The sequence below is a fragment of the Agrobacterium larrymoorei genome (genome assembly GCF_005145045.1).
Classification (GTDB): Bacteria; Pseudomonadota; Alphaproteobacteria; order Rhizobiales; family Rhizobiaceae; genus Agrobacterium; species Agrobacterium larrymoorei.
The window spans coordinates 570,001-797,447 of record NZ_CP039691.1 but is presented as its reverse complement, the minus strand read 5'-3'; the positions used below and the strand labels follow the sequence as shown (position 1 = coordinate 797,447).

At 58.0% G+C, this 227,447-nt stretch carries 208 protein-coding genes, 3 tRNA genes, 2 rRNA genes, 1 other RNA gene and 3 pseudogenes (2 of these 217 only partly in view); 102 read left to right on the top strand and 115 right to left on the bottom strand.

Translation table 11 applies throughout. The annotated features are described in order from the left end of the window. The 6 genes from CFBP5473_RS03685 to dps form a co-directional block, all read left to right on the top strand. Window positions 1–150, top strand: the 3' end of a protein-coding gene (locus CFBP5473_RS03685; protein WP_027676588.1) for an ABC transporter substrate-binding protein. The gene continues 918 nt to the left of window position 1, outside the view; 150 of the gene's 1,068 nt are visible here — the last part of the coding sequence; its start codon lies off the left edge, out of view; its stop codon occupies window positions 148–150. A gap of 244 nt (window positions 151–394) precedes the next feature. Then, window positions 395–1,339: a Bug family tripartite tricarboxylate transporter substrate binding protein gene (locus tag CFBP5473_RS03680; protein ID WP_027676587.1), complete on the top strand. Its 945-nt coding sequence runs from the start codon at window positions 395–397 to the stop codon at window positions 1,337–1,339. Next, window positions 1,336–1,830 carry a tripartite tricarboxylate transporter TctB family protein gene (locus tag CFBP5473_RS03675; RefSeq protein ID WP_027676586.1) on the top strand — a complete coding sequence of 165 codons (495 nt, stop codon included), beginning with the start codon at window positions 1,336–1,338 and terminating at the stop codon, window positions 1,828–1,830. Before CFBP5473_RS03680 ends, CFBP5473_RS03675 begins: the two co-directional genes overlap by 4 nt. A gap of 93 nt (window positions 1,831–1,923) precedes the next feature. Next, window positions 1,924–3,441, top strand: a complete 1,518-nt coding sequence (locus CFBP5473_RS03670) for a tripartite tricarboxylate transporter permease (RefSeq protein WP_027676585.1) — start codon at window positions 1,924–1,926, stop codon at window positions 3,439–3,441. A 137-nt stretch (window positions 3,442–3,578) separates the two neighbouring features. Beyond that, complete coding sequence (locus CFBP5473_RS03665; protein WP_027676584.1) at window positions 3,579–3,839, top strand: hypothetical protein; 261 nt, start codon at window positions 3,579–3,581, stop codon at window positions 3,837–3,839. An 85-nt stretch (window positions 3,840–3,924) separates the two neighbouring features. Then, entirely contained in the window at window positions 3,925–4,413 is a 489-nt protein-coding gene (dps, locus tag CFBP5473_RS03660) for a DNA starvation/stationary phase protection protein Dps (RefSeq protein ID WP_027676583.1), read from the top strand. Window positions 4,414–4,463: 50 nt separating this feature from the next. Here the strand turns inward: dps and CFBP5473_RS03655 are convergent, their stop codons facing one another. Next, window positions 4,464–4,676: a hypothetical protein gene (locus tag CFBP5473_RS03655; RefSeq protein WP_234881778.1), complete on the bottom strand. Its 213-nt coding sequence runs from the start codon at window positions 4,674–4,676 to the stop codon at window positions 4,464–4,466. Window positions 4,677–4,864: 188 nt separating this feature from the next. Here CFBP5473_RS03655 and CFBP5473_RS03650 point away from each other — a divergent pair, with 188 nt between their 5' ends. After that, window positions 4,865–5,071 (top strand): CsbD family protein, encoded by a 207-nt coding sequence (locus CFBP5473_RS03650; RefSeq protein WP_027676581.1) that lies wholly within the window; start codon window positions 4,865–4,867, stop codon window positions 5,069–5,071. 54 nt (window positions 5,072–5,125) lie between these two features. Here the strand turns inward: CFBP5473_RS03650 and CFBP5473_RS03645 are convergent, their stop codons facing one another. Then, window positions 5,126–5,515, bottom strand: coding sequence for a PAS domain-containing protein (locus CFBP5473_RS03645; RefSeq protein ID WP_037171509.1), 390 nt, complete (start codon window positions 5,513–5,515; stop codon window positions 5,126–5,128). A 480-nt stretch (window positions 5,516–5,995) separates the two neighbouring features. Here CFBP5473_RS03645 and CFBP5473_RS03640 point away from each other — a divergent pair, with 480 nt between their 5' ends. Beyond that, window positions 5,996–6,973, top strand: coding sequence for a flagellin N-terminal helical domain-containing protein (locus tag CFBP5473_RS03640; RefSeq protein WP_027676579.1), 978 nt, complete (start codon window positions 5,996–5,998; stop codon window positions 6,971–6,973). 180 nt (window positions 6,974–7,153) lie between these two features. Here the strand turns inward: CFBP5473_RS03640 and CFBP5473_RS03635 are convergent. The 8 genes from CFBP5473_RS03635 to CFBP5473_RS03600 all read right to left on the bottom strand — a co-directional run bounded on the left by CFBP5473_RS03635 (window position 7,154) and on the right by CFBP5473_RS03600 (window position 16,377). Further along, window positions 7,154–7,230 (bottom strand) — tRNA-Met (locus tag CFBP5473_RS03635). Window positions 7,231–7,364: 134 nt separating this feature from the next. Next, window positions 7,365–8,561: a tRNA 2-thiouridine(34) synthase MnmA gene (gene mnmA / locus CFBP5473_RS03630; protein ID WP_027676578.1), complete on the bottom strand. Its 1,197-nt coding sequence runs from the start codon at window positions 8,559–8,561 to the stop codon at window positions 7,365–7,367. Window positions 8,562–8,741: 180 nt separating this feature from the next. Next, the gene (locus tag CFBP5473_RS03625; protein ID WP_027676577.1) at window positions 8,742–9,929 is read right to left on the bottom strand and encodes an OpgC family protein; all 1,188 of its coding nucleotides are present in this window, start codon (window positions 9,927–9,929) and stop codon (window positions 8,742–8,744) included. A gap of 434 nt (window positions 9,930–10,363) precedes the next feature. Further along, window positions 10,364–11,121, bottom strand: a protein-coding gene (locus tag CFBP5473_RS03620; RefSeq protein ID WP_169696872.1) for an IS5 family transposase whose coding sequence is annotated in 2 segments (ribosomal slippage) — window positions 10,364–10,788 and window positions 10,788–11,121 — 759 coding nt in all. Because the reading frame shifts where the segments join, the coding sequence is not laid out codon by codon here. Between the two features lie 82 nt (window positions 11,122–11,203). Continuing rightward, window positions 11,204–12,286, bottom strand: coding sequence for a Tim44 domain-containing protein (locus tag CFBP5473_RS03615; protein ID WP_027676539.1), 1,083 nt, complete (start codon window positions 12,284–12,286; stop codon window positions 11,204–11,206). Window positions 12,287–12,489: 203 nt separating this feature from the next. Further along, complete coding sequence (gene serA, locus CFBP5473_RS03610; RefSeq protein ID WP_027676538.1) at window positions 12,490–14,085, bottom strand: phosphoglycerate dehydrogenase; 1,596 nt, start codon at window positions 14,083–14,085, stop codon at window positions 12,490–12,492. 76 nt (window positions 14,086–14,161) lie between these two features. Further along, complete coding sequence (locus CFBP5473_RS03605) at window positions 14,162–15,340, bottom strand: phosphoserine transaminase (protein WP_027676537.1); 1,179 nt, start codon at window positions 15,338–15,340, stop codon at window positions 14,162–14,164. Between the two features lie 209 nt (window positions 15,341–15,549). Continuing rightward, window positions 15,550–16,377 carry an outer membrane protein gene (locus CFBP5473_RS03600; RefSeq protein ID WP_027676536.1) on the bottom strand — a complete coding sequence of 276 codons (828 nt, stop codon included), beginning with the start codon at window positions 16,375–16,377 and terminating at the stop codon, window positions 15,550–15,552. 608 nt (window positions 16,378–16,985) lie between these two features. Between CFBP5473_RS03600 and CFBP5473_RS03595 the strand changes: the two genes are divergently transcribed. After that, window positions 16,986–18,836, top strand: coding sequence for a putative bifunctional diguanylate cyclase/phosphodiesterase (locus CFBP5473_RS03595; protein WP_106389445.1), 1,851 nt, complete (start codon window positions 16,986–16,988; stop codon window positions 18,834–18,836). 85 nt (window positions 18,837–18,921) lie between these two features. Here the strand turns inward: CFBP5473_RS03595 and glmM are convergent, their stop codons facing one another. From glmM to ruvC, 20 genes are all read right to left on the bottom strand, one after another. After that, window positions 18,922–20,274 carry a phosphoglucosamine mutase gene (gene glmM / locus CFBP5473_RS03590; RefSeq protein ID WP_027676535.1) on the bottom strand — a complete coding sequence of 451 codons (1,353 nt, stop codon included), beginning with the start codon at window positions 20,272–20,274 and terminating at the stop codon, window positions 18,922–18,924. A gap of 1,082 nt (window positions 20,275–21,356) precedes the next feature. Next, window positions 21,357–23,303: an ATP-dependent zinc metalloprotease FtsH gene (ftsH, locus tag CFBP5473_RS03585; RefSeq protein ID WP_027676534.1), complete on the bottom strand. Its 1,947-nt coding sequence runs from the start codon at window positions 23,301–23,303 to the stop codon at window positions 21,357–21,359. A gap of 153 nt (window positions 23,304–23,456) precedes the next feature. Continuing rightward, on the bottom strand, window positions 23,457–24,767 hold the full coding sequence (gene tilS / locus CFBP5473_RS03580; RefSeq protein ID WP_027676533.1) for a tRNA lysidine(34) synthetase TilS: 1,311 nt from the start codon (window positions 24,765–24,767) through the stop codon (window positions 23,457–23,459). A gap of 24 nt (window positions 24,768–24,791) precedes the next feature. Then, the gene (ybgF, locus tag CFBP5473_RS03575; RefSeq protein WP_027676532.1) at window positions 24,792–25,805 is read right to left on the bottom strand and encodes a tol-pal system protein YbgF; all 1,014 of its coding nucleotides are present in this window, start codon (window positions 25,803–25,805) and stop codon (window positions 24,792–24,794) included. Window positions 25,806–25,964: 159 nt separating this feature from the next. Beyond that, on the bottom strand, window positions 25,965–26,498 hold the full coding sequence (gene pal, locus CFBP5473_RS03570) for a peptidoglycan-associated lipoprotein Pal (protein WP_027676531.1): 534 nt from the start codon (window positions 26,496–26,498) through the stop codon (window positions 25,965–25,967). Between the two features lie 208 nt (window positions 26,499–26,706). Beyond that, window positions 26,707–28,020 carry a Tol-Pal system beta propeller repeat protein TolB gene (tolB, locus tag CFBP5473_RS03565; protein ID WP_027676530.1) on the bottom strand — a complete coding sequence of 438 codons (1,314 nt, stop codon included), beginning with the start codon at window positions 28,018–28,020 and terminating at the stop codon, window positions 26,707–26,709. A 76-nt stretch (window positions 28,021–28,096) separates the two neighbouring features. Beyond that, on the bottom strand, window positions 28,097–29,281 hold the full coding sequence (locus tag CFBP5473_RS03560) for a hypothetical protein (RefSeq protein ID WP_027676529.1): 1,185 nt from the start codon (window positions 29,279–29,281) through the stop codon (window positions 28,097–28,099). Window positions 29,282–29,289: 8 nt separating this feature from the next. Continuing rightward, window positions 29,290–29,751: a protein TolR gene (gene tolR, locus CFBP5473_RS03555; RefSeq protein WP_027676528.1), complete on the bottom strand. Its 462-nt coding sequence runs from the start codon at window positions 29,749–29,751 to the stop codon at window positions 29,290–29,292. Between the two features lie 34 nt (window positions 29,752–29,785). Further along, window positions 29,786–30,505 carry a protein TolQ gene (tolQ, locus tag CFBP5473_RS03550; RefSeq protein ID WP_027676527.1) on the bottom strand — a complete coding sequence of 240 codons (720 nt, stop codon included), beginning with the start codon at window positions 30,503–30,505 and terminating at the stop codon, window positions 29,786–29,788. Window positions 30,506–30,767: 262 nt separating this feature from the next. Beyond that, complete coding sequence (ybgC, locus tag CFBP5473_RS03545; RefSeq protein WP_027676526.1) at window positions 30,768–31,208, bottom strand: tol-pal system-associated acyl-CoA thioesterase; 441 nt, start codon at window positions 31,206–31,208, stop codon at window positions 30,768–30,770. Continuing rightward, the gene (locus tag CFBP5473_RS03540; RefSeq protein ID WP_027676525.1) at window positions 31,205–31,732 is read right to left on the bottom strand and encodes an NUDIX hydrolase; all 528 of its coding nucleotides are present in this window, start codon (window positions 31,730–31,732) and stop codon (window positions 31,205–31,207) included. Before CFBP5473_RS03540 ends, ybgC begins: the two co-directional genes overlap by 4 nt. Next, window positions 31,729–32,241 (bottom strand): NUDIX hydrolase, encoded by a 513-nt coding sequence (locus tag CFBP5473_RS03535; RefSeq protein WP_027676524.1) that lies wholly within the window; start codon window positions 32,239–32,241, stop codon window positions 31,729–31,731. The genes CFBP5473_RS03540 and CFBP5473_RS03535 overlap by 4 nt, the downstream gene beginning before the upstream one ends. Window positions 32,242–32,256: 15 nt before the next feature. Further along, window positions 32,257–32,823, bottom strand: coding sequence for a DinB family protein (locus tag CFBP5473_RS03530; RefSeq protein WP_027676523.1), 567 nt, complete (start codon window positions 32,821–32,823; stop codon window positions 32,257–32,259). A 71-nt stretch (window positions 32,824–32,894) separates the two neighbouring features. Then, window positions 32,895–33,113: a hypervirulence associated TUDOR domain-containing protein gene (locus CFBP5473_RS03525; protein WP_027676522.1), complete on the bottom strand. Its 219-nt coding sequence runs from the start codon at window positions 33,111–33,113 to the stop codon at window positions 32,895–32,897. A gap of 216 nt (window positions 33,114–33,329) precedes the next feature. Further along, complete coding sequence (locus tag CFBP5473_RS03520; RefSeq protein ID WP_027676521.1) at window positions 33,330–34,220, bottom strand: metallophosphoesterase; 891 nt, start codon at window positions 34,218–34,220, stop codon at window positions 33,330–33,332. Between the two features lie 2 nt (window positions 34,221–34,222). Next, complete coding sequence (gene ruvB / locus CFBP5473_RS03515; RefSeq protein ID WP_027676520.1) at window positions 34,223–35,263, bottom strand: Holliday junction branch migration DNA helicase RuvB; 1,041 nt, start codon at window positions 35,261–35,263, stop codon at window positions 34,223–34,225. Then, window positions 35,260–35,667 (bottom strand): PIN domain-containing protein, encoded by a 408-nt coding sequence (locus CFBP5473_RS03510; RefSeq protein ID WP_027676519.1) that lies wholly within the window; start codon window positions 35,665–35,667, stop codon window positions 35,260–35,262. The genes ruvB and CFBP5473_RS03510 overlap by 4 nt, the downstream gene beginning before the upstream one ends. Next, the gene (locus CFBP5473_RS03505; protein ID WP_027676518.1) at window positions 35,664–35,942 is read right to left on the bottom strand and encodes an AbrB/MazE/SpoVT family DNA-binding domain-containing protein; all 279 of its coding nucleotides are present in this window, start codon (window positions 35,940–35,942) and stop codon (window positions 35,664–35,666) included. The genes CFBP5473_RS03510 and CFBP5473_RS03505 overlap by 4 nt, the downstream gene beginning before the upstream one ends. Window positions 35,943–35,996: 54 nt before the next feature. Further along, complete coding sequence (gene ruvA, locus CFBP5473_RS03500) at window positions 35,997–36,614, bottom strand: Holliday junction branch migration protein RuvA (RefSeq protein ID WP_027676517.1); 618 nt, start codon at window positions 36,612–36,614, stop codon at window positions 35,997–35,999. Between the two features lie 27 nt (window positions 36,615–36,641). After that, window positions 36,642–37,154 carry a crossover junction endodeoxyribonuclease RuvC gene (ruvC, locus tag CFBP5473_RS03495; RefSeq protein ID WP_027676516.1) on the bottom strand — a complete coding sequence of 171 codons (513 nt, stop codon included), beginning with the start codon at window positions 37,152–37,154 and terminating at the stop codon, window positions 36,642–36,644. A gap of 225 nt (window positions 37,155–37,379) precedes the next feature. Between ruvC and CFBP5473_RS03490 the strand changes: the two genes are divergently transcribed. Next, a complete protein-coding gene (locus tag CFBP5473_RS03490) occupies window positions 37,380–38,381 on the top strand; it encodes an LLM class flavin-dependent oxidoreductase (RefSeq protein WP_027676515.1) in 1,002 nt (333 codons plus the stop codon). Window positions 38,382–38,501: 120 nt separating this feature from the next. Here CFBP5473_RS03490 and CFBP5473_RS03485 read toward each other — a convergent pair whose 3' ends face one another. Both CFBP5473_RS03485 and CFBP5473_RS03480 read right to left on the bottom strand, forming a co-directional pair. Continuing rightward, complete coding sequence (locus tag CFBP5473_RS03485) at window positions 38,502–39,203, bottom strand: DUF3592 domain-containing protein (RefSeq protein ID WP_027676514.1); 702 nt, start codon at window positions 39,201–39,203, stop codon at window positions 38,502–38,504. 154 nt (window positions 39,204–39,357) lie between these two features. Then, window positions 39,358–40,104: a YebC/PmpR family DNA-binding transcriptional regulator gene (locus CFBP5473_RS03480; RefSeq protein WP_027676513.1), complete on the bottom strand. Its 747-nt coding sequence runs from the start codon at window positions 40,102–40,104 to the stop codon at window positions 39,358–39,360. Between the two features lie 191 nt (window positions 40,105–40,295). Here CFBP5473_RS03480 and CFBP5473_RS03475 point away from each other — a divergent pair, with 191 nt between their 5' ends. Continuing rightward, window positions 40,296–40,799, top strand: a complete 504-nt coding sequence (locus tag CFBP5473_RS03475; protein ID WP_027676512.1) for a pyridoxamine 5'-phosphate oxidase family protein — start codon at window positions 40,296–40,298, stop codon at window positions 40,797–40,799. A 26-nt stretch (window positions 40,800–40,825) separates the two neighbouring features. Here CFBP5473_RS03475 and CFBP5473_RS03470 read toward each other — a convergent pair whose 3' ends face one another. From CFBP5473_RS03470 to ssrS, 7 genes are all read right to left on the bottom strand, one after another. After that, on the bottom strand, window positions 40,826–41,665 hold the full coding sequence (locus tag CFBP5473_RS03470; protein WP_027676511.1) for an MBL fold metallo-hydrolase: 840 nt from the start codon (window positions 41,663–41,665) through the stop codon (window positions 40,826–40,828). A gap of 545 nt (window positions 41,666–42,210) precedes the next feature. Next, window positions 42,211–43,035 carry a TIGR00282 family metallophosphoesterase gene (locus CFBP5473_RS03465; protein ID WP_027676510.1) on the bottom strand — a complete coding sequence of 275 codons (825 nt, stop codon included), beginning with the start codon at window positions 43,033–43,035 and terminating at the stop codon, window positions 42,211–42,213. Beyond that, on the bottom strand, window positions 43,035–43,628 hold the full coding sequence (locus CFBP5473_RS03460) for a 5-formyltetrahydrofolate cyclo-ligase (RefSeq protein ID WP_037171465.1): 594 nt from the start codon (window positions 43,626–43,628) through the stop codon (window positions 43,035–43,037). The genes CFBP5473_RS03465 and CFBP5473_RS03460 overlap by 1 nt, the downstream gene beginning before the upstream one ends. Further along, window positions 43,628–44,890, bottom strand: coding sequence for a hemolysin family protein (locus tag CFBP5473_RS03455; protein ID WP_027676508.1), 1,263 nt, complete (start codon window positions 44,888–44,890; stop codon window positions 43,628–43,630). The genes CFBP5473_RS03460 and CFBP5473_RS03455 overlap by 1 nt, the downstream gene beginning before the upstream one ends. A gap of 298 nt (window positions 44,891–45,188) precedes the next feature. Then, window positions 45,189–45,494 carry a HigA family addiction module antitoxin gene (locus CFBP5473_RS03450; RefSeq protein ID WP_027676507.1) on the bottom strand — a complete coding sequence of 102 codons (306 nt, stop codon included), beginning with the start codon at window positions 45,492–45,494 and terminating at the stop codon, window positions 45,189–45,191. 46 nt (window positions 45,495–45,540) lie between these two features. Continuing rightward, window positions 45,541–45,819 carry a type II toxin-antitoxin system RelE/ParE family toxin gene (locus tag CFBP5473_RS03445; protein ID WP_027676506.1) on the bottom strand — a complete coding sequence of 93 codons (279 nt, stop codon included), beginning with the start codon at window positions 45,817–45,819 and terminating at the stop codon, window positions 45,541–45,543. Window positions 45,820–46,047: 228 nt separating this feature from the next. Next, a non-coding RNA gene (ssrS, locus tag CFBP5473_RS03440) (6S RNA) lies at window positions 46,048–46,205 on the bottom strand. 132 nt (window positions 46,206–46,337) lie between these two features. Here ssrS and CFBP5473_RS03435 point away from each other — a divergent pair. Continuing rightward, window positions 46,338–46,766 carry a GNAT family N-acetyltransferase gene (locus CFBP5473_RS03435; protein ID WP_234881777.1) on the top strand — a complete coding sequence of 143 codons (429 nt, stop codon included), beginning with the start codon at window positions 46,338–46,340 and terminating at the stop codon, window positions 46,764–46,766. Between the two features lie 37 nt (window positions 46,767–46,803). On the opposite strand, the gene CFBP5473_RS03430 is transcribed toward CFBP5473_RS03435, so the two are convergent. Continuing rightward, window positions 46,804–47,181: a cell division protein ZapA gene (locus CFBP5473_RS03430; protein WP_027676504.1), complete on the bottom strand. Its 378-nt coding sequence runs from the start codon at window positions 47,179–47,181 to the stop codon at window positions 46,804–46,806. An 11-nt stretch (window positions 47,182–47,192) separates the two neighbouring features. Continuing rightward, on the bottom strand, window positions 47,193–47,465 hold the full coding sequence (locus tag CFBP5473_RS03425) for a DUF4164 domain-containing protein (protein WP_027676503.1): 273 nt from the start codon (window positions 47,463–47,465) through the stop codon (window positions 47,193–47,195). 360 nt (window positions 47,466–47,825) lie between these two features. On the opposite strand from CFBP5473_RS03425, the gene tkt reads away from it, so the two are divergent. The 3 genes from tkt (at window position 47,826) to CFBP5473_RS03410 (ending at window position 51,888) form a co-directional block, all read left to right on the top strand. Continuing rightward, window positions 47,826–49,808, top strand: coding sequence for a transketolase (tkt, locus tag CFBP5473_RS03420; protein WP_027676502.1), 1,983 nt, complete (start codon window positions 47,826–47,828; stop codon window positions 49,806–49,808). A gap of 149 nt (window positions 49,809–49,957) precedes the next feature. Beyond that, window positions 49,958–50,968, top strand: coding sequence for a type I glyceraldehyde-3-phosphate dehydrogenase (gene gap, locus CFBP5473_RS03415; protein WP_027676501.1), 1,011 nt, complete (start codon window positions 49,958–49,960; stop codon window positions 50,966–50,968). Between the two features lie 113 nt (window positions 50,969–51,081). Next, window positions 51,082–51,888: an MBL fold metallo-hydrolase gene (locus CFBP5473_RS03410; protein WP_027676500.1), complete on the top strand. Its 807-nt coding sequence runs from the start codon at window positions 51,082–51,084 to the stop codon at window positions 51,886–51,888. Between the two features lie 125 nt (window positions 51,889–52,013). Here CFBP5473_RS03410 and CFBP5473_RS03405 read toward each other — a convergent pair whose 3' ends face one another. Together CFBP5473_RS03405 and CFBP5473_RS03400 are read right to left on the bottom strand one after the other, a co-directional pair. Next, window positions 52,014–52,349 carry a HigA family addiction module antitoxin gene (locus CFBP5473_RS03405; protein WP_027676499.1) on the bottom strand — a complete coding sequence of 112 codons (336 nt, stop codon included), beginning with the start codon at window positions 52,347–52,349 and terminating at the stop codon, window positions 52,014–52,016. Between the two features lie 9 nt (window positions 52,350–52,358). Then, window positions 52,359–52,634: a type II toxin-antitoxin system RelE/ParE family toxin gene (locus CFBP5473_RS03400; RefSeq protein ID WP_234881776.1), complete on the bottom strand. Its 276-nt coding sequence runs from the start codon at window positions 52,632–52,634 to the stop codon at window positions 52,359–52,361. A 323-nt stretch (window positions 52,635–52,957) separates the two neighbouring features. On the opposite strand from CFBP5473_RS03400, the gene CFBP5473_RS03395 reads away from it, so the two are divergent. The 4 genes from CFBP5473_RS03395 to CFBP5473_RS03380 all read left to right on the top strand — a co-directional run bounded on the left by CFBP5473_RS03395 (window position 52,958) and on the right by CFBP5473_RS03380 (window position 58,561). Continuing rightward, a complete protein-coding gene (locus tag CFBP5473_RS03395; protein WP_027676497.1) occupies window positions 52,958–54,832 on the top strand; it encodes a potassium/proton antiporter in 1,875 nt (624 codons plus the stop codon). 74 nt (window positions 54,833–54,906) lie between these two features. Further along, entirely contained in the window at window positions 54,907–56,109 is a 1,203-nt protein-coding gene (locus CFBP5473_RS03390; protein ID WP_027676496.1) for a phosphoglycerate kinase, read from the top strand. A 733-nt stretch (window positions 56,110–56,842) separates the two neighbouring features. Further along, window positions 56,843–57,868 carry a class I fructose-bisphosphate aldolase gene (locus CFBP5473_RS03385; protein WP_027676495.1) on the top strand — a complete coding sequence of 342 codons (1,026 nt, stop codon included), beginning with the start codon at window positions 56,843–56,845 and terminating at the stop codon, window positions 57,866–57,868. 213 nt (window positions 57,869–58,081) lie between these two features. Further along, window positions 58,082–58,561: a 2TM domain-containing protein gene (locus CFBP5473_RS03380; protein WP_027676494.1), complete on the top strand. Its 480-nt coding sequence runs from the start codon at window positions 58,082–58,084 to the stop codon at window positions 58,559–58,561. 200 nt (window positions 58,562–58,761) lie between these two features. Here CFBP5473_RS03380 and CFBP5473_RS03375 read toward each other — a convergent pair whose 3' ends face one another. Continuing rightward, a complete protein-coding gene (locus CFBP5473_RS03375; RefSeq protein WP_027676493.1) occupies window positions 58,762–59,046 on the bottom strand; it encodes a hypothetical protein in 285 nt (94 codons plus the stop codon). Between the two features lie 977 nt (window positions 59,047–60,023). Further along, window positions 60,024–60,179: a hypothetical protein gene (locus CFBP5473_RS24990; RefSeq protein WP_169696869.1), complete on the bottom strand. Its 156-nt coding sequence runs from the start codon at window positions 60,177–60,179 to the stop codon at window positions 60,024–60,026. Between the two features lie 277 nt (window positions 60,180–60,456). On the opposite strand from CFBP5473_RS24990, the gene CFBP5473_RS03370 reads away from it, so the two are divergent. The 3 genes from CFBP5473_RS03370 to rcdA all read left to right on the top strand — a co-directional run bounded on the left by CFBP5473_RS03370 (window position 60,457) and on the right by rcdA (window position 62,802). Further along, window positions 60,457–61,740, top strand: coding sequence for an MFS transporter (locus tag CFBP5473_RS03370; RefSeq protein ID WP_027676492.1), 1,284 nt, complete (start codon window positions 60,457–60,459; stop codon window positions 61,738–61,740). Further along, entirely contained in the window at window positions 61,737–61,934 is a 198-nt protein-coding gene (locus CFBP5473_RS03365) for a DUF1192 domain-containing protein (RefSeq protein ID WP_027676491.1), read from the top strand. Before CFBP5473_RS03370 ends, CFBP5473_RS03365 begins: the two co-directional genes overlap by 4 nt. Window positions 61,935–62,289: 355 nt before the next feature. Beyond that, window positions 62,290–62,802, top strand: a complete 513-nt coding sequence (gene rcdA, locus CFBP5473_RS03360) for a protease adaptor protein RcdA (protein ID WP_027676490.1) — start codon at window positions 62,290–62,292, stop codon at window positions 62,800–62,802. Window positions 62,803–62,979: 177 nt separating this feature from the next. Here rcdA and rpmE read toward each other — a convergent pair whose 3' ends face one another. Further along, window positions 62,980–63,201, bottom strand: coding sequence for a 50S ribosomal protein L31 (gene rpmE, locus CFBP5473_RS03355; RefSeq protein ID WP_027676489.1), 222 nt, complete (start codon window positions 63,199–63,201; stop codon window positions 62,980–62,982). Window positions 63,202–63,467: 266 nt separating this feature from the next. Here rpmE and CFBP5473_RS03350 point away from each other — a divergent pair, with 266 nt between their 5' ends. Beyond that, entirely contained in the window at window positions 63,468–65,276 is a 1,809-nt protein-coding gene (locus CFBP5473_RS03350) for an ABC transporter transmembrane domain-containing protein (protein ID WP_027676488.1), read from the top strand. Here the strand turns inward: CFBP5473_RS03350 and CFBP5473_RS03345 are convergent. Further along, window positions 65,273–66,919 (bottom strand): FAD-binding dehydrogenase, encoded by a 1,647-nt coding sequence (locus CFBP5473_RS03345; RefSeq protein WP_027676487.1) that lies wholly within the window; start codon window positions 66,917–66,919, stop codon window positions 65,273–65,275. The genes CFBP5473_RS03350 and CFBP5473_RS03345 overlap by 4 nt on opposite strands. Before the next feature lie 139 nt (window positions 66,920–67,058). Between CFBP5473_RS03345 and CFBP5473_RS03340 the strand changes: the two genes are divergently transcribed. Continuing rightward, entirely contained in the window at window positions 67,059–67,712 is a 654-nt protein-coding gene (locus tag CFBP5473_RS03340) for a glutathione S-transferase family protein (RefSeq protein WP_027676486.1), read from the top strand. 1,921 nt (window positions 67,713–69,633) lie between these two features. Here CFBP5473_RS03340 and CFBP5473_RS03335 read toward each other — a convergent pair. The 5 genes from CFBP5473_RS03335 to CFBP5473_RS03315 form a co-directional block, all read right to left on the bottom strand. Beyond that, complete coding sequence (locus CFBP5473_RS03335) at window positions 69,634–70,239, bottom strand: tetratricopeptide repeat protein (protein ID WP_027675591.1); 606 nt, start codon at window positions 70,237–70,239, stop codon at window positions 69,634–69,636. 102 nt (window positions 70,240–70,341) lie between these two features. After that, window positions 70,342–70,467, bottom strand: coding sequence for a type B 50S ribosomal protein L36 (gene ykgO, locus CFBP5473_RS03330; RefSeq protein WP_003497670.1), 126 nt, complete (start codon window positions 70,465–70,467; stop codon window positions 70,342–70,344). A 126-nt stretch (window positions 70,468–70,593) separates the two neighbouring features. Then, on the bottom strand, window positions 70,594–71,685 hold the full coding sequence (locus tag CFBP5473_RS03325) for a 5-(carboxyamino)imidazole ribonucleotide synthase (RefSeq protein ID WP_027675590.1): 1,092 nt from the start codon (window positions 71,683–71,685) through the stop codon (window positions 70,594–70,596). Further along, window positions 71,682–72,182, bottom strand: coding sequence for a 5-(carboxyamino)imidazole ribonucleotide mutase (gene purE / locus CFBP5473_RS03320; protein WP_027675589.1), 501 nt, complete (start codon window positions 72,180–72,182; stop codon window positions 71,682–71,684). The genes CFBP5473_RS03325 and purE overlap by 4 nt, the downstream gene beginning before the upstream one ends. 13 nt (window positions 72,183–72,195) lie before the next feature. After that, on the bottom strand, window positions 72,196–72,399 hold the full coding sequence (locus CFBP5473_RS03315; RefSeq protein WP_027675588.1) for a YdcH family protein: 204 nt from the start codon (window positions 72,397–72,399) through the stop codon (window positions 72,196–72,198). 236 nt (window positions 72,400–72,635) lie between these two features. On the opposite strand from CFBP5473_RS03315, the gene CFBP5473_RS03310 reads away from it, so the two are divergent. Beyond that, window positions 72,636–72,812, top strand: a complete 177-nt coding sequence (locus CFBP5473_RS03310; protein WP_037170990.1) for a YdcH family protein — start codon at window positions 72,636–72,638, stop codon at window positions 72,810–72,812. Window positions 72,813–72,947: 135 nt separating this feature from the next. On the opposite strand, the gene CFBP5473_RS03305 is transcribed toward CFBP5473_RS03310, so the two are convergent. After that, window positions 72,948–73,712 (bottom strand): sulfite exporter TauE/SafE family protein, encoded by a 765-nt coding sequence (locus CFBP5473_RS03305; protein ID WP_027675587.1) that lies wholly within the window; start codon window positions 73,710–73,712, stop codon window positions 72,948–72,950. Window positions 73,713–73,817: 105 nt separating this feature from the next. Between CFBP5473_RS03305 and CFBP5473_RS03300 the strand changes: the two genes are divergently transcribed. The 6 genes from CFBP5473_RS03300 to CFBP5473_RS03275 all read left to right on the top strand — a co-directional run bounded on the left by CFBP5473_RS03300 (window position 73,818) and on the right by CFBP5473_RS03275 (window position 79,513). After that, on the top strand, window positions 73,818–74,471 hold the full coding sequence (locus CFBP5473_RS03300; protein ID WP_027675586.1) for a thiamine phosphate synthase: 654 nt from the start codon (window positions 73,818–73,820) through the stop codon (window positions 74,469–74,471). Between the two features lie 8 nt (window positions 74,472–74,479). Next, window positions 74,480–75,685: a tetratricopeptide repeat protein gene (locus CFBP5473_RS03295; RefSeq protein ID WP_234881775.1), complete on the top strand. Its 1,206-nt coding sequence runs from the start codon at window positions 74,480–74,482 to the stop codon at window positions 75,683–75,685. A gap of 141 nt (window positions 75,686–75,826) precedes the next feature. After that, entirely contained in the window at window positions 75,827–76,627 is an 801-nt protein-coding gene (locus tag CFBP5473_RS03290; RefSeq protein WP_027675584.1) for an inositol monophosphatase family protein, read from the top strand. Between the two features lie 196 nt (window positions 76,628–76,823). Further along, on the top strand, window positions 76,824–77,846 hold the full coding sequence (locus CFBP5473_RS03285) for a hypothetical protein (RefSeq protein WP_027675583.1): 1,023 nt from the start codon (window positions 76,824–76,826) through the stop codon (window positions 77,844–77,846). A gap of 2 nt (window positions 77,847–77,848) precedes the next feature. After that, window positions 77,849–78,880 (top strand): peptidoglycan -binding protein, encoded by a 1,032-nt coding sequence (locus CFBP5473_RS03280; protein ID WP_027675582.1) that lies wholly within the window; start codon window positions 77,849–77,851, stop codon window positions 78,878–78,880. Between the two features lie 69 nt (window positions 78,881–78,949). Continuing rightward, on the top strand, window positions 78,950–79,513 hold the full coding sequence (locus tag CFBP5473_RS03275) for a hypothetical protein (protein ID WP_027675581.1): 564 nt from the start codon (window positions 78,950–78,952) through the stop codon (window positions 79,511–79,513). Between the two features lie 44 nt (window positions 79,514–79,557). Here CFBP5473_RS03275 and CFBP5473_RS03270 read toward each other — a convergent pair whose 3' ends face one another. From CFBP5473_RS03270 to CFBP5473_RS03260, 3 genes are all read right to left on the bottom strand, one after another. Then, complete coding sequence (locus CFBP5473_RS03270) at window positions 79,558–79,815, bottom strand: DUF2312 domain-containing protein (RefSeq protein WP_106389399.1); 258 nt, start codon at window positions 79,813–79,815, stop codon at window positions 79,558–79,560. 144 nt (window positions 79,816–79,959) lie between these two features. After that, the gene (locus CFBP5473_RS03265; RefSeq protein WP_027675579.1) at window positions 79,960–80,265 is read right to left on the bottom strand and encodes a DUF1244 domain-containing protein; all 306 of its coding nucleotides are present in this window, start codon (window positions 80,263–80,265) and stop codon (window positions 79,960–79,962) included. Between the two features lie 12 nt (window positions 80,266–80,277). Then, window positions 80,278–81,069 (bottom strand): N-formylglutamate amidohydrolase, encoded by a 792-nt coding sequence (locus tag CFBP5473_RS03260; RefSeq protein ID WP_027675578.1) that lies wholly within the window; start codon window positions 81,067–81,069, stop codon window positions 80,278–80,280. A 193-nt stretch (window positions 81,070–81,262) separates the two neighbouring features. Here CFBP5473_RS03260 and CFBP5473_RS03255 point away from each other — a divergent pair, with 193 nt between their 5' ends. Together CFBP5473_RS03255 and pyk are read left to right on the top strand one after the other, a co-directional pair. Continuing rightward, complete coding sequence (locus CFBP5473_RS03255) at window positions 81,263–81,745, top strand: DUF1036 domain-containing protein (RefSeq protein WP_027675577.1); 483 nt, start codon at window positions 81,263–81,265, stop codon at window positions 81,743–81,745. Beyond that, window positions 81,745–83,184: a pyruvate kinase gene (gene pyk, locus CFBP5473_RS03250; protein WP_027675576.1), complete on the top strand. Its 1,440-nt coding sequence runs from the start codon at window positions 81,745–81,747 to the stop codon at window positions 83,182–83,184. The genes CFBP5473_RS03255 and pyk overlap by 1 nt, the downstream gene beginning before the upstream one ends. Before the next feature lie 103 nt (window positions 83,185–83,287). On the opposite strand, the gene CFBP5473_RS03245 is transcribed toward pyk, so the two are convergent. The 4 genes and pseudogenes from CFBP5473_RS03245 to CFBP5473_RS03235 all read right to left on the bottom strand — a co-directional run. Further along, complete coding sequence (locus CFBP5473_RS03245) at window positions 83,288–85,495, bottom strand: hypothetical protein (protein ID WP_051441281.1); 2,208 nt, start codon at window positions 85,493–85,495, stop codon at window positions 83,288–83,290. Window positions 85,496–85,966: 471 nt separating this feature from the next. Then, window positions 85,967–87,853 carry a peptidoglycan L,D-endopeptidase MepK gene (locus CFBP5473_RS03240; RefSeq protein ID WP_027675575.1) on the bottom strand — a complete coding sequence of 629 codons (1,887 nt, stop codon included), beginning with the start codon at window positions 87,851–87,853 and terminating at the stop codon, window positions 85,967–85,969. 207 nt (window positions 87,854–88,060) lie between these two features. After that, window positions 88,061–88,261: pseudogene (locus CFBP5473_RS25685) on the bottom strand (helix-turn-helix domain-containing protein); the annotation flags it as partial. Between the two features lie 176 nt (window positions 88,262–88,437). After that, window positions 88,438–89,626 (bottom strand): annotated as a pseudogene (locus CFBP5473_RS03235) (sigma-54-dependent transcriptional regulator); the annotation flags it as partial. Window positions 89,627–89,794: 168 nt separating this feature from the next. Between CFBP5473_RS03235 and CFBP5473_RS03230 the strand changes: the two are divergent. Next, window positions 89,795–91,645, top strand: coding sequence for a M3 family oligoendopeptidase (locus CFBP5473_RS03230; protein ID WP_027675573.1), 1,851 nt, complete (start codon window positions 89,795–89,797; stop codon window positions 91,643–91,645). A gap of 102 nt (window positions 91,646–91,747) precedes the next feature. After that, window positions 91,748–92,383 carry an aminotransferase class IV family protein gene (locus tag CFBP5473_RS03225; RefSeq protein WP_027675572.1) on the top strand — a complete coding sequence of 212 codons (636 nt, stop codon included), beginning with the start codon at window positions 91,748–91,750 and terminating at the stop codon, window positions 92,381–92,383. 309 nt (window positions 92,384–92,692) lie between these two features. On the opposite strand, the gene CFBP5473_RS03220 is transcribed toward CFBP5473_RS03225, so the two are convergent. Beyond that, entirely contained in the window at window positions 92,693–93,601 is a 909-nt protein-coding gene (locus CFBP5473_RS03220) for a sensor domain-containing diguanylate cyclase (protein WP_027675571.1), read from the bottom strand. A gap of 248 nt (window positions 93,602–93,849) precedes the next feature. Between CFBP5473_RS03220 and CFBP5473_RS03215 the strand changes: the two genes are divergently transcribed. The 3 genes from CFBP5473_RS03215 to CFBP5473_RS03205 all read left to right on the top strand — a co-directional run bounded on the left by CFBP5473_RS03215 (window position 93,850) and on the right by CFBP5473_RS03205 (window position 97,998). Beyond that, a complete protein-coding gene (locus CFBP5473_RS03215; RefSeq protein WP_027675570.1) occupies window positions 93,850–95,295 on the top strand; it encodes a homospermidine synthase in 1,446 nt (481 codons plus the stop codon). 156 nt (window positions 95,296–95,451) lie between these two features. Continuing rightward, complete coding sequence (gene omp10 / locus CFBP5473_RS03210) at window positions 95,452–95,820, top strand: outer membrane lipoprotein Omp10 (RefSeq protein WP_027675569.1); 369 nt, start codon at window positions 95,452–95,454, stop codon at window positions 95,818–95,820. 228 nt (window positions 95,821–96,048) lie between these two features. Then, the gene (locus CFBP5473_RS03205) at window positions 96,049–97,998 is read left to right on the top strand and encodes a 5'-nucleotidase C-terminal domain-containing protein (RefSeq protein WP_027675568.1); all 1,950 of its coding nucleotides are present in this window, start codon (window positions 96,049–96,051) and stop codon (window positions 97,996–97,998) included. A 204-nt stretch (window positions 97,999–98,202) separates the two neighbouring features. On the opposite strand, the gene CFBP5473_RS03200 is transcribed toward CFBP5473_RS03205, so the two are convergent. Next, window positions 98,203–99,219 carry a bile acid:sodium symporter family protein gene (locus CFBP5473_RS03200; protein WP_027675567.1) on the bottom strand — a complete coding sequence of 339 codons (1,017 nt, stop codon included), beginning with the start codon at window positions 99,217–99,219 and terminating at the stop codon, window positions 98,203–98,205. 105 nt (window positions 99,220–99,324) lie between these two features. Between CFBP5473_RS03200 and CFBP5473_RS03195 the strand changes: the two genes are divergently transcribed. Then, window positions 99,325–100,185 carry a LysR substrate-binding domain-containing protein gene (locus CFBP5473_RS03195; protein ID WP_027675566.1) on the top strand — a complete coding sequence of 287 codons (861 nt, stop codon included), beginning with the start codon at window positions 99,325–99,327 and terminating at the stop codon, window positions 100,183–100,185. 19 nt (window positions 100,186–100,204) lie between these two features. Here CFBP5473_RS03195 and CFBP5473_RS25225 read toward each other — a convergent pair whose 3' ends face one another. Both CFBP5473_RS25225 and CFBP5473_RS03185 read right to left on the bottom strand, forming a co-directional pair. Beyond that, window positions 100,205–100,357: a hypothetical protein gene (locus tag CFBP5473_RS25225; RefSeq protein ID WP_210163860.1), complete on the bottom strand. Its 153-nt coding sequence runs from the start codon at window positions 100,355–100,357 to the stop codon at window positions 100,205–100,207. 152 nt (window positions 100,358–100,509) lie between these two features. Further along, window positions 100,510–101,565, bottom strand: coding sequence for a threonine aldolase family protein (locus CFBP5473_RS03185; RefSeq protein WP_027675565.1), 1,056 nt, complete (start codon window positions 101,563–101,565; stop codon window positions 100,510–100,512). A gap of 34 nt (window positions 101,566–101,599) precedes the next feature. Here CFBP5473_RS03185 and CFBP5473_RS03180 point away from each other — a divergent pair, with 34 nt between their 5' ends. From CFBP5473_RS03180 to CFBP5473_RS03160, 5 genes are all read left to right on the top strand, one after another. Next, entirely contained in the window at window positions 101,600–101,827 is a 228-nt protein-coding gene (locus tag CFBP5473_RS03180; RefSeq protein WP_136954310.1) for a hypothetical protein, read from the top strand. Window positions 101,828–101,928: 101 nt separating this feature from the next. Next, entirely contained in the window at window positions 101,929–106,671 is a 4,743-nt protein-coding gene (gltB, locus tag CFBP5473_RS03175) for a glutamate synthase large subunit (protein WP_027675563.1), read from the top strand. Window positions 106,672–106,729: 58 nt separating this feature from the next. Then, the gene (locus CFBP5473_RS03170; protein WP_027675562.1) at window positions 106,730–106,993 is read left to right on the top strand and encodes an antitoxin; all 264 of its coding nucleotides are present in this window, start codon (window positions 106,730–106,732) and stop codon (window positions 106,991–106,993) included. Continuing rightward, the gene (locus CFBP5473_RS03165; protein ID WP_027675561.1) at window positions 106,993–107,394 is read left to right on the top strand and encodes a type II toxin-antitoxin system VapC family toxin; all 402 of its coding nucleotides are present in this window, start codon (window positions 106,993–106,995) and stop codon (window positions 107,392–107,394) included. The genes CFBP5473_RS03170 and CFBP5473_RS03165 overlap by 1 nt, the downstream gene beginning before the upstream one ends. A gap of 20 nt (window positions 107,395–107,414) precedes the next feature. Next, window positions 107,415–108,872 (top strand): glutamate synthase subunit beta, encoded by a 1,458-nt coding sequence (locus CFBP5473_RS03160; protein ID WP_027675560.1) that lies wholly within the window; start codon window positions 107,415–107,417, stop codon window positions 108,870–108,872. A 76-nt stretch (window positions 108,873–108,948) separates the two neighbouring features. On the opposite strand, the gene CFBP5473_RS03155 is transcribed toward CFBP5473_RS03160, so the two are convergent. The 3 genes from CFBP5473_RS03155 to CFBP5473_RS03145 all read right to left on the bottom strand — a co-directional run bounded on the left by CFBP5473_RS03155 (window position 108,949) and on the right by CFBP5473_RS03145 (window position 111,858). Beyond that, on the bottom strand, window positions 108,949–109,134 hold the full coding sequence (locus tag CFBP5473_RS03155; RefSeq protein ID WP_027675559.1) for a hypothetical protein: 186 nt from the start codon (window positions 109,132–109,134) through the stop codon (window positions 108,949–108,951). Window positions 109,135–109,309: 175 nt separating this feature from the next. Further along, window positions 109,310–110,542, bottom strand: coding sequence for an SGNH/GDSL hydrolase family protein (locus CFBP5473_RS03150; RefSeq protein ID WP_027675558.1), 1,233 nt, complete (start codon window positions 110,540–110,542; stop codon window positions 109,310–109,312). A gap of 80 nt (window positions 110,543–110,622) precedes the next feature. Further along, window positions 110,623–111,858 carry a lytic murein transglycosylase gene (locus CFBP5473_RS03145; RefSeq protein WP_027675557.1) on the bottom strand — a complete coding sequence of 412 codons (1,236 nt, stop codon included), beginning with the start codon at window positions 111,856–111,858 and terminating at the stop codon, window positions 110,623–110,625. A gap of 200 nt (window positions 111,859–112,058) precedes the next feature. Here CFBP5473_RS03145 and galU point away from each other — a divergent pair, with 200 nt between their 5' ends. Further along, the gene (gene galU / locus CFBP5473_RS03140; RefSeq protein ID WP_027675556.1) at window positions 112,059–112,946 is read left to right on the top strand and encodes a UTP--glucose-1-phosphate uridylyltransferase GalU; all 888 of its coding nucleotides are present in this window, start codon (window positions 112,059–112,061) and stop codon (window positions 112,944–112,946) included. Window positions 112,947–113,007: 61 nt separating this feature from the next. Here galU and CFBP5473_RS03135 read toward each other — a convergent pair whose 3' ends face one another. After that, entirely contained in the window at window positions 113,008–114,534 is a 1,527-nt protein-coding gene (locus tag CFBP5473_RS03135) for an outer membrane beta-barrel protein (RefSeq protein WP_027675555.1), read from the bottom strand. A gap of 154 nt (window positions 114,535–114,688) precedes the next feature. Between CFBP5473_RS03135 and CFBP5473_RS03130 the strand changes: the two genes are divergently transcribed. Beyond that, window positions 114,689–115,684: a KpsF/GutQ family sugar-phosphate isomerase gene (locus CFBP5473_RS03130; protein WP_027675554.1), complete on the top strand. Its 996-nt coding sequence runs from the start codon at window positions 114,689–114,691 to the stop codon at window positions 115,682–115,684. A 157-nt stretch (window positions 115,685–115,841) separates the two neighbouring features. Here the strand turns inward: CFBP5473_RS03130 and CFBP5473_RS03125 are convergent, their stop codons facing one another. The 5 genes from CFBP5473_RS03125 to CFBP5473_RS03105 form a co-directional block, all read right to left on the bottom strand. Continuing rightward, the gene (locus CFBP5473_RS03125; protein WP_027675553.1) at window positions 115,842–116,627 is read right to left on the bottom strand and encodes a carbon-nitrogen hydrolase family protein; all 786 of its coding nucleotides are present in this window, start codon (window positions 116,625–116,627) and stop codon (window positions 115,842–115,844) included. 147 nt (window positions 116,628–116,774) lie between these two features. After that, window positions 116,775–117,239 (bottom strand): NfeD family protein, encoded by a 465-nt coding sequence (locus CFBP5473_RS03120; protein WP_027675552.1) that lies wholly within the window; start codon window positions 117,237–117,239, stop codon window positions 116,775–116,777. A 2-nt stretch (window positions 117,240–117,241) separates the two neighbouring features. After that, the gene (locus CFBP5473_RS03115; protein ID WP_027675551.1) at window positions 117,242–118,315 is read right to left on the bottom strand and encodes an SPFH domain-containing protein; all 1,074 of its coding nucleotides are present in this window, start codon (window positions 118,313–118,315) and stop codon (window positions 117,242–117,244) included. 33 nt (window positions 118,316–118,348) lie between these two features. Further along, a complete protein-coding gene (hemH, locus tag CFBP5473_RS03110) occupies window positions 118,349–119,398 on the bottom strand; it encodes a ferrochelatase (RefSeq protein ID WP_051441280.1) in 1,050 nt (349 codons plus the stop codon). 216 nt (window positions 119,399–119,614) lie between these two features. Then, on the bottom strand, window positions 119,615–120,100 hold the full coding sequence (locus CFBP5473_RS03105) for an Hsp20 family protein (protein ID WP_027675549.1): 486 nt from the start codon (window positions 120,098–120,100) through the stop codon (window positions 119,615–119,617). A 411-nt stretch (window positions 120,101–120,511) separates the two neighbouring features. Here CFBP5473_RS03105 and CFBP5473_RS03100 point away from each other — a divergent pair, with 411 nt between their 5' ends. Beyond that, window positions 120,512–121,453 (top strand): alpha/beta fold hydrolase, encoded by a 942-nt coding sequence (locus tag CFBP5473_RS03100; protein WP_027675548.1) that lies wholly within the window; start codon window positions 120,512–120,514, stop codon window positions 121,451–121,453. A gap of 6 nt (window positions 121,454–121,459) precedes the next feature. Here the strand turns inward: CFBP5473_RS03100 and hisN are convergent, their stop codons facing one another. Both hisN and CFBP5473_RS03090 read right to left on the bottom strand, forming a co-directional pair. Next, a complete protein-coding gene (gene hisN, locus CFBP5473_RS03095; RefSeq protein ID WP_027675547.1) occupies window positions 121,460–122,236 on the bottom strand; it encodes a histidinol-phosphatase in 777 nt (258 codons plus the stop codon). Window positions 122,237–122,594: 358 nt separating this feature from the next. Then, window positions 122,595–123,479 (bottom strand): N-formylglutamate amidohydrolase, encoded by an 885-nt coding sequence (locus CFBP5473_RS03090; protein ID WP_027675546.1) that lies wholly within the window; start codon window positions 123,477–123,479, stop codon window positions 122,595–122,597. 180 nt (window positions 123,480–123,659) lie between these two features. Between CFBP5473_RS03090 and cpdR the strand changes: the two genes are divergently transcribed. The 3 genes from cpdR to CFBP5473_RS03075 all read left to right on the top strand — a co-directional run bounded on the left by cpdR (window position 123,660) and on the right by CFBP5473_RS03075 (window position 124,641). Continuing rightward, window positions 123,660–124,022, top strand: coding sequence for a cell cycle two-component system response regulator CpdR (gene cpdR / locus CFBP5473_RS03085; RefSeq protein WP_027675545.1), 363 nt, complete (start codon window positions 123,660–123,662; stop codon window positions 124,020–124,022). An 81-nt stretch (window positions 124,023–124,103) separates the two neighbouring features. Then, window positions 124,104–124,178: transfer RNA gene (locus CFBP5473_RS03080), tRNA-Val, on the top strand. A gap of 148 nt (window positions 124,179–124,326) precedes the next feature. Then, window positions 124,327–124,641, top strand: coding sequence for a hypothetical protein (locus CFBP5473_RS03075; protein ID WP_136954309.1), 315 nt, complete (start codon window positions 124,327–124,329; stop codon window positions 124,639–124,641). 22 nt (window positions 124,642–124,663) lie between these two features. Here the strand turns inward: CFBP5473_RS03075 and CFBP5473_RS03070 are convergent, their stop codons facing one another. Next, window positions 124,664–125,047, bottom strand: a complete 384-nt coding sequence (locus CFBP5473_RS03070) for an acyl-CoA thioesterase (RefSeq protein WP_027675544.1) — start codon at window positions 125,045–125,047, stop codon at window positions 124,664–124,666. A gap of 236 nt (window positions 125,048–125,283) precedes the next feature. Here CFBP5473_RS03070 and CFBP5473_RS03065 point away from each other — a divergent pair, with 236 nt between their 5' ends. Continuing rightward, window positions 125,284–125,490: a hypothetical protein gene (locus CFBP5473_RS03065; protein WP_027675543.1), complete on the top strand. Its 207-nt coding sequence runs from the start codon at window positions 125,284–125,286 to the stop codon at window positions 125,488–125,490. Here CFBP5473_RS03065 and CFBP5473_RS03060 read toward each other — a convergent pair. Further along, on the bottom strand, window positions 125,468–127,240 hold the full coding sequence (locus tag CFBP5473_RS03060; RefSeq protein WP_037170988.1) for an ABC transporter ATP-binding protein/permease: 1,773 nt from the start codon (window positions 127,238–127,240) through the stop codon (window positions 125,468–125,470). The two genes, CFBP5473_RS03065 and CFBP5473_RS03060, sit on opposite strands and share 23 nt — an antisense overlap. Window positions 127,241–127,496: 256 nt before the next feature. Here CFBP5473_RS03060 and CFBP5473_RS03055 point away from each other — a divergent pair, with 256 nt between their 5' ends. The 12 genes from CFBP5473_RS03055 (at window position 127,497) to CFBP5473_RS03000 (ending at window position 149,193) form a co-directional block, all read left to right on the top strand. Further along, window positions 127,497–130,826, top strand: coding sequence for a transglutaminase family protein (locus CFBP5473_RS03055; RefSeq protein ID WP_027675541.1), 3,330 nt, complete (start codon window positions 127,497–127,499; stop codon window positions 130,824–130,826). Window position 130,827: 1 nt separating this feature from the next. After that, window positions 130,828–133,248, top strand: coding sequence for a circularly permuted type 2 ATP-grasp protein (locus CFBP5473_RS03050; RefSeq protein WP_027675540.1), 2,421 nt, complete (start codon window positions 130,828–130,830; stop codon window positions 133,246–133,248). A 3-nt stretch (window positions 133,249–133,251) separates the two neighbouring features. Beyond that, window positions 133,252–134,133, top strand: a complete 882-nt coding sequence (locus CFBP5473_RS03045) for a transglutaminase family protein (RefSeq protein WP_027675539.1) — start codon at window positions 133,252–133,254, stop codon at window positions 134,131–134,133. 201 nt (window positions 134,134–134,334) lie between these two features. Then, on the top strand, window positions 134,335–135,558 hold the full coding sequence (locus CFBP5473_RS03040; protein ID WP_234881774.1) for a vWA domain-containing protein: 1,224 nt from the start codon (window positions 134,335–134,337) through the stop codon (window positions 135,556–135,558). A gap of 216 nt (window positions 135,559–135,774) precedes the next feature. After that, a complete protein-coding gene (locus CFBP5473_RS03035; protein WP_027675537.1) occupies window positions 135,775–138,237 on the top strand; it encodes a glycogen/starch/alpha-glucan phosphorylase in 2,463 nt (820 codons plus the stop codon). After that, a complete protein-coding gene (gene glgB / locus CFBP5473_RS03030) occupies window positions 138,237–140,444 on the top strand; it encodes a 1,4-alpha-glucan branching protein GlgB (RefSeq protein ID WP_027675536.1) in 2,208 nt (735 codons plus the stop codon). Before CFBP5473_RS03035 ends, glgB begins: the two co-directional genes overlap by 1 nt. Before the next feature lie 66 nt (window positions 140,445–140,510). Beyond that, window positions 140,511–141,773, top strand: a complete 1,263-nt coding sequence (gene glgC / locus CFBP5473_RS03025; protein ID WP_027675535.1) for a glucose-1-phosphate adenylyltransferase — start codon at window positions 140,511–140,513, stop codon at window positions 141,771–141,773. 5 nt (window positions 141,774–141,778) lie between these two features. Next, entirely contained in the window at window positions 141,779–143,221 is a 1,443-nt protein-coding gene (gene glgA / locus CFBP5473_RS03020) for a glycogen synthase GlgA (protein ID WP_027675534.1), read from the top strand. After that, a complete protein-coding gene (locus CFBP5473_RS03015) occupies window positions 143,222–144,853 on the top strand; it encodes an alpha-D-glucose phosphate-specific phosphoglucomutase (RefSeq protein ID WP_027675533.1) in 1,632 nt (543 codons plus the stop codon). It abuts the gene before it with no gap. 454 nt (window positions 144,854–145,307) lie between these two features. After that, complete coding sequence (gene glgX / locus CFBP5473_RS03010) at window positions 145,308–147,260, top strand: glycogen debranching protein GlgX (RefSeq protein WP_027675532.1); 1,953 nt, start codon at window positions 145,308–145,310, stop codon at window positions 147,258–147,260. Between the two features lie 80 nt (window positions 147,261–147,340). Further along, window positions 147,341–147,802: a MaoC family dehydratase gene (locus tag CFBP5473_RS03005; RefSeq protein ID WP_037170987.1), complete on the top strand. Its 462-nt coding sequence runs from the start codon at window positions 147,341–147,343 to the stop codon at window positions 147,800–147,802. A gap of 125 nt (window positions 147,803–147,927) precedes the next feature. Continuing rightward, the gene (locus tag CFBP5473_RS03000) at window positions 147,928–149,193 is read left to right on the top strand and encodes an APC family permease (protein WP_234881773.1); all 1,266 of its coding nucleotides are present in this window, start codon (window positions 147,928–147,930) and stop codon (window positions 149,191–149,193) included. 113 nt (window positions 149,194–149,306) lie between these two features. On the opposite strand, the gene CFBP5473_RS02995 is transcribed toward CFBP5473_RS03000, so the two are convergent. The 6 genes from CFBP5473_RS02995 to CFBP5473_RS02970 form a co-directional block, all read right to left on the bottom strand. After that, window positions 149,307–150,278: a hypothetical protein gene (locus CFBP5473_RS02995; protein ID WP_037170985.1), complete on the bottom strand. Its 972-nt coding sequence runs from the start codon at window positions 150,276–150,278 to the stop codon at window positions 149,307–149,309. Window positions 150,279–150,401: 123 nt separating this feature from the next. Next, the gene (locus tag CFBP5473_RS02990; protein ID WP_027675529.1) at window positions 150,402–150,950 is read right to left on the bottom strand and encodes a sarcosine oxidase subunit gamma; all 549 of its coding nucleotides are present in this window, start codon (window positions 150,948–150,950) and stop codon (window positions 150,402–150,404) included. Beyond that, a complete protein-coding gene (locus CFBP5473_RS02985; protein WP_027675528.1) occupies window positions 150,943–153,903 on the bottom strand; it encodes a sarcosine oxidase subunit alpha in 2,961 nt (986 codons plus the stop codon). Before CFBP5473_RS02985 ends, CFBP5473_RS02990 begins: the two co-directional genes overlap by 8 nt. Then, complete coding sequence (locus CFBP5473_RS02980; RefSeq protein ID WP_027675527.1) at window positions 153,900–154,214, bottom strand: sarcosine oxidase subunit delta; 315 nt, start codon at window positions 154,212–154,214, stop codon at window positions 153,900–153,902. The genes CFBP5473_RS02985 and CFBP5473_RS02980 overlap by 4 nt, the downstream gene beginning before the upstream one ends. A gap of 9 nt (window positions 154,215–154,223) precedes the next feature. Then, entirely contained in the window at window positions 154,224–154,628 is a 405-nt protein-coding gene (locus CFBP5473_RS02975; RefSeq protein WP_027675526.1) for a hypothetical protein, read from the bottom strand. After that, window positions 154,628–155,881 carry a sarcosine oxidase subunit beta family protein gene (locus tag CFBP5473_RS02970; protein WP_027675525.1) on the bottom strand — a complete coding sequence of 418 codons (1,254 nt, stop codon included), beginning with the start codon at window positions 155,879–155,881 and terminating at the stop codon, window positions 154,628–154,630. The genes CFBP5473_RS02975 and CFBP5473_RS02970 overlap by 1 nt, the downstream gene beginning before the upstream one ends. A gap of 306 nt (window positions 155,882–156,187) precedes the next feature. On the opposite strand from CFBP5473_RS02970, the gene rpsU reads away from it, so the two are divergent. Both rpsU and CFBP5473_RS02955 read left to right on the top strand, forming a co-directional pair. Then, window positions 156,188–156,415 carry a 30S ribosomal protein S21 gene (gene rpsU / locus CFBP5473_RS02965; RefSeq protein WP_027675524.1) on the top strand — a complete coding sequence of 76 codons (228 nt, stop codon included), beginning with the start codon at window positions 156,188–156,190 and terminating at the stop codon, window positions 156,413–156,415. Between the two features lie 322 nt (window positions 156,416–156,737). After that, window positions 156,738–157,559, top strand: a complete 822-nt coding sequence (locus CFBP5473_RS02955; protein ID WP_234881772.1) for a tetratricopeptide repeat protein — start codon at window positions 156,738–156,740, stop codon at window positions 157,557–157,559. A 151-nt stretch (window positions 157,560–157,710) separates the two neighbouring features. On the opposite strand, the gene CFBP5473_RS02950 is transcribed toward CFBP5473_RS02955, so the two are convergent. From CFBP5473_RS02950 to CFBP5473_RS02935, 4 genes are all read right to left on the bottom strand, one after another. Next, window positions 157,711–159,111, bottom strand: a complete 1,401-nt coding sequence (locus CFBP5473_RS02950; RefSeq protein WP_027675522.1) for an NAD(P)(+) transhydrogenase (Re/Si-specific) subunit beta — start codon at window positions 159,109–159,111, stop codon at window positions 157,711–157,713. Between the two features lie 50 nt (window positions 159,112–159,161). Next, the gene (locus CFBP5473_RS02945; protein ID WP_027675521.1) at window positions 159,162–159,599 is read right to left on the bottom strand and encodes a proton-translocating transhydrogenase family protein; all 438 of its coding nucleotides are present in this window, start codon (window positions 159,597–159,599) and stop codon (window positions 159,162–159,164) included. A gap of 11 nt (window positions 159,600–159,610) precedes the next feature. Continuing rightward, on the bottom strand, window positions 159,611–160,771 hold the full coding sequence (locus CFBP5473_RS02940) for a Re/Si-specific NAD(P)(+) transhydrogenase subunit alpha (RefSeq protein ID WP_027675520.1): 1,161 nt from the start codon (window positions 160,769–160,771) through the stop codon (window positions 159,611–159,613). Between the two features lie 128 nt (window positions 160,772–160,899). Beyond that, window positions 160,900–161,124 carry an aa3-type cytochrome c oxidase subunit IV gene (locus tag CFBP5473_RS02935; RefSeq protein WP_027675519.1) on the bottom strand — a complete coding sequence of 75 codons (225 nt, stop codon included), beginning with the start codon at window positions 161,122–161,124 and terminating at the stop codon, window positions 160,900–160,902. A 410-nt stretch (window positions 161,125–161,534) separates the two neighbouring features. Here CFBP5473_RS02935 and CFBP5473_RS02930 point away from each other — a divergent pair, with 410 nt between their 5' ends. Continuing rightward, a complete protein-coding gene (locus CFBP5473_RS02930; RefSeq protein WP_027675518.1) occupies window positions 161,535–162,074 on the top strand; it encodes a TRAP transporter small permease subunit in 540 nt (179 codons plus the stop codon). A gap of 27 nt (window positions 162,075–162,101) precedes the next feature. Beyond that, complete coding sequence (locus tag CFBP5473_RS02925; RefSeq protein WP_027675517.1) at window positions 162,102–163,607, top strand: TRAP transporter large permease; 1,506 nt, start codon at window positions 162,102–162,104, stop codon at window positions 163,605–163,607. 390 nt (window positions 163,608–163,997) lie between these two features. On the opposite strand, the gene CFBP5473_RS02920 is transcribed toward CFBP5473_RS02925, so the two are convergent. Next, entirely contained in the window at window positions 163,998–165,104 is a 1,107-nt protein-coding gene (locus tag CFBP5473_RS02920; protein ID WP_027675516.1) for a TRAP transporter substrate-binding protein, read from the bottom strand. A gap of 368 nt (window positions 165,105–165,472) precedes the next feature. Between CFBP5473_RS02920 and CFBP5473_RS02915 the strand changes: the two genes are divergently transcribed. Beyond that, window positions 165,473–166,231 (top strand): gamma-glutamyl-gamma-aminobutyrate hydrolase family protein, encoded by a 759-nt coding sequence (locus tag CFBP5473_RS02915; RefSeq protein ID WP_027675515.1) that lies wholly within the window; start codon window positions 165,473–165,475, stop codon window positions 166,229–166,231. 16 nt (window positions 166,232–166,247) lie between these two features. Here the strand turns inward: CFBP5473_RS02915 and CFBP5473_RS02910 are convergent, their stop codons facing one another. The 3 genes from CFBP5473_RS02910 to CFBP5473_RS02900 all read right to left on the bottom strand — a co-directional run bounded on the left by CFBP5473_RS02910 (window position 166,248) and on the right by CFBP5473_RS02900 (window position 168,955). Then, on the bottom strand, window positions 166,248–167,210 hold the full coding sequence (locus CFBP5473_RS02910; RefSeq protein ID WP_027675514.1) for a 2-hydroxyacid dehydrogenase: 963 nt from the start codon (window positions 167,208–167,210) through the stop codon (window positions 166,248–166,250). Window positions 167,211–167,302: 92 nt separating this feature from the next. Continuing rightward, window positions 167,303–168,325 (bottom strand): LacI family DNA-binding transcriptional regulator, encoded by a 1,023-nt coding sequence (locus CFBP5473_RS02905; protein ID WP_027675513.1) that lies wholly within the window; start codon window positions 168,323–168,325, stop codon window positions 167,303–167,305. Window positions 168,326–168,445: 120 nt separating this feature from the next. Further along, the gene (locus CFBP5473_RS02900; RefSeq protein ID WP_037170984.1) at window positions 168,446–168,955 is read right to left on the bottom strand and encodes a MarR family winged helix-turn-helix transcriptional regulator; all 510 of its coding nucleotides are present in this window, start codon (window positions 168,953–168,955) and stop codon (window positions 168,446–168,448) included. 79 nt (window positions 168,956–169,034) lie between these two features. Between CFBP5473_RS02900 and CFBP5473_RS02895 the strand changes: the two genes are divergently transcribed. The 3 genes from CFBP5473_RS02895 (at window position 169,035) to CFBP5473_RS02885 (ending at window position 172,211) form a co-directional block, all read left to right on the top strand. Continuing rightward, window positions 169,035–169,841, top strand: a complete 807-nt coding sequence (locus tag CFBP5473_RS02895) for a creatininase family protein (RefSeq protein ID WP_027675511.1) — start codon at window positions 169,035–169,037, stop codon at window positions 169,839–169,841. Window positions 169,842–169,935: 94 nt separating this feature from the next. Continuing rightward, window positions 169,936–171,069, top strand: coding sequence for a CobW family GTP-binding protein (locus CFBP5473_RS02890; RefSeq protein ID WP_027675510.1), 1,134 nt, complete (start codon window positions 169,936–169,938; stop codon window positions 171,067–171,069). A 152-nt stretch (window positions 171,070–171,221) separates the two neighbouring features. After that, the gene (locus CFBP5473_RS02885) at window positions 171,222–172,211 is read left to right on the top strand and encodes a WD40 repeat domain-containing protein (RefSeq protein ID WP_027675509.1); all 990 of its coding nucleotides are present in this window, start codon (window positions 171,222–171,224) and stop codon (window positions 172,209–172,211) included. A 53-nt stretch (window positions 172,212–172,264) separates the two neighbouring features. Here CFBP5473_RS02885 and CFBP5473_RS02880 read toward each other — a convergent pair whose 3' ends face one another. Together CFBP5473_RS02880 and CFBP5473_RS02875 are read right to left on the bottom strand one after the other, a co-directional pair. Then, window positions 172,265–172,708, bottom strand: a complete 444-nt coding sequence (locus CFBP5473_RS02880; protein WP_027675508.1) for a glyoxalase superfamily protein — start codon at window positions 172,706–172,708, stop codon at window positions 172,265–172,267. A gap of 259 nt (window positions 172,709–172,967) precedes the next feature. After that, entirely contained in the window at window positions 172,968–173,255 is a 288-nt protein-coding gene (locus CFBP5473_RS02875) for a hypothetical protein (RefSeq protein ID WP_051441279.1), read from the bottom strand. 262 nt (window positions 173,256–173,517) lie between these two features. Here CFBP5473_RS02875 and CFBP5473_RS02870 point away from each other — a divergent pair, with 262 nt between their 5' ends. Continuing rightward, window positions 173,518–174,681, top strand: a complete 1,164-nt coding sequence (locus tag CFBP5473_RS02870) for a hypothetical protein (protein ID WP_027675507.1) — start codon at window positions 173,518–173,520, stop codon at window positions 174,679–174,681. 54 nt (window positions 174,682–174,735) lie between these two features. Here the strand turns inward: CFBP5473_RS02870 and CFBP5473_RS02865 are convergent, their stop codons facing one another. Continuing rightward, window positions 174,736–175,392, bottom strand: a complete 657-nt coding sequence (locus CFBP5473_RS02865; RefSeq protein WP_037170992.1) for an OmpW/AlkL family protein — start codon at window positions 175,390–175,392, stop codon at window positions 174,736–174,738. A 375-nt stretch (window positions 175,393–175,767) separates the two neighbouring features. On the opposite strand from CFBP5473_RS02865, the gene CFBP5473_RS02860 reads away from it, so the two are divergent. Continuing rightward, entirely contained in the window at window positions 175,768–177,582 is a 1,815-nt protein-coding gene (locus CFBP5473_RS02860) for a methyl-accepting chemotaxis protein (RefSeq protein WP_027675505.1), read from the top strand. Between the two features lie 111 nt (window positions 177,583–177,693). Here the strand turns inward: CFBP5473_RS02860 and CFBP5473_RS02855 are convergent, their stop codons facing one another. Continuing rightward, window positions 177,694–178,260, bottom strand: a complete 567-nt coding sequence (locus CFBP5473_RS02855) for a GNAT family N-acetyltransferase (RefSeq protein ID WP_027675504.1) — start codon at window positions 178,258–178,260, stop codon at window positions 177,694–177,696. 273 nt (window positions 178,261–178,533) lie between these two features. Next, the gene (gene odc2, locus CFBP5473_RS02850; protein ID WP_027675503.1) at window positions 178,534–179,667 is read right to left on the bottom strand and encodes an ornithine/lysine decarboxylase; all 1,134 of its coding nucleotides are present in this window, start codon (window positions 179,665–179,667) and stop codon (window positions 178,534–178,536) included. Window positions 179,668–180,210: 543 nt separating this feature from the next. On the opposite strand from odc2, the gene CFBP5473_RS02845 reads away from it, so the two are divergent. The 3 genes from CFBP5473_RS02845 (at window position 180,211) to CFBP5473_RS02835 (ending at window position 183,021) form a co-directional block, all read left to right on the top strand. Continuing rightward, the gene (locus CFBP5473_RS02845; protein WP_027675502.1) at window positions 180,211–181,104 is read left to right on the top strand and encodes a LysR family transcriptional regulator; all 894 of its coding nucleotides are present in this window, start codon (window positions 180,211–180,213) and stop codon (window positions 181,102–181,104) included. A gap of 91 nt (window positions 181,105–181,195) precedes the next feature. Then, window positions 181,196–181,843 carry a DUF1007 family protein gene (locus CFBP5473_RS02840; protein WP_027675501.1) on the top strand — a complete coding sequence of 216 codons (648 nt, stop codon included), beginning with the start codon at window positions 181,196–181,198 and terminating at the stop codon, window positions 181,841–181,843. Beyond that, the gene (locus CFBP5473_RS02835) at window positions 181,837–183,021 is read left to right on the top strand and encodes a nickel/cobalt transporter (RefSeq protein WP_051441278.1); all 1,185 of its coding nucleotides are present in this window, start codon (window positions 181,837–181,839) and stop codon (window positions 183,019–183,021) included. The genes CFBP5473_RS02840 and CFBP5473_RS02835 overlap by 7 nt, the downstream gene beginning before the upstream one ends. A 4-nt stretch (window positions 183,022–183,025) precedes the next feature. Here CFBP5473_RS02835 and CFBP5473_RS02830 read toward each other — a convergent pair whose 3' ends face one another. From CFBP5473_RS02830 to CFBP5473_RS02815, 4 genes are all read right to left on the bottom strand, one after another. Continuing rightward, window positions 183,026–183,232, bottom strand: coding sequence for a hypothetical protein (locus CFBP5473_RS02830; RefSeq protein WP_027675499.1), 207 nt, complete (start codon window positions 183,230–183,232; stop codon window positions 183,026–183,028). Next, the gene (locus CFBP5473_RS02825) at window positions 183,229–183,924 is read right to left on the bottom strand and encodes a GNAT family N-acetyltransferase (protein ID WP_027675498.1); all 696 of its coding nucleotides are present in this window, start codon (window positions 183,922–183,924) and stop codon (window positions 183,229–183,231) included. The genes CFBP5473_RS02830 and CFBP5473_RS02825 overlap by 4 nt, the downstream gene beginning before the upstream one ends. A gap of 86 nt (window positions 183,925–184,010) precedes the next feature. Beyond that, window positions 184,011–184,712, bottom strand: a complete 702-nt coding sequence (locus tag CFBP5473_RS02820; protein ID WP_027675497.1) for a tellurite resistance TerB family protein — start codon at window positions 184,710–184,712, stop codon at window positions 184,011–184,013. A gap of 102 nt (window positions 184,713–184,814) precedes the next feature. Beyond that, the gene (locus tag CFBP5473_RS02815; RefSeq protein WP_027675496.1) at window positions 184,815–185,453 is read right to left on the bottom strand and encodes a 2-dehydro-3-deoxy-phosphogluconate aldolase; all 639 of its coding nucleotides are present in this window, start codon (window positions 185,451–185,453) and stop codon (window positions 184,815–184,817) included. Between the two features lie 154 nt (window positions 185,454–185,607). Here CFBP5473_RS02815 and CFBP5473_RS02810 point away from each other — a divergent pair, with 154 nt between their 5' ends. The 6 genes from CFBP5473_RS02810 (at window position 185,608) to xylA (ending at window position 193,043) form a co-directional block, all read left to right on the top strand. Beyond that, on the top strand, window positions 185,608–186,096 hold the full coding sequence (locus CFBP5473_RS02810) for a CYTH domain-containing protein (protein ID WP_027675495.1): 489 nt from the start codon (window positions 185,608–185,610) through the stop codon (window positions 186,094–186,096). Then, the gene (locus CFBP5473_RS02805; RefSeq protein ID WP_027675494.1) at window positions 186,080–186,988 is read left to right on the top strand and encodes a CHAD domain-containing protein; all 909 of its coding nucleotides are present in this window, start codon (window positions 186,080–186,082) and stop codon (window positions 186,986–186,988) included. Before CFBP5473_RS02810 ends, CFBP5473_RS02805 begins: the two co-directional genes overlap by 17 nt. A gap of 112 nt (window positions 186,989–187,100) precedes the next feature. Next, complete coding sequence (trhO, locus tag CFBP5473_RS02800; protein WP_027675493.1) at window positions 187,101–188,057, top strand: oxygen-dependent tRNA uridine(34) hydroxylase TrhO; 957 nt, start codon at window positions 187,101–187,103, stop codon at window positions 188,055–188,057. 949 nt (window positions 188,058–189,006) lie between these two features. Continuing rightward, entirely contained in the window at window positions 189,007–190,026 is a 1,020-nt protein-coding gene (locus CFBP5473_RS02795; protein ID WP_027675492.1) for a LacI family DNA-binding transcriptional regulator, read from the top strand. Window positions 190,027–190,050: 24 nt separating this feature from the next. After that, window positions 190,051–191,505 carry a xylulokinase gene (xylB, locus tag CFBP5473_RS02790; protein WP_027675491.1) on the top strand — a complete coding sequence of 485 codons (1,455 nt, stop codon included), beginning with the start codon at window positions 190,051–190,053 and terminating at the stop codon, window positions 191,503–191,505. Between the two features lie 227 nt (window positions 191,506–191,732). Continuing rightward, window positions 191,733–193,043, top strand: a complete 1,311-nt coding sequence (xylA, locus tag CFBP5473_RS02785; RefSeq protein WP_027675490.1) for a xylose isomerase — start codon at window positions 191,733–191,735, stop codon at window positions 193,041–193,043. A 131-nt stretch (window positions 193,044–193,174) separates the two neighbouring features. Here the strand turns inward: xylA and CFBP5473_RS02780 are convergent. Continuing rightward, window positions 193,175–194,340: pseudogene (locus CFBP5473_RS02780) on the bottom strand (IS481 family transposase); the annotation flags it as partial. A gap of 647 nt (window positions 194,341–194,987) precedes the next feature. On the opposite strand from CFBP5473_RS02780, the gene CFBP5473_RS02775 reads away from it, so the two are divergent. From CFBP5473_RS02775 to CFBP5473_RS02755, 5 genes are all read left to right on the top strand, one after another. Continuing rightward, window positions 194,988–195,620 carry an NAD(P)H-dependent oxidoreductase gene (locus CFBP5473_RS02775; RefSeq protein WP_027676916.1) on the top strand — a complete coding sequence of 211 codons (633 nt, stop codon included), beginning with the start codon at window positions 194,988–194,990 and terminating at the stop codon, window positions 195,618–195,620. Window positions 195,621–196,044: 424 nt separating this feature from the next. Next, window positions 196,045–197,085 carry a methionine ABC transporter ATP-binding protein gene (locus CFBP5473_RS02770; RefSeq protein WP_027676917.1) on the top strand — a complete coding sequence of 347 codons (1,041 nt, stop codon included), beginning with the start codon at window positions 196,045–196,047 and terminating at the stop codon, window positions 197,083–197,085. After that, a complete protein-coding gene (locus CFBP5473_RS02765) occupies window positions 197,075–197,743 on the top strand; it encodes a methionine ABC transporter permease (protein ID WP_027676918.1) in 669 nt (222 codons plus the stop codon). The genes CFBP5473_RS02770 and CFBP5473_RS02765 overlap by 11 nt, the downstream gene beginning before the upstream one ends. A 32-nt stretch (window positions 197,744–197,775) precedes the next feature. Then, window positions 197,776–198,552 (top strand): MetQ/NlpA family ABC transporter substrate-binding protein, encoded by a 777-nt coding sequence (locus tag CFBP5473_RS02760; protein WP_027676919.1) that lies wholly within the window; start codon window positions 197,776–197,778, stop codon window positions 198,550–198,552. Between the two features lie 156 nt (window positions 198,553–198,708). Then, window positions 198,709–200,916 (top strand): putative bifunctional diguanylate cyclase/phosphodiesterase, encoded by a 2,208-nt coding sequence (locus tag CFBP5473_RS02755; protein WP_037171711.1) that lies wholly within the window; start codon window positions 198,709–198,711, stop codon window positions 200,914–200,916. Window positions 200,917–201,001: 85 nt separating this feature from the next. On the opposite strand, the gene CFBP5473_RS02750 is transcribed toward CFBP5473_RS02755, so the two are convergent. Together CFBP5473_RS02750 and CFBP5473_RS02745 are read right to left on the bottom strand one after the other, a co-directional pair. After that, window positions 201,002–202,585 (bottom strand): DHA2 family efflux MFS transporter permease subunit, encoded by a 1,584-nt coding sequence (locus CFBP5473_RS02750; RefSeq protein ID WP_027676921.1) that lies wholly within the window; start codon window positions 202,583–202,585, stop codon window positions 201,002–201,004. 72 nt (window positions 202,586–202,657) lie between these two features. After that, on the bottom strand, window positions 202,658–203,872 hold the full coding sequence (locus tag CFBP5473_RS02745; protein ID WP_027676922.1) for an HlyD family secretion protein: 1,215 nt from the start codon (window positions 203,870–203,872) through the stop codon (window positions 202,658–202,660). A 166-nt stretch (window positions 203,873–204,038) separates the two neighbouring features. Between CFBP5473_RS02745 and CFBP5473_RS02740 the strand changes: the two genes are divergently transcribed. The 5 genes from CFBP5473_RS02740 to lysS all read left to right on the top strand — a co-directional run bounded on the left by CFBP5473_RS02740 (window position 204,039) and on the right by lysS (window position 210,489). Beyond that, the gene (locus CFBP5473_RS02740; protein ID WP_027676923.1) at window positions 204,039–204,692 is read left to right on the top strand and encodes a TetR/AcrR family transcriptional regulator; all 654 of its coding nucleotides are present in this window, start codon (window positions 204,039–204,041) and stop codon (window positions 204,690–204,692) included. 166 nt (window positions 204,693–204,858) lie between these two features. Further along, the gene (locus tag CFBP5473_RS02735; RefSeq protein ID WP_027676924.1) at window positions 204,859–205,611 is read left to right on the top strand and encodes a TerC family protein; all 753 of its coding nucleotides are present in this window, start codon (window positions 204,859–204,861) and stop codon (window positions 205,609–205,611) included. A gap of 105 nt (window positions 205,612–205,716) precedes the next feature. Further along, a complete protein-coding gene (locus tag CFBP5473_RS02730) occupies window positions 205,717–207,177 on the top strand; it encodes a hypothetical protein (protein WP_027676925.1) in 1,461 nt (486 codons plus the stop codon). Between the two features lie 99 nt (window positions 207,178–207,276). Further along, a complete protein-coding gene (gene gltX / locus CFBP5473_RS02725) occupies window positions 207,277–208,734 on the top strand; it encodes a glutamate--tRNA ligase (protein WP_027676926.1) in 1,458 nt (485 codons plus the stop codon). A gap of 255 nt (window positions 208,735–208,989) precedes the next feature. Next, entirely contained in the window at window positions 208,990–210,489 is a 1,500-nt protein-coding gene (gene lysS / locus CFBP5473_RS02720) for a lysine--tRNA ligase (RefSeq protein ID WP_027676927.1), read from the top strand. Between the two features lie 134 nt (window positions 210,490–210,623). Here lysS and CFBP5473_RS02715 read toward each other — a convergent pair whose 3' ends face one another. Beyond that, a complete protein-coding gene (locus CFBP5473_RS02715) occupies window positions 210,624–210,863 on the bottom strand; it encodes an HTH-like domain-containing protein (RefSeq protein WP_027676928.1) in 240 nt (79 codons plus the stop codon). Between the two features lie 163 nt (window positions 210,864–211,026). Beyond that, window positions 211,027–212,007, bottom strand: a complete 981-nt coding sequence (locus tag CFBP5473_RS02710) for a hypothetical protein (protein ID WP_037171716.1) — start codon at window positions 212,005–212,007, stop codon at window positions 211,027–211,029. A gap of 342 nt (window positions 212,008–212,349) precedes the next feature. Here CFBP5473_RS02710 and CFBP5473_RS02705 point away from each other — a divergent pair, with 342 nt between their 5' ends. The 5 genes from CFBP5473_RS02705 to CFBP5473_RS02685 all read left to right on the top strand — a co-directional run bounded on the left by CFBP5473_RS02705 (window position 212,350) and on the right by CFBP5473_RS02685 (window position 216,140). Then, window positions 212,350–213,240: a metal ABC transporter substrate-binding protein gene (locus CFBP5473_RS02705; RefSeq protein WP_027676930.1), complete on the top strand. Its 891-nt coding sequence runs from the start codon at window positions 212,350–212,352 to the stop codon at window positions 213,238–213,240. Beyond that, window positions 213,237–214,124 (top strand): manganese/iron ABC transporter ATP-binding protein, encoded by an 888-nt coding sequence (locus CFBP5473_RS02700; protein WP_027676931.1) that lies wholly within the window; start codon window positions 213,237–213,239, stop codon window positions 214,122–214,124. Before CFBP5473_RS02705 ends, CFBP5473_RS02700 begins: the two co-directional genes overlap by 4 nt. After that, window positions 214,121–214,981, top strand: coding sequence for a metal ABC transporter permease (locus CFBP5473_RS02695; protein WP_027676932.1), 861 nt, complete (start codon window positions 214,121–214,123; stop codon window positions 214,979–214,981). The genes CFBP5473_RS02700 and CFBP5473_RS02695 overlap by 4 nt, the downstream gene beginning before the upstream one ends. After that, window positions 214,978–215,829: a metal ABC transporter permease gene (locus CFBP5473_RS02690; RefSeq protein WP_027676933.1), complete on the top strand. Its 852-nt coding sequence runs from the start codon at window positions 214,978–214,980 to the stop codon at window positions 215,827–215,829. Before CFBP5473_RS02695 ends, CFBP5473_RS02690 begins: the two co-directional genes overlap by 4 nt. A 137-nt stretch (window positions 215,830–215,966) precedes the next feature. After that, window positions 215,967–216,140 carry a DUF1328 domain-containing protein gene (locus CFBP5473_RS02685; protein ID WP_027676934.1) on the top strand — a complete coding sequence of 58 codons (174 nt, stop codon included), beginning with the start codon at window positions 215,967–215,969 and terminating at the stop codon, window positions 216,138–216,140. A gap of 76 nt (window positions 216,141–216,216) precedes the next feature. On the opposite strand, the gene CFBP5473_RS02680 is transcribed toward CFBP5473_RS02685, so the two are convergent. After that, complete coding sequence (locus CFBP5473_RS02680; protein ID WP_027676935.1) at window positions 216,217–216,948, bottom strand: SDR family oxidoreductase; 732 nt, start codon at window positions 216,946–216,948, stop codon at window positions 216,217–216,219. A 120-nt stretch (window positions 216,949–217,068) separates the two neighbouring features. Between CFBP5473_RS02680 and CFBP5473_RS02675 the strand changes: the two genes are divergently transcribed. Then, the gene (locus CFBP5473_RS02675; RefSeq protein ID WP_027676936.1) at window positions 217,069–217,833 is read left to right on the top strand and encodes an IclR family transcriptional regulator; all 765 of its coding nucleotides are present in this window, start codon (window positions 217,069–217,071) and stop codon (window positions 217,831–217,833) included. A 107-nt stretch (window positions 217,834–217,940) separates the two neighbouring features. Here CFBP5473_RS02675 and tal read toward each other — a convergent pair whose 3' ends face one another. Beyond that, window positions 217,941–218,906, bottom strand: coding sequence for a transaldolase (gene tal / locus CFBP5473_RS02670; protein ID WP_027676937.1), 966 nt, complete (start codon window positions 218,904–218,906; stop codon window positions 217,941–217,943). 198 nt (window positions 218,907–219,104) lie between these two features. Between tal and CFBP5473_RS02665 the strand changes: the two genes are divergently transcribed. Continuing rightward, window positions 219,105–220,088, top strand: coding sequence for a sugar-binding transcriptional regulator (locus CFBP5473_RS02665; protein WP_027676938.1), 984 nt, complete (start codon window positions 219,105–219,107; stop codon window positions 220,086–220,088). 4 nt (window positions 220,089–220,092) lie between these two features. Here CFBP5473_RS02665 and CFBP5473_RS02660 read toward each other — a convergent pair whose 3' ends face one another. From CFBP5473_RS02660 to CFBP5473_RS02645, 4 genes are all read right to left on the bottom strand, one after another. After that, on the bottom strand, window positions 220,093–220,383 hold the full coding sequence (locus CFBP5473_RS02660; protein WP_027676939.1) for a type II toxin-antitoxin system RelE/ParE family toxin: 291 nt from the start codon (window positions 220,381–220,383) through the stop codon (window positions 220,093–220,095). Window positions 220,384–220,389: 6 nt separating this feature from the next. Further along, complete coding sequence (locus CFBP5473_RS02655) at window positions 220,390–220,626, bottom strand: CopG family ribbon-helix-helix protein (protein WP_027676940.1); 237 nt, start codon at window positions 220,624–220,626, stop codon at window positions 220,390–220,392. Window positions 220,627–220,696: 70 nt separating this feature from the next. Beyond that, window positions 220,697–221,569 (bottom strand): methylated-DNA--[protein]-cysteine S-methyltransferase, encoded by an 873-nt coding sequence (locus tag CFBP5473_RS02650; protein WP_027676941.1) that lies wholly within the window; start codon window positions 221,567–221,569, stop codon window positions 220,697–220,699. Window positions 221,570–221,638: 69 nt separating this feature from the next. Then, window positions 221,639–222,121, bottom strand: coding sequence for a DUF2244 domain-containing protein (locus CFBP5473_RS02645; RefSeq protein ID WP_027676942.1), 483 nt, complete (start codon window positions 222,119–222,121; stop codon window positions 221,639–221,641). Between the two features lie 42 nt (window positions 222,122–222,163). On the opposite strand from CFBP5473_RS02645, the gene nth reads away from it, so the two are divergent. After that, complete coding sequence (nth, locus tag CFBP5473_RS02640) at window positions 222,164–222,934, top strand: endonuclease III (protein WP_027676943.1); 771 nt, start codon at window positions 222,164–222,166, stop codon at window positions 222,932–222,934. On the opposite strand, the gene CFBP5473_RS02635 is transcribed toward nth, so the two are convergent. Beyond that, entirely contained in the window at window positions 222,908–223,633 is a 726-nt protein-coding gene (locus tag CFBP5473_RS02635) for a sulfate transporter family protein (protein WP_027676944.1), read from the bottom strand. The two genes, nth and CFBP5473_RS02635, sit on opposite strands and share 27 nt — an antisense overlap. A gap of 432 nt (window positions 223,634–224,065) precedes the next feature. Between CFBP5473_RS02635 and CFBP5473_RS02630 the strand changes: the two genes are divergently transcribed. Together CFBP5473_RS02630 and CFBP5473_RS02625 are read left to right on the top strand one after the other, a co-directional pair. Continuing rightward, the gene (locus CFBP5473_RS02630) at window positions 224,066–224,740 is read left to right on the top strand and encodes a MurR/RpiR family transcriptional regulator (RefSeq protein ID WP_157835818.1); all 675 of its coding nucleotides are present in this window, start codon (window positions 224,066–224,068) and stop codon (window positions 224,738–224,740) included. Between the two features lie 111 nt (window positions 224,741–224,851). Continuing rightward, a complete protein-coding gene (locus CFBP5473_RS02625) occupies window positions 224,852–225,247 on the top strand; it encodes a hypothetical protein (RefSeq protein WP_051441406.1) in 396 nt (131 codons plus the stop codon). Window positions 225,248–225,429: 182 nt separating this feature from the next. Here CFBP5473_RS02625 and CFBP5473_RS02620 read toward each other — a convergent pair. From CFBP5473_RS02620 to CFBP5473_RS02610, 3 genes are all read right to left on the bottom strand, one after another. Further along, window positions 225,430–225,506 (bottom strand) — tRNA-Met (locus tag CFBP5473_RS02620). Between the two features lie 315 nt (window positions 225,507–225,821). Continuing rightward, a 5S ribosomal RNA gene (gene rrf / locus CFBP5473_RS02615) occupies window positions 225,822–225,936 on the bottom strand. Between the two features lie 206 nt (window positions 225,937–226,142). Further along, window positions 226,143–227,447 (bottom strand): 23S ribosomal RNA (locus tag CFBP5473_RS02610) (it continues 1,642 nt past the right edge of the window).

Genomic DNA, 227,447 nt, shown 5'->3' with positions numbered 1-227,447 from the left:
GCAGGGGAAAACACCGCCAACACCATGCAGGCCATCCACGGCGCTCAGCTGCGCCCCGTTCCCGTCAGCCCCGGATTGATGGTCTATCTCGATCAAGTCAAACGCGCCCGCATCATCGAGCGGTGGAACCAAGCTTTACGTTCTCAATAGCCCAAAGCAGAAATTAATAGACCGTAAACGCCCATCCTCATCCGCCGCGTCAGTTAAATGACAGCTTTATGTGGTGCTGTGCAATTCTTCTTTATCCCGTGGAGGCGGCTGATAAGGAAGCGGGAGGACATTCTCAGCGCATAAATCGTTTCAGGCCGCGTTTCCGCGCCTTTCACCGATCATGTGCTCCTCCTGTGGTCATAATCACAACAATGCCGAGAACGGCATTCACGGAGGGCTCACTTTGAAGCATTTTTTCCTCGCCTCGCTGCTCGCTGGCGCCATCGCTCTTCCCGCAACCGCTGCTGACTACACCATCATCGCACCGGCAAATCCGGGCGGCGGCTGGGACCAGACGGCACGTTCGCTGCAGACGGTTCTTCAGGAAGAAGGCATTTCCAAGAGCGTTCAGGTTCAGAACGTTCCGGGCGCAGGCGGCACCATTGGTCTCGCGCAGTTCGCCAGCCAGCAGAAGGGCAAGCCCAACGCGCTGATCGTCGGCGGCTATGTCATGGTGGGCGCTATCCTCACCAACAAGGCACCTGTCACGCTGAAGGAAGTCACGCCGATTGCGCGTCTGACCGGCGAATATGAAGCCATCGTCGTTCCGGCCTCTTCGGACATCCAGAACATCGGCCAGCTCATCGAGAAGCTGAAGAAGGATCCGGGCTCCGTTTCCTGGGGCGGCGGTTCTGCTGGCGGCACCGACCACATCACGGCTGGCCTGATTGCCAAGGCCGCTGGCGTCGATCCGACCAAGATCAACTACATCGCCTACTCCGGCGGCGGTGAAGCACTTGCTTCCATCCTCGGCGCGCAGGTCACGGCTGGCATTTCCAGCTACGGCGAATTCGAAAGCCAGGTAAAGGCCGGTACGGTTCGTATCCTCGCCGTTTCCAGCGAACAGAAGCTCGAAGGTGTGGACGCACCGACGCTGAAGGAAAGCGGCCTTGATGTCGTGATCCAGAACTGGCGCATGGTTGCAGCCCCTCCCGGCCTGACGCCGGAGCAGGAAAGGGCAGTGAGCGCCGACATCGAAAAGCTGGCCAAATCCGCCAAGTGGCAGGAAACCCTGAAGACCAAGGGCTGGATGGACACCTATCTCGCCGGTGATGCCTTCAAGCAGCAGCTTGCGAAAGACACCGCTTCCACCGAAACCATTCTCAAAGACATCGGACTGGTAAAATGAGCCAGGGTTCATCCCCTTCCCAACCCACAAAGCGCCGCCCTGATTGGGCGGCGTTCGCGATCGCCGTCTTTCTGGTGATCGTCGCCGCCGTGATCTTCTGGGATTCGGCACGTCTTGCCAGCGTCACCGGTTATTCGCCTGTCGGCCCGGCCACCGTTCCTTACGCCATTGCCTTCTGTCTTGTCGGTCTGGCCATATGGACCGCGTTCGAAGCTTGGCGCAATGAATTCCCGGTCCGCGACAAACAGGAACTGGGACCCGTCTTCTGGGTCGTCGCCGGTCTTGCCGCGCAGATGCTGCTCCTGAAGATCGCCGGATTCTCGATTGCCACCGGCCTGCTCTTTGCCTTCACGGCCCGCGCCTTCGGCAAACGCAAGCTCTGGTTCTCGATCCCCGTCGGCATCGCGTTCAGCTTCGTCATCTGGGTCATTTTCGCCCAGCTGCTGCAACTGTCGCTGCCTGCCGGACCTCTGGAACGGCTGTTCTTCTAACCGCCGGTCCAACCCAAACAACAAAGACAAGAAGCCTTCGGACCTGCGTTTTACACGCAGCAAAGGCTTCACCCGACAGGGGGACATCTGTCCATGAGCACATTCGAATTTCTCTTGCACGGTCTTGAGGTTGCAGCGCAACCCATGAACCTGCTCTACGCCCTGATCGGCGTAACCCTCGGCACCGCCGTCGGCGTTCTGCCCGGCATCGGCCCGGCGCTGACCGTGGCGCTGCTTCTGCCGGTCACTTACCGGCTCGATCCTGCCGGATCGCTCATCATGTTCGCCGGTATCTATTACGGCGGCATGTATGGCGGCTCGACAACGTCGATCCTCCTGAACACACCCGGCGAAAGCGCATCCATCGTGACCGCGCTCGAAGGCAACAAGATGGCCCGTGCAGGTCGCGGAGGACCGGCGCTTGCGACTGCCGCAATCGGCTCCTTCGTCGCTGGCCTCATCGCCACAATCGCGCTTGCTTTCGTGGCACCTTATATCGTCAAGCTGGCGCTGGTGTTCGGCCCGCGTGAATATTTCGCGCTGATGGTCCTCGCCTTCGTCACCGTGTCGTCTGCCTTCGGTGACTCGGCGCTACGTGGCCTCACCTCGCTCTTCATCGGCTTTGCGCTGGCCATCGTCGGCATCGACCAGTTGACCGGCCAGACCCGCATGAGCTTCGGCATTCCCGATCTGCTCGATGGCGTCGAAGTCACCACGCTCGCCGTCGCCATGTTCGCCATCGGTGAAACGCTGTTCATCGTCGCACAGGGTCAGAACGGCCCGGACAAGGTCGAAGCCGTCAAGGGTTCTGTCTGGATGACGGCTCAGGATTGGGCACGGTCCTGGAAGGCATGGCTGCGCGGTACGCTCATCGGCTTCCCGATTGGCGCAATGCCTGCGGGCGGCGCTGAAATCGGCACGTTCCTGTCCTATGCGACGGAAAAGAAACTGTCCAAGCACCCGGAAGAATTCGGCCACGGCGCCATCGAAGGTGTTGCAGGTCCGGAAGCAGCAAACAATGCGTCTGCCGCCGGTACGCTCGTGCCGTTGCTGACGCTCGGCCTGCCGACGACAGCAACCGCTGCCATCATGCTTGCCGGCTTCCAGCAGTTCGGTCTCCAGCCCGGCCCGCTTCTGTTCGCCACCAATCCGCAGCTCGTCTGGGGTCTGATTGCCAGCCTGTTCATCGCCAACGTCATGCTGCTGGTTCTCAACCTGCCGCTGATCGGCCTCTGGATCAAGCTTCTGACCATTCCAAAGCCATGGCTCTATGCAGGCATCCTGCTGTTCGCAACGCTCGGCACCATCGGCGCCAACCCATCGGTGTTCGAACTCGGCATGCTTCTGGCCTTCGGCATTCTCGGCTACATCATGCGCATCTTCGGCTACCCGATTGCGCCAGCCGTGGTCGGCCTCATCCTTGGCCCGCTTGCCGAACAGCAGCTGCGCCGCGCACTGGCCATCGGTCAGGGTGATCCCGCTGTGCTGTTCACCTCGCCAATCGCTGTCGGCCTCTTCCTCGTTGCCGCTGCCGCCTTCATCATACCGCTAATCATGCGCATCCGCGGACGTGGCGAGGTGCTGACACAGCTTGCAGCAAACGAAGACTGATAGACCCGAAACATGTCTCCCAAGACATTTTCCGGCCCCGCATCCAGACACGGATGCGGGGCTTTTTTATGCGGAACTGTCGGGAATGGGGTAGAGTTAGGCAAGCACAATGAACTCGCCTGATCCTTGGAGCCTCCATGCGAAAACTTGCTATTCTTCTCGTCTTAGGCCTTGCCTCCTGCACCACGGCAGGTTCAGCGGTGGAGCCCATTCCCGGAAGCATCACCTATGGCGGCCAGCCGCGAGGTAAGTTGACGAAGGCGCCGGTGGGCAGCACATTCAGCCATGATTTCAGAACGCAGGATGGGCGTTTGGCATTCGAGACCTATCGTATCGAAGCAGACCGTTCGCTGACCCTGTTGAACCGTGAAATCGTCAGCGACTTCCCGGAAAATTAGTGCGAGTGGAACGAGTAAAGCCTCCGTCCGTTGCTCTCCTGAATACCGCCTAAGCGGAGCTCTTCCGCATGTTCAGGAGATGAAAATGAAGACACACAAGACCAGAAACGATCTGCCTTCCAACGCCAAAGCCACCGTTATCGGCCTGTTGAACGAGGCGCTCGCTTCCGTTATCGATCTGGCGCTCGTCACCAAGCAGGCTCATTGGAACCTGAAGGGCCCGCAATTCATCGCAATCCACGAGCTTCTCGATAAATTCCGCAAGCTGCTGGACAATCACAGCGACACGATTGCGGAGCGCGCAGTGCAGCTTGGCGGCACCGCGCTGGGCAGCCTACAAACCGTATCCTCGACGTCCAAGCTGAAGGCCTATCCAACAGATATCTACAAGATTCAGGATCATCTTGCCGAGCTGATCGAGCGCTATGGCGATGTAGCCAACCTCATTCGCAAATCCATCGATGAAGCGGACGATGCGGGCGACGCCAACACGGCGGATATTTTCACTGCCGCATCGCGCGATCTCGACAAGTCGCTCTGGTTCCTGGAAGCCCACGTGCAGGAAAAAGCCTGACACGAAAAAGCGCCCGGCTCGCCGGGCGCTTTGCGCATTCGTTCAACCGATCAATGACGGCGCAGCACGGCCTTACCGATGTCGCGCAACATTTCATGATCGAGAATGCCACGCTGGGCACTTCTGATCAGAACCGCTGCACACTCATTGGCAACAGAACTGCTGCGATCTTCGAGGCACTCGAAACAAACGCCATCGAATATTGTCTGAAGATCAGTAACCTGCTGGGGCGACAATTGCGTGCCCACACGTTGAAAAGCCACGTAAGACAAGGCTTATCCTCCCGAGACAATGCCAAGTAAGCGTTTCAATTTTTATGAACTGTTAACGTTTTACACCTCAACGAATCAGATGTCGAATCCGATTTTCGCGATTTATCAATGACTAAATTCTTGGAACTTCGTCTTTATCCAACCGTTATTCGATTGTCTGGAAACAAGGAGACATATCAATGGACTGGAACCGAGTTGAAGGAAACTGGAAGCAGGTCAAGGGCAAGATCAAAGAACAGTGGGGTAAACTCACCGATGACGATCTCGACCAGATCGCAGGCAAGCGAGACCAGCTCGAAGGCAAGATTCAAGAGCGCTATGGCATCGAGAAGGACCGGGTAAAGACCGACGTCGACACTTGGTACGACCGCCAGACTTGGCACTGATCGTAATAAAAACACCGGGCGCCGCTTAATGCGGACGCCCGCTTTTTCCGGAAACTATTGCCGTGTCAGGCCAGACGTCAGCAGACGCTCCACGGTCACATCCATCATGCTGCCGATCCCTCTCACAGGATCGCCCTGCTCATCATAGACCATCCTGCCATCGACGCGAACCCAGCGCATGGCACCGCTCTGGAGGACGAGAGGATATTCCTCGTGGTAGAGCGTCCCATCCAGAAGGCAGTCATGAATAGCCTTGGCAATCTTCTCGCGATCTGATGGCGCGATCTTTTCGATGAAGGCCTCGATTGGAAGACCCTCAGCACCTTCCATTTCAGAAAACTCAAATATAGCGGCACAAACCTTATCGAGACATACGAGATTTTCCAGAATGTCCCAAGTGTAATACCCGGTTTCCCTAATTGCTCTGCCGTCCGGACAATCCATTACCCCCTCCAGCCCTTGGTCGTGCCCTCACCAAGATAGTTTAGATCGAAGAATTGATAGCTTGCGAAGAAAACTGACCTGAGGGAACATTTGTTCCCCTGCATTTCATTAGAGTACTCTAACATTAAACCTTGTATTCCGTGAAGCAGGAGGCGCGTATCGGGCGGTAGGTATCCACGTATACGCAGGAAACACGGCAGAGCAACCAACAATTGGCTCTGTACGCTGCGTGACATTGGTTGCCATTCAACGGGTGCACAACAGAAGCGTTTATTTATATATCCTCCATTTCGGTACTGAGAACCAGTTTTAGAGTATTAGGAAATGCAATTTATGAAGCTGAATTCACTAGACAATTTTGTGATGAAAACTGCGAAAGTTGACCAAAGTCACTTTACTAAAATTTTACTGATTGCCGGTTGTATCTATATTAGATTCGCGCATGAAGCGCCGCTTTCCCAGTATCGTTAGAGTTTTAGAATGACCAGTATTCTCACAAATACGGGGGCGATGACTGCGCTCCAAACATTGCGCCTGACCAATAGTCAGCTCGGCGAAACACAGGACCAGATATCCTCCGGGCTTCGCGTTCAAACTTCCTCGGACAACGTCGCCTATTGGGCAATTGCCACCACGATGAAGTCGGACAACAAGGCAATCAATGCCGTGCAGGATGTTCTGGCGCTCAGCTCCGCGGTGATCGACACGACTTATGCTGCCGCCGACTCGTCTATCGAGGTGATGTCCGAAATCAAGAGCAAACTCGTCACCGCCGGAGAACCCGCCGCAGACCGGGAAAAGCTGAACGAGGACATCACCGGGCTGAAGAATCAGTTGAAAGCTGTTTTGCAGGCAGCGTCCTTCAACGGCGAGAACTGGCTATCGTGGAATACGCCAAAGGATTCTCCCGACAAGCAGTTGATAAGCTCCTTCATCCGCAATTCAGACGGCTCAGTCCAGCTCGGCCACACGACCTACGAGATCAATCTGCCGCAACCGCGCACGGACACGAACGTCCAGTATTTCGTCGATAATGGCGGCTCCGGCGAATACGGCATCCTTTCGAGCGAAGCCTTTGCAGTGGCGGTAGGCTCGGCACAGAATTACATCATCATTCCCGGCGCAACGGCCCCATCTTCAGCCGTGGAACTGACAATAGACGACGAGACGACCAGCGATGAACTGAACGACATGCTGAATACGGTCGATGCCATGACCAAACAGATGACGAACATGGCAACGGATCTCGGCTCGATCTCTTCCCATCTGGAACGAAGCAGCAATTTCGCAGCCAAGCTGAGCGACACCCTCGAATCCGGCATCAGCCGCCTGGTGGATACGGACATGGAGGAAGCCTCCGCCAAGCTCTCAGCCCTGCAAAGCCAGCAGCAACTGGCAATCCAGTCGCTGTCCATAGCGAATTCCTATTCCAGCAACCTGCTGACGTTGTTCCGGTAAACGATAGCTTTTAGGCCGACCTTAGTCTGAATAGCTGCGCGACGCAAACAATCCAAACGCTTGCCGGTCTTTCGGCAAGCGTTTACTCGTCAGCCAACTGGCAACAAAACATGCTGAGTGGAAGAGCGCTTGGTTTGCGCTTTGTGCAAATAAGAGAAGAATGATCGGATTTTGTGGTAGTGGTAGCGGGAGAGGGACTTGAACCCCCGACACGCGGATTATGATTCCGCTGCTCTAACCACCTGAGCTACCCCGCCACAGAGGCACGTGACAGTTTTGTGACCGCCCGTTCCATCAGGATGAGCGGCTTATAAGGTGCCGCTCCCTAAAGTGTCAAGCGCAACATGCGCAAAAAGTCGTCTTTCTACAGCGTGCTTCACGCCCGCTCGCTTCAGGCGGCGACGGGACCGGTGAGCAAGGCTTTCAGAGATGCTTCGGCCTCTACCGAACGCTCGGATCGGTCGATGAAACCGCCGCCATAAACGCGTGCATCGGCACCGGGCGCGGAATAGAGGACGCAGGCTTGGCCCGGTGCAATACCCGCTTCGCCGACGGAAAGATCGACGTAAATGCCCTTTTCATCGCAATAAAGCATAGCCTCGGCTGGCGGGCGCGTGGAGCGCACCTTGGCGAAGCAGGAGAAGCCGTCTTTGGCATCGATGTCCAGCGCACCGTCACCCAGCCAGTTCATGTCACGCAGATAAACGCGATGCGTTTCCAGCGCCTCTCGCGGGCCGACAATCACGCGGCGGCCTCTGGCGTCCAGATGGACGACATAGAGCGGCTCGCCCGTTGCAACACCTATGCCACGGCGCTGGCCAATCGTGTAATGAACGATACCATCGTGGCGACCCAGCACCCGGCCATCCAGATGGACGATATCGCCTACAAGAGCCGCATTCGGCTTCAGCTTGTTGATGATATCGGTATATTTGCCCTGCGGCACGAAACAGATGTCCTGACTATCGGCCTTCTTGGCGACAACGAGACCCATCTCTTCCGCAAGTTCGCGCGTTTCGGCCTTGGAGAGACCACCCAGCGGAAAGCGCAGATAATCGATCTGTTCCTGTGTGGTCGCAAACAGGAACCAGCTCTGGTCACGGTCGCTATCGATAGGGCGATAGAGCGCACGCCGGTTCGGATGGCCCGGCACCGGGTTGAGGCGGGAGCGGATATAGTGGCCGGTCGCCAGCGCATCTGCGCCAAGTTCCTGAGCGGTCGCCAAGAGATCGGCAAACTTGACCGTCTGGTTACAGGCAACGCAGGGCACGGGCGTTTCGCCCATCGCATAGGCTTCCGCGAAGGGATTGATCACGGTCTCGCGGAAACGCGCTTCGTAATCAAGAACATAATGCGGAATGCCAAGCGTTTCGCAAACCCGGCGCGCGTCATCGATATCCTGTCCAGCGCAGCAGGAGCCCGCGCGGTGCACGGCAGCGCCATGGTCGTAAAGCTGAAGCGTGATGCCGAGGACATCATAGCCCTCTCTTTTCAGAATTCCCGCAACTACGGAGGAATCCACGCCACCGGACATGGCGACGACAACCCGGGTGTCTTCCGGCTTCTTGTCAAAGTCGAGCGTATTCAAGTTTTTTCCAATCGTCAGTCATAACGGGGGTAAAGGCCCCGCCGCCTGTCGTCAAATCCGTGTTCACCAAGGGGAACCGTCCAGATTTTCAAGCGCTGCATATAGAAAGAAATGCCGAAAAACGCAAGTACAGGGCGGTTTGCGCCGCCCTGTACTTAAAGTTTGAACGTCATGTCTGGATCAGGCGCCCGCAGTCTTCTGACTGTCGCCCAGCCACTTGTCGCGCTCCCGCCACAGGGCCGGGATGGAGAGCATGGCAATACCCACAGCGGCAATCACCGTCTTCTGCAACTGGGTCAACTCCGCGGTGCGACCATCCAGATAGTAGATGCCGTAGACGATTGCGACGTGCCAGACATAGACCTGCAGCGAATGGCGACCGAGCAGCTGGAGGAACTTCAGCGACAGCACCCAGATCACACCGGTAGCAAACTTCTGCACGATGGGGTTATGATGCTTCGGACCAGCGATGATCAACCATGTGAGGCCAACACCGACGGCCAGGAAGTTGATGAGATAGACGGGACCGAAGTCGGCACGGATTTCCATGGTGGAGAACTTGCCCAGCATGAATTCCGGCATAAGGTTCCAGGCGGTTGCGATACGCAGCGGCACGAAGAACAGGCAGACGATCAACGCGGCCTTGGCAATCCAGCTGCGCTGCGGCGAAAAGATCTTGGTCCACGGAATACGGTTCTGAGCCGTCATCGCACCCAACACGAGCGCCGTGTAGAAAACCAGCTGCCAGCCGAACAGATTGAAGCTGACACGAATGCCCTGCTCGTCCGCACCCTTCACGATCTCATTCATAGGCGTGGTGAACAGCTGCTGGAGACCCAGCTGGCCAGCCATCCACACCAGAAGCGAACCGGCCATGACGTAAGCCCACTTGCCATCGAGGCAGAGTTTTACCAGGAAGGGCGCAAAAATCATGTAGACGATATACTGCGGTAGAATATCCATGAAAGTGGGCTGGAAGAGGAAGGTAGCGATGGCCGCAAGACGCAATGGATCGTCGAAGGACGTCATGCCGAGCCAGTTGTACCAGATATAAGGCGCATGCGGGATGACCATGCGGGCGAACAGCACCGCAATCACAAGGCCCATCGCGTATTTGTAAAGCTCGAGTGCCCGGCTCCAGATGAGGTCCCGGCCATTCTCATAGCCGTATTTCACCATCTTGCGCGCATAGACCATGCCGATCAGCAGGCCGGACAGGAACACGAAGCCCTGCGCATCTTCCACGAAAGCGAACTGGCGGTGGTTGATTTCAACAAGCCAGAAGCCGCCGGCGAATACCAGATGGTTGATCAACATAAAGACGAGGAAGTAACCGCGCATCCCGTCGATCAGGTCGAAGCGTTTCATCTCGATAGTTCTCCATTCCGCGGACCGCGCTCTGCCCGGTCACCTCTTTCCTTGCTCGGGTTCAGCCCGAAACTGTGGCCGAAATCTGGGTTGTCAACGCGGTTTTCCGGCGGGAGTTCCGCTTAGGAGAGCATTTTGCAACGATTGCTGCTCTCACATTGACGTGTGCAAAACCTAACTAGGAGTAGGCAACTGAATGCCGGATGAATGAAAAATGGCGAGAAAAAGGTGCTGAAGCGACGCCGCTCACTGGCCACAGCAGCAGCCCCCGCCAGATCGCCTGCTCACCAGGAGATTGAGCGCCTTAACGAAAATGGCGCCGAGAAAACTCGACGCCATCAACTTTTTTCAAATTAATTTCAGGTCTTACAGCCTGTTCAAGAATTGCCGCTTGCAGCCGACCGGCGGCGATTACTGGCTAGGCTCAGGACTCATTAATCGAGCCAGTAGCAGCAAGTTGCTGCGATGAGGATTGCGGATAGGAAGGTGTGAGCGCATCGGTCGTATCGGGTGGCGATGCGCCTCCAATCCTTGATCCTACCAAACATGTTCTCGATACGATATCTTTGCCTATAGAGGACTTTGTCGTAGTGGGCCGGGTTGCGTCGCTTCTTACGTGGTGGGATGCAGGGTGAAATGCCTTTGTCTTTCAATCCATTGCGGAACCAGTCGGCGTCGTAACCACGATCTGCCAGTAATTCCTTGGCTTTGGGTAGGCGATCAAGCAGGTGCCGGGCACCCTGATAGTCGCTGGCCTGACCCTGAGTGAGGAAAAACAGCAAGGGCCGTCCCAAGCCGTCGGTGACAGCGTGTAGCTTGGAATTCAGGCCGCCTTTCGTTCGTCCGATGCAGCGGGAAAGAGCCCCTTTTTTAGCAGGCTGGCTGCGGTGCGATGGGCTTTCAAATGGGTGGCATCGATCATCAGCCTGTCGGGTTGACCTGCCTTCCCCGCAAGTGCCTCGAAGATTCGGTTGAAGACGCCGAGCCTGCTCCAGCGGACGAACCGGTTATAAAGCGTCTTATGTGGACCGTATTCCTTCGGCGCATCCTTCCATTGAAGTCCATGTTTCAACGCGTAAATGATGCCGCTCACGACCCTCAGATCATCCACGCGCTCGATGCCGTGGGCAAGAGGGAAATAGGGCCGGATGCGGTTGAACTGAGATGGCGTCAGCAAAAACAAATCACTCATGGCAAGTCCTCCTACCATGAGTGAATCAAAAGATCGTCAAATTGGAAAGGATGATTAATTAATAGGGCCTGAGCCTAGACTGTTAAGCAGCCGCCTGAATCGCAGCCACCTGCCACTCGGAACCGTCCTTGCGGACAAAGGTCCACATCTCGACCGATTCTTCCGGCTTGTTCTCGTTGCCTTCGATCACCTTGCCCGTGCTGCGGTCGCGCATCACGTCGATTGCGGAATAGCGCATGGCAACCGTCGCGTAATCCTGACCTTCCTCGTGCCAGGCCTCAGCCACATCGCCTTGCAGCAGAGTAACACCGCGAACATCGTTCTTGACGCCGCTGGTGGCATTGTCGCTGAGTTCCTCAGCAAGGTAGGACATCGCTTCCGGCGTAGTGAGCTTGCGCAGCGAGCCATAATCTTCCGCGCCATAGGCTGCCTGCACCTTTTCCAGCATGTGCTGGAATGTTTCGAGGTCACCCTGCGTCACGCCGATTTCATCGCCTTCCGACATGGCGTTTGCATGCGGAACCGGCTTGGCTGCCACGGGCGCGGCTGCCGCTGCGGCAGCACCACCGAACGAACCGGCCTTTGAGCCCATCTGCGGAATCTTGAAGCCGCCCATGCCGCCCTGTCCCGAGCCCTGATTATTGCCCTGCTGCGAATAATCGTTGCGGGCATTGTTGGAGCCGGAGGCGCCACCGAAAGCGGGCTGGCCCTGACGGCGCGATGCGAAAAAGCGCATGGCAAGCATCACCAGGCCACCGATCAGCAGCACCTGCAACAGCATGCCGAAGAAACCGGCCATACCGCCAAAGCCGCTGCCCATCAGCATGCCGAACAGACCGCCCATCAACAGGCCGCCCATGAGACCACCCATCATGCCGCCAAACATGCCACGGCCCTGCTGAGGAGCCTGCGCGCCGGGGCGTGCTGCCTGAGATGTGCCCGGCGTTGCCTGATTGGTATTCGGCGTCATGCTACGATTGATCGGCGCGGCCTGGCCCGGCGCCGTGCTTGTTGCAGGCGGAGCCGAAAAGGTGCGCGTGCCACGGCTGCCGAGACCACCGCTTGCGCGACGTGCTTCCGCCATATCCACAGCCACGAATGAGACCGCGATCCCCAAAGCGGCAACCGCGAACAAACCTTTAAAGCGCCTTATGGCAGCAAACATTGTCATCTCCTGTTGAGCCGCCCTCCCATTGAGCGGCATTTTGTGACGTCGATATAGCAACTATGGATCATCATTTTTAGGGAGATGGCATAAAATTTTTCGTGATATGCAACCATAGATAAATTCCTCTGTGCAAACACAAAAAACCCGGCGCAAACCATGTCTGCGCCGGGCTGTAAGATCGATACCGAAAACGGCTGATTTTAGTCGACGTTGAACGTCAGCGGCTTGACCTGACGGATGGCCGGATTGGCGCGCAGCTTGTCCAGAACGTCTTCGGAAACCGGACCATCGACATAGAGAAGCGCAATGGCATCGCCGCCATTGGCTTCGCGGCCCAGCTGGAAGTTGGCGATGTTGACGCCGGCCTCACCGAGCGTTGTGCCCATGAAGCCGATCATGCCGGGAACGTCTGTGTTGGTGATGTAGATCATGTGCTGACCGACATCGGCATCCATGTTGATGTTCTTGATCTGGATGAAGCGTGCCTTGCCATCCGAAAACACCGTGCCGGCAACCGAGCGAACCTGATTTTCGGTCTTGACCGTCAGTTTGATGAAGCCGTCGTAAACGCCGGTCTTGTCGCGCTTGACTTCGGAAAGGATGACGCCCTTTTCCTTGATCATGACAGGCGCGGAAACCATGTTCACATCGGCCACCTGTGGACGGATGAGACCGGCCAGCAGCGCCGATGTCAGCGCCTTGGTGTTCATGTTGGCGGTTGCGCCGTCGTACAGGATTTCGATTTCCTTGGTGGCGCTTTCCTGCACCTGACCGACGAAGGAGCCGAGAACGTCTGCCAGCTTGATGAATGGCTTCAGGCGCGGCGCCTCGTCAGCAGTGATCGAAGGCATGTTGATGGCGTTGGAAACGGCACCCTTTACGAGGTAATCCGACATCTGCTCGGCAACCTGAAGTGCCACGTTTTCCTGTGCTTCCGTGGTGGAAGCACCAAGATGCGGCGTGCAGACGACATTCGGCAGGCCAAACAGTGGGCTTTCCGTTGCAGGCTCGACTTCGAACACGTCGAAACCGGCACCGGCAACATGGCCGGACTTGATGGCTTCGGCCAGAGCCGCCTCATCCACCAGACCGCCACGGGCGCAGTTGATGATGCGAACGCCGGGCTTGGTCTTGGCAAGGTTTTCCTTGCCCAGAATGCCGCGCGTCTTGTCCGTCATCGGAACGTGAAGCGTGATGAAATCGGCCTGCGCCAGCAGCTCGTCCAGTTCGACCTTCGTTACGCCCATTTCCTGCGCGCGCTCTGGAGAAAGGAAGGGGTCGTAGGCAAGAACATTCATCTTCAGGCCAAGGGCACGCGAGCAGACGATGCCGCCAATATTGCCCGCGCCGATAACGCCGAGCGTCTTGCCGGTGATTTCGACACCCATGAACTTCGACTTTTCCCACTTGCCTTCCTGCGTGGAGGCATCAGCAGCAGGAAGCTGGCGAGCAACCGCAAACATCAGCGCAATGGCGTGTTCAGCGGTCGTGATCGAGTTGCCGAAAGGCGTGTTCATGACGATGATACCGCGACGCGAAGCGGCAGGAATATCCACATTGTCGACGCCGATACCGGCGCGGCCGATGACCTTGAGGTTGGTCGCAGCTTCGATCAGCTTTTCCGTCGCCTTGGTAGCGGAACGGATGGCCAGACCATCGTAATTGCCGATGATTTCGGCCAGCTTATCCTTGTCCTTGCCGAGTTTCGGCTGGAAATCGACTTCGACGCCGCGATCGCGGAAAATCTGGACGGCGGTTTCCGACAGTTCGTCAGATACGAGTACGCGAGGTGCCATGGTGTGGGCTCCTTGAAAAGGGTTCAGTCTTGAGAATGAGGCATGGTCGGCCCTGCCGTGGCAGGGCCGGAATAGATCAGGCAGCAGCCTTGAAAGTCGCAGCCTTCTGCGTTTCAAATGCCCACTTCAGCCAGGGCATGACGGCCTGCATATCAGCCGTTTCGATGGTTGCACCGGCCCAGATGCGAAGGCCGGAAGGCGCATCGCGGTAAGCACCGATATCGAGCGCGACATTTTCCTTTTCGAGAAGGGAAACCATGCCCTTGGCGAAATCGGCCTGCGCGGCCGCATCAAGCGCTGCAACATCGCGGCAAACGATCTTGAGGCAGACGGAGGTGTTGGAGCGCGTCTCATCGACAACCGCCAGATTGGCGATCCAGTTATGCTCGGCCACGAAGTCGAAGATGACCTTCGCGTTGGCATCGGCACGCGCCATCAGGGCGTTGAGGCCACCGAGGTTTTTCGCCCATACCAGCGCATCGATATAGTCTTCGACGCAGAGCATGGACGGCGTGTTGATGGTTTCGCCGGTGAAGATACCTTCGATCAACTTGCCGCCGGATGTCATGCGGAAAATCTTCGGCAGCGGCCAAGCAGGAACATAAGTCGTCAGACGCTCTACGGCGCGTGGCGAAAGAATGATGACACCATGGCCACCCTCGCCGCCCAGAACCTTCTGCCAGGAGAAGGTGGTGACATCCAGCTTGGCGAAATCGAGATCCTGCGCGAATGCGGCAGAGGTGGCGTCGCAAATGGTCAGGCCCTTGCGATCAGCCGGAATGAAATCTGCATTGGGAACGCGAACACCAGAGGTGGTGCCGTTCCAGGTAAAGACCACATCACGATCGAAATCGATTGTGGAAAGGTCTGGAAGAACGCCGTAATCGGCTTCGATCTTGCGCACGTCCTTCAGCTTCAGCTGCTTGACGACATCGGTCACCCAACCGGCACCGAAGCTTTCCCACGCCACCATATCGACGCCGCGTTCACCGAGCAGCGACCAGAGGGCCATCTCAACGGCACCGGTGTCGGATGCAGGAACGATACCGATACGATAATCGGCAGGAACGTTCAGAATTTCACGAGTGAGGTCGATGGCCTGCTTCAGCTTGGCTTTGCCAACCTTGGCGCGATGCGAACGACCAAGCGGTGCATCGGCGAGAGCTTCTAGCGACCAACCGGGACGCTTCGAGCAGGGACCAGAAGAGAAATGCGTATTGCCCGGACGGACGTCCGGCTTCACTATATCTGTCATTTGACTACCCTTTCAGATAGGCGCCTCTCGTTAGGGAGAGGTGTCCTGACGCCGTTGCTATTCCTGTGCCCCGTCACAGTCAAGCGGAATATGTCGCAGCCAAAAAGAATCTTGGTCCGTCTGCGCCACCGATAGCTGATCTGCAAAGCAAAACCGCCCGCATCCGGAAGGATACGAGCGGTTGGATTTTTAGACCGTCTCTGTGACGATTACTTGTAAACAGCTGGCTGCAGCGGAATATCTGCTGGCGGCATGTACTGGGCGGTATCGCAACCGTTGAAGACGTAGCGGCCACCGACACGCACTTCGTGCGAAGTGATGCCCTTGCTACGACCGTTGCCGGAGTTGCCGCCGGAACCGATACCAAACATCTCGCCGCTGCCGATCTGGCGGAAACGATAGCCGACATCGGCCTTGAGGTTACAGGTAACGTCGATGGATGCACCCGCCATCAGAGCATATGCAAAGCGCCAGTCGCCTTTTCCGCCCCATTCGCAATCAGCGCCGCCGCAGGAATTTGCGAGCTTCAGATTATCCCACTTCACATAAGCGCCACCGATACCGGCACCGAGATATGGCGTAAAGCGACCATATGTTCCAAGGTCGACATAGGCGTTTGCCAAGAGGCTGTATGCACGCACGGATGTACGGAAATCGTCCGTGCCACCACCGGCCGCAGGGCCCGTTCCACGAAAATTGGACTTGGCCATATAGTCGAACGTCAGGTCAGTGCGCAGGTAGTTGTTGATCTGGTAACCGACACCGGCACCGACGAGGAAGCTGTCCTTCATCGAGGTGCTGCTGGAGTGGACCGTCTCAAGCGCAGGCGTACCGCCGGTCGCACGGCTGAACTCAAAGCTACGTGCCTTGTTGAAAGAATATCCAACATCACCACGAAGGTACCAGCCGCTGGCTTCCTGAACCTGAATTTCTGGTGCGGCTTCGAACGCGGCTGGTGCTGGCTGATAAACATCAGCGGCGAAGGCATGTTGACCTGCCATCAAGACGGCGACGACACCGATCAGGCTCTTCTTCATAGTGGTTGGCTCCATAAGCGGCCTTACGCGCTCCCCGGCGTAGACCTGTGAATTCTTCACTTACGAAACCTGAATGAAAATGGTTAAATGACGATTAAAATTCTTTTTAATCCACCCGGCTTTGCTAACAAATAAAATGAATACTTTGCTAATGCCGGTTATGCTGCGGCTCTCTGCGCGCAAAATGTCACCCGTCCCAAAGCCGGACATAACCGGGTGTGCGGCCTCAAAACGCAACCAGCGGGCTAAAGTAGAATAATATTTTATTAGCTATCATTATTTTATCAATCGCAACAATGTTAGCCTATGATCAGTATAGATCGGTCATAGACGACGGAAAAGAAGAATAAATTCCTCTTCCATCTATCGAAAATGATCATCCAGCGGCAACTCCACCTTGAATACCCGGAAGCTCCACACCGTGTTTCAAGCCTCGGCATATGCACGCCGATCATGGAGAACGCGAACGAGAATTGCCGCAACCTCTTTCCGAGTATATTTCATTGAACAATATCGGTTTGAAAAACATCACAGATTTCATACGGGTTTCAGACGAAAATCCGGAGCTTCTAAAAGCACAATATCGTGCTTTCTGTCGGCAGATGCCGATGATGTATTTCATTTTGATGTCGAGTACCTGGGCGTTGGCAATCACGCATAAAGCCGTGGCACCCGCCTGGCTGACCATGACCGTGCCTTGCCTGTTCACGCTTTTAAGCGCAACGCGCATGATCTTCTGGTGGCGCTCGCGCAATGTTCAGCCAACAGCCCAGCAGGCCTATGCCGCCATGAAGCGCACGAACCGTCTGGCGGTCGGCATCGCGCTGGCCTTCACCACATGGTCCTATCTTCTTTACCCTTATGGCGATGCGTTTCAGAAATCGCATATCGCCTTCTATATGTCGATTACCGTCATTTCCTGCATTTTCTGCCTCATGCATCTGCGCTCGGCCGCGCTCATCGTCACAGCCATCGTCAACGGCACCTTCATCGTCTTCTTTACGCTGACCGGTCATCCGACCTTCGTCGCCATTGCCATCAATATCCTGCTGGTCTGCTTCGGCATGCTGGCCGTGCTGATGATCAATTACGACAATTTCGAACGGATGGTACTCGCCCAGCAGAAAACGGAAGCGCTCAGCAACGAAAACCTGCGCCTTGCGAACATCGATAGCCTGACGGGCCTGCCCAATCGCCGCGCCTTCTTCCATCATCTCGAAACCTCCTTCAAACAGGCCGTGGAGCAAAACAAGCGACTGGCCGTCGGCGTCATCGATCTGGATGGCTTCAAGCCGGTCAACGATCTCTATGGTCATTCCGCCGGGGATCGGCTGCTGGTCGAGGTCGGGCAACGGCTGGAGAGCCTGTCGAAAGCGCAGGACCTGTTTCTGGCCCGCCTCGGCGGCGATGAATTTGCTTTCATCGTTTCCGAAGCCGTGGATGAGAACAAGCTGATCGCAGAGGGAAACCGCATCTGTGCAAGGCTGCGCACGCCCTTCATCACCCCGGATGCGACCATCATGATTTCCGGCTCGATCGGCATCACGGTTTTTCCGGATATGGCGGCAACGCCCGAAGAACTTTTCGATCACGCGGATTATGCGCTCTATCACGGCAAGCGGGAAAAGCGTGGCACGAGTACCCTGTTCACCTCTCGCCATGTGGCGGAAATCCACCGGGACGCGCGGATAGAACAGGCCCTGAAACAGGCCAATCTCACAGAAGAACTATCGGTACTTTTCCAGCCGATCCTCGACATTGTGACCAGCCGCACCGTTGGTTTCGAAGCACTTGCGCGCTGGAACAATAGCCGTCTGGGTCACATCTCGCCTGCGCAATTCATCCCCATTGCGGAGCGGGCGGGCATCATCAGCATGTTGACGCGCCCGCTTCTGAAGAAGGCGCTGGACGCGGCACGAAACTGGCCGCAGGACTTGCGCCTCGCCTTCAACCTCTCGGCACAGGATCTCAATAGCGCCGAGGCAACGATTGCGATCATCGCCATCATCGAAAACAGCGGCTTCGAAGCCTCGCGGCTCGATCTCGAAATCACCGAGACCGCCTTCATTCACGACACGCGTCAGGCCCGCAAATCCGTGGAAATGCTGAGACAGATCGGCTGCGGCATCTCGCTGGATGACTTCGGAACCGGCTATTCCAGCCTCACCTCACTGCACTCTCTGCCGCTGACCAAGCTGAAGATCGACCGCAGTTTCGTGCGCGATATCGAGACGAACGACGCGAGCTATAACATCGTCCGCTCGGTGCTGACACTCAGCCGGGAGATGGGTCTGGATGCTATTGTCGAAGGCGTGGAGACCGAGGCGGAACTCTCCGTCATCCGCAATCTCGGCGGCAAGCTCATTCAGGGATACGTCTTCTCACAGCCGATCCATGAAGACATGATTCCGCATTTCCTGCATCGGGAAACGCTGGATAATATTCCGCAAATCGCGTGAGCCCGCCCAACATTAAAGAAGGTCGCGTTGAATGCGATTCACCGCGACATGCTTAGGGTGGGCCGTTCCGCTTTGGATCGGCTGATCAGGCCGCCGATTTCACATTGGCAATGATGCCGACGAGATCGTTGACGATCCGCTCCACCTGCGCGCTGTCGTCACCTTCCGCCATCACGCGGATCAAAGGTTCGGTGCCGGATGGGCGGATGACGAGACGGCCCCTTTGCGCCAGCGCGCTCTCCGCATCGGCAATCGCCTGCTTCACCACCGGATTTTCCAGCGGCTTGCCGCCTGCAATGCGAACGTTCTTCAACAATTGCGGCACCGGCTCGAACTTGCGGCACACCTCGCTGACCGTGCGACCCGAGCGCTTGACGCGCGCCAGAACCTGAAGGGCTGCAACGAGACCGTCGCCCGTCGTGCCATAGTCCGACAGAACGATATGGCCGGACTGTTCACCACCCACGTTGAAATCATGGTTGCGCATATGCTCCACCACATAGCGGTCACCAACCTTGGTGCGCGCAAGCGTCAGGCCCTTGTCACCCAGGAAGCGCTCGAGGCCGAGATTGGACATGACGGTGGCCACGATACCGCCGCCTCGCAGGATATTATCGTCGGCCCAGCTCTCGCCAATCGTCGCCATCAACTGGTCGCCATCCACGATCTGGCCGCGCTCATCCACGATGATGACACGGTCCGCATCGCCATCCAGCGCGATACCGATATCCGCCCGCACCTCATGTACCTTCTTCTGCAAGGCTTCGGGATGAGTGGAACCGCATTCGAAATTGATGTTCGTACCATTCGGCTCGTTGCCGATGGTCACGACTTCAGCACCAAGCTCCCAAAGTGCGGCAGGCGCCACCTTGTAAGCCGCACCATTGGCGCAATCGATGGCGATCCGCAGACCGTTCAGCGTCACATCGCGCGGCAGCGTGCGCTTCACGAATTCGATATAGCGATAAATATCGCCATCGACGCGCTTGGCGCGACCGATCTCATGCGGCTTGGCCAACTGCGCGTAAATGTCCTTATCGAGCAGATCTTCGATCTCCAGCTCCAGCTCATCGGAAAGCTTGTAGCCATCCGGCCCGAAAAGCTTGATGCCATTATCAGAAAAAGGATTGTGCGAAGCGGAGATCATCACGCCGATATCGGCGCGCAGCGAACGCGTCAGCATGGCAACGGCAGGCGTCGGGATAGGTCCAAGAAGGAACACATCGAGACCCGCAGCGGTAAACCCGGCCACCAGCGCGTTTTCAAGCATATAGCCGGAAAGGCGCGTATCCTTGCCGATGACCACACGATGACGGTGATGGCCACGCCGAAAGATCGTACCGACGGCAATGCCCACGCGCATGGCCAAATCCGGAGTCATCGGAAAAACGTTGGATTGCCCGCGAATGCCATCGGTTCCGAAATAACGACGTGTCATGTGAACTCCAAATCTCTTGCGACCGCTGCGAAAATATAGCGCCGTCTTTTCTGGCTAGATGCCACAAACAAGCTCTGACAGCACGTAAATTACCGCAAAAATGAAATATATGTTGTTACTGGTCAGGTTCTCCCCAGAAAAGACAGGCCAGCCGCTCCTCGGCACAATGCCACTCCTGTCCGGTTTAAAGGTGCGGATGCATGGCAGTTCGATTCTTCAAATCCGGTTGGGACACGCTCTGACCGAGTTCGCTGCACGGCGACGATGGTGCAACCCCACTTCCGTCATACCGGGCTTGACCCGGGATCCAATCAGACCAAGTTCTTGGTCTGAAAGACTTTTTCGACGCGCGCAGACGCGCGTCTGCTGGGCCCCACATCAAGTGCGGGGTGACGAGTGGGGGAGCTGTTCTCGTTTCAAATTCCCCACTCAGTTAAACCGGACAGCAATGGGTCAAGGCCACTGCTGTCCGGTTTAGATTCCGCAGCCCTTCATGCAAAGTCAGAAGCTTGAGGAGAGACGATAAATCCACCCCCACCGTCATCCTCGGCCTTGTGCCGAGGATCTGCCAACGTGAACAAAATCAATCGGTTGCAGATCCTCGGGACAGGCCCACTTCTGTCCGGTTTAAAGTGGGTGAGTAGTTTGGGGCGAGAACAGCTCCCCACCCGTCACCCCGCACTTGATGCGGGGTCCAGCAGACGCGCGTCTGCGTGTCAAAAAGTATTTCAGACCAAAGACTTGGTCTGGCTGGATCCCGGATCAAGTCCGGGATGACGGATGTGGGGTCGCGCCCGTCGTCAACGTGCAGCGAACGTGGTCAAAGCGTGGCCCAACCGGATTTGAAGGATGGAACTGCAATGTATTCAAAGCCTTGCCTCGCGTCCGCACATTTAAACCGGACAGCAGTGGCACAAGCCCGAGCGAGGATGACGGTCGAAAGTAGTTTCACCGTTTCTCCTCAAACCTCCAGCTTCGCATGAAAGGCTCAGAAATCTAAACCGGGCAGAACCATTGCTTCCCTAAACAAAAAGACCGCCCCTTTCGGAGCGGCCTCATTTCAATCCACCATAACGGCATAATCAGTGCGGTTGCGGCTCCATGCCGCCTTCGGCCTCGCCGTCGCCCTTGGCTTCGTTCGGGCCATCCTTCTTCGCGCCGGTCTTTGGAACGGCGGAGCCACGGTTGCTTGGGGAATCGTCGCCCATGTCGCGCGCAGGCTTTTCGCCTTTGATCAATGCCTTGATCTCTTCGCCCGAAAGGGTTTCGTATTCCAGCAGACCTTCCGCAAGCGCAACGAAATCGTCGTGCTTTTCGGTCAGGATGCGGCGTGCCTCGGTATAGGCTTCATCGATCAGACGACGAACTTCGTTGTCGATTTTCTGTGCCGTGGCTTCCGAAACGTTCTTGGATTGCGAAACGGAATGACCGAGGAAGACTTCCTGCTGGTTTTCGCCGTAGGCAACCTGTCCTAGCTCGTCGGAGAAGCCCCACTGCGTCACCATCGCGCGGGCAAGCTTGGTGGCCTGCTCGATATCGGAGGATGCGCCGGAGGTGATGTTTTCCTTGCCAAAAGTCAACTCTTCGGCAACACGGCCACCCATCATGATGACGAGGCGGGAGACCATCCACTTGTAGCTCATGGAATAGCGGTCGCCTTCCGGCAGCTGCATCACCATACCCAAGGCGCGACCACGGGGAATGATCGTTGCCTTGTGCAGCGGATCGGCCACCGGCACGTTCAGTGCGGTGATGGCGTGACCTGCTTCATGGTAAGCCGTCAGCTTCTTTTCGGCCTCGGTCATGGCGGTCGTGCGGCGTTCCGCACCCATCATGATCTTGTCCTTGGCGTCTTCGAATTCCTGCATGGTCACGACGCGCTTGTTGCGACGTGCGGCCATAAGCGCAGCTTCGTTGACGAGGTTCATCAGATCGGCACCGGAGAAGCCGGGCGTACCACGCGCCAGCGTCTTGAGATCGACATTCGGCGCAAGCGGCACGTTGCGCGCATGAACCTTCAAGATACGTTCACGACCGACGATATCCGGGTTCGGCACCACAACCTGACGGTCGAAACGGCCCGGACGCAGCAGAGCCGGGTCGAGGACGTCCGGACGGTTGGTCGCCGCAATCAGGATGATGCCTTCATTGGCTTCGAAGCCGTCCATCTCCACCAGCAACTGGTTGAGCGTCTGCTCGCGTTCATCGTTACCACCGCCAAGACCGGCGCCACGATGGCGGCCAACGGCGTCGATTTCGTCGATGAAGATGATGCAGGGCGCGTTCTTCTTCGCCTGCTCGAACATGTCACGCACGCGGGAAGCACCCACACCAACGAACATTTCAACGAAGTCGGAACCGGAAATGGTGAAGAAGGGCACATTGGCTTCGCCCGCCACCGAGCGCGCCAGAAGCGTCTTACCCGTGCCGGGAGGGCCGACGAGCAGCACGCCGCGCGGGATTTTGCCGCCAAGGCGCTGGAATTTCTGCGGGTCACGCAGGAACTCAACGATTTCTTCCAGATCCTGCTTGGCTTCATCGACACCGGCAACATCGTCAAACGTCACGCGGCCATGCGCTTCCGTCAGAAGCTTGGCTTTCGACTTGCCAAAGCCCATCGCACCGCGGGATCCGCCCTGCATCTGCCGCATGAAGAACAGCCAGACGCCGAGGATCAGGAACATCGGCAGCAGCGTGCCGAGATAGCTCAGGAAGCCCGAGGAACCATCGCTTTCCGGCCGCGCAACAATCGTCACGTTCTTCGTCTGAAGGCGTTCCATCAGCGAGTCGTCGATCACAGGCGAATAGGTCTGAAACGCGGTCCCGTTTTCGGTGTAGGTTCCAAGCACCCGGTTGCCGGTCACGGTCACGTCGCGAACGCGCCCTGCATCGACATCACGAAGAAACTGCGAATATGGAATTTCGCGCGAACTGGATTGCGACGGCGATGTCTGGAACATGCTGAACAGTGCGATCAGCAGAAGAGCAATCACCGCCCACAGGGCGAAATTTCTAAAATTTGGGTTCATTGAACTCCCCGAACTCCAACGGGCAAATGCGCGCCCGCCATAATGTTGAGCCTAACATAAGGAGGACAGGTGCCGTTGCCAAGGCAGGGGAGAGAACGAGATGCGTTTTGAAGTAAAAACTCTGCGAAAAATCGCCGGTTTCGCCTCGCCAAACTAAACCGGCGGCTGCGGATAGGGCGCGCGCTCCAGAAGCGCAGCGATCCGGTTCGCCAACTCAAGGTCGAAACGCGGCAGGAAAAGATCGTAAGGAGCCAGCAGCGCACGCATAGAAATGCCGTCCTTGCTTAAGGCAGAGCCACGAAAGCCATCATCTTCGATGGAAGGAGCGGATTGAAGCACCCGGCTGACGACGCCGCGCGGAAGTGTCGCAGGAAACGCGGGGCCGCCCTTCCCTTCCATACCGCCAGTTATCAGCACATCACGCGAAAGATCGTTCTTCACCGCGAAACGTCCGTCCCAGATGCCGCTATCTCTAGCAGATAAGGTCAGAACCTCGATATTCCTGTTCTCGCGATAAAGATAAAGCCCGCTGCTTCGGCGGTCGAACACGACCCGGCTCGCCGTCATCCGACCCAGAGCACCGGATACGAGGAACGTCATCACCCGATCCATGCTCTGGGAAGAAAGACCGAATGACCGCCCTCCGAGAACCGAAGCCAGAGCCGAGAGGGCGTAACGAAGAACAGCGGCATCCTCCGCCAGCCCCGCCGGATCAAGCCGAATGAGCAGTTGAGAATACGCGCTTGCATGAAGTCCTACCCACTCAGCCGCCCGACGAGACAGTGCGGCTCTCGCGTCGCTGGCCTCTCTCTCATCCGGCTCGGCTTCCAGCTTTTGCCGCGTTCGCACCCTCTCATATTTGGCATCGTCATTGCTCGGATCATCGATCCAGCCCTCGTTCCTGGCTTCGAGATAGGCGCGGATATCCTCACGCGTCACGCACAGAAATGGCCGTAGCACCCAGTGGTGCGAGCGATAAAGCACCGCATCCGCCATTCCCGCAAGGCCGAGATTGTCGCTGCGCACGCTTCTGCTTCCGCGCATGGCGATGGTTTCCTGCTGGTCGCCATGCGTATGGCCGAGGATCACAGCGTCCGCGCCAATCTCCGCCGCCACATCCCCAATCAGGGAATAGCGCGCAAGTCTTGCGGCAGCCGAAACACCAGTCGTCGGCTTTTCGCCGTCCCATCGGCGGATGTGGTGAGGAATGCCAAATCGGGCACAGAGCGCCGCCACAGCACTCGCCTCTTTTGCGGACTCTGCGCGAAGGGCATGGTCAATCGTTATGGCGTGAAGCGTGATGTCGCGGCGGAATGTCTGCACAGTCTCATGCAGCGCAAGAAGCAGCCCGGTGGAGTCGCTTCCGCCTGAAACCGCGACGAGGAGACAGGCGGGCTTGTCGAATTTCTCGATGAAGTTCCGCGCAGCCTCAAGCGGCGCAAGCGGAGTGAAAAGGAATGGCATGTCAGCGCCAGATGCCGGACAAACTCAGCAGCTCAGGCGCTTCTGTTCGCTCGTGACCTTGCCGAGAACGGTCTTGGATGCGCTAGGATAGCGCTTCGGCACTTCGCGCAGTGTGGCGCAAGCGGTTTCCTTATTGTCGAGGGCAGCAAGCGACATGCCAAGCTTCAGCAGCATTTCAGGCGCCTTCGGCGATTTGCTGTAAGTCTGGTGCGCATTGAGGAACGTCTTTGCCGCATCGGTGAACTTGCCCTGCGAATATTGCGCTTCGCCTAGCCAGAAATTCGCGTCCGCTGCCTTGGAGCCCTTGGGGTAGCCCTGAATATACTGCTCGAAACCCTGCTCGGCGAGCTTGTAATCTCCGGCCAGCACATGGCTGTAAGCCGCCTGATAGATATCGCTCTCGCTGGTCAGCGCAGCCGTATTGACCGGATCGGTGCTGTTGGAATGTCCGCTGCCTGTCGAAACGCCCGGAAGAGCGCCTGAGGAATTATTGGCATTCGGGTTCAGCGTTCCGCCAATCGGCATGCCGCGCGAATCCATCTCGATGGAACCGAGCGTCGTTTCACCGGGTGCCGCGTTGGAGCGGGGAGCGGTCGCCGTCTGCTGATTTGGCATTGAAGCGCCGTCCTGTGACGGCGTTTCAATAATGGTTGCAACATCGTCGGAAGCACCGGCGGATGGCCCGGAAGGTGAAATGTCGGCTTCGGCCTTCTTCTTTGGTGCTGCAGGTGCGGAAGCTTTGCCGCTTTCCAGTTCCTGAAAGCGGAATTCATTGTCTTCCTGCGCCTTGCGAATGGTTTCCTGCATCTGGAGAAGCTGGAAGCTCATCTCTTCGATACGACCGTTCAACTGCCGGATCGTTTCTTCCAGCTGCTGCACCTTGTAGGTTTCGTTTGCCTGCGCATTGATGACTGGTGCGTTTGAATTCACCGTGCCGAAGGCCCCACCTGAACCGAACAACGGCCCGGAGACGGCAGTGCCGCTCAAGCCGGTGCAGGCTGCAAGCCCCAGCATTCCCGCCACGACAAGTTTCTTCATCTTGGTTCCTGTCTCATTGATTTGCGCCCCAGCGGCGCAAAACCGGATTTTTTCCATCTGAGATGAAAAAGCAACTTAACTTCGGCCAAACTATGAAAAAAACGAAAGGCGGCCCGAAGACCGCCTTTGTAAACTTCATCACGTTTCCGCGAGAGGCAATTACATGCCAGCGCCACCGAGAACGGTAACGGCGCGACGGTTCTGCGACCAGCAGGAAATGTCGTCGCAAACGGCGACCGGACGTTCCTTACCGTAGGAGATCGTCTTCATGCGGTTTGCAGGAACGCCCTGCGAAGCCAGGAATTCCTTGGTGGCGGCAGCGCGGCGTGCGCCGAGTGCAAGGTTGTATTCGCGCGTGCCGCGTTCGTCGGCATGGCCTTCGACGGTGATTGCGTAGTTCGGGTAACGAGCAAGCCACTGAGCCTGACGCTGCAGGGTCTGCTGTGCGTCTGCGCGAATGGAGGTGCTGTCGGTGTCGAAGAAAATGCGGTCGCCAACGTTGACGGTGAAGTCCTGAGCGGAACCCGGCGTTGCGGAACCGGCGCCACCGAGGCCAAGCTCGCCTGCGCTGTTCGGCATGTTCTTCTTGTTCGCGCAACCGGCCAGAGCCAGAGCGAGCGTCAGAGCGATGACAGCCGGGTTACGGGCGATTTTCTGCATTGGGCTAAGCGCCGAAGTATGTGTACGGCTCATCGCCGGTCTCTCCTTAGAAATTCAGTAACGTTGCTAGACGCTAACCGATTGAGGTTAACGGCCCCCGAACGCGTATGGTTAACAGAAAGGAAATGTCCCACTTTTTTGCTCCCTCACAGTTGTTTGCGGCAAGAAAGAGGCATCCCCCGGCATATCGGCATAAAACTGTGGCGGCGACCGCTTTTCGGACACCGCCACAGGCATTTCATCAATCGAGCAGCGGCGACCAGGCCGGGTCGGAAGCGAAGGTCGGCGTCTTGACTTGCTGCTCATTGTATCCCGTCAGATCGATGGAAAAGAGCTGCGGTCCGCCGGAACCCGCACCCTGACGGAAGAACATCAGCACGCGGCCATTCGGCGCCCATGTCGGGCCTTCATTGTGGAAGCCCGAGGTCAGGATACGCTCGCCCGAACCATCCGGCTTCATCACACCGATGGAGAACTTGCCGCCCGACTGCTTGGTAAACGCAATCAGATCGCCGCGCGGAGACCAGACCGGCGTGGAATAGGAACCATCGCCGAAGGAAATACGAGTCTGGCCGGAGCCATCTGCATTCATCACGTAAATCTGCTGGCGTCCGCCACGGTCGCTTTCGAAAGCGATGCGCTGGCCATCCGGCGCGTAGGATGGTGCCGTGTCGATGGCGCCCGTATTCGTCAGGCGGGTCGTCGTGCGCGAACGCAGGTCCATCGTGTAGATATTGGCATTGCCTTCCTGCTGAAGGCTCATGATCACCTTCTGGCCATCCGGCGAGAAGCGCGGAGAGAAGGTCATGCCCGGGAAGTTGCCGACGACTTCACGCTGTCCGGTTTCCAGCTGCAGCAGGTAAACGCGCGGCTGGTTGCCCTCGAAGGACATGTAGGTCACTTCCTGACGGTTCGGCGAGAAACGCGGCGTCAGAACGAGATCGTTGGTGTTGGTCAGGTTGCGGACGTTGAAACCGTCCTGATCCATGATCGAAAGCTGGCGCTTGCGGGCAGTCTTCGGCCCGCTTTCGGAAACGAAAACGACGCGCGTATCGAAGTAACCCTTTTCACCCGTCACGCGCTCATAGATCGCGTCCGCGATGATGTGCGCCACGCGGCGCCAGTTTTCCGGCTGGGTAAAGAACTGCTGGCCCATCATCTGCTGACCGGCATAGGTATCCCACAGGCGGAACTCGGCGCGAAGACGTCCATCGGCCTCCTTCGTCACGCGGCCCGTAACCAGCGCCTGCGCATTGATGACCTTCCAGTCTTCGAAACGCGGCTGCTGATCGGGATTGCTGATTTTTTCGATGAACGCGCTCTTGTTGATCGGCGCAAACAGGCCGGAGCGCTGAAGATCGGCTGCGATGACCTGCGAAACCTGCGCACCGATACCATCGCCCGACATGAAATCGGTGACGGCGATCGGCAGTGGCTGCACATTGCCCTTATTGATGTTGAGCCGAACTTCCGCGTTGGCCGGAGTGATCGCAACGAACGACAGGATGAGGCTAGAAGCCACCATCATCGCGCGAAGGAAAGAAAACTTGATCATCGAGACAAGCCTTTCAGCTTTTTTTCTAAATTGCACATCGATTGAAATCGGAAGGTGGCGCTTCCAAGGCGGCTGGTCAGACACCGAAATCTTCGGCCGTGAATGTCAGCACCAGAGTATTCCATCCTTTTTCACCATCGTATTTATCCTGTGGGAGAGAGGTGAATGGCGCGGATCGCATGACGGCGCGTACCGCGCTGCCTTCCAGCGCACGGCGGGTGCCATCCGGTCCGCCTTTCGACGAAACCTCAGGTCTGCCCACCACTTCACCTGACTGGTCGAGCGACACACGGACTTCAACGACCACCTCTGCCACGTCCGTCAGGCCCGCGACCACCGAAAAGTTCTTCGAAATCAGTCCTCGGAGAGCGTCCATCTCACTGGCGCTCAGACCCGTACCAATCGTCTTCTTGCCGCCAAGCGAAGCCGTCTGGGTAGAGCGCTTCGCGCCACCGCCTGAAGGTGCCTGCTTGTTCAACAGGGCCGAGATTTCATCGGCATTGAACTCGCTCGCCTGCGAAGCGGCAGCCTTTGCAGTTTCCTGCTTGCGGTCGGCCTGCTTCTTGTCGGAAGGCTTCTCGTTCGTTTTCGCCTGATCGGTCTTCTTCTCAGGCGGTTTTTCCGCAGGCTTCTGCTCAGCCGGTTTAGCAGGCTCAGGCTTCGGCGGCTCTGGCTTTGGTGGCTCCGGCGGCTGCGGGCGCGCATTCGGGCGCGGAATATTCTGAGGAACGGCAATCTCCGCCGGTTCCTGATTCTGCGGCGGCGGCTCTTCAGCCTTCTGTTCGGCTGGCGGCTCCGCTGGCTTCGGCGGCGTCGCTATTTCCGGCTTCGGCTGCGGCAGCGATGCCATTTCCTGCGGCTTCGGTGCGGTCTCTTCCTTGACGATATCCTTCACCTCATTGGGCTTGGTATCGACAACGGGTGCTGGCTTCTCCTGCTTGGGGGGAGCTGCAGCACTGTCATTATTGTTCGGCTTGGTCGTCGGCGTCGGCGGCGCATCCAGATCGGCAGTGTTATTGCCGACATTCTGCGCATTCGGCACGATATCGGGGCGCGTGGTCGGAACAGGTGCGGATTTCTCAGCCTTGGGCGCGTTCTTGTCGCCCTGCTGGATCTGAGTCATTTCTTCGACGGACACGAGTTCGACCGGCATCGACTCGGCCTGAGACACCTCCAACGGTGCCGGCGAGCCCAGAGACACAAGGGCAAAGGCCAGCACAGAGGCGTGCACAATCGCAGATGTGGTGATGCTGCCCTTCATTGCCTGGTTCAATTGTCCTGTTTTTGCTGGGTTACGAGACCGATATTCTTGAAGCCCGCTGCCTGGATACGCGCCATTACATCGGCAACGACGCCGTAAGCGGCAACGGAATCCGCACGCACGAAAATGCGCTCATTATATCCCGTGGTCGAAATCGCCTGCAGCTTGTCGGCCACTTCTGCGGCCTCGATCGGCGTTTCCTGCAAATGGATCTTGCCATCGGCATTGACCGAAATCGTGATCGGCTGCGTTTCGGAATTCAGCGCGGATGCAGACGTCTGCGGCAGGTCCACAGGCACGCCAACCGTCATCATCGGTGCCGCCACCATGAAGATGATGAGCAGCACGAGCATGACGTCCACGAGTGGCGTCACGTTGATTTCGCTGATCGCACCGCCGCCACGGCGTCCGCGTCCACGGCCGCGACGACCGCCCGAACCACCACCGCTACCGCCTGCTGACATTCCCATAATCGTTACTCCAATAGCTCAAGGCGCTGGCGCGTTACTGCGCAGCCTGACGCGTCTGCAGCTTCTCATCGATCTGTCGAGACAGGATCGCGGAAAACTCGTCGGCAAAACCTTCCATGCGGGAGGAAAGCTTGTGCGCATCAGCCATGAACTTGTTGTAGGCCATAACAGCCGGAATAGCGGCAACGAGGCCGATAGCCGTCGCCAGAAGCGCTTCGGCAATACCCGGTGCCACGACCGCAAGGTTGGTGGACTTCGAACCGGCAATCGCCTGGAACGAGGTCATGATACCGACAACCGTACCGAACAGGCCGATGAACGGACCGGCGGAGCCGATGGTCGCCAGCGAACCGAGGCGGGCTTCGAACTGCTCGCTCTCGCGCGACATGGTCACATCCATGGCGCGGTCAATACGCATCTGAAGGCCGATGGGAGACCGCGCACCGCGCTCGAAGGACTTCTTCCATTCGCGCATGGCCGCAACGAAGATCGCCGCAAGGCCGCCATTCTGGCGCTCGGCCAGCGTGCGGTACAGCTCTTCAAGCGACTGGCCGGACCAGAACACCTGTTCGAACTGGTCGAACTGACGCCGCGCCTTGGCGAAGTTCATGTATTTGTCGATGACGATGGCCCAAGTCCAAACCGAGGCGGCCAGGAGGCCGATCATCACCAGCTTGACGATAAGTCCCGCCTGCATGAACAGCGCCCAAAGACTTACATCATGCGTTGCCGCTGCCAAACCTGCCTGTTCCATAAATATCCAATCCCCGAATCCAAACGCCCGGTGCATGACCGGGCGATTCAAACGCGCATAAATGCTTTGAGCTTCGCGGTGCTATCCGCCAACCCGTCGCCTTTGCCCCGATAGTGCCATTACGCCTTACTCGCCGCTAAATTTGGTAAAAGGAAGGCGTGCGGCGCACAAATACCGAGTGGTTAAGTAAGACTACATTATGGTTAAGGGAGTGTTACGAAACTGCCGATCAAAAATGGCATTTCTGTCTTTGTGCGTTTTCTTACTTCAAAAACTTCTCAGCCACGGTATCTGGAAGACGTCTTGGTCTTCCCTTGGCGTTGATCACGGCAATAATCACTTTCGCGGCAACAAGCAGTGTGTCACCCCGACGAATTTCCTGGTTCAGCACCATCTTCGCCCCACCGGCCTTCTCGGTCATGGTGGTAATGGTCAGAACATCATCCATCCGCGCCGGGCTCTTGAAGTCGATTTCCATGCGGTGGACGACAAAAACCAGCCCCTCCTCATCCGCCGTCAGCAACGCGCTCTGCTCGCAGCCAAGGCAACGCAGATAATCAGTACGGCCACGCTCAAGAAAATGCAGATAGCGGGCGTGATAGACCAGCCCGGAAAAATCCGTATCCTCATAATAAACCCGCTGCACCAGCCTATGGCCGTGCTCGATCAGCTCGCCGGAAAGGAAAACGGTGATGTCACTCATTGTTGGTCCTGAAAATGTTTCGGCTGCCCCTCGCGCACGATCAGATGCTCATGCCGCGAAGGCAGCGCCTCGATCCTGTCCGCGATGAAAACCGGCCTTAGATCATTCGCACGCAACGCGGCAGTCGTTGCGGGCAACCATCGAAACTCGACGTCGACGCCATCCAAGACGCGATGAACGATATCCTTCTCATGAAACGGAAAGTCCTGCTCCAGTTGAATGAGATAATAGAAAGCCAGCTCATGCGCGCTGTACTCTCCGTACGAGAAGAAATTTTCGACGGACCAGAGAAGGTGTTCGATCCGCGCAGTAACAAATAGCTCTTCTTTAATTTCTCGGAGGATCGTCTCTTCCGAACTCTCCCCGAGTTCAGCTCGTCCGCCCGGCAGCGCCCAGTAGCTGTCATTCACCGCACGCTGCGCAAGAAGATACCCGTCGCGTAAAATGAGAGCCGCCACGCGGACACTGAAAAGCTGCGGCTTGTGCTCAAGCCGGATCATATGGCGTTGTGCAGAATTGGTCATTTGTCGTCCAGATTGCCGTCTTTCCAAACCACATGGCGCGTGGAAGCCGGAAGATTTTCGATCTCAGCGGCAATGAAATAGGGCGGAATGTCCAGCGCCGTCAATGCTTCGGTCGTTGCCTTCACCCAGCGAAATTCCAGCGGGTTCTTCCCATCCTGCACGCGGTGAACGATTGCTTCCTCGTCAAACGGAAAGCTGTCTGGCAGTTCCATCAGGTAATAGAAACCAAGCTCATGCCAGTCCTTCCCCTCATAATGAAAGAAGTTCTCGACCACCCAGAGCAACCGTCCAACGGACACTTCCGCACCCAGTTCCTCCACCATCTCACGGGCAAGCGTATCCTGCGACTGCTCCCCCATTTCCGCCCGGCCACCGGGAAAGGTCCAGAATTTTTCATGCGTTGCGCGATGCACCAGCACATGGCCATCGCGAAATGCCAGCCCCGCCACGCGCATCTGAAAAATGCGCTTCGGCTTGAATTTCATGCGAATACGAAGGTCTTCCACCATCAGGCGTCCAATAAATCAAACAGGAAACATCAAATCAGTTTCCGTCCACCCTAATGCCTCCAACTCCATTTTGCGAACCCCCGCATCGTCGCCCACAATAAATTCATCCAGCTGCGGCGGCTTGAGCGATGTTCCCGATAGCATGGCATGAACCTGCCCGCGGTGATGCGTCTGATGCTGGAAGAGATGAGAGAGAATATCGTCGCAACGGTCCGTCTGAACCCGTTCGCCCCTGTGAACCTGCACTATCGAGGCCAGCGCGTCCTCGTCAAGCCCATCCACGAACGCCACCAACTCGCTATCCATCTTCGCCTGAGCATCCGCCAGAGACTGCATATCGGCATAGGGCTCCGGCTCGGCAAAGACCGTGTGTCCCAGCGAGCCACCCTTCAAGGCGTCGAAGTAAAAAACATCCACCAGATAGATATGATTGAGTGTGGCGCGAATAGTCGGGAAGAAGCTCGTTCGCGGGGCCACGAACTCCTCGGGCGCCAGCCGCAGGCAGGTTTGATGGAGACGGAAAGTAGCCAGCCTGTTGTTTCGGGCAAGCTTTCGAAACACCCGCGTCGCATCATAAGCCATCGCGATTCCTCCTTAAAACATCAGTATGCGACAGCGAAGAACGGCCTCCATCGAAGGCATCTGCTCTGCTCTCAATCCGCCTCCTCAAGCTCGGAATGGCTTTTCAAAACCTTCGCCCCATCCTCCTGCTCGATCAGATAGGCGGGCTCATCCTCGCTTGCCTTGCGCTTGATCACCGAACCTTCGATCTTGCGCTCGACATCTTCGGTAAAGCTCTCGGCAACCTTGCCCTCGCCCTTTCCATTGCCCCACTTCCAGCTGACCTTGGTGCCCTTGCGAAACTTCGTCATCTCGTTCTCCGAATGAAAGAACGGAAAGGCCGCGAAACCTGCTTTGTTCCCTCAGAGTCTGTTTGGAAACTCAGCGGCGGAGAGCCAGTGGATACGTTTTGTGCCAGACGAGAAGAAGATCGAAGGCGATATCCGAAGATATCGGCAAGATTTTCGACTCGGTCAGGCACAAAAAACAACCGCGGATCGATCCGTCCGACGCTTTCAGACAGACTCTCAAGCCCCGATGTCGATCACCACGATCTCCGGCGGAGACATGAAACGAACCGGCGCGATGGAGCAGCCAAGTCCGCCGGACACGATGAGATGACGGTTGTCTTCTACCACATGACCATAGGCGAAACGTTCGCCGTAACGCGAAGGAACCGCCGGTCGCCAGCCGAACAGATTGATCTGTCCGCCATGGGTATGGCCAGAAAGCGTAAGGGACACACGGTCCGGCACGGAGGTAAATATATCCGGCTCATGCGCCAGCAGAATAACCGGCGCATCATCCGTCACCTGCGCCAGCGTGCCGCCGAGATCATCCAGACCCGACACGCGCCTGCTGGTCAGATAGGCCCACTGGTCCTCAAGCCCCGCGATCCAGAACGGCTGCTGTTCGGAACCAGTCCGCACCGCATCGTTGGAATGCGCATGAATACCAACCGCCCGCAGCGCCTTGTGAGCCACGGTCTCCTTCAGCCTTAGTCGCTGCGCTTCCTTATCCTGCCACCAGTCATGATTGCCGCAGACGGCATGGACCCCATAGGTGGCCTTCAGCCCGGACAGTGCCCTCGCCCAGTCCTCGGGCGGCACCACACCCGTCACCAGCCTCATTCCGGACATATAATCGCCTAGCAGCAGAATGATATCGCCGCCGAGCGTATTGGCATGATCGCAAATCTTCGCGATGCGCTCCGCAGGCATCCATGGTTCGCAGGCGTGAAAATCGGCAAGCGCCACGATCCTGAGGTTTTGCCCCTCAGGCCAGTTCTGTGGCGTGATGCGGTAGCGCGTCGTGATCAATCGCGCCAGTGGCTCGATCCCGCCCGCATAAGCACCGAGCGAAAAAAGCGCTGCGGTCATCGTCGCAGCCGTTTTGAGAAGGGTGCGACGGGTGATCAAGGTCAGTCTTCCTCAAGCGTCAGACGGAATTGCGCAGCTTCCAGATCCTTGGGCGGCTGCATGCCAAGATGCTTCCAGGCCGTTCCCGTCAGCACGCGCCCGCGCGGCGTTCTCTGGATAAAGCCCTGCTGGATCATATAGGGCTCGATAATGTCCTCGATAGCATCGCGAGGCTCGGACAAGCCCGCCGCAATCGTCTCTATACCCACCGGCCCACCGCCGAAATTGACCGCGATCATCGTCAGATACCGCATGTCCAGCTGGTCGAGACCCATATTGTCCACCAGAAGCCGCGTCAGCGCCTCATCGGCAATCTCGCGCGTCACTGCCTCTGCCCGCGCAACTTCGGCAAAGTCCCGCACACGCCGCAGCAAACGCCCGGCAATACGCGGCGTGCCGCGTGCACGCCTTGCAATCTCACGCGCGCCCTCATCCGTCATCGGCAGGCCCATCAGCCGCGCACCGCGCCGCACGATCAGCTCCAGCTCATCCACCGTATAGAAGGACAGGCGCACCGGAATGCCGAAGCGGTCCCGCAACGGCGTGGTCAAAAGGCCAAGCCGCGTGGTGGCCGCAACCAGCGTGAATTTCGAAAGATCGATCTTGACCGAGCGCGCCGCAGGCCCTTCGCCAATGATCAGATCCAGCTGAAAATCCTCCATCGCCGGATAGAGAATTTCTTCGACAGCCGGATTGAGGCGATGGATTTCATCGATGAACAGAACGTCGCGCTCTTCCAGATTGGTCAAAAGCGCCGCCAGATCGCCCGCTTTCGCGATAACCGGTCCGGACGTGGACTTGAAGTTGACCCCCAGTTCCTTCGCCATGATCTGCGCAAGCGTGGTCTTGCCAAGACCGGGCGGCCCGACGAACAGCACATGGTCCAGCGCCTCGCCCCGGTTCTTCGCCGCCTCGATGAAAATCTTCAGATTGGCCCGCGCCTCCGCCTGACCGGTAAAATCATCCAGCGTCTGCGGCCGCAGCGTCGTATCGATATCCTCGCCACGCTTCTCAGCAGAAATCAGCCGTGCAGCCTCACTCATGTCAACAGTTCCATTCCAAGTATTTTACGGGCCGCCTTGACGTCGAAAGTGTAAGTCGTCGCGCAGCCAGCCAATCTGTTCATCTCCGAAATCACGGCATCGGAGAAATCCGCACCGGAATCCCGGCAAATATCAATTGCGTTGCCCACGACTTCATAATCCGGCACCTCGACTTCGCGCCGTTCCAGAATGGCCTGAATAAAATCGAGGACGGCATTCTTGGGATAGCCGTAGAAACGGTCCAACACCCAGGCAGTCTCAAGAATAACCGGCAAGCTCACAATCATGACATCGTGTTCGCCAAATGTCTCGAGAAGACGCTCGACGCGATCGCGCTGGGCTGGATCGTCATCGATTGCGACCCTCAACAGCACGTTCGTATCAAGGCCAAAGCGGCGCTTCATTCATTGATCTCGCTGCGCGAAAGCTTTGAATATTCTTCAGACACGGCATCGCCGACGAGAGAATCGATCTCTTCGATAGCCAATTTACGGCCATTTGGCGGTTTACCGAGAATGCCCGCGAGATCACTGACCGACTTGTTGCGCGGCACCACAATCATTTCACGATGACGTACCCAGACGTAACACTTATCGCCCGGTTTGATCTCCAACTCGTCTCTAACGTTTTTCGGAACAGTCATCTGTCCTTTCGACGTGATGGTTGTCTGAAAACCCATAACGCTAAGCTTTCTTACTTTTTCAAAATCGTAAGGAAAATAACATGGACTGTGCTACCGCGAAAGCTCCTTCAACCCAAGCCGGATGAGCTTGGCACTATCTCCCCCCTCACCGCCATTCTTCAGCGCAGCGGCAACGGCATTCGCCGCCTGATCGCGCGAATAGCCGAGGTTGGTCAGTGCAGAAACGGCATCGGCAACGGGTGCCGGGGCTGCTCCTTCCCCGATTTCCTGCTTCAGGCCGATGGACGCCGTCGCCTCTCCGGCAAAGGCCGGTGCCTTATTGCGCAACTCGGTCACGATACGCACCGCCACCTTCGGCCCAACACCCGGCGCGCGGGAAACGACAACCTTGTCCTGAAGCGCAATGGCGTTGGCGAGTTCGGAAGGCGAAAGCGTGGAAAGCACCGCCAGCGCCACCTTAGAGCCAACGCCCTGCACGCTTTGAAGCAGGTTGAACCATTCCCGCTCCAGCGCGCTCATGAAGCCGAAGAGTTTCAGTTGGTCTTCGCGCACATAGGTCTCGATGAACAGCACCACCGCCTCGCCCGCCGAGCCGAGGCGCGAAAGCGTGCGTGCGGAACAATGCGCCACGTAACAGACGCCGTGCACATCCACGAGAACATAGTCATCGCCGATTTCTTCGATGGTGCCTTTGAGTTTGCCGATCATGGTCCGGTCCGTGGTGAGTTTGAAAAATTAACTTGCGGCCAGAACGCGGCGCATCCGGCCCCCACCACGATTATGAGCGTGGCAGATGGCGATGGCGAGCGCATCGGCGGCATCATTGCCCTTGAATTCAGCCTTCGGCATCAGAATTTTCAGCATCATGTGGATTTGCTGCTTTTCGCCATGCCCCACGCCAATCACCGCCTTCTTCACCGCATTCGGTGCATATTCGGAAACATGCAGCCCGGCGCGCGCAGGCACCAGCATGGCAATGCCACGCGCCTGTCCCAGCTTCAGCGTCGCAACCGCATCCTTATTGACGAAGGTCTGCTCGACCGCTGCCTCATCCGGCTGATAGGCATGCACGATCTCTGCCAACCCGTCATGCAGCTGGCACAGGCGCGAAGCCAAATCCATGTCGCCATCGGACGTGACCGTGCCGGATGCCACGAAACGCAGGCTGTTGCCCAATGTCTCGATAATCCCCCAACCGGTCCGTCTAAGGCCCGGATCAATGCCAATAATTCGAATCGCGTTCTGCATGCGTCACCCTATCCTGCTGGGCGAAAACCTGCCAGCGATAAGTGAACAAAACGACAACATCCGTGTATTTGATAGAGGAAAACCGTCTTCGCGCAGCCTAAATACAGCGTCTCGCCCTAACTCCAATTTTTTTGATGCATCAATCAATTCGACGCGATTGCTATCGCATATTTCGCACTGCACCCTACATTACAATCAAGTAACGAATACCGACAGGAGTGCCGGATGATCCCCTTTTCCATTCTCGATCTCTCCCCCATTGGCGATGGAGAGACCGCCGGTCATGCCCTCGAAAACTCCAGACGCATGGCAATCAAGGCCGAAGAGCAAGGCTATAAACGCATCTGGCTTGCCGAACATCACGGCATGCCGGGCATAGCCAGTGCCGCAACCTCCATCGTGATCGCCCATGTTGGTGCTGCAACCTCGCGCATCCGCGTCGGCTCCGGCGGCGTCATGCTGCCCAACCACTCGCCGCTGGTCATCGCCGAACAGTTCGGCACGCTCGCTGCCCTCTTGCCGGGCCGCGTCGATCTTGGCCTCGGTCGCGCACCGGGCACGGATATGCGCACGGCGCGCGCGCTTCGCCGAAACCTCGATGCCGGCGCGGAAAATTTCCCGCACGACATCATGGAACTGCAACGCTATCTCGGCGCACCGGAACCGGATCAGGCGATCCTCTCCGTTCCCGGCGTCAATTCCAACGTGCCGATCTGGCTACTCGGCTCCAGCGTCTACAGCGCGCACCTAGCTGCGGCACTTGGCCTGCCCTATTCCTTCGCCTCGCATTTTGCGCCGGATATGCTGATGGAAGCCATCGAGATCTACCGCGCCCGCTTCCAGCCATCGGCAACACTGGATGAACCCTATGTCATGGTCGGCGTCATGGGCGTAGGCGCAGATACGGATGAGGAAGCCCAGCACCTCTTCACCTCCGCCCAGCAGCAATTTGTAAACCTGCGCAAGAATGTGCGCACACCATTCCCCCGCCCGGTGGAAAGCATGGACGGCTACTGGAACGACATGGAGCGCATCACCGTCGAGCACACCCTGCGCTACGCCGCCGTCGGCTCACACGAAACCATCGACCGTCAGCTGAAGCAGTTCCTGTCGGATACGGGCGCGGACGAACTGATCGTCTCCATGCCTGTCCACGACATCGAAAAGCGCCTGCGTTCGGTGGAGGTATTTGCAGAGGTTCGGGGTGGTTTGAAACAGGCCGCATAGAGGCGACCGATTCCAAGCAGGAAATCAATATTCTATCGATGGACGTTCAGCCCGCACGAGTGACTATCCTGCGGGCATGTCACTGCCGCAAGATAGCTTGTACTCACCGCACACGTGCTATCAAACCTGTTCCGGAACCACATCTGACAGGTCCATGGCGTAACGACTTGGCTTCGCCGGGTCCACCATGACCTTGACTTTACGGCCCTCTAGTTGTGCGCTTGGGTCCACCCAGATCGTATGGCTCTCGTAGCGACGCAACTGTCCCGTCGTGGGGTCCTTGGCCTGCGCCGCCACACGAAACGGGTTCGTCCCGTTGACCGTGATTTTTTGGTCGCGAAAGACCTCAAGAAATTCCGCTTCGACCGGTCGTCCGAAACGAAGCAGACGGGCACGACCGCGTTTCCTGATGGTTGGCACGATAAGGATCGCCACACCTATAGTGGCGATGACGGCACCGAGGCCCGAGAACATGCCCGGCAGAAAATAACGTCCGAAAGCATCATCGATCATCGCATTGGACGGAGATTGCGGATCATAGAGAACATCGACCTCATCTCCGCGCGAAAAGCGCGGCGGATTCGAGCTCATCTTATCTGCCATCTCCTGCTGCTGGCCTTGCGCATCCGTGAAGCGAACAATGGCTGAGTAACTGGTGGAATTGCGCTCCGGCCGCACCATGTCTGTAACCACGCCCTTCGCTTTCAAAGCGCGAGCTGCGAACTGGCTATCGGAATAGTAGATACCCGCACCCACAACCACAAACACCAGGCCAAATACGGCAAAGCCCCAGCCTATCAATTTGATGATCTTCATATCCATAGACCTTTCTAAAGGCGTTCTTCGCGGAACCTCAGAAGGAGTTCTAGCGAGGGACATAAAAAAATCAACCACAGATAGATTTTTTACGGGCACCTTTAAAAAGAAAGGCCCCGCGCACTACTGCGCGAGGCCCTGGAAACTTATATCTACACGGTCAGGCAGAAAGCTTCGCCAGAACCTCTTCCGACACTTCGAAGTTCGAATACACGTTCTGCACGTCGTCATCGTCTTCAAGGTTGTCGATCAGCTTCATCAGCGACTGAGCCTTTTCTTCATCTACCGGAACCGTGTTCTGCGGCTTCCAGATGGACTTGACGCTGTCCGCTTCGCCAAGAACGCTTTCCAGCGCCTTGGAAACTTCGTTCATCGCTTCGAAACCGCAGATGATCGTGTGACCTTCTTCCGTGGTCTCAACGTCGTCGGCACCGGCTTCGATAGCCGCTTCCATCACCTTGTCGGCGTCGCCAACGGAGGCCTTGTAGGTGATTTCGCCAACGCGGTCGAAGGAGAAGGACACCGAACCGGTTTCGCCCAGCGCGCCGCCAGCCTTGGTAAAGAGAGATCGGACGTTGGACGCGGTGCGGTTGCGGTTGTCGGTCAGCGCTTCAACGATAACCGCCGTGCCGCCCGGGCCGTAGCCTTCGTAGCGCACGTAATCGTAGTTTTCCGCATCGGCACCGGACGCCTTCTTGATGGCGCGGTCGATATTGTCCTTCGGCATCGACTGGGCCTTGGCGTTCTGGACGGCCAGGCGCAGCGCTGCGTTCATCGTCGGGTCCGGCAGACCGGATTTGGCTGCAACGGTGATTTCACGCGCGAGCTTGGAAAACATCTTCGAACGGATCGAATCCTGTTTTCCCTTGCGATGCATGATGTTCTTGAACTGTGAATGGCCAGCCATGGCACCCCTGATCGGATCGTTTGTTTGGATTGTGGGCCTTATAAGTGCGATAGCGCGGCTGTTCAAGCCCGTAAGCTTTCTCTGATTGCGCCAAGGAACTGAAATCATCTCTCGCCGTTTCAGAACATGAGTGCGGCTGTCACAATCGGTGGCGCCCTCTGCAGGAACAGGAACCGGAAGGAGATGATTAAATGGTCAGTCTGACTGAAGCACGCGAAGCCCCTGCCCGTCAGCTTTGGGATGAAATCAATTCCGTCCACGCCGGCATGCTCGGTCTGGAAGGGCTCCACAGCCACATGCAGCCAATGGCTCCTCATGCCGATCCGAAGACGAACACCATCTGGTTCTTTTCCAAGAAGGATTCCGAGCTCGTGCAGTCGCTGAAGTCCGGCTCGCGCGCGCATTTCTGCGTCATCGGCAAGGACCATGATTATCATGCCTGCCTTTCCGGCAAGCTCGAAGTGCGCGATGATAAATCCAAGATCGACGAATATTGGAACTCCGTCACCGCCGCCTGGTACGAACATGGCAAGAGCGACCCGTCGCTGACGATGCTCGCCCTTCATGTGGACGATGCCGATATCTGGGCCTCCACAGACAGCACGTTGAAATTCGGCTGGGAAATCGCCAAGGCCAATATGTCGGATCACAAGACACCGGATGTCGGCGTTCGCCAGCATCTGGCTTTCGCTTAAACCCTTTCCCCGCCAAAACCGCGCCCTCACATGCCTTGCGGAACGAGGATTTGCGGCTGGCGGGGAAGGCTCCTCATGGAAACCCTGATAACAGGATCGCTGGCATAGGCGATCTTGAATTGCGCGCCGAAGGTGACGAGAAACTGCTCCAGCGCACTCGGCTGGTGCATCGGCAAAATAAGTGCAGAACGAAGCCGCTTGACGATACGGCTCATGCTGTCAGCCCCCATCGTCAACCCACCATCGACCGGCACCATCAACACATCCAGCCGCCCGATTTCAGCATATTGCGTTTCCGTCAGCTCATAATGCAGATGCCCTAAGTGACCGATACACAGCCCGGCCACTTCGAAGATGAAGATGGAATTGCCGTCCTTCTGCAACAGCCCGCCGCCGCCCCAGCGGTTGCGTATATCGGATGTGACGTTGCGGATATAAACATCGCCCACCTGCAATTTAAACTCCGCCTTCTCCCCCGGCACATCGCTCCAACCATGCAGCACATGTTTGATCGCGGGATCGGGCGTCAGCGTGTAATGCGTGGAGTGCGCCTTGTTCATCGTCACGACATCGGGCGTCACCGGTGGGCGGTAGACGCCATTGTAATCGGTCGCAATCGTAACGCCTTCAGGCGAAGTGATGAGAAAGGTGGAGTGGCCGATATATTGAATGGCCACCTCTTCCTTCGCAGTCGCCTGCACCTGTCGCACATCCGATGGCTTGAAGCTGGCAAACATCGCCCCGGGAATGGACTGCGCCACCGCCTGGCACTGGCTGACGGGCGCACGGTTGGGAGGCTCCTGAGCGACAACCGAACCGGCGCCGAACAAAATGGCGGACAATGCGAGCACGAGCATGCGATGCATTTCACCACTCCCCTTTTGAGGTGATGCCGCGCAGGATGCGGCAAGGGGAATGGCTCGTCTAGCGCCAAGCGGCGTCGGGCGCTCACATTGTTGTCATTGGGGCGCAACGACTTCCGTCACCCCGCACTCGATGCGGGGTCCAGCGCGATCAAGTCATTGATCGCTAAAAGACTGTTCCTTGGCGCAGACGCGCCAAACTGGATTCCGGCTCAAGGCCACTACTGCTCGGTGGAGATTTATAGACTTGGTATAGAGTATTGATTGTATTCGCTTTTTTGCGCTTTGTACGAATTGGACTCGCCAGTGCAACGCTGGCTGTAAATTCAGCAGTGGCCCTCCCCACTTCCGTCATCCCGGACTTGATCCGGGATCCAGCCAGACCAAGTCTTTGGTCTGAAAAGACTCTTTCGACGCGCAGACGCGCGTCTGCTGGACCCCGCATCAAGTGCGGGGTGACGGGTGAAGGAGCCGTTCTCGCCCCAAACTACCCACTCAGTTTAAACCGGACAGTAGTGACTTAAGGCCGGAATGACGGACGAGGAAGTTCAAACCCAAAAACTAGGAATAGTCTCCGCCAGCCTCGGCCCAATCCGCAACGGCTCGATCTTCTCCGCCAGCCCGGTGCTATCGGAAATCTCTACACCAACGCCGCAAAGCGTCGCAGGCCCGCTGGCCGCCTCAAAGCGCCCCTTCGGCATCTTGGAAATAAACCGGTTGATCGGCTCTTCCTTTTCCATTCCGAGTGAGGAATCGTAATCGCCGCACATACCGGCATCCGACATATAGGCCGTACCGCCATTCAGAATCTGCGCATCCGCCGTCGGCACATGTGTATGCGTGCCCACCACGAAGCTTGCGCGGCCATCCACGAAATGACCGAAGCACTGCTTTTCGCTGGTCGCTTCCGCGTGAAAGTCGAACACGATGGCGTCGGCCTGCTCGCCCAGCGGGCAGGCGGCGAGAATGGTTTCCGCAGAGCTGAAGGGGTCGTCAAGCTCGGGATGCATGAACACCCGGCCCATGATGTTGGCAACGAGAATGCGTGCGCCATTGCGGGCATAGAACAGGCCGGAGCCCTTGCCGGGCGTGCCCTTGGGGTAATTCGCGGGCCGCAAAAACTGGTCGTGGCGCTCGCAGAAGGATACCGCCTCTTTCTGGTCCCACACATGGTTGCCGGTGGTCACGACGTCGGCACCGGCATTGATGGTTTCCAGATAAATCTCTTCGGTGATACCGAAACCGCCTGCGGCGTTCTCGCCATTGACGATGACGAAATCCAGTTTCAGATCGGAGATCAGGCCCGGAAGACGCTCCCAGACCGCCGTGCGACCCGTCTTGCCAACCATGTCTCCGAGAAAAAGTAGTCTCATTACCCCGTCCTGTTACTGAAGCTGCGCAGCCCGCTTTCGGTCAAAACCGCGTCCAGCGCAACATCATGCGCTTCTGCGGGCACTGATGGCACTTCCTGACAGTCGAATGCAATGCCAACAAGAACGGGATTCAGTCCTTTTGCATGAAGTTTTGCAATTGCGCGGTCGTAATGCCCGGCCCCGTAGCCAATCCGGTGCCCTCGGCCATCGAAAGCCGAAAGCGGCACCAGCAGAATTTGCGGATCGAGAACGGCAGCACCTTCATCCGGCCCCGTAGTGCCGAAACCCGTTTTCACCAGCTCCGCGCCGGGAACGAATTCGCGAAACACAATGGTCTCGCGATCCAGAATGACCGGCAGGCAAAGGCGCGCACCCTTGTTCCGCAGCGCTTCCATCAACGGCCTCGTATCCGCCTCGGAGCGGATCGGCATGAAGCCCGACAGCACGGTGCCGGGCGCAAAGGACAATGCATCCGCCCCGGCATCCGCAATAGCAAGGCTCTTCGCAGCCCGCTCTTCAACGGAAAGAGCGTCCCGCAGGGCGAGACGCTCGACACGAAGCTCGGCTTTGGAGGGAGACGACGTCTCGCTCATCAGGCGGCCCGGCTGACCAGAACCTTGTCGATCCGGTGGCCATCGAGATCGATGACTTCGAAGCGCCATCCATTTCGCGTGATGTGCTCGCCCAGTTCCGGCAGGCGGCGGAATTCGTCCAGCACCAGACCGGCAACGGTTTCGAATTCGGCATCCTCATCGATCTGGAAGCCCATGCGGTCGGCAAATTCGTCGGCGGGCATCCATCCTGCAACGAGGAAGCTGCCGTCCTCACGCTCCACTATCGCAGGCTCTTCATCATCCTCTTCCTGGAATGCGCCCGTAATGGCCTCCAGAATATCGCCGGAGCTGATGATGCCTTCGAAATGGCCGTATTCGTCATAGACGAGAACCATGTGAACCGTCGAGCGGCGCAGCGACTGGATCACATCCACCGCACTCGTCAGGTCTGACACGACAGGTACTTCGCGCAGGAGTTCGCGAATATTCAGCTCCTTGCCGGAAGCCAGCGCGTCGAAGGCATCCTTGGCAAAGAGAACGCCGAGAATTTCATCGGATGCGCCATTTCGCACCGGCAGGCGCGAACGCTGCGTGCCGCGAAGCTGCTCGCGGATTTCCTCCGCGCTGTCCTCGATATCCACCACTTCCACATCGCGGCGCGGCGTCATCAAGCCACGGGCATTGCGGTCCGCAAGGCGCATGACGCCGGTGATCATCGCCGATTCCTCGGTCTCGATCACGCCTGCGCTATGCGCTTCGGCTAGAACCGTGCGGATTTCATCATCGGTCACGGATGCGTTGGATTCGCCGCTGTGACCCAGGATCGCCAGCACGATCTTACCCGATTTGTCGAGAAGCCAGACGATGGGCGCGCCGATCTTGGAAAGCAGCACCATCGCGGGAGAAACCCGCGCGGCAATCTTTTCCGGGTCGCGAAGCGCAATCTGCTTGGGAACGAGTTCGCCGACGATCAGCGAGAGATAGGTGATGGCAACGACCACCACACCCACGCCCAGCGCATCGGCCGCACGGTCCGGCACACCCTGTTCCATCAGCCAGCCTGTGAAGCGCGTGCCGAGCGTAGCGCCCGAAAAGGCGCCCGAGAGAATGCCGACCAGCGTAATGCCGATCTGCACAGTGGACAGAAAGCGTCCGGGATTTTCAGAAAGACTGAGCGCCATCGTGGCGCCCTTGCTGCCCTGCGCGGCCAGCACTTTAAGCCTCGCAGGTCTCGAAGAGACGACAGCAAGCTCGGACATGGCAAGCACACCATTCAATACGGTGAGCAGGACCACGATCATAATTTCAGTAAACAAGTTTAGCTCTTTGGGCTGTTGAACGGCACGTCGCGGTGATAACCGCATTCACCTCAAATACAGGCGGAACGGACATACCAACACGGATAATAAGGAATTGTTCCGCCAATGCAATGAGAGGTAGCTCAAAAAAGACGCAAGGTTATTGAGATGGAAACCGAGTGGGTTTTCGACCTTCAGGACGCGTCACTTTAGTATCTCAAAAGCGATGGCAAATTTCGTTTGTGCATACCCATAAAAAAAGCCGCCCTGCGGGGGGCGGCTCATCTTTGGTCGTTTTTACTCAGGCAAATTTTAAAGTCGGGACATTTTCTAAATCAACAGTGTGTTCCGCTTGCCAGGCATCGTGTGCAGCCTGCATCCGAAGCCAGACGGCTGCGCCATCTCCGAACAGCTTGCCCAGCCTTGCCGCAACGTTTGGCGACACGGGCTTCTTTTCATTGACGATGTCATAAAGCTGCTGCCGGGAAATCCCCAGCATATTTGCTATTTCTACCTTGGTCTTACCCGTATCCGGGATCATGTCATTGAGTAATGCGCCCGGATGAGATGGGCACCTTTTCAAGGGCCTGACTACCTCATAAGCCATTCTCGTCTCCTATCTAAGAACCTGCACTCTAGAGTGTTCGTTTATGTTAGTGGTATTGCTCGAAATCCACGTTGTACACATCGCCATCTTCGATTTCGAATGTGATGCACCATGGTCCGTTGACGTGGATCGTATATCGGGTGGGCTTAAATCCCTTGAGGGAGTGAAAATCATAGCCCGGAAGATTTAACTCGCTGATCGAGGCGACTTGCTCAAGGCGGTCTAGCCGAACAATAATGCGAGCGTGCATTTTCTTATCGATCTTTGCAGTCGCACCCTCATAGAAAAGCTCGTATAAACCTTGGTGCTTAAATGTTTTGATCAAATTCCCGTCTCCTAAAATTACCGAGCTCCAACCTTTCTCCTTGTTTTCATTGATTGCGAATGTAAGCTTTTCGCTTACGTCAGTCAATAGCAGCGTAAGCTTTTTGCCGACAATAAAAAAGCCGCCAGCAAGGGCGGCCTCATAGCAATAATCGACTTGCGCCAACGACCGATGATGTAAAAGTAGGTGCTAAAAGGAACCGAATATCCGGAAAACACTAGAAGAAAAGTGCGTCCACGACGACCGATGGAGGTTTACGATCCTGGGTGCCTACAAATGTAGGTGGGCACCGTGTGTCCAGCCCCACGGGACTGGCCAGGGACAGCTCCCTTTGGATCGAGTATGGCCCCAGGGATTGTGGTTCCTGTCGAGAAGCGCAGAACGCACGTCATATATATGCCGGATCGTGACGTTCCGAAAGGGGGAGCGCAAGGAAACTTGCATCGACCTGTGGTTACGATACGATAAAATTGACATTAGAATAACTTTCCAGCGAGCAGCTTTAGAAAGAATCTATATTGGCGATATCAATCGAAATCGAAGAAATGCCAGATGAGGCCACCCAAAAGCTAATTGATCAGGGGCTGGATGAATACAATTTCGGCAAAGCTGGACCGGACAACTCTCAGGACTTATGGGTGATCGCGAGGTCTCCATCAGGTGTGGCTCAAGGCGGGATAAAAGCTAAAACCTTTTATTCATGGATGTTTGTTGATTGGCTTTGGGTTTCCAGTTCAATCCGAGGAACACGGACGGGCAGTATCCTCATGGATAAGGCTGAAGCAGCCGCGCGCGAGCGAGGGTGCATAGGCGCTTACGTCGATACGTTCACTTTTCAGGCCCCCGGGTTTTATCAATCCAGAGGTTATGAAGAATTTGGCCGGATCGATGGGTTGCCTCCGGGTCACGCCTGCATTTGGGTTCGCAAGGTTTTTACAGACGCCTAACACCTTGCAGAACGAATGCTTTTCCCAGTACGCAACATCAGTTCACCGCGGGCTTCGGCCTTGCCACCAGCTTTTCCGTAATTCCGTTCAGCCGCATCGCAAGGTCTGAAATGGCGTGCACGATCTGCTCGTCTGCCTTTGCCTTGCTTTCGGCCATGCCGTCGCTGTTCTGCTGAAGGCCTGCCACCTGCTTTTCGAGGTTCTCGATCTTGCGTGACATTTCCGAAAGCTCGTCGGTGATCATGATGCCAGCCATGACGGTAAGTCGCAGGTCGCCGATTTCGCCGAACTGGCTCTTGAGGTGCCCGACATATTGATCGAAACGGTTGGCAAGGTCGGTCAGATGCGCTTCCTGCCCCGCTTCGCAGGCCATGCGATACGCCTTGCCATCGATCATGACGGTGACTTGAGCCATACTCTTTTCCTTTACCGGTCCAGCACGGCGCGGATGGTTTCCATCGCCGTCACGAGACGCCGCGAGACTTCGCGATTGACCTCTTCCAGACGATTGGCGCGAAACTGCGACTGGTCCAGTTCCTGCGCAAGCCGCGCACGGTCCACATGCACGCGCTTGACCTCGTTCTCGACTTCGCCGTTTTCGCGCTGGCGTTCCAGACGCATGTCGAGAGCGTTTTCAAGGCTGGTTATTGCGGAGCCTAGCTCCGACAGCGCAACATGTATGGTCTTTTCCGCCGTCATCGTTTCTTCCAAACCGCAAGAGCCAAGCCGAATCGTTGCCTCTTGACGTCAATCAAGGCTGATGCACGATATTACCCGTTTTGCGCCCGCGTCAATCAAACCAATACATTCAAGCACTTTGCGCTGTGGATGAATGCGACTTGGCAACGGCGCTTTCTAAATTCTTTGCCTGAATATGGCCACAGCTTGGTCTGAAGAATAAATAATGGACATATGCTCATGCGAAACGATTTTTGTTTGAGATCGAACTGCAATGCGGGCCGGATTTGTTGACAGAACCGCCCTACCTGCTATGGATCAACCCGCTTTTTGGATAGTTAGAAGACTATCTCTTAATCACCCGGAACAGACGGAAAAGCCATGATTTCTCGCGACAAACACGACCGGATGGCCAATGCAATCCGATTTCTTGCCATGGATGCTGTGGAGAAGGCCAATTCCGGCCACCCAGGCCTGCCAATGGGCGCGGCGGATGTCGCTACGGTCCTCTTTACCAAGTACCTGAAGTTCGATCCGAAGGCCCCGCTGTGGCCAGACCGCGATCGCTTCGTGCTGTCTGCCGGTCACGGCTCCATGCTGCTCTACTCGCTCCTCTATCTCACCGGATATGAGGACATGACGATCGACGAGATCAAGCGTTTCCGCCAGCTCGGCTCCAAGACTGCCGGTCACCCGGAATATGGTCACGCCACCGGCATCGAAACCACCACGGGACCTCTCGGCCAGGGCATTGCCAATGCCGTCGGCATGGCCATTGCCGAGCGCAAGCTGGAAGAAGAATTCGGCTCCGATCTTCAGAGCCATTTCACCTACGCACTGTGCGGCGACGGCTGCCTGATGGAAGGCATCAGCCACGAAGCTATTGCGCTTGCTGGCCACCTGAAGCTCAACAAGCTCGTTCTCTTCTGGGACAACAACAACATCACCATCGACGGTACGGTCGACCTGTCCGATTCCACGGATCAGATCGCCCGCTTCAAGGCGGTGAAGTGGAACACCATCGAGATCGACGGTCACGACCCGGAAGCAATTTCCAACGCCATCGAGCAGGCGCACCAGTCCGACCGCCCAACCTTCATCGCCTGCAAGACCACCATCGGTTTCGGCGCGCCGAACAAGCAGGGCACGCACAAGGTTCACGGCAACCCGCTCGGCGCTGAAGAAATCGCCGCAACGCGCAAGCACCTGAACTGGGAAGCTGAACCTTTCGTCATTCCAGAAGATGTTCTGGATGCATGGCGTCTGGCCGGTCTTCGCTCCACCAAGACCCGTCAGGAGTGGGAAGCCCGCCTGGAAGGCACGGAAGGCGAGAAGAAGGCCGAGTTCAAGCGCCGCTTTGCTGGCGATCTGCCCGGCAATTTCGACAGCTCCATCGATGCATTCAAGAAGAAGGTCGCTGCGAACAACCCGACGGTTGCCACCCGCAAGGCTTCCGAAGACACGCTCGAAGTCATCAACGGCATCCTGCCGGAAACGCTCGGCGGCTCTGCCGACCTGACGCCGTCGAACAACACCAAGACCAGCCAGATGAAGGAAATCACGCCTTCTGATTTCTCCGGTCGCTACATGCATTACGGCATTCGCGAACACGGCATGGCAGCAGCCATGAACGGCATCGCGCTGCACGGCGGTCTGATCCCTTACTCCGGCGGCTTCCTCATCTTCTCGGATTATTGCCGTCCGTCCATCCGCCTTGCCGCACTCATGGGCATCCGCGTCGTCCACGTTCTGACGCACGATTCCATCGGCGTCGGTGAGGACGGCCCGACCCACCAGCCGGTGGAACATGTCGCCGCGCTGCGCGCTATTCCGAACCTTCTGGTCTTCCGCCCTGCGGATGAAACGGAAACTGCGGAATCTTGGCAGATCGCCCTGCATGAAAAGCACCGCCCGACGGCGCTTGCACTGACCCGCCAGAACCTCACGCCTGCCCGCAAGGAATATGAGGAAAAGAACCTCGTTTCCTACGGGGCTTACGAACTGGTTTCGGCAAGCGATGCCAAGGTCTCGATCTTCGCTTCCGGCTCGGAAGTGGAGCTTGCGCTGAAGGCTGCCGCCGACCTCAAGGTCAAGGGCATCTCCACCCGCGTCGTGTCCGTTCCCTGCTTCGAACTCTTCAAGGAGCAGCCGGAAACCTACCGCAAGGCCATCATCGGCAATTCGCCGGTCAAGATTGCGGTTGAAGCGGCCATCCGTCAGGGTTGGGATTACTTCATCGGCAATGACGGCGCTTTCGTCGGCATGCAGTCCTTCGGTGCCTCCGCACCGGCCAAGGATCTCTTCCAGCATTTCGGCATCACCGCGGAAGCCGTGGTTGCCGCTGCCGAAGCAAAGCTGGGCTGATGGCATGCCTGGGTCGGCGGAAGCGCCCTGCTTCCGCAACCCGTGCCTGACTGAAATTGGAAAGGCGGGACCGGTCGTCACGATCTCCCGCCAACCAGATGCACTCACCATTCCGCAAAAAAATCAAATTATTGATCGGGAGACTGTAAATGACTGTAAAAGTTGCCATCAACGGCTTTGGCCGCATCGGCCGTAACGTCCTTCGCGCCATCGTGGAATCCGGCCGCACCGACATCGAAGTCGTTGCCATCAACGATCTGGGCCCGGTCGAGACCAACGCGCATCTGCTGCGTTACGACTCGATCCATGGCAAGTTTCCGGCAGACGTGAAGGTCGAAGGCGACACCATCACCATTTCTGGCGGCAAGCCGATCAAGGTAACCGCTGTTCGCGACCCGGCACAGCTGCCGCACAAGGAACTCGGCGTCGATATCGCTCTCGAGTGCACCGGCATTTTCGTGGCCCGTGACAAGGCTGCCGCTCACCTCGAAGCTGGCGCAAAGCGCGTCATCGTTTCGGCTCCTGCCGATGGCGCTGACCTGACGGTCGTTTTCGGCGTCAACCACGACCAGCTGACGAAGGATCACCTCGTCATCTCCAACGCCTCCTGCACCACCAACTGCCTGGTGCCGGTCGTCAAGGTTCTGGATGATCTCGTCGGCATCGACCACGGCTTCATGACCACGATCCACTCCTATACTGGCGACCAGCCGACGCTGGACACCATGCACAAGGACCTGTACCGCGCCCGCGCCGCAGCCCTGTCCATGATCCCGACCTCGACCGGCGCCGCAAAGGCCGTCGGCCTCGTTCTGCCGCACCTCAAGGGCAAGCTGGACGGCACGTCCATCCGCGTTCCGACCCCGAACGTCTCCGTCGTCGACTTCAAGTTCGTTGCCAAGAAGGCCACTTCGGTTGCCGAAATCAACGAAGCCATCAAGGCCGCATCCAACGGCGCACTGAAGGGCGTCCTCGGCTACACCGACGAGCCGCTGGTCAGCCGTGACTTCAACCACGACAGCCACTCCTCGATCTTCGCGACCGACCAGACCAAGGTCATGGAAGGCAACTTCGTTCGCGTACTGTCCTGGTACGACAACGAATGGGGCTTCTCCAACCGCATGTCGGATACGGCAGTGGCTTTCGCAAAGACCATCTAAGGCGCTATTTAAGCAGAACAAAATCAAAACCGGCGGGAGCGATCCCGCCGGTTTTCGTTTGCATGCCAGCGCGCCACCCAATAGCCTCTTCAAAAAATGAATTGGACAGTGCGATGACGATCTGGATTTGCAATGAATGTGGCGCTCATTATGAAACGCCCGGCGCGTCACCCTCGTCCTGTCTGATCTGCGAGGATGATCGTCAGTTCGTGCCGCTCAGCGGCCAGAAATGGCTGAGGCAAGATGATCTGTCGAACCACGCCAATGACTGGCGCGAGATGGAGCCGGACCTCGTCGGCATCGGCATCACGCCCGGCTTTGCCATAGGCCAGCGCGCACTTCTTGTCCGCACGCCGCAGGGCAATGTCCTGTGGGATTGCGTGCCTTTATTGGACCGGCAAACGAAAGATCGCATTCAGTCGCTCGGCGGTCTGACCGCAATCGCAATCTCCCACCCGCACTTCTACACCGGCATGGCAGATTGGAGCGAAGCTTTCGGCAACGCCCCAATATACATCTCAGCGCTGGACAGGGATTTCGTCACGAGGCAAAGCCCGAATATCCGTTACGTCGAGGAGGACGTGGTGGAACTCCTCCCCGGCCTCAACCTCCACCGCCTCGGCGGTCACTTCCCCGGCAGCAGCGTTCTGGAATGGAAGGCAGGCGCTGAAGGCCGCGGCGCGCTTTTGACCGGCGACACGATTCAGGCCACCGCAGGCAACGTCCACGCCTCCTTCATGTACTCCTTCCCCAACCTCCTGCCCCTCCCCGCGCGCGAAGTGGAACGCATAGCAAACCGCATCGAACACCTCACCTTCGACCGCCTCTACGCAGGCTGGCACGAGAGAGTTATCTCAAAGAACGCGAAGTCTGTCGTGCTTTCTTCAGCTAAGCAATATGTCGAACGTCTCGTTCTCTAATTGGTAGCCCGGATCAGGCAAGCGCGCGTCAGATAAGCCGCGCGTCAAAGCAATCGCCGCTTGCGAATATACGAAAGATGGCTGCGACGTCGGCCTGTTAGCGGTTACCGTAACAAGACAGAATATTATGAGGCAGGCACCGCCTCCTGATCGAACGGCTTGCCATCAAATCGTGCAACATGAATGTCGCCTTCCCGCTTCCGTGCTTGTGCGATATCGAAGCTGTTCTGCATTCTCATAAGTGTATCCATCGATACGCCGAACGCTTTTTCGATACGCAATGCCATCTCGGGTGAGAGATGCGAACGTTCGTTCAGGAGCGCGGACAATGCTGCCCGCGTGACACCAAGAAGCTGCGCTGCGCGGGTGACAGACAATCCGAGCGCTTCGATGATCTCGGACTTGATGAAGCCGCCGGGATGAGCGGGATTTTTTAAGCGGATGCCCTGCACCGTACTCATAGCAAACTCCTAATGGTAATCTTCGTAGTCCAGGTCGATGATTTCGATTTCGGTTTGATCGATCCGAAATGTCATGCGCCAGTTTTTTGTTACGGACAGGCTCCAGGTACCTTTGCGATCTCCAGTCAACTGATGAGCCTTCCAGCTTGGAACGGTGCGCAATTCGTCTTCCCGTTCCATATCCTGAAGAAAAGAAACGATACGGATGAGTTTCGGCACCACCGTCGCCTGAAGGCCACTCGCATCATCGTGTTCGATTAACCGACGCAGGCCTTTATGGATCACATTTCGAATTCTCATGAGCTACGGTATCAAACCATCCGAAAAGCGTCAAGCTACACTATACACCTCCTTAAGCCTCCTGTCGCTCCTTAATCCTGCTCATCACTTTTCCTTTATCCCACCTTGCTCTGGTCCTTTTTGGCCGGGAAAACGGTCGGAGGGATTCGGTCGTATACGCAGTACATCGTGCCCTGCCGTCCCGTTCGATACACCTCGCCTGCCTGCCCTGCGCGCAAATGTTGCTCGCCTTGGCCGTCCAAACGTGGCTCATTGACTCGCGACGTGCAGAGTATGCCGAGCAAGCGACCTTCATAAAGGACGTGCGCTTGGAATCGTTTTACCTGTTACTGCTGGTCGCAACCGTCCTCGTTCTCGTCGCGGCCTTTTCCAGCCTGATTGCCTATCGCTTCGGCGCGCCTCTTCTGCTGCTGTTTCTCATGATTGGCCTTGCGGCGGGCACGGATGGGCTGGGTATTCAGTTCACCAACAATCCGCTGGCCTATATGCTGGGGTCGCTGGTGCTGGCCGTCATCCTCTTCGATTCCGGCTTCAGCACGCCGTTGCAGACGTTTCGGTTGTCGGCCAAGCCAGCGATTACGCTTGCCACCGTCGGCGTCATCCTGACGGCGGTGTTTTTCGCCGGTGCGGCGGCGCTGCTTCTCGGGCTCTCATGGCTGGAAGGCCTGCTGCTCGGCTCCATCGTTGCCTCCACCGATGCTGCCGCCGTCTTCTTCCTGCTGCGCATCGGCGGCATTCATATCCGTGATCAGGTGCGCTCCACACTGGAAGTCGAATCCGGCACCAATGATCCGATGGCGATCTTCCTCACCATCGCGCTGGTGGAAGTTGTCGCCAAAGGCAGAGGACTGGCCGGTTTCGACAGCAGCTTCATCCTCATGTTTCTCGAAGAGCTGGGCCTTGGCCTGATCTTCGGCGTGCTGGGCGGGTTGATGATCGTCAACATCGTCAACCGCTTCACGCTGGATCGCGGGCTCGCACCCATCCTCGTGCTGGCACTGGCGATGCTGGTCTTTTCCTTCACCGGCGCGCTGCATGGCAGCGGCTTTCTGGCGGTCTATGTCGCGGGCATCGTCGCGGGCAATCGCAAGATTTTCGCCAAGGGTGCCATCCGCCGCTTTCATGAAGGCATGACTTGGCTGGCGCAGATCATCATGTTCCTCATGCTCGGCCTGCTTGCCACGCCCTCGCAATTTCCGGCCATCATCGTGCCTGCCATCCTCCTGGCGCTGTTCCTCATCTTCATTGCCCGTCCGCTTGCGGTCTGGCTCAGCCTCATGCCGTTCAACTATACCCAGCAGGAAACCAGCTTCGTCGCCTGGGTGGGCCTTCGCGGCGCGGTTTCCATTCTTCTTGCCATTCTGCCAGCGCTTGGCGGGCTGAATAATGCAGAAATCTACTTCAACGCCGCCTTCATCATCGTGCTGGTCTCGCTTCTCCTGCAGGGCTGGACGATCAAGCCCGTCGCCACGCGCCTCGGCCTCATCGTGCCGCCGCGCATGGGCGAGGTGGATAAGCTGGAGGTCGATCTGCCCGGCACCGCCAATCACGAACTGATCTCCTACCGCGTGGCGAAGGGCAGCGCCATTTTGCAGGGCGAGCGTATCCCGCGCTGGGCCATGCCGTCGCTGGTCGTGCGGGATGGCAAGTCCATCCGTTATCAATATGCAGGCAGGCTGCGGGAAAACGATCTCGTCTATCTCTTCGTCATTCCCAGCAATTCAAGGCTACTGGATCGGCTGTTTGCCAGTGCAAAACCGGTCACGACGGATGATGAGGATATTTTCGGCACCTTTGCCATCGCGCCCCAACGCCCGGCCAGGGAACTCGATCTGTCCTACGGCCCCGGCCTTCTCACCCCGCAGGAGCAGAGCCTGACGGTTGCCGAACTGATCGAGGCCCGCCTCGGCGGCAAGCCGGAATATGCGGATCGCGTGCGCCTCGGCTCGCTCATCCTCATCGTGCGCGATCTGGATGAGAACCATGCCATTGCCAGCGTCGGCATTTCGCTGGAGCCGGTCGAGCCCGCCACCAGCCTGCCGATCTTCATCAGCCTGAAGGAAATCATCCAGCGCACGCGCCAGCATTTTTCAGAAAAGCGCCGCATTCGTCGTCAAGCTTCATCCGGTAGCGCGATACCTGTCGAGCCAAAAGACGAAAACGTCAGGGAAAATCACTCCTAATCGGCTTGCACCGTCTTTCAGGCATAGTATGGTCGCGCGCGAAGATATTGTCTTAACAAATTCAGGATCGACATATGCCCGCCTTCAAGACCCTTGATCACCTCACCGACATTTCCGGAAAACGCGTTCTGGTGCGCGTGGATCTCAATGTGCCGGTTGCTGACGGCAAGGTCACGGACAAGACCCGCATCGAGCGCGTTGCGCCGACGATCCTCGAGCTTTCGCAGAAGGGCGCAAAGGTCATTCTGCTCGCCCATTTCGGTCGCCCGAAGGGTGAGCCGGTTGCCGACATGTCCCTGTCCCTCATCAATTCCGCCGTGGCAGAGGTTCTGGGCAACACCGTTCATTTCTCCTCGAACGCCGTTGGCGAAGCAGCCGCAGAGGCCGTTGCGAAATTGAACAATGGCGACATCCTGCTTCTGGAAAACACCCGCTTCCATAAGGGTGAGGAAAAGAACGACGCCGATTTCGTCGCCGAACTGGCAAAGAATGGCGATATCTACGTCAACGATGCCTTCTCCGCCGCGCACCGCGCGCATGCATCCACCGAAGGTCTCGCCCGCCACCTGCCCGCTTATGCCGGTCGCACCATGCAGGCGGAACTGGAAGCGCTGGAAAAGGGTCTCGGCGCACCCGCCCGCCCGGTCGTTGCCATCGTCGGCGGCGCGAAGGTTTCCTCCAAGATCGACCTGCTGATGAACCTCGTCAAGAAGGTCGATGCGCTCGTCATCGGCGGCGGCATGGCCAACACCTTCCTCGCCGCGCGCGGCACCAATGTCGGCAAGTCGCTCTGCGAGCATGATCTTGCCGAAACCGCAAAGCAGATCATGATCGAAGCCGCCACCGCTGGCTGCGCCATCGTTCTGCCGGAAGACGGCGTCGTCGCGCGCGAATTCAAGGCCAATGCCGAAAACGAAGTCGTCGATATCAACGCCATCCCCGAAGACGCCATGGTGCTGGATGTCGGCCCGAAATCGGTCGAAGCCATCAAGGGCTGGATTTCCCGCGCTGAAACGCTGGTCTGGAACGGCCCGCTCGGCGCCTTCGAAATCGAACCCTTCGACAAGGCCACCGTCGCTGCCGCCCAGCATGCCGCCGAGTGCACGAAGTCCGGCAAACTCGTTTCCGTGGCTGGCGGCGGAGACACGGTCGCCGCCCTCAACCACGCAGGCGTCGCCGAAGACTTCACCTACATCTCCACCGCTGGCGGTGCATTCCTGGAATGGATGGAAGGCAAGGTCCTGCCGGGCGTGGCGATCCTCAACGAGCAGAAGTAAACAGGGAACAGAATTGCGATGGGAGAGGCAACTGCATGCGTTGCTCTCCTCCGTCACCCCGGACTTGATCCGGGGTCCAGTCAGCCCAAGTCCTTGGGCTGAAAGAGTGCCTCAAGCCTTGCAGACGCAAAGCCGCTGGATTCCGGCTCAGGATCACGGCTGTCCGGTTTAGATTTTTGAGCCCTTCATGCAAAGCCGGAGACCTGAGGAGAAACGGCAATCCACTCTCGACCGTCATCCTCGGCCTTGTGCCGAGGATCTACCAACGTCAACAAAATCAATCGGTTCCAAATCCTCGGGTCAAGCCTACTACTATCCGGTTTAAACTGAGTGGGTGGTTTGAGGTCGGTACAGTTCCCCCGCCCGTCACCACGCACTTGATGCGGGGTCCAGCAGACGCGCGTCTGCGCGTCGAAAGAGTCTTTCAGACCAAAGACTTGGTCTGGCTGGATCCCGGATCAAGTCCGGGATGACGGAGGTAGGTTTTGCGATACTCATCTGCCCCCCGGACACCAGCGTCTCAGGTCAGGGATAACGCTGATAAGAAATTGCCGCGTTGCGGGAACCTTTCCTTTTCCGCAACGTCTTCCCTCTCAGCAATTTAAATGCTTTAAAATCACTCAAAACTTTCAAACGATTGAACGCTCTTCAATCGTTTCAACAAGTTAGCCTGCCATTTTCCTACCCTTTTTAGCGCCTGTTATTCGAAATTCCAAAGTCTTGGGAGAATGAAATGACTGAACGTCTTGAAGATATTGCATTGAAGATGATGACCGATGGCAAGGGGCTGCTGGCTGCGGATGAGTCCACGGGCACTATCAAGAAGCGGTTCGACAGCATTGGCCTGGAATCCACTGAAACGACCAGACGCGATTATCGTGAGATGCTGTTTCGCACCGAAGATGCCATGACGAAGTGCATTTCCGGTGTCATTCTTTACGAAGAGACGCTGTTTCAGAAGGCTGCCGATGGCACGCCATTCGTGGATATCATCAAGGCCGCCGGCGCGCTTCCCGGCATCAAGGTGGATACCGGGGCAAAGCCGCAGGCTTTCTTTCCGGGCGAAACAGTGACCGAAGGGCTCGATGGTCTGGCAGACCGCCTCAAGACATATTACGAGGCCGGTGCCCGCTTCGCCAAGTGGCGCGGCGTCATCAATATCGGCGATGGCCTGCCCACATGGGGCTCGATAAAGGCCGATGCGCAGGCGCTGGCTCGCTATGCCGCACTGTGTCAGCAGGCCGGTATCGTGCCGATTGTCGAGCCGGAAGTGCTGATGGATGGCCAGCCCGGCACCCATAATATCGACCGCTGCGCAGAAGTGACCGAATGGGTGCTGCGCACCGTCTTCACCGATCTTTACGATGCCCGCGTCAACCTCGAAGGCATGATCCTCAAGCCGAACATGGTCATCGATGGCAAGAATGCCCGCAAGGCCTCGGTCGAGGAAGTGGCCGAAAAAACGGTCAAGGTGCTGAAGGCAACCGTGCCATCCGCCGTCCCCGGCATCGCCTTCCTGTCCGGCGGCCAGTCTGCCGAGGAAGCCACCGCACACCTCTCAGCCATCAATGCCGGTTATGACCTGCCATGGGCGGTTACCTTCTCCTATGGCCGCGCGCTGCAGGATAACGCATTGAAGGCATGGAACGGCAAGGCGGAAAATGTCGCCGCAGGCCAGCGCGCCTTCCGCCACCGCGCCGAGATGAATTCGCTCGCAGCATTGGGCAACTGGAAACAGGAACTCGAAAAGGCTGCGTAAAACCAAATACGCACTGGCGAAAAGCCGTCCCACCGGGGCGGCTTTTTTCGTTGCGAGGCTTTCCAGTCTCTTCAAAATAAAAATGCGCTGGCGCAATATGCGTGCGGCATGCCGCCGTCACCAACCTGACAGTTTCCCGACAGTCGGGGAAATGACGTGGCGTCCGGGCGTGGATCGGATGAGTGTCGGCCCGTCGAACCTTGGAGAAACGCAATGCTGATACAGAAACTCAGACTTCAACGTGGCTGGTCGCAGGAGCAACTCGCCACCGTTAGCGGTCTCAGCGTGCGGACGATCCAGCGCATTGAACATGGCCAGTCGGCAAGCCTGGAAACATTGAGCGCGCTTGCATCCGTCTTCGAGGTCGACGTGTCGCAACTGACCGAACCAAAGGAGAAAGACATGCCAGCCGCACCGCTCAATCACACCGAAGCCGAAGAGGCAATCGCCTTCGCCCGCGTTCGCCGCATCCGCAAATTTTATGTCCACATCGCGCAATATGCCATCGTCATAACTGCGCTCGTCATCATCAACCTTGTCAGCAGTCCCCATTATTTCTGGGCTGTCTGGCCAGCGTTGGGCTGGGGAGTCGCGCTGGTGCTGGACGGCCTGACCGCATTCGACATGGTGCCCTTCCTCAATGCGGATTGGGAAAAGAAGAAGGTCGAAACCTATCTCGGTCGTAAGCTCTAAGCAGGCCGCGAACCGCAATACCCCAAAGACGGCATTTACGCCCTTCGAGAGCACCCGCCATGCCCGTTAAAACATGTCGTGTTTAACCGCACTCAATGAACGATAACGCACACGCGGAAAAATAAGAAACTAAAGCAGGTTACGGTGAATCCCATTCACTGCCACCTGCTTTAGACGTCGCGCCTTGACGCCGTTTGCCCTTATAGCCTTTTGCTCCGGTTCAGCTCCTCCACACGCTCCACCTCCTTTTCCAGCGCCAGCATCGTTTCGGTCACCCTTTCCCTCGGTGTCTTTTGCGGCGGCAAAATCGTACAGGGCTGGGTTTCCGGTGGTGGTGCTGGGTTACGGTGCCGGGTGTGGTGCAGATGGATCATGTAAAGGATCGCCACCACAATGCCGGGCATGTAGATGAGGGCCACTTTCACACTGTCAGACATGACGCGGAATGTTTGCAGAAGATCAGCCAGCAAGCTGTAATTGTCCATCTCGTTTCTCCACTGGCGATGCCCACCGGCGCAGCGCGGCGATCATCATTTATCGAAACGGAATAATGACCACCGGAGGAAACGAACCTCTGGTGGCCGGGGAGTTAGAAAGCCGCCAACAAACGACCACCCTGACCTTTAGGCTTGCGCCTTGGACATGCGTCAAGGTCTCCCCAGCCATAAAAGTAGGCAGAGGAGCTATATAGTCACAATGGACCGCCTCAGCCACAAACCTATGGCTGAGGGGTGTCATTAACGGTCGACACTGACCGTTGTTGGAGGGGATTTCTAAGGCCCCAAGACCGGCCCGTTACCTCCGGTCTCATCGTGACCCTAGAGGAAAAATGGTGACAGGGAAATTGCGATATCTTGCACTGTTGTTTCTGTGGCTGTTGTCTCTGCGGACGGAGTAGACGATTGCGCACCTCAGTCCAATCAGCGCCATCGCGCCCCTGTGACTGTGTTGGTAGCTTGGGGCGATAACAGCTCCCCACTTCCGTCATCCCGGACTTGATCCGGGATCCAGCCAGACCAAGTCCTTGGTCTGAAAGAACTTTCTTCGCCGCGCAGACGCGCGTCTGCTGGACCCCGCATCAAGTGCGGGGTGACGGGTGGGGAGATGTTCTCGCCTCAAACCAACCTATCAATTTAAACCGGACAGCAGTGGGTTTGAGGAGAAACGGCCAATCCACCCTCGACCGTCATCCTCGGCCTTGTGCCGAGGATCCATCGCCATCAACGAAGTCAAAGGGTGTGAATCCTCGGATCAAGCCCACTTCTGTCCGGTTTAAACTGAGTGGGTAGTTTGGGGCGATAACAGCTCCCCCACCCGTCATCCCGGACTTGATCCGGGATGACGGAAGTGGGGAGTGCCGTTGCTGCATCAACCGGACAGCAGCGGGACAAGCCCGAGGATGACGGAGGTGTAAGACGTGTAGCCCGAGGCAACAGAAAAACACAGCACGCCAACCCCAACCTCAAGGCCTCAGCAGCAGCACCAGCGTCCACAGCACGAATGCCACCACCGCGATTTTCCAGAAATCTGCGCGGCGTCTCAGCCCCGGCAGGCCAAGCGGGCGGATGATCTGGATGCCCATTGCCAGAAGTAAAAAAAGGCCGATCGCCTTCGTCATCGCGCAACCTTTTGGCTGTATTGAGCCATCGGTGAAACATTCCATTTGCTAAAGATCGAATGAGAGTCTTCTTGGAAACCTGAAAAGCAAATGTCGCAACCGATTCATCATTTTCGACTTGAGCGTAAGGGCGTGCAGCGTTGAGAGACAAAAGTCAAATTCATTTCGCTGGCGTCACAGGGCGGACATTTTTATGGTCACCATATCGGGCAACTTATTCGCGCACGTCCCGTTCGAAGTTTAGATTCCAAAATCGCATCAGCATGAGAGTGACTTTATGAGCAGAAATATTCTACCCGTATTCGCTCTTCTCACCAGCACCCTGTTTCTCTTCCTCGGCAACGGCCTTCAGGGCCTGCTGCTGCCCGTTCGCGGCTCGGAAGAAGGCTACACCAACGAGGTTCTCGGCTTTCTCGGCACCTCCTGGGCTGCCGGTTTCGTCATCGGCTGCTTCGTTGCCCCGGCAATCGTGCGGCGTGCGGGCCACATCCGCGCCTTCGGCAGCTTCGTTGCGATGATATGCCTGACCGTGCTTCTCACCGGCCTCTTCATCGATGATGTGTCCTGGGTGGCCCTTCGCGCGCTGACGGGTTTCTGCACCGCGGGCACCTCCATGATCATCGAAAGCTGGCTGAACGAGCGCGCCACCAATGAAAGCCGCGGCGCGATTTTCTCGCTCTATATTGCCATCACGCTTTTCGGCGTCGTTGCCGGTCAGCTGGTCATTCCCTTCGGCAATGTTGGCAATACGTCGCTCTTCATGATCGCCGCGATCATTTACTGCATCGCCATTCTGCCAGCCATGCTCTCGAGAGCGGAAAGTCCGCAACCGCTCAAGAAAGTGAAGCTCGATCTTCCAGCGCTTTACCGCAACTCGCCGGTGTCCTTCGTCGGCATTCTGCTGATCGGCATCGCCAACGGTGCTTATGGTACGCTGGCCGCCGTGTTTGGCGCGCGTGCGGGGCTTGATCCAACCACCATCGCCATCATGGTCAGCTGCACCATCTTCGTCGGCGCTCTGGCCCAGTTTCCGGCGGGCAAGCTCTCAGACCGCATCGACCGGCGTTTCGTGCTGGCGGGCCTGTCTGCCCTTGCAGCCGTCGCCGGGCTGTCGGTCGCGCTCATCCACCCGACGCATGTCTATGTCCTGATCGGGATGATCTGCGTTTACGGTGCCGCCGCCAATGCGCTCTATCCAATCGCGGTGGCTCACGCCAACGACTTCGCCTCGTCGGAGGATTTCGTCAAGGTTTCAGGCGGTCTGCTTTTGCTTTACGGCATCGGCACCATCATCGGCCCTACTCTGGGCGGCCCGATCATGACGTCTTTCGGGCCTTATGCACTCTTTCTCGTCACTGCGGTTTCGCATTTGCTGATTACGGCCTATTCTATCTTCCGCTCAAGACAGCGCGCGGCCCTGACGACGGAGCAGAAAGACAACTTCTCCACCATGCCAACCGCACCGGCGCCCCTGTTGACGCCCGAGAGCGCCTCGCTCGATCCGCGAGCGCCGCAATATCCTGAAGACGAAGCAGATTTGCAGAAGGGAGCAGGAATATGAGTGTTTTCGATGAGGAACTTCCGCAAAAGCCGAGCACGACTCACGTCATCGGCAGCGATCTCAGTCTGGTCTCGGTGGACGAGCTGACCGCCCGTATCAACATTCTCCTTGCCGAAGTAAAGCGGCTGGAAGAAGAGCGCGAAAAGAAATCCGCAGGCAGAAAAGCAGCCGAGAACCTTTTCAGAGCGCGATGATGCTTGTGCATTTTCATTAACGTTACGACGCGGGTCAGTTTTTCGTTTACCATTAACGCAATATTAAGCTTTCTGAGAGATTACTATACACGTTCAGTTCTTCTGAACCTCAGGCAGTTTCTCCTATCGGCGAATTGGTCTGATTTTTCTCCCTGTTTTACCTTGAGAGCCGCTTTTGCGGCTCTTTTTTTGCCCTGCCATACAATATCCAAAACTGTGGGTATTAACCTTTCTTTAATAATCAGCTTGCGCATTTGCGCTATTGATATCATCCTGAAAATACAGACAGGCCGGAACAATTAACCCGCTAATCCCGTTGCCTGATAGTATTATGCGTGAGCAGGGATATAAAGAAATGTCGGAACAGGCTTTGAATACCATCAGCTTTGCTGGCCGCGCTGCTGCGTCGAACCAATTCAAGACCCTCTACACGGAGGGTATGGGCCTTGTAGAAGAAACGGCAAGCTACCTCGACGGCTCTGGCCGCGCAGCCTCCAAGGTGCTGCCGCGCATGGCCTCGGTTCTTTATGCAGCGGAATCCATGCGCCTCACCACGCGCCTCATGCAGATGGCCTCCTGGCTGCTGCTCCAGCGCGCTGTCAACAACGGCGAAATGACCCGCGATCAGGTCATCAGCGAAAAGAACAAGGTGCGCCTCGACAACTTCAACGTCGACCGCAACGCACCGGGCTGGCACGACCTGCCGGAATCCTTCCGCGAACTGGTGGAACGCTCGCTGCGCCTCCAGAACCGCGTCGCCCTCCTCGACCGCGAAATCTATCGCCCCTCCGAGGCGAAGGTTCCAGACAATGAGAACAGCGTTCAGGCCCAGCTCAACCTGCTGCGCACCGCCTTCACCAGCAACTGATTTCGCTACATCGATGATTTTAAAGAAGCAGGCTTAGGCCTGCTTTTTTGTTTTAGCGCTTCAATTGCCACCCTCATCCCTGTGCTTGTCACAGGAACGGGGGTAGAAAATTACACTTAAAACAACAAAAAACCCCGGATCGCTCCAGGGTTTTTTTGCATTCCATATCCAAGCGGATTAGAGGCCGAGGCCGCCGAAGCGCTTGTTGAACTTGGAAACGCGGCCGCCGCGGTCCATCAGCTGCTGGTTGCCACCAGTCCAGGCCGGATGGGACTTAGGGTCGATTTCGAGGTTCATTACTGCGCCCTCGGAACCCCAGGTGGAGCGGGTTTCGTATTCGGTACCATCGGTCATGACAACTTTGATCATGTGATAGTCTGGATGGATTTGAGCCTTCATGACAAACTTCCTGCGTAAGTGACGTGCGGACCATTTGCCGCAATTGCGTCAACTGAGCCCATTGAATAAATGAAACCCAGCCCTCGCGGCCATGGCTTTCCAATTTGATGCGGAGCCTATACATGAAGGGCGCCAAGATAACAAGTGCCTGCCGGTGGATGGCTTCACACTGCGTAGAGCCTATATTTATGACATATGTCAAAGAAGCAGATCTCGTTCGTGATAAAGCTTCGGCTGTGTCTTGACGATAAGCAGAGGTATTCGAGGTGGCAGAGTTTCAGGAACAGAAATCGGCAGGTCGCAAAACGCTGAAGCCGCTCAAGAGCCTGTTTCCCTATCTGAAGCGTTACCGGGGTCTGGTTGCCGCCGCCCTCTCCGCGCTCATCCTGTCTTCCGCCACCACACTGGCGCTGCCACTTGCCGTGCGGCGCATCGTCGACCACGGTTTCGAAGCCTCCGATGGGGCGATGATCAACAGCTATTTCGCCATGTTGCTGGCAATTGCCGTCGTCCTCGCGCTGGCCAGCGCCATGCGATACTATTATGTGATGACGATCGGGGAACGCGTCGTAGCCGATGTGCGGCGCGATGTTTTCGCCCATCTCACCTCGCTGTCGCAGGCCTTTTTCGACACCAATCACTCCGGCGAACTCACCTCGCGTCTCACCGCCGATACGGTGCAGATCCGCTCCGCCTTCGGCTCCTCCGCCTCGGTTGCCCTGCGCAATATCCTGCTCTGTCTGGGCGCGGTGGTGATGATGGTCTATACCAGCCCCAGCCTTGCGGGCCTGGCGCTTCTTGCCATACCGCTCATCGTTTTCCCGCTGATCGCCTTCGGTCGCTCCGTGCGTTCGCGCTCCAGAACCACGCAGGATACGCTTGCCGCGTCTTCAGCCTTCGCGTCGGAAACGATCTCGGCAAGCCGCACCATTCAGTCGTTCAACGCCGAGCAGCTGGCAAATTCGCGTTATAACGACGCCGTCGAGAAAGCCTATCGCGGCGCCCGCGCGGCCATCAGCGCCCGCGCCATCTTGACCGCTGTCGCAATCAGCCTCGTCTTCGGCAGCGTGGTCGCCATCCTCTGGTACGGCGCGCATGGCGTGCTGACGGGCACCATCTCGGGTGGCACGCTCAGTCAGTTCGTTCTTTATGCGGTCATTGCCGCAAGTTCGCTCGGCCAACTGTCGGAAGTCTGGGGCGAACTGGCGCAGGCAGGCGGCGCTGCCGAACGTCTGTCCGAACTGCTTGCGGAAAAATCTCCGGTCGAAAACCCTGCCGCTCCCGTGTCTCTGCCCACTCCGCCGCGCGGCGAAGCGCGCTTCGAGAACGTGGCTTTCCATTATCCCAAGGGGACGGACAAGCCCATTCTCAGCGATCTTTCTTTCAACGTTGCGGCTGGCGAAACCGTCGCCATCGTCGGCCCTTCGGGTGCTGGCAAAAGCACCGTCTTCTCGCTTTTGATGCGTTTCTACGATCCGCAGTCGGGCCGCATCACCGTGGATGGCACCGATATCCGCTCCGTGACACTGGATGATCTGCGCTCCCGCCTTGCCATCGTGCCGCAGGATGTCGCCATCTTCGCCTCGTCCATTCACGATAATATCGCGTTCGGCAGACCGAATGCCACCCGCGAAGAGGTTCGCGCCGCGGCCCTTGCCGCTCAGGCGGATGGCTTCATCGGCAAGCTTTCGGATGGTTACGACACGATTGTCGGCGAGCGTGGCGTAACGCTGTCCGGCGGACAGCGCCAGCGCATTGCCATTGCCCGCGCCATTCTGCGCGATGCGCCGATCCTGCTTCTCGACGAAGCGACCTCCGCGCTCGATGCCGAAAGCGAGACTTTGGTGCAAAAGGCGCTGGACGACCTCATTTCCAAGCGCACCACCATCGTCATCGCCCACCGCCTCGCCACCGTGCTGAAGGCGGACCGTATTCTGGTGATGGATGAGGGCCGCATCATCGAGGAAGGTTCGCATCAGAGCCTGATCCGTCAGGGCGGCCTCTATGCAAAGCTCGCCCGGCTGCAATTCGAAACCGGCAGCGATGATGTGGTGCCTTTGGTGAAATCGGTTTAACCGCCGACACTGCGCCCGGCAACACGTCCCGAAAACAGGCATCCGCCCAGAAACGTCCCTTCCAGCGCGTTGTAGCCATGCATGCCGCCGCCGCCGAAACCGGCAACTTCACCGGCGGCATAAAGGCCGGGCACCACCGCGCCCTGCCCATCCAGCACCCTGCCCTGCAAATCCGTGTGCAAGCCGCCCAGCGTCTTGCGCGTCAGAATATGCAGGCGCACCGCAATCAGCGGTCCCGCAGCGGGGTCGAGCAGACGATGCGGTTTGGCGGTGCGCATCAGCTTGTCACCGAGATAGTTGCGAGCGCCGCGAATTGCCGTAACCTGCACATCCTTGGAAAAGCCGTTGAGAATTTCCCGGTCACGCGCTTCGATCTGCGGTCGCAGGCGGGCAATATCCAGCCGATCCTCTCCGCTGATCGCATTCATGGCCTCGACCAGCTCTTCCAGCGTGTTGCGAACCGCAAAATCCTCGCCGCGATCCATGAATGCCTTGACCGGTCCCGGCGGCTCCTTGCCCAGCCGCTTCAGCAACAGGCGAACATTCTTGTCCGTCAAATCCGGGTTTTGCTCCGAGCCAGAAAGCGCAAACTCCTTCTTGATGATCGCCTTGGTCAGAATGAACCAGCTGTAATCGCTATTGCGCTCCCTTAAAGTTTTCAGCGTGCCCAACGTATCGAAGCCGGGCATGGCCGGGGATGGTAGCCGGTTACCATCGGCATCGCACCAGAATGACGATGGGCCGGGCAGAATGCGGATGCCATGCTTGTTCCAGATCGGCTCGTAGTTCTTCACACCCTCGGTGTAATGCCACATGCGATCCCGGTTGATGATCGCGCCGCCCGCATCCTCGGTAATCCCGAGCATGCGCCCGTCCACATGGGCGGGCACGCCGCAGACCATATCCGCCGGTGGCTGGCCCAGCCGATCCACCGGCCAGTTCTGCCGGACGAGATCATGGTTGCCGCCAATCCCGCCCGAACTGACCACCACGGCACCCGCCTCGATACGGAATTCTGCCAGCGCCTCGCGGCTGCTTTCCTCGCCCCGCTGCACCGCATCATCAGCCAGAACCGTACCCGAAATGCCGGTTATGACGCCATTGGCCTGTTCCAGCCGATCCACCTTGTGGCGAAAGCGAAAGATCAGCTTTCCCGTATCGGCCAGAGCCTGCGCCTTCTTGACGAAGGGTGCCAGCACGCCGGGGCCGGTGCCCCACGTCACGTGGAAGCGCGGAACGGAATTGCCGTGCCCATCGGCATGCCCGCCTCCCCGCTCCGCCCAGCCAACGACCGGAAACCAGCGCATGCCAAGCCCGTGCAGCCACGCCCGCTTTTCGCCTGCGGCAAAGTGCAGATAGGCCTCCGCCCACTGCCGGGGCCAGTGATCCTCGGGCCGGTCGAATGCCGCAGAGCCCATCCAGTCCTGACGGGCCAGATCGAGACTATCGCGAATGCGCATGAAGCGCTGCTCAGGACTATCGATGAAAAACAGCCCGCCCAGCGACCAGAACGCTTGCCCGCCAAGGTTCTGCGGCCCCTCCTGATCCACCACGCAAACGCTGAGGCCCCGCTCTGCCGCCTCCGTCGCTGCGACCAGCCCTGCAAGGCCAGCACCAACGACGATCACATCATATCGCTCCATCATCCCCTCCCGGATTCATAGAGTTACTTTTACGCAAAGGTCAATTCTATGCAATGGCACGATCCATCACTTGCCGCTTCGTCTTGCTCCCGTCGAAAATCAGCCGCATCGTCTCCTTGGGAAATCATGGGAGGAGAAAATGACGATAACGATCACGGCTTTCGAGCGCTCGCCAGACAAAGGCCGAGGGCTGGCGCGCGATATGCGGGTGCGATGGGCGCTGGAAGAGGCAGGCCTGCCCTACGAGGTACGCCTGTTGTCTTTCAAGGCCATGAAGGAGCCCGCGCATCTCGCGCTCAATCCATTCGGCCAGATTCCGACATACGAGGACGGCGCGGTTTCGCTTTTCGAATCCGGCGCAATCATTCTGCACATCGCCCAAACGAACGAGGGCCTGTTGCCTGAAGACGCCCTGGCCCGCGCCCGCGCCATCACCTGGATCTTCGCCGCCCTCAACACCATAGAGCCGCCCATCCTCGAACTGACGATGGCAAAGCTTTTCGAAAGCAAGGAGAGCTGGCACGAAACACGCCTCCCCATGCTGGAAGGCCGCGTCGGCACCCGCCTGTCGGAACTCGCCAACCATCTCGGCGACGCCGATTGGCTGGATGGTAATTTCAGCGCGGGCGACCTTTTGATGGTCTCCGTCCTGTTGCGCTTACGAACATCCGGCCTGCTGGAGGACTTTCCCAACCTTGGACGATATGTGGAAAGTGGCGAAGCCCGCCCCGCCTATCAACGCGCTTTTGCAGCGCAGCTTGCAGTGTTTCAGGCAGCGAATGGTGGGGGATGAGGGTTGGTGGGTTGCTGCGCCACGCCTCTAGTGGCGCCCTCCCAATACTGCGCCCGCGCCACACCCACCACCCTCATGCTGAGGTGCCCCGCATGGGCCTCGAAGCATCCGGTCACAAGCTCGAGTGTGCGGCCGCAACCCTCGCCCTTCGAGGCTCCGGCTTCGCCTGCGCGCCTCTACTCCGACAAGCTCAGGATGATGGATGAGGGTTGCTGATGTCGTCGCTATCAAAAATCCCGGTCAGCTTCATCCCAAGCCTCGCCGTTCACGCGGCAGCATCTGCCCGTGGCTTGATCTTCTTCATTCTCTCCATAACCCTTTCAGGCCATGGCATTTCGGACGGGGCGCTGAAAGTTGCCTCGTTTGGTAGTTTAGTATGTGGCACCTCTCAGCGCCCCGTTCGGCTCTTTAGGCAGAGCCGCAATCCTCTTGCCACGGCTGGCAGAACCCGGATGACAAGGGGAAAAACCTTGCCGGAGAACCGGTCGGACTTGATCAAGGCCCAACCCTTCCCATCCGGGTGCGATGATGGTTGCCCGCCATCGCCCTGCCAGTTCAGCCACACCTGCCTTCGAGGATGCGGGCGCCGAACATCTCGTACAGCCCGCAGTCCCGGTCCGTTTTCCGCAAGGCTCTCACCCGCCAGCACGTTTCGAGTGCTGGCCAGATGGTTACCTTACGATCCGTCCGCTCACCTTTTCGGGGTGAACGGGGCAGATGCAGCGTCTTCCTGTGTACCGCCTGACTTTCGCTTCTATCTTCATGATCGCGTTCGACCATGAGACGATGAGCTGTCGGTACGCCCGGCGGCGAAATCCTGACGGATGGATCGAAACTCGGCAGCCGTTGTTCGCACTGCCGCTTGTCGATCCGGCCAGGTCGGGCATCGGGAGAACTGCGCCAGCCGGTCCGAAACCGACGCCATGTCCTCCTCCCGTTGCCGCCGGGGGGATTGCTGCTCGACCCTGGGAATGGAGAGGCCGCGTAACCTCCTCACCCCCAGCACCGACCCCGCCTCGCCGCAACGCCTTGCGGTGTATCCGAGGGCGGGATGAGGGGGAGTGTACGGGTGGTTTTGGGGATGGGGAAAAATGTTTGGGGGAATTTTTTTGGTTTTTTTAGAAAAATTCTGGTGCTGGGGTTTGTCCTATTGCGGGGCGGGTTACTATTGGGACGTGCTCACGCAGCCGTAGTTTGGCAACAAGGCTAAGGCACCCACTGCCGTCATCCTCGAGCTTGACCCGCTGCTGTCCGGTTTAAACTGGGCGGCTAGTTTGGAACGAGAACAGCTGCCCCACCCGTCACCCCGGCCCTGAGCCGGGGTCCAGCAGACGCGCGTCTGCGCGTCAAAAGAGTCTTCCAGACCGCGGACTTGGTCTGGCTGGATCCCGGATCAAGTCCGGGATGACGGAGGCAGGGAGTACCTTTGCCGCGTTCACAGCAGCGTTGCACTGGCGAGTCCGAGTTCGTAAAGATTACAAAAAACTAAATGCAATCAATACCCTATACCAAATCTATAAATTTCAACCGGACAGCAGTGGGCTTGTCTCGGGCATTTGCGAGGTTGCGGGTGTTTCGGCGTGCGTGGATCCTCGGGTCAAGCCCGAGGATGACGGAGGGTGGGGTGTGTGTTGGTGGGCAAAGGTTACCCCTCTACCCAAGAAAACCTAGGACTTCGCTTTGCGAAGTCGAGGTTTTCTATCCTCTCCCACAAGGGGAGAGGAAAATTTGCCGCACCGTCTCGGCCTTTCTCACGCTCTCATAGTAGTGTGACCACCTCTCCCCTTCATCCTGAGCTTGTCGAAGGGGTGGGAGAGGAAGAAAAATCATGATTTTAGCGTAGCTGAGCCATAGATTTTTCAGGTGAGGGGTGTGACGCCAGCTTCGACATCGAAAAAGAGGATAGCGGCAGCGGATAAAATCAGCTCCGCGTTCCCGCCAGCTTCTCCGAAAGATCGCTCATTTCCTTTTGCGCGTCCTTATCTGCCGGGTAGAGCGTCAGGTACTGTTGCCAGACCTTCATGGCCTGTTCGTTGTGTTCGGAGCTTTCCAGGATGTTGGCGAGGCCGGCGAGGGCGGGGAAGAAGCGGGGTTCTTTTTCGAGTGTCTGGTTGAGGTCGACCATGGCCTTGCGGATGTCGCCGTCGGCGACGTGGATCATGGCGCGGCGGTACCAGGCGCCTGCGTAGTCGGGGTCGAGGAAGATGGCCTGGTCGAGGAAATCATAGGCGGCGGCGGTGCGCTTTTCCTCGGAGGCTTCTTCGGCCCATTTCATCAGAAGGTTGATGGTGGCGCTGCCGGAATCCTTCCACTCGCCGATGATTTCGGTGGCGAGCACACGGGCTTTCTTTGCATCGCGCTCTTTCTTCAGACTGTCGAAGAGGTTGCCGACGGGGTCTTTGGGCGGGGTCTGATCCGGCTGCTGCGCCTGCGTAACGGGCTCTTCAGCGTGGGCGCCAAGAGGCGCGCTCAGGGCAAGCGGGACGAGGGAAACGAGGGCAAGGGCACAAAAACGAAATTGGCGCATGCCGATCAAGATAATCTGCATGCGCCAATTATGAAATCAAATTTTGTTTGCTATCAACAATGTGATCCGTCTCAACTGAAACAGACGACATGCGACCCGCAATCAGCCCTGACGAGCCTTGAAGCGTGGGTTCTGCTTGTTGATGATGTATACGCGGCCCTTGCGGCGAACCAGACGGTTGTCGCGGTGACGAGCCTTAAGCGCTTTGAGCGAGTTCTTGATCTTCATTTTTCTGGTCCGCAGTTTGGCGAGGCATTTCGCCACGCGTAATCTAAACAATCAAAAGCGCGCAACGAGGGCGCGCCTTTTTCGGTTGGCAGGCAGATACCTTGTCAGCCCCTGCCTGTCAACACGTCAACCAACATTTTGCCGGGAAAGCCTAAGGTTTCCGGCATGAAAGAGTTGCGTGACGTGGCCCATTTTGCGGCCCGCGCGCGCTTCCGTCTTGCCGTAAAGGTGCACGAGGCAATCGTTTTTCTGCAGCCAGGCGGGCACATCATCCATATCGGCGCCGATGAGATTGGTCATTACGCAATCCGAATGGCGGGCGGTGCTGCCGGGTGCAAGCCCGGCAACGGCACGGATATGCTGCTCGAACTGCGAAATGACGCAGGCCGCTTCCGTCCAGTGGCCGGTATTGTGCACGCGTGGCGCCATTTCATTGGCAACCAGCGAGCCATCGGCCAAGACGAAGAATTCGATGCCGACCACGCCGACATAATTCAATGCGCCTAGCAGCTTTTCAGCCGACTCGATGGCCACGGCTTTCGCCGCATCGGAAAGCTGTGCGGGAATGGTGGAGGTGTGCAGAATGCCGTTCAGATGCACATTTTCCGCAGGATCGTAACAGGTGACAGTGCCATCCTGAAAACGGGCGGCGATGATCGAAATTTCCCGCTCGAAAGGCACGAAGCTTTCCAAAATGAGCGGCACGTTTCCGAGGGCGGCATAAGCGCCGGTCAAATCCTCGCCACCCTTGAAAACACGCTGGCCCTTGCCGTCATAGCCCATGCGGCGGGTCTTCAGCACGCCCTTGCCGCCGAAATCGGCGAGTGCCGCTTCGAGCCCGGCCTGATCGTCCACGGCGCGGAAATCGGCGGTGGGAATGCCGCAATCATTGAGGAAGCGCTTTTCGGTCAACCGGTCCTGAGAGGCGCTGAGCGCCTGTGCGGGCGGGTAAACCGGCACGGAGGCGGCCAGCGTCTCGGCGGCAACGACGGGCACGTTTTCGAATTCGTAGGTGACCACATCGCAAAGGCTTGCAAGTTCGGCCAGAGCCTTCTCGTCATCGTAAGCGGCGACGATCTGGCGATTGCAGACCTGTGCTGCCGGACAGTCTGCCTGCGGCTCCAGGACGACGGTGCGGAAGTTGAGGCGGGCTGCGGCCATGGCCAGCATGCGGCCAAGCTGGCCGCCGCCGATGATACCGATCGTTCCCGTCTTCATTGCGCATTGTCCGATGGATATTCAGCAATGGCTGCGCTCTGGCGGGCGCGATACTCGTCCAGCCGGTCGGCAAGGTCCTCGTCCGACAAAGCCAGAACCGCTGCGGCAAGCAGGGCCGCATTGACGGCACCGGCGCGACCGATGGCGAGTGTGCCGACGGGGATGCCTGCTGGCATCTGCACGATGGAATAGAGGCTGTCCTGACCCGACATGGTTTTGGACTGGACCGGAACGCCGAAAACGGGAAGCGGCGTCAGCGATGCGGTCATGCCCGGCAGGTGGGCTGCACCACCGGCACCGGCGATGATGACCTTGAAGCCTTCGTCACGCGCGCCTGTCGCAAAATTGAACATGCGTTCGGGCGTGCGATGGGCGGAAATGATGCGGGCTTCGTATTCGATATCCAGCGCATCCAGCGTATCGGCGGCGTTCTTCATGGTTTCCCAGTCGGACTGGCTACCCATGATGATGGCGACGGGCGGGGTTTCGGTGCTCAAGCGGCCTCTCCTGTCAGGCAATGATATCCGGGATGATCTGATCTTCGATCTGAGTCATCTTGTCCTTGATAACCAGCTTCTTTTTCTTCATTCGCTGAATGCGCAGGGCATCGCAATTGGTCTGGATCATCGCGTTGATCGCGGTGTCGTAGTCCTCATGCTCCTGCCTCAGCCGTGCCAGTGTAAGCCGAACGTCCGCCTGTTCCTGATCGGGCATCTCTTCATCCCCATTGTGATGCAACCGGACCGCCATCCGGCATGTTTGTTATCGCTCATCCGTGCCTGTACCACCAATTGATGGTAACGGGAAGTTTCCCTTGCGACCATTTTGCCCAACTATTGCCTCGATTTCGCCTTCGACAAACCGGTCTTTCCATGTCACATTGCTGTCGTAAACCTGAAACTCCAGTGATGGAGAACTGGAGGTAGGTTCAACAAGGAAGGACGTGCCGCATGACCATTCAGGCTCATATCGCATCGCTCGAAAAGAAACACGGCGCTCTGGAGGAAGAGCTCGAAAGTATTCTTGCTTCCCCGTCGTCTGACGATCATGAGATTGCGGAGCTAAAACGCAGAAAACTACGCCTGAAGGATGAATTGCAAAGGCTGAAATCAACCACGAGACATTGATTTTCAATAACAACATTCAGGCTGCGCGGCGTCATTAACGCCTGAGAAACAGCCATAACCTTCAGGTTCTGATCGCAGATGCGGTCAGAACCTTTCGCTTTTCTTGGAGGTGTTTTTTAAAAAAAGCCGAGCGCCTCAGAACGGCAAGCCGTCCCACAGAAGCTTGAGCGCGGCAAAAAACGCCATCGTGTACATCAGCGGATAAAAAACGGCTGGCTTCATGTATTTCACCACCTTTGCGCCCGCGAATGTGGCGAGCATCGCCACCGGCAGAAGGGTGGCGGATGTGGTGAGGTTGGTGGAATCCAGCGCGCCCAGCGCAAAATAAGGGATAAGCTTGATCGCGTTCATGATGGCGAAGAAGCGCACGCTCATGCCGGTATAGGTCTTGGGATCGAGCTTCAGCGGCAGCACGTAAATCTGGAACGGCGGGCCGCCTGCATGGGCAACGAAGCTGGCATAGCCGGAAAGGCTGGACCAGAGCGTGGCCGCCGCCGGTCGCTGCGGCTTTGGCGCGATTTCCTGCCCACGACGGGCGCGGAAGGTCTCATAGAAATATCGCAGCACGAAGAGGATTGTGACAGTCGCCACGACGAGGCGCATCGCATTCGGCGAGATCAGCGTCGATGTGGCCCAGCCCAGCGCGATACCGGCAAGTGCGCCGGGCAGCATGAGCAGCAGCGTCTCGCGATGATTATAGCTGCGCCATGCCCATAGAGCCACCAAATCCATGACGATCAGGATCGGCAGGAAGATCGCGGCGGCCTGAACCGGTGGCACCGCAAGTGCCAGCAGCGGCACGCCCATCAGGGCCAAAGCGCCGCCCAGACCGCCTTTCGACAGGCCGACGAGGATGACTGCGGGGATGGCGACGAGGAAAAAATGGAAATCGAGCTGCATGTATCGACTGTTGATCCTTTTGCCAGTCCGGTTTATCGGAAATGGAATATGAAAACGAGTGCAGATTGGCGATGAAGCGTTCTTTCTGCCGGAAATGGAAAAATCATGAGCTCTGCTGAAGATCGCTGCCGCCTCGTTCTGATCGTTCCCGAAAACGACGATGCAGACGCTCAGGCCAAGGCGCTGGAAGATGCACTGCGTGGCGGCGACGTCTCATCCGTCATCATTCCGCAATATGGCCTGGACGATGGTGCGTTCCAGAAGCGCGCAGAAAGGCTGGTCGCAATCGTGCAGGAAGCGGGTGCCGCGGCACTCGTTGCCGGAGACACGCGCGTCGCGGGCCGCGCCAAGGCGGATGGCCTGCATATTGCGGGCGGCGTGGAGCCTTTGGAAGAAGCCGTGGAGAAATTCACGCCCAAGCTCATCGTCGGCGGCGGCAATGCGGATGATCGCCACAAGGCGCTGGAGCTTGGCGAAATCGGTCCCGACTATATTTTCTTCGGCAAGCTGGAAGGCGATATCAAGCCGGAACCGCACCCGAAGAATGTGGCACTCGGCGAATGGTGGGCCTCGATGATCGAAATTCCCGCCATCGTCATGGGCGGTTCGGATGTAGCATCCGTCGTGGCTGTTGCGGAAAGCGGCGTCGAATTCGTGGCACTGCGTCAGGCCGTCTTCGGCCATGCGGGCGGGCCCGCGCAGGCCGTGGCGGAAGCGAATGCATTGCTTGACGAAAAAGCGCCACGGTTTGACGGTTGATACAGGCGATGATCGCTCGCTTGCTTCGTTTTTCACTCTCCACTTCAGCGCTCGTGATGGCATTTGCCATCACGCCGCTTCATGCGTTGGCGCAGGGGCAGCCACCTGCACCGCAGCAGGCGCAGCCTGAACTCCTGCCGGGCCTGCAACCGCAGGCGCCCGACAATGAGGCGGCACAAGAGGAAGATACGGACTTCGGACCGGCGGTGAAGGAAGGACCGGAGGTTCTTTCCCGGCCTGCGGATGACGGGGCGGAACCCATTCGCAAGGGCCGTGTGGCAGGTGGTGAACAGAAGGATTTGCAGCCTTCCGAGGGCGTGACCGTTTACCAGCGAATGGGTGCCGAGCTTCCGCCGCTGCCGAAGGAGAAGGACTTCAAGGGCAAGGCGGACGAGGCTTACGGCCATTACCAGCGCGGCGAATATGTGCAGGCATTGGACAAGGCCCTGACACGCGCGCAGAACGGCGACGCGACGGCGCAGACGCTGGTTGCCGAAATGATGACGCGCGGCCTTGGTATTGCCCGCGACGACAAGACCGCCGCCTTCTGGTACGAACAGGCCGCCAAGAATGGCGATCCCGTCGCCATGTTCAAATATGCGCTGATCCTGATAGAAGGAAAGCTCGCCAAGCATGACAAGGCGCTGGCGGATGATTACATGCGCCGTGCCGCAGAAGCCGGAAATGCGGAAGCCGAGTTCAACTGGGCGCAGATTCTCGTCTCGCAGACGCCGGGCCCGAAAGGCCTTGTGGCGGCACTTCCCTTCTATGAAAAATCCGCCGAGAAGGGCGTTGCGGATGCGCAATATGCCGTTTCGCAAATCTATTTCAACGTGCCGGACATAGCGCCGGAGAAAAAGGCGAAGGCGCGCGAGTGGCTGATGCGCGCGGCCAAAGCCGGTTTCGATACGGCGCAGGTCGATCTCGGCATCTGGCTCATCAATGGCACGGGCGGCGAGCGCAATCTGGATGAGGGCTTCCGCTGGCTTTATGGCGCGGCCCAGCGCGGCAATGTGGTGGCGCAGAACAAGGTTGCGCATCTCTACATTCAGGCGCTGGGAACGCGGCCAGATCCGGTGGAGGCTGCCAAGTGGTATGTGCTTTCGCGCCGCGCTGGCCTGAAGGACCCGGCGCTGGAAGACTTCTATCTCGGTATCGAGGATGACCAGCAGAGGCAGGCCATCGAGGCCGCTAATCGTTTCCGCCCGATCTGACGCGCCGTCTATCTCAGGCTTTTTGCCTTGAATTTCGGCGCGTTTTGTGGTCTTGAACCGCAAACTTCAAATAGAAACCAAAAATCTCGCTTGGCCGCCCGATTTCGCTGGCAGCCTCAGCCACCTTTCAGGAACTTTTTCATGGCCCGCTCAGCCCTTCTCAATGTCATGGTTCAGACCGCTCTCAAGGCGGGTAAGTCTTTGGCGCGTGACTTCGGTGAAGTGCAGAACCTTCAGGTTTCGGTAAAGGGCCCCGGCGATTTCGTCTCGCAGGCCGATTTCAAAGCGGAGAAGATCGTCCGCGACGAACTTTTGAAGGCCCGCCCGACCTATGGTTTTCTGGGTGAAGAAGGCGGCGAGGAAATCGGCACCGATGGCGCCCACCGCTGGATCGTCGATCCGCTGGATGGCACGACCAACTTCCTGCACGGCATTCCGCAGTTTGCGGTTTCCATTGCGCTGGAGCGCAACGGCGAAATCGTCGCTGGCGTCATCTTCAACCCGGCAACGGATGAGCTCTACACCGCAGAGCGTGGCGGCGGCGCATTCCTCAACGACCGCCGTATTCGCGTTGCTGCGCGCAAGCAGCTTTCGGACTGCGTCGTCGGCTGCGGCGTTCCGCATCTTGGCCGTGGCAACCACGGCAAGTTCCTGGTCGAACTTCGCCACGTCATGGGCGAAACCGCTGGCGTTCGCCGCCTCGGCGCTGCCGCGCTCGATCTCGCCTATGTCGCTGCCGGTCGCCTCGATGGCTTCTGGGAAACCGAACTCAACGCATGGGATGTCGCCGCCGGCATCATTCTCATCCGCGAAGCGGGCGGCTTCGTCTCCGACATGGCCGGTGGCCAGAGCATGTTCGACAGCCGCAGCGTGATCGCAGGCAACGAATATATCCAGAAGGCGCTGGTAGACGTCGTGAACCGCCCGGTTCCGGGCCGTTAAGCGCCAATAATCGCTTTGAAATTTGAGAAGGAGGCGAAGCAGTTCGCCTCCTTCTTGCATTTGCACAAAAAGCCTTGTTGGCTTCTCGGCTTTTCACTTCAATTCGTCGTAATTTTCTACTAGCTTCCGGTTTGAACCATGACCGCGCTCGTTCGTTTCAGCCGTGCGTTGTGGCAGCACCAGAGGAATGAGCATTATGGCGGATACGGAACGGCTCGATGTCGGCGTCGAGAAACCGGTGACGAAAGAATATCATCACAAGCTATCCAGCCCCACGCCGTTCCTGTGGACGATGTTGATCTTTCTGATCATCGTGGCCTTCATTGCCGCCATTCTGTTCCGGCAGGCGCAAAATGCCTTCATGACCAATCCGGGCCTCAACGGCTTTATTCTGGGTGTTCTGGTCATCGGCATCATTCTGGTGTTCACGCAGATTTTCAGCCTTCGCCCGGAAGTGCGCTGGTTCAACAATTTCCAGGCCGCAGGCAATGTGGACAAGGCCGGGCGCCCGCCCAAGCTGCTGGCGCCGATGCGCGCGCTGATGGGCAAGCGCGGCGAAGTGCGCGTGTCCACGGTCACGCAGCGCTCCATTCTCGATTCCATTGCCACCCGTCTCGATGAATCGCGCGATACATCGCGTTACCTCATCGGCCTTCTCGTTTTCCTCGGCCTTCTCGGCACCTTCTGGGGCCTTATCGGCACCATCGGGTCAATCAGCGACGTCATTCAGGGGCTGGACCCCACTGCGGGCGACAGCAACGACATTCTCTCATCCCTGAAATCCGGTCTCACCGCACCGCTTTCCGGCATGGGAACGGCGTTTTCGTCCTCACTGCTCGGTCTTTCCGGCTCACTCATTCTCGGCTTTCTCGATCTTCAGGCAGGGCGCGCGCAGAACCGTTTCTATACGCAGCTGGAAAACTGGCTGTCCTCGGTCACCGATCCTGGCACGGATACCGGTGTCGAGGGCAAGGGTGCGGCGGGCTATGGCGCAGTCAGCACCGAGCGTTCTCTGGCCGCGATGACCAGCCTTGCGGAAGGCATTCAGGGACTGGTGAAGAATATGCGCAGCGAGCAGCAGATGCTGCGAGACTGGATCGAGGCGCAGCAGGAGGAATCCAAATCGCTGCGCCGCACGCTGGACAGGCTTTCCGCCCGGATCGATGCCGAGCAGAAGGGCGCAAACCGCCCGATCCGCCACGATAACGGGAGCGAGTGACCATGGCGCTTGCGCGCAACCGCCGTCGGGACCGCGGTGTCGATTACTGGCCGGGCTTTGTCGATGCGCTATCGACGCTGCTCATGGCCATTATGTTCCTGCTCACGGTTTTCGTGCTGGCACAGTTCGTTCTTTCGCGCGAAATTTCCGGCAAGGACGAAGTGCTGACGCGCCTCAACAACCAGATTGCCGAGTTGACGGAGCTTCTGGCGCTGGAAAAGGGCAGCAAGCAGGATATCGAGGATACGCTTGCCAACCTGCAATCCACGCTCGCGGCGTCCGAAAGCGAACGCTCGCGTCTCCAGTCGCTTCTGGATGCCGGGGCAGGCAACAATTCCGCCGCCAATTCCCGCGTGGGCGAGCTTTCGGGGGAGTTGGAAGATGCGCGACAGGCGGGTGCCCGCGCCTCTGCGCAGATCGAACTTCTCAATCAGCAGATCGCTGCTCTCAGAGCCCAGATTGCTTCCGTCGAGGCCGCACTTCAGGCATCCGAAGCGAAGGACGCTTCGTCACAGGTCAAGATCGCTGATCTCGGACGCCGCCTCAATGTTGCGCTGGCGCAGCGCGTGCAGGAACTCAATCGCTATCGCTCCGACTTCTTCGGTCGCCTGCGTGAAATCCTCTCGGACCGGGAAAACATCCGCATTGTCGGCGACCGTTTCGTGTTCCAGTCCGAAGTGCTCTTCCCCTCCGGCGGCAACGATCTCAACGCTGAAGGTCAGGCCGAAATGGCCAAGCTTGCCACGGCACTGATCGATCTCGCCAAGGAAATTCCTGCCGAAATCAACTGGGTGCTGCGCGTGGATGGACACACGGACAATGTCCAGCTTTCCGGCTCCGGCCGCTTCCGCGACAACTGGGAACTCTCTTCTGCCCGCGCCACCTCGGTCGTAAAATTCCTCATCTCCAAAGGCGTCCCCGCCAACCGCCTCGTCGCCGCAGGCTTCGGGGAATACCAGCCACTGGCAGAAGGCGACACGCCGGAAGCCCGCTCACAGAACCGCCGTATCGAGCTGAAGCTGACGGAGAGGTGAGACAGATCCCTTTACGTTCAGAGGTCATCAAGACGTGTAGGGTCATGCTTATTTTGTGGATCGAAATTAATGAAAAGCGACAAGGTCAAAGCAACTGAAAACGCCTTGAAATTTATAGGCAACAATCCAAGCTTTGACATAGCAGAGTTTATCGATCGAATTTCGATTAAAGAAGATTGGGCTAAGATCGTTGTAGCTCATATCTATCTGGATCACATCGTTACTTCGCTGTTGAAGAGTAAGCTACCTCATCCTGACGAGTATCTCGACAAACGGGGCTTTTCTGAAAAATTAGTCCTTTCTCAATCTATGGGATATCTACGCGGGGATTTCGGCATAGTTCTGAGAAAAATAAATACGTCTCGTAATAAATTCGCACACGAGTTGTCATTTGACGTCTCGGATGCAGAAAAACGTGATCTGTTCCGCACTCTCACGACAGAACGACCGATATCCGATGTGACGCAGGCAGGTGGATTTGAAGAGTTTCTGATAACGGTGGTGATATTCGCAGAGGTCTCTCGAGTAGCGGAGCAACGTCGCGGAGAGATTTCGGAAGAACAAAACTATGTCACAGGAAAGATTATGGAGATATTGATCGCTCAAAAAGGCAAGTACGGGAGCGAAGAATAGGGGAGAGTTGCGGATCATGATACCCGATCCGCAACGAGCTATCATCACTCCATGCCGAGCGCAGCCATATAGGTCTGCAAGATCGTCTCTTCCTCGATGCGCTCGTTAGCATCCTTCTTGCGCAGACGGATGATGGTGCGGATCGCCTTTGTGTCGTAACCACGACCCTTGGCTTCGCCCATGACATCCTTGATATCACCCTGAATCGCGGCCTTTTCTTCTTCAAGGCGTTCGATACGCTCGATAATCTGACGCAGTTCGGCGGCGGCTACGGTTTCGGTGGTTGCTGTGTCGTCCATCATTATATCCTTTGTGCTGTCGGCTTTCTTTCAAGCCTTATCCCATCTGGCGATCTCTCGCCTCGCCGCTTTTCATGCGGCCAAAAATCTGAGCTGTGAACTGCCCGCCTGCGGGCCTCACGTCAAGCCCATTCGACAGGACTGGCTTTATTCCTTCGGGCGGTTCAGTTCGAATGCGGCTTTCTGCGCATCGCTCGCTTCGCCCTGATGCAGGCGTTTCCAGTCTTCGTAGGGCATGCCGTAGACGATTTCACGGGCCTCGTCCTTGCTGATCGGCGTGCCCGCGTCCTTCGCTGCATCCGCATACCAGTTGGACAGGCAGTTGCGGCAAAAGCCTGCGAGGTTCATCATGTCGATGTTCTGGACATCGGCCCTTTCGCGCAGATGCTTCACCAGCCTGCGGAAGGCTGCGGCCTCGAATTCCGTTTTCTGGCGGTCGTCAAGTTCGCTCATCTCGCTCTCCATCTATCCGTAAGGTCCCGTCCGCGAGGCGAACTGTTGATATTCGTGCAGCGTGGGATCATCGTTCATTGCGGCGAAAATGGGAGCGAGCCGTGCGGCCCAGCCCTCGATTCCGGCCTCGTCCCCGATCAAATCCTGCCGAACCTCCAGAAGCGCGTGCGCAATGCCCTTCAGCATGCAGTGGCGATACATGGTGTCGCCCTTCAGCGCGCCGTCATAGGGTTCATTGTCGCCCACCACGATATCGCCGCTCGCGCGCAGATGGGCAATCAGCGGATGCACGGCGCGATGATCCGTATCCCACAGCACAGCCGCATGCCACGGACGCGGCACGGTCTTCCAGAAAGGCGTGTAGGAATGGAGCGAGAAGATGAGTGGCGCTCTGCCGGACTGGGTCGCCGCTTTCTGCAACACGCCATCCACAGCATTGTGATAGGGCCGGTGATAGCGGTTCAGCCGACTATCCCATTCTTCCTGCGTCATCGGATGATTGCCGGGCACGATGGCGCCATCGGAAATCTTCATGATCAGCGTGGGGTCATCCTCCCCGCGATTGGGATCGATCAGCAGGCGGGAGAACCGCCCCATCACCGCTGGCACGCCAAGACGCGCGGCAAGTTTGCGTGTCAAACCTTCGATACCGATGTCATAAGCAATATGGCGCTGAAAAGCGGTTTGCGGTAGACCGAGATTGCCGTAAGCTGGTGGAAGAAGGTTCATGGCGTGGTCTGCAATGAGAACCATGCCTTTGTCATAATCGCCTTCTATGATTTCGTATGGCTGGAAGTCTGACATATTGGATTTCTAAGGCCGATAAGGGAGAGACGCTTGATGGCATGGCTCGACGCCACGCGCAAGTTTGGAACGACAAACAGCCATCGACAGCACCGCACACGGGATCCGACCAAAAATATAATCGATTGAAGTCGCGTTGACATTCTTGGGCGTCCGCGCCAAGAAGTGTTTTCATTATAACCATGGAATCCGGATGGAAGCCGTGACACAGACATTCTCCGCTCTCCTTGAAAAGCACCGGCGCGCGATCCGCTTTCTTTCCGCAGCCGCCGTTTTAAGCTCTCCCCTCTTCATCGCCCAGCCTGCGCTGGCGGACTTCCGTGTCTGCAACAGCACGCAGAATCTCGTCGGCGTGGCCATCGGCTATCGCGCGCAGGACGGTTGGATCAGTGAAGGCTGGTGGCAGGTGCCCGCCTCCACATGCGCCACCCTGATCGAGGGTGAGCTGCAATCACGCTATTATTACCTCTACGCCGAAGATGCCGCCCGTGGCGGTCGCTGGACCGGCGACGTCAACATGTGCGTCGCGGAAAACGAGTTCAAGATCACCGGCGTCGATGATTGCTATGCCCGTAGTTTCCAGAGAATGGGATTCAAGGAATACGATACGGGCCGACAGGGAAGCTGGATGGTCCAGCTTTCGGACACGCCAGGCACACAGGAAAGTCAGAACTGATGAAGCGTAATCGCAAAGTCAAAATCCTTGCAACTCTCGGCCCCGCTTCCGCAGAAGAGGCGATGATCGAGAAGCTCCATCTCGCCGGTGCCGATCTGTTCCGTATCAACATGAGCCATGCCAGCCATGACGTGATGCGCACGCTCATCCAGCGCATCCGCTCCGTGGAAAGCCGCAATGGCCGGCCAATCGGCATTCTGGCCGACCTGCAGGGCCCGAAGCTGCGCGTCGGCAAGTTTGCGGACACCAAGGTTGATCTCGCGCCCGGCCAGACCTTTACGCTGGACAACAACGAAGCCCCCGGCGACAAGAACCGCGTTTTCCTGCCGCATCCGGAAATTCTGGAAGCCGTGAAGCCGGGCGACCGCCTGCTGATCGACGATGGCAAGCTGCATTTGCGCGCTGAAAAATGCGATGGCAAGAGCATCGTTACGACCGTCGTTTCCGGCACCAAAATTTCCGACCGCAAGGGCATCAGCCTGCCTGATACGCTGCTGGGCGTAGGCGTTCTGACGGATAAGGACCGCGCCGATCTGGACGCCGTTCTGGCCACCGAAGAAGTGGATTGGGTCGCCCTGTCCTTCGTGCAGCGCCCGGAAGATCTGGCCGAAGTGCGCAAGATCGCGCGTGGCCGCGTCGGCCTGATGTCGAAGATCGAAAAGCCGCAGGCTGTGGAACGCATCGAGGAAATCATCGAGCTTTCCGATGCGCTGATGGTGGCCCGTGGTGACCTTGGCGTGGAAATGCCGCTGGAATCCGTTCCCGGCATCCAGAAGCAGCTCACCCGCGCCTGCCGCCGTGCTGGCAAGCCGGTCGTCGTTGCGACGCAGATGCTGGAATCGATGATTTCCGCACCGGTTCCGACCCGCGCCGAAGTCTCCGACGTTGCGACCGCCGTGTTTGAAGGCGCGGACGCAATCATGCTCTCTGCCGAATCCGCATCGGGCGATTACCCGGTCGAAGCCGTGTCTACCATGGCATCGATTGCGCATACTGTGGAACAGGATCCGCATTATTCCAGCATCATCTACGCGCAGCGCGCACAGCCGGAAGCAACCGGTGCGGACGCGATTTCGCTGGCCGCACGCCAGATCGCCGAGACGCTGCGCCTGTCTGCCATCGTCACCTACACATCGTCCGGCACGACCGGCCTTCGCGCCGCGCGTGAACGCCCGCAGGTTCCGATCATTGCGCTGTCGCCGATCATCCAGACGGCACGCCGCCTGTCGGTTGTGTGGGGCCTGCACTGTGTGGTCACGGGCGATGCGAGCGATCTTGACGACATGGTCAACCGCGCCTGCCGCATCGTCGTGGGCGAAGGCTTCGGCAACCCCGGCGACCGCATCATCATCTCCGCAGGCGTGCCGCTTGGAACGCCGGGTGCGACCAACATGGTTCGCATCGCCTATATCGGCTCGGATGGTCAGAGCGGGATGTAATATCAAGGCAGGGAACGGCGGTGTCGTTTCTATGCCAGCGAATAAACAAAAAGCGCGGGTCCGACCCGCGCTTTTTGTTTTCGTGATTAATTTGGCTGTCCCGTCAATTGTTCTGATAGGCAGCGATAACCGTGTTCACTTGAGCGGAACTCATGGACTGCACCTGAGCCTTGGTGAAAGATGCGAGCTTTTCGCCCGAGAGACCTGAAAGCGCCGATGTCGTCAACCCCGAGATCGCGCTCTTACTGATCGAGGCAATCTCACTCGTGGTGAAACTATCGAGTTCCTCGGCAGACAGGGTGGCGGTTAGTTTGGCGCTGAGGGCGGAAATCTGCGTCGCGCTCAAGGCTTCGATATTGTCTTCGTCAAGCGCATCAAATTGGGCCGTCGAGAGCGATGCGATCTGCTTCGACGTCATCGCCTTCAGCCTGTCTTCGTCCAGATTGGCCATGACCGATGTGGACAAGCTCGAAATCTGCTTCACCGTGAGAGAGCTGAACTGATCGTTCGTGAGCGCGGAGAACTGATCCGGCGTCAACGCGGTTATCTGAGCGGCTGAAAGAGACGCGATCTGACTGGTTGTCATAACGGCAACCTTGTCAGGATCGAGCCCTGCCAGTGCCGTCGTCGTCAGGCCGGACAAAGAGGTCTTTTTGATCGCGGCAATTTCCGTATCGCTGAAGCTGTTCAGTTCGGCAGCCGTCAAAGTCGATAGAAGCTTCGCGCTCAGCCCTGCCACCTGAGTATCCGTCAACGCCTCTATGCTGCCAGCATTCAGAGACGCGAACTGGTCGGTGGAGAATGCCGAGAGCTGCTTGGTTGTCAGCGCTTCCAGCTGCTCTCCATTGAGATTGGTGATGGTAGCAGTGGAAAGCCCTGCGATTTGCTTCGCCGACATAGCGCTGAACTGTTCGGGCGTGAGCGCGGCAAGCTGGGAAGATGTCAGCGCCCCCATTTGTGCGGAGGTCAGAGAGGCAATTTGCGAGGTGGTGAAAGATGCGATCTTTCCAACCGAAAGACCGGCAATTGCGTCCGTGGTGATACCGGACACCGACGCCTTCTTGATGGAAGCGATTTCGCTGTCAGTGAAGCTGTTGAGCTCAGTGGCGGAAAGCGTTGCAAGCTGTTTCGCACTCAGGCCCGCAACCTGAGCTTCATTCAACGCCGCGATAGAGTCCGAACTCAATGCATCGAATTGCGCCGTGGAGAAGGCTGAAAGCTGACGCGTCGTCATGGCTTCCAGCTTGGCGCCGGACATGTTTGCCAATGTGTCGGTCGCCAGGCCCGCAATCTGCTTTGCCGTCATGGAGCCGAACTGTGCAGAAGTCAGCGAGGAAAGCTGTGACGACGTCAGAGCCGCCATCTGAATGGAACTGAGGGAAGCCATCTGGCTGGTCGTGAGGGCAGCAATCCGGTCCGTCGTCAGGCCCGCAAGTGCTGTCGTCGTGATCGATGATATCGACGTCTTCTTGATTGCAGCGATCTCAGCAGTTGTAAATGTGTTGAGCTCGTCAGCAGATAGCGTAGCAACCTGTTTCGCGTTCAGCGCAGAAACCTGATCGGCGTTCAGCGCTTCCAGATTGGCGGTACCGATGGCTTCAAACTGCTCCGTCGTCAGGCCTGCGATCTGCTTGGTCGTCATAGCCGCAAACTGGGTCGTTGTGAGATCGCCGATAATGTCTTCATCCAGACCGGCAATCTGTCGTGCCGAGAGAGCAGCGAACTGCGCGCCCGTCAAAGACGAAAACTGCTCATTGGTCAGAGCTGCCATCTGGCTTGATGACAGCGACGTAATCTGCGCCGTGGTCAGCGCTGCAAGCTTGTCCGTATCAAGCTCTGCAAGCACGGCAGGAGAAATACCGGAAAGAGATGTCTTCTTGATCGAGGCGATTTCTGCCGTCGTGAAGCTGTTCAGGTCTTCCGCGGACAAGACCGCAAGCTGCTTGGAAGTCAGCGCCGAGACCTGTTTGCTGTCAAGCGCCTCGATCTGCTCATCAGAGAATGCATCGATCTGGCTCGTATAAAGGGCGGTAACCTGTTGCGTCGTCAGACCCGACACCTGATTGGTACCGATGGCTTCGAGCTGGCTGAGAGTAAGACCCGTAACGGACTTTGGTGCCAGCTGGCTGATGACCTGCGTGCTGAGCGATGAAATGACCGAATTGCCCATCGCGCTGACTTGCGTCGACGTGAAGGCCTTGACCTGTGCTGCGCTCAATCCCACCAGATCGTCGCTTGTCAGCGCCTCGATCTGCGTGTTGGAGAGCTGGGAGATCTGCCGGGCAGAAATATTGGCAAGTACAGAAGTCATAGGCGGGCGCCACCGTCATTTGAACTACAGTCTGCCAGCGATTCACAATCAGTGCGGACGCGCGTTAGCACATCCACTCCGGCGAATTATTCACCATATTGCGGGCGTGCTGATGAGCCGAATGGCAACAATCACACGCCGTTACGCCGACAACGAAAACAGGAGAACATGGCTCGAAGGAGCCGGCGCATTGAAAGGCATCATGCGATCAGGGATACAACCCTGCCTTTGCGCGAATATACAAAATAAGCTTCACAGACTGCAGTCTAAAAAACAATACAGTGACCGCAGTGACTACACTATATGCTTTCTCAAAGTATCAACCATGTGTTGCCGCGTCAAGCAACAAGTTGAACACGAGCACGTGTTCAGACACGGCCAAACCTCTAAATACCTTAAGAAAAAAGCCGCGACCCTCTACCAAGGTTCGCGGCTTCAACAATTTCAAACCCTTATCAGGCCCTTGAAACCTCAAGGCATCTTGATCGGTGTGCTGAAACGGCTCGAATCAATGGCTGCTGCGCCGGGGCGGAAGCTGGCGGTGGCAGCGGAGGCGGACATGTCGTGGCTCAACATACGGTTGTTGACGACGCGGGGTGCCTTGACCGAACGACCGGTTGCGCCCTTGCTCTGGCTCAGAGCCCAATCGGAAATCGCTTCCTGCGTCAGACGTCCACCACCGACCATGGCCTGATGGGAAACGGCTGCGTCCTTTTTGCTGGGGCGACCGCCCTTGGCGGGCAGACCTGCGCTGAGGCCGCCATTATTGACCACAGGCTTCGGATCGAAATCATCACCGAAACCGTCATTCCTGGCGGAATGGCGAGGTTCGAGGCTGGCGATCTCGCGGGTGGGCTCTGCCGCCTGCTTCGGTGCCGCATAGGCGGAAGCAGCCGTCGGGAAAGCCGCCGCAGTCGGCATGGCCGTTGCGGTGATTGCGGAACGGGCCTTCTGTCCGCTCTGCTCCAGCGCGGCAACCACGACAGGCGAAAGTGCTGCCTGGTTGTCAGCCTCGTCATCCTGACCTTCCACATCCGCGCTGGCAGATGCCAGAAGCGCTTCGGCAACGGCTGGACGGTTGGCTGGAACCGGCACATGGGCAACCAGCGCATCGGCAGGCGCATTTTCAGGATCGAGCGACGCCGTCATGACGGAGCCTTGCGCATCGCCACGCATGTTGCGCGGACCGAGAAGGGTCGGAACCGGCACGGAAACCTGCGCCAGATCGGCAAACTGCTGTTCTGCCGGGGCAGAGGTCGGCGTCGGTGTCGTTGCTGCCTGAAGCGCATCCTGCGCAGCGTTGCGACCCGGCGAATAGAGTGCGGTAGCAAGCGCTGTAGAGCCTTCCTGGCCACGGAATGCCGGGCGTGCCGTGGGCAGCGGAGCATCGCTTACGCCGGGCAGCGGCTGTGCGGAGGCAACGGCAACCGGCGCTTCTTCCGGCTCCTGAGCCACAGGGGCAGGTGCGGAAGGACGGCCAGCGGGTTCTGGCGCTGCAATGCCTTCGGCATCTTCATCCTCGTCCCCGCCACCGAAGAGAGCTGCAAGCAGCGTCTTGCGCTTGCCGCCCGAAGACGACGAGGCCGGGCCGGAACCGGCAGTGCTGGCAACCTGAATGGAGGAAGAGCTGACGCGCTTCTTGTAATCTGCCAGAGCCTGGTCGTAGCCCGGCAGCGGCTTGCCATCGGCAGGCAGGTGAATGGTGTTGCCATTCGGGAAAATGCGAACCAGTTCCTGACGGCTCATGCGCGGCCATGCGCGAACATTGCCGACATCGAGATGGACGAAAGGAGAACCGGATGTGGGATAGAAGCCGACGCCGCCGATCTGCATCTGCATGGCGATTTCACGCAGGCGGGAAAGCTTCACGCCCGGAATATAGAAATCCATGGCTTTGCCAAGCGTATGCTGGCTGCTCTTTGCCACACCCTTGGTGCGCGAACGCAGCATGCCGTTGGTTTCAGGCGAGCGGAAAGCGGAAACGACGTTGATATAATCCGTAGCGCCGGAGCGGCGATAGACTTCCCACACCAGATCGAACAGGCGCGGGTCCATCTTGGTCGGCTGGTTGCGACGCCAGTCGCGCAGGAAACGGTTCATTTCCTGAAGACCCTTGGCGTCGTACTTGCCGTTTCTCTTGAATGTGATGACGGCTTTTTCGCGAGTGTGGATATAATACAGCTTCAAACTGCGCGTTTCGGCGGCAGCTTCCGTCGCCGAAACTCCAAGAACGGGCATTGCGGCCAGCATCAGGCACGCGACGGTAACAGCGCGCGCCGACAGCTTCGTGCATATATCTTTGATCAAGCCGCGCGCAGACTTGCCCGAATGCGCGTTATTCCGATTCAGATATGGCAATGTGATCCCCGCCTGGCAGACAATTTTGTCAGTATTGTCCCAATGAACCTCAATTACGGTGACACGATGGCAAATTTGCCACACATATTCAACCTTCCTCTATATAGTGAACAGGTGACTAACAAGAGGTTTATAGACCGTAAGTGAATATCCTTGCCCAGGAGTTAACAAAAACGTAGTTCGCTAATTTACGGGGACACTGCGCAATCACGCCGCATCGCGCAGCGGATCGTCAGGATCAATGCCATAATCCTTCAACTTTCGGTATAGTGTCGAGCGCCCGATGCCGAGTTTCCGCGCCACCTGGCTCATCTGCCCGCGGTAGAAGCGCAGCGCAAAACGGATCAGTTCCTCTTCAATTTCTGCGATCTTGCGGACATTTCCACTTTCATCCGTGCTGGCAATGAGGCTGCCGCCCGGGAAAACACCTTCGGGCATGTGCTCCTCCTCACTTGCCATGGCCTCCATAACCGACATGATCTCGGCTGCGGAATTTCTGCTTTCCACCGATGGCGGTGGAGCAACGAGAAGCGAACGTTCGGTCGGGCGATGAAGCGCCTCGCGCTCATCCAGATCGCCTGCAAATTCCGGCACCTGAAGCGCGATCTGCGGAAAATCCGAATCCGTCAACTCATCGCCCTGAGCCAGAACCACGGCACGGAAGACGGCATTTTCCAGCTGGCGAATATTGCCCGGCCAGTCATAGGCCGTCAGCAGCGCAAGCGCATCGGCGCTGACACCGAGCGGATGCGGCAGCTTCTGCTCCAGCGAAAAGCGCTCGGCAAAAACCCGGGCCAGATAGGGAATGTCTTCCTTGCGGCGGCGCAGGGCGGGAATGGTGATGGGGAAAACGTTGAGGCGATAATAGAGGTCTTCGCGGAAGCGACCTTCCTTCACCTCGTCGATGAGGTTCTTGTTGGTGGCCGAAATCAGCCGCACATTGACCTTCTGCACCCTGGTCGAGCCTACGGTTTCGATCTCGCCCTGTTGCACGGCGCGCAGGAGCTTGACCTGCACCTCGAGCGGCAGATCGCCGATCTCATCCAGGAAAAGCGTACCGCCATCGGCCTCCATGAATTTGCCGACATGCTTTTCGGTCGCGCCGGTAAAAGCACCCTTTTCATGGCCGAAGAGGATGCTTTCCACCAGATTATGCGGAATGGCACCGCAATTGACGGTGATGAACGGCTTGCCCGCGCGGTCTCCACCCGACTGGATGGCACGCGCGATCATTTCCTTGCCGACACCGGATTCGCCTTCCAGAACGACCGGAATGTTGGACTGCGCCGCGCGCTGCGCCAGTTCGATGACGCGCAGCATGGCCGGGCTTGCCGATACGATATCGCTGAAACCGACCGCGTGATTGCGCGAGCGGCGACCCGTGCGGGCCTTCGCCTCGCGCTGGTCCAGCTTCAGGGCGTTGGCAATGGCCGTGCCGATACGTTCCGGCGAGACCGGCTTGACGACGAAATCGAAGGCGCCTGCGCGCATGGCCTGCACCACGGTATCGATGCCGCCCTGCCCCGTCTGTACGATGACGGGCACGTCGGTTCCCAGTTCACCGACGGCTTTCAAGAAAGAAAGGCCGTCCATCTCTGGCATCATCAGATCCAGCACGACGACGCTGATGTCTCCGCTGTGCTGCTTGAGCAATTCCAGCCCCGCCTTGCCATGTTCGGCAAGCAGCGGCTGGTGTCCATACCGTTCCACGGCGTTCTTAAGCAGGCGGCGCTGAACGGGATCGTCATCGATAACGAGAACTTGCGCGGTCATTTTAGGCTCCGGTTTCCGGTTTATGAACCTGCTTCATGCAGACCCTTTGAGCCGAATGTGACATGCAAGCCTTGAACATCCAGTTTTGAGAATTGCTTGCATTTTAAGCATTGCCGCGAGAAACAGAGGCACCATATGCTTGGCTACAGACAAATAAGGACGCGTCCCATGACCTTCACGACATCGACCTCCAAGCCCGCCTTTTCCCCCGCAGAAGGAGCCAGTGCCGCACTCGGCGATCTGCCGGTGTGGAAGCTCTCCGATCTATACCCTTCCGCAGACTCCGCCGAATATAAGGGCGACCTGCAAAAGGCGGACAGCCAGGCACAGGCTTTCGAGGCGAAGTGGAAGGGCAAGCTGGAAGCGGCAGCGAAGCTTTCAGGCGATGCGGGCATCGGCGCGGCGGTGAAGGACTACGAGGCGCTGGACGATATTCTCGGTCGCATCGGCTCCTTTGCCGGGCTTACCTATTTTTCCGATACGTCCAACCCGGCCAATGGCAAGCTCTATGGCGATGCACAGGCGAAGCTGACCGATATCGCCTCCCACCTTCTGTTCTTTCCGCTGGAACTGAACCGCATCGAGGATGCGCTGATCGAAGCCAGCATCGAGAACGATCCCCTGGCCGCCCATTACGAGCCCTGGCTGATCGATCTGCGCAAGGACAAGCCGCACCAGCTGGATGACCAGCTTGAGCAGCTGTTTCTGGAAAAATCCATGACCAGCGCTGCGGCCTTCAACCGCCTTTTCGATGAGACGATGACCGATCTTCGCTTCGAGATCGATGGCGAGAGCCTGCCGCTTGAGCCGACGCTGAACATGCTTCAGGAGCCGGACCCGGAGACCCGCAAAAAGGCGGCGGAAGCGCTGAGCGCCACCTTCAAGGATAATCTTCGTGTCTTCACGCTGATCACCAACACGCTGGCGAAGGACAAGGAAATTGCCGACCGCTGGCGCAAGTTCGAGGACATTGCCGACAGCCGCCATCTGGCAAACCGGGTGGAACGCGAGGTTGTCGATGCGCTGGCGGCAGCCGTGCGCGATGCCTATCCGCGCCTTTCCCACCGCTATTACCAGATGAAGGCGAAGTGGCTGGGCATGGAGCAGATGAATTACTGGGACCGCAATGCGCCCCTGCCCGATACCTCCAACGCCATTATTCCGTGGGATGAGGCGAAAGATACGGTGCTATCAGCCTATGGCGCCTTTGCGCCGGAAATGGCCGATATCGCCCGCCGCTTCTTCGATGAAGAGTGGATCGATGCCCCTGCCCGCCCCGGCAAGGCGCCGGGCGCCTTTGCGCATCCAACCGTGCCCTCCGCGCATCCCTATGTTCTGGTCAATTACCTCGGCAAGCCGCGCGACGTGATGACGCTTGCGCATGAACTCGGCCACGGCGTCCATCAGGTTCTGGCTGGTGAGCAGGGCGCGTTGATGTGCGCAACACCGCTGACTCTTGCCGAAACGGCCTCCGTCTTCGGAGAGATGCTGACGTTCCGCAAGCTGCTGGAATCCACCGAAGATAAACGCGAGCGCAAGGCCATGCTGGCGCGCAAGGTGGAGGACATGATCAATACGGTCGTGCGCCAGATCGCCTTCTACGAATTCGAGCGCAAGGTGCACACTGCCCGCAAGGAGGGTGAGTTGACTGCCGAACAGATCGGCGAGCTATGGCTTTCCGTGCAATCCGAGAGCCTTGGCCCGGCGATCAGGATTTCGGAAGGTTACGAGACCTGGTGGACCTACGTGCCCCACTTCATCCACTCGCCCTTCTACGTCTATGCTTACGCCTTCGGCGACTGCCTGGTGAACTCGCTTTACGCGGTCTACCAGAATGCCGAGGCCGGTTTTCAGGATAAATACTTCGAACTCTTGAAGGCTGGCGGCACCAAGCATCACTCGGAACTGCTCAAGCCCTTCGGACTGGATGCGACCGATCCTTCTTTCTGGAGCAAGGGTCTTTCGATGATCGAAGGCTTGATCGATGAGCTGGAGGCGCTGGATCAATCCGGCAAATAAGCGCGGGAATTATCAAAAATCCGGCGACGCTCCTATTTCGGACAAGCTTCGCCGGTTTCTATGCTCACCTTACGTGAATCGGAAGACGGACCGAGTGAGAGCATGAAGCGCAAACCCGCTGATCTGACCCTGAGGGAAACATTGCGTTGGGAGCCGGAAAGCGGCTTTCAACGGCTGGAACAGCACCTGCGCCGCCTGCTGCGGTCTGCCGATGCGCTGGGCTTCCGCTCACCGCAGGACCCCGCCAAGCTGCTCAACACCGCCGTCAGCGGCACCGAGCCGATGACGGTGCGCGTGGTGATGAACTACAAGGGCGAACTGGATGTTTCGGCTGAGCCCTACACGCCGCTTTCGCCGAATGCCGTCTGGCGCGTGAAAATAGCGGAAAAGACCCGCCTCGATTCCAGCGACACCTTCTACCGCCACAAATCCTCCCGCCGCGAGCCCTATGAAGCGGCGCGCGCGGAATTTTCTGAAAAGCAGGCGGACGAGGTGCTGCTGCTGAACGAGCGCGGCGAAATTTGCGAGGGTTCCAGCACCAGCATCTTCGTTGAAGGTCCAGAAGGCCAACTGCTCACACCGCCGCTGGACAGCGGCATCCTTCCCGGCGTGCTGCGCGCAGACCTCATCCGCGAGCGCAAGGCACGCGGACAGGCGCTGAAGCCGGAAGACCTGAAGGGGAAGAAGATTTTCGTTGGGAATTCGCTGCGGGGGCTGGTTGCGGCGGAGTTGGTTTAGGGTGGATTTCCCTCTTCCCTCAATCCTGTGCTTCTGACCTCGGAGCCAAGCAGAAGACTGGCAGGCAGATGTGTACGACCCCATCGCCAAACCCACTGCCGTCATCCTCGGCCTTGAGCCGAGGATCCACACCCATCCACGAAATCAAACGGTTATGGATCCTCGGGTCAAGCCCGAGGATAACGCCGAGGGGATGGAACCGTCACGCTACACAACTCTGCAAACATCGCGGCGACGCCCATCAAATTAAAACAGGACAGCAGTGAGCTTGACCTGAGAGTCTAGTGACGCGCGGCGAGTGGCGAAACCTCACTCCACCAACCACTCAACCCGCGCGCGGCCGTTCTGCTTGGCCAGATAAAGCGCCCTATCCGCCCGGTGGTAGAGATCGTTGCTCGCCTCGCCCGGTCTGTAGAGCGAGATGCCAGCGGAGCAGCTATAGGTGAACTCCGGATCGGCGCCGAAGGGGTGAGACTCGGAGACTTTTTTCAGAACCCGTTCAACGATGCCCACGCATTCATCGAGCGAGGTGCGCGGCATGATCAGCATGAATTCCTCACCGCCGACCCTGCCGAAACAATCCGAGCGGCGGATGGTGGCGTGGGCGATTTTGACGAAATCGCGCAGTACCGCATCACCGGCCTGATGGCCGAAGCGGTCGTTGATGGCTTTGAACAGATCGATATCGATGATGCAGACGCCGAAGGGGCACTCGATGCCATTATTGACATGCTCGATCTGCGCGGCGAGCTTGGCAAAGACGAAGCGACGGTTCGCCGTTCCCGTCAACTCATCCGTCTGGGCGGCGCGCATGGCGATATCGCGATCCTGCCGCAGGCTTCTCTGGTTCTGGCGCAGGGCCGTGATGTCACTGCCGACACACAGCATCCAGCCATCGGTCTGAACCGTTTCCGTCATCCAGATCCAGCGCCCGTCATGCATATCCAGTTCCAGCCCGCGAAAAGGCAGCTTGCCGCGACGTGACTGGGCCGACAACACCCACGCCTCGAAATCCGAAGTCGTGATGATCAGGCCTTCCCGGTTCTGGTAATTGGTGCGGATGATATCGAGCCAGGTGGGAAACGCATCTTCGGCAAGGTGAAAGGCCTCGCGAAACGCCCGGTTTGCATGCCGCAACCGATCTTCCGTATCGTAAAGAGCAATCAGGACTGGAGTGGCATCCTGAAGCGCGACGACGCGCTCGATAAGACTATCCAAATGGTAAGTCTCCTGATGATGACGAAACACGATTGCCCACCCATCCCGGAAGCGTCCATCATGGCCGCTCTATACTGCAACCAATTATATCGCCCCATGTCAAAATTGCGATTAGAAGAAAAGATGCGTCATTCTCAGTAGTTCCGGTTGAGAGATGACGATGTTTCATATCTGCGTCATCTGCTTGCCCTTTATTGTGGCGGCTTAATAATCTAGCTTAGGCATTGCGTTCACAAAGGAAATTGGAAATGACGGAAGCAGCATACCCGATCTACGGGGAGATCACCGGCCCTATCATCATGATCGGTTTTGGCTCCATTGGCCGCGGTACGCTTCCCCTCCTCGAACGGCATTTCAAATTCGACCTATCGAAACTGGTGGTCATCGATCCGCGCGAAGATATCGCCGAGTATCTCGACGGGCGAAACATCCGCCATGTCCGCACGCATCTGACCAAGGACAACTACAAGGACGTTTTAAAACCGCTGATCAAGGGCGTGGAAGGCCGGGGCTTCTGCGTCAACCTGTCGGTGGATGCTTCCTCCGTGGACCTGATGAAGCTGTGCCGCAAATACGGTATGCTCTACATCGACACCGTGGTCGAGCCATGGCCCGGCTTCTATTTCGATGACAAGGCGGATAATTCCGCCCGTACCAATTACATGCTGCGCGAAACCATGCTGAAGCAGAAGCAGAAGCGTCCAGGTGGTACGACGGCGGTTTCCACCTGCGGCGCAAATCCCGGCATGGTCTCCTGGTTCGTCAAGCAGGCGCTCGTCAATCTGGCCAAAGATACCGGCCTTGAGATCGAAGAACCGGCGCAGAACGACCGCAAGGGCTGGGCAAAACTGATGCAGACGCTCGGCGTCAAGGGCATACATGTGGCAGAGCGCGATACGCAGCGCGCCAGAGACCCCAAGCCTTTCGACACATTCTGGAACACATGGTCGGTGGAAGGCTTCATCGCGGAAGGTCTGCAACCCGCCGAACTCGGCTGGGGCAGCCACGAAAAATGGACGCCGAAGAACGCAAAAAAGCACAAGAAGGGCAGCAAGGCCGCCATCTATCTGGAGCAACCGGGTGCCGATACCAAGGTGCGCACCTGGTGCCCCACGCACGGCGCACAATATGGCCTGCTCGTAACCCACAACGAGGCGATCTCGATTGCCGATTACTTCACGGTGCGAGACGAGAACGGCAAAGTCGCCTTCCGCCCCACCTGCCACTATGCCTACCACCCGTGCAACGATGCGGTGCTGTCGCTCTATGAAATGTTCGGCAATGGCGGCAAGGCGCAGGCCACCCAGCATGTGCTGACGGAAGCCGAACTGGTAGACGGTGCCGATGAACTTGGCGTGCTGCTTTATGGACACGCGAAAAATGCCTATTGGTACGGTTCGCGCCTGACGCTGGAACAGGCCCGCAAGCTGGCCCCCGACCAGAATGCGACCGGGCTTCAGGTCAGCTCCGCCGTTCTGGCTGGCATGGTATGGGCTCTTGAAAATTCCGAAGTGGGCATCGTTGAGGCCGACGAGATGGATTACCATCGCTGCCTGGAAATACAGCGCCAATATCTTGGCCCCGTTGAAGGGCACTACACGGACTGGACGCCGCTGGAAGGCCGCCCCGGCTTCTTTGCCGAGGATATAGACCGTGATGACCCATGGCAGTTCCGCAACATTCTGGTGCGCTAAGCGATGACGTTGGGAATGATGCAGATTTGCCACGTCAGGGCTTTTGTAATGCGGGTTGGGAACTGGTGAGTATCGCGGCTCGTTCGCTTGCAATAAATCCAAACTCGCGCCATGGTCATTGACGACGAGAGAACAAGAATCGCAGGAGAAAATGTGATGTACTTCAAGACAAGTGTTGCCATGGTTCTGGCCGCAATTGCCGTTTCTTCCTGCGTATCGGATTCACCTGCTCCGCGCTCCATGCCATCCATGACGCAGCGCCCGGCGGTTGACGGTCGCTGGATTGATCGCAACGGCATCGTCTCCACCTTCCAGAACGGCTCCTTCTCCACCCGTTCCACGGACAGCAACACGCTTCTGGCATCCGGAACTTACGTGTCGATTTCGCCGACGCTCTACGAAATCAACATGACCTCGCTGGTGCGCAACACCCAGTCGCGCGTGAACTGCGCGCTGATTTCGCCCGGCCAGCTGAACTGCACGACCGACACCAACAGCCAGTTCACGCTGACCCGCCAGGGCTGATCCGCAAGGCTGGTCCAGAAGGCCGATTGCTGACAGCAATACTCTCTATTCTCAACGCGCGCGTGCAGCGCGCGTTTTTTATTGCCTGAATATGCCGATGATTCCACTTGCAGCAGATGACGCAAGGTGAAAACATGCGTTCGAATGGCTGTCATAGTTTTGCAGTAGCTGTGGAATGAAGGACGAGCCTGAAGGCTATTCGACAGGTAAAACAGGAGAGAAAGATCGATGAACAGGATTTTGAGATTTGGCTTGATGACAGCTTCCGTCATCACGCTTTCGGCTGGCGCGGCTATGGCCGATTATCAACTCAACATTCTCCACATCAACGACCTGCATTCACGCATCGAAGCCATCAACAAATATGATTCCACCTGCTCTGCGGCTGAAGCCGACAAGAAGGAATGCTTCGGCGGCATCGCCCGCGTGAAGAGCGCCATCGACGCGCGCCGCAGCGAGCTTGGCGCCAACGCCAATATTCTGGTTCTCGACGCGGGCGACCAGTTTCAGGGCTCGCTGTTCTACACCCAGTATAAAAGCGGCCCGGTTGCCGAATTCATGAACGGCATCGGCTTCGACGCGATGGCCATCGGCAACCATGAATTCGACGATGGCCCGGCCGAGCTTCTGAAGCTCATCAATGCCGTGAAGTTCCAGATCATTTCCGGCAACACCAAGGTTGCCGACGGCTCGGAGCTGAAGGACAAGTTCAAGGGCTATGTCATCAAGGAAATGGGCGGCCAAAAGGTTGCCGTCGTTTCTGTTCTGGCAACCGACACAAACGAAACTTCCTCCCCCGGCGACAAGGTCTCCTTCGAGGACGAGGTCACGTATCTGAAGGGTGCCGTCAAGGAAATCCAGGATCAGGGCGTCAACAAGATCGTTCTGCTTTCGCATGTGGGCTATGTGAAGGATCAGGAAATCGCCAAGGCTGTCGATGGTATCGACGTGATCGTCGGTGGCCACAGCCACACGCTGCTTTCCAGCACCGATCCGAAGGCCGCTGGTCCCTACCCGACGCTGGTGAAGAACCCGTCTGGCGTCGATGTTCCAATCGTCACAGCCTACGCCTATTCCAAATATCTCGGCGACCTGACGGTGACCTTCGATGACAATGGCGTGGTCAAGTCCTCCAGTGGCGCGCCAAAACTGCTCGACGCGTCGGTCACGCCGGATGAAGGCTTCACCAAGCGCGTGGCGGAACTTGCCGCACCGCTGGAAGAGCTGAAGGCAAAGGAAATCGGCACCAGCGAAGCAACCATCGACGGCTCGCGCGAAGTCTGCCGCGTCAAGGAGTGCACCATGGGCAACCTGGTGTCTGACGCGCTGCTGGACCGTGTGAAGGATCAGGGCATTACCATCGCCATCCAGAATGGCGGCGGTCTTCGCGCTTCCATCGACGCCGGTCCGGTGACCATGGGTGAAGTTCTGACGGTTCTGCCGTTCCAGAACTCCGTTGCCACCTTCCAGATCAAGGGTACCGATCTCGTTGCCGCACTTGAAAACGGCGCAAGCCAGATCGAGGAAGGCGCTGGCCGCTTCGTCCAGACCGCTGGCCTGAAATACAGCTTCGACCGTTCCAAGCCAGCAGGCAGCCGCATCGTCTCCGTCGAGGTCAAGGAAGGCGACAACTTCGTCAAGCTCGACCCTGAAAAGACCTATGGCGTTGTAACCAACAACTACACCCGCACCGGCGGCGACGGCTTCAAGACCTTCGCCACCAAGGCAATCAACCCTTACGACTTCGGACCGAGCCTGGAAGACGCGGTTGCCGCCTATATCGGCGCGCACAGCCCTTACAAGCCCTACACCGATGGCCGCGTGACCGACGTAACGCCTGCCGATTACGTGGCACCAGCCAAGCAGCCAGCAGCCCCTGCCGCTCCAGCGGCCCCGGCAACCACAGCGCAGGCCCCCGCCGCAACGCCAGCACCCGCCGCCCCTGCCCCGGCAGCACAGGCACCCGCAGCGCAGGCACCAGCCACCTCCACGCCATCCGCACCAGCCGCCGCCGCTGCCGCCGCGAAATACGTGGTGACCAAGGGCGACTCGCTTTGGAAAATTGCCGAAGAGAAGTACGGCAACGGCGCAGAGTGGAAAAAGATCGCCGAAGCCAACGCACTGAAGCGCCCGAACCACATCGAGGTGGGCGAAGAGCTGACCGTTCCCGCCAATTGATTGAGCCGGAATGACGTAAATAAAGCCGGTTCGCCCTCGCGGACCGGCTTTAATTATGTCTCAAGTTAGGGATTGCCTGCTCTGCTCCGTCGTCCCGGCTCTGACATTGCGACGAGGATGAAGGCATCTAAAATTTACCAAGGATGTAGGCAGACGAGTTCGGGATCGTTGAAGATATCGACGTCTTTTAAAGGACCGTTTTCTCTACTGCGCCTTTACCGCAGCACCCTCCAACTCCACAGCCTTCGCCGCTTCAAGTTGTTTCGCCTTGCTGGCATATTTCTGCGCGATCACGGCGCATGCCATCAACTGTATCTGGTGGAACAGCATGATCGGCAAAACGATGGCGCCAATGCTTTGTCCGGCGAAGATGGCACCGGCCATGGGAACGCCGCTCGCAAGGCTCTTTTTCGAGCCGCAGAAGGTGATGGTGATCTCATCGGCCTTGTTGAAGCCCAGCAGGCGGCTGCCGAACATGGTGAAGCACAGGACCAATGTCAGCAGCAGGATGTTGATGCCGATGACGACGCCGATATCGCGGACCGTGAACTGCTGCCAGATGCCTTCGATGACCGCTTCCGAAAAGGCGAGATAGACGACCATCAGGATCGAGCCGCGGTCGACCGGAGCCAGCAGCTTTTTGCGGGCGCGGATCCACTCTCCGATCCACGGCTGCAAGGCCTGGCCGACGATGAAGGGCAGGAGCAGTTGCAGGAAAATCTGTCCGAAGGCATCCAGCGAGAAGCCGCCACCATGACCGCCGACGGTAAAGAGCAGGCCGACGAGCAGCGGCGTGAGGAACATGCCGGAAATGTTCGAGGCAGAGGCCGAGCATATGGCAGCAGGTACATTGCCGCCCGCCATGGAGGTGAAAGCGATGGATGACTGCACCGTGGACGGCAGGACGCAGAGGAACAGCATGCCCATGTAGAGTGGCTGCGGCAGAATGCTCTCGGGAATATAGCCAAGACCGACGCCGATCAGCGGGAAGAGGCCGAAGGTGACGAGAAGAATGATGAGATGCAGCCGCCAGTGCAGGAAGCCCGCAATCACCACGTCTCGCGCCAGCCTTGCCCCATGCAGGAAGAACAGAAGCGCGATGGCGCATTTCGTTGCGATGGAGAAGTAATGCGCAGGCTCACCACTGATGGGCAGCAGCGAGGCGAGGATGACGGTTGCGACCAGCATCATGGTGAAACGGTCTGGCAGGAAGCGGCTCATAACAGCGTCTTTCGAAGTTCCGGTTTTCCGATTGAAGTTTTCAGCAGTATCACTCATCATGAAAAGGGATGCAAAGACTAACAGTTATCACGTTTTAGGATAAGCATGCTGAACCTGCAGCACCTTGCCAGTTTCGTAACGCTGGAACAAACAATGAGTTTCACACTGGCTGCCGAGCGGCTGGGCATCGGCCAGTCGACCGTCAGCCAGCATATCCAGCGTCTGGAAGCCTCTCTTGGCCAGCGGCTGATTGCGCGTGACACGCACCGCGTGCGGCTGACGCCGGAGGGTGAGGCCTTGCTGGGTTATGCCCGCCGCATGCTCGATATCAACAACAAGGTCGCCACGCTGTTCGGCGAAAGCAAGCTACGCGGTCGCCTGCGGCTCGGTGTATCAGAAGATTTTGTCGCCAGCCGCCTTACCGTTATTCTCGAGGAGTTCACGCGGGCCTATCCGCTGGTCGATCTGGAGCTGACGGTCTCGCTGAGCGGCGTGCTCTATCAGATGCAGGATAATGGCGAGCTGGATGTGGTGCTGGCCAAACGCAGGCTGGGCGATCAGCTCGGCCACTTTCTTTATCGTGAACCGTTGATCTGGCTGGCGAAAGATCCGGATTCGGTGCTGGCCCGCAAGGAGGCCCTGCCACTCATCGCCTTTCCGCCACCCAGCATCACCCGCAAAGCGGCACAGGAAGCGTTGGATCGAGCCGGTGTTGCCTGGCGCATTACCTGCACCTGCGGCAGCCTCAGCGGCCTCACCGCCGCCGCCCGCGCAGGCATGGGCGTCCTCGTCCAGCCCCGCAGCATGGCCCCGTCCGGTTTGCGGGAGCTCCCGAACGGCGCGCTGCCGTCCCTGGAAGACGTGGAGTTCGTGCTTCAGCCGAGGAAGGGTGCGGATGCGGAACTGGTGCGGGCGCTCTCGGCGCTGGTAACGGCAAAGGGGATGGTGCCGGGGAGTTGTATGTGAGGCTGCTTGTGATTTTTACTTAATGCGAAACGCGGTCTGTTTGCGGCACTAAAAAGTCATCGTGACGCACACAAAGTTCTTCCAGCAGTACTTTCTGTCTGCGATCAGAAGCCTCAATTTCTTTCTCCGACATCGTCTCGGAAAATACGTCATCAGCAGGGATGGACGTCATACTTCTTTCCTTTGTTCTGATCACTTTTTGTCACTCCATTCTAGCCGCGGCCGTCATCCTCGGGCTTGACCCGAGGATCTAACGAATCCCTACGTCAACGTGGTTAGATCCTCGGGTCAAGCCCGAGGATGACGTCGAGAGGATGGGTAGCCTCAAGCCCCACCACAAATCCGCAAAAACTCATCCACATCGCTTTCCAGTGTGGCGAAACTCGTCACCAGACGAATAAGCGTTTCGTTCTCGCCGACGGATTCCGACATATCGTGCGGCACGGGCCAGTCGTAGAAGGCCGCACCCGCTTCTTTTGCGGCTTTGGCCTTGTCCTTGTTCAAAACGACGAAAAGCTCGTTGGATTGCGTCGGCCAGGCGAGGCGGGCGCTGTTGGAGGCGGAGAGGCCTTCGCGCAGGCGGGTGGCCATGGCGTTGGCGTGGGCGGCGAGTTCCAGCCAGAGATCGTCATGGAAATAGGCGTCGAACTGCGCCGCCATGAAGCGGGTCTTGGAGAAAAGCTGGGCGGAACGCTTGCGGATGAAGGGCAGGTCTTCTGCCGTTTTCGGGTCCATGTAAACGATGGCTTCCGCGCACCAGCAACCGTTCTTCGTCGCGCCGAAGGAGAGGATGTCCACGCCGCGTTTCCATGTCATTTCGGCAGGAGTCGTATCGAGCGCCATCAGCGCGTTGCCGAAGCGTGCGCCGTCCATGTGGAGTGGCACGCCTGCATTCTTGGCAATCGTGGAAATCGCTTCGATTTCATCCAGGCTGTAAACCGTGCCCTGTTCGGTGGCCTGTGTCAGCGTCACCAGCATCGGCTGGCCCTGATGGATGGAGCCGGGCGGGAAGCGGTTGATGGCGGTTTGCAGGTTTTTCGGCAGCATCTTGCCGTTGGGACCAGCCACCGGCATAAGGCGCGAGGCGTTGGAGAAATAGACCGGCGCGCCGCATTCGTCTTCAATGACGTGGGCTTCCGTGTGGCAGAATGCGATGCCGCCGGGGCGGGCAACGCTGGCCAGCGCCAACGAGTTGGCCGCCGTGCCGGTGCCGACGAAGAAGACGGCGACTTCGCGCTCGAAGATTTCGTTGAAGCGCTTCTCGATGGCCTTGTCCAGCTCGCTCGTTCCATAGGCCGCGGCAAAACGGGTCGACTCCTTCATCAGTCGTTCGTTGATGGCGGGGTGGGCGCCAGCCCAGTTGTCAGAAGCAAAAAACATCGTTCACGCTTTCAAGTGATTGGAAGGACAGACGTTGGAGCCAACGGCCAAACGAATGTCTTTTTATGGGCTTATCGGCATGAAGGCAAATCCGGTAACGAAAGCGATTATTTCGTTGAACAAAGACAAGAAAATTACCGTGACGGCGGTTTTGGAGAAATTTCACGTCATGAAGCGTGGTTATATTTTGAAGCACGCCCTTGCGGAGGGGAGCGCTTTCTGTCATTCTGCGATCAGAATTAAGACAGCAATGCTGTCCTAAATTGAAAAAGCGGAGAATGATCCGGCCTCTTAAAAGAGGATTCGGTCGGGCTCCGCCTCTCTGCGTGAAGTCATGCAACATGTTTGCAGGAGGGACAAAAAATGACCATCAGGCTGGAAGACGACAACGCCGAAGCACATCTCACCAACGACTGTCCGGGCGAAGCCCGTGCGGAGACCGCTTCCGCGCGCGCGTCGATTGGTGGTCTTCCTGCCAAACAGGGTCTGTATGATCCACGCAACGAGCATGATGCCTGCGGCGTCGGCTTCGTGGCGCATATGAAGGGTCAGAAGTCTCACCAGATCGTCAAGGACGGCCTGTTCATCCTCGAAAACCTCACGCATCGCGGCGCTGTCGGCGCCGACCCGCTGATGGGCGATGGCGCGGGCATTCTCGTGCAGATCCCCGACCGTTTCTTCCGCGAGGAAATGGCAAAGCAGGGCGTGACGCTGCCGAAGGCTGGCGAATATGCCGTCGGTCACATTTTCTTCCCGCGTGATGCAGAGCGCATCGAGCATTACAAGAAGGTCATTGCCGACGTTATTGCCGAAGAAGGCCAGCAGTTTCTGGGCTTCCGCGATGTGCCGGTCGACAATTCTTCGCTGTCCAAGGCCGAGGATATTGCCGCGACGGAGCCGCACCATGTGCAGGTCTTCATCGGCGCAGGGCGCGATGCCGCGACCAATGCCGATTTCGAGCGTCAGCTTTTCCTGATCCGCAAGGTTCTGTCCAACCGCATCTATGATGCTGGCGGCGGCAAGGAAGCGCAGGATTTCTATCCGGTTTCGCTGTCTTCCTCGACCATCGTCTATAAGGGCATGTTCCTCGCTTATCAGGTTGGTGCCTATTATAAGGACCTGGCCGACCCGCGTTTCGAAAGCGCGGTCGCGCTTGTTCACCAGCGTTTCTCCACCAACACCTTCCCATCCTGGAAGCTGGCGCACCCATACCGCATGGTGGCGCATAACGGGGAAATCAACACGCTGCGCGGCAACGTCAACTGGATGGCGGCGCGTCAGGCATCCGTTGCTTCTCCGCTGTTTGGCGATGATATTTCCAAGCTCTGGCCCATCTCTTACGAAGGACAGTCGGACACGGCCTGCTTTGACAACGCGCTGGAATTCCTCGTGCGTGGCGGCTACTCCATGGCGCATGCCGTGATGATGCTGATCCCCGAGGCATGGGCTGGCAACCAGTCCATGTCGCAGGAGCGCAAGGCGTTTTACGAATATCACGCTGCTCTTATGGAGCCATGGGACGGCCCGGCTGCCGTTGCCTTTACCGATGGCAAGCAGATCGGCGCAACGCTGGACCGTAACGGCCTGCGTCCGGCCCGTTATCTCGTGACCGATGACGACCGCATCATCATGGCATCCGAAGCCGGTACGCTACCGGTGCCGGAAGAGCGCATCGTCAAGAAGTGGCGTCTCCAGCCCGGCAAGATGCTGCTGATCGACATGGAAAAGGGCGCGATCATCTCGGATGAAGACGTCAAGCACGAGCTTGCCGCCAAGCACCCTTACCGCACTTGGCTGGACCGCACCCAGCTGATCCTCGAAGACCTGAAGCCGGTGGAGCCGCGCGCGCTGCGTCGCGACGTGTCCCTGCTCGACCGTCAGCAGGCTTTTGGTTACACCAGCGAAGACACCAAGCTTCTGATGTCACCCATGGCGACGACCGGTCAGGAAGCTATCGGTTCCATGGGCACCGACACGCCGATTTCGGCCATGTCGGAAAAGTCGAAGCTGCTCTATACCTATTTCAAGCAGAACTTCGCGCAGGTCACCAACCCGCCGATCGACCCGATCCGTGAAGAGCTGGTGATGAGCCTCGTTTCCTTCATCGGTCCTCGCCCGAACATTCTGGACCATGAAGGTGCAGCCCGCGCCAAGCGTCTGGAAGTGCGCCAGCCTATCCTGACCAATGGTGACTTGGAAAAAATCCGCTCCATCGGCCACACGGAAGACCGTTTCGATACCAAGACGCTGGACTTCACCTATGATGTGGAGCGCGGTGCCGAAGGCATGCCGGAGATGCTGGACCGCCTGTGCGAGCGTGCGGAATCGGCTGTTCGCGGTGGTTACAACATCATCGTGCTGTCGGACCGTCAGCTGGGACCAGATCGCATCGCGATCCCCGCGCTTCTGGCCACCGCTGCCGTCCACCATCACCTGATCCGCAAGGGTCTGCGCACCTCGGTCGGCCTCGTTGTCGAAACCGGTGAGCCGCGTGAAGTGCACCATTTCTGCCTGCTGGCCGGTTATGGTGCAGAAGCGATCAACCCCTATCTGGCCTTCGATACGCTGCTCGACATGCACAAGCACGGCGCGTTTCCGAAGGAAGTGTCTGACGATGAAGTGGTTTACCGCTACATCAAGGCTGTCGGTAAGGGCATTCTCAAGGTCATGTCCAAGATGGGCATTTCCACCTACCAGTCCTATTGCGGCGCGCAGATTTTCGACGCCATCGGTCTGGCTTCGGACTTTGTCGAGCAATATTTCTTCGGCACCGCCACGCAGATCGAAGGCGTGGGCCTGACGGAAATTGCGGAAGAAACCGTATCGCGTCACAGCTCGGCCTTCGGCAAGGACCCGATCCTCGCCAACACGCTGGATATCGGCGGCGAATATGCCTATCGCATGCGCGGCGAAAGCCATGCCTGGAGCCCGGATGCGGTTGCGACCCTTCAGCACGCCGTTCGCGGTAACAGCCAGGATCGCTACCGCGAATTCGCGGAGATGGTGAACGACACCAACCTGCGCATGAACACCATTCGCGGCCTGTTCAAGGTGAAGACTGCCGAAGCATTGGGCCGCAAGCCGATCTCGGTCGATGAGGTCGAGCCTGCCGTCGAGATCGTCAAGCGTTTCTCCACCGGCGCCATGTCCTTCGGCTCCATCAGCCGTGAAGCACATACGACGCTGGCGATTGCCATGAACAAGATCGGCGGTAAGTCGAACACGGGTGAAGGCGGCGAAGAATCCGACCGTTATCTGCCACTGTTGAACGGCCAGCCAAACCCCGAGCGTTCCGCCATCAAGCAGATCGCCTCCGGTCGCTTCGGTGTGACGACGGAATATCTCGTGAATGCGGATATGCTGCAGATCAAGGTCGCGCAGGGCGCAAAGCCCGGCGAAGGCGGCCAGCTGCCCGGTCACAAGGTTGATGCGACGGTTGCCAAGACCCGCCACTCCACACCTGGTGTCGGCCTCATCTCGCCGCCGCCGCACCACGATATCTACTCCATCGAAGATCTGGCGCAGCTGATCTACGACCTGAAGAACGTCAACCCGGAAGCCGATGTTTCCGTGAAGCTCGTCTCCGAAGTCGGCGTCGGCACGGTTGCCGCCGGTGTCGCCAAGGCGCGCGCTGACCATATCACCGTTTCCGGTTTCGATGGCGGCACGGGTGCGTCTCCGCTCACCTCGCTGAAGCACGCCGGTTCCCCATGGGAAATCGGCCTTGCCGAGACGCAGCAAACGCTGGTGCTGAATGGCCTTCGTTCGCGCATCGCGCTTCAGGTGGATGGCGGTCTGAAGACCGGTCGCGATGTGATCATCGGCGCTCTTTTGGGTGCAGATGAATTCGGCTTTGCGACGGCTCCGCTGATTGCCGCTGGCTGCATCATGATGCGCAAGTGCCATCTTAACACCTGCCCTGTGGGCGTTGCGACGCAGGACCCGGTTCTGCGCAAGCGCTTCAAGGGCACGCCGGAACACGTCATCAACTACTTCTTCTTCGTGGCCGAAGAAGTGCGCGAAATCCTCGCCTCGCTTGGCGTGTCCAAGCTGGATGAGATCATCGGCGCTTCCGAACTGCTCGAGAAGGATGAGATGCTGGCGCACTGGAAGGCCAAGGGTCTCGATTTCAGCCGCATCTTCCACAAGGTCGAGGCCCCCAAGGCAGCTTCCTACTGGACCGAAAAGCAGAAGCACCCGATCGATGACATTCTCGACCGCAAGCTGATCGAGAAGTCCATGCCATCGCTGGAAAACCGCGAACCTGTGGTTTTCGAAGTGCCGATCAAGAACGTAGACCGCTCTGCCGGTGCGATGCTTTCGGGCGCGCTTGCCAAGCGTTGGGGTCACAAGGGCCTGAAGGACGACACCATCCACGTGCTGCTGCGCGGCACGGCGGGTCAGTCCTTCGGCGCGTTCCTCGCCCGCGGCATCACCTTCGATCTGGTGGGCGATGGTAACGACTATGTCGGCAAGGGTCTTTCAGGTGGCCGCATCATCGTGCGCCCGCCGGAAAATGCCCGCATCGTCGCGGAAAATTCGATCATCGTCGGCAACACCGTGCTCTACGGTGCCATCACCGGCGAGTGCTATTTCCGTGGTGTGGCGGGTGAGCGTTTCGCCGTTCGTAACTCCGGTGCAATCGCCGTTGTCGAAGGCGTGGGCGACCATGGCTGCGAATATATGACAGGGGGTATCGTCGTCGTTCTCGGTGAAACGGGCCGCAACTTCGCAGCCGGTATGTCCGGTGGCGTGGCTTATGTTCTGGATGAGAAGGGCGATTTCGCCAAGCGCTGCAACATGGCCATGGTCGAGCTGGAGCCGGTGCCGGAAGAAGACGACATGCTGGAAAAGCTGCACCACCACGGCGGCGACCTCATGCACAAGGGACGTGTTGACGTTTCCGAAGACATGACGCGCCATGACGAGGAACGCCTCTACCAGATGATCTCCAACCACTTCCACTACACCAACTCCAACCGCGCCAAGGACATCCTCGACCGCTGGAGCGAGTACCGCCCGAAATTCCGCAAGGTCATGCCGGTGGAATACCGCCGCGCGCTTGAGGAGATGGAGCGCCTGAAGATGGGTGTGGCTGCGGAGTAGTTGGGATTTATTCTACACTGTGATATGACGTGGCATATCACAGTGTATGGAGGTGGTTATGGCAGCAGTCATCGAAAAAGAGGTCAGCGTTTTCAACAATGGGCGCAGTCGGGCTGTGCGCATACCGTCCGATTTCCAGCTCGAGGGTGACAGCGTTCTCATGTCTCAGGATGAAGATGGCGTGATCCATATTCGCCCTAAGAAGCCGAAGAAGTCGCTGCTTGAGGTGCTGGATTGGTTGGCACAACAGGAACCTTTTGAAGAGCGGATGCCGGAGATCGAGGACTATCCCCCTGAGCCAGTGGACTTGGGCAAGCGTTGATGCGGTATCTTCTCGATACGAACGCCATCTCCCACGTCATAGATTTCCCGAGGGGATCTGTGGCTCAGAGAATAAGGACAGAAGCAGTTACAGGAACATTGGTCACGAGTGTCATCGTGGTTGCCGAGTTGCGATATGGCTACACGAAGATTTCGTCTCGGCGGTTGAGAGACGCGTACGAAACGTTTTTTGAAAGCCTGCCCATCGAAAACTGGGAGGCACCGTTTGATCACGTTTATGCGGACATTCGGGATCAGTTGACGAAGAAGGGCCGGTCGATTGGCGCGATGGACATGCTGATTGCAGCCCACGCCTTGGCAACCGATGCGGTGGTGGTCACCGCAAATATAAAGCACTTTTCAGAAGTGCCGGGATTGAAAGTTGAAAATTGGCTTCGATAGGCCGCGGAAGGGACTGAGACATGGGCAAGGTTACAGGTTTTCTGGAGATCGATCGTCAGGTTGGCAAGTATCAGCCGGCGTCGGATCGTATTCGCCATTTCCGGGAATTCACCATTCCCATGTCGGACCCGGAAGTGCAGAAACAGGCGGCGCGTTGCATGGACTGTGGCATTCCCTATTGCCATGGACCGACCGGCTGCCCGGTGCATAACCAGATCCCCGACTGGAACGATCTGGTCTATAATAACAACTGGGAAGAGGCGATCTGCAACCTCCATTCCACCAACAATTTCCCTGAGTTCACGGGTCGTGTCTGTCCCGCGCCTTGTGAGGAAGCCTGCACGCTGAACCTCGAAGACACCCCGGTTGCGATCAAGACCGTCGAGCAGGCGATTGCCGACAAGGCGTACGAACTTGGCTTCATCGTGCCGAAGCCTGCCACGGTTCATACCGGCAAGAAGGTGGCCATCATCGGTTCCGGCCCTTCGGGTCTCGCCGCTGCACAGCAGCTTGGCCGCGCCGGTCACGAGGTTCATGTCTATGAGCGCGAGTCCAAAGCCGGTGGCCTGCTGCGCTATGGCATTCCGGACTTCAAGATGGAGAAGAACTTCATCGACCGCCGTGTCGAGCAGATCAAGGGCGAAGGCGTTACCTTCCATTACGGCGTCAATGTAGGCGTCGATCTTCCCGTCGAAAAGCTGATGGCCGAGCATGATGCCGTTCTCTATTGCGGCGGTTCGGAAACCCCACGCCCGGCTGGCATTGGTGGCACGGAATTCCATGGCGTTCACGATGCCATGCCTTACCTCGTGCAGCAGAACCGCCGCGTCGGTCGCGAAAACATCGACAGCGTCGGCTGGCCTGCCGATCCGATCCTTGCCGGTGGCAAGCATGTCGTCGTCGTCGGTGGTGGTGATACGGCATCGGACTGCGTCGGCACGGCGTTCCGTCAGGGCGCGGTCAAGGTCACCCAGCTCGACATCCGCCCCATGCCGCCGGAAAAGGAAGACAAGCTCGCCGTCTGGCCTTACTGGGCCACCAAGATGCGTACTTCGTCTTCGCAGGCAGAAGGTGCGGTGCGGGAGTTCCAGGTCGCGACGTTGGAATTCGTCGGTGATGAAGATGGCGTGCTGACGGGTGTGAAGTGCTGCCAGGTGGATGAGCGCCGCAAGCCGATTGCCGGTACCGAATTCATTATCAAAGCCGATCTCGCCTTCATCGCCATCGGCTTCTCCGGCCCTTTCACCGATAGCGTTCTGAAGGAACTGGACGGCAAGCTGACCCTCAACACCGACCGCCGCGGCTCCACCAACGTCGTTGCCAACGACAAGGACTACAAGACGTCCGTCGACAAGCTCTGGACCGCCGGTGACGTTCGCCGAGGCCAGTCGCTGGTGGTATGGGCCATCCGCGAAGGCCGTCAGGCAGCACGCGCGATTGATGAAGCGCTGATGGGCAGCTCGGTTCTGCCGCGCTGATAGCGAAATATTTTAGAAGCCTAAAACAAAACGACCCCCGTGCTTTCGCGCGGGGGTCGTTTGCATATAAGGGGAATCAGTGCTTGCCCTTGTGGCTCTGCTGACCGGCCATTTTGTGCTGGTCGGACGAGCCGCCCTGCTTGCCGCTCTTGCTGTCGGAAGACGAGCTGGAAGAAGCGCTTTTGGTTTTGCTGTCGCTGTTCTTGTGCGACTGCTGGCCTGCTTTGACGTGCTGCTCGTGTGAGCCACCTTGATTAGCCATGATGTTTACTCCTCATATCATCACAAGACTTGTTGCTTGCAGGTCCTTAACCATGAGGATTTTGATTGCGTTCCCGTATTAATATTTCGTGATCACGAAACTATACTATGATACCGCAATAAAGTTACGTTATTTCGAAAAGCAACTATGCCGTTTTGTTTTTGGCGCGCACACGTTATTTCGAAGCGGTCTCGTTTTGTGCGGGCACGCGATAATCATCCACCCGACCCAGCGGAGCGTCTTCCATCAGGCCGCGCTTGGTCAGTCTCTCGCGCGGGGTTTCGACCACCGAGAATTTGGCCGCTGGTCTGTCTCCCAATAGCTTGTCACCGCCGTCGAGGTCCGGGTCGGTGAGGCTGATGGGTTGGGTACGCACCTGCTGGGCATCGATGCCAAGGGCGGGAAGCGATGTGAGGGAGGGAAGGTTGCTGCCGTCCAGCTTCATCAGGTCCGGGCCTGCGCCGTCGAGATGGCGGCGGACGAATTTTTCCACGTAGAAGGCAAGCTTCTGCTTGCCCGCCTGCGTCAGGCCGATGCCATCCGCCTCGCGCAGGCGCGCCTGCTGGCCGTTGACGTCATAACCCGTGGTGACGAATTTTCCGCCCTCATCTACGAAACCATCCCATACATCGACGAATTCGCCACCCAGCTTTTCGATGTGGTTGCGATACAGCCGGTTGAAGCCGACGAAATCAGCCGTCAGAGAAGGAGACTGGAAGGCGGGCAGCCCCACCCACAGCACCGGCACCTGCTGGCGCTTGGCAAGGTTGATCAGTGCATCGATGCGCCGCTCATATTCCTTGAACCAGATGTCGGTGCCGTATTTCTCCTTGGTACCGTTGAACTCCATCTGCTGGCGGTCATTGGAGCCCATCATGATGACGATGGTGGCAGGCTTCGTTTCGGAAATGAATTGCGGGAGATTGGCGAACCAGTCGTAATAATCCGTCCGAACGAGACCGGATGAGCCGTTGGAGCGGACATCGACGACAATGGCCGGTGAGCTTTCGAAGGTGGAAACCAGCGCCTCGCCCATCGCGCCTGCCAGAAAATCGCCGACGACGAGAACGCGGCGGGCATTTTCGAGCTTTTCCACCGGCGCGGGCTTGGCGGTGCGCATCTGCACGACGGAAGGTGTGTTGCGCGGAGCCGGAGGTCGCGTCACGGCGCGGTTCTGGCGCGGTGGCGGTGGGCGGCGGGTGCGCTGCTCCCGGCGATCCGGCGCGTAAAGGCGGTCATTATACTGGTTCGGGCCACCAAACAGCATTTCCATCAGGGTGCGGCGTTCGCGCATTTCCTGCGCATGTGCCTGCTCCCCCAAAGCGGGCAGGCAAAGCACAATCGCCAGAAGCGCGACATTGCCGCGCTTCATGGTGTTTCGAAATGGGCGTGCGTCTTTGATGGTCATGGCGTGAACCTCCCGAGGCGGCCCCATTTACTCTATGCTAATATTGGTCGAGCGTCAGGCTTTTTATCGGCTGCGCATCATCAGTTGCGCAGCGCCCGCAGCAGCCTTTGTGATGGCTCGCCATCATTTTCCATGCCCATGCGTCTCTGGATCGCGCTGATCGCGGCCTTGGAACCGGAGCCGAAATTGCCGTCGATCTCGCCATCATAATAGCCGAGTTCCTTCATGCGCGTCTGGAGCTCGAACTTTTCCTTGATGTCCAGCGTGCCATCCGGGCGCGGCCAGCTCTGCTGCATGCCGCCGTAACCGGCAATCTCATCCGCCAGCAGGCCCACTGCCAGCGCGTAACTGTCCGACGCATTATATTTCTTGATGGTGAAGAAGTTCTTCGTCATCAGGAAGCCCGGCCCGTTGGAGCCGCCCTGCAATTTCAGCGTCGCACGGTCGGAACCGCGCGGGAAGCCCTTGCCATTGGGGCGGAGGAAGCCGAGCTTCTGCCATTCGGCCAGGGATTTCGTCTGATTGGCATAGCGCGAGCCGCCCTGCGGAACCGCGGCCTCGTAACCCCATGTTCTGCCGGGCTCCCAGCCATTCTTGGCCAGAAGGTTTGCGGCTGTGGCCAGCGCATCCGGTACCGAGTGCCAGATATCGCGCTTGCCATTGCCATCGGCATCGACCGCGTAGAGCAGATAGCTGGTGGGAATGAATTGCGTATGACCCATTGCCCCCGCCCAGGAGCCGGTAAGCTGCTTCGGTGTCACGTCGCCAGCCTGCAGAATCTTCAGCGCGGCGATCAGCTGCGTGCGCCCGAATTTGGCGCGCTTAGGATCGGAATAGGCGAGCGTGGCCAGCGCCTGCGGAATGTTGTGCAGACGCTCCGGCTTTTCCAGCACCGCGCCATAGTTCGATTCCATCGACCAGATGGCCAGAATGATGTGCTTGTCGACCTTGAAGTTGCGCTCGATCCAGTTCAGCGTCGTCGCATGCTTGATCTTCATCTCGCGACCGATGCGCACCGTATAAGGGTTCACGCGGCTGTCGAGATAATCCCAGATCTGTGTGGTGAATTCAGGCTGATAGGTTGCCTTGCGTAGGGCGTCCGGGTCGGGCTCGGTCACGCCTGCGAATGCCTTCTGGTAGGTCGCCTTGGATATGCCCTCCTTGGCGGCGGTGGCATAGAACTGGTTGATCCACTGTCTGAAACCCGCATCTGCATTTGCCGTAACGGGGGTCAAGGCAATGGTGAGGCCAGCGATTGCCACGCAGCCAAATTTACGGAACTTGGAGCAGATGGGGGAAAGGATCATCTGTTTCATCGTCAGTCTTTCGTTTCTCTCGAATGTCATTTCGATTGCGAGATACGCATCGGGCTTCACGATGGGATACCAAATCAAGGTCAACAAATTCTTTACCATTAACGAAGGGTAACGTCACTCTTTACAAAAACTTGCCATTATTGAGATAACAAAGTCGTGCGCGGAAATTTAAACCCAGTTGAGTCTCTCAGGAGGGATGTGTGGTAGAACAAAAGAAAATTCGGAAGGCAGTATTTCCCGTAGCTGGCCTTGGAACCCGTTTCTTGCCGGCAACGAAAGCTGTTCCGAAGGAAATGCTGACCGTGGTGGACAAGCCGGTCATCCAGTATGTGGTGGATGAGGCGGCTGAAGCGGGCATCGAGCATTTCGTGTTCGTAACCGGTCGCGGCAAGGCCGTGATCGAAGACTATTTCGATATTCAGTTCGAACTTGAGCAGATGCTGCGCGAGCGCAACAAGAATGCAGAGCTGACGCTACTTGCAGACTTGCTGCCGAAGGCTGGTACCGCAAGCTTTACCCGCCAGCAGGTGCCGCTCGGTCTCGGCCATGCCGTGTGGTGCGCGCGCGATATCGTTGGCGATGAGCCCTTTGCGGTTCTTCTGCCGGACATGATCATGCATTCGCAGAAAAGCTGCCTCAAGGGCATGGTCGATCTTTACGATCAGACCGGCGGCAACGTCATTGCCGTGCAGGAATGCGATCCGGATCAGGCCCACAAATACGGCATCGTCGGCAAGGGCGCTTCCGTCGGTGAAGGCTTCAAGATCACCGAGATGGTGGAAAAGCCTGCCAAGGGCACGGCGCCTTCCAACTTCTACATCAACGGTCGTTACATTCTTCAGCCGGAAATCTTCGGCATTCTGGAGAACCAGGAACGCGGTGCGGGCAACGAAATCCAGTTGACGGACGGCATGCTGACGCTTGCCAAGTCTCAGGAATTTGCCGGTTACCACTTCAAGGGCGAAACCTTCGACTGCGGCGCAAAGGACGGCTTCATTCTGGCCAATCTCGCTTTCGCTTTGGAACGCGGCGACATCCGCCCGTCCATCGAAGAGCCGCTGAAGGCCATGGTCAGCAAGCTTAAGTAAGAGGTGCTTTTGCGCCCCCTTACAGCGTGACGTCAAATCCCGGCTTCGTGCCGGGATTTTTTTATCGCCGTAGCGTCAGCCCCGCGCCGATCCGCCATTGGCTGTTGTCGCTGACGGGCGTGATTTCATAGTTAAGGTCGGTGGTGAAATCGAGGTAGCGGTTGATGTTCCACGTCAGCCCTGCGCCCAGAACATATTCCGTTTCGTCCCGGATGCTTGATGTGAGATAGCTGCGCCGCTCCAGCCCCGCGGTCAGTCGCGCCACGAGATCGCTGCGCAATTGCTGGGTCAGGCCGGTGGTGAACTGCCGTGAAACCCAGCCGCCGCGCGGGCCACCGGCAAAATCCTCGATGGTGGTGCGAAGGTTGAAGTTGATGTCCGTTCCCCGGCGCGGAGACCAGATCAGGTTTCCATCCGTGGTGAGGGCGTTGATTGCTGCCAGGCGGCTGTCGTCATACTCTCGGCGCAGATAGCCCGCCGCCACTTCGCCTCGCCACTTTTCGCCGAGGTCGATCTGCGTGCCAACCTTTGCGCCGTAGCTCTGCGAGGAGCGCGCATAGCCGGTATCGTCCCGCTTCTGATCATAATCGCTCAACGAGGCGGTGACTTCCAGAAAAGGCACGAGAGCAGGCGAAAGCTCATAACCGATCCGTCCGCGCAAACCAGCGCCAAAGCGGTCGCGGTCGGCAAGACTGATCGACTGGCCGTTGACGCCCTTTGCATCGGTGTAGATCGTTCGCGATAGATCCAGCGCGGCAAGTGCTTTCAAAATGCCGATATTGCGTTCCACCGATGCCCCGGCAGTGAAAACATGTTCGCCACCCTGCACGGTGGCGCCGGAGATTGCGTTTGGATCGTTGGTATCTTCGCGGCTGAATTCGTAACCGGCTGTCAGGTTCGCCTGCGTGGCATCTCCCAGATCGAGCCGCAGATCGGCCTGTATATTGGCGCTTGGCTGCTCACCCGCATCGCCGCCGCCCAGATTGCGCTGGTAGTTGCCTTCACCGGTCACTGTCAGCGCGTGGCGAGACCAATCGCTGGTCAGGGTGCCGCGAATACCCGTCGTCAGGTAATTGCGGCTGGTGGAGTAGGTTGGGAACTTCTTGTTTTCATGGTTCAGCGTCTGGCTGATCGAGGGGCGAAGCGTCAGCGTGCCAATGCGAATGCCGGGGACGGTTCCGTCGTCGATCGTGAGGTTCTCACCGCCGTCTATCGTGGTTGCGAAGGTGTTTTCGCGCGTATCGACGGGCTCCACCGCTTCATCTGGGGGCTCGGAGACGGCATCGCCGGGATTGGTGGTGGCACGAATGCTGCCGGTCGTTTCGGTGTCCGGGCGTGGTTGAGGCACGACATTCAGCACCGGCGGCTGATCGTCCTGCGTTACCGAAAGATCGAACTGATCTGGAAAGGGATCGGCGCTTTGCAGCGTCGTGGTGCCGTTGCTGGATGTGGCATTGGCCTGATTGGCATTCTGCTGCGTCTGGGCCTGTGCCCACGCGCCGGCGGGGCAAAGACATGTGCAAGCCAGCAGCGTAATGGCTGCTTTCCGCAACGTCGACAGACGTATCGCGGTGCTATGACAAATCATGCGTTTTTACCCAGGCCGATTCATTTCGTTACCCAAAGGTAAAATCACGTGGTTAATAACTGGTTGATCTCTGCGACAACTGTTGCGCGTATAACTGCAACAGCGGTTGATTTCGGTAATGGACAGGCAATCGTGAAAGGAGTAACAGTCCGGCATGATCACGAGAGCTGCAGCCCTTATTGAAAACAACGCCATCGAATCCGCTCTGAGAACTGTCTCTATCGAGCGGAACGGACTGGCTGCCCTTGAAAAAGCCCTGGCCAACGGTCTTGGCGATCCTTTCGCGAAGGCTGTCGATATTATCGGCAATGCCAGCGGAAGGCTCATCATTACCGGTGTCGGCAAAAGCGGCCATATCGGCGCCAAGTTGGCGGCCACCTTTGCATCCACCGGCACGCCCGCCTTCTTCGTTCATGCGGCGGAAGCCAATCATGGTGATCTTGGCATGATCGGCGGTAATGATGTGGTGCTGGCCATCTCCAAGGGCGGAGAGAGCGTCGAGCTGCGCAGCATCATCAATTATACGCGCCGTTTCGCCATTCCGCTGATCGCGCTAACCTGCAACAGAGCGGGATCGCTTGCCAAGGCGTCCGACACCGTTCTTCTCATCCCCGATGAGCAGGAAGCCTGCCCGCACGGACTTGCACCCACGACATCCACCATGATGCAGCTTGCGTTGGGCGATGCTCTTGCGATTGCGCTTCTGGAAGCCCGCAAGTTCACCGCCGGTGATTTCCGCGTGTTCCATCCGGGTGGAAAACTCGGCGCGAGCCTCACCCTCGTCGGCGACATCATGCATACGGGCGACAGGGTTCCGCTGGTGTCTCAGGGCACGCCGATGCCGGAAGCGGTCGGCATTCTCGCCCGCAAGCATTTTGGCTGCGTCGCCGTGCTGGATGCGGATGGTCGCCTCTGCGGCATCGTCACCGAAGGCGATATGGCGCGTCATCTCACGCGCAATCTCTCCGAACTCAGCGTGGACGACATCATGACCCGCACGCCGAAGACGGTGACGAAAGAGGTGCTGGCAACCGCTGCCCTTGCAACGCTTGAGAAGCACCACATCGGCGCGCTGATCGTCATCGATGGCGACAATCGTCCCATCGGCCTCGTGCACTTCCACGATCTGTTGCGTATCGGCGTGGCATAAGCGAATTCGATATTAAAGCGTGTCACAGTGAATAGGATTCACCGCGACACGCTTTAGAATCTTATTTTCTCATGTACGTTATCGTTTAATTGAGGACAATTAAACGCGACATGCTTTAGGTCAGGTAAGGCTCCGTTCAAGCGGAGCCTTTTTCTTTTCACGAACCGTGAGACAGCACAGGAATGCGCGTGCGGATATCCTGCACCATGTCCAGATCGATATCATGCACCAGCATGCCTACACTCCCCGGCAGCTGCGCGCGCACCATGCCAACAGGATCGACCACGGCGCTGCGACCGATGCCGAGAGGGGCCGTTCCCTGCGGCGGGCGCCATGCCTGTCCGCACGCTACCAGCCAGCTCTGCGCATCCATGGCGCGGGCGCGCAGCAGTAGATCCCACTGCTCTGCCTTCGCAGGCCCATCGCCCCAGGAGGCGCTGACCGCGATGACTTCCGCACCCTGACGACCAAGGGCGGCAAACTGATCGGCAAAGCGAAGATCGAAGCAGGTGGCAAAGCCGATCCGCACACCGGCGATTTCGGTCGTCACGTAGTCCTTGCCCGGAGCAACCGTGTCGGATTCCTTTGCGCCGAAAGCATCGAAGAGATGCACCTTGCGATAGGCGGTCTCGCCCTCCGGGCCGGTGATCAGCAGCGTATTGTAAACGCGCCCGTCACCCGCCGGCTCGAACATGCCGACACTGACTGTGATGCCGCACTCCTTCGCCTTGGCACGAATGGCATTGGCAAAGGGCCCATCCAGAGGTTGAGCCTGCTCACGCACATCGCCACCGAACCAGAAACTCGCCGCTTCCGGCAATATCGCCAAAGCCGCCCCGGCCTCGGCTGCCTTCTCGATTGCAGAGAGGACGGCTTCCAGATTTTCGGCCATATCCGGCCCACTGCTGATTTGAGCCGCGGCGATGCGGATGCGTCGTGACATGTTTTTTCCCTGTGCCCGGAGCGCTTCGAGCAAAACTGCGCAGTGGCTCCGTAAGCTGGCAATGCGTTAGGACGAAGATTTAGAATGGTGAGGCGCTTTCAAGAAAGCACCTTCACCACCCTTGTCTTCTTCTTAACCCAGCCGATATCAACCGTCGAATCTTTCCACGGTCAGCGTTCGGCCATGGGCAGAGGCGATGCGAACGCGGGTTCCGGCGGGTTGGTCGGAGCCTTGAACGGGCCACCAAGTATCGTCGAGACGGATGCGGCCACGGCCTTCGGTGATGGGTTCCTGAAGGGTCGCGGTTCTGCCGATCAGGCTTGCTTCGCGCTGGTTCAGGAAAGGCTCGTCGGTATTGGCGCGGCGCTTGTCATAGAAGCGGCGACCGGCAATGGCGAAGGTGACGGAGAGGACGGCAAAGAGCAGCAATTGCACCTGCCAGCCCCAGAACGCCGTGCCCCAAAGGGCAAGCGACAGGGCGCCGACAACGAGGGCGGCAGCGCCGATCCAGATCAGGAATACGCCGGGCGCTGCCAGTTCCGCCACCAAAAGAATGGCGGCGAATATCCACCAGCTCCACGGACCGAGATCGGCGACGAGCTTATGGATCATCTTCAGCTATCCCTTGAAGTGCCGAAAGGATTGCCGGGAATGCTGACATTGATGGTCTGACCGCTCGGCGTGCTGCCTGTGCGGCTGGATGTCGGCACGGAGGAGCGGCCCGTCCTGTTGTGTGGCTGTTCGTCTGGCACCGGGCCGTCGCTGTCCTTGCCGAAGACTTCCTTGGCAATTGCGCCTATACCGCCGAGCGAACCGATCAGCGAGGAAGCCTCGATCGGCATCAGCACGATCTTCGAGTTCTTAGCGGTGCCGATATCGGCCAATGCTTCGGTGTATTTCTGCGCAATGAAGTAGTTGATGGCGTGGATATCGCCCGCGGCAATCGCTTCCGACACCACGCGCGTGGCGTTGGCTTCGGCTTCGGCCAGACGTTCGCGTGCCTCGGCATCGCGGAAGGCGGCTTCGCGCTGGCCTTCAGCCTGAAGAATGGCGGATTGCTTGGCACCTTCCGCCCGCAGAATCTGCGCATTACGCGAGCCTTCCGCTTCCAGAACCTGCGCGCGCTTCTCGCGCTCCGCCTTCATCTGGCGGGCCATGGAATCCACCAGATCCTTCGGCGGCGCGATATCCTTGATTTCGATGCGGGTGACCTTGATGCCCCATGGGCCAACGGCCTCATCCACCACGCGCAGCAGGCGGTCGTTGATCGCATCGCGGTTGGAGAGAAGCTCGTCCAGATCCATCGAACCCATGACGGAACGAATATTCGTCATGGTCAGGTTCTGGATGGCGAATTCCAGATTGGCGATCTGATACGCGGCCTGCGCGGCGTTCAGCACCTGAAAGAAGGCCACCGCATCCGCAGACACGCTGGCATTATCCTTGGTGATGACTTCCTGGGTCGGAATGTCGAGCACCTGCTCCATCACATTCATTCGCGCGCCGATGCGCTCGATATAGGGCGTGATGATGTTGAGGCCCGGCTCCATGGTGCGGGTGTAACGCCCGAAGCGCTCCACCGTGTAACGGTAGCCCTGCGGCACGGTCTTGATACCGGCAAAGAGGGTTAGAATGACAAGGACGACGGCAACAATGACGACAATATCGAAACCGCTCAGATCAGGCATTCAAAAACCTCCTGTTTGACTGCGCCGGTGGGATCAGACCCAGCCCTGCAACTCCCTGCGTACAACTTTTTCGAGAACCCGCATACCATCCGCACTGTCGTTTAGGCAAGGAATATGGGTAAATTTCTCGCCGCCATTGTGAAGGAAGATTTCTCCCGCTTCACCTGCAATTTCTTCCAGCGTCTCGAGACAATCGGAAACGAAGCCCGGATTCATCACCGCGATGCGCTTGACGCCTTCCGATGCCAACTTCTCGACCGTCTTGTCGGTATAAGGCTGCAGCCATTCCTCCGGTCCGAAACGGGACTGGAAGGTGATCATGAAACGGTCCTTCTCCAGCCCCAGCCTTTCGCGCAGCAGGCGACCGGTCTTCATGCACTGGCAGTGGTAGGGATCGCCCTGCTTGAAATAGGATTGCGGAATGCCGTGGAAGGAGGCGATCAGCTTTTCCGGCTCCCAATCCAGCGTCGCCAGATGGTTTTTAACGGAGTTGGCCAGCGCATCGATATAGGTTTCATCGTCGTGGTAAGGCGGTACGGTGCGAAGCGCTGGCTGCCAGCGCATCTTCATCAGATGCTCGAAAGCCTTGTCGTTGACCGTTGCCGTCGTGGCCGCCGCATATTGCGGGTAGAGCGGGAAGAGCAGGATTTTCTCGCAACCCTGCTCCTTCAGCGCGTCGATCTTCGAGGCGATGGACGGATTGCCGTAGCGCATGCCCCAATCCACCACGACATTCGGCAGATCCGTGAGCGCCTGCGCCATCAGGTCCGACTGGTTGCGGGTATAAGTGCGCAGATAGCTCTCGTTCTTCTCGTGGTTCCAGATTTCCTCATAGGCCTTGCCCACCTTCTGCGGGCGCTTGTTCAGCACGATGCCGTAAAGGATCGGATACCAGTAAAGGCGAGACCATTCGATGACGCGCTTGTCGCTCAAAAACTCCGCCAGATACCGACGCATCGACTTGTAATCCGTGCCATCCGGCGTCCCTAGATTGACGAGCAGAACGCCGACTTTGCCGAAAGTAACTTTCGGATGATCCTTGGGAAGATGGTCTAGAGGAAGTGCGGTCATATCTGCGGCCATTAACTTGTCCTGAACTCTCATGAATCGCGAAGCACTACGTCCGCGTCAGCATTGTGGATCAATATGTAATGCATCGATCCCCCGATCTGAATTGATTTTTGACAAAGGGCACGCGGCATTTCAACGCGTTGAAAGGAATTGTCGTTGGCAACGGCCAGAACCGAATAAAAACGGCCCCCTCTCGGGAGCCGTTCCGGCATTCACCAACCGCTCAGATCAGTTGACCTGAGCGGGCGTTACCTGAGCCTCGATCTGCTTCGGCTCATCGGACACATCGGTCGCAATAGTGATGCGGCGGGGCTTCATGGCTTCGGGGATGTTGCGAAGAAGGTCGATGTGAAGCAGACCGTTCTTCAGCGAAGCATTCTGCACCTCTACGTGATCGGCAAGCTGGAAGCGGCGCTCGAAGGCGCGCGTGGCGATGCCGCGATAGAGGAACTCGCCCTCGGATGCCTTGGTGGTGTCACTCGCCTTTTCGGCCTTGATCGTCAGCACATTTGCCCGGGATTCGATGCTGAGTTCGGTTTCATCAAAACCGGCAACCGCCATGGTTATGCGGTAGGCATTATCGCCCGTGCGCTCGATATTATAGGGCGGATAGGCCTGTGCCTGTTCCGGCTGGCCGATGCCGTCGAGCATCGAAAACAGGCGGTCGAAGCCGACGGTGGAACGATAGAGTGGGGAAAAATCAACGTGACGCATGGTGTCCTCCTTAAGAAGCAACTGTTTGCGAATGGTGGCTTTCTCACCCCTTCTTGGCGATGAGAGAACCGTGATACGGCCCCGTTCTGGCGACCGTGACCAAGAGATGGGTAGGCGGTTTTCGCAGTTCAAGAGGGAAAATCACAATCGCTCCGCTCGCGACTGCTGCTGAATGTTTGCTGAACGGATGGTTCCGAAATCGTTCAGTTTTCCGCCGCTAGAAATGGACGCATCGGAGGCCAACTCCGGCGGCAGAAGTGTATCGTCCCTTCTTCTTCTGTCCGATTAGCCGGAACCGCGACTGCTAACACCGACGGTTCCGGCAATTTTTCCTTTGACGTGCAAAACAGCTGCACCTATCCCATTCTGAAACACCGGATTCTCATACTGTTGGTTCGAAGCAGGATATCGATGACCGAAGCCACACTCTACGCTACGACAGACAACCCGGTGCCTGAAAACCACATCGTCGGCACATTCAACGGCCACAAAAACAAGAAGCTGCGATATGCGATCTTCAAATCGGAACGTTCCGTAGCGCGGGGCACGATCGTTCTTCTGCATGGCCGCAACGAAGCAATCGAGAAATATTTCGAGACGATCAACGATCTCACCGCCAAAGGCTTCTGGGTCGCGACCTTCGACACGCGTGGACAGGGCGGCTCCGAACGCCTGCTGAAGAATATCCACGCAGGCTATGTGCGCCGCTTTTCCGATTATCAGAAGGATATCTCGCTGTTTCTGGAACAGGTCGTGCTGCCGGATACGCGCCTGCCCTTCTTTCTCGTCGCGCATTCCACCGGGGCCTTGGCTGCGCTCTCCATGGCGCCGGATCTTTCCAACCGGGTGGAGCGCATGGCGCTCTGCTCGCCCTTCATTTCGTTGAGCGGCCAGGTGATGTCTCCCCGCTGGATCAAGCTCATCGCCACCTGCCTGACATTGATCGGTCTCGGCGGCGTGCAACTGGGCAGAGATCAACGCGAGCGCGATTTCAACGGCAACCCGCTAACCTCCGATCCCGCCCGGTTTACCCGGAACATAAAGCTGATCAGCGAGCGACCGGAGCTTTTCATCGGCGCGCCAACGGCTCGCTGGCTTTATGAAGCGCTGAAAGTCATGCCCAAGGTTACGCGGCAGGACCATCTGACCCATATCACCGTGCCGACCCTGCTTCTGGCCGCGGTGCGTGATACGATCACGCCTTACGCCGCACAGGAAGAGCTTTCCCGAAACTTCCGGGCCGCACAGCTCATTCCCGTAACTGGCGCTTTCCATGAGTTGTTTCAGGAACTCGATATTTATCGCGCCCAGGCACTGGCCGCCATCGACGCCTTTTTCGCTCCGGAAGAATGAAGCTCCTCAAAGCCCGGAAAGAATGGCCAGCGCTTCCTGGTGAACCTGCCTGCTGCCAGCCGCGATGATGCGCCCTGCCCCTTCCGGTCGTCCGCCATCCCACGTCGTGATGGTGCCGCCCGCCTGCTCGATGATGGGGATCAGCGCGCCGACATCATAGGGCTTGAGGCTGGTTTCGATGACGAGATCGACGTGGCCTGCGGCAAGCAGCGCATAGGCGTAGCAATCCACGCCATAACGGAAAAGCCGAACCTTATCTTGCACCTGGGTATAACGCGCGGACTCTTCAGCCGTGAAGATGTGCGGTGATGTCGTAAACAGCACGGCATCCGAAAGCGACTGGCAGGCACGCGTCTTTATCTGCCGTTCGCCATCCGGCCCTTTATACCAGGCTCTTTCACCATCAGCGAAATAGCGTTCGCCGATAAAGGGCTGGTCCATAACGCCCATCACGGAGCGCCCATTGGACTGGAAGCCGATCAGCGTTCCCCAGACGGGCACACCGGAGATGAAAGCGCGTGTGCCATCGATTGGATCGATGACCCAGATATGCTCACGATCAAGACCGATGCTGCCATGCTCTTCGCCCAGCACGCCATGCTCGGGGAAGGTAGTTGAAATCAATGCGCGGATGGCCGTCTCAGCAGCCTGATCGCCTTCCGTGACCGGATCGTATCCGCCCGCCTGCTTGTTATCCACCGCGATGCCAGTGCGAAAACGCGGCAGCGTCTCGGCCTTTGCAGCATCGGCGAGACGAAAGAAGAAATCACGATCTGGCAGCATCAAAATCCCCGGCATCTATCATTGACTGGAGATGACATAGCGCGGCTTTGCCTACGGCGTCCACTCCCTTGGCGCTGCGCGCATGCTGAGGTGATTCTTTCTCGAAATGCCTCTTCAAGCAGCAGCTTCGGCTGTATTTCGCATCATCACAATGCAACGCCTCAATAATTGCTCAACTAATAGGCATAAATAAATATGATTGACAAATGGGCAAAATGACCTAGTCTTTGAAGCACAGTCTTTGACTGTAAATACCCTCCTTGGGTGTTTCCTCCCTAGACTTGACCGCGCCAAGGCGCGGTTTTTTTTGGCCGCAGGGCACAGGCCAGCGGTCTCTCAACATTCGAATTTTCAGGAATTATTCGGCGGCGAACGCCATCTCGACGGCATATTCGGACACGAAAGCCGAAAACTGCCGCATGAAGATTTCGAGTGCGGACTGCATGGCGGCGAAATCCGGCGCCTTCAGCAAAGTCTTTTCATCCACATACAGGCTGCGATTGACCTCGATCTGCACTGCATGCAGCGAGCGAATGGGACGCCCGTAATGTTCGGTGATGAAGCCGCCCGCATAAGGCTTGTTGCAGACCGCGTTGAAGCCCAGCTCTTCGAGGAAATGCAGGGCAGCACGCGAAATCTCTGCCGAGGCGCTGGTGCCGTAGCGATCACCGATGATGATATCCGGCCTGATATTGGAACCAGCAAGCCGGATATTGCCGGGCATGGAGTGACAATCGACCAGCACCGCCATGCCGAACTGCGCATGCGTGCGCGATACCAGCCTGCGCAGGCAGGCGTGGTAGGGCTTGTAGATGCCTTCGATACGCGACAGCCCCTCTTCCACGGAAAGGCGATGGGCATAGATATCCATGTTTTCGGCCACAATACGCGGCACGGTTCCCAGACCGCCTGCAACGCGCATCGAACCGATATTGGCATAGGATGGCAACGTGCCATCGAACATGCGCGGATCGAGCTCATAGGGCTCGCGGTTGACGTCCAGATAGGCCCGGGGGAAATTGGCCCTCAGAAGTGGCGCGCCGATTTCGGTGGCTGCCGAAAACAGCTCATCGACGAAATAATCCTCGGAGCGGCGGATCTCGTAGGAATCCAGCCGGGAGGATTCGAGGAAGGACACGGGGTAGCAGCGCCCGCTATGGGGGGAATTATAGACGAACGGAATGCTGTGAACCGCAGGCTCGCGCACTTCGAACAGCTCGTATTCGCCCGTTATCCAGTCCATTCCGTCCCGTTTACCATGTCATAATTCTGCCAGATGCATCATGTTGCCAGTTGGCGGAGTGCAAGTCCATACTGGACACCAGTCACCGTGTCGTGATTCGACCGTTCACATGATATTTACGCAAAGAATGGTACGATCGGGATAGGGTATTCCAATAATTCTGTAGTTACGGTCACTTACATGGTTCAGAAAATTCTTCTCGCCGAAGACGACAATGATATGCGCCGCTTCCTCGTGAAGGCGCTGGAAAAGGCAGGATACAAGGTATCGTCCTTCGATAACGGCGCAAGCGCATATGATCGGCTTCGCGAAGAGCCTTTTTCCCTGCTTTTGACCGATATCGTCATGCCTGAAATGGACGGCATCGAGCTGGCGCGCCGCGCCACCGAACTCGACCCCGACCTCAAGGTCATGTTCATCACCGGTTTCGCAGCCGTTGCGCTCAACGCCGATTCGAAGGCGCCGAAGGATGCGAAGGTGCTTTCCAAGCCTTTCCACCTGCGAGACCTCGTGGATGAAGTCAACAAACTCCTTGTGGCATAAGGGTTCTGAAAAAACCTGTCACAAAATCGAAAAATGCAGTTGACGCTCCATCCGATTTTGTGATTTATGCGCCGCAACGGAGGGCGTGTAGCTCAGCGGGAGAGCACTACGTTGACATCGTAGGGGTCACAAGTTCGATCCTTGTCACGCCCACCATCCCTATTCGGATCAAGGCCTTGCGAGAAATCGCAGGGCCTTTTTCTTTTGGAGTCGAGACGTCTGCCGGAAATATTTTGAGGCGTGGCCGAACCGACTTGCAGTTTCAGGTTTACTCGGGTTCTAATGCCATCGTCAGGGTGGTTGGATGAAACAGGGCCGCGCGCCAATGTCACTTTATTTCAAGGCTTGGCTATTTATCGTTTTGTCTGCGGCGGCTCTGATGACATCACCCGACTGGCTACCCGCGCTTTCTTATTCTCTGGGCGTCAATAGTTCAGAAGTCGGAGGATTTTTCGCCCTGGTCCACGTGCTTGGCGTCATCTTTTTTTGTGCCTGCCCGTCATGTCATCTGTCGCTGTTCAAGACAGACGGGCACTTCTACATCTACCATCCTTGGCCGAACAAGCGTTGCTCACGATGCGGGGTCGATCACACGAAGAGCATGTCGCCCAAGGAGTGAGCACTGTTTCTTGATGTGGCGGCTAACCTCTGACCGCCCGCGGGTTCCCCTCATCATCCACTGCCACCATGATGAACACGGCTTCGGTGACTTTGTCGCGGGATTGCTGCGAATGGCGGCGGGTCCAGGCTTCTATTTTTAGGGTGATCGAGGTTCGGCCGACTTTTTCGATGCTGGTGTAAACACAGAGCGTGTCGCCGATCTTGACCGGCTTTTTGAAGACGATTTCGTTGACGGCGACGGTTACCGTGCGGCCGCCTGCCACATCATTGGCGCGCACGAAGGCGGCCAGGTCCATCTGGGACATGACCCAGCCACCGAAAATATCGCCTGCGGGGTTGGCATCGGCGGGCATGGCGAGGGTGCGGAGCGTCAGCTCCATATCGGTGGGCGGTTGCATATCCATAATCGAAAACCTTCTTGTCGCGACCTCCCGGTACAGGAAATAGCGCAAGGCCCCTCGCCTCTCCAATAGCGGATTCGTCGCGGCTGCCTTTCGTGTAGCGCAGAGGAGGCGGCTGGAGCGCTCCACGATCACAAGAAAGCACGCGCATCGCTAAGTCTTCATTAACCATGTTTTGGCAGTCTATCGTTGAATTAGCTTATCTTCATATACTTCCAGATGCGGGTGAGGGTTCCGAAATGGCATATGACTGGAGTGGCAATGAGGTCAAACAGCAGCGGTACGATCTGGCCATCGTAGCTGGGCTGCTGGCAATAATTTCCATCGTGATCACGGCACCCTTCATGCTGACATTACAGGGGCCGCCGACACCGCAGGCTGAAATCTATATCAAGATACCCGGGCAGGATCGCGAATTGACGCCTATGCTGCTGGCTCGGTCTTGACGAGTTCGAGATGCAGCACGCGCGGCGATAGCGTCTGGAGCACGGCTTCTGAGCGACCGATATAGACGATTGCGGTATCCTTCATGCCGTCCAGCACCGCAGTCAGTCGGTCGATGGTTTCGGTCTCCAGACCTTCGAGAAGATCATCGATGAGCAGCCAGCGCGGTTTCAGCAACACGGCATTGGCCACGCGAATAGAGGCCTGTTCATCGGAATCGAACTTCTTGTCCCAGCGAATATTATCGTCCATGCGCGGGATGATGTGGCCAAGACCGCAAAGCTGCATGGCATCGAGAAAATCCTGCTCCTTGAACCTCTGTGGACTGCGCGGATAGGAAAGAATTTCGCGCAACGGCGCGGCTGGCAGATAGCCGTGCTGGGCGATGAACAGCGTTTCTTCGCGCGGCGGCATGGTGATGGAGCCCCTGCCCCATGGCCACAGCCCCGCCAGAGCGGCAAAGAACAGGCGGCGATTGACGCCCTGATCGCCATTGATCATCACCCGGTCACCGACCGCGATTTCGACGGGTGCTTCGCGCAGGCGAAAGATGCGCGACATATCCTGCCCGCCCGCATCCGGGCTGATCTCGACCGAGGAAATGCTGACGAGATCGGTTGCGGAACGGTTGATCTCGATGGCATTGCCGTGCCGCTCCACGCTGTCCATCTGAACCAGAGCGTTGCGAAAGATGGACACGCGCTGCAAGGTGGCCTTCCAGCTGGCGATAGGGCCGAAATTATCGATATACCAGCGCAGTGCCACATTGACCTGGTTGAACGCGCCCACCGCCATCATCAGGCCACCGAAGGTAAGGTTGCCGGAGAAATAAACGGGTGCTGCGATCAGGATGGGCGCGACGATGGCGAGCCAGCCATAACCGGCAGAGACCCATGTCAGATGGGTGAGCGCCATGGCAAGACCGCGAATGACGCCCAGCACCGCATCGATATCCTCGCGAATGCGGTGACGCTCGTTCTTTTCCCCGCGCGAAAGGGTAATCGCGGTGAGGTTTTCACTGGCCCGCATCAGCGAGAAACGCAGCTCCGCCTCCTTGGAGTAGCGCTCCGCATTGAGCGGCACCAGCCGGTAGCCGACGAGATTGCTGAGCAGGGAGGCCGAGCCCGCATAGACCAAGGCCGCCCAGACCATGTAACCGGGAATAGCCATCATCTGCCCATTGATCTCGATGGCAAAACCGGCAGAGAGGCTCCACAAAACGCCGATGAAGCTGACGAGGATGATGGTGGCGTTGACGAGGCCGATGGCGAGTGCCGTGCTGCTTTCGGCAAGGTTGCGCACATCGTCATGCAGGCGCTGGTCCGGGTTGATGGCGATGGAACCGAAGCTGGAAAGCTTCGCGGCGCGCCCCGGTTTCAGCCACTGGTCCACCATGTCTTTCGCCAGCCCTTCGCGCATATTGAGCGCCGTCATCTGGTTCAGCCAGGTCTGAAACACGTTGAGCAGAAGCAGGGAGCCCGCAATCACTACGAAGACCTCCAACTGATGCAGGAAGGCGGTCAGATCACGCCGTTCCAGCGCATTATAGAAGGGTGCATTCCACTCGTTCAGTTTCACCTGACCATAAGCGGTGACGAGGATGATGGTGAGCAGGCCGCAGGCCAGCAGGATGAGGCGGTTGCGCACCGGAGACGTCCAGAATGCATCGCGCATGACGCCGAGCTGCGACCTGAAAGTGAGATCGAAACTTGCGTAAGTGGCAGCTTCCGCCGGGGAATTTCCTTGCGTCATCAATATCTTGCCACTTCCTGAAATCGCCGAAACGATGATTCTTATCAAAACGGATCATCTGTCTTTGTCATGACAGCAATATCATTCCGCCGGTACTTGTCCACACACGGCGTATTGCCCCGGCAAATCATGTGCGAGCGAATGCAGAAAGCACGTCAAATGTTCCTTGCTTTATTCGCGTGCATTGCACAAAATCCTGGCAACAGAGGGGGCGGAACAATCCGCATAGACCGGTAAAATCCGGGCAAGGGCACGCATGTCGATCAAAGCCAGCATCTATCACCTGACGCATTATAAATACGACACGCCCGTCCGCCTCGGACCGCAGATCATAAGACTGAAACCGGCACCGCATTCGCGCACCAAGGTCATCAGCCACTCGCTGAAGGTCACGCCTGCCAACCACTTCGTCAATCTTCAGCAGGATCCCTACGGCAACTTCCAGGCCCGCTTCGTTTTTCCGGAACCGGTGAGCGAGTTCAAGATCGAGGTCGATCTTGTCGCGGATATGACGGTCTATAATCCCTTCGATTTCTTCGTTGAGGAAAGCGCCACCAAGTGGCCGTTCGATTATCCTGAAACGCTGAAGGAAGACCTGTCGATCTATCGCACGCCCGAACATGGCGGGCCGCTGTTCAATGCGCTGATGCAGACAATCGACAGGACGCCCGGCCAGACCACCGTCGATATGGTGGTGGGGCTGAATGCGCGGCTGCAGCAGGAAATCGGCTATGTCATTCGCATGGAGCCCGGCGTGCAGACGCCGGAAGAAACGCTCGCCTCCGGCAAGGGCTCCTGCCGCGATACCAGCTGGCTTCTGGTGCAGGTGCTGCGCAATCTGGGTCTCGCGGCCCGCTTCGTTTCCGGCTATCTGATCCAGCTTGCGCCAGACCTGAAGGCGCTGGACGGGCCTTCGGGAACGGAAGTGGATTTCACCGATCTCCATGCCTGGGCAGAGGTTTATCTTCCCGGCGCGGGCTGGGTCGGCCTCGATCCGACATCCGGTCTTCTGACCGGCGAGAGCCACATACCGCTTTCCGCCACGCCGCATTATCGCAACGCCGCGCCGATTTCCGGCGGCTATTACGGGCAGGCCAATACCGAATTCGCTTTCGATATGAGAGTGACCCGCGTGGCCGAACATCCGCGCATCACCAAGCCTTTTTCGGATGAAAGCTGGGAACAGTTGAATGCGCTTGGCGAAACGGTGGATCGGGCGCTCAACGCGCAGGAGGTGCGCCTGACCATGGGTGGCGAGCCGACCTTCGTCTCTATCGATGATTTCGAATCCGATGAGTGGAACACGGGCGCGGTTGGTCCTACCAAGCGGGAAAAGGCCGATATACTGATCCGCAAGCTGCGCGAACGCTTTGCGCCCAACGGCTTCCTGCATTACGGACAGGGCAAATGGTATCCCGGCGAAAGCCTGCCGCGTTGGACCTTCTCGCTCTATTGGCGCAAGGACGGCCAGCCGGTCTGGCATAATCCCGATCTCGTGGCGCGTGAGGGCACCGACACCGGCGTCAGTTCTTCGGATGCGGAACGCTTGTTGACCTCCATCGCCGGTCATCTCGGCATCGCGAACGATCTGGTGCTGCCTGCTTACGAAGATCCCGCGGAATGGCTGATCAAGGAGGCAAACCTTCCCGATAATGTCGATCCGTCCAATTCGAAGTTGAAGGACCCGGAAGAGCGAAACCGCATCGCCCGCGTTTTCGAGCGCGGACTGACGGAACCGACCGGTTATATTCTGCCCGTGCAGGCATGGAATGCGCAGGCATCCGGCCAAAGACGCTGGATGAGCGAGAAGTGGCGCACGCGGCGTGGACGGATTTTCCTCGTGCCGGGCGATAGCGCCGTTGGCTACCGCCTGCCGCTCGGCACGCTGCCGCATGTGCCGCCATCGTCCTACCCTTATATTCACGAGGCCGATCCATCCATTCCGCGCGGCCCTCTGGCCGACGCGGTGCCGCCCTCTGCCCGCAGCATGCCGGAAGCCTCGTTCCAGGCAAGCGATGTGGCAACGCAGGGGCGCATAGAGCAGCAGATCAGCGATATTGGCGGCGAAGTTCGCACGGCCATGTCTGTGGAAGCGCGTGATGGGCGACTTTGCGTCTTCATGCCGCCGGTGGAGCGGATAGAGGATTATCTCGATCTTGTCACCGCCGCCGAAGCTGCTGCGACGGATCTGGGACTGCCCGTTCACATCGAAGGTTATGCGCCGCCGCATGATGAGCGGATGAATGTCATTCGCGTGGCGCCCGATCCCGGTGTCATCGAGGTCAATATTCATCCGGCTGCGAGCTGGAAGGACTGCGTCGATATCACCACCGCCATTTACGAGGATGCCCGCCAGTCACGGCTGGGGGCGGACAAGTTCATGATCGACGGTCGCCACACCGGCACCGGCGGCGGCAACCATGTGGTCGTGGGCGGCGCGAACCCCAATGACAGCCCCTTCCTGCGAAGACCGGACCTGCTGAAGAGCCTTGTGTTGCACTGGCAGCGCCACCCTTCCATGTCCTATCTCTTTTCCGGCCTTTTCATCGGCCCGACAAGTCAGGCGCCGCGCATTGATGAGGCGCGGCATGACAGCCTCTACGAACTGGAAATCGCGATGGCGCAGGTGCCTGCACCGGGCGAAGGCGTAGCTCCCCTGCCATGGCTGGTGGACCGGCTGTTCCGCAATCTTCTGACCGATGTCACCGGCAATACGCACCGCTCCGAAATCTGCATCGACAAGCTGTTCTCGCCGGATGGCCCGACGGGTCGCCTTGGTCTCGTGGAGTTTCGTGGCTTCGAAATGCCGCCGAATGCGCGCATGTCGCTTGCCCAGCAATTGCTGGTGCGGGCGCTGATTGCGCGGTTCTGGAAGAACCCGATTGGCGGCAAATTCGTGCGCTGGGGAACGGCGCTTGCCGATCGCTTCATGCTGCCGCATTACGTCTGGGCGGATTTTCTCAATGTACTGGCCGATTTGCGCGAACATGGATTCGACCTGAAGCCGGAATGGTTCGCAGCCCAGCTGGAGTTCCGTTTCCCCTTCTTCGGCGAGGTGGAATATGAGGGCTCGAAGCTGGAGCTTCGCCAGGCGCTGGAGCCGTGGCACGTCATGGGCGAGCAGGGTGCCATCGGCGGCACAGTGCGCTATGTCGATTCGTCCGTCGAGCGTCTTCAGGTACGGCTGGAAACGGCCAATCCCGCCCGTTACACCGTCTCCTGCAATGGCCGCGCGGTTCCTTTGAAGCAGACGGAGCAGGCGAGCGTCTCTGTTGCGGGCGTGCGTTTCAAGGCGTGGCAACCGGCGTCCGGTCTTCACCCAGTCCTGCCCGTCAATACGCCCTTGACCTTCGACATTTATGATACATGGTCGAAGCGTTCTATCGGCGGCTGCATCTATCATGTTGCCCATCCGGGCGGGCGAAATTATGAGACATTTCCCGTCAATGGAAACGAAGCGGAAGCAAGGCGGCTGGCACGCTTCGAACCCTGGGGACACACTGGCGGTGAGTTTACGCTCTGGCCGGAAGCCGTGTCGCCGGAGTTCCCGTTGACACTCGATTTGAGACGCCCGCAAGGAATGTAAGGTGGTAAAAGCTCCGGCAATGGAACGTAGGGACAAGGAAACCGGCATGGCCTCCATGCTCGGCTATCGCGCCCTGCCCGGCGTTGCCGATGAAATGCTGGATATTCACGGGCGCATACGCCCCGTCTGGCAACCCTTCGTGAAGGCGCTGTCGCGCATGGATGAGCGCGAGCTGCAGGAGCGCTTCTCCCGCACCGACCGTTATCTGCGGGATGCTGGCGTGTTCTACCGCGATTACAGCGCCGCCCCCGGCAGCAATAGCGGCAGCGAGCGCAACTGGCCGATTTCCCATGTCCCGGTCCTGATCGATGAGGCCGAGTGGCAGGCGGTATCCAAGGGTCTCATCCAGCGCGCCAATCTGCTTGAGGCCGTGGTTGCCGATATCTACGGCGAAAACAAGCTCGTGCAGCAGGGCTACGTGCCGCCATCGCTGATTGCCGCCAACCCGGAATATCTGCGCCCGCTGGCAGGAGTAAAACCCGCTGGTGGCCATTACCTGCATTTCTGTTCCTTCGAAATCGGGCGTGGGCCGGATGGCAACTGGTGGGTGCTGGCAGACCGCACGCAGGCCCCTTCCGGCGCTGGCTTTGCGCTGGAAAACCGCGTGGCGACCACCCGCGCCTTTTCCGATATCTATGCCGAATCCCATGTGCACCGTCTCGCCTCCTTCTTCGGCGCGTTTCGCGACACGTTGCAGGCCCGCCGCCAGCACCCGGATGACCGCATTGCGGTTCTGACGCCCGGCCCGGCAAGCGAGACCTATTTCGAACATGCCTATATTGCCCGCTATCTCGGCTTCATGCTGCTGGAAGGCGAGGATCTGACCGTCGTCAACAACCGCGTGATGGTGCGCACCGTCGCAGGCCTGAAACCCATCGGCGTGCTGTGGCGGCGACTGGATGCGTCCTATGCCGACCCGCTGGAACTGGACCAGAACTCCCATATCGGCACGCCCGGCATGGTGCAGGCGCTGCGCGCCGGTTCGCTCAGCATCGTCAATGCGCTTGGTGCGGGCATTCTGGAAACGCGGGCACTGCTGGCCTTCATGCCCGCCATCTGTCGGCAGCTGCTTGGCGAAGAGCTTGCCATGCCTTCGATTGCCACATGGTGGTGCGGCCAGCCTTCGGAGCGTGAGCAGGTGGCGCGCAATATAGAGCGCATGGTGATCGGCCCCGCCTATTCTCGCCTGCCCTTTTTCGATGATAACGGCCAGTCCGTTCTCGGCTCGTCGCTGCGTGAAACCGCCAAGGATTCGATTAGCGACTGGCTGGCGAGCGATGGCCACAAGCTGGTTGGCCAGGAGGTCGTCACGCTTTCCACCACACCTGCCTTCGTTGATGGCAAGCTGGTGCCAAGGCCCATGAGCCTTCGCGTCTTCGTTGCCCGCACCGAAAACGGCTGGCAGGTCATGCCCGGCGGCTTTGCCCGCATCGGGCGCAGCAACGATGTGGCGGCGATTGCCATGCAGGCGGGCGGAAGTGCCGCCGATGTCTGGATCGTCTCAAACAAGCCGGTGGAGCGCACCACGCTCCTGCCGCCAGAGGAAAACTTCACCCGCAACATGCCGGGCTCGCTGCCGAGCCGGGCGGCGGATAATCTCTTCTGGCTGGGCCGCTATATCGAGCGCTCCGAAGGCGCGTTGCGTATCCTGCGCGCCTGGCACGCACGGTTTGCCGAATCCGCCGATCCGAAGCAGCCGCTTCTCGCCCATGTGACGCGCTATCTCGAAAGCGTCGATATCGAGGTCGAAGAGCCGGTTCCGGCCAGCCTGATCGCAAATATCAACAGCGCCATCTATTCCGCCAGCAACATCCGCGACCGCTTCTCGCCGGATGGCTGGCTGGCACTGAACGATCTGGCAAAGACTGCAAAACGGTTCCAGAGCAAGATCAGCGCGGGCGATGACGCGACCCACGCCATGACCATCCTTTTGCGCAAGCTCGCAGGCTTTGCCGGTCTGGTGCATGAAAACATGTATCGCTTCACCGGCTGGCGCTTCCTTGCCATCGGGCGCTATCTGGAACGCGGCCTGCATATGACGCGGCTTCTGGCGCATATGGGCGGAGCGGATGCACCGGACGGTTCCTACGACATGCTGCTGGAAATCGGCGATAGCGTGATGACGCACCGCCGCCGATACAATGTGAACACGGCAGCGCTGACGGTGATGGACCTCCTGGCGCTCGACCCTCTCAACCCGCGCTCCATTCTTTTCCAGCTCAACGAAATCCGCACGGAAGTCGAGCAACTGCCCAACGCTTTCGTCAATGGCCAGATGTCGCCCTTCTATCGTGAAGCGATGCGCATCCATTCCGGCCTTGCGGTGATGACGTCCGAGAATCTCTCCGGCGCGGTTTTCCGGCAGTTGGAGAAGGATCTGGAAAAGCTCTCCGACATTCTTGCGCAAACCTATCTCGGATAGTCCATGCTTTACGATCTTTCTCTGCACATGGGCTATATCTACGATACGCTTGCGTCCGGCGCCCGCCACATCATCCGTGTCACGCCGCTCTCCATTCCCGGTCGCCAGCGGCTGATTGCAGGCTCGCTCAGCGTATCGCCGACGCCGGATGAACGCACGGTATTCAACGATTTTTACGAGCAGAGCGCGACCTCGATCTATCTGCGCAATGCGCATGACAAGCTGGACATCCGCATGCAGGCGCGGGTTTCGGTGGAAAGCCCGTCATTGACCGCGGATTTCTCTCCCGAACTGCCGAAGTTGCAGGCGGAGCTGACCCATGTCTGGTCGCTCGATCCGCAATCGCCGCACCACCTTGCGGGCAATAGCCCGCGCATCGGTGAGAATGCTGCGATTGCCGCTTACGCTGCGGAAACGGCCAAGCCCGGCATGACCATCCGCGAGATCGCCTTTGCCATTTGCAAGCGCATCTATAAGGATTTTACCTATGACAGTGAGGCAACCACCGTGGATACGACACCTGCGCAAGCCTTCAAGCTGAAGCGCGGCGTCTGCCAGGATTTTTCCCACATCATGATCTGCGCGCTTCGCAGCCTCGGCATTCCCGCGGGCTATGTCAGTGGCTTCCTGCGCACCATTCCGCCACCCGGCAAGGAGCGGCTGGAAGGTGCGGACGCCATGCATGCCTGGGTGCGCGTCTGGTGCGGCGAATCCACCGGCTATATCGAGCTCGACCCGACCAATGACATTGCCGCGGGCAGCGACCACATCGTCGTCGGTTATGGCCGCGATTACGCCGACGTAGCCCCGGTGATCGGTGTGCTGAAAAGCTACGGAAACCAACAGACGACACAGGCCGTGGACGTCATTCCGGTCAAGGCTTGAGCCGTTTCACAACGAAACAGCCTGACGGCAAAAATCGTCCCGGAAGCCGACATGGCGCAGATAAGCATCTGCAAACCGTCCCATTTTAAAGACTGCATAAAATTGACCGGTTGCCGTTAGGGAAATCTATACGCGGTAATTGTAGTCAAATATCATGATTTACTAATTAGGGTGGACATGATGTTCATGAGGGCTGCGGGCATGAAGTCGATAAGGTCTCTCCTTACCGATGAGCAGGGCAATTTCGCCATGATGACGGCAATCACCTTGCCGCTTCTTCTGGGTGCGGCAGGTGCAGGTCTTGAGATGACCCGCGTCATGCAGATCAAGGATGACCTCCAGAACGCTGCCGACAGCGCAACGCTTGCGGTGGCAACAGATGCGCGCCTAAATGAGGGCAAGAAAACCGATGCACAGTATGCTCAGGATGTGAAGCTTCTCATGAAGCATTACAGTGCAGGCAGCCTTGAGGAAGACGCGGACAATACTCTCGATTCCGCCACTGATCCCGTTGCCAGCCGTTCGGAAACCTCCAGGGGCACCATCTTCAATATCTCGGCAACAGTGAATTATCCTATCGCGCTGAACCCGATGCTCGGCTTCATCGGCCTGAAGACGATGAACCTTTCCATCAGCAGCACGGCACAGAGCAGCTTCAACAAGGGCGCGGCCATGTCGCTCTATCTGGTCCTCGACCGGTCGGGCTCCATGTCGTTCAAGACCGACACCGTGGATAGCAGCAAGAGCTCCTGCCAGAATTACACCGACACCAACTGGTCGTCTTATCCAAATCTGAAAGCGAGCAAACCCTGCTACGTCAACAAGAGCACCTCGCTGAAAACAGCCGTGTCCTATCTGGTAGACACGCTGAACAGATCGGATATTTCCTACAAGGCTGGCGGTTCGCCGGAATCGACTTTCGTGCGTACCGGCGCGATTGCCTATAATGACTCAAGCTTTTCAGCGCAGGCTCTGAACTGGGGAACGTCCAAGGCCAACACTTACGTTCAGGCCATACCCCAATACCCCACGGGCGGAACCAACGCCTATGACGCTCTGAACACGGCTTTCACGGCACTCAAATCGACAAACGCGACAGAGACGGCCGCCCATAAGGCAAACAGCAATCTATCCTTTCAGCGCTTCATCGTGTTGATGACCGACGGTGAGATGACGGGGAATAGCGCAAGCTGGAACGGTACCATCGATGCACAGGTTCGCACGACGTGCGCTGCGGCCAAAACGGATGGTATCAAGATTTTCACCGTCGCCTTCATGGCGCCGGACAAGGGCAAGTCGCTTCTACAGGCCTGCGCCAGCAGCACCGATAATTACTATGCGCCTGAGAATATGGAACAAATCGTTGCCGCCTTCGGCGATATCGCGCGCAAGGCAGCAAGCATCCCCAGCCGCCTGACGAACTGATACGCCGGAACATTTCCACAACCACGGGGCCGCGCCTGTCGTTCGACAAGCGTGGCCCCTGCTATTTGAGGGGGTTTCACCCGTCGTTTCCAACAATCCATCTTTGCAAAAAACGACTGTTGCCACGGCCGCTTATCGATGCATAAACTGCAATCGAAACAACTGACGGATCGACAGAATCAGGCCCTCTCCTCCCATCAAGGTGCTGACCGACCAATGATCAATAAACTTGCTACCAACGATCTTCCCCGTCCCGCGCCGCGCAGTTCAGAGCCGGACGTTCTTGCCTCCGAAATCATCGAAAGACTGACCTACCGGATCGGCAAGGACGTGAAAGTTGCCAAGCCGCATGACTGGCTGACGGCAACCATTCTGGTGGTGCGTGACCGCATTATCGACAAGTGGATGGAATCCACCCGCAAGGCGTATCAGAACGACAGCAAGCGGGTCTATTATCTGTCGCTGGAATTCCTGATCGGCCGCCTCATGCGCGATGCCATCTCCAATCTCAGCCTGATGCAGGAAATTCGCGAAGCACTGAATTCGCTTGGCGTCGATTTCGATGTCATCTCGGGCCTTGAGCCGGATGCCGCACTCGGCAATGGCGGTCTCGGACGTCTCGCCGCCTGCTTCATGGAATCCATGGCAACCGTCGATATTCCGGCCTATGGCTACGGAATTCGTTACGTGCACGGCCTTTTCCGCCAGCAGATGGCCGATGGCTGGCAGGTGGAACTGCCGGAAACCTGGCTTGCCCACGGCAACCCCTGGGAATTCGAGCGCCGCGAAAGCTCCTACGAAATCGGTTTCGGCGGTTCGGTCGATACGGTCGGCGGATATGAAGAGCCGCAGCGCTTTGTCTGGAAGCCTGCCGAGCGCATGATCGCCATGGCCTACGACACCCCCGTCGTCGGCTGGCGCGGCACGCGCGTCAACACGCTGCGCCTCTGGTCTGCCCAGCCCATCGACCCCATTCTGCTCGATGCCTTCAATGCGGGCGACCACATCGGCGCGTTGCGCGAAAGCAACAAGGCGGAAGCCCTGACCCGCGTTCTCTACCCGGCGGATGCCAATCCCGCCGGTCAGGAACTGCGCCTGCGTCAGGAATATTTCTTCTCCTCGGCCTCGCTACAGGACATTCTGCGCCGTCATCTTCAGCAGTACCCGGATTTCACCAATCTGGCGGACAAGGTCTCGATCCAGCTGAACGATACGCACCCGGCCATTTCCATTGCCGAAATGATGCGCCTTCTGTGCGACGTGCATGGCTTGGAATTCGAAGAAGCGTGGACGATCACCCGCGGCACCTTCTCCTACACCAACCACACGCTTCTTCCCGAGGCGCTGGAAAGCTGGCCGGTACCGCTTCTGGAGCGGCTTCTGCCGCGCCACATGCAGATCATCTACGCGATCAACGCCAATACGCTCGTCCTTGCGCGCAAGGAAAAGAAGATGACGGATACGCAGATCCGCTCCATCTCGCTGATCGACGAAGGCGGCGAGCGCCGCGTGCGCATGGGCAACCTTGCCTTCATCGGCTCGCACTCCATCAACGGCGTGTCCGCGCTGCATACCGAGCTGATGAAGGAAACCGTCTTTTCGGATCTTCACACGCTCTATCCGGACCGCATCAACAACAAGACCAACGGCATCACGCCGCGCCGCTGGCTGATGCAGTGCAACCCCGGCCTCACCGGGCTGATCCGCGAAACCATTGGCGATGCGTTTCTGGATGACGCCGAAAAGCTGATCGATCTCGACCGTTTCGCCACCGATAGCGGCTTCCGCGACAAGTTTGCCGAGATCAAGCGGCAGAACAAAGTGCGGCTGGCAAACACCATTTCGCAGCGCATGGGCATCCGCATCGATCCGTCGGCCCTGTTCGATATCCAGATCAAGCGCATCCACGAATATAAGCGTCAGCTGCTCAACCTGATCGAGGCCGTGGCACTTTACGACCAAATTCGTTCCCACCCGGAACTGGATTGGGTTCCAAGAGTTAAGTTCTTCGCCGGAAAGGCAGCGCCGAGTTATCACAACGCGAAGCTCATCATTAAGCTTGCCAACGATATCGCGCGCGTCATCAACAACGATCCGGCAGTGCGTGGGCTCCTGAAAGTGGTATTTGTTCCGAATTACAACGTGTCGCTTGCGGAAATCATGGTTCCCGCTGCCGACCTGTCCGAACAGATTTCCACCGCAGGCATGGAAGCCTCCGGTACCGGCAACATGAAATTCGCATTGAACGGCGCGCTCACCATCGGAACGCTGGATGGCGCGAATGTAGAAATGCTCGAACATGTCGGTAAAGAAAACATCGTGATCTTCGGCAAGACGGCGGAAGAAGTGGCGAAGGCGCGTGCCGAAGGGCACAATCCGCGCGCCATCATTGAAAGCTCGACGGAGCTTGCGCAGGCCGTCTCATCGATTGCCTCCGGTGTCTTCTCGCCGGATGACCGTTCGCGTTTTTCCGCTTTGATGGACGGCATCTACAACAATGACTGGTTCATGGTTGCCGCGGATTTCGATGCCTACGCACAGGCCCAGCGCGATGTCGACGCCATCTGGAGCGAGCCATCGAGCTGGTACGAAAAAACTGTTCGCAATACGGCGCGCATGGGCTGGTTCTCGTCCGACCGGACGATCCGGCAATACGCCACCGAAATCTGGAGAGCCTGATGAAGAAACCGCTCAATGAAGCCGAAGAGAAAAAGACTGGCGCTATAGCAAAGGCTGAAATCGAGGCAATCAAGAGCGGTTTGCATTCCAATCCATTCGCCGTGCTCGGTGTCCACCAGACACCGGGCGGCTTCGTCGCCCGCTGTTTCATTCCGGGCGCCGAAGAGGTTACCGTCATGACGCTTGACGGAGCCGTGGCCGGAGAGCTGACGCGGACGGACCCGGACGGCTTTTTCGAAGGGCCGATCGACATTTCCAAGCGCCAGCCCGTTCGTTATCGCGCATTGCGCGACGATGCCGAATGGGCGGTGACGGATCCATACAGCTTCGGACCGGTTCTCGGCCCCATGGACGATTATTTCGTCCGCGAGGGCTCGCATCTGCGCCTGTTCGACAAGATGGGTGCACACCCGTTGAAGCTCGAAGGCTGTGAGGGCTTTCACTTTGCCGTCTGGGCTCCCAATGCCCGGCGCGTCTCCGTCGTTGGAGATTTCAACAATTGGGATGGCCGCCGCCATGTCATGCGCTTCCGCAAGGACACCGGCATCTGGGAAATCTTCGCGCCCGACGTCTATGCAGGCTGTACCTACAAATTCGAAATCGTCGGTCCGCATGGTGAGCTTCTGCCGCTGAAGGCAGACCCCTATGCTCGGCGTGCCGAACTGCGCCCGAAAAACGCGTCCGTCACCACGCCGGAACTGGTGCAGGAATGGGAAGACGATGCGCATAGGCAGCATTGGGCCAGCATCGACCAGCGCCGCCAGCCGATCAGCATCTACGAGGTCCACGCCTCCTCATGGCAGCGGCATGAGAATGGCGACATGCTGACCTGGGACGAGCTTGCCGCCCGCCTTATCCCCTACTGCGCCGATATGGGGTTTACCCATATCGAGTTTTTGCCCGTCACCGAACATCCCTATGACCCCTCATGGGGCTACCAGACCACCGGCCTCTATGCCCCAACCGCCCGCTTCGGCGAGCCGGAAGGCTTTGCCCGCTTCGTCAACGGCGCACACAAGGTGGGCATCGGCGTTATTCTCGACTGGGTGCCAGCCCATTTCCCGACCGACGAACACGGGCTGAAATGGTTCGATGGCACGGCGCTCTACGAACATGCCGACCCGCGACAGGGCTTCCACCCGGACTGGAACACCGCGATCTATAATTTCGGTCGCGTCGAGGTCATGTCCTACCTCATCAACAATGCGCTCTACTGGGCCGAGAAATTCCATCTCGACGGGCTGCGCGTCGATGCCGTCGCCTCCATGCTCTACCTCGATTATTCCCGCAAGGAAGGCGAGTGGATTCCCAACGAATATGGCGGGCGCGAAAATCTGGAATCGGTGCGCTTCCTGCAAAAGATGAACACGCTGGTCTATGGCAACCATCCGGGCGTCATGACCATTGCGGAAGAATCCACCTCATGGCCCAAGGTTTCGCAGCCTGTTCATGAGGGCGGTCTCGGCTTCGGCTTCAAGTGGAACATGGGCTTCATGCACGACACGCTGAGCTATTTCCAGCGTGAGCCGGTGCACCGCAAGTTCCACCATCAGGAACTGACCTTCGGCCTTCTCTATGCCTTCAGCGAAAACTTCGTGCTGCCGATTTCCCACGATGAAGTGGTGCACGGCAAGGGTTCGATGATTGCCAAGATGCCGGGCGACGACTGGCAGAAATTCGCCAATCTGCGCGCCTATTACGCCTTCATGTGGGGCTACCCCGGCAAGAAGCTGCTCTTCATGGGTCAGGAATTCGCGCAATGGAGCGAGTGGAGCGAAAAGGGCGCGCTGGACTGGAACCTGCTGCAATATCATATGCATGAGGGCATCCGCCGCCTCGTGCGCGACCTGAATTTCATGTACCGCTCGAAGGCCGCTCTGCATGCACGCGATTGCGAGCCCGAAGGCTTCCAGTGGCTTTCTGCCGACGACCATGAGAACTCCGTCTTTGCATGGTTGCGCAGGGCTCCGGGAGAAAAGCCAGTCGCCGTCATCTGCAATCTGACGCCGGTCTATCGCGAAAATTTCTATGTACCGCTGCCGGCTGCCGGGCGCTGGCGCGAGGTACTGAACACCGATGCCGAGATTTACGGCGGCAGCGGCAAAGGCAATGGAGGACGGGTGCAGGCCGTGGATGCGGGAGGAAAAATTGGCGCGACGCTGACGCTGCCACCGCTGGCCGTCATCATGCTGGAGCCGGAGAATTAAGCGCCGAACACTATCGACGCTAAGACATATCAAGGGAACATTGGACTTTCATGGGAGGACACACCGATGAGTGAAAAAAGAATTCAGCCTCTGGCGCGCGACGCAATGGCTTATGTCCTCGCGGGCGGGCGTGGCAGCCGCCTGAAGGAACTGACGGACCGGCGCGCAAAGCCCGCAGTCTATTTCGGCGGCAAGGCGCGCATCATCGATTTCGCGCTGTCCAACGCGCTGAACTCCGGCATTCGCCGTATCGGCGTCGCCACGCAATACAAGGCGCATTCGCTGATCCGCCACCTGCAGCGCGGCTGGGATTTCTTCCGCCCGGAACGTAACGAAAGCTTCGATATTCTTCCCGCCTCCCAGCGCGTTTCGGAAACGCAATGGTATGAAGGCACGGCGGATGCCGTTTATCAGAACATCGACATCATCGAGGCCCACGGCCCCGAATATATGGTCATTCTGGCGGGCGACCATATCTATAAAATGGACTATGAATACATGCTGCAACAGCATGTGGATTCCGGTGCGGATGTGACCATCGGCTGCCTGGAAGTCCCACGCATGGAAGCAACCGGCTTCGGCGTGATGCATGTGGATGACAAGGACCAGATCATCAACTTCATCGAAAAGCCTGCCGATCCGCCGGGTATTCCCGGCAACGAGGAATACGCGCTGGCCTCCATGGGCATCTATGTGTTCCACACCAAGTTCCTGATGGACGCCCTGCGCCGCGATGCGAGCGACCCCAATTCCAGCCGCGATTTCGGCAAGGACATCATTCCCCACATCGTTCAGCACGGTAAGGCCGTGGCGCACCGCTTCGCCGCCTCGTGCGTTCGCTCGGATTTCGAGCACGAGCCGTACTGGCGCGATGTGGGCACCATCGATGCCTACTGGCAGGCCAATATCGACCTGACCGACATCGTTCCCGATCTCGATATCTACGACAAGTCCTGGCCGATCTGGACTTACGCGGAAATCAACCCGCCAGCGAAATTCGTCCATGACGATGAAAACCGTCGCGGTTCCGCCGTTTCCTCCGTCGTGTCGGGTGACTGCATCATCTCCGGTTCTTCGCTGAACCGCAGCCTGTTGTTCACAGGTGTCAGAGCAAATTCATATTCGCGCCTTGAGAATGCCGTAGTGCTGCCGAGTGTGAAGATTGGACGCCACGCCCAGTTGAGCAATGTCGTCATCGACCACGGGGTCGTCATACCGGAAGGACTGATTGTTGGAGAAGACCCGATACTCGATGCAAAACGTTTCCGCCGCACCGAAAACGGTATCTGCCTGATAACCCAATCGATGATCGACAAGCTGGACCTGTAATCCTCATGAAAGTTCTTTCGGTTGCGTCCGAAATCTATCCGCTGATCAAGACAGGGGGGCTCGCCGATGTTGCTGGCGCGCTTCCCATTGCGCTGAAAGCCTGTGGCGTGACTACGCGGACGCTGATCCCGGGCTACCCCGCGGTCAAATCCGCCGTGAAAGACATGAGCAAGATCGGGGAGTTTCCCGATCTTCTGGGAGAACATGCCGATCTTCTCGAAGGCCATCACGAGGGCCTGGACCTCCTGATCCTCGATGCGCCCGCTTTCTACGACCGCCCTGCCGGGCCTTATCTCGATTCGACGGCTAAGGATTTTCCCGACAACTGGAAACGCTATGCAGCGCTTTCGCTGGCCGCCGCAGAGATCGCTTCGGGCAAACTGCAAGGCTGGCAACCGGACCTGCTGCACGCCCATGACTGGCAGGCCGCCATGGCGCCGGTCTATATGCGCTATGCTGAAACACCGGAAATTCCGAGCCTGTTGACGATCCACAACATCGCCTTTCAAGGCCAGTTCGGCGCCAATATCTTCAGCGAGCTTCGCCTGCCCGCACATGCTTTTTCCACGGAAAGCATCGAATATTATAACGATGTCAGCTTTCTGAAGGGTGGATTGCAGACTGCAACCGCGCTCAGCACTGTCAGCCCTTCCTATGCCGAGGAAATTCTGACGCCGGAATTCGGCATGGGTCTGGATGGCGTCATCCGCAGCCGCGCTCATGCGCTGCATGGCATCGTCAATGGCATCGATGCGGATGTCTGGGATCCCGCGACCGACCATTTCATTCCGCACAATTATTCTGCGGCAAACCTCAAGCTGCGCGCCCTGAACAAGGCCGCCGTCGCCAGCCATTTCCGCATCGATCAGGATAGCGGGCCTCTCTTCTGCGTCATCTCGCGTCTTACGTGGCAAAAGGGCATCGACCTCATTGCCGAGGTGGTGGATGACATTGTTGAGATGGGCGCACGCCTCGTGGTGCTCGGTGCCGGTGAGATCGCGCTCGAGGGCGCGCTGCTTGCCGCAGCTTCGCGCCATCCGGGCCGCGTGGGCGTGGCCGTCGGTTACAACGAACCACTGTCGCATATGATGCAGGCGGGCTGCGATGCCATCATCATCCCGTCCCGTTTCGAGCCCTGCGGCCTGACACAGCTTTATGCGCTGCGCTATGGCTGCGTGCCGGTGGTTGCCCGCAATGGCGGCCTGAACGACACGGTTATCGACGCCAACCACGCCGCCGTTTCCGCCAAGACGGCAACAGGCGTGCAGTTTTCTTCCATTACGCCGGATGGATTGCGCCAGGCACTCCGCCGGACCATACGATATTACCGAGAACCGAAGCTGTGGATGCAGATGCAGAAACAGGGGATGAAATCGGATGTTTCCTGGGAAAAAAGCGCAGGCCTTTACGCCGCGCTTTACGCCCAACTTACGTCGAAAGGCCATTGAATGACGATCAAGACCGTCCATACCACGCCGTTTCAGGACCAGAAGCCGGGCACATCCGGCCTGCGAAAGAAGGTGCCGGTATTCGCGCAGGAAAACTACGCGGAAAACTTCATCCAGTCGATTTTCGACAGCCTGGAAGGCTTTGCTGGCCAGACGCTGGTGATCGGCGGCGATGGCCGTTACTATAACCGCGAGGTCATCCAGAAAGCCATCAAGATGGCGGCAGCGAGCGGCTTCGGCAAGGTTCTGGTCGGTCAGGGGGGCATTCTGTCCACGCCTGCAGCCTCCAATATCATCCGCAAATACAAGGCCTTCGGCGGTATCGTGCTGTCTGCCAGCCACAATCCCGGCGGCCCTAACGAAGATTTCGGCATCAAGTACAATATCGGCAATGGCGGCCCGGCACCGGAAAAGATCACCGACGCCATCTTTGCCCGCACCAAGTCTATCGAGACCTATCGCATCGCCGAGGCTTCCGATGTCGATCTGGACACGATCGGCGTAAGCGATGTCGAGGGCATGGCCGTTGAAGTCATCGACCCCGTGGCCGATTACGCCACGCTGATGGAAGAACTGTTCGATTTCGACGCCATCCGCAACCTCATCGCAGGCGGCTTCAAGGTCGTGGTCGACTCGATGAGTGCCGTCACCGGCCCTTACGCGGTGGAACTCATCGAAAAGCGCCTCGGCGCACCTGCGGGCTCGGTTCGTAACTCCGTGCCGCTGCCCGATTTCGGCGGCCACCATCCGGACCCGAACCTCGTTCATGCCAAGGAGATGTATGACGACGTGATGAGCCCGGAAGGCCCGGATTTCGGCGCTGCTTCCGATGGCGACGGCGACCGCAACATGGTGGTCGGCAAAGGCATGTTCGTCACCCCGTCGGACAGTCTCGCCATCATCGCGGCGAACGCCAAGCTTGCTCCCGGCTATGCGGCAGGCATTTCCGGCATCGCCCGCTCCATGCCGACGAGTGCGGCGGCGGACCGCGTGGCCGAAAAGCTCGGCATCGGCATATATGAAACGCCAACCGGCTGGAAGTTCTTCGGCAACCTGCTGGACGCTGGCAAGGTCACCGTCTGCGGCGAAGAAAGCTTCGGCACCGGCTCCAACCATGTGCGCGAAAAGGACGGCCTCTGGGCCGTGCTGTTCTGGCTGAACATCGTCGCTGCCCGCAAGGAAAGCGTGAAGGACATCGTGACCAAGCATTGGGCCGAATATGGCCGCAACTACTATTCCCGCCACGACTACGAGGAAGTGGACAGCGACGCAGCCAACACGCTGGTTACGACCCTGCGCGAAAAGCTGGCAACCCTGCCCGGCACCAGTTACGGCGCCCTGAAGGTGAAAGCCGCAGACGACTTTGCCTATAACGACCCGGTCGACCATTCGGTCAGCAAAAACCAGGGCATCCGCATCCTCTTCGAAGGCGGCTCCCGCATCGTCATCCGCCTCTCCGGCACCGGCACGGCAGGTGCAACGCTGCGTCTCTATGTGGAGCGTTACGAGGCGGATGCAGCGCGTCACAATATCGAAACGCAGGAAGCATTGTCGGACTTGATTGCGGCAGCGGATGCGATTGCCGGGATCAAAAAGCATACGGGTCGTGATGCCCCGACGGTGATTACGTAATGCTGTGAGGGTGCGGCGGGGTTACCTCTCCCCTTGTGGGAGAGGAAGAAAAATCATGATCTTAGCTTTAGCTAAGTCATAGATTTTTCAGGTGAGGGGTCCGCCGAGGGTGCGGCAAACCCCTCACTTGCGATTTCTAACACTTAAGCTGCGCTTAAGATGTTGAAATCGCTTTCTCTCCCACAGGGGGGAGAGATAAAACACAGCCGCACCCTCTCGCTCACGTCATCCTCGAGCTTGACCCGAGGATGCACACCGGGTCTACGAACTGTACGTCAAAGTACGGAGACCCAACTCGCACTTCCGTCATGCCGGACTTGATCCGGCATACAGCAGCGCCCCGTCGGCGGCGCGAGAGACTCTTTCGTGATCAAGGACTTGATCACACTGGACCCCGGCACAAGGCCGGGGCGACGGAGTAACACAATGTCAGCCTCCCAAAAGGGCCCAAGCCATGCCAAATGTTTCCCCCCAAGGCGCCACCCCAACGGATAACGGCACGGCATTTTCCGTCTACTCCCGCGACGCCTCGAAAATCGAGCTCTGCCTCTACGACCCCACCGGCAACACCGAAACCGCGCGCTTGCCCATGACCCGCGGCGATGACGACATTCACCGTCTCACCATCCCGCAAGCCCTAATCGGCACCCGCTACGGCTTTCGCGCCCACGGCGTCTACGCGCCCGACCATGGCCTGTGGTTCGATCCGTCAAAACTCCTGCTCGACCCCTACGCCACGCAGATCGACCGCCCCTTCGAAAACCATCCCGCCCTCTTCACCTTTGGTGAAGACACCGGCACGATCATGCCAAAGGCCATCGTCTCGGCCTACAGCCCGGTCAAACGTCAGCCGCCTCAATTCAAGCGCGGCGGCCTGATCTATGAAGTCGCGGTCAAGCCGTTTACCATGCTGCACCCGGATGTGCCGGACGCCATCAAAGGCACCGTCGCCGCCTTGGCGCACCCCGCCATCATCGCCCATTTCAAGAAAATCGGCGTCAGCGCCGTGGAACTGATGCCGATCACCGCATGGATTGATGAGCGTCATCTGCCGCCACTCGGCCTCACCAATGGCTGGGGCTACAACCCCGTCGGCTTCATGTCGCTGGACCCGCGTCTCTGCCCCGGTGGCATCGCCGAATTGCGGGACACGGTTGCTACGCTGCACGAAAACGGCATCAGCGTGATCCTGGATCTCGTTTTCAACCACACCGGCGAAAGCGATCGTTTCGGCTCGACACTATCCCTGCGCGGCCTCGATAATCTCACCTATTACCGCCACCTCCCCGATGACCCCGGCACGTTGGTCAACGACACCGGCACCGGCAACACACTGGCCTGCGATCACTCGCAGGTCCGTCAACTGGTGCAGGATACGCTGCGCCATTTCGTGGACCATGCGGGTGTGGATGGCTTCCGCTTCGACCTCGCCCCGATCCTCGGGCGCACGGCAGATGGTTTCGACAGCGCCAGCAAAACGCTGAGTGATATGCATAATGACCCGCTGCTGCACGACCGCGTGCTGATAGCAGAACCATGGGATATCGGCCCCGGCGGCTATCAGCTCGGCAACTTCCCGCCCAGTTTCCTCGAATGGAACGACCGCGCCCGCGACGATATTCGCCGCTACTGGCGCGGCGATGCCTCCACCACTGGCGCGCTGGCGGATGCGCTCGCCGGTTCCGCCCCCATCTTTTCGCAGCACAATCGCACCGAGACCCGCAGCATCAATTTCATCGCCGCGCATGATGGCTTCACGCTTTTCGATCTCGTCTCTCATGCGCACAAACACAATGACGCCAATGGCGAAGACAACCGCGATGGCCACAACGAGAACCACTCCTGGAACAATGGTTTCGAAGGCGCGACGGACGATCAAGCGGTCAATACCGCGCGCGTAGCAGATGTGAAGGCGCTGCTCTCCACCCTTTTCGTGTCACGCGGTACAATTATGCTGACGGCAGGCGATGAAGGCGGGCGCAGCCAGCGCGGCAACAACAATGCCTATGCGCAGGACAACGATATCACATGGCTGGATTGGAACGCTCTAAAGCCCGGACTGGTGGAGCACACAGCCTTTCTCAATGGCCTTCGCCAACGCTTCGATGTCTTCAGCGAAAGCCGGTTTTTCTCCGAAAATACCAGTGATGTCGAATGGCTAGCTCCCTCCGGCACGCCGATGAGCGTCGAGGACTGGCAGCGCCCGGAAGGTACGCCCTTCGCCATGGTTCTGAAGACGCTGGACACGAAAACGGATGAAATGGCGCAGCTTGCGGTTCTCTTCAACCGTACCCGAGACACTGCCACCTTCACTCTGCCAAGTGAAGGTTGGGAGGCGCTGGGCGTCGATTTCGGCAACCCCGCCCATGTGCCGCCGCGCTCCGTGGTCTTCTATCTTCGCAGTTGATTGCGCAGCCGCGCCCACACTATAACCGGCCAGAGATTTTCAGAGAAAGGTTTGCCGTGAAAGACGTATCGCTCGCCGAAATGAAGGGTTTTGTCGGCACGGAAATGGGCGTGTCCGACTGGATCACCGTTGATCAACCCATGATCGACGCCTTCGCCAAGGCGACGCTGGATGACCAGTTCATCCACACCGACCCTGAGCGCGCAAAGACGGAAAGCCCCTTCGGCGGCACCATAGCCCACGGTTTCCTCACGCTCTCGCTGCTCTCGGCCATGAACTACAGCGCGCTGCCGAAAATCCGCGAACAGACCATGGGCATCAATTACGGCTTCGACAAGGTGACCTTCGTTGCACCGGTCAAAAGCGGCGCCCGCATTCGCGGTCGCTTCACTCTTGCCGAAGCCCGCTTCCGTGGTGCGGCCATGCTGATGACGACCTATGACGTCAGCGTCGAAATCGAAAATGAAAAGAAACCGGCACTGACCGCCCGCTGGACGACGATTGCGCAATTCGACCCGAAAGATCGCCCGGAAGAAGCCTGAGACACTTACCTTACCAGATTACCGGACTGCTCACTGTTGTAGCCGCATATCTGCTTCTATCGAACGGGAACCTGCCATCCTCCTTCGCGTTAAAAGCTGCATAGCTTTTGGGGGAGATTATCGAGATGGCTCATAATGTTACGCAACCGGATGACGCAGGCGAGCAGGCAACCGAGCTCAAGCGTGTCATGGGGCCGGGATTGCTTCTGCTTTTTATCGTCGGAGATATTCTCGGCACCGGCATCTATGCGCTGACAGGACAGGTGGCGGCAGAGGTCGGCGGCGTTGTCTGGCTTCCCTTCCTGATCGCCTTCGGCGTCGCACTGCTCACCGCTTGCAGCTATCTCGAACTGGTCACCAAATATCCGAAGGCAGCAGGTGCGGCGCTTTATACGCACAAGGCCTTCGGCGTGCATTTCATCACGTTCCTTGTCGCCTTCACCGTCATGTCGTCGGGTGTCACCTCGGCCTCCACGGCGTCCCGCGCCTTTGCCGCCAACTTCACCACAGTTACGGGCTTTGATTTCGGAGCCTTCGGCGTCACCGGCGTTGCCATCGCCTTTATCGCGTTGATTGCCCTCATCAACTTTCGCGGCGTGGGCGAAAGCGTGAAGATGAATGTGGTGCTAACCGTAGTCGAGCTGAAAGGCCTGATGATCATCATCGGCATAGGCTTCTGGGCCATCGGCAATGGTCAGGGCGATGTTTCGCGTGTCTGGACCTTCGAGCCAGCAGGCGAACACGGCGTCATCTGGTCGGTCGTTGCGGCCACCACACTCGCCTTCTTCGCCATGGTCGGCTTCGAAGATTCGGTCAATATGGCCGAGGAATGCAAGCAGCCCGCGCGCATCTTCCCGAAGGTGCTGCTCGGCGGCCTCGTCATAACCGGCGTCATCTATGTCCTCGTCGCCATCTCCTCCATCACGCTTGTTTCCGCAGCCGATCTCGGCGAAGGCGAAACGCCGCTTCTGAAAGTGGTCGCTGCAGGCGCGCCGAACTTCCCCATCGGCATTTTCGGCGTCATCACCATGTTTGCCGTCGCCAATTCCGCCCTCATCAACATGATGATGGCAAGCCGCCTGATCTATGGCATGAGCCGCGATGGCGTGCTACCAACGGCACTTGGCAAGGTCCATTCGGGCCGCCGCACACCCTATGTCGCGATCATCTTCACCTCCCTGATCGCCATCGGCCTCATCGCCTTTGCAGGCGGCGTACCGGCACTGGGCGGCACCACGGCGCTGCTGCTGCTCGGCGTCTTCACCATCGTCAATGTCGCGGTGCTGGTTCTGCGCAAGGACAAGGTACCTCACAAACACTTCCGCACCCCCACCATCCTGCCCATCATCGGCGCCGCCAGCTGCTTCTTCCTTGTCGGCCCATGGACTTGACGCGATCCGGTGCAATATTCAATTGCAGGGGTGCTGCTGCTGATCGGTGTCCTGCTGTGGGCCGCGACGGTGGGCTTTATGAAGGCACAGGAGAAAGCGGCTTGAATTACCCCTCAGTTCGTCTTTCTCTCCCCCTGAACAGGCATCTCGTGTAGCGTTTTGACGATGCTATCAGTTGATGCTTCAGCAGCGCACATACCCGTTGCCGTTTCAGCGAAATCGACCATGTCATGAAACTCGGGACCGAGCGCTTTTTCTAGCGAAATAAACTCGACTGATATCCCTTGGTGCTTCAAGGCATCGATGTAACGCTGGTGAAGCGAAAACTTGACATTGTTATCCCGTGGATCGGCCAACACGAATACACGGCTACCGGCGTGATTTGGTTTAGTGCTGGTGGAGGCGATGGGGTCGAGCACGACAGGGTTAGTTGTGTCCGGGCTTTTATATGTAGCCAGATAATCTCTGAACGCGCCCGGAGCAGACGAGATAATTGCGCATTGGATATCGTCGCGATGATTGAGCAACTCCGCGACAAGCACCCCGCCGCCACTATGCCCGCCAAACGAAAATGTCTTGATTCCGAATTTTTTCTTCAATGCGTCGATGCCTGCGGCGACGATGTCTGCCTCTATCTGCCGTTCCCGCATCTTGTAATGTCGGCCCGCGCTGCCATAGCTTCCTGGGCGACCAAGAAAGATAAATGGCACTTGAAACCGCTTTGAAAGCTGTTGCTCCTGATCAATCATTTTTTCCACGCCGAGCCCTTTGAGGCGCTTGTTCGGCGGGCTTTCATGGCTTCCCATTATGTCACCGTGAAGCCAAAGTGCAGCGATGTCGTTATGACCTGCCTTTAGACCGGCAGCATAATATCGAAGACAGTAATTCACTCCGCCGGAACTTACTTCGATGGCGGTGTTTTGCTTTTCAAGAATAGAACACGCTTCGTCCGAGTAGGTAATACCCTTGGCGGCGGCCTCGGGATCGAACATCTCCCCGGAAGTGACGGATTGACTGAACGATTGGGACGCTCCCGCAGTCGCAAAAGCGGCTGCGATCATCCCACAAAGGATATGGCGAAACATAGGAGGCTCCTGGATTCGTTGCAGAGCGATAACCCAGCACCGAATCTTAAACCTTCCGTGAAAGCTTACCAGAGCCTTATCAAATTGGTTAAATTTGACGTTAATTTTTGGCTAAGCGATGGGCTACGCATCCCGCGCACCCTCATCCAGCAACCCGAACACATATTCCGCAAACGAGCGCCAGCATTCCACGCGGAACGTATCGTCCGCCACGCGCAGCAGAACTACTTCCGCCTTGCCGAGAAGCGTGCGGGAGCATGCGCCGACGGGGAAGGTTTCGAGGGATAGGTCCTGTGGGCAGCCGGCATTGATGGCGATGGCGGCGTTTGTGCCGGAGACGATGACTGCGGTGTTTCGATGAGAAATATCGGTGGCTGAGTAGAGGCCGGGGACGTTGGAAAGAGCGGCCATGAGGTCGCTTTCGCCCTGGTCAATCACCAGCCATTCATCCGGGCCGAGCCACAATGCGGAGCGCAGGCCGGAGGTTGCGGAGCTTTTCGGGCGCGTGGGAAGGGCGATGTCCAGCGCCTGCGACAGTGCTTCCGCCGCGTCCGGTCTGGCGCGCAGAGCAATGCGAAAGGCCGGGGCCGCCATCTTGATCGTGACACCAGCGGAGCCGCCCTGTGCGTCATCGAGGATCGTGGTACGGGTTGCGTGTACGAGATCAGCCATTGATGCGGACTCCTTGCCTGTCGAAGAACACCATGTCCGTTACCTCCACCGCAATGGTGCGGTCGGCAAGCGGAATGTAGAGCGTCTGGCCCATGCGCGCCCGCCCATCGGCCACCAAGCCGAAGGCAATCGCGCGACCGAGATTTTCGGACCAGTAGGCTGAGGTCACATGGCCGAGCATGGTCATGGGCTTCGGCGCGTTCGGATCGACAACGATCTGCCCGCCCTCCTCCGGCACCTCATGGGGATTCTTCGGTAGCAGCCCGACGAGCTGCTTGCGCCCCTCGCGCATCAGGTCCGGGCGCTTGAGCCCGCGAATACCGACGAAATCCGTCTTCTTCTTGGAAACCGCCCAGCCAAGGCCCGCATCGTCAGGCGTGACTGTCCCATCCGTGTCCTGACCGACGATGATGTAGCCCTTTTCGGCGCGAAGGATATGCATGGTCTCCGTGCCATAGAGGCAGCCGCCGACAGCCCCCGCGCGCTCAGCAATCGCCTTCCAGACGGCGGGGCCGAAATCGGCAGGCACGTTGACTTCGAAACCGAGTTCACCGGTAAAGGACACACGGAACAGGCGCGTCGGCACGCCGCAGATCTTGCCTTCGGCAACCGCCATATGCGGGAAGGCTTCCGGCGAAAGGTCGATGCCTTCCACCAGCGGCGCGATAACCTCGCGTGCCTTCGGTCCCTGCACGGCAATGACAGCCCATTGCTCGGTGGCCGAGGTCAGCCAGACATCGAGATCAGGGAATTCCGTCTGGAGATAGTCTTCCATGTGGTGCAGCACGCGCGGCGCACCGCCGGTTGTGGTCGTCACATGGAAGCGGTCTTCCGCCATGCGTCCCACCACGCCGTCATCATAAACGAAGCCGTCTTCGCGGGTCATGATGCCGTAGCGCGCGCGTCCCGGTTTCAGCGTATCCCAGGCATTGGTGTAGAGCAGGTTGAGGAACTTGGCCGCATCCGGTCCCACCACCTCGATCTTGCCGAGCGTGGAGGCATCGAACACGCCGACACTCTCGCGTACCGTCTTGCATTCACGATTGACGGCCTGATGCATGTCTTCGCCAGCGCGCGGATAGAACCATGCGCGCTTCCAGTTGCCGACATCCTCGAACACGGCACCGGCTTCTTCCTCCAGCGCGTGCATCGGCGTTTTGCGAGCGGGATCGAACAGTTTTCCGCGTGAGTGGCCGACCAGCGTTCCGAATGTAACGGGCGTATAAGGCGCACGGAATGTCGTCAGACCCACCTTCGGCAAATCACGGCCCAGCGCTTCGGAAGCGATGGCCAGACCGTGCATGTTGGACATCTTGCCCTGATCGGACGCCATGCCATTGGTGGTGAAGCGCTTGATATGCTCGATGGAATGCATGCCCTCGCGCACGGCAAGGCGGATATCCTTGGCGCAGACATCGTGCTGGAAATCGATGAAGGCCTTGACGCTATGCTCCGCGCCAGCGCCTTCTGCAGCACCAATCATGCCGCCGGTCCAGACATGCGCATTGCTGCCGGAGAACTCCGAAGCACCACCGCCTGCGGCAGCTGCCTCGGCAATCAGCGCGGAGAGGTCATCCGTGCCATTGCAGGCACCGATGGAAACGCCTTCCTGCGCATGGACATCCGGCAGAAAACGCTGGTTCTCCGTATCATATTTCAGCTTGCCGCGAGACTGCGAGAACAGATGTACCGATGGCGTCCAGCCAGCAGACACAATCAGCGCATCTACCTTGATCTTGCGCTTGGATGAACCGCCATTGCGCCCAACCGTCATGGAAGACACACGCAGGCGTCCCGACGTGTCGTAAACGCTGTGACCGGCCAGCACCTCTACGCCCAGCCCTCGCGCCTCGTCCAGAAGCTTGGCATCCGGGTTTTCACGGCAATCGATGATGGCGGCGATGGTCACACCCGCACGTTTCAGGTCGAACGCGGCTTCATAGGCGCTGTCATGCGCTGTATAGACACCGACATTGTGACCGACGGTCACGCCATGCTGGTTGAGAAAGCTGCGCGCTGCAGAGGCGAGCATGATACCGGGGCGGTCGTTATTGGCAAAGACCATGTGGCGCTCGATGGCACCCGTGGCCATCACCACCTTCTTCGCCCGCACCTGCCACAGGCGCTCACGCGGCTCATGGCTCTCAGGTGTGGCCAGATGATCGGTCACGCGCTCGGCAAGGCCGATGAAATTGTGGTTGTAGTAACCGAAGACGGTCGTGCGCGTCAGCACCTGAACATTCGGCATGGCTTTCAGTTCCGCAAACGCCTTCTGCGCCCAGTCGTAACCGTTCAGCCCATCGATCACCGTGCCGCTTTCAAAGCGAAGCGCACCGCCGACCACAGGGTTCTCATCCGCAAGAATGACCTTCGCACCGGCCTTCGCCGCAGCCAACGCCGCCGTCAGGCCTGCGACACCGGCACCGGCAATCAGCACGTCGCAATGGGCGAAACGGCTGGCATAATGGTCGGTATCGCCTTCATCGGGTGCACTGCCCAGACCCGCCGCGCGGCGGATGATCGGCTCATAAAGCTTGTGCCATGCCGCCTTCGGCCACATGAAGGTCTTGTAGTAGAAGCCTGCTGCAAAGAAGGGCGAGAAGAAATCATTGATCGCGCCGACATCGAAGGACAGCGACGGATAGCGGTTCTGCGAGGCGATGATGGCGCCATCGAACACTTCCTGCACCGTGGCGCGCACGTTAGGCTGGCGGCGGGCGGCATTGCGCGACACGTCGATCAGCGCATTCGGCTCTTCCGGCCCGGCGGACAGGAAACCACGCGGGCGGTGGTACTTGAACGAGCGTCCGACTAGATGCACGCCATTGGCCAGCAGCGCCGAGGCAACGGTGTCGCCCTGAAGTGCGGTGTAGCTCTTGCCATCGAAGCTGAAACGGGCGGTGCGCGCAGGCGTCAGGCGGCCAGCGCCCTTGATACGATAAGCGCCGCTCATCGGGCTGCTCCTTCGCTGGAAGGCAGGAGCGAGGCCGTATCCGGCTTCGGCTCGCCTGCCTTGTATGTCAGGTAAATCTTGTCGCTGACGGAATGGCGCGTAGCGTTGAAGAAGCGTCCGCAGCCATGAATATGCCGCCAGCGCTCGAACACCATGCCCTTGTCATTATCGCGCATGAAGAAATATTCCGCGAAGGCCTCGTCGGAAATCGCGGAGATGTTTTCCGGGCGCGCGATATGCGCTTCGCCAGCCCAGCGGAATTCCAGTTCAGAGCGCTCTTCTTCGCAATATGGACAACGGATCAGCAGCATGTTTTTCCCTCAAAGAGAGCTTTCCGGAACGATGGCTCCGGCAGGTTGGTCACACAGGCGCTTTCCCATGGTGATGTAGGGATAAAGTCTGCCCATCAATTCATCGATCGTCGTGAAGTCGCGAAAAATCCTGGCCTTGCCCATGTTGATGATCGACATCATCATTGGGTTGACGCTGAGGATGACCGGCTCCTCCTGCCCGCCATCCTCCTTCGTTCCGACGAAGTAAACCGCTTTGTCGCCGATCACCGGCGCGCAAAGCAGAATTCCCTCACTCGCTACAAACGGCCAGTTCACCTCGCCCTGAGCCTTGCGGATCGTTTGCATGCGAAAGTCTTTTTCCTCCAACACAAGCTTGTTGACCTGCGTTGGCGCAGTTGCAATGGCTGCGGCAAGAAGCGCAGCAGGCAGCATCAATGCGCCACCGCCGCAGCAGCCGCCTCATCGATCAGCCGCCCGGTGCGGAACCGCTCCAGCGTCAGCCCCGAGGCCAGACGATGCGGCTCGCCGCGTGCGATCAGATGCGCAAAGAGATGCGCCGACCCCGGCGTCGCCTTGAACCCGCCCGTACCCCAACCGCAATTGACGAAGAGGTTCGGCACCGGCGTCACGCTCTGGATGGCGGAACGGTCCGGCGTGTTGTCGGTAATGCCGCCCCATTGCCGCATCATCTTCACGCGGCGGAAGATCGGGAAGAGCTCGCAGATGGCGTCGAGCGTATGCGTGATGATCTGCAATCCGCCGGTCTGCGAATAGGAATTATACTGGTCGGTGCCGGCACCGATCACCAGCTCGCCCTTGTCGGATTGCGAGATATAGGCATGCACCGTGTTGGACATGACGACGCAAGGGAAGATCGGCTTCAGCGGCTCAGAAACCAGCGCCTGCAACGGGTTGGAGGCGAGCGGCACGCGCACATCCGCCATGTTCATGATGACGGAGGAATGACCGGCAGCAGACACGCCGATCTTCTTGGCTCCAATAAAGCCGCGATTGGTCTCGACACCCGTCACCGCGCCATCAGGCCCGCGACGGATGGCCGTCACTTCGCAGTTCTGGATGATGTGAACGCCGCGATCCGACGCCGCACGGGCATAACCCCAGGCCACCGCATCGTGACGCGCCGTGCCACCGCGCCGCTGAAGGGCGGCACCATTGATCGGGTAACGGGCACTGGCGGAAATATCGAGCGGCGGGCAGTAAGCCTTCGCCTGCTCCGGCGTCAGCCATTCATTGTCGATGCCGTAGAGGCGGTTGGCATTGATATGGCGCTTGAACGACTGCTGGTCATGCACATTGTGCGACAGCATCATCACGCCGCGCGCAGAATACATGGTGTTGTAATTGAGGTCCTGGCTCAAGCCTTCCCACAGCTTCAGGGAATGCTCGTAAATGTCCATGCTCTCTTCATAGAGATAGTTGGAGCGGATGATGGTGGTGTTGCGGCCCGTATTGCCGCCGCCGAGCCAACCCTTTTCCAGAACCGCGACATTGGTAATGCCATGTTCCTTCGCAAGGTAGTAAGCAGCGCCCAGCCCGTGCCCGCCGCCACCGATGATGATGACATCGTATTCCTTGCGCGGCTCGGGGGAAGCCCATTGAGCCTCCCACCCCTTGTGCCCCCGCATCGCCTCGCGGGCCACGGCAAAAACCGAAAATTTGCGCATTCGCAAACCACTCCTCACAACACCGGCTTCACTCTTCCGGCAGAAGCATACACATGGCAAATCAATAAGCAGCGCAGTGTTCATTTTGCGACGCCGCGACATGAATGTTTTGACATGGACCAGAAGATTCCTCCGTGCCACGGGTTTTTCACGGGCGGGCACAGTTAACATCTGGACTTGGCGCTGATGATCTGATATTGCACCACACCAATCGCGTGGCCGAAGGGTCAAACGAACGCTTTTTTGTTTGCTTGCGAATGCCTTCATTCACGGCAAAATAACCAAACCAAAGGAACGGGATTTAACGTGCAGGTACTAGTCCGCGACAATAACGTTGATCAGGCGCTTCGCGCTCTCAAGAAGAAGATGCAGCGCGAAGGCATTTTCCGCGAAATGAAGATGCGCGATTACTACGAAAAGCCTTCCCAGAAGCGCGCTCGCGAAAAGGCTGAAGCTGTTCGCCGCGTTCGCAAGCTGGCTCGCAAGCGCATGCAGCGCGAAGGCCTGATCGCGGCTCCTCGCGCAAGCCGCTAAAAGGACTGGCCGATAGGCCGTCTTTTCGACGTTTTTGAATGCTTATGGGGCGGGGGCGATTATTTCGCCGCCGCTCTTTGAGTTTGTGGTTCGACATTCGAGATTTTCAGTCGACTGTGGAAACCGGCTTTGGAGCGTTTTATGCGTATCATCGAAACGCAAAACGCTCTAACTTCTTGTTTAACGCATTGTCCACCCGCAAAACCGCGTCGCACTTTTGCTGGAAATGCCTAGAGGGAACCCATATCGCATGAACGTTGTTGATACCCGTGATTCCAGACATCCGTTCGCCCTCTTTCACGGCGTATCTCAGAGAAAACACATGCGGCTTCGCTCTTCCCTTCTCGTCTTCGGCCTCGTTGCCGCGCTGTCCGGTTGCGCCACCACCAACCAGACCAGTGATGTTTTCCAGATCGACCGGGCTCAAGGCTCAGAGCAGAACATCTCCTCGCTGACTTCGGTCATCAATGCCAATCCGCAGGATCCGGAAGGCTATAACGTTCGCGGCTCGGCCTATGGCCGTGCGGGTGATTCCAAGCGTGCGATTGCCGACTTCAATCAGGCTCTGCAACTGAACCCGCGCTTCTATCAGGCCTATGCCAACCGCGCGCTGGTTTACCGTAACATGGGCCAGCAGCAACAGGCCCTTCAGGACTATAATTCGGCGCTGCAAATCAACCCGAATTACGATGTGGCTCTGATCGGGCGCGGCAATCTCTACCGCCAGACGGGCCGCACCAACGAAGCTTTCAATGATTTCACCGCCGCCATCAACATGGACACGACCGACGGTCGCGCCTACCACAATCGCGGCCTGATCTACCAGCTGCGCAACCAGCACGCCCAGGCGATCGAAGACTTCTCCAAGGCCATCTCCCTGTCGCCGAACTCGCCTGAACCCTATAATGGTCGCGGCATTTCCTATGTCGCACTCAACGACGACGAAAACGCCTTCGCCGACTTCAACCACGCCATTTCACTGGATGACAAGGTCGCAGAATCCTGGGCCAACCAGGCCCTCGTCTACGAGCGCCGCGGCGAACGCGACAAGGCCGCCAAATCCTACGGCCACGCCGCCCGCCTGGACCCAAGATACAAGCCCGCAGTAGACGGCGCCGCCCGCATGCGCGGCGCAGCGAGCTAAAAGGTCTACTGTAGCTGGATGGCTTTATGGCTGGCGGCCCTGCTGCCAGCGGAAGATACAGTAAATCAATGCCTTAATTTTTAAAGCAGAGGTTTGCTCGCGCAGGGCCACGGGAAGTGGTTACCCCCAAGCTTAGACAACTTTTCCAAGCTCAATGGTTCATCGCCTTCACAATATCTTCCGTCACCTTCTTGGCGTCTCCCAGCAGCATCATCGTGCCGTCCTTGTAGAACAGCGTATTGTCGATGCCTGCATAGCCGGAGCCGAGGGAGCGTTTGACGAAGAGGCAGGTTTTGGCCTTGTCCACGTCGAGGATCGGCATGCCGTAGATGGGCGATGACTTGTCGTCGCGGGCTGCCGGGTTGGTCACATCGTTTGCGCCAATGACATAGGCCACATCGGCTTGGGCGAATTCGGAGTTGATATCTTCGAGTTCGAAGACCTCGTCATAGGGCACGTTCGCCTCCGCCAGCAGCACGTTCATGTGGCCGGGCATGCGGCCTGCGACCGGATGGATCGCATATTTCACCTCCACGCCGTTTTTTTTCAGCGTATCCGCCATTTCACGCAGGGCATGCTGAGCCTGCGCAACCGCCATGCCGTAGCCGGGGACGATGATGACCTTAGAGGCATTGGCCATGAGGAATGCGGCGTCGTCGGCGGAGCCTTGCTTCACCGTTCGCTGTACACCGTTATCCGTGGTTGCCGCTGCCGCCTCTCCGCCGAAGCCGCCAAGGATGACGGAGACGAATGAGCGGTTCATGCCCTTGCACATGATGTAGGAGAGGATGGCACCGGAGGAGCCGACCAGCGCACCGGTGATGATGAGTGCGAGATTGCCAAGCGTAAAGCCGATGCCCGCAGCAGCCCAGCCGGAATAGGAGTTGAGCATCGACACCACGACGGGCATGTCCGCCCCGCCGATGGGGATGATGAGAAGAACGCCGAAGACCAGCGATAGCAGCACGATCAGCCAGAAGACGAAATGGCTTTCCGTTCCAACCAGAACGGCCACCAGCACCACAATCGCCACTGCGATTGCAGCATTGATGACATGGCGCATCGGCAGCATGATGGGCTTGCCGGACATGCGTCCGTCCAGTTTCAGGAACGCGATGATCGATCCGGTAAAGGTGATCGCGCCAATCGCAACGCCAAGCGACATTTCGATGAGCGCCTGGGCATGAATGGAGCCGACATCGCCAATGCCGAAGGAAAGAGGCGAGTACATGGCCGCAGAGGCAACCAGAACCGCTGCAAGGCCCACCAGCGAGTGGAAGCCTGCTACCAGTTGCGGCATGGAGGTCATCGGAATGGTGCGGGCGATATAGGCGCCAGCACCGCCGCCAATTCCGAGCCCCAGCAGGATAAGCACGAGGCCACCGAAGCTTGGCGTTGCCAGAAGAAGGGTCGTGCCGATGGCAATTACCATACCGGCCATGCCGTAAATATTGCCCTTTCGGCTGGTGGCCGGATGCGACAGGCCCCGGAGCGCCATGATGAAGAGAACGCCGGAAACGAGATAGAGAAATGCAGCGAAATTAGCGCTCATCGATTATTCCACCACCTTTATACGGCTGAAAACAGGAAGGCGGCTCATCCTCATGGCTGCGCCTTTCCGCCGGTGTCCTTCTTCCTGTACATGGCCAGCATGCGGCTGGTGACGAGGAAACCGCCGAAGATATTGACCGAGACCAGAACCAGCGCGACGAAGCCGAAGCCGGTAGCGATACCGGATGTGGAAATCCCGACGGCAAGAAGCGCGCCCACCACGATGACGGATGAGATGGCGTTGGTGACGGCCATCAGGGGCGTATGCAGAGCGGGCGTGACCGACCACACGACATAATAGCCGACGAAAATGGACAGCACGAAAATCGCCAGCCGGAAAACGAAAGGATCGATCGCGCCGCCGGAAACGCCATGGGCGGCCAAGCTGACGGCATCCGCCACATCCGGCGTTTGCGCAGCCGCGGATTTGACCGCTTCTACCGCCTGATCCAGCCGCTCGATGGCCGTATTGAGGACCTCATTCGACATTGCTCGGCTCCTTACTGGCTGGTTGCGGGCTGGGCGATAACAGGTGTGGAGAAATTCGGGTGAACCACCGCGCCCGCATCGGTCAGCATCGTAGCTCTCACCAGTTCATCCTCGCGGTTCACGGAGATGGTTTTCGTGTCCCTGTCGATCATCGTCTCCAGAAATGTCAGGAGGTTCTTGGCGTAAAGAAGCGAAGCGGATGCCGCGATACGGCCCGGGACATTGTTGTAGCCAATGATCTTGACGCCCTCGACCTCGACGATTTTGCCCGCCTCGGCCCCTTCGATATTGCCGCCACGTTCGACGGCCAGATCCACCGCGACCGCTCCCGGTCGCATCGAAGCCAGCATGGCGCGTGACACGAGGCGGGGCGCGGGCCTACCCGGAATGAGCGCCGTGGTAATGACGATATCCTGCTTGGCGATGTGCTCCGCCACGAGCGCGGCCTGCTTGGCCTGATACTCGGCCGACATCTGTTTGGCATAGCCGCCAGCAGTCTCCGCCGCTTTGAACTCCTCGTCTTCGACAGCGATGAATTTCGCACCCAGGGATGCCACCTGTTCCTTTGCCGCAGGACGTACATCGGTTGCGGATACCACAGCGCCCAGACGCCGCGCGGTGGCGATAGCCTGAAGACCGGCCACACCCGCACCCATGACGAAGACTTTTGCGGCAGGCACGGTGCCAGCCGCCGTCATCATCATCGGCATGGCTCTGTCATATTCCGCAGCCGCATCGATTACGGCCTGATAACCGGCAAGATTGGCTTGGGAGGAGAGGACATCCATGGACTGCGCGCGGGTGATGCGCGGCATCAACTCCATCGCAAAGCTGGTCAGGCCAGCTTGCGCGATGGCGGCAAGAGCCGTCTCATTGCCATAAGGGTCCAGAATGCCGATGACGACGCTGCCGGACTTGTAGCCTTTGATTTCCTTGTCCGTCGGGCGGCGCACCTTCAGCACGGCATCGGCGGCCTTCGCCTGCGTTGCCTTGCCGATTGTGGCACCCGCCTTCTTGTATTCCGCATCGGGAATACGGGACCTGAGACCGGCCCCTGCCTCCACCACCACGCCAAGCCCGAGGCCAACGAGCTTTTTCACCGTTTCCGGTGATGCCGCAACGCGCGGTTCATCCGGTGAAATCTCTTTGGCAACAAAAATAATACTGCTCAAGTCTCACGCCCTCCCGGCCTGTCCGGGATTGGCCCGGATCGGCACGCATAAGAATCTTCAAGCGAATGCAATCCAATCGGATGTCATCGCGCAGTCTCAAATAGTCTTAAAATCTCTTCGAAAAGCGCTTAGCGCAGCAGGACGAAGCCCGCGATCGACAAGATGACGAAGACGAGAAGGCCTCCGAAGAAGCCGCCTGTCGTGAAGAAGCCGACAGCCATGGCAATCATCAAAACAGTCACGAGCATGGTGCCGTATTTGGATGCGACCAGAAAACCGTTATAGGTCTTTTCGTGATCGGAATAATCCATCTTCGCGCCGAGTTCCAAAGGACCGTTATGGTGTTCGCTCATGCCTCATTCCCCTCAATTCATCTTCGGTGCGTTCATTGCCACTCCACCCTGCGGAGGCTGGTTCCCTAACAATGACGCGTTCCGCAGAACGCTCCTGCCAAAGACGTAACACGAAGTTCGAGTTGGACGCAATGGAAGGGTTGCGTCCTCGCTGCGCAAAATGTTCGTTGCTTTCAGCGCCGCTGAAGCATGTAGATGCGTAACATAGCAATCGACAAAGCAAGGTAATGTGAGGCTCAGCGGCCTATAGACATTCTTCCTAGTTGCAATTCGTAAATCCTGCCCATACACGATTTAGTGTGGGAGGATTGATGGCGGATGAACGGGGCGAAGCTGGGGGCATCGCTTTGGGCTTCCGCAGTGACAGCATCCTTTCCACGAACCCGCAAAGGGACAAAGAGGGGAAGAGAATGCAAGCGCTTTTAAAACTCAGCCGCGCCATAGATGCGCTCAGCGAAGCGATGGGCAGATTTTCAGGATATCTCGTCCTGATCTGCTGCCTCGTCAGCGCAGGTAACGCCATCGTCCGCTACGTCTTCAACTACAGCTCCAATGGCTGGCTGGAAATCCAGTGGTACATGTTCGCCTTCATCGTTCTCATCGGCGCGTCTTACACGCTTCGCATGAACGAGCATGTGCGCGTCGATATCATCTATGGCGCCATTGCGCCGCGCACGCGCATCTGGGTGGATATCATTGGCATCGTGCTTTTCCTTCTGCCGGGCTGCTTCTATCTGGCCTGGCTGAGCTGGCCCATGTTCCACCTGTCCTGGGTGCAAAACGAAATCTCCTCCAATGCAGGCGGCCTCATCCGCTGGCCGGTCAAGCTCATCATCTTTGCGGGCTTCGCCCTCCTCGTCCTGCAGGGAATATCCGAACTGGTGAAGCGTATCGCTGCGCTGAACGGGCTCTATCAGCTCGACACCAAATACGAAAAACCGCTCCAGTAACATCGGCGCTCATTCAAGGATATTCCCATGTTCGAATATGGTATTTTGCCGCCGATGATGTTCCTGGGCATGATCATCTTCATGCTCTACGGCTTTCCGGTCGCCTTTTCTCTCGCCACGGTCGGGCTTCTGTTCGGCATCATCGGCATCTTCACAGAGCATTTTTCGCCCGCTTTCCTGCAGGCGCTGCCGCTACGCATCTTCGGCATCATTTCCAACGATCTGCTGCTGGCCATTCCCTTCTTCACCTTCATGGGGGCCATTCTGGAGCGATGCGGCCTTGCCGAAGACCTGCTGGAAGGAACAGGCAAACTGTTCGGTGCCATTCCCGGCGGCCTGGCCTATGCGGTCATCCTCGTCGGCGCGATCCTCGGTGCGATTACCGGCACCGTTGCCGCTTCCGTCATCACCATGGGCGTCATCTCGCTGCCAATCATGCTGAAATACGGCTACAACCCAAGGCTTGCGACAGGTGTCATCGCGGCTTCAGGTACCATCACGCAGGTCATTCCACCATCCCTCGTCCTCATCGTTCTGGCAGACCAGCTGGGCCGTTCCGTTGGCGATATGTATCTCGGCGCCATCGGTCCGTCCTTCTTGCAAGTCGCGATCTTCATGCTGTTCATCCTGTTCCTGTCCGTCTTCAGGCCCAAGGATGTTCCGGCCCTTCCGCCGGAAGCACGCGGAGAGCTGAACCGGGCGCTGGTGTTCAAGGTGCTGGCAGGCATGGTGCCATCCATCGTCCTCATCTTCCTCGTCCTCGGCACGATCTTCCTTGGCCTTGCAACACCCACGGAAGCAGGTGCGCTTGGCGTCGTCGGTGCAATGGCGCTTGCGGCCGCACACCGCCGTCTGACATGGGATCTCGTAAAGCAGGGCATGCATTCCACCATGCACATCACGTCGATGGTGGTGTTCATTCTCGTCGGTGCAACCTGCTTCAGCCTCGTCTTTCAGGGCATGGATGGCTCGCTGTGGATCGAGCATATGCTGTCGGGAATTCCAGGCGGCCCCATCGGCTTCCTGATCTTCGTCAACATCTTCATCTTCTTTCTGGCCTTCTTCCTCGATTTCTTCGAAATCGCCTTCATCGTCATCCCGATGCTGGCGCCGATTGCCCAATCGCTCGGCATCGACCTTATCTGGTTCGGAGTTCTGATCTGCATCAACATGCAGACCAGCTTCATGCACCCACCCTTCGGCTTTGCCCTGTTTTATCTACGCTCAATCGCACCGAGAACGGTAAAGACGTCGGATATCTATATGGGCGCGATTCCGTGGCTTGGAATGCAGCTGATCCTCGTTGCCATCGTCATCTTCTGGCCGGAATCCGTCACCTACTGGCTGGACAAGGCTCCGGCAGTGGATCTCAACACGATCAAGATCGAGGTCCCAGCATTCGGCAATGGCGGCGGCAACACCATGCCCAATTTCGGCCTGCCGCCCATGGACGGCACACCCGCTCAACCCGGAGGCGGCAACGGCCTGCCGGGCATGCCGAACCTTAGCGAGCCACCGAAGATCGGCCCGTAAGCGGAAACACTTGTTACGTTTAACGGAACGTATTATGTTGGTGAAGTGGAAGGCAGGGTTGCAGCCCTACCTTCCCTTTATTTAGCGCTTGAAAGTTAGCCGGACAGTCACAGACCAGCCTGTCCGGCTTTTCCTTACGATAAACGTAATGCTCAGCGGTTTTCGCATTGCATCACCTCCACAGTTGAAACAGCAAGGCCGTTGCCAAGGTCGGCGGGGCCCGTCTCCGCCGATACTTCGGCTGGTCTCCAAAGTGTTCTGCTTCGCCGTCAACTTTCGCGATCATATCGTTGAGATTGTATTTGTCGAGCGGCGGCAACCTGCTGAGGCAAAATAAAAACCCGGACCTTTCGATCCGGGTTTCATGTTGTGCAACTCAGCTCAATGAGATCAAAGCTTACCGTTACGCTGCTGGATCATCATGAATGTATCGAACGTATATTCAGCAAGCTGCATCCATAGATAGCCTTCACGCTTGAACGCGACCTGATCCTTATAGACCTTCTTGAAGTCCGGGTTCGTAGCCGAAATTTCCGCATAGACTTCCAGCGCCGCCTTGTAGCAGGCATCCAGAATATCCTGACTGAAGGGCCGCAACGTCGCGCCTTCTGCCACGATCTGCTTGATTGCTGTTGGGTTCTTAGCGTCGTATTTCGCCATCATATTGGTGTTGGCAAAGGCGCAAGCATCTTGCAGGACAGCCTGATAATTCTTCGGCAGGTTGTTCCACTTGTCCAGATTGACGAAGGAATGGATGACCGGACCGCCTTCCCAGAAGGCCGGATAGTAGTAATACTTCGCCACTTTCTGGAAGCCGAGCTTGTGGTCGTCATAGGGGCCGACCCATTCAGCCGCATCGATGGTGCCCTTCTCGAGAGCGGGGTAAATATCACCACCCGCGATCTGCTGCGGCACGACGCCGAGCTTTTCCACCACCTTACCGGCCAGACCGGCAATGCGCATCTTCACACCCTTGAAGTCATCGACGGTGTTGATTTCCTTGCGGAACCAGCCGCCCATCTGCACGCCGGTATTGCCGGAGATCATGCCGTAGAGATTGTGCTTGGCATAGAATTCATTCAGCAGCTTGTTGCCGTTGCCCTCATAGAACCACGAATTCGTCAGGCGCGCATTGAGACCGAACGGGATGGCCGTGCCGATGGCGAATGTCGGGTCCTTGCCGACATAGTAATAGGAGCATGTGTGGCACATCTCGACCGTGCCGGAAGACACCGCATCCGCCGCCTGCAAGCCGGGAACGATTTCGCCCGCCGCAAATATCTGGATGTTGAAATTACCGTCTGTCGCCGCATTCACATGGCTGGCGATATCCTGCGCGCCACCGAAAATCGTGTCGAGCGACTTGGGAAATGACGAGGTCAGTCGCCACGTGATTTTTGTATTCTGCTGCGCGATTGCCGGTGCAGCCAGAACGCCTGCCGCGGCAGCACCCGCACCTGCAACTGCACCCTTTTTGATGAACGAACGCCGATCCATGATATCCTCCCAGATACAAAGCCCTACCAGCAGTTTCATTCCCCTCGGCCGGTAAGGGATCACGCAAGAAAAGCATGACGTAATGCAACTGACAAGCGGCAGAGACACGAATAGATCGCCGCAAATGCTTAGGCTCGCAAAAATCTCGGAGCGCTCTGCTTCAAGATTTATTTGCAACCGTAATATTACTTCCATGCCTTATACTTTAGGCGAATAACGCCATGAGGCTTGACGCAGCCACTGCCGAAGTTTCACTGGCTGCCTTGGAGAAATCGCACTCGATTTTAACCTGCGACACACATAAGTTGAGACAATAATCGCGCCCTCCCAACCGAGCGCTACAAAGCGGCATAGAATTCGGAGCCATCATGTCCAAGCCCATCATCGCCATCCCCGCAGATATCAGAATTCTGGATGGCGCCGAGTGGCACGCCGCGCAGACGCAGTATCTCGCTGCGGCGCTCAAGGTTGCGGATGTAATGTCCTTCATCGTGCCAGCCTTTGAGGAGGGCAATGATGTGGATGCGATTCTGGATCGCGTGGATGGGCTTCTGGTTTCCGGTTCGGCCACCAATGTCCATCCGTCTCTTTATGGTGTGGAAGCCAAGGAGAGCGACGGGCCTTACGATAGCGGTCGCGATGCCACCAGCCTGCCTCTCATTCGCCGCGCGATTGATCGGAGCATCCCGATGCTGGCCATCTGCCGGGGCATTCAGGAATTGAATGTGGCTCTGGGCGGCACGCTTGCCAGTGAAATTCAGGAGCAGCCGGGCGTGTGGGATCACCGCAAACCGGAAGACGGAAACCGCGATCACGCCTTCCGCATCCGTCAACCCGTCCGCATCGCAGAAGGCTCCTGTATCGCGCAGCATCTTGGTGTGGCTGGCGAAATCCAGATCAACTCACTCCACCGCCAAGCCATCGCCAAAACCGCCCCCCGACTTCAAGTGGAAGCAACTGCAGAAGACGGCACCATCGAAGCCGTCTCCGTCATCGATGCCAAAGGCTTTGCCATTGGCGTTCAATGGCACCCGGAATATTGGGCACAAACCGACGCCCCATCCCGCGCGCTTTTCGAGGCATTTGGCAATGCGGTGCGAGAGTATAAGGCGGCGAAGGCTCTTTAGCCGCCGCCAAGTCTTCCTAGCCCTTGACCGGCGTTTCCGACACCGGTGTCAGCACCTTGCGCTCGCTAAGCCAACCCAGAACATTGTCTGCCACCAGATCAGCCATGGCGTTTCGGGTGGGCACGGAGGCGGAGGCCACGTGCGGTAGCAGGGAGACGTTGTCGAGCGAGAGGAAAGCTTCCGGCACCTTGAGTTCGGCGTAGAACACGTCAAGGCCCGCGGCACCGAGCGTGCCGTCCTGCAAGGCCTTGATCAGCGCATCTTCATCCACGCTGGAGCCACGCCCGACATTGATGAAGACGCCGTTGGAGCCGAGTGCGGCCAACACCTCGGCATTGATCGCCTTGTGGGTTTCCGGCGTGCCGGGCACGATGCAGATGAGGATATCGACGGCCTTCGCCATCTCGGTCAGTGAGGAGTAATAGGTGTAGGAAAGCTCATCGCGCTTACTGCGCGTGTGGTAACCGATCTTGACTTTGAAGGGCTCGAGCCGCTTGGCGATTTCCTGGCCGATCCGGCCCATGCCGAACAGGCCAACGGTGCGTCCGCGCAGCGAAAAGGGCGAGAGCGCGAACGGTCCCTCCTTCACCCACTTGCCGTCACGCAGATAGGTTTCCGCCTGATGGAGCCTGCGAACGGTGTTGATCAGCAGCGCAATCGTCGTATCCGCAACCTCGTCGTTCAGCACATCCGGCGTGTTGGTGACGACGATTCCACGAGAGGCCGCATGCTTTGCATCGACGCTATCATAGCCGACGCCGAAATTGGCGATGACTTCCAGATTTGGCAGTGCATCGATCCACGCCGCATCCAAGCCGCCTGAAACGGCCACGGCACGAATGCGTTCCGCCACTTCCGCAGAAATAGAAGGCGTGGCACCGGCAGGTGCGCAAACCACCTCGACCTTGCCTTCGAAGCGCTCCAGCACGCGTGGGTGGATTTTCCCCGGAACGAGAACGACGGCTTTGTTATCGGACATGTGCGGTAATTCCTCCTATGAGTTCGGAGGCAAGCTAACGCATCGTCACAAAAACCGAAACCCGCTTTCCAGCCTATTCGGTTCGGCTAAACTCAATGGCGTGGAATGCAGGGGCCGGTGGACTGTCTTATCCGCATTTCCGGTTTGATCAGGTGAATACCATCCGGCTCGTGGCTGCCTGCCAGACGGTCCAGCAGAGCGCGTGCCGCGAGCCGCCCTACCTCCGCCTGCCCGTTGGAAACGGTGGTCAGCGCCGGTGTGGCAATGGAAGCTTCCTCCAGATCGTCGTATCCTGTAACGGAAATATCCTTGCCCGGCACGAAACCCGCACGGGAAATACCATTCATCAGGCCGATAGCGACGAGGTCGTTCCAGCACACGGCGGCTGTCGGCTTTTGTGGCAGCGACAGAAAATTCACCGCAGCCTCGAAGCCCCCCTGCTTGGAACGCGCACCGGGAATACGCAGATTGGGGTCGACCTCGATACCCGCCTTGCGAAGCGCGTTGACGTAACCCTGATAGCGGTCACGACCCGTCGATGTCTGGTCCGTGCCGCCGACCATGGCGATGGTGCGGTGACCGAGGCTGATCAGGTGGTTGGTGGCAAGCGAGATGCCGTAGCTATCGTCGCCGCGATAGGTCGGCATATCGACGCCATCCATGGAGCGGGCCACCAGAATGGCAGGCATGCCGTTTTCTTCCGCAAGCTTCAGGTCTTCCGTCGGCGTGCCGATGGCAGGAGACATGATGACGCCATCGCTGCCGAGCTGAAGCAGGGTCTCAAGAAATGTGCGCTGCTTTTCGACGGAATCGTAGTGGTTGGACAGAATGAAGGTCTGGCGGCTGCGATCCAGCTCGCTCTCGATGGCTTTGAGAATTTCCCCGTAGAACGGGTTCATCACATCGTGGAATACGACGCCGACAATGCCCGAGCGCGATGTGCGCAGGCTGGCTGCGCGACGGTTATAGATATAGCCAAGCGCGCGCGCCTGTTCCTTGATCTTCTCGCGCGTGTCGCCCGCTACAAGAGGGCTGTCTCTCAACGCCAGCGAAATCGTTGCGGTGGAAAGCCCAAGGCTTTCGGCAATGGTGGAAAGCTTTATCTTTTGCGCCACTTGTCCCCTCCTGACCATGCGCTCCGCATTCAGCGGCGTTTAAATCGCGCTAAACAATTTAAACAAAACAAGCAACAGGTTTAAGAGTTTCAAGAAGCTTTAAATCGATCTATAAAAAATTTAATCGATTAACTCAAACGCTTGAAGATTTGCGTCGATAGCGCGCAGGAGTTTGACGACATTTTTAACGTCTTTCGAAGACAGGCCTTCCACCGCCCGCGCGCTGCAGGCGGCAAGCGATGTGTTGATGTGCTCCACGCTCTGCGCACCCGCTTCAGTCAGCTTGACCAGCGTCAAGCGGCCATCACCATCGCCCGCACTGCGCTCGACGAAACCCTGCGCTTCCATGCGGCCAATCGTGCGCGTCATGGTGGGCGCCTTGACGCCGAGTTTCTGAGCGATCTGGCCCGGCGTCATGCTGCCTTCCTGCGCAAGCGCGAGGATGACACCATCCTGCCCGGCGTAGAGCCCGCTGGTTGCGAGATTATGGCTGAGCGCAGTGCGCATGGAGCGAGCGGCCTGGGTGATGGACTGCGCCAGCTCTTCCGGGCTGAAGGACAAATCCTTCTTCTTGCGCGTCTTGCTCTTCTTGGACGTCTTGTCCTTTTTGGCCAGCTTGTCCTTGCTCATTCAGCGCGTGCCTTTATGTCAGATCGCGAACGACTATATGATATTGTAACATCTAACGAATACAGGCGCGGATCGCCAGATGGCAAACACATACACGCAATTTGACGACGAAAAGATAACAGCGGGATTCGATGCATCCGAAAGGATCCTCGTTCTACCTCTTGGCGCGCATGAACAGCATGGCCCGCATCTGCCTTTCGAGACGGATACGCTGATTGCCCAAGGCATCGTCGCACGTTTGAAACAGGCGTTGCCTGAGACCCTCCCCGTCACCTTTCTGCCCGTCGAGCCGGTTGGTTATTCCGTCGAGCATATGGATGTGACGGGCACGAAAACGCTCGGCTTCAACGAAGCAATCGAACGCTGGCTGGATATCGCTAAACGACAGCATGAGCGGGGCGTTCGAAAATTCATCATGCTGAACGCCCATGGCGGCAATTCCCCGCTCATGACCATTGTGGCCACCGAGGCGCGGGTGCGCTTCGACATGCTGGCCGTCGCCACCAGCTGGACGCGCTTCGGCCTGCCGGAAGGGCTGATCACTCCTGAGGAAAAGGCCATCGATATTCATGGCGGCGATATCGAGACATCCGTCATGCTGGCGCTTCACCCGCAGCAGGTGGCAATGGAAAAGGCGCAGGCCTTTTCATCGCGCCAGCGGGAGTTTTCCAATCGCTTCAAGCATCTGCGCGCCTATGGTCCGCATGCCTTTGGATGGAAGATGTCCGACCTCAATCCCCTCGGCGTTGCGGGAAATGCGGCAGCGGCGAGCGCTGAAAAAGGCGAGAAAATCATAGCCCACGCGGTAAGAGGGCTTATCGAACTGCTTCAGGATGTCCATGCCTTCGATGTTAGCGCCTTCGCCAGCAGTCATCAAAATTCTTGAACAGAATTTCTTTGAACTGCCTGCTTCACGCGCCTATATGGACAGCAACAGTTTTGTTCAGGCCACTCAGGGCCGCATCCATTCGAGGTTTCCCATGACCGACACGCTCAGCCAAGCAAGCACCGAAACAGCCATCAAGCCAATCCCCGTTACCGTTCTGACCGGCTATCTCGGCGCGGGCAAGACCACGCTTTTGAACCGCATTCTCTCCGAAAACCACGGCAAGAAATATGCGGTCATCGTCAATGAATTCGGCGAAATCGGCATCGACAACGATCTGATCGTGGAGTCCGACGAGGAAATCTACGAGATGAACAATGGCTGCGTCTGCTGCACCGTGCGCGGAGACCTGATCCGTGTGGTGGAAGGCCTGATGCGCCGCCCTGGCCGTTTCGATGGCATCATCGTGGAAACGACTGGTCTCGCCGACCCCGTTCCCGTTGCCCAGACCTTCTTCATGGATGATGATGTTCGCGCCAAGACCGAACTCGATGCCGTAGTGGCGCTGGTGGATGCCAAGCACCTGCCGCTGCGCCTGAAGGACAGCCGCGAAGCAGAAGATCAGATCGCCTTTGCCGATGTCGTCGTCATCAACAAGAGCGATCTCGTGACGCCGGAAGAGCTGGCGCGCATCGAAGACATCGTCCGTGCCATCAACCCTTCCGCGCGCATCTACAAGACCGAGCGTTCGGGCGTCGATCTCGCCCGCGTGCTGGATCAGGGCGCCTTCAATCTCGAGCGCGCGCTGGAAAACGATCCGCATTTCCTTGAACACGGCCATGAAGATCATGTCTGTGGCCCGGATTGCGATCATCATCACCATGATCACGATCATCATCGTCACCACCATCACGACCATGATCATGACCACCATCACCGCGATCACGGTCACGATCACCACCACCACGCCCCCTCCCCGATCCACGACGTAACGGTCCAGTCCGTTTCGCTGCGCGGCGGCGAGATGAACCCGGAGCGCTTTTTCCCCTGGATTCAGAAGGTGACCCAGACAGATGGCCCGAACATTCTGCGCCTGAAAGGCATCATCGCATTCAAGGGCGATGCGGAGCGTTACGTCGTTCAGGGCGTGCACATGATCATCGAGGGTGACCACCAGCGTCCGTGGAAGGAAGACGAAAAGCGCGAATCCCGCCTCGTCTTCATCGGTCGCGAGCTGGACCGCGAGAAGCTGGAGAACAGCTTCAAGGCTTGCCTCGCGACGGCTTGATCGATCTCCCCCTCTACCGTCATCCTCGGGCTTGTCCCGAGGATCTGACCACGTTGCCACGAACGGGCGTTGGCAGATGCTCGGGACAAGCCCGAGCATGACGGCAGAAAAGCGAACTAATTAAAAAACATACACAGAAAGACCTTTAGCCCATGCCCACCGTTGCTCCTCTTGACCTTGAAGGCCACGTCGTCGCGACGCATTTTCTGGGCGATATTCCCATCTTTGCCACCGCCGCAGGCACGATCCACCGGCTGGATGGCGGCGAGAAAGTGACCGAGGCGCATCAAGGTCTGCTCACCTGCATCCGCGATCCTTACAGCGCTACGCTTCTGACCGGCGGTGAGGACGGCAAGGTCCAGCGCATCGGCCATGATGGTTCCGTGATGGAGCTTGCCCATGTGCCGCGCAAGTGGATCAGCGTCGTGGCTGGCGGCCCGCAGAATGCGGTCGCCTATGCCGTTGGTAAATCCAGCTTCGTGCGCCTGCAGGATGGCACCACCAAGGAATTCACCGAAGAGCGCACGGTGGAGGCGATTGCCTTTGCGCCGAAAGGTCTGCGCATTGCCGCTGCACGCTATAACGGCGTAACGCTGCATTGGGTCGCGACATCGGGTGATCCGGTCGATCTGGAATGGAAGGGCGCCCATACCGGCGTCACCTTCTCGCCGGACGGCAAGTTCCTCGTCACCTCCATGCAGGAAAACGCGCTGCATGGCTGGAAGCTGGATGCGCCTAAGGGTGCGGATGCCCGCCACATGCTCATGACCGGTTATCCCGCCAAGGTAAAATCCCTGTCGTGGTCCGCCAAAGGCAAGTGGCTCGCCTCTTCCGGCGCGCCTGCGGCCATCGTCTGGCCTTTCGCCAGCAAGGATGGCCCTATGGGCAAGGCGCCGCTTGAGCTCGGCACCCGCGCCAACATCATGGCGACCCACGTCGCTTTTCATCCTGCCGAAGACGTTCTCGCCATCGGCTTCATCGACGGCATGATCCTTGGCGTGCGTGTTGCCGATGGCAAGGAAGCCCTGCTGCGCCGCCCCGGCAAGGGCGCAATCACCGCCCTGTCCTGGAGTGCCACCGGCAAACTCCTCGCCTTCGCGTCCGAAGCGGGCGATTGCGGGATTGTCGATATTTCGGCTTAACTTTCAGCAATCGGCGGCAGAGGTGACGCAACAGCCGCCACCTCCGCGACCCTTCACCAGATCAGTTCCACCTGTGCCCGCCCATCGGAGGTACGCTCCGTCGTCCGTCCGCTACTGTCAACATTGCAGTGGACGCGTTGGCGAAAGGCGGAGAAGCTTTCGAACGTCACCACATCGACCGGATCATCGAAATGCAGTGTCAGACGAAAACGCTCCGGATCTCCGCCAAGCGATTGCACCCCGAGAATGGAGCCGGTGAAAGGCTGCGACAGATAATATCCGCTGATACGGGAGCCAAGCATATAGGGGTTGAACGGTGGTCGGTTGCCTAGCGCGGCATGAAGCGTGTTCCAGTCGCGATAGCCGTACTGGGCAGCGATCAACTCAAGCGAGCGGGCGTGGTTGATGCTCGTGCCCTCTTTCGTCAAGCTGGCGCGCAAGCGCTTTGCATGATCTTTCAGGGTCTCGATACTTGGCAATGTCGTCGTGTTCCGCATGGCGGCTCTCCTGTATCGGCATGTATCGTTCAGGAGGGGTCCGCATTACCGCCGAATACATGCCTGAAAGGAATGACCGTATCGGAATGAATATGAGAGATTTCACCAGAGCCCTGAGGGCTTGCGGACGGCCGGGACTCTCGCCCGTGCGAATTCCTTAACTGATAAGAGCCGCCCGGTCAAATAGCGGAATGCCTTCCTTCAAACGCAAAAAAGGGAGCCCTCCGCTCCCTTTCCGCATTCAACCATTTCAATCGCATCAACGGCGACGCTTCTTGCCGCAGCAGCGGTCGCGATCATTGCTGTTATGGTTGCCGATACCATCCACGGACGTATCGTTGCCGCTGAGAACGCCGGTCTTGTTGCCGTTCAGCAGGCTGTTATTGGACAGAAGCCCCTTCAGGCCAAGATTGACATTGGGCGATACATTGATGAGACCACCCTTGCTGCCACCACCAAGAAGACCGCCGAGCAGGCCGCCAGCATGTGCAGGGCCAAGCGAAGCAACGGTAAGAACAACGGTAGCGCAAGCGATTTTCGTAAGCATTTCTCTCTCCTCTGAGCTGTTGATCAACGCCGTCTGGCGTGACCGGACAGTACAATTAGGAGATTCTAATGCAAGCGCATGCTAATGTTATAATGAATTGTTAATATTAATATTCGCGAGTTTAATCAAATTGGAAGCGGCGGCGAAACAGCGCCAAGCGTCTCTTCCTTCAAGCCCCTTTCATAACCGTATGTGCCCTCAAAGCAAACTTTATTAACCATCTATATATAAGATATATCTCAATTAGTTATTGGAGATATCTATGCAGCTGCGTGTCGCGGTTATTCTTGCCGGTTGCTGTTTGACCAGCATACAGGCCCATGCCGAACCGCGTGTCAGCTACACTACCGAAGCCGGTTACGACACGAATTACTTCAGCGACACCAACAATGTCGGCGCTTTCAGCCTGCGCTCCACGCTCAGCTTCGAAGGCGAACTGGAGCGTGAGGAGACGAAATTCGGCTATTCCTTTAATCATCAGGAAGTTCTTGTGCCCCGCTATCGCTTTGCCGATGAGCATAATAGCTGGATCAATTTTTCCCTTTCTCAAAAGCTTTCCGACCGGCTGGAGTGGCAGATGCAGATGCGCGGCACGCGCAGCGATGCGGGGGATATATTCGAAAAGTCTTCTGAAGGCGTGATCGGCTTTCGCCAGCTGGATCACAAGCTGGATGTTTCATCCTCGGTTACTCTTGCAGCGCTCGGCGGCAGAAACTCGCTTGCCGCCAGCTACACGAGCCTGATGAAAGGCAAGGCGCGCTTCAAGATCGATGGCATACCGCCATTCCGCCTGGAGGCCAACGAAGCACTTCTCGGATTGAAGTTCAGCCATATCCGCGATCTTGCAGGCGGAGAGATAGGCGCGACTGTTGCTTACAATCAAAGCCTCGTTCCAGAAACGCAGCGAGACGACTACGGACGATACCCCGCCACCAACCTGCGTGGCTCCCTTGCCTTCGGTCGCAAGTTTGCAGACCGGTTGACGGTGCTTGCAGAAGCGGGGCTGACGACAATTTCAGGCGATGAGATTGGCAAGACGGTGGAGCGCACCCGGCCATATCTGCGCGCGGAAGCCGAATTGAAATTCAACGAAAACCTCTCACTCATCAGCGGCTATACGCAAGATTACGCCATCTACGACCTCGATGATGCGATAGCCGAATTCCAGCATCGCTGGAGGCTGGCGATGAAGGCAAAGCTGACGGAGCGCCTTGATGCCGATATCGCGCTGGAGCGGGCGCGCAGGGAATGGATCTATTATGATGACGAAACCATTGATCGGCGGCTCGTCGCGACCCTTGCCTTCGATGCTGGTAAAAGCAGAAAGCTTGAAGTGGAGTTCACCCGCCGCCTGAGTGACTCAATGGACCCGAACAACACATATTCGGGAAGCAGCATCGCGACACGATTTAGCGGCGCTTTTTGAGGTGGGGTAAAGAAAAGAAGCCGCGGTCTCCCGCAGCTTCTCATCCTGTTACATTTAGAACCGGTAGGTAACACCAGCACCAATCAGCCACGGATCAAGCTTGGCCTTGCCGCTGATTGGAACGTTGCCCATATCCGCGCTCCACTTGGTCTCCAGGAAAATCTTCTTCACGTCGAAGTTCACGCCCCAGTTCTTTGTGACCATGTAGTCGAAACCGACCTGAAGCGCTGCGCCGAAATCATTCTTCACATCCAGATTGGTGAAGTTACCCTTCTCGGACTGGTTATAGAACAGCGAGTAGTTCACACCCGCGCCCACATAAGGCTTGAAGGCACCGAAATCGGTGAAATGATATTGCAGCGTCAGCGTTGGCGGCAGCAGCCAGGTTTTGCCGACATCGATTTCGCCCAGCGCACCCGTGGTTTTGATCTTGGAAAATGTGGTGCCCAGAATAAGCTCGGCTGCGATGTTGTCGGTGAAGAAGTAGCTGATATCGAGTTCCGGGATCACCGTATCCGAATAGGCCAGACCTACACCCGGCGTACCATCGATAGAGCCGCTATCATGCGTCACCACGCCAAGACCGCGAACGCGAATCATCCACGGGCTGGAAGCGGCAATCGCCTCCTCCGCCGTTGGTGCTGGCGCAACCGCCGCGATATCTGCCGCAGAAGCCGCGACAGGTGCAGCGCAGCATGCGGCGGTGAACATAAGAATGGCTTTGCGAAATTTCGCGGACACGGGCTCTCTCCTTGATCTGTCATCAAGCGCGGTTCTTCCAGCTACCTTCTGACCCCCAGGAGGGCGCATGTACCTGCTCTCGCGCGCTTCCGTTCTTTAATAGCCAGCAAACGAGTTGCCGCTTTTGAGCCAGATCAAACGACAGAAATTATTGCTGCGACGCAAATAAAACCGAAGATGCATTGCAAGAAAAAACCGAGATTTAGTCAAAACTAATGAATGCAGCAGTTGAATATACGCAATTAATCGTAAATACATGATTTTGATTTAAGTATAGTTGAGAATAAGCGAAAATAAACGTTTCGACGTAACTTACCTTACGTCAACCAAAGCCAAGAGCGCGTTATGAAACTCTCGATTTCAGCAATCGTTACGGCAACCGGCATCGCGCTCGTCGCGGGGGTCATCCTGACGCTTCTCACAGGTGCGGAAGCACTGAACAGGCTTAAGGTGAACGGGCCGATCTACCAGCAGATCGTCGACAGCAAGGATTTGATAGCGGATATTTTGCCGCCACCGCTCTACGTCATCGAAACCTATGCGCTGGCCAATGAAAGCGCACTGCACCCGGATACGATTGCAGCCAACACGGCGCGAATTTCCGAGTTGAAGGCGCAATATCAGGAGCGGCGGGAATATTGGAAAGGGACCACGCTTCCGGCCAATCTAAAGGCAAAACTGCAGGACGACGTGCTGATAAAGGGAGACGCTTTCTGGAAGGAATTGGAGACCGGGGCTCTGCCCGCGCTCGCGTCTCAAGACGCTTCGAAAATCCTGGCTTCCATGACGGGTCTTCGGACCAGGTTTCATGCGCATGAAGAAGCGGTCAATCAGCTCGTGGATATGGGAAATATCTATGGCAAGCAGATGGAAACCTACGCGGCCTCCGAGACGAGCTTTCTCCAGACCGCCAGCTACAGCCTCTGCGCGATCCTGATTCTGCTCTGTATCGGCTCGACCCTGTTTCTCAGACGCCGGGCAATTCGCCCGCTTGTACAAATGACGTCGGCCATGACGAAGATGGCTGGCGGCGATCTCAAGGATGAACCGCCGCATCTCACCCGCGCCGATGAAATCGGTGCCATGGCCAAGGCACTTGCCGTTTTCCGCAACGCCGGCCTTGCCAAGGAGAGGCTGGAAGCGGAAGCGGAAGACAGCCGTATTCTCACCGAGCAGGAACGCGAGCAGCGCGAACGCGAAAGGTTGGCGGATGCGCAGGCTCTTCGTTTCGCCATAGAGCAGCTTGGAGGCGGCCTGAACCAGTTGTCCAACGGCAATCTAAGCCGCACGCTGGACAGGCCTTTCGATCCTCGCTTCGAGACTCTGCGAAGTGATTTCAATGCGTCTCTGGTAACGTTGCGCGCCACGCTTCAGGATGTACTATCGGAAACCGGCCTCCTGAACCATCAAGGCCAGGAAATGCGTGATGGCGCCAACAATCTTTCCCGCAGAACCGAGCAGCAGGCAGCGGCGCTCGAGGAAACTGCAGCAGCGCTGGAAGAAGTCACCTCCACCGTCAAGACCTCGGTCTCCCGCGTCGATGATACGCGCGATCTGGTGAAAGAGGCGCGCCGTTCCGCCGTTCACTCCTCCACCGTCGTCGGCAACGCCATCTCCGCCATGAACCGCATCGAAAGCGCATCCGGAGAGATCGGATCCATTATCGGTGTCATTGACGATATTGCCTTCCAGACTAATCTCCTCGCGCTGAATGCAGGTGTGGAAGCCGCACGCGCCGGTGAAGCCGGAAAGGGCTTCGCCGTCGTTGCCCAGGAGGTGCGCGAACTCGCCCAACGTTCGGCCAATGCCGCCCGCGAGATCAAGGGCCTGATCGGTAAATCGAGCGAAGAAGTCGCCGAGGGTGTGAACCTCGTCCAATCGACAGGTACGGCCTTGTCACAAATCGAGGAGGTCGTTTCCCGGATCGATCTCAACATCGACAGCATCGCCACCGCCGCCCGCGAACAATCCGTCGGCCTTCAGGAAATCAGCGCCAGCGTGAACAGCCTCGACCAGATGACCCAACAAAACGCCGCAATGGTGGAAGAAACCAATGCAACTACACAGGCGCTTGCAGACGCCGCAGTTTCACTGGCAACGTTGGTTGGCAGGTTCAATATCGATAGCAACGGTGGGGCTATTGAAAAACGGGCAGCATAAGTCACTTCAAGACCACTCGCTTTAAACGCACATATCCTCTGTTTCGCAAAGCAGAGGATATGCAAAGCAAATTATTGGATGCGGACTTCGCCTGACGCGCGTGAAATATCCTTAGGAAAACCTGCGGCCGCTTGCCACCAGCATGCCAGCGGCGCCATCGAGCCAGCCGGATTTTAGTTCGAGCGCCAGAAACCGTGAGCGTTCGAAGGGGCCGGGCATGACGAGGTGCTGGGTTTTCGAGGCGAAGAAGCCGAAGCGTTCGTAGTATGGTGCGTCGCCCACCAGCAGGATCGCGCCGTGGTCGCGGCGGGTTGCTTCGGCGATTGCTGCGCGCATCAGAGCGGAGCCAATGCCTTTGCCTTCATAGGCAGCATCGACGGCTAGGGGGCCGAGCAGCAGTGCTGCAACCGGGCGGCCTTCGCGGGAAACGCCTGCTTCCACGTTCCACAAACGAACGGTGCCGATCACATGGCCGTCCTCATCGCGGGCAACCAGTGCCAGACCTTCGGCGGGCACGCGGCCTGCGCGCAGCTTTTCGGAAGACTTGCGGCGGCGGCCCGGGCCCATGGCGCGGTCCAGCAGGTTTTCACGCGCGACGACGTCGCCAGCGTGCTCCGCTTCGATGTGAAAAGTCTGCGGCGTGAAGAATGCACGTACCGAATTGAGAACAGCGGCCATCCCGGCCTCCCGTCACCAAGCCGCCCACGAAAGCGGCACCCGAATGAAACAATGTCGCGCAGAAACAGCGAGCGAGCCTGCGATAACGACATGCGATAGAAGAATGCGAAGAGCCGTTCCGGCCCGTTTCAGCTCACGTTTTCCCTCGGCTGGACAGAGGTGCGGCAAGCAGGGTTTGCGCCTGAACGAAGCTTCGCGCAGGCCGGAACGGAAGATCCGGGAGAAAACCGCCCGCCCCAGACGGACGGCACACTCACTCAGATCGCTTTTAGGTTAGATCACGTAGGCCTTCAGCGGCTCGAAACCGTTGAACGCGACCGCCGAATAGGTGGTCGTGTAGGCGCCCGTTCCTTCGATCAGAACTTCGTCGCCGATGGTCAGAGAGACCGGCAGCGGGTACATGTTCTTCTCGTACAGCACATCGGCGCTGTCGCAGGTCGGACCGGCCAGAACGCAAGGCTCCATCGCATCCTGATCGCGCGTGGTGCGGATCGGGTAGCGGATGGCCTCGTCCATGGTTTCGGCCAGACCGCCGAACTTGCCGATGTCGAGGAACACCCAGCGGTGGTTGTCGTTGTCGGACTTGCGGGAGACGAGAACGACTTCCGCCTTGATGACACCGGCATTGCCAACCATGCCACGACCCGGCTCGATGATGGTCTTCGGAATCTGGTTGCCGAAGTGCTTGCGCAGCGCGTTGTCGATAGCCTGACCGTATTCTTCAGCGGCAGGAACGTCGCGAAGATACTTGGTCGGGAAACCGCCGCCCATATTGACCATCTGCAGGTGAATGCCCTGCTTGGCAAGGGAAGCGAAGACGCGCTTGGCATCGCCAACGGCTGCATCCCATGCGTCGAGGTTCATCATCTGCGAACCGACGTGGAAGGAAACGCCGTAGGATTCCAGGCCCAGCTGATGAGCATAAACGAGAACATCGACAGCCATCTGCGGCACGCAGCCGAACTTGCGGGAAAGCGGCCATTCGGCACCTTCGCCATCGGTGAGAACACGGCAGAATACGCGGGCGCCGGGGGCTGCACGGGCAACCTTCTCGACTTCTTCATGGCTGTCCACGGCGAAGAGATCGATGCCGAGCGCGTGAGCGCGGGCGACATCGCGTTCCTTCTTGATGGTGTTGCCGAAGGAGATACGGTCGGACGTTGCGCCAGCATCGAGCGCCATCTGGATTTCAGCCACGGAGGCGCAATCGAAGTTGGAGCCGAGGCCGGCAAGCAGCTTCAGGATTTCAGGAGCCGGGTTTGCCTTGACGGCATAATAGATCGCGCTGTTGGGCAGAGCATGCCGGAAGGCGTGGAAATTGTCGCGCACGACATCGAGATCGACCACGAGGCAGGGACCTTCAGGACGTCGGGTATTGATGAAGTCGAGGATGCGTGCAGTCGTCATCGGTGTGTTCCCTAACTTGATCTGGCTCCGGAAAATTCCGGAGGACAAAGAACGCTCGAGCTATGCGGAGACGAATCAGCCGGTGGAGGCGCAGATTCATTCGCACATGCTCGAGGCATGAATGTGAACAACGCCCTGCCAGGAGCATTATTCGGCTTTGTCTGCCATGGGATTGGAGGGAATCATACCCAACCGCACTTACGGCAATGATGGTGTGCCTCTTCAGTACCCCGGCTGATGGAAAGCCGGCAGAGAACCAGAAAGGCCCGCACCGTCGTTGCTTCGTATGTCCTCGCATTTTCCGGTTGGCCGGAATAGCGACTGGAGGGGTTAGTTCCAGGTACCTTACCGATTTCCTCACCACATCGAGGGTCGGCGGACACACATGGGCACGTGCGACTTTGGGCAAGTCGGGAGATAAGAATATTCGCCGTCATAATCAAGAGGATTTTTTCACCAAAGCGAGGATTTTTTCAGCAGCAATTTCCTTATTGAACAAGGGTTCCCGAGTGTTCAATAATATGAAACGAACAGGAGATTCTGATGGACACGCTGACCCGTATTCGCGCTTTTATCGATGTCGTCGAAGCGGAGGGTTTTTCTGCCGCCGCGCGCAAGACCGGACGCTCCAAGGCGCTTCTGTCCAAATATGTGCGCGAACTGGAAGATGATCTCGGCGCGCTGCTCCTCAACCGCACCACGCGGCAGTTTTCGCTGACCGAAGCCGGGCACACCTATTACCGCACAGCATCCGATATTCTCAAAGAGATCGACAATCTTGCAGACCTCGTGCGTGAAAAGAATTCAGACCTGAAGGGCAAGTTGCGGCTTTCTGTGCCGCGCACCTTTATCGATGCGGATGTGGGCCAGAGCCTGATCGATTTCGCCAAGGAGAACCCGGAACTCTCCATGGAAATCGTTGCCGACGACCGGTTCGTGGATCTGATCGAGGAAGGTTTCGACCTTGCCATTCGAATCACCAAGCTGGAGGATTCCGGTCTGATTGCCCGCAAGCTTTCAGATTTTCGCGTCCACGCGGTGGCGACGCCGGATTTCGTGGATCGTTACGGTCCGCTGACTTCGCCGCAGGATTTGGGCAAAGTACCCTGTATCATCGATACCAATTCGCGGTTCCAGAACCACATTCGCTATTTCGAACCCGGCGGCGGCACGAATTCGGTGGCGACCAGCGGGCCCATCGAGGTCAACAGCCCGCAGGCGACGTTGCGCGCTGCGCGCTCCGGCCTTGGCGTTGCCATCGTCCCGGACTTCATTGCAAAACCGCATATCCAGTCCGGCGAACTCGTTACCCTGTTCGATGAATTCATCTCGCGTGACAGGGGCATTTACGCGGTTTATCCGCACCGCCGCTATCTGCCCGCCAAGGTGCGCAGCTTCGTCGACTATCTTTCGAACTGGTTCCGAAAGAACGCCTGATAAGGCTCCAGCGTCGAAATTCAGTCCCAATTTGTTATAGAGTAACCACCAGATTCGTCTCCCAGATACGTCCCGAGGACAAACCGCGCCCATGAAAAAACTGCTTCTGCCTCTGGCCGCGTGTGCCTCAGCCTGCCTTGCCCCCGTCGCTGCCTTCGCCCATCCGCACATTTTTGCCGAAGCGCGGATGGAAATCATTGAGGGTGCGGACGGCAATGTTCAGGAAATACGCAACATCTGGCGCTTCGATGAGATGTTTTCGGCAAGCGTGGTGCTGGATTACGACAAGAACAGCGATGCGAAGCTGGACAAGGAAGAGCTGGCCGAAATCGGCACGACGGTACATGAGTCGCTCGCCGAATATTCCTATTACACCTTCATCACCCAGAACGGCGCGCAGGTGGATTTTGCCAAGCCCGACGCCATTCATGTGGATTACAAGGACGGTCAGATCCTGATGTTTTTTTCGGTGAAGCCGAAAAAGCCATTGGCTGTCAAAGGCACGCTGACGTTCGGTGCGTGGGACCCGACCATGTACACGGCTATCGATTTCGCCAAGGATACCGACCTCGTGGTCAAGGGCACGCACCTTGCCGCCTGTAAACACAAGGTTATCCGCCCCGATCCGGACGAGATCATTTCACAGAACCAGAGCAGCCTGACGGACGCCTTCTTCAACGACCCGACCGGCACCGACATGACGAAACTCTTTGCAACGCGGCTGGAGTTGAAATGTTGAGGGTGTACTCAAGGCGGAAGCACCGGAATGAGGGGTGGCAGGCTTTCACCACTCTGGTCATCACCGCCGTCACTCTCCTCCTCGCTACCCTCACCGCCGCCCACGCCCAATCCCCCCTCGGCATCGGCTCCGCCGAACCTTCCATTTCCGTTGGCGGACCGCTTGCTCCGCTGTTTCAATGGATCAACGTCCACCAGCAAACCTTCTACCGTGCGCTGACCGCGGCCTTGCGGGCCATGCGGGAGGACCCCTTTGCGCTGACATCATTGATCGGCCTGTCTTTCGCCTACGGCGTCTTTCACGCCGCAGGCCCCGGCCACGGCAAGGCGGTCATCTCGTCTTACATGATTGCCAATGAGACACAGCTGAAACGCGGAATTCTGATTTCCTTCGTCTCGGCCCTGATACAGGGATTGGTTGCCATCGCATTGGTGGGAGCCGCCTATTTCATCCTGCGCGGAACCTCGATCACCATGACGAAAGCGACGCAGGCGATGGAAATCGCAAGCTTCGCCATGGTCGCGATCTTCGGTGCCTGGCTGCTGTTTCGCAAAATCTGGAGCCTGGTGCGTCAACGACAAGCCAGCCCCACCCCTGCATTGAACACCTCAAGCGTCTCGCCTTCCGGCGCAATTGCCTCCAGCACAGGCCTCACCTTCAACGCCCGCGAAGACGCATCGTCCTCCGTTCTCAAAAGCAGGGAAGACCAGCTTCCGCGCCGAACGGGCATGGGCACAGGCCTACGCTTTCAGGGCCAGCCGGTCTTTGCCGATCACGCGCAGAGCGGCAGCGGAGATATATGCGATGCCTGCGGTAAGGCACATGCGCCCGATCCCTCGCTTTTCCAGTCACGCAAGTTCAGCTTAACCGAAGCCTGGTCGGCCATCATCGCGGTAGGGCTTCGCCCATGCTCGGGCGCCATCATCGTCATGAGCTTTTCCGTGTTGAATGGCCTGCTGCTCGGCGGAGTTCTCTCTGTGCTGGCAATGTCAATCGGCACCGCCATCACCGTGTCGATGCTGGCCATCCTCGCCGTGAAGGCGAAAGACGTAGCTGTGCGGCTGGCCGGTTCCGGCAGCACCAAAGCCTCACGCATCACCCACGGCATCGAAATCGCAGGCGCGCTTTTCGTGCTCCTGATGGGGCTCGCTTTGCTGGGTGCTTCGTTGCAGGCCTGAGCCCTCAGCGCCCCCGCCGCTGGTGCCGTGCCCTTAACCAGAAGACCATGAAGAATGCCAGAACGGCGACGATGTCGAAGGCGACTGCCAGCCAGACGGAATAGTTGTTTGCCAGCCAGAGCGTCACGATTGGCATGATGTAGAACAGCAGGCCGAAGCCGAGGATGATGGCGAGGGCGGCCAGCGCCGCCGATTTGGTGGTGCCGGTCATGCCTTGCCTCCTGCGGAAAGTTCAGCGCGGATGTCTTCGAGCTTGCGTTTCTGCAATCCGTCTGTGCCGAAATTATCCTCAGAGAGCCAATTCTCGAAGGCTTTGCGGATCAGCGGCCATTCGCTGTCGATCATCGAGAACCATGCGGTATCGCGGTTCTGTCCCTTGGAAATCATGTGCTGGCGGAAAACGCCTTCGAAGGTGAAGCCGTAGCGTTTCGCGGTTGCCTTGGAAGGTTCGTTTTCATTGTGGCATTTCCACTCGTAGCGGCGATATCCAAGATCATCGAAGACATGCCTGGCCATGAGGTAATGCGCTTCGGTCGCCAGCGGCGAACGCTTCATCTTCGCGCCATGCGCCACGGAGCCGACTTCCACGACGCCGTTTTTGGGGTCGGGCCGCATATAGGTGGCCATGCCGACGACCTCGCCGGTGGCGTTCTCGATGAATACCAGAGTGACCCAGGAAAAACTCTTGGCCATGCCTTCGATCCAGTCGCTGAATGAAGCAGCGTGGGGAAAGGGCTCGTTCGGGAAATATTTGATCAACTCGTTGGTGCCGACACCGCCCAGCGCTTCCCACAGAGCATCCTGATGTTGCGCGCGATCAAACGGCACGGCGGTAACGAACCGGCCTTCGAGCGTTACCGGCATCGGTGCCGGACATCCTTTGAACTGGCTGAGATCGCGCATTTTTCCTCCCATGCTTGGCTGCGCATAGGAATAGGTCAGCCATCCATCAAAGACAACCGACCCCTCACATGGAATATTGTGATCGATCAGACCTTCGCTGCCGAAACGGTCGCCTCGATGTGATCCACCAACGCATCCGGCAGGCCAAGCCGTCCGGCCAGCAGATCGAGATAACCGCGCTCGGCGCGGCTGTCGGGCTCTATGGTGAGGCGAGAGGCGGTGTAGATTTCGACCTTCTGCTCTTCCGTCCGGGCCGCAGCAACCAGCGTGTCGATATCGAGAGGATCGGCCAGTTCCTTTTCGATAAAGGCTTCCGCCTCATGGTCGAGACCGGAGACCTTGACCTTTTCCATGATATGCGCGCGCTCGGAGGCATCGATATGACCATCCGCTTTAGCAGCGGCAATCATGGCCTGCACCAGCGTCAGCGCGAAGCTGTTGGAAAGCGCGGGAGACTGTGGGTGAAAGGGAGAATCGGCTGGCGGCGGCAGCAATTCCTGCGTCGGCTGCGGCTGCGGGGCGGCCTGCGGCGCCTTGCCGGACTGGTAGTTCTTGTAGGCAAGGTAACCGAGCCCGGCGATAGCGGCAATGCCGCCAACGGCTGCCGCGTTACCGGCAAGTTTGCGGCCCGTTTTAGTGCCGAGAAGGGCTGCGGCAAGCGCCCCGGTCTTCATCGGATTGTTCTTTGCGATCTCCGAAACCTGTCCGGCCCTGTCACGAACGCTTCCAGAAAGACCCGGCACCTGCGAACCCAGAAACTGGTCCAGAAGCTTCTTGGCGTCGAACATATACATCTCCTGTTTCGATCAATCTCGAAACAGGAGATAGGAAGCAGAGGAACGATTACAAATGGCGGACCTGTTCACGCCGTCGTGAACAGGCTGAACACCTTAACCGCGAAGCGCTGCCGCTTCCGCCGCAAGCTTGGTGATGCCTGCCCAGTCGCCCGCAGAAATCAGTTCCTTCGGCGCGACCCACGAACCGCCGACGCAGACCACATTCGGCAGCGAGAGGTAATCCCTGGCGTTCTTCAAAGAAACGCTGCCCGTGGGGCAGAACACCGTGCCCGCGAGCGGTGAAGAGAGCGCCTTGAGATAAGGCGCGCCACCGGCCTGTTCTGCAGGGAAGAATTTCAGAACCTTATAGCCCGCATCGCGCAGAACCATGACTTCGCTTGCCGTGGCCGCACCTGGCAGAAGCGGAACATCGGAGCCTTCGGCAGCATCCAGCACGCTTTTGTTCACACCGGGGCTGACGATGAAGGTGGAGCCTGCATTGGCAGCCGCTTCGAAATCCCTGGCGTTGAGAATGGTGCCAGCACCCACATGCGCGCCTTCCACCTCGGCTGCAACGGCGCGAATGGCATCCAGCGCGACAGGCGTGCGCATGGTGATTTCGATGGCTTTCAGGCCGCCTTCCACCAGAGCACGCGCAAGAGGAACAGCGGAAGCAACATCTTCAACGATGAGAACCGGCACCACCGGCTGAAGTTTCAGAATGGAAAGAAGCTTCTCGGAATCCTGGGCCATGGCGATATCTCCGGTCGTTGAATCGATTGAAATTGCGGCCATCAATTACCCCGCAAACAAATCCCTGTCGAGGCAAAAGCAACGAAATCGTTCTTATTGCTTTTTCATGACAAGCTCTTACTCTACCTTCCCGCAAAACCTTACAGGGTGTTGAATGGCCAAAGAAATCGAACGCAAGTTCCTGGTTCGCAATGATGACTGGCGCCGCGAGGCGACCTCCAAGACACCCTTTCGCCAAGCCTATATCGCATCTATGGACGACCGTTCCCTGCGCGTGCGCATCAAGAACGGCAGCGATGCCATTTTGACGGTCAAGATCGGCACCAGCGCACTGGTGCGCGATGAATATGAATATTCCATTCCGCTCGATGATGCAGAGGAACTGCTGGGAGCCGCGCTCGGCATCGTGATCGAGAAGACCCGCTATACGGTGGATCATGAAGGCTTCGTCTGGGAGATCGATGTCTTCGAAGGCAGTTATAAGGGTCTCGTCGTCGCCGAAGTGGAGATGAACGACGAGAGGGACCGTCCCGCGCTTCCCTCATGGATCGGCCCGGAAGTAACCGGGGACCGGCGCTATTCCAACCAGCATCTGGCCATGGATGATTTGAGCGGGGAGCTTTGCCATGTCCTTCAGGCTTGATCCCGCTCGCGGCTTTGTCGAGGAGGTGAAGCGCGTCGGTCTGGAACTGATCGATGACGCCATCGCTCTCCTGAAGGACCAGCCGAACGGCACGCATGAGGCGGTGCATGATGCCCGCAAGAAATTCAAGCGTATCCGCGCGCTCTATCGTTTCCTGCAAAAGGAAGCGCCGGATTTCCGCGCGCAGGAAAATGTCCGCTTCCGCGATATCGCCCGGTCACTCTCTGCTGCGCGCGACGCGGCGGCATTGGTGGAGACCATCACCTATCTTGAAGGTTTCAGCCAGACGGAGGCGGAACGCGATGCGCTGGCTTCCGTTCATCGCACTCTCAGCGACAGGCGCGATGCAGCCACCCATGATGAGGGTGATCTACCCCAGCGCATAAAAGACGCCATCGCCGATTGTGAAGAAGGCAGGCAGGCTCTTATCGACCTCTCCATGCCGCATGGCAGGAAAACGGCGCGCAGGATGATCGAGAAGACCTGGACAAAACAGCGCCGCAAAGCGCTGCATGCACTCGGCCTCTGCCAGTCGGAAGCGCATGACGAGCATTTCCACGAATTGCGGAAGAGCGGGCAGGTTTACTGGATGCATCTGGCGCTTCTGCGCAAGATCTGGCCTTCCGCCATGAGGGCCAAGAAGGTTCAGGCAAAACATCTGGTCAAGCTGCTCGGTCATGAACATGATCTTTCGGTTCTTGCAGCCTTCGCGGATCGCGAGCCCGAGCGCTTTTCCGGCGCAGAGACACTCGCGCTCCTCCTGAACGCCATCATCGACCGGCAGCAGGCTTTGCGCGAAGAGAGCTTGCAACTGGCGGAGCACGTCTTTGCCGAGACGGCACATGGTGAAAGCGAAATCGTCGGCCTGCTGTGGAAGCACGCAGCACGCTAGGGCCGCTGCTGACGGACGCAGGCGAATTGACGATTTTCAAAACTTTGCGCAGCCCTTGTTTTCCAGCGGAATAAGATTGCAAGCGGACGCGTCACGCTGTATTTCAGCGGCCATGACCGACACCTCTGCACAATCCCGCCCGGACGCCACAGCCGGAGCCAATAGCGATTTCCTGGTGGCAGCGCTTTATCACTTCGCCCGCTTCCCGCGGTTCGAGAGCGTGCGCGAGCCGCTGTTCAGGCTGTGTCAGGAAAACGGAGTGAAGGGAACGCTGCTTCTGGCCGCCGAGGGTATCAACGGCACCATTGCAGGCACGGATGCGGGCATCGATACCGTGCTCTCCTGGCTGCGCGCACAGCCGGAATTTGCCGGTCTGGAGCACAAGGAAAGTCGCGCTTCCAAAATGCCTTTCGTGCGCATGAAGGTGAAGCTGAAGCAGGAAATCGTCACGATGGGCGTGGCCGATATCGATCCAAACAAGATCGTCGGCACCTATGTCGACCCAAAGGACTGGAACGAGCTGATCTCCGATCCAGACACGATCCTCATCGATACGCGCAACGATTACGAAACCGCCATCGGCGTGTTCAAGGGCGCGGTCGATCCGCAGACCAAGACGTTTCGCGAGTTTCCCGATTGGGTGAAAAACAATCCCGGCCTGCACAACAAGCCGAAAATCGCCATGTACTGCACCGGCGGCATCCGCTGCGAAAAGGCCACCGCTTTCATGAAAGAACAGGGCTTCGATGAGGTTTATCACCTTAAAGGCGGCATCCTGAAATATTTGGAAGAAGTGCCGGAAGAAGAGAGCCTGTGGGAAGGCGCCTGCTTCGTCTTTGACGAGCGCGTCTCGGTCGTTCACGGCCTTGCCGAAGGCGACCACAAACTCTGCCACGCCTGCCGCAACCCGATCACGGATGAAGTGCGCCTTTCGCCGAAATTCGAAGAGGGCGTCTCCTGCCCCAGCTGCTACGACGAGCGCACGGAAGAAGACCGCCAACGTTTCCGCAACCGCCAGAAGCAGATCGATATCGCCAAGAAGCGTGGCGAGAAGCATATCGGGCGGTAGTGAACGGAGTCACAGGCTCGTCAGCGCAGCAGCTTCTTAAATCAAGTACGTGTAGTCGCCCAGCGACCTAATTGGGCTTCCCATCCTGGTGAGCCGGAGTAGCGCCCGGCCTCACCCCGGTCTTCCGTTATGACCCCTCGGTCCGCCGCCACAGGTCAAATTCGACCGCGCTATTACTCCATCAATCGCTGGAAAAGAATGGCACATACACCCACCGCGTCATCCTCGGGCTTGACCCGAGGATCCACAACCGTTTGATTTCGTTGATGGCGATGGATCCTCTGCTAAAGGCCACTGCTGTGCAGTTGAGATTTATGGACTTGGTATAAGATATTGCATTTCGTTTTTTATACTCTTTACGAATTCGCACCCGCCAGTGCAACGCTGGCTTTGAATGTAGCAACGGCAATCCCCACTTCTGTCATCCCGGACTTGATCCGGGATCCAGCCAGACCAAGTCCTTGGTCTGAAGGACTTTTTTTGCCGCGCAGACGCGCGTCTGCTTGACCCCGCATCGAGTGCGGGGTGACGGGTGAGAGCTGTTCTCGCCTCAAACCAACCTATCTATTTAAACCGGACAGCAGTGGCTCAAGGCCGAGGATAACGCGGTGGGTTTGGCGATGGTGTCTACGAATATCTACGCCTGCGCCTAAAGTCGCACCGAGGACCAGAATATGCGTGGAATGCGTAATGTCTGAATCATTAAACCGGACAGCGGTGAGGGAAGTGCGATTGTGACGCCGAAGGCGCGTTAACCGCCCCTCAACCCTCAAGCCACTTCTGACAAACGCGCGTCCGTTGAATCAACGTTATTACTCTTACACTCAACGAGCACACTAAATTCGCTAACACAGTACAGGCCACGGCCACGTTTAGTAATGAGGTACGTACATCATTTTCTGATTTACGTACCTCAAATTCTCCTCTATGACGTTGCGCGGGAGGATGCATGAAGCCGACAGTTCACGATATTGCTTCGAAAGCAGGCGTCAGCCTCGCCACCGTCGACCGGGTGATCAACCTGCGTCCGGGCGTGCACGCGTCGACCCGCGCCAAGGTGGAAGCGGCGATTTCCGAGCTGGGTTACGTGCGCGATATAGCAGCCGCAAATCTTGCCAAGGGGCGCTCTTACGCGCTTGTTTTTATTCTTCCCAACAACGACAATTCCTTCATGGCGGGTCTTCGTGCCGAGGTTCGGGCGGCGGCCTCGCGGTCTTATCTGGAGCGCACCTCCATCCGCATCATCGAGGTGCCACCCTTCGATGCGGCGGCGCTGACACAGGCGCTGGACGTAGCGCGGCTGGAAAAGCCTTCCGGCGTTGCCTTCGTCGCCATCGATTCAGAAGACGTTGTGGAGGCCGCCGACCGGCTGGCCGATAGCGGCGTGGCGGCGGTAACGCTGGTCTCCGATCTGACCGGCTCGAAGCGCGATCATTTCGCAGGCGTCGATAACGCTGCTGCGGGGCGCACGGCGGGTAGCCTCATGGGCCGCTTTCTGCCGAAGAGCAAAGCCGAGATTGCCGTTCTGGCGGGCTCCATGCTAGTGAAGGATCACCGCGAGCGTCTGGCCGGTTTTCAGTCCGTGATCGAAGCGGAGTATCCACATCTCAACATCCTGCCGGTTCTCGAAGGCCGGGATGACTCTGACATGGTGGCGGAGCTCGTGGCGCAATGCCTCGCGCAGCACCCGCATCTGGGTGGGCTCTACAGCCTCGGCGCTGGCAATCGCGGCCTCATCCGCGCGCTGAAATCAACCGGCTCGAAACCTTGCGTGATCGCCCATGAACTTAATGACACCACGGCAACGGCCCTTCGCGAAGGCGTCGTGGACGCCGTGCTGAACCAAGATGCGGGCCATGAGGTGCGCAGCGCCATCCGCGTACTGAAGGCGCGTGCCGATGGCCTCACCGTCATCGAAGCGCAGGAGCGCATCCGTATCGACATATTTCTGAGGGATAATCTCCCTTGAATGCAATCTGAACTGGAGAACAGCATGTATCTTGGTCTCGATCTCGGAACATCCGGCGTGAAGGCGCTGCTTATCGACGGCGATCAGAAGATCATCGGCTCGGCCAATGGCTCGCTGGAGGTCTCGCGCCCGCATTACGGCTGGTCGGAGCAGGACCCTGCCCACTGGATCAAGGCGACGGAAACCGCAATCGCGGGCCTCAAAGCCAAGTTCCCGAAAGAGCTTTCCGCCGTCAAAGGAATAGGTCTTTCCGGCCAGATGCACGGCGCAACGCTGATCGATGCCGCAGGCGATGTGCTTCGCCCCTGCATCCTGTGGAACGACACGCGCTCCTACGCCGAAGCCGCGAAGCTCGATGCCGATCCACGCTTTCGCAAGATCACCGGCAATATCGTCTTCCCCGGCTTCACCGCGCCGAAGCTGGTCTGGGTTGCCAATAACGAGCCGGACATCTTCTCCAAGGTGGCCAAGGTTCTGCTGCCGAAGGATTACCTGCGTCTCTGGCTGACGGGTGAATATATTTCTGAAATGTCCGATTCTGCTGGCACCTCATGGCTGGATACCGGCGCACGCAAATGGTCGCCGGAATTGCTGGAAGCGACCGGCCTCAGCGAAGATCACATGCCGTCACTGGTGGAAGGGACGGATGAGGCGGGAACCTTGCGTTCCGAACTGGCTTCCGCATGGGGCATTTCCGGCAAGGTCTTCATAGCAGGCGGCGCGGGCGATAACGCGGCGTCTGCCTGCGGCATGGGCACAGTGTCGGAAGGCCATGCCTTCGTTTCGCTCGGCACATCTGGCGTGCTCTTCGCTGCCAACGCTTCCTACCTGCCGAAGCCGGAAAGTGCGGTTCACGCCTTTTGCCACGCGCTGCCCAACACATGGCACCAGATGGGCGTTATTCTTTCGGCTACCGATGCGCTCAACTGGTATTCCGGCATTGCAGGCAAGTCCGCTGCCGATCTGACGAGTGAACTGGGCGACGAACTCAAGGCACCAACCGGCGTCACCTTCGCGCCCTATCTCTCCGGCGAGCGCACGCCGCACAACGACGCCGCCATTCGCGGTTCCTTCATCGGACTGTCGCATGAGAGCGACCGCAAGGCGCTGACGCAAGCCGTGCTGGAAGGCGTGACCTTCGCCATCCGGGACAATCTCGAAGCCCTGAAATCCGCAGGCACCTCCATCTCCCGCGTCACCGCCATCGGCGGCGGTTCCCGTTCTCGCTACTGGCTGGCCTCTATTGCCACCTCGCTTGGCGTGCCGGTGGATATTCCGGCGGAAGGCGATTTCGGCGCGGCCTTCGGTGCGGCACGTCTTGGTTTGATTGCAGCAACGGGTGCTGATCCGGTCGGCGTCTGCACGCAGCCGGAGACGGAGGAGACGATTGAGCCGGTCGCTGCGTTGAGCGGGGCCTATGAGGAGGCTTACGGGCAGTATCGGGCGCTTTATCCGGCGATCAAGCCACTTTCGCATTAGGGGTTGCGGGTGGGCTTACCCCCCTCTGCCCTGCCGGGCATCTCCCCCACAAGGAGGGAGATTGGCTGGGCTCGCTGACGCCACTTCAATTTCGACCTCAGCTTTGACCGAGAGGTTGCCACAGATCGATCTCCCCACCTGTGGGGGAGATGTCCGGCAGGACAGAGGGGGGTGAGCCACACCCGCCAGCACCTGCAAACCACGTAACACCAAAGGGAGAACCACACATGAGCACTGGATTTTTCGGCGATATCGCCAAGGTCAAATATGAAGGCCCTGATAGCACCAACCCGCTGGCCTTCCGCCATTACAACCCGGACGAAATCGTTGCGGGCAAGCGCATGGAAGATCACCTGCGTTTCGCCGTCGCTTATTGGCATTCCTTCGCATGGGAAGGCAGCGATCCCTTCGGTGGCCGCACCTTCGACCGTCCGTGGTTCGGCGATGAGATGTCCAAGGCCAAGCTGAAGGCCGATGTCGCCTTCGAGATGTTCAGCCTGCTCGGCGCGCCTTACTATTGCTTCCACGACGCGGATGCGCGTCCCGAAGGCAAGACTTTTGCTGAAAGCACCAAGAACCTTAACGAAATCGTCGATTACCTCGCACAGAAGCAGGAACAGACCGGCGTCAAGCTACTCTGGGGCACCGCCAACCTGTTCTCCAACCGACGCTTCATGTCGGGCGCGTCTACCAATCCGGACCCGGATGTGTTTGCCTATTCCGCTGCCACCATCAAGACCTGCATGGATGCCACGATGAAGCTCGGCGGCGAGAACTACGTTCTGTGGGGCGGTCGTGAAGGCTATGAAACGCTACTCAACACCGATCTGAAACGCGAATTCGACCAGATGGCGCGCATGCTGCACATGGTAGTCGAATATAAGTACAAGATCGGCTTCAAGGGCACGATCCTTGTCGAGCCGAAGCCGCAGGAGCCGACCAAGCACCAGTATGATTATGACGTCGCGACCGTCTATGGCTTCCTGAAAAAATACGGCCTCGAAAACGAAGTGAAGATGAACATCGAGCAGGGCCACGCCATTCTCGCCGGTCACACCTTCGAGCATGAGCTGGCGCTGGCCAACACGCTCGGCATCTTCGGTTCCATCGATATGAACCGTAACGATTACCAGTCCGGCTGGGATACCGACCAGTTCCCCAACAATGTACCGGAAATGGCGTTGGCCTATTATCAGGTCCTGCAGGCAGGCGGCTTTACCACCGGCGGCACCAATTTTGACAGCAAACTGCGCCGCCAGTCTCTCGATCCGCAAGACCTGCTGATCGGCCATATCGGCGGCATGGATTGCTGCGCCCGTGGCCTGAAGGCGGCGGCGAAGATGGTGGAAGACGGTGCACTGTCCAAGCCACTGGCCGAGCGTTATGCCAAGTGGGACGACGCCGAAGCCCAAAAGATGCTGCGCGGCGAATACAAGCTGGAAGAAATTGCAGCGAGGGTCGAGCGCGATAACATCAACCCTGAACCGAAGTCCGGTCGTCAGGAATATCTGGAGAATGTGGTCAACCGTTACGTTTAACGGTTCCCATTCTCCTCATTCCTGTCCTTGTGACAGGAATCCAGTCAGCCCAAGTCCTTGGGCTGAGAAAAGCCTTGTGGTTGCAACGTCGCCAAGTCCGGAAACGTCATCCTCGGCCTTGTTGTAAAGACCGGACACATCCCTGACAGATGTTCGGAGACATCCCTGACAGTGCGGCCTAGCTTTCAAGGTTGATTTTTGCGACCTGGGTTGCGCCGAAGAAGACGCCGTAGAGGCCTGTGCGGTTGAGGGATCGGATGGCCAGGCGTTCGTTTCTGAAGGCGTTCGGCACCCGCCAGGTCTTGCCCTTGAAGCTGACATAGCCCTTGGTCGAACTGACGCAGCGAACGATCTCGCTTCTGTCGTAGATGGGCTCTGGAAGCTGGTTGGGAAATGCACGTGAGGAAGGCCGATAGCGGCTTGCGGGCACGGCCATGCCGAGCGCTTCGTGCGGGCGATGGTGATTGTAGATACGGCGCCAGCGGTCGAACGCTTTTTGGGCGTGGGCCTGATCCAAGAGCGTTGTGAAGTCCGTCACTTCCGCCTTGAGACTACGATGAAACCGTTCGTTCTTGCCACGACCCTGCGGATGATAAGGCCGGGAATGGATCAATTCGATGCCAAGCTTCAACAGCCAGACCCGCAGCCGCGTCCATTGATTGGGCACGCCCGCACCCCATGGATTGCCATTGTCGCAGTAAATGGCCATCGGCATGCCATAGCGACGAAAGATCGCCTCCAGCCTGGCCCGAACGGTCTCCAGCTGCTCGTTGGGGCAGGCTTCGATGGCAATGGCGAAGCGGGAGTGGTCATCGATGATGGTTAGGGGATAGCACCAGTTGCCACAGGCCATCTGGATGCGCCCTTTGAAGTCCATTTGCCAGAGGAGGTTGGGCGCCTCGCGCTCGAAGCGACCGTTTGCCATGCGCTCACTCGGTCGCGCCCCGATCCTGCCATGGCGGGAAAGAACGGCATGCACGGTGGAGACGCAAGGCGGCTCCATACCAAGGTCGCGCATTCGCCTTGCGATCTTGCGGGCACCCCAGGCCGGGTGCTCGTCACGAATATCGACGACACTGCGCTCCAGATCATCGGGGGTTCGAAAAGGGCTTGAATGCGGACGACGGGAGCGATCCTGCACGGTCTCTCCCGCCTTTGCCCGCCGCAGCCAAAGATACCCCGTCTGCCGACTGATGCCGAAACGCTTGGACAAAGCCGAAACATTGGCCCCCTCCAACGACGCAAGCATCACAAATTCGCTTCGCTGATCCACGACAGACACCTCCCGCCAAGCCATCCCGACCTCCTTTGCCACAGAGCAAAACTGTCAGGGATGTCTCCGAACATCTGTCAACTATGTCTCAAGGCTGTACACTTGTGCCGAGGATAAGATGTCCGAGCAACGACGCTCGGGCGCAAGCAGCAATCCCTCACCTAGAAAATCTACGACTTAGCTAAAGCTAAGATCGTGATTTTCTTTCCTCTCCCACAAGGGGAGAGGTACCCAGCCGCTCCCGCTTCGTTCCCCATCGACCGCGAAGATACCGTAGAACGGTGCGGCGTCTTATCTCTCCCCCATCATCCTGAGCCTGCCGAAGGAGTGGGAGAGAAAGCGATTTCAACATCTTAGCCACAGGCTAAGTGTTAGAAATCGCAAGTGAGGGGTTTGCCCCGGACTCGAGTTCTTTTGTAAAAAGTGCCGTCGTGACAGGTCCGGCAAATGCAAAGACCTCAAATATACTTGCCAATACAAACGCATCTGCCCAAGGAATATAGATCCCTCCGGCATCCTGCCCGAAAAGAGCACGCCGGAGAGAATTTCCCATGGTTACTTCTCTGTGCCTTCTTGTGTGCGCTGCAACATGACCTATCTCTTCGTGGTTTCAAATCAGCGCGGTGCTCCGCAATGTGCGCCACGCGCCAGTCCCAAAGGAGACTGTTTTCATGTTGATCGAGAAATTGAACTGGCGTTATGCCACCAAGAAGATGGACGCTTCCAAGGTTGTATCCGAGGATAAGGTTGAGCGCATCGTTGAAGCCGCTCGCCTTGCTCCCACCTCCAGCGGTTTGCAGCCTTTCGAAATCATCGTCGTGACCAACCCGGAAGTCCGCGCGAAAATCCAGGAGATTGCCTGGAACCAAGCGCAGGTCACCGAGGGTTCGCATCTTCTCGTTTTTGCCGCATGGGATAACTACACGCCCGAGCGCATCAACCACATGTTCGATCTGACCAACGACGAGCGCGGTTTCAAGAACGAGGGCTGGGAAAGATACCGGCAGTCGCTGTTGAATTCTTACCCGCAACGCGATGCGCAGGTGAACTTCGAACACGCCGCCCGCCAAGCCTATATCGGCTTTGGCATGGCTGTCGCACAGGCTGCTTTCGAGGGCGTGGATTCGACCCCGATGGAAGGTTTCGATCCGGCCAAGCTCGATGAGATTCTCGGCCTTCGCGAAAAGGGTCTGCGCTCGGTCACGATCCTGCCGCTCGGTTATCGTCAGGAAGAGGGAGACTGGCTGGTCAATCTCAAGAAGATCCGTCGCCCGCTGGATCAGTTCGTTTCCACGGTAAAGTGAACGGATTCTCGAGTCTTCTGGCAGATTTTTCTTCTATCTGGCGATAATTGAAAAATCGTACCTATAAAACGGTATCGCATACGGGCATGTATGCGATACACAGATGCCTTGATTGTCAGCCCCACTGGCCCGGCATCGCAAGAAAGTTGGAACAGAATGCTCGAGACTGTCTTTCGTTGTCGAATGTGCTGACGCATCGGCGCAAAAATCGAAATCGATTTTTGCAAAGCACGATGCGCAGTTCAAGGAGCTAGAGCGTCCTTTGTGCGTCCTGAAGGACGCACGGCGCTCTAGTGGCTGCATGAGCGGTGGCGGCCCTTGTTCGCCGCCGGAATGAAGAGACACTTTCGTCAAGAGCAATATAATGAATTCCGTAATTACTGAGGGCGCTAGCAAGCAGCCTCACAAGCAGACAGCGAACCCGATGGTGGTGTTCGAGGCTGTCACCAAGACATTCGGCGGAAGCGGCAGCCAGCCGTCTTTCGCAGCGCTGGCCGGTGTGGATTTTTCCGTGCCGCGCGGCGGCATTTCCGGTATTATCGGTCGCTCCGGTGCCGGTAAATCTACCATGATCCGCCTCGTCAACGGGCTGGAACGTCCAAGCTCCGGCAAGGTCGTGGTCGATGGCGTGGATGTCGGTGCGCTGGATGAGGCGGGCCTGCGCACGCTGCGTCGCTCGGTCGGCATGATCTTCCAGCACTTCAACCTTCTGTCCTCGCGCACGGCCTATGACAATGTCGCGCTGCCGCTGGAAATCTCCGGTGTCTCGAAGGCCGAGATCAAGCGCAAGGTCGGCCCGCTGCTCGATCTCGTCGGCCTTGGCGATAAGGCGAACCGTTACCCCGCAGAGCTTTCCGGTGGCCAGAAACAGCGCGTCGGCATCGCCCGTGCGCTCGCGACAGAGCCGAAGCTGCTTCTTTCCGATGAAGCCACCTCGGCGCTCGACCCGGAAACCACACAGTCGATCCTTGAGCTTCTAAAGCGCATCAATGCCGAACTCGGCCTCACCGTTCTTCTCATCACCCATGAGATGGAAGTGGTGAAGACCATCGCCAGCCAAGTGGCGGTCATCGACAAGGGATTGATCGTCGAGCATGGCAGCACCTTCGATATCTTTACCCATCCGCAACATGAAACGACACGCAGCCTTCTATCGTCCGCAGTCGGAGTGAAGCTGCCGCGCTGGGTGACCTCGGGCCTGAAAACTGAAGCAACGACCGGCGACCGCATTCTGGTGCGCCTCGTCTTCTTCGGCGATACCGCCTTCCAGCCGCTGACGGCCCGTCTCGTTGCCGAGATTGGCCCTGACGTAAACATTCTTGCTGGGACCATCGAAGAGATTGCGGGCGATCCTTTCGGGTCGCTGGTCGTGTCTTATCCGGCAACGCCTGACGTGCTGGCGCGCGCGGAGCGCTTCTATACCGAAACCGGATTGTCGACGGAGGTGCTCGGCTATGTCGCCTGATATGCTGTTCAACATTCTCCTCAAAGGTTTGCTCCAGACGCTCCACATGGTGGCGGTGTCGGGTATCGTCGGCTCCGTTCTCGGTCTGCCCATCGGCATTTTCCTTGCCACCAGCGGCAAGGGTGAGCTTTTCGAAGCACCGATGACCAACCGCGTGATCGGCTTCATCGTCAATGCCGCCCGTTCCACGCCCTTCATCATTCTGGTCGTGGCCATCATTCCCTTTACCCGGCTGGTTGCGGGCACATCCATCGGCACCAATGCGGCCATCGTGCCGCTGACGGTCGCCACCGTGCCCTTCATCGCCCGTCTGGTGGAAGCGGCCATCCGCGAAGTCGACAAGGGGCTGATCGAAGCCGCGCGCGCCATGGGCGCCACGCCGCTTCAGATCGTCACCAAGGTTCTGCTGGCGGAAGCCAAGCCTGGCATTACGCTGGCGCTTACCCTCACGCTCGTCAGCCTCATCGGCTATTCGGCCATGGTCGGTGCCGTCGGCGGCGGTGGTCTGGGGGATCTTGGCATTCGCTATGGCTACCAGCGTTTCATGCCGGATGTGATGCTGGTCGTGGTGGTTGTTCTCATCGTGCTTGTCCAGATCGTGCAGAGCGCGGGCGATGCCCTTGCCCGCAGCTTCGACAAGCGAAACCGTAAAAACTAACAACAAACAAACTGATCCCAAGGAGACATCAAATGAAGAAACTCATTATCGCTGCGTCGCTTGCAGCCCTCTTCGCCGATAGCGCATTGGCCGAGACCATCAAGATTGGCGTGACGCCTGCCGAACATGCGCAGATCATGGAACAGGTGAAGAAGGTTGCGGCCACCAAGGGCCTCGACATCGAAATCCTCGAATTCTCCGATTACGTCGTGCCGAACCAGGCTCTGGCCGATGGCGAGCTTCAGGCCAACTCCTTCCAGCACCAGCCTTACCTCGACAACCAGATCGCGGACCGCAAGTTCGATCTCGTCAGCGTCGGCACCACCATCACAACACCGATGGGCGTTTACTCCAAGAAGGTGAAGAGCCTTGACGAACTGAAGGACGGCGCAACGGTCGGCATTCCAAACGACCCGACAAACGGCGGCCGCGCGCTTCTGGTTCTGGCTTCCAAGGGCGTTCTCAAGGTCAAGGAAGAAGCCGGTCTGAAGGTAACGCCAGCCGACATCACCGAAAACCCGAAGAACATCCAGATCGTTGAACTCGATGCCGCACAGCTGCCGCGCTCGCTGGATGATACCGATGCCTCGGTCATCAACACCAACTATGCAACGGCTGCCGGTCTGAACCCGAAGAAGGACGCAATCGCCATCGAAAGCGAAAAGTCCCCTTATGCCAACGTCATCGCCGTTCGCGCTCAAGACAAGGACAAGCCTTGGGTAAAGACGCTGGTCGAATCCTATCACAGCCCTGAAATCAAGAACTTCATTCTTGAGAAGTACAACGGCACGGTCATCCCTTCCTGGTAAGATTTGTCCGCTGATTGTCGAGTTTGGCCCCTTCCGCTAGCGCGGGAGGGGCTTTTTACGTGCGAAAGTGGCAGAACTGTACGTTTTTTACCGTGCCGGGCTGTTTTGCCTTAACATCTTTTGAATATTTCCACCGCACCATGGGCTCTTTCAGGGATGGGCTTTTTGCGTGTAATGCGGGGAACCACAAGTCAGATGGTGCTGATGGGCCGGAGGTCCGCGGTGGCGGGCATTCTGTTTGCCTTCGCGCTCGTCGTCTTCATCGTTACCGCGCTCATTCTCTCCGCTCTCACAAACGTCACCCAGAACACCAACGCGCTGGATGAGCAACGCTCGCTCGAAACCACCAGCGGCGCGCTTGCCACATTCCTCGATCAACTCGGCGCTACATTGAACGACTACGCCGCCTGGGACGATGCGGCGCAGTTCGTTTATGCCAAGGACGGAGCGGGCTGGATCGTTTCCAATTACGGGGACATGACGGTCAATAGCGAGCTTTTCGATACCGCCGTCGTGCTCGATGACAATCAGGGTGTCATACTCGCTTACCAGAACGGCAGGCCTGCGGAATGGTCCGTCGGCACCTATTTCGGCGACAGCATTTCCGAAATGATTCACCGCGTCCGTTCAACGCGCGATGGCGACACGCCCGAAGCCACAGGTTTCGTGCGCACGCGAGATGGTATTGCTGCCGCAGGCATTGCCCTCGTGCGGCGGAAATCCGGTGAAGCACAGGGCGATTCTGGTCGCCGCTACCTGCTTTTCGCGCGCCATCTGACCGAAGAGAAGGTCGCAAAGCTCGGCCAGACCTATGTCGTCAATGGATTGGCGTTGCATACGGGCCTTGCGACGACGCCCTACTATGTCGATATCGTCAACCTCAATGGCGAAATCCTCGGCAAGCTGACGTGGAAGTCCAAGATGCCGGGCGATATCAGTCTGGATGAGGTGCGCCCACGCGTGCTGACCGCCATCGCCATTGCGGGCATCTTCTTCCTTGTGCTTCTGATCTTCGGCTTTGCGGCCATCAAGAAGCTGAAGAAGGATGAGGCCTCGGCGCGCGAGCAGCTTCTTATCGACCGCCTCAGCGGGCTCTATAATCGCCCCGGCCTTTTCGTCGGCCTCAAGCGGCTGACGGACAAGGCGCAGGAAGACCACTCTTACGTCAACCTCATCTACCTGGACCTCGATGGCTTCAAGGAGGTCAACGATTCCTTTGGACATGGCGCGGGTGACCTGCTGATCAAGGCGGTTGCCGCGGCCCTTCGCGTTCTCGTTCCAAAACATGCCTTCCTGGCACGTCTCGGCGGAGATGAATTCGCGATTGCGCTTCAGGGGCCGGAAGCCCGCATAGAAGGGCGGATCCTGTGCGATGCATTGCTGGAACTGTTTTCCGAGCCCTTCATGCTTGGGGATCGTGTGGCGACAATCGGCTGCAGCATCGGCACCTCCGTATCCAAGAACGGTGATATCGACGGGGAAGAGCTTCTGCGGCGCGCGGATATGGCCATGTATGAGGCCAAGGAAAACGGGCGCGGGCGCTACATCGCTTACGAAGCCCATATGGACAACCGGCGCGAGGAGAAGAACCAGCTTGAGGCCGATCTGAAATACGGCATCGAGAACCACGAAATCAGGGTCGTCTTCCAGCCTGTGGTCAACACGCTGACCCGCCGTATCGTCGGTGTCGAGGCGCTGGCGCGCTGGAGCCGCCCCGGCTACGGCCCCGTTTCGCCCGATGTCTTCATTGCCGCTGCCGAATCCAGCGGCCTGATCGATCAGTTGGGCCTTTTCGTCATGCGCACCGCGCTTCAGGCGGCAAAGGCCTGGCCGGAACTGAAGGTCGCGGTCAATATTTCACCCATGCAGTTCCGCAACCCGGCCTTTGCCGGGCATGTGCTGCAAATTCTGGAAGAGACCGAGGTTTCGCCAAGCCGCGTCATGCTGGAAATGACCGAAGGTTATTTCATCCACCAGCCCGAACGGGCGGGCACGGCCATTGAAAAGCTGAAGCAGATCGGTCTCAGCATCGCGCTCGATGATTTCGGCTCGGGCTTTGCCAGCATCGGCTACCTCCGCCGCTTCGGCTTCAACCGCATGAAGATCGACAAATCGCTGGTGGAGGCACTGGACGAAGGCGGTCGCTCTCTGGAAATGCTGACGGCAACCGTGGCGCTCGCGCGCTCGCTCGGCATTCCCGTGACGGCAGAAGGCATAGAAACCGAAGACCAGGCCGCCATCGTGCAGATTTGCGGCTGTGACGAACTGCAAGGCTATCTCTTCGCTAAGCCGCTTGAAGCGGACCAGGTTTCTGTTCTGCTGGCAGAGCAGGACGAGCCGGTTCAACGGCTGAAAGTTTCCTGACTTGTATCCGTAACGTCCACCCACCCTCAAACGACAAGGGCCACCATTTCTGGTGGCCCCTTGCGCTGCGGTGGATGGCTGTAAATCAGTGGGCGGCGTCTGGAGGGGGCGCGGCCTTGGGCTTGTTGATCAGCACCGTGAGGAAGACCAGGCAGCTGAAGAGGACGGTCAGCAGCAGGAAGACATCCGCAAAGGCGAGCAGCCAGGCCTGCTGCGAGACGACACCGACCAGCTTCTTGATGGCAACGGCGGAACCATCGAGACCGTAGGAATCATAGTTGGCGCCGACGCTGTTCAGCCAGTCCAGCGCAGCCGGATTGCCGTAGTTCACATGCTCTGCGATACGGAAATAATGATCGTCCGTGCGCTGGCTGAGCAGCGTGTTGATGATGGCAAGGCCCACGGCGCCGCCGAGATTACGGGTGAGGTTGTAAAGACCGGAGGCGTTCTTGATACGGGCCGGAGGCAATGTGCCGAGCGCGATATTGTTGATCGGAACCATGCACATCATCAGGCCGAAGCCGCGCAGGATTTGCGGGATAAGCAACTCGTAAAAGTCCCAATCGGCCGTCACATGCGTCATGATCCAAGTACCGGCAGCGAAGCTGATAAAGCCTATCGCCATCATGACACGCGGATCGAGCTTGGTGGACAACCGCCCCGCAATCGGCGCCGTGAAGAACATGGCAAGACCGGAGACGAACATGGTTTCGCCGATCATCAGCGCATCGTAACCACGCACGCGCCCGAGATAGAGCGGGTACATATAGGTCAGACCGTAAAGGCCGATGCCCATGACGAAGGAAAAAAGCGAGCCGATGGAGAAATTCCGGTCCGAGAAGGCGCGCAGATCCACGACAGGGAAATCGACCTTGAGGGCACGCCAGAAAAACACGACCGCGCCGATAGTCATGGCGATGGCGCCGATGACGATGTGATCGTCGTTGAACCAGTCGTTATTGTTGCCCTCTTCCAGCACATATTCCAGCGAACCGAGGAAGACGCCCATGGAGAGAAGGCCCCACCAGTCGAACTTCTTCCAGAGCGAGCTTTCCGGCTTGTCGAAATCGATGAAGGTCCAGGTGACGATGGTGACGATGATGCCCGGAATGATGTTGACGAGGAACAGCCAGTGCCAAGAAAAGGCATTGGAGAGATAACCGCCGACGGTCGGGCCGATAGTGGGCGCCAGTGTTGCCACAAGACCGATGATGGGCGAGACGATTGCCCGCTTGGATGGCGGGAAGATGGTGAAGGCGGCGGCAAAGACGGATGGAATCATGCCGCCGCCTATGAAGCCCTGGATAGCACGGTAAACGATCATCTGGTCGATGTTCGTCGCCGTGGCGCACAGGGCACTGGAAATGGTGAAGCCTGCAGCGCAGGTGGCAAAAAGCACCCGCGTAGAAAGGATGCGCGCCAGCGTACCCGAAAGCGGAATCATGATGACTTCCGCAATCAGATAGGATGTCTGCACCCAGGCAATCTCATCCGAACCGGCACCGAGACCGGCCTGGATTTCCGCAAGCGACGCGGAGACGATCTGGATGTCGAGGATCGACATGAACATGCCGAACACCATGGCGAAAAACGCGATGAGGCGTCTCCGGTCCATCGGAGGATCGGCGGCGGCCATTGCCCCGCCTGCCATGTTGGCTGTTGCCGCCATGATCTTTGTCCTTAGAGCAGTCGCGGCAGGCGCTCATTTCGGGCCTGCCTGACGCACTGCATGATGAAATCGTTACTTCGGTTGCGCGTTAGGCTGCACCTGGGCAGTCTGCGGATTGTCCGGCGCGGTGCGGGTATCCACATCCACCACGACGCTCAAGCCTGCGCGCAGATTGTGCTTGGCAAGATCTTCCTTGGAGAAGATGATGCGGACCGGCACGCGCTGGATGACCTTGGTGAAGTTACCCGTGGCATTTTCTGGCGGCAGCATGGAGAAGACAGAGCCGGAGGCAGGCGAAATCGACTGTACCGTACCTTCGATCGTGTGTTCATCGAAAGCATCGACATGGACGCGCACCTTGGAGCCGGGCTCGATTTTCGCGAGCTGCGTTTCCTTGAAGTTGGCGTCGATATAAAGATCGTTCATAGGCACCAGCGAAGCCAGCCGCTTGCCGACGGAAACGAGATCACCCGTCTGAACCGAGAGGTTGCCGATCACGCCATCATAAGGCGCGCGCAGAACGGTGAAGGAAAGGTCGCGGGCTGCCTTGTCGCGGGCAAGCTCCAGCGTCTTGACCGAACCTTCGGCTTCCTTGCGCTGGGCTCTCAACAGATCGACATTGGCGCGGGCGGATACGACGCTTGCCTCACCGGCAACCACGTTTGCCTTGGCCTGATCGAGTGCGACCTGCGCATTATCCGCAGAGGCAACCGTGCCGACATCCTTGGCCTGAAGCTCGGTAGCGCGCTTGAAGTTGATTTCCGCGCCACGCAGGGCGGCGTCGAGGGAGCCCTTCTGGGCCACGGCCTGCTGAAGCGATGCCTCGCCACCTGCAATCTGCGCATCGATGCGGTTCAGGGAAAGCTGCTGCGTTTCCAGCTGCGCTTCGGCCTGCTCCAGAGCATTGCGATAATCGCCATCATCGAGGGCAACCAGCGGATCGCCAGCCTTGACTTCCTGGTTGGCGACGACGTTGACCTTGGCGATATAGCCGGAAACCTTTGGCGAGATAACAGCGATGTCACCTTCTATATAGGCATCGTCGGTAGACACCATGAAGCGACCATCGGTCCACCATTGATAGCCGTACCAACCCGCGCCGGCCAGAAGCGCAAGACCGATGACAGGCAGAAGAAACGATTTGCGCTTCTTCTTCTGCGCAGGTGCTGCGGGTGCCACCGGAGCGGCAGCCTGCTCTACGGCAGCAGGCTTGCTCTCCTCGGCACGTGCCTCGGTTTCATCGGATGAGTTTATTGCTCGGACTGCGCCACTCTTTTGAGCCGACATAGCTGACACCACTGTTGTAGAAGATAAAATTTCGAACTGAACCGTTCGGTTCGATTGACATAAGCTCTTTTAGACCACATATCAAGTGGCATCGAACCAGATGGTTCGATATATTGAATCGAATCTGAATGTCATTACGGACTGGAACGTGAGTACAGAAAGAGACATGGACGATATTTGTTCCACCGCAGCCGGGGGCAGATTTGCCGCGGGCGAGGACCCATCCAAGCGCGAGCAGATACTGGATGGCGCATGGCGCATTTTCAAGCAAAAGGGCTTCGATGCGGCCAGCATGAACGATATCACCAAGGAAGCTGGCGTTTCCAAGGGCACTATCTATGTCTATTTCGAAAATAAGGAAGATCTTTTTGCTGCCCTGATCGACCGCCATCGCAACGAGTTTGCCGTGTCCATGCGCAACATTCTGGCGGGCACGGAAGAAGTGCGCGAGGGGCTGATGCTGTTCGGCACCGCTTTCGCGAACCGTTTGATATGCACTGACATGATACCTGCCATGCGCTCACTGCTTGGCGTTATCGACCGCATGCCTAAGCTTTCGCGCCGGTTTTTCTCTGCCGCGCCCAACAACGTCAAAATCGTTCTCGAAGAATTCATCCGTCACCACATCGAAAACGGAAGCCTCGAAGTGGACGATGTGGAACTGGCTGCGCGCCAGTTCATCGAGCTTTCCACCGGGACTTTCTTCAAATTCCGCCTGTTTGGGGAGCTTGAAGGGCCTGTTCCAGAGGATGAGCTCAACCGGGTCATCTCTAGCGCCATACGTGTGTTCATGGCGGCTTACGGAACAAAAAACGCCTGAATTCATTCAGCAGTAGTGAAACGATGAAACGTCGCCGGGCATGATTTTGCCTGACGGCGTTTTTCATGTGCAATGTTGCACATTCTTGTTTCACATGGATTTGACTGTAGATTGATATTTATTTTGAGCGTCGCCAACGCCTTCAACAACAAGGAAAACCGGCCCGATGGAGTCCATTCTCCCGCTTCTGTCAGACCCCGCCGCCTGGGTGGCGCTCGTCACCCTCATCGTCATGGAGGTCGTGCTTGGCATCGACAACCTGATCTTCATCTCCATTCTGACCAACAAGCTGCCGGAGAACCAGCGGGAAAAGGCACGCCGCATCGGCATCGGCCTTGCGCTCATCATGCGCCTTGGCTTGCTCGGCACCGTCGCCTGGATCGTGCAGCTGACCGAACCTGTCTTCGAACTCTTCGGCCATGGCTTCTCCTGGAAGGACATGATCCTCATCGCCGGTGGTCTCTTCCTCGTCTGGAAGGCAACCAAGGAAATTCACCACAATGTCGATCCTGTGGACCACAAGGAAGACATGGTGGGCGGCGGCAAGGCCATCAACAGCTTCTCCTCGGCCATCGTCCAGATCCTCATCCTCGACCTCGTCTTCTCGGTGGACAGCATCATCACCGCCGTCGGCATGACGCCACATGTGCCGATCATGGTGGTCGCCGTCGTCGTTGCCGTAACAGTCATGCTGCTGGCCGCCACGCCGCTTGCCAACTTCATCGAGCGCAACCCGACCGTCGTCATGCTGGCGCTGGCTTTCCTCCTGATGATCGGTACCACGTTGATTGCCGAAGGCATGGGCTTCCATGTGCCGAAGGGCTACGTCTATGCGGCCATGGCGTTTTCGGCGCTGGTTGAGGTGCTGAATATCGTGGCGCGTAATGCACGGCGGAAAAAGAACGGCACATTGCACTAGGTGCGATTGCCGACTTGATCAGACTGAAGGCCCGCGTCATAGCGGGCCTTTTTTGCAGCATTTCCTTGTTCAATGGAAACGCTCTGGACATAGCAGGGACAAGCAATGAAATATTTGGCGCCTTTGACTGCCCTTGTGTTGATCGTCATTTTTCTTGGCGGCGGCCTGTGGGGCAAGCTGTATGTGCCACAACCCGTGGCGCAGACGCAGACCGAACAGGCCGTGCCGGATAGCTGGACATTCACCGCTGCCAACGGCCGCAAGGCGGAGGTCTCCATGCCCGTCCTGCAACGGTTCCACTATCCCGGTGACGCCGCCTTCTGCGCCAAGGCTAAGGAACTGATGGCCGCATCCATCGGCACCAGCAAGCCGATCGGCCCCTGCCAGATGCAGGAGGCATTGAACGCAGCAGACAGGGCACAACAGCTGGCAGAGGCCGCAACGCAACTGCCGTTGCTGACCATGACCGATGACGAAGGCGAGGCTGATTCCATAAAGGAGGATCCTGCCGCGTTTTCGCTCTCGGCGTTGCGCGAAGCGATGGAGACCGTGCCGCGCAATGCGCCGGACCTAGCGCTTTCCATTCTCGAGCATTACTGGGCCGTAACCATCGTGAAGACCCCGGAACGCTATTACAATCCGGCTTTCCTGTTCAAGGATGCCTTTATCACCGAGGTCGCGGAGACACGATTTGCCCTTTGCAGACTGACTGACGACAAGGAGTGCATGACAAAAATGCCGCCTGATGCGGCAAATGCGCTCGAAACCGTGGGGCGCTGGAAGTCGGATATCGGCAAGCTGATGCTGAGCATCGAGTTGACGGAGGCGGATCACGCCAGAAACAAGCCGGATAATCCAACTTTGGAAATCTATTACGCGCAGGATCTTGCTGGCAGCTATGGCTATGCATCCGAAATCGCCGAAGGCGATGGGAAGCTCACCTATCTGAGGCGCGGCATTACGGCCTTGGAAGAGGTTTATGGGCGCTACCGGGATCAGGTCGATGCCGAGACCAGAGAATCTCTCACCGGCAGTCTCGGCACGAATTACGGTCGCGTCGCCTTCATCTCGCGGCAGAAACCCGACGTCGAAAAAGCCCTCGAATTCGACAGGCAGACAGCGCGCCAGGAGAAGCAACTGTATGGGCAGGAGAGTTGGGAAACCCTGTCGAACCTTGGGGATTCGCACCTTCTGCGCGGCGAAGTGTTCGGCACCGAAGACGACCTTCGAAAAGGGCTTGAGATCCAGCAATCGGCTTTAGGGAAGGTCGAGGCGGAAAATTCGGATGACGGAAAGCGCTACGTAACGATGAAACTCGCCGAGAGCCTTGTGCGATATGCCGAGGTTGATGGCACGGAATTGAGCCGCGAAAAGCGCGTCGAAATGCTGAACCAAGGCAAGCAAATGGCAACCGCCATGCGTCCCATCTTTCAGGAGACTGGCACCACGACCTACGAGAATGTCGTCGATAACGTGGTGCAGCGGGCTAATTTCAAACTTGCGGCCTTGGGCGAAAAGAGTGCAGAAGCCGAGTGGACGCCTGCGCCGCCGCCTGTCAAACGGTAAAAACCTTGACGTTGCCTGCGGAATATGTGCTAAGGCCAGTTGATCCCGAGATTAAAGCCAGCGCCTTTTTGCGCGCGTATTTTCATTGAGCAGGCCCTAATGACCACTTCCGGCGTCCGCGTCCGTATTGCACCTTCCCCCACCGGCGAGCCCCATGTGGGCACCGCCTATATCGCGCTTTTCAACTACCTGTTTGCGAAAAAGCATGGTGGTGAGTTCATTCTGCGCATCGAAGATACCGATGCCACGCGCTCCACGCGCGAATATGAAGAGAAAGTGCTGGAAGCGCTGAAATGGACCGGCCTGACTTGGTCGGAAGGTCCCGATGTCGGCGGCCCATACGGTCCATACCGCCAGTCCGACCGCAAGGACATGTACCAGCCCTATGCCGACGAATTGCTGGCCAAAGGCCATGCCTTCCGCTGCTTCTGCACGCCGGAGCGGTTGACGGAAATGCGCGAGGCGCAGCGCGCCGCTGGCAAGCCGCCGAAATATGATGGTCTCTGCCTGCATCTGAAGGCCGAAGAAGTGACCGCGAAGATGGAAGCGGGCGAAGCTTCCGTCGTGCGGATGAAAATCCCGACCGAAGGCTCCTGCGATTTCACCGATGGCGTTTACGGCGAAGTTTCGATTCCTTGGGACTCGGTCGACATGCAGGTTCTGATGAAGGCCGATGGCATGCCAACCTATCATATGGCCAACGTCATCGACGACCATCTGATGAAGATCACCCATGTCGCGCGCGGCGAGGAGTGGCTGGCCTCGGTGCCGAAGCACATTCTGCTGTACCGTTATTTCGGTTGGCAGGAGCCGGTGTTCATGCATCTTTCCCTGATGCGCAATGCCGACAAGTCCAAGCTTTCCAAGCGTAAGAACCCGACCTCGATTTCCTACTATTCCGCGCTCGGCTATCTGCCGGAAGCGCTGATGAACTTCCTCGGCCTGTTCTTCATCCAGATCGGCGAAGGCGAAGAGCTTTTGACAATGGACGAGCTGGCGGGCAAGTTCGACCCGGAAGCGCTGTCCAAGGCAGGCGCGATCTTCGACATTCAGAAGCTGGACTGGCTGAACGGCCGCTGGCTGCGCGAAAAGCTGACACCGGAAGAATTCATCTCGCGCACGCTGGAATGGGCGATGGAAAACCAGCGCCTGACCGAAGGCCTCAAGCTTTCGCAGAGCCGCGTTTCCAAACTGGGCGAATTGCCTAACCTTGCAGGCTTCCTGCTGTCGAGCGATGTCGGCCTGACGCCTGCATCCTTCGCGGGCCTGAAGAGCAAGCCGGAAGAGATCCACGAGATACTGACGACAGTTGCTGCCGATCTGGAAAAGATGCCGGACTGGAACGTGGAATCTATCGAGCAGGAATTGCGCGATGTGGCCGAACGCACGGGCAAGAAGCTGCGCGTGGTGACACCACCACTGTTCGTTGCCATGTCCGGTTCGTCGCGCTCGCTGCCGCTGTTTGACTCGATGGCCGTACTTGGCCGCTCGGTCGTGCGCCAGCGTTTGAAGGTGGCGATTGCGGTTGCGGCGTCGATGGTGGGTGCTGCGGCATAAGCGGCTGGCGCGTTGACGTCACGCACCCATGGCCGTCATCCTCGGGCTTGACCCGAGGATCCACGCCGGGTGCTCAGGCCTCGACCGTGAGAATGCCGCTCCGTTGGTGGATCCTCTGGTCAAGCCCGAGGGTGACGACCGAGAGGCCCGAGGATTAAGACCAAGAGGGTCGAGAGACGAATACGGAAAGGTGCGGGCGCAAGAGGTGGCCGCAGCAGTGACAAGAACAACACAGCCCGAAAAAGGCCAAAGACGATGACCGACAAGACAACCGAAACAACTGCCCTTTCCTCCGACGCCACCGAAGTGCGCCGCCAGAAGCTGGCGCTGCTGCGCGAGAAGATCGGTGACGTCTACCCGGCGCACTTCCACCGCACGCTGACCAATGCGGAGCTGGCCGAGAAATATGCAGACATCGAGCCGGATGTCGAAACGGGCGATACCGTTACCGTCGCAGGCCGCGTCTATTCCAACCGCAACTCCGGCATGTTCATGGATATCCATGATGCCTCCGGCAAGGTGCAGATTTTCTCCCACAAGGACACGACGCCTGAGACGGCACGCGAGATGCTGCCGATGATCGATATCGGCGACATTATCGGCGTCACCGGCAAGGTGCGCCGCACCAAGCGTGGCGAGCTGACGATCAATGCCGAAGAGATCACCATGCTGACGAAGTCGCTGCTTCCGATGCCGGAGAAGTGGAACGGCATTTCCGACGTCGAAATCCGCTACCGCAAGCGCCATCTGGATATTCTCTCCAACGAGGAATCCAAGCTGCGCTTCCAGCAGCGTTCGAAGATCATCTCCGGCATTCGCCGCTTCATGGAGGCCGAAGGCTTCCTCGAAGTCGAAACGCCGATGCTGCAGACCGTATATGGCGGTGCGACGGCTGACCCGTTCAAGACATTCCACAACACGCTGAAGCAGGACATGTATCTGCGTATTGCGCCGGAACTGTTCCTCAAGCGCACGCTGGTTTCCGGCCTGTCCGACAAGGTGTTCGAGGTCAATCGCAACTTCCGCAACGAAGGTGTTTCCACCCGGCACAATCCGGAATTCACCATGCTGGAATGCTATTGGGCCTATGCCGACTACGAGGACATCATGAGCCTCGTGGAGCGCATGTTCGAGACGCTGGCGATTGCGATCCACGGCACGACGGAGCTTGATTTCCAGGGCCAGACGATTTCCTTCAAGGGTCCGTTCAAGCGCGTACCGATGCCGGATGCGGTGAAGGAAGCAACGGGCATCGACTTCCTGTCGATCAAGACCGACGAAGAGGCCCGCGCTGCTGCCAAGGCTGCCGGTTTCGAGGTCGAGAAGGACTGGACATGGGGCGAATGCCTTGCCTTCATCTTCGAAGAAAAGGTCGAGGGCACGCTGATCCAGCCAAGCCACGTCACGCATTTCCCCAAGGACATTTCGCCCTTCGCCAAGGAAGTGCCGGGCGAGCCGCGGCTGGTGGAGCGTTTCGAGAGCTACTGCAACGCCTGGGAAGTGGGCAACGCGTTCTCCGAACTCAACGACCCGGAAGAACAGCGCCGCCGCATGGTGGAGCAGCTGGAACAGGCGCATGCCCGCGGTGAAAAGGACAAGCAGTTGGACGACGAATTCCTCGACGCCATCGACCAGGGCATGCCGCCAGCGGGTGGCCTCGGCATCGGCGTCGACCGTCTGGTGATGCTGCTGACCAACGCCCCGTCGATCCGCGACGTTATTCTGTTCCCGGCAAGACGTCAGAAGGCGGATTGAGCGTAAAAGTCATCGACACAAATACTTTTCGATTTGTATGCCCGGGTACTATGCCAAACCCGGGCATAATTGCACTTCAACGCAAGTTTCTATTTAGTTCAGGGCTTATCGAACAGCTATATCGTCTCAATAGTTTATATCCTAGACGCCTCTAGTCCTGCATCATAAAGCCTACCTGCAATTTTACGCATTTTGGTATATTCAGTTCCAAAAGATGCGCCAATGCCTAGTGCTTCGCAAAACTCTCTTCCCGTCACACCGTTCAGTTCGTTAGCATATTTGATGACTTGCAGGTGCAACTCTGCAACGTAGGCGTTACGTGGAGAGTTTTCGATTGCCCTCTTAATTTCAGTAAGCGCAGCCTTTGATGTCACAAGTCTCACTCCATTCATAAAATTATGCTTTGTGCTTTATGCTTAAATATTATTCTAGTCAAGCCATGGCATTTGGTGGCGATTTTTTGACCTACAGGAAGATGCTGAGGAGCTTATAACCAACTCGATGTGAATACATCGCGCAGATAATCTACCTTTCCTTTCAGTGCCCAGCCTTAGCTGCCTCATCCGCCTTATGCTCACCCTCACCATGCTCCGCCGGAGCATCGGCAACTGCTGGCTCGCCCTGCTCGGCAGCAACAGCGGTGGTCGTGCCTTTTCCAAAGAGCAGGGATTTGATGTAGGCTAAGCTGAACATGCTTTGGCTTTCGCCTGTTGGCGTTGAGGTCAGCAGTTCCTCTTCCCCACCATGGGCTTTCGCGTCTGGATTGGCTGGCGCATCGTGGCCGCCTTCTGCCGTTTCGCCGCCCGCAGGTTCGGTAACGGGGCCGTGGTCTTCGCCGCCGTGGCTGCTGCCTTCCGCGCCGTGGCTATCGGTCGATCCGTGACCGGAGCCGCTGGCTTCACCATGACCTCCGCTTGGAGCACCGTGGCCGCCCTTGGCGGCGCCGTGACCGTCTGCTGGCGCATCGGTAACGGGATCGGCGCAATCGGCGAAATCGGTCAGCGAGGCGGTGACTGTCTTGGCATCTTCTACCGGTAGATCGATGCGCAGGCCATAAAACTGGCCGTCACCGCTGGCAGAACCATCGTAATAATAGGCGGAATAGGTCTGCGCCGCGGCACCTTCGGGAATTTTCGCGATATCGGCAATGTAGATTGCCTGCGCGGCGATTGCCCTGCCCCGCATCTCGGAACGCATCTGCGGACCGTTGGTGTCCAGAACCGAAACCTGAACCAGATCAGGCTTCTGCTTGTCATAAACCGCTTTCGCAACGCGCAGCGCCGTCTTCACGCGCTCATTGCCATCGCCGCCTTCGGTGCGGATGAATTTGCGCACCCACAGCGTGCCGTTCTTCTTGATGTTGACCGTCTGCACGGTCTTGCATTCGAGGCCGTTCACGGAAGCGTAGGAGGGACCGAACAGCTTGTCTTTGCCGACAATAACGGCGGCAACGCCGGATGCTCCCCCGATGAGGAGGATACCGCCGCCAATCAATACGAACTTGCGAGAAAACCGTATTCTTTTGAACACTGCTTTCACGTCAAATGTCCCGACATCAATTACCCCGTTAAAGCCGCGCTCCTGGCTGCGCAAAGCCATGCGCAACCGGAACGAACACAGCGCGGCAGCGGCGACAAGCCGTTTCCGTGCAAGCTTCAATCCTGACGGGTTCTCATTGAAGAAGGTTTAACTGACGTCGAAATCTCGAAATTGACTTGGACCATTTTTGGACTCCGCGAGTTTCACAGAGAAGAAAACAACGTCGAAAGATGCGAATGATTTGCAATAGCATTGACAAACCACCTTTTGCCGCGCAGTTTGCTATTGCGAATTAATCGCAAAAGAGGTTTGATACGGTCCATGGCATTATCCCGATTGACGTCTCTCATCATCGCCGCTGCGGTTCTTCTGCCCTTCTCCGCAGGCGCTGCGGAAAAGCCGAAGGTGGTCACCACCTTCACCATCATCGCGGATATGGCGCGCAACGTGGCGGGCGATGCAGCGGATGTGGAAAGCATCACCAAGCCCGGCGCCGAAATTCACAACTACCAGCCGACCCCGCGCGATATTCTAAGAGCGCGTGACGCCAATCTGGTTCTCTGGAATGGCCTTAACCTCGAACTCTGGTTTCAGAAGTTTCTGGCCAATCTCTCGGATGTACCCAATGTGACGGTCAGCGACGGCGTGACCCCGATTTCGATCAGCGGCGGTGCCTATCAGGGCAAGCCCAACCCTCATGCCTGGATGTCCCCGGATAATGCGTTGATCTATGTCGAAAATATCCGCAAGGGCCTGACACAGATCGACCCGGCCCATGCGGACCTCTATGCTGCTAATGCCAAGGCCTATTCCGACAAAATCAAACAGGAAATCCAGCCGATGCGGGATGCCATCGCCTCTTTGCCTGAAGCCAAACGCTGGCTGGTGACGAGCGAAGGTGCCTTCTCCTATCTTGCGCGTGATTTCGGGCTGAAGGAGCTGTTTCTCTGGCCGGTGAATGCTGATAGCCAGGGCACGCCACAGCAGGTGCGCGGCGTCATCGACGCCATGCGCGCTAATAATGTCCACGTCATTTTCAGCGAAAGCACGGTGTCAGCCGATCCTGCCAAGCAGGTGGCGAAGGAAACCGGGGCCACCTATGGCGGCGTACTCTACGTCGATTCACTCAGCGAGGCGGATGGTCCGGTGCCCACTTATCTGGATCTATTGCGCGTCACCACAAGTACAATCGTGAAAGGTCTCGCCCAATGATGATGGGAAGAGCGAGAAGCTCCGGCAAAGGCCTGATCGTCGACAATGTGACGGTGACCTACCGAAACGGTCACGCGGCGCTGAGAAACGCCAGCTTCTCCATTCCCCGCGGCACGATTACCGCGCTCGTCGGCGTCAATGGCGCGGGCAAATCCACCATCTTCAAGGCAATCATGGGCTTCGTGTCTCTCGCAGCGGGCTCAGTCTCCATCTTCGACCAGCCAGCCTCAGCGGCGCTTAAGAAAAACCTCGTCGCCTATGTACCGCAGGCGGAAGAAGTGGATTGGAGCTTCCCCGTTCTGGTGGAAGATGTGGTAATGATGGGCCGCTACGGCCATATGAACTTCCTGCGCATCCCTTCGAAACGAGACCATCAGATGGTCGAAGAGGCGCTCACGCGCGTCAACATGCTGGATTATCGCAAGCGTCAGATCGGCGAGCTTTCAGGCGGGCAGAAGAAGCGTGTTTTCCTGGCGAGGGCCCTGGCGCAAGAAGGCGAGATCATTCTACTGGACGAGCCCTTCACCGGCGTAGACGTGACAACGGAAGAACAGATCATCGCGCTGCTGAAATCGCTGCGTGACGAAGGCCGCATCATGCTGGTCTCCACGCATAATCTCGGCAGCGTGCCGGAATTCTGTGATCGCGCCGTGTTCGTCAAGGGAACCGTGATTGCCTCGGGCAAGACCAAGGATACGTTTACGGAAGAAAACCTGCAGGCCGCCTTCGGCGGAAGTTTGCGCCACTTCATACTAGGCGGCACCGATCTGCATGACGATGCCGATCCACGCCGGTTGAAGGTGATCACCGATGATGAGCGCCCCTTTGTGATCTACGGCAAGAACGGTAGAGACCATGCGAAGGCCGGAGAAAAGGAGCTATGATCAGCGTCCTTCTCGAGCCCTTCACCTACTCCTACATGCTGAACGCCATATGGGTCAGCGCACTGGTGGGCGGCGTTTGCGGCTTCCTGTCCTCCTACCTCATGTTGAAAGGCTGGTCGCTGATTGGCGATGCGCTTTCCCACGCCATCGTTCCCGGCGTGGCGGGCGCCTATATGCTGGGCCTTCCCTTTTCGCTCGGCGCGTTTCTCTCCGGCGGTTTGGCGGCAGGCTCGATGCTGTTTCTCAACCAGAAGACCCGGCTGAAGGAAGACGCGATCATCGGTCTCATCTTCACCTCCTTCTTCGGCCTGGGCCTGTTCATGGTGTCGCTCTCTCCCACATCCATCAACATCCAGACCATTGTGCTTGGCAATATCCTAGCAATCACCACGGAAGATACGATCCAGCTCGCGCTGATCGGCGGTATCAGCCTTCTCGTGCTGGCGCTGAAATGGCGCGACTTCATGGTGGTTTTCTTCGATGAGAACCATGCCCGGACAATCGGGCTGAAGCCGGATGTGCTGAAGGTGATCTTCTTCACCCTGCTTGCTGCCTCCACTGTCGCAGCGCTCCAGACCGTCGGGGCATTTCTGGTGGTGGCCATGGTGGTGACGCCGGGTGCCACGGCCTATCTGCTGACGGATCGCTTCGAACGTTTGATCGGCATGAGTTTCGGCATTGGTGCGCTCACCAGTTTCGTCGGTGCCTATCTCAGCTATTTTCTGGATGGTGCAACGGGCGGCATCATCGTCGTTCTGCAAACGCTGATCTTCCTCACCGCATTCGTCTTTGCGCCCAAGCACGGTTATCTCGCCTCGCGCGCCAAGGCCAAGGCCGCGCTGGAGACGAGCCCATGAGCGAGTATCTCGAACTGGCGCTTTTGCCTTTCCAGCTTCCCTTCATGCAATATGCCTTCATCATAACGCTGATGATTGCCGTTCCTATGGCCATGCTTTCGTGCCTTCTGGTGCTGAAAGGCTGGTCGTTGATGGGAGATGCTGTCTCACATGCGGTGCTGCCGGGCGTGGTCATCGCTTACATCGTCGGCATTCCCTTCTCCATCGGCGCTTTCATTGCGGGCATGGTGTGCGCGCTTGGAACCGGTTTTCTAAAAGAGAACAGCCGCATCAAGGAAGACACGGTTCTCGGCATCGTCTTTTCCGGCATGTTCGGTCTGGGGCTCGTGCTCTATGTAAAGGTGCAGAGCGATGTGCATCTCGACCATATTCTCTTCGGTGATATGCTCGGTGTTTCGGTGACCGATATCATCGAGACCGGCCTGATCGCGCTGGCTGCGACGCTCTTTCTCGCCATTCTGCGCAAGGACCTGCTGGTTCACGCTTTCGATGCGCAGCACGCCAAGGCCATCGGCCTGCCGGTGCGCGTCCTGCATTACGGCCTTCTTGCGGTGCTTTCGCTCACCGTCGTCGGCGCACTTCAGGCAATCGGCATCATCCTGTCCGTCGCGATGCTAGTCGCACCGGGCGCAATTGCGTTTCTCATCACCCGGCGCTTTTCGGCAATGCTGGTTGCGGCGATCTCTGTTGCCGTCATGTCATCTACGCTTGGCATCTGGGCGAGCTTCCTGATCGATAGCGCGCCTGCGCCAACCATCGTGCTCATCATGAGCAGCCTGTTCATCGCGGCCTTCATCCGCACCACGGTCAAGGCTCGGAAAGCACATAGTCAGCAGACACTCGCCTGAAGGGCAAACGGCTAACACCCGAAAGTGAAAAGATTATTTTCGGTACGTGGGAACCACAGACCACCCTCGCGCGTCAATATGTGCAAGACAAACGCCAGGCGTTTGCCCGTTTCAAAACCGACACAAGAGGAACGACCATGCTGAAGTGGGCTCTTATTTTCTTCGTCATCTCGCTAATCGCCGGCGTTTTCGGCTTCACCGGAATTTCCGCCGCGGCATCCGGCATCGCGCGCATTCTATTCTTCATCGCGGTCGTGATCTTCGTCATCTTCCTGGTGCTTGCACTGATGGCAGGTCAGGCGATCCTTTAACGACGCGATATCTTTGAGATTGAAGAAACGGTCGGGCATGCCCCGACCGTTTTTTGTGTGTGGTGGAGGAGAAATCCTACGCCGTCCAACCACCATCAATCACGTGAATCTGCCCTGTCGTGAATCCCGCTTCATCCGAGGCGAGATAGCTCACCAGTGCTGCAATCTCTTCCGCCTTGGCGATGCGGCCCATGGGCTGGCGGGCGATGAAGTCGCTGAGTGCCTTTTCGTAATCCCCGGTGGCGCGAAGGCGGTCGTGTAGGGAGGGGCTATCCACCGTGCCGGGGCAGATGGCGTTGCAGCGAATGCCTTTCGTCACGAAATCGGAGGCGATGGACTTCGTCAGGCCGATAACGGCGGCTTTGGATGCGGTGTAGGCGAAACGGTTCGGCACGCCTTTGACGCTGGAGGCGACAGAGGACATGTTGACGATGGCGCCCTTGCCCTTTTCCAGCATGGCCGGAAGGAATGCGCGGCAGGTGCGATACATGGCTTTGGCATTGAGATCGAAAGAGAAGTCCCAGTCCTTTTCTTCGCAGTCCAGAATGGTGCCTGCATGGACGAAGCCTGCGCAATTGAACAGCACGTCGGCATGGCCGATATCGGCGGCGAAGGCTTTCACGGCCTCGCCGTCCAGCACGTTCAGGATGCGGGTTTCTGCATTTTCAAGTGTTGAAAGCGCCGCTTCATTGATGTCTGTGGCGATGACGCGCGCGCCAAGCCCGATAAAGCGTTCTGCCGTTGCCCGTCCAATCCCCTGCCCGGCAGCTGTGATCACCACCGTCCGACCACTAAAATCCTGCGCCATGATGTCGTCTCCTCCCGCACCCTTCGGTGCATCAAACCTCAAATATGCATCGACAATTCATATGTAAACAGTGTATTCATGAAGCGTCAAGCGACACTAGGATAATCATTCAGAGGGCTGATGACGGAAGACGACAGCGAAAGATACCGCGCGCCTGCGCTGGACAAGGGTCTCGACATATTGGAGCTGCTGGCGCGCACCGATGGCGGGCTGACGCAGGTCGAGATTGCCAAGGCACTCGGCAAGAGCCCGAATGAATTCTACCGCATGCTGGACCGGCTGGTGCGGCGCGGTTATGTGCAACGACAGGAAGGCGACCGCTTCTTTCTGACGCTGAAGATGTTCGGACTGGCGCATTTTCATCAACCGGTGCGCAGGCTGGTGTCCTTCGCAGCACCCCTGATGCGCGACTTCGCAAACAGGGCAGAGCAGGCCTGCCATCTGGCCGTTTATGATCGCGGCTCGGTCGTGGTGATTGCGCAGCAAGATTCGTCCACCTACTGGGCGCTTTCCATCCGCGTCAGTGCGCAGATGAGCCTGTTCAACACCGGCTCCGGCCATGTGCTACTCGCCTTCCAGAACGACACCCAACGGGAATTGATGATTGCCGAACAATTGCGCAGCGGCGAGACCGCTCTGCCCAAAGGGTTGCGTGAACGGCTGACGCAGGTGAAGGCTGATGGATATGAGAGCATGAACAGCCTGCAGACTGCAGGCGTGCGCAATATATCCGCACCGATCCTGACACTGGACGGCACGGCACTCGCCGTCGTCACCTGTCCTTATATCGGATCGCTGAATGATGCAGCGCCTAAGGAAGCGGAATGTCTTGCCCTCATCCAGGAAACCGCAAAGGCGATATCCCAAGTCGTCGCGGGCCGGTAAAAGATAGAAAAAGCGCGACTGTCAGGGGGAACAGCCGCGCTTCATGACTGGAGATATTACACTTATAAAACGACCGGGGAGCCATTCGGTTCCCCAATCTCACGCCCTCAGGCGGCAGCGGACGCCAGTTCCTTGCGAACGATTTCGCGCAGAGCCACGAGATCCTTGGCGAAGAGGCGAATGCCTTCGGACAGCTTTTCGGTAGCCATCGCATCTTCATTGAGCTGCCAGCGGAAGGCCTTTTCATCCAGAGACTGAAGCGGCGCGGCCTTGGCATTGTCAGCCGAAAGCTTGCGCTCCAGCGTGCCATTGTCCTTGTCGAGCTCTTCGAGAAGCGCCGGGCTGATCGTCAGGCGGTCGCAACCCGCAAGCGCTTCGATCTCGCCGACATTGCGGAACGACGCGCCCATGACGACCGTGGAGATGCCATTGGCCTTGTAGTAATTGTAAATCTCGCGGACAGAGAGAACACCCGGATCGGTCTCGGCTGTGTAGTTCTCACCCGTGGACTTCTTGTACCAGTCGAGAATACGGCCGACGAAGGGCGAGATGAGGAAAGCTTTGGCTTCCGCACATGCAATGGCCTGAGCCTGCGAGAACAGAAGCGTCAGGTTGCAATCGATGCCTTCGGACTGAAGCACTTCGGCGGCTTTGATGCCTTCCCAGGTGGAAGCAAGCTTGATGAGGATGCGCTCACGCTCGATGCCGCGTTCCTTATACGCCGCGATGATGGCATGCGCCTTGGCAATGGAGGCCTGCGTATCGAAGGAGAGATCGGCATCCACTTCGGTCGACACGCGACCCGGCACCAGACCGACCAGTGCTGCACCAACGGAAATCGCAAGACGATCCGCCACAGCGGCAATCACGCCATCCGACGAGCCGCCCTGCTTGCGACCCCAGGACACGGCTTCCTTGACGGTATCGGCAAAGGCAGGCGTGCCGAGAGCCTTCAAAACGATGGAGGGGTTGGTGGTGCAATCCACCGGCTTCAGGCGGGCAACCGCATCGATGTCACCGGTATCGGCGACAACGGTGGTGATTGCGCGAAGTTGGTCGAGCTTGGAAGTCATGCCGTAAATCCTCGTAATCTCTGGAAACCATCGCTACCGAGTTTCGTTCCGTATGAATGCCATACGGACACGGATACCGGTTTTGTTCGACGGGAGTATCGCCCGGGGCAAAGCGCGAAGTCAAGACATTTGCGCATTGCAATTGACATAAGTTTCAAGCCTGCAATACTCGTCACTCAAAAAACATGGCGGAAAACAGTGGCGAAACTGCGAAGAGAAACCCATACGGCCTATTCCGAAGCGGCATCGCTGCGGCTGCGGGCGTCGTGGCTCTATTACAATCAGGGCATGACGCAGAAGGATGTGGCCGAGAAGCTCGGCATCAGCCGCTCCACCGTCATCCGCCTTCTCGATGAAGCCATGAAGCGTTCCGAGGTGCAGATATGGATCAATGAAGGCATCGAGGACTTCGTGGAACTGGCGATCAGCCTCGAGAAGACCTATGGGCTGGATGAGGCAATCATCATTCCTTCCGCAACGTCGAAAGCGGAGGACATCGCCAAGGGTGTCGGTCTGGCGCTCGGCCAGTTCCTCTCCGAAGTCGTGCCGGATAACGCCACAATCGGCGTCGGCTGGGGCCGCACCATGACTGCCTCCCTCTCCAGCTTCCGCCCGCCACGGCGAGAAAACTGCAAGGTCGTATCGCTTCTAGGCGGGATCGTTGCCGTCCACCAGACCAACCCGCTCGATTACACATGGCGGCTGGCAAGCGCGCTTGGTGCCGAATGCTACATGTTTCTCGCGCCGCTGTTGGTCGATTCCGTCGAAACCAAACGGTCGCTGATCGAAAAATGTGGCCTCAGCACGCTCTACTCGCTGGCAGAAAATCTGGATCTCGCCATCGTCAGCTGCGGCGATATCGGCCCGCATTCGACATCGCTATCGGAAGGCTTCATATCGAAGGAAACGCTGGACGAACTGGTTGCAGCAGGCTGCGTCTGCGACACCATGTTCAACTTCATCGACGCGGAAGGTCGCTCCGTCGAACACCCGATCAATAATCACGCCATGGCTATCGATCTCGATACGCTGAAGAAAGCCAGACACATCGTCCTCGCCTCCGGCGGCGCCCACCGCGCCACCGCCATCCGCGCCACGATAAAGCGCATCGGCTGCAATACATTGATTACGGATGAGGCAGCGGCGAGGGCGTTGATGGAGCTCGCGGAACCCGGCAGGTAAAATACTACTCGATTTTGCGCGGCCATTCCCTTGCGCCGTGCTGCACAAACAAGACCTCTACGTTTTCGTCGTGCACACGATATGCAACGACATATCCCGTAGCCGGGATGACCAACTCCCGCGTGCCCATTATTTCCCCGATCCTTCCAATGAAAGGATTTGCTGAGAGCAATGACTGGGTTTTAGTGTGAATATCTCGCACGATCCGCGCAGCCGCTCGCGGGTTCTTTTCCGCTATATAGTCGCCAATGTCACCAAGCTCTCGCAGATAGCGTCTTGTCCAGATAACCCGCACGGCTGATTATACCTGATCGTACCGACCGAGAACCGCTGCGATCTCGTCTTCCGACGCGAAATCGCCTTTATCGGCGTCTGCGATCCCGGCTTTCACGCCCGCGATCCATTGCTCCTGCCATGCTAGCGAGCGCCCGAACGATAAAGCCTCCTCGACAATCTGACTACGAGTGAGATTTGTCTGTGCTGCAACGTAGTCTATGCGTCGGTCGATATCATCGGGAAGCTGGATCGTACTTTTCATCTGCATCTCATATGATTTTCACATCATAGCTGATTATTTCACATGTAAGATCACATGGCAAAAGCCTTGATCACACCCTCCCCGTTTCCCAACCCAGCATGGCTCGCTTGCGCGTCAGGCCCCAATGATAGCCCGTCAGCGCTCCGCTTTTGCCGACTGCACGGTGGCAGGGGACGACGAAGGAAATGGGATTTGCGCCAATCGCCGCACCCACGGCGCGTGATGCCGTTGGCTGGCCGATATCCTGCGCGATGTGGGAATAGGTCACGGCCTTGCCCAAAGGAATCTTCAGCAGGCTTTGCCAGACGCGGACCTGAAAATCCGTGCCGAGCAGCACGACACGCAGCGGCTGATCGCTGTTCCATTGCGTTGGGTGGAAAATGCGGGCCGCATAGGGCGCGGTCGCAGCGCTATCCTCCACATAGTTCGCATTTGGCCAACGCCGCGCCATATCGTCGAAGCAGGCCTTCTCCTCACCCGGATCGGCAAAGGCGCAACCCGCAAGGCCGCGATCAGTGATCATGACCAAAGCAAGCCCGAAGGGCGATGGGTGGAAACCGTAACTGATCTGCAAGCCGCTTCCCTTCGCCTTCCATTCGCCGGGCGACATGGCTTCATGGGTCACGAAAAGATCGTGCAGGCGGCTGGGGCCGGACATGCCCACTTCGATTGCCGTTTCCAGCAGCGGAAGATTCTCCTGCCGCAACAGGCGCTTGGCGTGATCCAGCGTCACGGCCTGAAGGAATGCCTTGGGGGACAAGCCAGCCCAGCGCGTAAACGTCTTCTGCAGTTGCGTCGGCGACTGGTTCAGCCGCGCGGCGATTTCGTCCAGAGACGGCTGCTCACGATAATCCAGCGTCAGGATTTCGATGACCTGACGCACCGTATCGTAATCCGTTCCAACCGGCGTGATGTCTTCCTTCAGCATGATATTGGCGTTCATGGCTTATCTCCTTGGCTTGAGAGAAAACCATGAAGTGCCGCACCGCTCCACCCGTTTCTTGATCGAGCCTCAGATTTTACGCCTGACCGTCGCCAGCGCGTTTTTGAATGCCTTGGCAAAGCTTTCGCGATCATCCGGGTTCAGAAACGAGCCGATATCCGTCACCCGCCCTTCGCCAGAGACATGCATGGAAAGAATGCCGAACTCATCATGCCGCCTGACTCGGAATCGCGCCCAGAATGGGTTGAAGCGATGCTCCACGACCTTACCCGCAGACGAAAACTTGCGAATGGAGAGGCTGGTGCGCGACACGACCACCTGCTCCTTCACCCTGCCCGCCTTGTAGTTGGCGCGAAACGCAAAGTAGAGCAGCAAAAAATCGAAGCCCAGAAAGAAGCCGATCGGCCAAGCACCGCTGACGAGGAAAAAAGCACCGTAGCCGATACACACAAAAGCACTGATAACGAGAAGTACACGAAACCCCTTGCGCCCGAGGGAGCGATAGGGAATGAGTTCAGCAGAAAAAACCGGCTGATCGTTGAGCATATTCATCTGCCTTCCTCGATGCGGCTGACCAATGCTTGAGACTTCGTTATGACAATTGCCAAGAAACGATCCAGCACCCAAACTTTGAAAAAGTCAATTTCGCCCTCGAAGCCGAAGCAAAAGCGCGTGAGAACGGCCTACTCCCAGGAAGAGTTGACCGAGATTTTCCGCCGCTTTTCCATTCAGCGCCCGGAGCCGAAAGGCGAACTGGAGCATACCAACCCATTTACGCTCGTCGTTGCAGTGGCGCTTTCCGCGCAAGCCACCGATGTTGGCGTGAACCGCGCCACGAAAGCGCTTTTCAAGATTGCCGATACGCCGGAAAAGATGCTGGCACTTGGCGAAGACAAGCTGATCGACCACATCAAGACTATCGGACTTTATCGCAACAAGGCGAAAAACGTCATCGCGCTTTCGCAGATGCTGATCGACAATTTTGGCGGCGAGGTGCCGAAGACGCGGGAAGAGTTGATCATGCTGCCCGGCGTGGGCCGCAAGACCGCCAATGTCGTCATGTCCATGGCCTTCGGCATCCCGACGCTTGCCGTCGATACCCATGTGTTTCGCATCGCCAACCGCATCTGTCTGGCACCGGGCAAGACCCCGGATGAAGTAGAGGACAGGCTGGTGCGGATCATACCCGAGCAATATCTGTTCCACGCCCATCACTGGCTGATCCTGCACGGTCGCTACTGTTGCAAGGCCCGCAAGCCGGAATGCGAGCGCTGCATCATCGCAGACATCTGCAAATCACCGGAAAAGACTTTCGATGTGCCAGCGCCGCTTGTGGAATTACCGCCCCAACTGGTTGGAGAATGACGGGTCCTTCCTGCTGACGGATTTGTGTAGATGCACCATCAGCGACGCGGCGAAAAGCGGCGTCAACAGATTCAGGAAGGGAATGGCAAGAAAGGCTGCGATAACCAGCCCGGCCAGAAAAACCTTGGTCGAATGCTTCGAACGAAACGCCCGCGCTTCCGTGGGAGTCCGAAACCGCATGGCCGCGAACTCGAAAAACTCCCGCCCCAGCAGATACCCATTCACCATGAAGAACGCGATCAGGTTCACGCCCGGCACCAGAAGCAGCATGAGGGCGATGATATTGCCCAAAATGACGACGCCGAAAAATTTTATCGATGAAACGATTGCCTCACCAAGCGGCATAGCGCGACCGGCAGGATCGCCCGGGTAGTCTTCTTTTTCGATTACCTCGGCGACGTCATCGAGAAAAAGCCCGGCGATGATGGCGGTAACCGGCGAGATCAGAAAAACGAGCGCGAACGCCAGTCCAAAGCCGCTCAAAATCTCCAGCGTGAAAGTGATCCAGCCAGCCCAACCGGGCATGGTTTGCATCATGGAATCGAGCCATGGAACAGCAAGCCATACGAACAGGCCACGCACGGCAAACCACAAGGCCATCAACACCATAAGCGTCAGGCCGAGCATCTTCCAGAAAACGGATCGCGTTTCCGCCGCAAACAGGTTTTGAAAAGCGCGTCTGGCAGCATTGATGATCAAGGTGGTCTCCGGGATAGAGCGGCGTCAAAAATGGACATAGGTGCGGAGCGCGTTTTTCACAAGTATGACGCTTTCTCTGCCCATATCAGAATAATTTTCAACCAATCATTTTACACTTGAATAGAAGCAACCACTAAACTATAAGAAAGAGTAGGCAAGAAATCGCATTTTTGTGATAGATTGTGATTCGGGTTCTGAAGCTCAACTGCTCAGACCGGTGGTTGTTGATAGCGAAAGCACGGCTCGTGCTCATCGTCCGCTAAGAAGAAAATAAAAGAGGCGTCGTTGGAAAAGTTGCTGATTGATCTCACCCGTTTGATGAAGTCCGGTACGCCCGCTGAGCGCCGGATCGCAAAATATCTCATGGAGCACTTGGCAGAGCTTCCTTTCGAGACTGCTGCAACGCTTGCTGAAAAGCTGAGCCTGAGCCCCATGACCGTCGGCAGGTTTTTGCGCTCCCTCGGTTATCGCCAGCTGAGCGATATCCGCGAACATCTGCGTGAACCGACGCCAGCACCCGCCCGCCCGCAAAGCGAGCGAGAAGAAACACCACAAACCCCGCTCTCTTCCCTCATGCTGCAGCAAATTCAGGCCGTACAAGCGGTTTATGATCTTGCTGGTCAATCGGTATGGAAGACGGCGCTCAATTCGATCGCCGAAAGCCGCGACGTTTTTGTGGCCTCCTCCGCGGAAAGCTTCGGCATCTGTCGCTATTTCTACGCCCGGCTGCTCGAATGCCGCGAACGCGTCCATTATCTCCAGCGTGACGGCTCCACCTATATCGAGCTGATGGATGAAGAGCCAGAAAACACCCTGCTGATCCTGATGGATTGCGGCGGAAATCTCGCAGCTCTCCAGCGCTTGTCGAAAATGGCAACCCGCAACGGCTACAAGACGCTGCTCATCACCACCCGCTTCTATGAGTGGGGCCCGGACAGTGCAGACATCTGCCTGACCATCCCGCTCGCCCAAGGCGGCGGACACAGCATGCTCCAACTCGTCGCCATCACTGAGTTCATGCTTCATACACTGTCACAAAACAGCGGATCAGGCCGCAAACAGCGCTTCAAGCGTATTGGCGATATTCAGCGCGCGCTGAACGGTTAAAGCGAGCGGATGCCTAACCGCGCATCCCTGTCCTTCGCGGGCTTTGGATCGATCAAGTGATCGATCCTTGGATATCTCCTAAGCGATGCTGGCGGGGAACTGCATGAGGGCGTGGATGATGCCGAGTTCGAGCGCAGGCGGTTGTCGGGTGCGTTCTGCGTCTCATGGAGCGCCCACGGCCTGAGCTACGGCATTCCGGCCTCAGCGAGAGATGCAACAGAGCGTGGCGCAATCCTGATCGCCAATGGCTCCCGCGCAGCGCTTGCTGATTTCCGGGAGATTTTCTTAAAGCTGCTGGTGATCAATGTGATTGCGCGCCCAGAGGTCCTGGCTGCCCGCCTGTCTGGCCGCGGTCGTGAGAGCGTGGCGGAGATTTCCCGTCGGCTGGAGCGCAGCGGTGTCGACGTCTGCGGCGATTTCGAGGTGGTGACGCTGGACAATAGCGGGGATGTCTGTGTGGCGGGCGAGGCGTTCCTGACAATCGTGAGGGATTTGCTAGCAAACTAAAATCTTGCCTGTCTTTGCCCGCGCCTTGAAGGGCAGAGAGCCATGACATTGCCGAGGCTTACGAACCGCCCCAGCCCGCAATCAGCGGCTCCTAAGTTTTTCAGGGGGAGAAGTCCCAATCAAAGAGCGACGCTGTGTCGAACATCTCTGCTGGCGTTATTTTCGGGATATGCTGGGGGATTTGGTTGCGGGGGCAGGATTTGAACCTGCGGCCTTCAGGTTATGAGCCTGACGAGCTACCGGGCTGCTCCACCCCGCGTTATTTATGAGCTGACGTTCGAGCAAGCGCCCGGTCTTTTTGTTTGTCCTTCCTCGGAAGCTTTGCTTCCTGCGGGAGGACGGGGGCTGCTCCACCCCGCGTTATTTATGAGCTGACGTCGAACAAGCGCCCGGGTCTTTTGTTTGTCCTTCCTCGGAAGCTTTGCTTCCTGCGGGAGGTCGGGGGCTGCTCCAGCCCGCTTTATTTTTGATCAAGCTATCATAACACAAAAGGCCGCTTGGTTAGCGGCCCTTTTGATTTCGGCTGGGCCGAGGGTGTGACGAGAAGATGGAGTATATGTTTTGCGTTTTGCAGACCTGGCAGCGACCTACTCTCCCGCGTCTTAAGACGAAGTACCATTGGCGCTGGGGCGTTTCACGGCCGTGTTCGGAATGGGAACGGGTGCAGCCGCCCCGCAATAACCACCAGGTCGGCAAAGCGCAAAACATACGCTGTTTTCGAGAAGCTGGGTGGCTTGGCCACTTTCTATTTTTAACACGTCTTTCTCTGACCTATCCGTATGTTTCCCATACAGACCAGAGGTCGTCGCGCCTCGTGGCGCGGCCCGTCCGGAGCGTATTCCACGCGTCAGGACAGAAGAGGAATGCTCATCTTCGATGAGCATGAACAATGGGAACGAAGAAGTCGATCGAGCTATTAGTAACGGTAAGCTTCATGCATTGCTGCACTTCCACACCCGTCCTATCGACGTGGTCGTCTTCCACGGCTCTGATAGGGAACACTCGTTTTCAGGTTGGTTTCCCGCTTAGATGCCTTCAGCGGTTATCCATTCCGTATATAGCTACTCTGCTATGCCCTTGGCAGGACAACAGATCCACCAGAGATACGTCCATCCCGGTCCTCTCGTACTAGGGACAGATCCTGTCAATATTCCTACACCCACGGCAGATAGGGACCGAACTGTCTCACGACGTTCTGAACCCAACTCACGTACCGCTTTAAATGGCGAACAGCCATACCCTTGGGACCTGCTCCAGCCCCAGGATGCGATGAGTCGACATCGAGGTGCCAAACAACCCCGTCGATATGGACTCTTGGGGGTCATCAGCCTGTTATCCCCGGCGTACCTTTTATCCGTTGAGCGATGGCCCTTCCACACGGGACCACCGGATCACTATGACCGACTTTCGTCTCTGCTCGACTTGTCAGTCTCGCAGTCAGGCTAGCTTATGCCATTGCACTCGACGACCGATTTCCGACCGGTCTGAGCTAACCATCGCGCGCCTCCGTTACTCTTTCGGAGGCGACCGCCCCAGTCAAACTACCCACCATACACTGTCCCGGATCCGGATAACGGACCGCGGTTAGACATCCACGAAGATAAGGGTGGTATTTCAAGGATGGCTCCACGCAAACTGGCGTCCGCGCTTCAAAGCCTACCACCTATCCTACACATGCCTTGGCGAATGCCAGTGTAAAGCTATAGTAAAGGTGCACGGGGTCTTTCCGTCTGACCGCAGGAACCCCGCATCTTCACGGGGAATTCAATTTCACTGAGTCTATGTTGGAGACAGCGGGGAAGTCGTTACGCCATTCGTGCAGGTCGGAACTTACCCGACAAGGAATTTCGCTACCTTAGGACCGTTATAGTTACGGCCGCCGTTTACTGGGGCTTCAGTTCAAAGCTTGCACCTCTCCCTTTAACCTTCCAGCACCGGGCAGGCGTCAGACCCTATACGTCGTATTGCTACTTCGCAGAGCCCTGTGTTTTTGATAAACAGTCGCTACCCCCTGGTCTGTGCCACCCCATCATAGTTGCCTAAAATGGGGTCACGCTTCTTCCGAAGTTACGCGTGCAATTTGCCGAGTTCCTTCAACATAGTTCTCTCAAGCGCCTTGGTATACTCTACCTGACCACCTGTGTCGGTTTCGGGTACGGTCTATACGGTGGAGCTATTTCCTGGAACCTCTTCGCCGCAC

Excerpts from the sequence above, each read along its gene's own strand:
- CFBP5473_RS02920 (WP_027675516.1), bottom strand. The coding sequence starts at position 165,104 with ATGGATCGGCGTTCGTTCATCAAAAAGGGTGCAGTTGCAGGTGCGGGT.
- CFBP5473_RS03100 (WP_027675548.1), top strand. The coding sequence starts at position 120,512 with ATGACCGAAGCCACACTCTACGCTACGACAGACAACCCGGTGCCTGAA.
- rcdA (WP_027676490.1), top strand. The coding sequence starts at position 62,290 with ATGTCGGAACAGGCTTTGAATACCATCAGCTTTGCTGGCCGCGCTGCT.
- CFBP5473_RS02890 (WP_027675510.1), top strand. The coding sequence starts at position 169,936 with ATGACCGACACGCTCAGCCAAGCAAGCACCGAAACAGCCATCAAGCCA.
- CFBP5473_RS03530 (WP_027676523.1), bottom strand. The coding sequence starts at position 32,823 with ATGGCTTATGATGCGACGCGGGTGTTTCGAAAGCTTGCCCGAAACAAC.
- tolB (WP_027676530.1), bottom strand. The coding sequence starts at position 28,020 with ATGATCAAGTTTTCTTTCCTTCGCGCGATGATGGTGGCTTCTAGCCTC.
- CFBP5473_RS02815 (WP_027675496.1), bottom strand. The coding sequence starts at position 185,453 with ATGGCCCAGGATTCCGAGAAGCTTCTTTCCATTCTGAAACTTCAGCCG.
- CFBP5473_RS03480 (WP_027676513.1), bottom strand. The coding sequence starts at position 40,104 with ATGGCTGGCCATTCACAGTTCAAGAACATCATGCATCGCAAGGGAAAA.
- CFBP5473_RS03345 (WP_027676487.1), bottom strand. The coding sequence starts at position 66,919 with ATGGAGCGATATGATGTGATCGTCGTTGGTGCTGGCCTTGCAGGGCTG.
- CFBP5473_RS03405 (WP_027676499.1), bottom strand. The coding sequence starts at position 52,349 with ATGAGTACGGTGCAGGGCATCCGCTTAAAAAATCCCGCTCATCCCGGC.
- CFBP5473_RS03455 (WP_027676508.1), bottom strand. The coding sequence starts at position 44,890 with ATGATCGTGGTCCTGCTCACCGTATTGAATGGTGTGCTTGCCATGTCC.
- CFBP5473_RS02760 (WP_027676919.1), top strand. The coding sequence starts at position 197,776 with ATGAAGAAACTCATTATCGCTGCGTCGCTTGCAGCCCTCTTCGCCGAT.
- CFBP5473_RS02870 (WP_027675507.1), top strand. The coding sequence starts at position 173,518 with ATGCAGCTGCGTGTCGCGGTTATTCTTGCCGGTTGCTGTTTGACCAGC.
- CFBP5473_RS03310 (WP_037170990.1), top strand. The coding sequence starts at position 72,636 with ATGACCATTCAGGCTCATATCGCATCGCTCGAAAAGAAACACGGCGCT.
- CFBP5473_RS02935 (WP_027675519.1), bottom strand. The coding sequence starts at position 161,124 with ATGAGCGAACACCATAACGGTCCTTTGGAACTCGGCGCGAAGATGGAT.
- CFBP5473_RS02845 (WP_027675502.1), top strand. The coding sequence starts at position 180,211 with ATGGACACGCTGACCCGTATTCGCGCTTTTATCGATGTCGTCGAAGCG.
- CFBP5473_RS02655 (WP_027676940.1), bottom strand. The coding sequence starts at position 220,626 with ATGAAAAGTACGATCCAGCTTCCCGATGATATCGACCGACGCATAGAC.
- CFBP5473_RS03275 (WP_027675581.1), top strand. The coding sequence starts at position 78,950 with ATGAAAAGCGACAAGGTCAAAGCAACTGAAAACGCCTTGAAATTTATA.
- gap (WP_027676501.1), top strand. The coding sequence starts at position 49,958 with ATGACTGTAAAAGTTGCCATCAACGGCTTTGGCCGCATCGGCCGTAAC.
- CFBP5473_RS03160 (WP_027675560.1), top strand. The coding sequence starts at position 107,415 with ATGGGCAAGGTTACAGGTTTTCTGGAGATCGATCGTCAGGTTGGCAAG.
- CFBP5473_RS02830 (WP_027675499.1), bottom strand. The coding sequence starts at position 183,232 with ATGACCGGCACCACCAAATCGGCGGCGCTGGCCGCCCTCGCCATCATC.
- CFBP5473_RS03640 (WP_027676579.1), top strand. The coding sequence starts at position 5,996 with ATGACCAGTATTCTCACAAATACGGGGGCGATGACTGCGCTCCAAACA.
- CFBP5473_RS02990 (WP_027675529.1), bottom strand. The coding sequence starts at position 150,950 with ATGGCTGATCTCGTACACGCAACCCGTACCACGATCCTCGATGACGCA.
- rpmE (WP_027676489.1), bottom strand. The coding sequence starts at position 63,201 with ATGAAGGCTCAAATCCATCCAGACTATCACATGATCAAAGTTGTCATG.
- CFBP5473_RS03205 (WP_027675568.1), top strand. The coding sequence starts at position 96,049 with ATGAACAGGATTTTGAGATTTGGCTTGATGACAGCTTCCGTCATCACG.
- CFBP5473_RS03265 (WP_027675579.1), bottom strand. The coding sequence starts at position 80,265 with ATGAGCGAACTTGACGACCGCCAGAAAACGGAATTCGAGGCCGCAGCC.
- CFBP5473_RS03255 (WP_027675577.1), top strand. The coding sequence starts at position 81,263 with ATGGAAGCCGTGACACAGACATTCTCCGCTCTCCTTGAAAAGCACCGG.
- dps (WP_027676583.1), top strand. The coding sequence starts at position 3,925 with ATGAAGACACACAAGACCAGAAACGATCTGCCTTCCAACGCCAAAGCC.
- CFBP5473_RS02975 (WP_027675526.1), bottom strand. The coding sequence starts at position 154,628 with ATGCTGCCTGCTGCGCTTCTTGCCGCAGCCATTGCAACTGCGCCAACG.
- CFBP5473_RS03150 (WP_027675558.1), bottom strand. The coding sequence starts at position 110,542 with ATGACCATCAAAGACGCACGCCCATTTCGAAACACCATGAAGCGCGGC.
- CFBP5473_RS03510 (WP_027676519.1), bottom strand. The coding sequence starts at position 35,667 with ATGAAGCGCCGCTTTGGCCTTGATACGAACGTGCTGTTGAGGGTCGCA.
- CFBP5473_RS02835 (WP_051441278.1), top strand. The coding sequence starts at position 181,837 with ATGTTGAGGGTGTACTCAAGGCGGAAGCACCGGAATGAGGGGTGGCAG.
- CFBP5473_RS02740 (WP_027676923.1), top strand. The coding sequence starts at position 204,039 with ATGGACGATATTTGTTCCACCGCAGCCGGGGGCAGATTTGCCGCGGGC.
- hemH (WP_051441280.1), bottom strand. The coding sequence starts at position 119,398 with ATGGCCGCAGATATGACCGCACTTCCTCTAGACCATCTTCCCAAGGAT.
- CFBP5473_RS03665 (WP_027676584.1), top strand. The coding sequence starts at position 3,579 with ATGCGAAAACTTGCTATTCTTCTCGTCTTAGGCCTTGCCTCCTGCACC.
- CFBP5473_RS02945 (WP_027675521.1), bottom strand. The coding sequence starts at position 159,599 with ATGTCGAATGAGGTCCTCAATACGGCCATCGAGCGGCTGGATCAGGCG.
- tal (WP_027676937.1), bottom strand. The coding sequence starts at position 218,906 with ATGACTTCCAAGCTCGACCAACTTCGCGCAATCACCACCGTTGTCGCC.
- CFBP5473_RS03385 (WP_027676495.1), top strand. The coding sequence starts at position 56,843 with ATGACTGAACGTCTTGAAGATATTGCATTGAAGATGATGACCGATGGC.
- CFBP5473_RS02985 (WP_027675528.1), bottom strand. The coding sequence starts at position 153,903 with ATGAGCGGCGCTTATCGTATCAAGGGCGCTGGCCGCCTGACGCCTGCG.
- glgC (WP_027675535.1), top strand. The coding sequence starts at position 140,511 with ATGAGTGAAAAAAGAATTCAGCCTCTGGCGCGCGACGCAATGGCTTAT.
- CFBP5473_RS02690 (WP_027676933.1), top strand. The coding sequence starts at position 214,978 with ATGAGCGAGTATCTCGAACTGGCGCTTTTGCCTTTCCAGCTTCCCTTC.
- CFBP5473_RS03605 (WP_027676537.1), bottom strand. The coding sequence starts at position 15,340 with ATGACAGATATAGTGAAGCCGGACGTCCGTCCGGGCAATACGCATTTC.
- CFBP5473_RS02925 (WP_027675517.1), top strand. The coding sequence starts at position 162,102 with ATGTTCGAATATGGTATTTTGCCGCCGATGATGTTCCTGGGCATGATC.
- CFBP5473_RS03315 (WP_027675588.1), bottom strand. The coding sequence starts at position 72,399 with ATGCCCGATCAGGAACAGGCGGACGTTCGGCTTACACTGGCACGGCTG.
- CFBP5473_RS03120 (WP_027675552.1), bottom strand. The coding sequence starts at position 117,239 with ATGATCCATAAGCTCGTCGCCGATCTCGGTCCGTGGAGCTGGTGGATA.
- CFBP5473_RS03145 (WP_027675557.1), bottom strand. The coding sequence starts at position 111,858 with ATGAAACAGATGATCCTTTCCCCCATCTGCTCCAAGTTCCGTAAATTT.
- CFBP5473_RS03450 (WP_027676507.1), bottom strand. The coding sequence starts at position 45,494 with ATGGCTTATGAGGTAGTCAGGCCCTTGAAAAGGTGCCCATCTCATCCG.
- CFBP5473_RS02765 (WP_027676918.1), top strand. The coding sequence starts at position 197,075 with ATGTCGCCTGATATGCTGTTCAACATTCTCCTCAAAGGTTTGCTCCAG.
- CFBP5473_RS03295 (WP_234881775.1), top strand. The coding sequence starts at position 74,480 with ATGATCGCTCGCTTGCTTCGTTTTTCACTCTCCACTTCAGCGCTCGTG.
- CFBP5473_RS03460 (WP_037171465.1), bottom strand. The coding sequence starts at position 43,628 with ATGAGCGAGACGTCGTCTCCCTCCAAAGCCGAGCTTCGTGTCGAGCGT.
- tolQ (WP_027676527.1), bottom strand. The coding sequence starts at position 30,505 with ATGGAACAGGCAGGTTTGGCAGCGGCAACGCATGATGTAAGTCTTTGG.
- CFBP5473_RS03260 (WP_027675578.1), bottom strand. The coding sequence starts at position 81,069 with ATGTCAGACTTCCAGCCATACGAAATCATAGAAGGCGATTATGACAAA.
- CFBP5473_RS02875 (WP_051441279.1), bottom strand. The coding sequence starts at position 173,255 with ATGCTTACGAAAATCGCTTGCGCTACCGTTGTTCTTACCGTTGCTTCG.
- CFBP5473_RS02825 (WP_027675498.1), bottom strand. The coding sequence starts at position 183,924 with ATGCGCGATCTCAGCCAGTTCAAAGGATGTCCGGCACCGATGCCGGTA.
- CFBP5473_RS03615 (WP_027676539.1), bottom strand. The coding sequence starts at position 12,286 with ATGTTTGCTGCCATAAGGCGCTTTAAAGGTTTGTTCGCGGTTGCCGCT.
- CFBP5473_RS03370 (WP_027676492.1), top strand. The coding sequence starts at position 60,457 with ATGAGCAGAAATATTCTACCCGTATTCGCTCTTCTCACCAGCACCCTG.
- CFBP5473_RS03040 (WP_234881774.1), top strand. The coding sequence starts at position 134,335 with ATGAAGTCGATAAGGTCTCTCCTTACCGATGAGCAGGGCAATTTCGCC.
- CFBP5473_RS03105 (WP_027675549.1), bottom strand. The coding sequence starts at position 120,100 with ATGCGTCACGTTGATTTTTCCCCACTCTATCGTTCCACCGTCGGCTTC.
- CFBP5473_RS02705 (WP_027676930.1), top strand. The coding sequence starts at position 212,350 with ATGGCATTATCCCGATTGACGTCTCTCATCATCGCCGCTGCGGTTCTT.
- CFBP5473_RS03035 (WP_027675537.1), top strand. The coding sequence starts at position 135,775 with ATGATCAATAAACTTGCTACCAACGATCTTCCCCGTCCCGCGCCGCGC.
- CFBP5473_RS02770 (WP_027676917.1), top strand. The coding sequence starts at position 196,045 with ATGGTGGTGTTCGAGGCTGTCACCAAGACATTCGGCGGAAGCGGCAGC.
- CFBP5473_RS02910 (WP_027675514.1), bottom strand. The coding sequence starts at position 167,210 with ATGTCCGATAACAAAGCCGTCGTTCTCGTTCCGGGGAAAATCCACCCA.
- CFBP5473_RS02680 (WP_027676935.1), bottom strand. The coding sequence starts at position 216,948 with ATGGCGCAGGATTTTAGTGGTCGGACGGTGGTGATCACAGCTGCCGGG.
- CFBP5473_RS03185 (WP_027675565.1), bottom strand. The coding sequence starts at position 101,565 with ATGTTTTTTGCTTCTGACAACTGGGCTGGCGCCCACCCCGCCATCAAC.
- CFBP5473_RS03410 (WP_027676500.1), top strand. The coding sequence starts at position 51,082 with ATGACGATCTGGATTTGCAATGAATGTGGCGCTCATTATGAAACGCCC.
- gltB (WP_027675563.1), top strand. The coding sequence starts at position 101,929 with ATGACCATCAGGCTGGAAGACGACAACGCCGAAGCACATCTCACCAAC.
- CFBP5473_RS03305 (WP_027675587.1), bottom strand. The coding sequence starts at position 73,712 with ATGCAGCTCGATTTCCATTTTTTCCTCGTCGCCATCCCCGCAGTCATC.
- CFBP5473_RS02915 (WP_027675515.1), top strand. The coding sequence starts at position 165,473 with ATGTCCAAGCCCATCATCGCCATCCCCGCAGATATCAGAATTCTGGAT.
- CFBP5473_RS02810 (WP_027675495.1), top strand. The coding sequence starts at position 185,608 with ATGGCCAAAGAAATCGAACGCAAGTTCCTGGTTCGCAATGATGACTGG.
- CFBP5473_RS02675 (WP_027676936.1), top strand. The coding sequence starts at position 217,069 with ATGACGGAAGACGACAGCGAAAGATACCGCGCGCCTGCGCTGGACAAG.
- CFBP5473_RS02805 (WP_027675494.1), top strand. The coding sequence starts at position 186,080 with ATGTCCTTCAGGCTTGATCCCGCTCGCGGCTTTGTCGAGGAGGTGAAG.
- trhO (WP_027675493.1), top strand. The coding sequence starts at position 187,101 with ATGACCGACACCTCTGCACAATCCCGCCCGGACGCCACAGCCGGAGCC.
- CFBP5473_RS03645 (WP_037171509.1), bottom strand. The coding sequence starts at position 5,515 with ATGGATTGTCCGGACGGCAGAGCAATTAGGGAAACCGGGTATTACACT.
- ruvC (WP_027676516.1), bottom strand. The coding sequence starts at position 37,154 with ATGCAGAACGCGATTCGAATTATTGGCATTGATCCGGGCCTTAGACGG.
- ybgF (WP_027676532.1), bottom strand. The coding sequence starts at position 25,805 with ATGAAGAAACTTGTCGTGGCGGGAATGCTGGGGCTTGCAGCCTGCACC.
- CFBP5473_RS02645 (WP_027676942.1), bottom strand. The coding sequence starts at position 222,121 with ATGAATATGCTCAACGATCAGCCGGTTTTTTCTGCTGAACTCATTCCC.
- hisN (WP_027675547.1), bottom strand. The coding sequence starts at position 122,236 with ATGCTGCCAGATCGTGATTTCTTCTTTCGTCTCGCCGATGCTGCAAAG.
- CFBP5473_RS03090 (WP_027675546.1), bottom strand. The coding sequence starts at position 123,479 with ATGGACTGGATAACGGGCGAATACGAGCTGTTCGAAGTGCGCGAGCCT.
- tilS (WP_027676533.1), bottom strand. The coding sequence starts at position 24,767 with ATGCCATTCCTTTTCACTCCGCTTGCGCCGCTTGAGGCTGCGCGGAAC.
- odc2 (WP_027675503.1), bottom strand. The coding sequence starts at position 179,667 with ATGACGACTGCACGCATCCTCGACTTCATCAATACCCGACGTCCTGAA.
- CFBP5473_RS03225 (WP_027675572.1), top strand. The coding sequence starts at position 91,748 with ATGAAGCGCAAACCCGCTGATCTGACCCTGAGGGAAACATTGCGTTGG.
- CFBP5473_RS03125 (WP_027675553.1), bottom strand. The coding sequence starts at position 116,627 with ATGTCACGACGCATCCGCATCGCCGCGGCTCAAATCAGCAGTGGGCCG.
- CFBP5473_RS03070 (WP_027675544.1), bottom strand. The coding sequence starts at position 125,047 with ATGGATATGCAACCGCCCACCGATATGGAGCTGACGCTCCGCACCCTC.
- CFBP5473_RS03200 (WP_027675567.1), bottom strand. The coding sequence starts at position 99,219 with ATGAGCCGCTTCCTGCCAGACCGTTTCACCATGATGCTGGTCGCAACC.
- lysS (WP_027676927.1), top strand. The coding sequence starts at position 208,990 with ATGACCGACAAGACAACCGAAACAACTGCCCTTTCCTCCGACGCCACC.
- CFBP5473_RS03470 (WP_027676511.1), bottom strand. The coding sequence starts at position 41,665 with ATGCATCGCATGCTCGTGCTCGCATTGTCCGCCATTTTGTTCGGCGCC.
- CFBP5473_RS02700 (WP_027676931.1), top strand. The coding sequence starts at position 213,237 with ATGATGATGGGAAGAGCGAGAAGCTCCGGCAAAGGCCTGATCGTCGAC.
- CFBP5473_RS03195 (WP_027675566.1), top strand. The coding sequence starts at position 99,325 with ATGCTGAACCTGCAGCACCTTGCCAGTTTCGTAACGCTGGAACAAACA.
- CFBP5473_RS03135 (WP_027675555.1), bottom strand. The coding sequence starts at position 114,534 with ATGATTTGTCATAGCACCGCGATACGTCTGTCGACGTTGCGGAAAGCA.
- CFBP5473_RS02650 (WP_027676941.1), bottom strand. The coding sequence starts at position 221,569 with ATGAACGCCAATATCATGCTGAAGGAAGACATCACGCCGGTTGGAACG.
- CFBP5473_RS03595 (WP_106389445.1), top strand. The coding sequence starts at position 16,986 with ATGATGTATTTCATTTTGATGTCGAGTACCTGGGCGTTGGCAATCACG.
- CFBP5473_RS03215 (WP_027675570.1), top strand. The coding sequence starts at position 93,850 with ATGACGGAAGCAGCATACCCGATCTACGGGGAGATCACCGGCCCTATC.
- CFBP5473_RS02970 (WP_027675525.1), bottom strand. The coding sequence starts at position 155,881 with ATGCGCAAATTTTCGGTTTTTGCCGTGGCCCGCGAGGCGATGCGGGGG.
- CFBP5473_RS03600 (WP_027676536.1), bottom strand. The coding sequence starts at position 16,377 with ATGAAGAAGAGCCTGATCGGTGTCGTCGCCGTCTTGATGGCAGGTCAA.
- CFBP5473_RS02695 (WP_027676932.1), top strand. The coding sequence starts at position 214,121 with ATGATCAGCGTCCTTCTCGAGCCCTTCACCTACTCCTACATGCTGAAC.
- CFBP5473_RS03675 (WP_027676586.1), top strand. The coding sequence starts at position 1,336 with ATGAGCCAGGGTTCATCCCCTTCCCAACCCACAAAGCGCCGCCCTGAT.
- CFBP5473_RS02860 (WP_027675505.1), top strand. The coding sequence starts at position 175,768 with ATGAAACTCTCGATTTCAGCAATCGTTACGGCAACCGGCATCGCGCTC.
- cpdR (WP_027675545.1), top strand. The coding sequence starts at position 123,660 with ATGGTTCAGAAAATTCTTCTCGCCGAAGACGACAATGATATGCGCCGC.
- ftsH (WP_027676534.1), bottom strand. The coding sequence starts at position 23,303 with ATGAACCCAAATTTTAGAAATTTCGCCCTGTGGGCGGTGATTGCTCTT.
- CFBP5473_RS02685 (WP_027676934.1), top strand. The coding sequence starts at position 215,967 with ATGCTGAAGTGGGCTCTTATTTTCTTCGTCATCTCGCTAATCGCCGGC.
- gltX (WP_027676926.1), top strand. The coding sequence starts at position 207,277 with ATGACCACTTCCGGCGTCCGCGTCCGTATTGCACCTTCCCCCACCGGC.
- CFBP5473_RS03300 (WP_027675586.1), top strand. The coding sequence starts at position 73,818 with ATGAGCTCTGCTGAAGATCGCTGCCGCCTCGTTCTGATCGTTCCCGAA.
- CFBP5473_RS03430 (WP_027676504.1), bottom strand. The coding sequence starts at position 47,181 with ATGGCTCAAGTCACCGTCATGATCGATGGCAAGGCGTATCGCATGGCC.
- CFBP5473_RS03340 (WP_027676486.1), top strand. The coding sequence starts at position 67,059 with ATGACGATAACGATCACGGCTTTCGAGCGCTCGCCAGACAAAGGCCGA.
- pyk (WP_027675576.1), top strand. The coding sequence starts at position 81,745 with ATGAAGCGTAATCGCAAAGTCAAAATCCTTGCAACTCTCGGCCCCGCT.
- CFBP5473_RS02775 (WP_027676916.1), top strand. The coding sequence starts at position 194,988 with ATGTTGATCGAGAAATTGAACTGGCGTTATGCCACCAAGAAGATGGAC.
- omp10 (WP_027675569.1), top strand. The coding sequence starts at position 95,452 with ATGTACTTCAAGACAAGTGTTGCCATGGTTCTGGCCGCAATTGCCGTT.
- ruvB (WP_027676520.1), bottom strand. The coding sequence starts at position 35,263 with ATGAGTGAGGCTGCACGGCTGATTTCTGCTGAGAAGCGTGGCGAGGAT.
- CFBP5473_RS02885 (WP_027675509.1), top strand. The coding sequence starts at position 171,222 with ATGCCCACCGTTGCTCCTCTTGACCTTGAAGGCCACGTCGTCGCGACG.
- CFBP5473_RS24990 (WP_169696869.1), bottom strand. The coding sequence starts at position 60,179 with ATGACGAAGGCGATCGGCCTTTTTTTACTTCTGGCAATGGGCATCCAG.
- CFBP5473_RS03465 (WP_027676510.1), bottom strand. The coding sequence starts at position 43,035 with ATGAGACTACTTTTTCTCGGAGACATGGTTGGCAAGACGGGTCGCACG.
- CFBP5473_RS03115 (WP_027675551.1), bottom strand. The coding sequence starts at position 118,315 with ATGCCTGATCTGAGCGGTTTCGATATTGTCGTCATTGTTGCCGTCGTC.
- CFBP5473_RS03380 (WP_027676494.1), top strand. The coding sequence starts at position 58,082 with ATGCTGATACAGAAACTCAGACTTCAACGTGGCTGGTCGCAGGAGCAA.
- CFBP5473_RS03670 (WP_027676585.1), top strand. The coding sequence starts at position 1,924 with ATGAGCACATTCGAATTTCTCTTGCACGGTCTTGAGGTTGCAGCGCAA.
- CFBP5473_RS02865 (WP_037170992.1), bottom strand. The coding sequence starts at position 175,392 with ATGTTCACCGCCGCATGCTGCGCTGCACCTGTCGCGGCTTCTGCGGCA.
- CFBP5473_RS03280 (WP_027675582.1), top strand. The coding sequence starts at position 77,849 with ATGGCGCTTGCGCGCAACCGCCGTCGGGACCGCGGTGTCGATTACTGG.
- serA (WP_027676538.1), bottom strand. The coding sequence starts at position 14,085 with ATGGCACCTCGCGTACTCGTATCTGACGAACTGTCGGAAACCGCCGTC.
- glmM (WP_027676535.1), bottom strand. The coding sequence starts at position 20,274 with ATGACACGTCGTTATTTCGGAACCGATGGCATTCGCGGGCAATCCAAC.
- CFBP5473_RS03045 (WP_027675539.1), top strand. The coding sequence starts at position 133,252 with ATGCTTTACGATCTTTCTCTGCACATGGGCTATATCTACGATACGCTT.
- CFBP5473_RS03055 (WP_027675541.1), top strand. The coding sequence starts at position 127,497 with ATGTCGATCAAAGCCAGCATCTATCACCTGACGCATTATAAATACGAC.
- CFBP5473_RS03005 (WP_037170987.1), top strand. The coding sequence starts at position 147,341 with ATGAAGGGTTTTGTCGGCACGGAAATGGGCGTGTCCGACTGGATCACC.
- CFBP5473_RS02735 (WP_027676924.1), top strand. The coding sequence starts at position 204,859 with ATGGAGTCCATTCTCCCGCTTCTGTCAGACCCCGCCGCCTGGGTGGCG.
- ruvA (WP_027676517.1), bottom strand. The coding sequence starts at position 36,614 with ATGATCGGCAAACTCAAAGGCACCATCGAAGAAATCGGCGATGACTAT.
- CFBP5473_RS03155 (WP_027675559.1), bottom strand. The coding sequence starts at position 109,134 with ATGGCTAATCAAGGTGGCTCACACGAGCAGCACGTCAAAGCAGGCCAG.
- CFBP5473_RS03165 (WP_027675561.1), top strand. The coding sequence starts at position 106,993 with ATGCGGTATCTTCTCGATACGAACGCCATCTCCCACGTCATAGATTTC.
- CFBP5473_RS03335 (WP_027675591.1), bottom strand. The coding sequence starts at position 70,239 with ATGCGCCAATTTCGTTTTTGTGCCCTTGCCCTCGTTTCCCTCGTCCCG.
- CFBP5473_RS03625 (WP_027676577.1), bottom strand. The coding sequence starts at position 9,929 with ATGAAACGCTTCGACCTGATCGACGGGATGCGCGGTTACTTCCTCGTC.
- CFBP5473_RS03535 (WP_027676524.1), bottom strand. The coding sequence starts at position 32,241 with ATGGTGGAAGACCTTCGTATTCGCATGAAATTCAAGCCGAAGCGCATT.
- CFBP5473_RS03505 (WP_027676518.1), bottom strand. The coding sequence starts at position 35,942 with ATGGGTTTTCAGACAACCATCACGTCGAAAGGACAGATGACTGTTCCG.
- CFBP5473_RS02840 (WP_027675501.1), top strand. The coding sequence starts at position 181,196 with ATGAAAAAACTGCTTCTGCCTCTGGCCGCGTGTGCCTCAGCCTGCCTT.
- CFBP5473_RS03065 (WP_027675543.1), top strand. The coding sequence starts at position 125,284 with ATGGCATATGACTGGAGTGGCAATGAGGTCAAACAGCAGCGGTACGAT.
- CFBP5473_RS03650 (WP_027676581.1), top strand. The coding sequence starts at position 4,865 with ATGGACTGGAACCGAGTTGAAGGAAACTGGAAGCAGGTCAAGGGCAAG.
- CFBP5473_RS03540 (WP_027676525.1), bottom strand. The coding sequence starts at position 31,732 with ATGACCAATTCTGCACAACGCCATATGATCCGGCTTGAGCACAAGCCG.
- CFBP5473_RS03560 (WP_027676529.1), bottom strand. The coding sequence starts at position 29,281 with ATGAAGGGCAGCATCACCACATCTGCGATTGTGCACGCCTCTGTGCTG.
- CFBP5473_RS02755 (WP_037171711.1), top strand. The coding sequence starts at position 198,709 with ATGGGCTTTTTGCGTGTAATGCGGGGAACCACAAGTCAGATGGTGCTG.
- CFBP5473_RS02630 (WP_157835818.1), top strand. The coding sequence starts at position 224,066 with ATGACCGTCGGCAGGTTTTTGCGCTCCCTCGGTTATCGCCAGCTGAGC.
- CFBP5473_RS02855 (WP_027675504.1), bottom strand. The coding sequence starts at position 178,260 with ATGGCCGCTGTTCTCAATTCGGTACGTGCATTCTTCACGCCGCAGACT.
- CFBP5473_RS03170 (WP_027675562.1), top strand. The coding sequence starts at position 106,730 with ATGGCAGCAGTCATCGAAAAAGAGGTCAGCGTTTTCAACAATGGGCGC.
- CFBP5473_RS03270 (WP_106389399.1), bottom strand. The coding sequence starts at position 79,815 with ATGATGGACGACACAGCAACCACCGAAACCGTAGCCGCCGCCGAACTG.
- CFBP5473_RS02995 (WP_037170985.1), bottom strand. The coding sequence starts at position 150,278 with ATGTTTCGCCATATCCTTTGTGGGATGATCGCAGCCGCTTTTGCGACT.
- CFBP5473_RS03425 (WP_027676503.1), bottom strand. The coding sequence starts at position 47,465 with ATGACGGCGGAAAAGACCATACATGTTGCGCTGTCGGAGCTAGGCTCC.
- CFBP5473_RS03230 (WP_027675573.1), top strand. The coding sequence starts at position 89,795 with ATGACCTTCACGACATCGACCTCCAAGCCCGCCTTTTCCCCCGCAGAA.
- xylB (WP_027675491.1), top strand. The coding sequence starts at position 190,051 with ATGTATCTTGGTCTCGATCTCGGAACATCCGGCGTGAAGGCGCTGCTT.
- CFBP5473_RS03485 (WP_027676514.1), bottom strand. The coding sequence starts at position 39,203 with ATGGATATGAAGATCATCAAATTGATAGGCTGGGGCTTTGCCGTATTT.
- CFBP5473_RS03525 (WP_027676522.1), bottom strand. The coding sequence starts at position 33,113 with ATGACGAAGTTTCGCAAGGGCACCAAGGTCAGCTGGAAGTGGGGCAAT.
- glgA (WP_027675534.1), top strand. The coding sequence starts at position 141,779 with ATGAAAGTTCTTTCGGTTGCGTCCGAAATCTATCCGCTGATCAAGACA.
- CFBP5473_RS03060 (WP_037170988.1), bottom strand. The coding sequence starts at position 127,240 with ATGACGCAAGGAAATTCCCCGGCGGAAGCTGCCACTTACGCAAGTTTC.
- CFBP5473_RS02745 (WP_027676922.1), bottom strand. The coding sequence starts at position 203,872 with ATGTCGGCTCAAAAGAGTGGCGCAGTCCGAGCAATAAACTCATCCGAT.
- CFBP5473_RS02795 (WP_027675492.1), top strand. The coding sequence starts at position 189,007 with ATGAAGCCGACAGTTCACGATATTGCTTCGAAAGCAGGCGTCAGCCTC.
- glgX (WP_027675532.1), top strand. The coding sequence starts at position 145,308 with ATGCCAAATGTTTCCCCCCAAGGCGCCACCCCAACGGATAACGGCACG.
- CFBP5473_RS02980 (WP_027675527.1), bottom strand. The coding sequence starts at position 154,214 with ATGCTGCTGATCCGTTGTCCATATTGCGAAGAAGAGCGCTCTGAACTG.
- CFBP5473_RS02950 (WP_027675522.1), bottom strand. The coding sequence starts at position 159,111 with ATGAGCGCTAATTTCGCTGCATTTCTCTATCTCGTTTCCGGCGTTCTC.
- CFBP5473_RS02895 (WP_027675511.1), top strand. The coding sequence starts at position 169,035 with ATGGCAAACACATACACGCAATTTGACGACGAAAAGATAACAGCGGGA.
- CFBP5473_RS03285 (WP_027675583.1), top strand. The coding sequence starts at position 76,824 with ATGGCGGATACGGAACGGCTCGATGTCGGCGTCGAGAAACCGGTGACG.
- CFBP5473_RS03490 (WP_027676515.1), top strand. The coding sequence starts at position 37,380 with ATGATCCCCTTTTCCATTCTCGATCTCTCCCCCATTGGCGATGGAGAG.
- CFBP5473_RS03000 (WP_234881773.1), top strand. The coding sequence starts at position 147,928 with ATGGCTCATAATGTTACGCAACCGGATGACGCAGGCGAGCAGGCAACC.
- CFBP5473_RS02880 (WP_027675508.1), bottom strand. The coding sequence starts at position 172,708 with ATGCGGAACACGACGACATTGCCAAGTATCGAGACCCTGAAAGATCAT.
- CFBP5473_RS03015 (WP_027675533.1), top strand. The coding sequence starts at position 143,222 with ATGACGATCAAGACCGTCCATACCACGCCGTTTCAGGACCAGAAGCCG.
- CFBP5473_RS02750 (WP_027676921.1), bottom strand. The coding sequence starts at position 202,585 with ATGGCGGCAACAGCCAACATGGCAGGCGGGGCAATGGCCGCCGCCGAT.
- CFBP5473_RS25225 (WP_210163860.1), bottom strand. The coding sequence starts at position 100,357 with ATGACGTCCATCCCTGCTGATGACGTATTTTCCGAGACGATGTCGGAG.
- CFBP5473_RS02930 (WP_027675518.1), top strand. The coding sequence starts at position 161,535 with ATGCAAGCGCTTTTAAAACTCAGCCGCGCCATAGATGCGCTCAGCGAA.
- CFBP5473_RS03245 (WP_051441281.1), bottom strand. The coding sequence starts at position 85,495 with ATGACTTCTGTACTTGCCAATATTTCTGCCCGGCAGATCTCCCAGCTC.
- CFBP5473_RS02730 (WP_027676925.1), top strand. The coding sequence starts at position 205,717 with ATGAAATATTTGGCGCCTTTGACTGCCCTTGTGTTGATCGTCATTTTT.
- CFBP5473_RS02820 (WP_027675497.1), bottom strand. The coding sequence starts at position 184,712 with ATGTTCGACGCCAAGAAGCTTCTGGACCAGTTTCTGGGTTCGCAGGTG.
- glgB (WP_027675536.1), top strand. The coding sequence starts at position 138,237 with ATGAAGAAACCGCTCAATGAAGCCGAAGAGAAAAAGACTGGCGCTATA.
- CFBP5473_RS02900 (WP_037170984.1), bottom strand. The coding sequence starts at position 168,955 with ATGAGCAAGGACAAGCTGGCCAAAAAGGACAAGACGTCCAAGAAGAGC.
- tolR (WP_027676528.1), bottom strand. The coding sequence starts at position 29,751 with ATGGGAATGTCAGCAGGCGGTAGCGGTGGTGGTTCGGGCGGTCGTCGC.
- CFBP5473_RS03390 (WP_027676496.1), top strand. The coding sequence starts at position 54,907 with ATGCCCGCCTTCAAGACCCTTGATCACCTCACCGACATTTCCGGAAAA.
- CFBP5473_RS02955 (WP_234881772.1), top strand. The coding sequence starts at position 156,738 with ATGCGGCTTCGCTCTTCCCTTCTCGTCTTCGGCCTCGTTGCCGCGCTG.
- tkt (WP_027676502.1), top strand. The coding sequence starts at position 47,826 with ATGATTTCTCGCGACAAACACGACCGGATGGCCAATGCAATCCGATTT.
- CFBP5473_RS03375 (WP_027676493.1), bottom strand. The coding sequence starts at position 59,046 with ATGGACAATTACAGCTTGCTGGCTGATCTTCTGCAAACATTCCGCGTC.
- CFBP5473_RS03290 (WP_027675584.1), top strand. The coding sequence starts at position 75,827 with ATGGCCCGCTCAGCCCTTCTCAATGTCATGGTTCAGACCGCTCTCAAG.
- nth (WP_027676943.1), top strand. The coding sequence starts at position 222,164 with ATGACAATTGCCAAGAAACGATCCAGCACCCAAACTTTGAAAAAGTCA.
- ybgC (WP_027676526.1), bottom strand. The coding sequence starts at position 31,208 with ATGAGTGACATCACCGTTTTCCTTTCCGGCGAGCTGATCGAGCACGGC.
- CFBP5473_RS03475 (WP_027676512.1), top strand. The coding sequence starts at position 40,296 with ATGGTCAGTCTGACTGAAGCACGCGAAGCCCCTGCCCGTCAGCTTTGG.
- CFBP5473_RS03075 (WP_136954309.1), top strand. The coding sequence starts at position 124,327 with ATGAAACAGGGCCGCGCGCCAATGTCACTTTATTTCAAGGCTTGGCTA.
- ykgO (WP_003497670.1), bottom strand. The coding sequence starts at position 70,467 with ATGAAGATCAAGAACTCGCTCAAAGCGCTTAAGGCTCGTCACCGCGAC.
- CFBP5473_RS03365 (WP_027676491.1), top strand. The coding sequence starts at position 61,737 with ATGAGTGTTTTCGATGAGGAACTTCCGCAAAAGCCGAGCACGACTCAC.
- xylA (WP_027675490.1), top strand. The coding sequence starts at position 191,733 with ATGAGCACTGGATTTTTCGGCGATATCGCCAAGGTCAAATATGAAGGC.
- pal (WP_027676531.1), bottom strand. The coding sequence starts at position 26,498 with ATGAGCCGTACACATACTTCGGCGCTTAGCCCAATGCAGAAAATCGCC.
- CFBP5473_RS03325 (WP_027675590.1), bottom strand. The coding sequence starts at position 71,685 with ATGAAGACGGGAACGATCGGTATCATCGGCGGCGGCCAGCTTGGCCGC.
- CFBP5473_RS03130 (WP_027675554.1), top strand. The coding sequence starts at position 114,689 with ATGATCACGAGAGCTGCAGCCCTTATTGAAAACAACGCCATCGAATCC.